We start from the raw sequence: 228,790 nt of genomic DNA on the forward strand, positions 1-228,790 counted from the left end.
CGGCGCCGGGCGCCACGCTGGTGAAGCTGTTCGGCAATCCGGAGACCGAATCGCGGGAGTTCGCGGTGCGCGCGGGACGCGTTCGCGACATCGGCGTGAAGACCGCGATGCTGCAGTCGGTCTTCATGAACTCGCTGACGCTGATGTCGGCGTTGGCGCTGGCCTTGGTCTACGGGCTCGGCGGTGTGCTGGCCATCGGTGGCCACCTGCAGGCGGGCGCGATCGTGTCGCTGGCCCTGCTGTTGACACGGTTGTACGCACCGCTGACCGCGCTGGCCAACGCGCACGTCGAGATCGCCACCGCTCTGGTGTCCTTCGAGCGGGTCTTCGAGGTCCTCGACCTCGAGCCGCTGATCCGGGAGAGGCCGAACGCCGTCGCGGTCCCCGAAGGACCCGTCGAGGTGGAGTTCGACGATGTGCGGTTCTCCTACCCGTCGGCGGACAAGGTGTCACTGGCCTCGCTGGAGGAGGTCGCGGTGCTCGACCACCGAGGCGGTGACGAAGTGCTGCACGGCATTTCGTTCACCGCGCGGCCGGGCGAGATGATCGCAATGGTCGGCTCGTCGGGCGCGGGCAAGTCGACGGTCGCGTCGCTGATCGCCCGCCTCTACGACGTCGACTCCGGATCGATCGCGCTCAACGGTGTCGACGTCCGAGACGTGTCGTTCGCGTCGCTGAAGGACACCATCGGGGTGGTCACCCAGGACGGGCACCTGTTCCACGAGTCGATCCGCGCCAACCTCAAGCTCGCTGCGCCCGAGGCGACGGACGAGCAGTTGTGGGCGGCCCTCGAACGGGCACGGTTGGCCGACGTGGTCGCCGACATGCCCGACGGCCTCGACACCGTCGTCGGCGAACGCGGCTACCGCTTGTCCGGCGGGCAGCGGCAGCGGCTGACCATCGCCCGTTTGCTGCTGGGCCGGTCACGGGTCGTCGTGCTCGACGAGGCCACCGCATCGCTGGACTCCGAATCCGAGGCCGCCGTGCAGCAGGCGCTGACCGAGGCGCTTGCCGGCCGCACCTCCATCGTCATCGCCCACCGGCTGTCGACGGTACGTGCGGCCGACCTCATCCTCGTCGTCGAGGACGGCCGCATCGTCGAACGGGGCACCCACTTCGAACTGCTCGCGAGCCGCGGCCGATACGCCGACCTGTACGAGACCCAGTTCGGTGATCAGGAAGAAGGCGTTGCGGCATGACAATCACGTCGAGATCGACGTTTTGGTCGATTCTCGGCGTCGATTCCCGCCAATTCGTCGGTTTCGGCGAAGCGGTTATCCGGTTGCCCCGCATGGGAAGATGGACTAAGTGGTTAACCCCGTAGACTCCGTCGTCCCTGCCCTGCGCTCGACGCCGGCCATCGCACCGCCACCGCAACGCCGACGCGCCAGCTCGGACCTGTGGCGGATGATGCCGTACCTGATGCCGTACCGGGCGCGGTGGATCGCGATGGTCACCGTCGCGATCGCCAGCCTGGCCGCCACCGTGGCGATCCCGCTGATGACCAAGGCCGTCATCGACGGTCCGGTCCGGCGTCAGGACCCGCAAGGTCTGTGGCTGCTGGGCGCCGCCGCGATGGGTGTCGGCATCTGTGAGGCGGTGCTCTGGTTCATCCGCCGTTGGCTGGCGGCGCGCGCCACCATGGGGGTCGAGGCCGACATCCGCAAAGACCTCTACGCGCGACTGCAGGTCCTGCCGATGAGCTTCCACGGCCGCTGGCAGTCCGGTCAGCTGCTGTCGCGGATCATGAACGACCTCAGCACGATTCGCCGCTTCATGTCCTTCGGCCTGCTCTTTCTGCTGCTCAACGGCCTGCAGATCACCGTGGTGACCGCGATCCTGCTGGTGATGTACTGGCCGCTGGGCGTGGTCGTGGTCGTGTCGATCGTGCCGATCACATTGACCGTCCTGCACTTTCAGCAGGAGTACACCCGGCTGTCGCGGTTGGCTCAGGACCAGGCCGGCCACGTCGCCACCCACGTCGAGGAGTCCGCGCTGGGCCTGCGGGTGGTGAAGTCCTTCGGCCGCGAGGAGTACGTCTACGACCGGTTCGACGAACAGCTCACGAATCTGTATGACACCCAGCTGGATCGGGTGTCGGTGTCGGCGAAGTTCTGGACCCTGCTCGAGGTCATCCCGAACCTGACGTTGATCGTCGTGCTCGGCTTCGGGGCCTACGCGGCCGGCCACGGCCACGTCACCATGGGCACGCTGGTCGCGTTCATCACGATGATGCTGTCGCTGGTGTGGCCGATCGCGTCGCTGGGCTTCCTGCTGTCGATGACGCAGGAGTCGTTCACCGCAGCCAACCGGATCGCCGAGATCTTCGATGCGCCACGCGAAATCGTCGACGGCACCGTCGACCAGCCGTCGCGCGGCGGGCGACTGGAGCTCATCGACGTGGGCTTCAAGTTTCCTGACGCTGGGCCTGACGGCTGGGCACTGCGCCACGTCACCGTCACGGTCGAACCGGGGGAGACGCTGGCGCTGGTCGGGTCGACGGGCGCGGGCAAGTCGGTGCTGGCGGCGCTGCTGTCGAGACTCTACGACGTCACCGAAGGCGCGATCTGCATCGACGGCCGCGACATCCGCGAGCTGAGCCTGACCGCGCTGCGGCAGACGGTGGCCACGGCGTTCGAGGACCCGACGCTGTTCTCGATGTCGGTGGCCGAGAACTTACGGCTGGGCCGGCCGGACGCGACCGACGCCGACTTGCGTCAGGCCGTCGAGGTCGCCGCCGCGGACTTCGTGTACGACCTGCCGTTCGGCCTCGACACCCGCATCGGCGAGCAGGGCATGAGCCTGTCCGGAGGTCAGCGCCAACGGCTGTCGCTCGCGCGCGCGATCCTGTCGGCGCCGAGAATCCTCGTGCTCGACGACACGCTGTCGGCGCTCGACGTTCACACCGAGGCGGTCGTCGAGGAGGCGCTGCGACGCGTGCTGCACTCCGTCACCGGAATCGTTGTCGCGCACCGCGCGTCGACGGTTCTGCTGGCCGACAAGGTGGCGTTGCTGGAGAACGGGACCATCACCCACGTCGGCACCCACGCCGAACTGTTGGCCGGGGTGCCGCAGTACCGCTATCTGCTGGCCGCCGACGACGAGCTCGACGACGGTTGTGAGCGCGTCCCCACATGGGAGGACGAGGAGGACCGGGCACGCCTCGAGCACCTCGTCGAGGAAAAGCCACCGCGCCGGTACGTCACCTCGGAGGCCGAGCGCCGATGACCGTGACCGATACCCCGGATACCGCGACCACCGAGTGGCGGGGCAAGTTCGACGAACAGCAGGACGACCTGCCGATCGACGAGAGCATCGACCGACGCCGCGAAGCGCGCGCACTGCTCGGCTCGCTGCTGCGCCCGTACCGCCTCACTGTGGCCCTACTCGCGCTCGTCGTGGTGGTGGAAAACGCCGCGCGCCTTTCGGTGCCGATCCTCGTCCAGCGCGGCATCGACCATGGCATCCCGCCGATCATCGAGGGCGGTACGGCGCACACGCTGCTGACGATCGTCGGTGCCCTCGCCGTCGTGGTGGTGGTACAAGCCACCAGCCGGATGTTCTTCCTGCGGCGCTCGGGCCGCATCGGGCAGAAGGTGCTCCGGGAGTTGCGCCGCCGGGTGTTTCGGCATTTCCAGCGGCTCGACATCGCGTTCCACGAGCGCTACACGTCGGGCCGGGTGGTGAGCCGGTCCACCAACGACGTCGAGGCCATCCAGGACATGCTGGAAACCGGCTTCGACAGCCTGGTCACCGCGGTGCTCACGCTCTTCGGCACCGCGATCCTGCTCGTCACGCTCGACTGGCGGCTCGGGTTGATGTGTCTTGGCGCGTTCCCGGTGCTGATCGGGCTGGTGTGGTGGTTCCGCAACGAGTCGGCCAAGACGTATCGCCGGGTGCGGGAGAGCGCCGCGTTGGTGATCGTGCAGTTCGTCGAGACGATGACCGGTATCAAGGCCGTGCAGGCCTACCGCCGTGAACCGCGCAACCAGCAGATCTTCGAAGACATCGCCGACCGCTACAAGGCGGACAACGAGCGCACCTTCCGCCTGCTCGCGATCTTCATGCCGGGCGTCAAGCTGGTCGGCAACCTCACCACCGGCGTGGTGCTGCTCTACGGCGGCTACCGGGTTCTGAACGGCGAGATGACGATCGGCACGCTGACGGCTTTCCTGCTGTACCTGCGCATGTTCTTCGAACCCATGCAGGAGATCTCGCAGTTCTTCAACACGTTCCAGTCGGCGTCCTCGGCGCTGGAGAAACTGGCCGGTGTGCTGGCCGAGCGGCCGGGCATCAAGGACCCCGCGCGTTCCGCGGCGCTGTCCGACGTGCGCGGCGAGATCGCTTTTCGCGACGTGCGATTCGCGTACGTTCCCGACCGACCGGTGCTGCCCGGGCTGACGCTCGAGGTGCCTGCGGGCCAGACCGTCGCGCTGGTCGGCACCACCGGCGCGGGCAAGACCACGATCGCCAAGCTGATCGCCCGGTTCTACGACCCGACGTCCGGCGCGGTCACGTTGGACGGCGTCGACCTGCGCGAGCTTTCCCAGGTCGAACTGCGCCGGCATGTCGTGATGGTCACGCAGGAGAACTTCATGTTCGACGGGACCATCGCCGACAACATCCGATTCGGCCGGCCCGAGGCCACGGACGCGCAGGTCGCCGCGGCGGCCGAAGCCGTCGGCGCCGACCGGTTCATCGCCGCGCTGCCCGACGGGTACGCCACCGACGTCGCCAAACGGGGTGGCCGACTCTCGGCGGGGCAGCGCCAACTCGTCGCGTTCGCCCGGGCGTTCCTCGCCGACCCCGCGGTGCTGATCCTCGACGAGGCGACGTCGTCGCTGGACATCCCGAGCGAACGCATGGTGCAGCGGGCGCTGGCGACGGTGCTCGCCGACCGCACGGCGCTGGTCATCGCGCACCGGCTGTCGACGGTGCAGATCGCCGACCGGGTGCTGGTGCTCGAACACGGCCGGATCGTCGAGGACGGCACACCTGCGGATCTCATCGCCCGCGGTGACGGCCGCTACGCCGCGCTGCACCGGGCGTGGGTGCAGTCGCTGGCATAGGGGCGCACCACCATCGAAACTGCGCAGAGATCGAGAGTTTGAGCGATTTCACGATCTGTGTGTAGTTTCGGCAAATTAGGCCTGCGCCAGCAGCTCTTCCAACTTCTCGTTGATCTCCGGTAGCTGCGAGGTGAGCATCGAGATGATCCGCTCCCGCGCCCGCACGCTGACGTTCGCGGTGACATGGTGCAGGGCGTTGAGGCGGGCCGCGTCGACCCACGCCATCATGTCCGGGTCGGAGAACCACTTCAGTTGATTCTCGTTGAAAATCAGCATCATCCGAAGCCAATCGGTCGGTACATGTGGGTACGGCACCGGCCGGCAGAGCGCGTTGCGGGTGACATCGTCCGGATACGCCGCCTCGACGTGCGCGATCACCGATGCGCTGAAGGCGGGTTGGCAGGTGCGCACCGTCTGCAGGGCGATGCGGTCGCCGCTGAACACCGTCGTCACCGGTTCCTTGCCCAAACCGTCTGCGCTGCAGTCGATGTACAGCACAGAGGACTCGACGTCGCGGACGCCGTCGTCGAGCGTGATGCGGCCCGGCTCGACCGCTTGAACATGGCCCATCCGCACGACGTCGCCGATACGCCGCAACTCGGAAAGCTCCGCCTGCGACAGGATCGCGCACCGGTACATCGTCGGCTCGACGGACCGGTCGATGCGCTGCAGGCAGCCCTTGTCCTCCAGCCGGTCGAACAGATCGGGAAGCGACTCCGCTTCCCGCACGGCGGCGAGTTGGTTGGCGAAGTCGCGCAGCACCACCTGTGCGAACTCCCTGCCCGGTTGGATCGCCGCGCGATCGAGCACCCATGATTCGCGGGGCTTGATCCACGTCACGCGCGACGGCGCGACTCCGTGCCGCAGCAGCCACAGACACGAGTCCATCGCCGTCTTGCCGGCGCCGACGACCACGTAGCGGTCGCGCGCCTCGCGAATCCGCGGCAGGTCGTTGGGCGGCACCACATCCACACCGGGCGCTACCGCATACGACGGGCGCCGCATCGACGGCACGACGATCTCCACGTGGGTGGTCACCACGCGCCGCGCAACCACCTCGACGTCCTCACCGCCGAGCGTGCGCACCCGCCCGTCGCCGAGATACTCGCTCATCGGCAGGTACGTCACCCGCCCGGTCGGCAGCAGATGCTGGCGCATCACCGCGTCGAAGTACGCGCACACCTCGGCGCCGCTGGCCAACTCGTAATAGCCTGCGTTGAGCCCGAATTGGTCGATGGTGTCGCTGCCCAGGCCGCGGGAGTTCACGCCGTAGTAGGCCGACGGCTGGTGCAGCCGCACGAATGGGTACGCCGTCGTCCAGTGCCCGCCCGGTTGGTCGTTACGATCCACCACCACGACCGTGGCATCGGACTCGCCGACCAGCGTGTCGGTGAACGCCAGCCCCATCGCCCCGGCGCCGATCACCAGATAGTCGGCTTCCAGCGTGCGCATCTACCGCACGCTAGCGAAGAAGGCGGCGACGTCGTCGACGAAGAGCTCCGGTTGCTCGAAGGCCGCGAAGTGTCCGCCGCGCGGCATCGTCGCCCAGTGCGTGATGTTGTAGTTCTGCTCGCACCAGCTGCGCGGCGGGCGGCCGATCTCCTTCGGGAAGGACGCGACGCCGGTGGGCAGCGCGACGTAGCTGCCCCCGCCGAAGTTGGCGAAGCTCTCCCAGTACAGCCGCGCCGAGGAGGCACCCGACGCGGTCAGCCAGTAGAACATCACGTTGTCGAGCAGCTCGTCGCGGCTCAGCACGTTCTCGGGGTGGCCGTCGCAGTCCGTCCAGGCCCAGAACTTCTCGACGATCCACGCCAGCTGTCCGACCGGGGAGTCCACCAGGCCGTAGCCCAGCGTCTGCGGCCGGGTCGACTGCTGGCGCATGTAGCCCGATTCCCACGTGCCGTAGTGGGCGCCCGCCGCCAGCGCGGCCTTCTCCTCGTCGGTCGGGTCGGTCAGGCCCTTCGGCGGCCGGGCGATCGGCATGTTCGTGTGGATGGCCACGCAGCCACCCTCGTTGCGGCCGATCTGCGTGGTGACCGCCGACCCCCAGTCACCGCCCTGGGCGCCCCAGCGCTCGTATCCCAGCCGGCCCATCAGCGTCTGCCACGCCTGCGCGATCCGCTCGACGCCCCACCCGGTGCGGGTCGGTTTCCCGGAGAACCCGTAACCGGGCAGCGACGGGCACACCACGTCGAACCCGCGCTCGGTCAGCGGCTCGATGATCTTTTGGAATTCGACAATCGATCCCGGCCAGCCGTGGGTGATCAGCAGCGGGAACGCGTCGGCGTGCGGTGAGCGCTGGTGAATGAAATGGATGTCGAGGCCGTCGATCTCGGTGGTGTACTGGTCGAAGCGGTTCAACGCCCGCTCGCGGGCCCGCCAGTCGTACTGCTCAGCCCAATACGTCGCGAGCTCGCGGGTGTAGTCCAGCGGGATGCCCTGGCTCCAGTCGTCGACGCATTCGGCTTCCGGCCATCGGGTGCGTCGCAGCCGCGTCTGCAGGTCCTCGAGGTCGTCGTCCGGCACTGCGATGTGGAACGGAGCGATCAGAGCCATGTGCCGATCGTGTCATTGCCGTCCTTTGCGCCGTCGAGAAGGTGCCCCCACGTTTCCCGCGCGACCTCGACGGCGCGCGGCTCAGCGGTAGACCAGACCGCTGAGCCTGCGGGCCAGGCCGGTGCGCACTGCGGGCACCCGACCGACCAGTCCGATTACCGCGTTGCGAATCGGGCGCGCGGCGCGGGGAAGTGTGGCCAGGCGGGTGAGGCGGTCAGTCATCTCGACCACCTGCTGCGCGATGGGCCTGCGCGCCGCGCTGTAGTCGTCCAGCACGCTGTCCGACTCCCCGCCGAGGACGCGGGCGAGCGCCTCGGCCGCCGCCGCGGCGTCCTGGATGCCGAGGTTCATGCCCTGTCCGCCTGCCGGGCTGTGCACATGGGCGGCGTCGCCGGCCAACAGCAGCCGGCCGGCGCGGAAGGTGTCGGCCACCCGGTGGTGGATCCGAAAGCGGGAGCCCCAGATCACCTCGGCGACAGACAGTTTCGCGGTGCCGATCCGGGTGTCGAGGATCTGCTGGACGAACGACGCCGACGGCTGCTCGGGCGCCTCGGCGACCGGCGCGACGATCCGATGAACACCGTCGGGCAACGGCGCTACCACCGTCAAACCCTCTGTCGCCCAGTAGAGAATGACCTCATCGCGCGGGGCGCCGCCAGTCAACCGGACGTCGGCCAGCACGAACGACTCGTCGTAGACGCCGCCGTCGAATCCGATGCCGGCCTGCTCGCGCACGAGGCTGTGGATGCCATCGGCGCCGACGACGTAGCGCGCACGGATCGAGTCGCCGTCGTCGAACGTCGCGGTCACCCCGTCGCGGTCCTCGGCGATCGCAGAAAGTGTCTTCGGCCGCAACACGCTGCCGCCGAGTTCCTCCAACCGCTCGAGCAGCAGGCGCTCTGTCGTGCTCTGCGGAACCATCAACGAGTACGGGTACTCGGTCGGCAAGCCGCTGAAGTCGACCGGGATCAGTGTGCGGCCGCGGTCGCGAATCGTGAACGTCGGCGCCTGCACGCCCTCCTTGACCAGTCGCCTGGCCACGTCGACGCCTTCGAGCACCTCCAGCGTGCGGGCGTTGACCACCGCTGCGCGCGAGGTGTTGGCGCCCGCGGCCTGCCGGTCGACGACGGTCGCCGCAACCCCGCGAGCGGCCAGCGCCACCGCGGCGGCCAGTCCCGTCGGGCCCGCTCCGACGATCAGGACATCGGTTTCCAGCATGTTCGGCATCTTCTTCCCTTCGTTTTCGTATGCCAACGCTTGTTGGCATTAACTATGCGCTCGGTTCCGACGTTTGTCAACGGTTGTTGGCCTACACTTGTTGGCATGCGGAGATCCTCGGAGCAGACCAAGGCGGTGATCCTGGCCGCGGCGCGCGAGCGGTTCGCGAAGTCCGGGTTCGAACGCGCCACGATCCGCGCCATCGCGGCTGACGCCGACATCGATCCCTCGATGGTGATGCGGTACTTCGGTAACAAGAACCAGCTGTTCGCCGCGGCCGCCGACTTCGACCTGCAAATCCCGGACCTGTCCGGCGTCGACCCCGGCGAGATCGCGAGCCGCCTGGTCGCACACTTCATCAACCGGTGGGAACGCGATGAGGCGCTGATCGTGCTGCTGCGCTCGAGCGCGACGAACAGCGATGCGGCACAACGGATGAGTGAAATCTTCACCGGACAGCTGCTGCCCGTGGTCGCCGAGGTCAACCCGGTGGCGCCGCAGCGCCGGGCGGCCTTGATCGCGACACAGATGCTGGGGCTGGCGGTCTGCCGATACCTGCTGCAGCTACCGCCGATCGTGGCGATGTCGCACGACGAGATCGTCGCGTGGCTGGGGCCGACCGTGCAGCGCTATCTCGACGCCGTTGCGAGTGAGTGATTTTTGGTGCTCACGTGGCTCGCACCCCATCTCGGGGTTGTTCGGCAGCCTTGAGGCTGCGTCCCTTTCGCGCTTCGCAGCCACCTGCCCGGCTTGGCCGGGTCTTACGGTCGGCTCCACGCTTGACGGCGGCCCCAACTGGGCCGACGACGCTAGGTGTTTCCTCGTAGCGCGCGAGGTTCACAGCAGCGCAATCGTCACGCTGATGAGCGACCGAACACGAATGGCATTGCCAGTGTTCAGCCCAGCCGATGTCCTGCACATGCCCACAGGCATGGCAGGTCTTCGACGACGGGAACCAGCGGTCAGCGACCACCAGCGCTGACCCGTACCAGCCTGTCTTATACGACAGATGCCGGCGCGGAGTGCCCAACGCGGCATCGGAAAGTCCGCGCCGTCGGGCACGGGCGCCCGGCAGACCCTTCTGCCGCAACATCGCCGCCGCATCCAAGCCTTCAACAACGATGCGGCCGTGAGTTTGAGCCAGTCTCGTTGTCAGGACGTGCAGATGGTGGGTACGGACATCGTTGACGCGGCGATGCAGCCGCGACATCTCGGTGGTTCGCTCACGGTATCGGCGTGAGCCTTTCCGGCAACGCGAGCGGGCTCGCGACACCTGCCGCAGCCGGGTGAGCGCCGCTTCGAGCGGGCGGGGATTGGGCACCCGTTCGAGCACTGTGCCGTCGGTGTTGGCGACCGTGGCCAGGCGCCGTACCCCGACGTCCACGCCGACCCGTGAATCCGGGTGCGCGACGCCTGGCTGCTGCGGGCGCTGCACCAGGACCCGCACACTGGCATCGAGGCGGGTACCGTTTCGGCGCACCGTGATCGCCAGCACCCGCGCCCGACCTTTGCTGATGAGCCGTTCAATCCGGCGGGTGTTCTCCTGGGTACGCACACAGCCGATCACCGGCAGCGTGAGGTGGCGGCGATCGGGCTCAACGCGCATCGCCCCGGTCGCGAATGACACCCGGTCGGCGTCGCGGCCTTTCTTCTTGAACCGGGGAAAACCGACCCGCTTACCGGCGCGCGTGCCGGCACGGGAAGCTTGCCAGTTCCAGTACCCCTCCACCGCGGCACCGATCCCGTCGGCGTAGGCCTCTTTCGAACATTCCGGCCACCACACCGCGCCGGTCTCGGCGTCGACACACACCCGCTCTTTGACCTGGTTCCACCGTTTGCGCAGGGACCGCAGCGACGGCTTGTCCGTCTGCACACCGGTGTCCCGGTACGCCGACAGATCGGCCTTCAGAGTGGCCACGGTCCAGTTGTAGGCCTTACGACGGGCGCCGAAGTGCCGCGCCAACGCCTGTGCCTGCGCGGCGGTCGGATCCAACGTGAACCGAAACGCCTGAACACCCCAACCGTCAGGAATCTCGAACTTCGCCACCTCAACCCGCCTCGCAATCGCCGACAGCAGCAGCGGTCATCGCCCGCGTAGTGCCGTTGCCCGCAGCGGGGTTGCCGCAGAACCCAGCGCACCTGGTGAGAACCGCGGTCATCTCGCGCACCAGGTCGTCGTCGACCTCGACTGAGTCGACCACGACAACCTCTCCGGCACCACCGTTGCGCTCAGCCCACGCCGCGAGACTCACACACCAGTTCGTACAACACACCACCGACAACTAGCGACACCCAGAACGCAACAGCGGGCAGCCCCGTAATAATCGGCGGTGATGTGGACCCCGACGCTCGTCCTGATCGCCGCCACCACGCTGGTGGCAGCCGTCCTGCTCGGAGGCGGACTCTACGAAACCGTCGTCATCGACCCGGCCTGGCCCAAGCGGCCGGGAATCATCCAGTCCCGCAACGGCGGGATCTCGCGGCGCCGGTTCTGGATCCCTGCGCACACGGTGTTCGAGGTGTTGCTCATCGTCGCGCTCGTCGCGGCGTGGAGTGAGGCCGACGTGCGAGCCGCGCTGCTGGTGGCGCTGGTCAGCCACGCGGTGATGCGGGCGTGGTCGCTGATCGACTTCGTGCCCAAGGCGATGGCGTTCGAGCGCACCGATCCGGCGGAAGTCGACGAGGCCGCGGCGGTGCGCTGGACGCGGCGCAGCCTGGTGCGGTTGCCGCTCGACCTCGTCACGTGCGGTGCGATGCTCGCCGCGCTGGCGGTCGCATAGACCGGTCGCTCAGCGGGCATAGCTAGGGCATGAGTGAGGACGCCGGCCGCGCGCCGCAGGAAAACCCGCAGAAGGACCGCGTCGATCGGCTGCAACAACGGACAGGACGGAATCAGCCATGATCTCGGCCGAGGATGTGCGCGCACTACTGCGGTCCGAAGAGAAGGATCCGGTGCTGGTCGTCGTCGAAGGCCGCGTGGAGGTGATCGGCGCGGGCCGGCTCGCTTCGACCGATTACCGCGGCGCACTCGAGGTGGTGTCCCGCGACGACCTGGTGAAGCGTATCGGCGCGACACCATCCGACCGCGAAATCGACGAGCAGGCAGCCCAACTCGACACCGCGGTCTCCGAGCTGGGCGGCTGAGGCCGGCTCACGCCTCGATCTCGCCGACGATCTTGCGTTCGATGCTCGCCCGGGTCGTCGCGGGCAGCACGATCAGACCGTCGAGTTCCTTCTGCGCGCGGGCATAGGCGGCCTTGCGCTCGTCGGAGGTCGCCCCGCCGTCCGAGGCCAACCGGAGCAGATTCTGGGCTCGTTCGATGCGCATCCGGTCCTCGGCCGAAAAGTCGCTGCGGCGCCGGCGGATCGCGTCGGCCTCGGCGACGTCGAACGCGGCGACGTACTCGTGCACGGCGTCGCGGTACTCGATCTGTGCGCCGCGGTCGCCGATGATGTCGTCGACGGATTCCGGCCGCAGCAGATCTGCATGGCTTCTGGCCTTGTGAAATGCGATGGTCAGCGGGGCGCGCATGTCGGTCATGAGCGGAAAATCCAACAGCTTGGCGACGTCGATCTCGTACTCGAGCCAGCGGCCGTCGGTCTGTGCGTGGCGCTGCAACACCTTGGTCATCTCGCGCCGGTTCGCCGCCTCATTGGTGCGGGCGCGTCCGGACGCCTCGGCGAGCGCCACTTTGGTCTGCTGCTTGATCCGGTAGCGCTCGAGCCGGCGCTGTGCGCGACGCTCGTTGGCCGCCGCCACCGCGCGCACGCCCCCGCCGATCACGCCGCCCAGCGGGAATATCAGCCACCAGAAGTTTCCGGCGAAATGAAGCAGGCCTTCCACGGATTCCAGCATGCCATTCGTAGGTGGCGCGGCGGCCGGACGAGTTCGTCGCTGCCACCCCGCTTCACAGGCCGATGCGCCGGTATCGGCGAAGCCTCGCCTGCAGCCTTTGGTCGCCGGCAACCGAACGCAGCGCATGCAGTTCGTTGGCGATCACCGCCGACAACCGCTGCGTGAACTGCATCGGTTCATCGGCGGCGTCGGGATATTCGGGCACGACGACATCGACGATGCCGTCGCGCAGCAGGTCGGCCGACCGAATGCCCTGCGCGGCAGCCAGTTCCGCGGCATGGTCGAGATCCCGGAACACGATCGCGCTGGCCCCCTCTGGCGGAAGCGGGGCCAACCAGCCGTGCAGCGCGGCCAGCACCCGGTCGGCCGGCACCATCGCCAGGGCCGGCCCGCCGCTGCCCTGACCCAGCAGCACCGACACGGTCGGGGTGTCCAGGGTGACCAGTTCGGCCAGGCAGCGCGCGATCTCGCCCGCCAGCCCACCCTGTTCGGCCTCGACGGTCAGCGCCGGTCCGGCGGTGTCGATCACGAGCACCAGCGGCAGTTGCAGACCCGCGGCCAACGCCATGCCCCGCCGCGCCTCGCGCAGCGCCGCCGGACCGACCATTCCGCCGACCACGCGCTGTTGCCCGAGCACCACGGCCGGCTGACCGCCGAACCGAGCCAGTGCCAGCAGCGTCGTCGCCGCCTCGCCCTGTCCCGTGCCCGACAGCAACACCCGGTCGGTCGTGCCGTGCCGCAGCAGGTATCCGACGCCGGGCCGGTCCGGCCGTCGCGACGCCTCCACCGAGTCCCACGCCGGCACGTCGGACGGTGGTCCGAGCTCAGGCGCGGGCGGCGGCGGATCCGGCGGGTCCGCGAGCACTTTCAACGCGCGGTTCAGCGTTCTGCGCACCGCGTCCAGCGGCACCACGCCGTCGATGACGCCGTGCCGGTGCAGGTTCTCGGCCGTCTGGATGCCCTCGGGAAACGGCTCGCCGTAGAGGTGTTCGTACACCCGCGGCCCGAGGAAACCGATCAGCGCGCCCGGTTCGGCGCCGGTCACGTGCCCCAGCGATCCCCAGGACGCGAACACCCCGCCGGTGGTGGGGTGCCGCAGATACACCAGATACGGCAGATGCGCCCGCTTGTGCAATTCGACGGCCGCGGCGATCTTCACCATCTGCAGGAACGCGACCGTGCCCTCCTGCATCCGGGTGCCGCCCGAACTCGGTGATGCCAGCAGCGGCAGGCGCTCCGCGGTCGCCCGTTGCACCGCCGTCGTGATCCGCTCGGCCGCCGCGACGCCGATCGAACCGGCCAGGAAGTCGAACTCGCACACCACCAGCGCCACCCGGCGACCGAACACGGCTCCTTCGCCGGTCACCACCGACTCGTCCAGCCCCGTCTTGGCAGCCGCGGCGGCCAGGGCCCGCCGGTAGCCGTCGCTCGCCCCGACGGCCGGCGGAGGGCTGTCCCAGCTCCGATAAGACCCCGGGTCCAGCACGGCGTCGCGCACCTCCAGGGCACCGATCCGGCTCACCGCACGAGCCTATATAGGCTGGCCGCATGATTGGTGTCACCCGCGACGGCCACGTGATGACCTTGGAGATGCAACGCGCCGAGCGACGCAACGCGCTGAACGTCGAGCTGGTCGATGCCCTACGGGAGGCGGTCGAGAAGGCCGCGGCCGAAGACGTGCGCGCGATCGTGCTCACCGGTGCGGGCCACGTCTTCAGCGCCGGTGCCGACCTCTCCGACCCGTCGAGCGTGGCCGAGCAGCTGCCGGACAAGGCCAAGGACCTGAACCTCGCGATCGACAAGGCGCCGGTGCCGGTGATCGGCGCGATCAACGGTCCCGCGATCGGGGCCGGGGTCATCCTCTCGATGATCTGCGACCTGCGCGTCGTCGCACCCGATGCGTACTTCCAGTTTCCCGTCGCCAAATATGGCCTGGCGCTTGACAACTGGAGCATCCGGCGGCTGACCTCACTGGTCGGGGCAGGTCGGGCGCGGGGCATGCTGCTGGCCGCCGAGCGGCTCACCGCCGACGCCGCGCTGCAGACCGGGATGGCCAACCGCATCGGTACGCTCGCCGACGCCGAGGAGTGGGCCGCGGAGATCGCCGGGTTCGCGCCGCTGGCGCTGCAGCACGCCAAGCGGGTGCTCAACGACGACGGCGCCTACGAGGACCCGCGGCCCGAACACAAGGAACTGTTCGACAAAGCGTGGGCCAGCCAGGACGTCATCGAGGCGCAGGTCGCGCGCATCGAGAAGCGTCCCCCGAGGTTCCAGGGCGCCTGATGATCCGCGGAGCACTGCGCATCGGCTTCGGCACGGCCTCGCTGCTGGCCGGCGGTTTTGTGCTGCGTGCACTGCGTGGCGCGCCGGCCGCGCTGGGCGCCTCGCCCGCCGAGATCGAACCCGTCGCGCGGCGCTCCCCGAATTACCGCGACGGCGAGTTCGTCAACATCGAGCCGGCGTCGATGATGAGCATCGACCAGGAGCAACAGCGACTGCTGGTGCGCGAGTTGGTCGGCTCCCGTGGTGCCACCAAGCCGGCCGGGCCGATTCCGGTCGTCGCCCCGTCGCCCACCGACCCGGCGTCGGCGCAATTGTCGACCTGCTGGTTCGGTCACTCCTCGGCGCTCGTCGAACTGGACGGCTACCGCGTGCTGGCCGACCCGGTGTGGAGCCGCCGCTGCTCACCGTCGCAGACCGTCGGACCCGAACGCATGCACGAGGTGCCCGTGCCGCTGGAGGCACTGGCCGCCGTCGACGCCATCGTCATCAGCCACGACCACTACGACCATCTGGACATGGAGACGATCATCGGGCTGGCGCGAACCCAGCGCGCGCCGTTCGTGGTGCCGCTCGGCATCGGCGCGCACCTGCGCAAGTGGGGGATACCGGAGAGCCGGATCGTCGAACTCGACTGGAACGAAAGCCACACCATCGGCGACCTCACCTTGGTCTGCACTCCTGCTCGGCACTTCTCCGGGCGCCTGTTCTCCCGCAACACCACGCTGTGGGCATCGTGGGTGATCATCGGGCCCCGGCATCGGGCGTTCTTCGGCGGCGACACCGGCTACACCAAGAGTTTCGGTCAGATCGGGACGGACCACGGACCGTTCGACCTGACGCTGCTGCCGGTGGGCGCCTACCACCCGGCGTGGCCGGACATCCACATGAACCCCGAGGACGCGGTGCGGGCGCACCTCGACGTCGCCGAGGCGGACAAGGGTCTGCTGGTGCCGATCCACTGGGCCACCTTCCGGCTCGCCCCGCACCCGTGGGCGGAACCGGTGGAGCGACTACTGCGAGCCGCCGATGCGGAGAACGTGCAGGTCGCGGTGCCGAAGCCGGGGCAGCGGGTGTATCGGGACGGGTCACCGCTCAACGACCCGTGGTGGCGGCTCTGACCGGTTACCGTTCACCTCATGAACGCACTGGCCAGGGTGGCTGTCGTGGGATTGCTGCTCGTCGCCGGTTGCGCGGCGGATCCGGCTGAACCTGGGCCCCCCGCTTCGCCGACCGCACCGTCCGACGTCCCGCCACCGCTGGCGGTCGCGCTGCCGCTGCCCGAGAACGCGGTGGCCGACGCCGTCGCACAACTCGACGGCATGGCCGAGGACCTGATGAAGAAATCGGGCATCCCCGGCATGGCCGTGGCCGTGGTGCACGGCGGAAAAACCGTGTACGCGAAAGGGTTCGGGGTCAAGGACGTCGCAGCGCACGCGGACCAGCAGAACCGAGTCGACGCCGACACCGTCTTCCAGCTCGCCTCGGTGTCCAAGTCGTTGTCGGCGACGGTGGCCGCGCGCCAGGTCGGCGTGAACGCGATCAGCTGGGACACCCCGATCGTCTCCGAGCTGCCGTGGTTCGCGCTGTCGGACCGAGCGGTCACGCCGATGGTCACCATCGGGGACATGATGTCGCACCGCTCCGGGCTGCCAGACCACGCCGGCGACACGCTCGAGGACCTCGGCTTCGACCGCAGGCAGGTGCTCGAGCGGCTCCGTCAGCTGCCCTTGGATCCGTTCCGAATTTCCTACGCCTACACCAACTTCGGGTTCACCGCGGGCGCCGAGGCGGTCGCGGTGAACGCCAACAAGCCGTGGGAACTGCTGGCCGACGAGGTGCTGTTCGATCCGCTCGGCATGGGGGCGACGAGCTACCGGTTCACCGACTACGAGGCCAGCGCGAACCGCGCCGTCGGCCACATCCACGTCGATGACCGCTATGAACCGTCCTACGTGCGTGACGCCGACGCGGAAGCGCCTGCGGGCGGGGCGAGTTCGTCGGTCAACGACATGACCCGCTGGTTGGCGATGGTGTTGGCCGACGGCAAGCACGAGGGCAAGCAGATCGTCGACGCGAAAGCGCTGCTGGCCGCGCTCACCCCGCAGATCGTGTCCAACCGGGCGACCGAACCCGCGATGCGTTCGGGGTTCTACGGTTTCGGCTTCAACGTCGGAACCACCTCTGCGGCCCGTATCCAGATCAGCCACTCCGGCGCGTTCGAGCTCGGCGCGGGAACGAATTTCCTCATCCTGCCGTCGGCCGACGTCGCGATCGTCGCGCTGACCAACGCTACGCCCTCGGGCGTGCCCGAGTCGCTGACGGCGCAGTTCGCCGACCTCGTGCAGTTCGGCGAGGTACGCGAGGACTGGTACGGCCTGTACGGCGGGATCTTCGCCGAGATGGAGAAGCCCGTCGGTTCGCTGGTCGGCAAGCAACCGCCCGCCAACCCCGCACCGGCCGCACCGCTGCCGTCGTACATCGGCACCTACGTCAACGGCTACTGGGGGCCGGCGAGGGTCGCCGAGAAGGACGGCACGCTGCGGTTGACGCTCGGCGACAAACTCGATGTGCCGCTGATCCACTGGAGTGGCAACACGTTCACGTTCGAGTTCGTCAGCGAGAACGCGCCGCCCGGAACGGTTTCCACCGCGGTGTTCGACGGGAACAAACTCGTGCTGGAGTATTTCGACACGTTCAACAAGGGGACGTTCGTCAAGTGACCACCACCCCCGAGATGCAGGCCAGCGGCCTGACCGATTCGGAAGTCGCGCAACGCATCGCCGAGGGCAAGACCAACGACGTGCCGACGCGGGCCGCGCGCAGCGTCTCCGACATCGTGCGGGCCAACGTGTTCACCAGGATCAACGCGATCCTCGGCGTCCTGTTGCTCATCGTGCTGTCGACCGGGTCGGTGATCAACGGCGCGTTCGGGTTGCTGATCATCGCCAACAGCGCGATCGGCATCATCCAGGAGGTCCGGGCCAAACGGACCCTGGACAAGCTTGCGATTGTCGGACAGGCGAAGCCGTTGGTGCGCAGGCAGTCCGGTACCAAAGCGGTGACACCCGCCGAGGTGGTGCTCGACGACATCATCGAGCTCGGCCCGGGCGACCAGATCGTGGTCGACGGCGAGATCGTCGAGGAGGCCAACCTCGAGGTCGACGAGTCACTGCTCACCGGGGAAGCCGACCCGATCGCGAAAGACCCCGGCGATACGGTGATGTCGGGCAGCTTCGTCGTCGCCGGAAGCGGAGCCTACCGCGCCACCAAGGTCGGCCGGGAAGCGTACGCGGCCAAGCTCGCCGAAGAAGCCAGCAAGTTCACCCTGGTGAACTCCGAACTGCGCAGCGGCATCAACAAGATCCTGCAGTTCATCACCTATCTGCTGATCCCGGCCGGGCTCCTGATCATCTACACCCAGTTGTTCACCACCGGAGCGGGTTGGCGCGAGTCGGTGCTGCGGATGGTGGGCGCGCTGGTGCCGATGGTCCCCGAGGGGCTGGTGCTGATGACGTCGATCGCGTTCGCCGTGGGCGTGGTCCGGTTGGGCCGCAGGCAGTGTCTGGTCAACGAACTACCCGCCATCGAAGGTCTGGCCCGCGTCGACGTGGTCTGCGCCGACAAGACCGGCACGCTGACCGAAAACGGTATGCGGGTCGCGGATCTGCAACGGCTCGACGAAGCCGACGTGGGGAACATCCTGGCCCAACTCGCCGCCGACGACCCACGGCCGAACGCGAGCATGGCGGCCATCGGGGAGGCCTACAAGATGCCGCCGGGCTGGACCGCGACCGCCGCAGCGCCGTTCAAGTCGGCCACCAAGTGGAGCGGCGCCTCGTACGGCGTACACGGCAACTGGGTGATCGGCGCCCCCGACGTGCTGCTCGCGCCCGGGTCGCCGGTCGCCGACCAGGCAGAGCAGATCGGCGCCGCAGGGCTGCGTGTGCTGTTGCTCGGCGCCAGCGACCTTCCCGTCGACCACCCGGACGCACCGGGCCGGGTCACGCCGGCGGCGCTGGTGGTACTCGAGCAGCGGATCCGTCCCGATGCGCACGACACGCTGAATTACTTTGCCAGCCAGAAGGTGTCGATAAAGGTCATCTCCGGCGACAACGCTGTCTCGGTCGGAGCGGTGGCAGGGTCGCTCGGCTTGCACGGTGAGACGATGGACGCCCGTCGGTTGCCCGATGCACCCGACGCCCTGGCCGACACCCTCGAGGAGTACACCACGTTCGGCCGGGTCCGTCCCGACCAGAAGCGGGCCATGGTGCATGCCCTGCAGTCGCGCGGGCACACGGTCGCGATGACCGGAGACGGGGTCAACGACGTGCTGGCGCTGAAGGACGCCGACATCGGCGTCGCAATGGGTTCGGGCAGCTCGGCGTCGCGCGCGGTGGCGCAAATCGTGTTGCTGGACAACAAGTTCGCCACGCTGCCGTACGTGGTCGGTGAGGGCCGGCGGGTGATCGGCAACATCGAACGCGTCTCGAACCTGTTCCTCACCAAGACGGTGTATTCGGTGCTGCTGGCCGTCCTGGTGGGCATGGCCGGTCTGTCTTCCAGGTTCTTCGGCACCGACCCGCTGCTGTTCCCGTTCCAGCCGATCCACGTCACGATCGCGGCGTGGTTCACGATCGGCATCCCGGCGTTCATCCTGTCGCTGGCGCCGAACAAGGAGCGCGCGCACCCGGGGTTCGTGCGCCGGGTGATGACGGCGGCGCTGCCGTCGGGACTGGTGGTGGGCGTCGCGACGTTCGCCTCGTACCTGGCCGCGTACCAGGGTCGCGAGGCCACGCCATTGGAGCAGACGCAGGCGTCGACCGCGGCGCTGATCACGTTGCTGGTCGCGGCGATCTGGGTGCTCGCCGTGGTGGCCAGGCCGTACCAGTGGTGGCGGGTGGCGCTGGTCGCCGTGTCGGGTCTGGCCTACGTGGTGATCTTCTCCATCCCGATGGCGCAGGAGCTGTTCATGCTGGACATCTCCAACGTCAAGACGACATCGATCGCGTTGGCGATCGGCCTGGTGGCTGCCGCGGCGATCGAGGCGATCTGGTGGGGGCAGGGAGCGGTGCTCGGAGAGCCTCGTCGGCTGTGGAGCTCTCCAGTAGGGTGAGGCCATGGCATTCCTCGACAAGGTGAAGAATCTGCTGGCCAAGAACGCCGACAAGGTGGACACCGCAATCGACAAGGCCGGCGACATGGTCGACAAGAAGACCCAGGGCAAATACGCGCAGCACGTTGACAAGGCACAGGACGCGGCCCGCAACTACGTCAACAAGGACAATCCCCCTGCCCAGGGCACCCCGCAGCCGCCGCAGAACGCACCGCAGCCGCCGCAGCAGCAACCCCCGGCGGCCCCGCCCACCCAGTAGGCGATGGCCAAGCTTTCCGTCTCCGTCGACGTCCCATTGCCGCCGGAGCAGGCATGGGCGTGCGCGTCGGACCTCGCGCGCTACAAGGAGTGGCTGAGCATCCACCGGGTTTGGCGCAGCAAGCTGCCCGAGACCCTGGAGAAGGGCACCACGCTGGAGTCCATCGTCGAGGTCAAGGGCATGCCCAACCGGATCAAGTGGACCATCGTCCACTACCGGCCGCCCGAAGCGATGACGCTCAACGGCGACGGTGTGGGTGGGGTGAAGGTCAAGCTGATGGGCAAGGTCAAACCGTCGGGCGAAGGTTCGACGGTCACGTTCGACGTGCACCTCGGCGGACCCGCGCTGTTCGGCCCGATCGGCATGGTGGTCGCAGGCGCGCTCAAGGGCGACATTCGCGAGTCGCTGAACAAGTTCAAGTCGGTGTTCGCCCCGGTTCAATAGCGCTCAATAGCGAGCGTAGCCACGGCTGACGTGCAAACTCATTTGTCTAGCCGCCTTGACTAGAAATTGTCTAGAGCGCCACCGGCCACCGCACCATCTCGCCCGGCATCGTCCGAAAGGTCGACAAGGCCATCGAGCAGAGCAAGGAAAAGTGATGCACGAGTACAAGATCGAGATCACCCGCGATGGCCGCTGGTGGATGATCCGCATCCCCGAAATTGACGGCCTCACCCAAGCCCGTCGACTCAACGAAGCCGACACGATGGCGCGCGAGTACATCGCGCTCGACCAGGGCATCCCCTTCGACGACATCAAAGTCGAAACCGCCAGCGTCCGAATGATCGAACCCGCATTCCGGGAATTACTCGACGGTGCCCGCGAGATCAACGAACTCAAGGAACGTGCCCGCCATCTCGAGGATCAAGCCAACGAGATGATCCGCGAATACTGCCACTGGCTCACCACCTACGGCGTACCCGTGCGCGACATCGCGGAGCTTCTCGGAATCTCACCCCAACGCGTCAGTCAACTCGCCAACTCATGACCGCCCCTTCGGCGATCACCTGGGAACAACACCGCTCGGCTATGGAAGTCCGGCTAGTGTCGTGAGTCATTAATTCGGGAGGAGAATTTGGGGTGCTTGTACGCACGGACATCGCGGGGGTGCTGGTCTGCGAAATGGTCCTAGCGCCGAGATTGCGTCCAGGGTTGTGCTGATCTGAGAAAAGGACCACAGCCGTGTGTGCAATCTCGAGCATAGGAAGCCGAAAACTGACCACACCGAACGCGCGAACCTCGAATTCTCACTGACGACGAAGCAACGACTCAGGACACTAGGGACGCAGCCGATCGCGCAGCGCGCGCTTGAGCACCTTGCCGTAGCTGTTCTTCGGCAGCTCGTCGATGAACTCATAGCGCTTCGGGCGTTTGAACCGGGCGATGCGTTCGAGGAGGTGCGCATCGAGTTCGTCGGCCGACACGTCGCCGACGATGAACGCCACCACGACCTCGCCCCACTCCTCGTCGGGCGCGCCGACCACGCCGGCCTCGACGACGCCCGGATGTTCGAGCAGCACCTCCTCCACCTCGCGGGGATAGATGTTGCTGCCACCGCTGATCACCACGTCCTTCGACCGGTCGCGCAGCGTGAGAAAGCCCCGGTCGTCGAACGATCCCATGTCGCCGGTGCGCAGCCAGCCGTCCTGCAGCGTCGCCGCCGTCGCCTCCGGATTGTTCCAATAGCCGGACATGACAACGTCACCGCGGCAGACGATTTCGCCGATCTCGCCGGCCGGCACCGGTGTTCCGTCGGCCCGTAGCACCGCAACGTCCACGCCGGAGCGGGCATAGCCGACGGATCCGAGCACCGCATCGTCGGCCCACCCGTCACCGGCGAGGTGATCGCGCCGGCGCAGGCCGGTGATCGTCATCGGCGCCTCCCCTTGGCCGTACAGCTGCACGAAAATGGGGCCGAACGCGGCCAGCGCCTTCTTCAGGCTCTCGACGTACATGGGGCCGCCGCCGTAGACGATCGTCCGCAGGTTCTGTGGACGGGCGCGCCCGGTCTGCACCAGGCGCTGCACCATGGTCGGCGCCAGGAAAGCGCTGCCGCCGGGATGGTGTTCGCACAGGTCGAGGAACTCGTCCGGTTCGAACAACCCCGACTCGGGTATCACCTGGCGCGCCGCGCGCAGCACGTACGGCGGGATGTAGAGCCCCGAACCGTGCGACATCGGCGCACCGTGCACGAGGCTGCAGTTCTCGTCGGGCGAATCGAAGTCAGCCAGATGTGACACCGTCATGGCCATCAGGTTGCGGTGCGACAGCATCGCCCCCTTTGACTTGCCGGTGGTTCCGCTGGTGTAGAACAACCACGCCAGCGATTCCGGGTCGGTCGACGGGGGCACCGCCAACGGGGTTGTGGTAAACCGGCTTTCATAGCTGTCGCTACCGATCACGTCGATCGGAACGCCGGTTTCCGGCGCGAGCACCGAGGCGATCTTCGGTGACGCGAACACCTGCGTCGTGCCGGAGTCCTCGAGGATCTGCACCATCTCGCGGGGATGCAGCTTGTAGTTGACGGGCACGTAGACGGATTCGGCCGCCCACACCCCGAACATCAGCTCGATGATCTCCGGCCGGTTCTCGCTCGCGACGGCGATGCGAGTGCCGGGCGCGCCGAGCGAGGCGGCCAACCGTAATGACCGGTCCCGCAGCTGAGTCCACGTCTGGAGTTGCCGCTGACCGTGATACACCGCACCGCGCTCGCCGAAACGGCTCGCCGCCTGGTCGAGCACCGCAAACAGGTTCAACTCTGTACCCAATCCGAGTTGAGGGCGAAATCCGACAGGTATTTGGTCGACGTCCAGCCGCCGTCCACGACGATCTCCTGGCCGTTGATGAAGCTCGCACCCTCCGAACACAGGAACGCCACCGTGCTCGCGATGTCGTTGACCTCGCCCAGCCGCGGATACGGTGTCATCTCGGTGTTGATCTTGCGGAACCGCGAATCCTCCAGACGCGTCGCGACCATCGGCGTCACGGTCACGCCCGGTGCGACGGCGTTGCACCGGATGCCTTGTGGCCCATACTGACACGCGATGTGTCTGGTCAGCGACGTCAGCCCGCCCTTGGCGGCCGAGTACGCGCCGCCCCGCAGACCGCCCACGACCGAGAAGGTCGAGGTGATGTTGATTATCGCCGACCCGGGCTTCATGTGGACGACCACCTCGCGCGCCAACCGGAACGGCGCCCGCAGCATCACGCCGAGGAAATAGTCGAGCGATTCGTCATCGGTCTCGTGCAACGGTTTAGGGCTGCCGACGCCGGCGTTGTTGATCAGGAAGTCGACGCGGCCCCACCGGTCCAGCGCGGTCTGCACGATACGTTGCGGCGCCTCGTCGGCGGTGAGATCGACCGCGACCGTCGCGACGCGATCGTGATCGCCGATCGCCTTTTCCAGTGCGGAGAGCCGATCCTCGTCGCGTCCGGTGCCCACGATCGCCATGCCGGCCTCGGCCAACTTGGTCGCGCAGCCGAATCCGATGCCGCTGCTGGCGCCCGTCACGATCGCTACCTGAACCATTTCGCTCCTCGCGTCCGCGGTCATGTCAGGGCCGCTCGAATCTGATGCTTCAACACTTTCCCGGCGTCGTTCTTCGGCAACGCGTCCCAGACCACAACCTGTTCAGGGGCTTTGAACCGTGCGACTCCGTGGTCCTCCAGCAGCGCGCGCATGCCCGCCACATCGGGGGGCGCCTGTTCGGTTGCAACGACGACGGCGCAGGCCCGCTCACCCGTGCGATCGTCAGGGAGCCCGACGATCGCGATCTCCGCGATCCCCGGATGGCCGATGAGGATGTCCTCGACCTCCTTGGGCGAGATGTTTTCCCCGTTTCGGATGATGATGTCCTTGGCCCGGCCGGTGACGACGAGATAGCCGTCGTCGACCCAGCGGCCGAGATCTCCTGTGCGGAAATAGCCTTCGTCGTCGAAGGTGGCCGTCTCGTCCTCCAGATGCAGATAGCCGACGAGCATCTGGGGGCCGCGGGCGCGGATCTCGCCGTCGACCAGCTTGACGTCGGCGATGCCCGGCTTGCCGTCGGTGTCGGCGGCATGCTCGGCGTCTTCCAGTGAGCCGACCGTGGTCACCGGAACCTCGGTCGAGCCGTAGACCCGCGACACCGCCGCATTCTCGAAATACCCGGTGGCCGCGCGGATCAACGACGGGGGCACCGAAGCGCCTCCGCAGATGAACACCTTCAGCTCGGGCAACCGGGTGCCGGCGCGCTGCGCGGCAGCCAGCAACCCGTCGAGGAACGGGGTGGCGCCGGCCATGTGGGTGACGCGCTCGGCGAGCATCAACGCGACCGCGGCATCCGGATCCCAACGTTCCATCAGCACGGCGGTGCTGCCCAGCAGTAGCGGGCACTCGAACGCATAGATCGATCCGCCGATGTGCGCGATGGGTGACGGCACCAGGAACGTGTCGCCGTCCACGACGTGCCAATGGTCGCCGATCTGACGGATCAGTGCATGAATCGAGTTATGGCTGTGTAGAACGCCTTTCGGGCGTCCGGTAGTGCCCGAGGTGTAGAGGATCATGCGTACGGTGTCGGCGTTCAACACCGGCAGCGCGGCAGCGCACCGGTCGCCGGACAGCGATCCGTACGGGGTGTGACGGCCCGCATCACCGCGCACGACGATCACCTCGGGCGGCGCGGCGATCGCGGCGGTGACCCGGTCGAGCATCGCGACATAGTCGTGCTTGTTGAACGTCGACGGCACGAAGATCGCCCGGCAGTCGGCGTCGCTGAGGATGAACGACAGTTCCCGGTCGCGCAGCGAGGGCAGGATCGGGTTGACCACCATGCCGGCCAGCGTGGCACCGAGATAGATCACGGCCGCCTCGTGCCAGTTCGGCAACATGAACGACACCACGCTGCCCGCGGGCATCCGTGACATCAGTGATTGCGCCAGTGCCGCGGCCTGGTCGTGGAGTTGGCTGCAGGTGAGCCGGATGTCGCCATCCACCAACACGATTCGGTCGGGCGTCGATGCAGCGGCGTCACGCAACGAGTCGGCCAGCGTGTCATGCACCCACAGTCCGCGCCGGTAGGCATCGGTGGTGCGCTGCTCGTCGACCCTCACGGTTGCGGCCTAACCCTTGACCCGGCGCATCGTCATCGAGTGGCGGTACCGCGACGACGGGTGAGTGTTGAGGGTGACCTGCGCGACCTCGCCGTCCGAGGTCTTGTACGTCCTGCGCATTTCCAGCGCGGCACTGCCCGCGTCGACCTTGAGCGCTTCGGCCAGTTGCGGTGTGACCGTCACCGCGGCCATCTCCTGGTGCACTTCGACGATGCTGACCCCGAACAAATCCTCGATCAGCGGAAAGATGGGGCCGGAATGTCGTTGCAGCAGGCGCCCGACGGCGGCGAACGCGCGGTTGATGTATAACTCGGTGGTGCAGACCGGTGCATCGCTGCCCTCGGCCTGCCGGCAGCCCCGCACCGCGAGCCATTGCGAACCGGCCTGCAGGCCGGTTCGGGCGGCCAGTTCGTCGTCGACGGTGACCATCGCATTGGATTCGATCGTGAGCTGCGCGCCCGCCGCGAACGCCAGCAGATCGTTGATCGAGACCACGTCTTGGGCATAGGAATTGGCCGCCGGACGGGGAACCACCAGCGTTCCCGCCCGCGGCCGCGAGGAGACTAGGTTGTCCTCGCGCAGGCGCCGCAGCGCTTCGCGGACGGTGTACCGGCTGACCGCGAACCGTTCGCACAACTGCTGTTCGGTGGGTAACTGCGAACCCACCGGGTAGATGCCGTCGACGATCTCCTTGCGCAATGTGCGTGCGACCTGCAGGTAGCGATGGTCGGTGGGAGCGGTCATGTCCGTCGCAGCGCAAGCACGCTGCCCTCACCGTCGGCCGACACGTACAGTGTGCCGTCACCTGCGACGGTGATACCCGCGAACGGGCCCTGCGGTCCGGAGAACGGCGGCATTCCCTTGAGCGGCTTGGGCTCCACACCCGGCGGCGGGCCCACCGGCAGACCCGAGGCGATGGTCGCGCGCGCGTTGGTGTTCAAGTCGACCGCGACGACCTCCTTGGCGCCTGCGTCGACGATGTAGAGCACGCCGTCGGCAACCGCGATGCCCTGCGGCCGCTGCAGACCGTCCACCACCGTCTCGACGGTGCCGGAAACCGATACGACGCGGCCCGCACCCGTCTCCGCGACCAGCGGACGGCCGGCCGGGTCGAACGCGACACCGACCGGATCCTTCAATCCCGAGGCCAACACTTCCGTGTTGCCCGAGCGCAGCGCGTGGACGCGGCCGGTGCCGAGTTCGGCGAACACGATGGTGTCGTCTGGTCCGAGCGCCACACCGTAGAGCTGGTCGAAACCATCGGCCAGGTAATCGGTTTCGCCGTCGGCTTGGCGGTACCGTGCAATCTGACCGCCCGAGGTGGCGACGACGAAGACGCCCGCACCTGCTGGAGCCAGTCCGCGCAGGAAGCCGGGATAGCCGGGGGAGAACAGCATCCCGACCGTCTGCAGGGACCCGTCGGCACCGACGCGGTAGAAGTAGGTGCCGTCGGCGACGTAGAGATCGCCGTCGCTCATCGCGAGGTCCAGCGGCCAGTTGAGGCCGAAGGCAAGCAGCGTGCGGGTTTCGCCGCCGCCGAGGACTTCGGTGATCTCACCGGTGAAGTTCGAGGCGAAGAGCCGGTCGCCGACGAAAGCCAGGTTGTCGAGTCCCGGATTCAGCTGTGCGAGCACGGTTCTCTCGCCGCTGCGCGGATCGATGCGCAGCACCTGACCGCTGGCCACCTGCGTGGAGACGATACGGCCCTGCGAGTCGAACTTCAGCGCGTCGGGCACGCCGAGGTCGGCGGCGACCCGCTGCGGCTCACCGCCCGCGGGATCAATCCGCCAGATTTCGTTGGCGGTCATCAACGGGTAGTACAGCAACCCGTCGGGGCCGACCTCCATCGCGTTCGGCGACGGCAGGTTCTCCAGCAGGATGCGTTCGGCGCCGCTGCTGCGGTCGAGTTCCATCAACCGGCCGCCCTCGCGGCACTCGTTGATGAACAACCGGTCCTGATGCACGGTGATGCCGTTGGCACACGGGAGATCGTCACGCAGCACGCGGGTGCGGCCGCCGGCATTGTTCTTGGCCAAGCGGACGCTGACCCGCCCGTCCATCACCTCGGTCGCATACAGGTTGCCGTCGGAGTCGAACGCGACGTCGTCCGGCGCGACGATGTCACCGCCCTTGGCGCTGACCGTGTCGAGGGCGCCGGTGCCGAGATCGAGTGCGCTGATCTGGCTGCCCGTCACCTGGGCGATGTAGACGCGCCCGTCGGGACCCGTGCGCAGCCCGTTCGCGCCGAACAACCGGCTGGGAGCGGTCACGCGTTCGATCCGCCAGCCGTCGGCGGCGGCCGGATCTGCGCCCGGCGAGTAACGGGTGTGCTCCTGTGAGCTGGTCGCAAATGGCGTCATGACCTCGCACGCTAGCAAGCTCACCTAGTCCAGACAATAGGCCAGACGAACTGCTCGGCGACCCTTGACGAGCCGATTCGCGCTGGGGAATAGTGTTCTGCAACATGGAGAGCACCATTTATTGTCCGGACAAATAGCGTGGGCGACCTTCTGAGGCTGGACGGACGCATCGTCGTCGTCTCGGGCGCGGGCGGCGGCGGCATCGGCACCACCGTGACCCGGATGGCGGCCGAGGCCGGTGCCACAGTCGTCGCCGTGAGCCGATCGAAGGAGAACCTCGACGAACACGTCGCACCGCTGGCCGCGCAGGGTCTGCCGGTCCTGCCCGTGGCCGCCGACGCGTCGACCGACGACGGCATCGCGACCGTCATCGACCACATCCGTCGCACCGACGGCGACCTCTACGGGTTGGTGAACATCGCGGGTGGGGCCGCGCCGGGGACCTGGATGCCCTCCACGCGCGTGACCCGTGACGACTGGCGCGCGCTGTTCGCCGCGAACCTCGAGACTGCGTTCTTCATGAGCCAAGCGATCAGTCGGGAACTGCGCAGCCTTGGCCTGAAGGGGTCGATAGTCTCCGTTTCTTCGATCAGCGGGATGAACACCGCGCCGTTTCACATCGCCTACGGAACGGCCAAAGCGGCGATCGTCGCCGTGACCCGCACCATGGCCGTCGAGCTCGCGTCCGACAACATCCGGGTCAATGCCGTCGCGCCGGGCGTCACCGAAACCGCCGCGTCGGCAACCTACGTCGACGAGGACCCCGAACGCGACCGCCGGGCGATCGCGATGGGCAGGCGCGGCCGGCCCGACGAACAGGCGGGCGCGATCCTGTTCCTCCTGTCCGATCTGTCCAGCTACATCACCGGTCAGACGCTGCTCGTCGACGGAGGCCTGAACCTGAAGTGGACGCATCTCGGCGCCGACAACACCTCGCTGTTCCTCAAGGACGAGAACTTCCGCGCAGAGATCAGCCGGTTCTAAGGAGTTCACCGTGACCGATACCGATGCCCGAACCGAGAATTCGACGGACGAGCTCGCTGAAGAACTCTCGAGGCCCATGACCATCAGCGTGGACGCCTACGTCTCCGAGGAGTACGCCCGCGCCGAGCGGGACAAGCTGTGGCGCATGGTGTGGCAGCAGGTGGGCCGTGTCGAGGAGATTCCCGAGGTCGGCAGCTACCTCACCTACGACATCCTCGACGACTCGATCATCATCGTACGAACCGGACCCAACGAGTTTCGGGCGCACCACAACGTCTGCATGCATCGGGGCCGCCGCCTCGTCGACACTCCCGACGGCGCGAAGAACGCCGTCGGTCGGGCGCGCAAGTCGTTCGTGTGTGGGTTCCACGGCTGGACATACGGTCTCGACGGTGCGTGCACCCACATCCGCGAAGAAGACGACTGGAAGGGCGCACTGACGCCGCAGAACACCCATCTGGCGCCCGTCCAGGTCGACACCTGGGGCGGTTGGCTGTTCGTCAACATGGACCCCGACTGCGAACCGCTGGCCGACTACCTGTTCCCGGCCGCGAAGATCCTCGACCCGTTCGGCCTGGAGAACATGCGCTACAAATGGCGCAAATGGCTGTACTTCGACTGCAATTGGAAGGTCGCGTTGGAGGCCTTCAACGAGACCTACCACGTGTTCACCACGCACCCGGAGTTCAACAAGTTCGGTGAATTCAAGGGCTGGGCCAAGGCGCAGGGCAAGCACAGCAACATCGGCTACGACGCGCCAAAGGGCATGGACGAGACGAAGTCCAAGATCCGCCTCGGGACCGGCGACGACCCTCGGGTCTCCACCGCCGAGATGCAGATGTACACCTGGGAGCAGACCAACGCGACCACCACCGAGACGCTGGTGAACGCGGCGAAGAGGCTGGTCGACGAATTGCCCGAGGACACGCCTCCCGACAAGGTGCTGCAGCACTGGATGGCGTCGGCGCGGCGCGACGACGAAGCCCGCGGGGTGATCTGGCCGACGATCCCGGCCGACATCCTCGGGCAGGCCGGTACGGCCTGGCAGATCTTTCCGAACTTCCAGATCGGCCAGGGCCTGACGACGGCACTGTGCTACAGCGCCCGGCCGCACCCCAGCTACGACCCGAACAAGTGCATCTTCGAGGTCGCCACCCTCGAGCTCTTCCCGAAAGGCCAAGAGCCGCAGACGGAGTGGCAGTACACGCCCCAGGACAGCCCGAACTGGCTGTCGGTACTGCCGCAGGACTTCTCGAACATGGCCGCGGTGCAGCAGGGCATGAAATCGCTCGGCTTTGCCGGCACCAAACCCAATCCGTACCGCGAACGCAGCACCGTGAACCTTCACTACCAACTGTCCAAGTACATGGGCACCGGCGAACCGAAAGAGCTCTAGACAATGACAGTGTTCGACACCTGCGGTCCCACGCAGACGCCCGACGACATCGACATCGACGCGCTGCGGGAGAAGTACGCCCAAGAGCGGGCCAAAAGGCTTCGGCCCGAGGGCTCCAAGCAGTACGTCGAGTTGTCCGACGACTTCGCCGGCTACTACGAGGTGGACCCGTACACCCCCGTCGCGCCGCGTGACCCGATCGCCGAGGACATCGACGTCGCGGTGCTCGGCGGCGGTTTCGGCGGGTTGCTGTCGGCGGCCTATCTGAAGAAGGCCGGTGTCGAGGACGTCCGCATCATCGAGTTGGGCGGCGACTTCGGTGGCGTCTGGTACTGGAACCGCTATCCCGGAATCCAGTGTGACAACGAGTCCTACTGCTACATCCCGCTTCTGGAGGAGCTCGACTACATCCCGAGCAAGAAGTTCGCCGACGGACCAGAGATCTACGAGCACTGCCGGCGCATCGGTAAGCACTTCGGCCTCTACGACTCGGCGATCTTTTCCACCCAGGTCCGCGACATGCGCTGGGACGAGGAAGTCAAGCGCTGGCGTATCGCCACCAACCGCGGCGACGACATCCGGGCCCGGTTCGTCGTGCTGGCCTCGGGACCGTTTCACCGGCCCAAGTTGCCGGGTATCCCGGGCTTGAAGGACTTCAAGGGGCACAGCTTCCACTCGTCGCGATGGGACTACGAGTACACCGGTGGCGACTACACCGGCGGCATGGACAAGCTCGCCGACAAACGCGTCGCGATCATCGGCACCGGCGCCACCAGCATCCAGGTGGTGCCGTTCCTGGCCCGGGATGCCCAGCACCTGTACGTGTTCCAGCGCACGCCGTCGACGGTCGATGCGCGCAACAACGCGCCGACCGACCCCGAGTGGGTGAAGACGCTGCAGCCGGGCTGGCAGAAGGAGCGGCAGCGCAACTTCCACTCGTGGACGTTCGAGGGCATGGCCCTCGGCCAGCCGGATCTGGTGTGCGACTTCTGGACCGAACTGGGCCGCAACACCGCCGCTCGCGTTCTGTCGCTCGAAGATCCGTCCACGTTGACGCCGGAACAGTTCGTGGCGATCCGCGAGGAAGAGGACTACAAGATCATGGAGCGGCTGCGCCGCCGGATCGCCGAGGTCGTCGATGATGACGACACCGCCGAGGCGCTCAAGCCGTACTACCGCTTCCTGTGCAAGCGGCCGCTGTCCAACGACGACTACCTGCCGACGTTCAACCGGCCCAACGTCACGCTGGTCGATGTCTCCGGTTCCAAAGGCGTCGAACGGATCACGGAGAAGGGGCTGATCGCCAACGGTCAGGAGTACGAGGTCGACTGCATCATCTATGCCAGCGGCTTCGAGATCACCACCGAGATCAGCAGGCGCTACTCGATCGATGCCATCGAAGGACGCGACGGGCTCTCGCTCTACGACTACTGGCGCGACGGCTACAAGACGCTGCACGGCATGACGAGCCGCGGCTTCCCCAACCAGTTCTTCACCGGTTTCACCCAGGTCGGCATCTCGGCCAACATCGCGGCGAACTACGAACTGCAGGGTGAGCACATCGCCTACATCATCGCCGAGGCGCTCAAGCGCGGCGCGACGGTCGTGGAGCCGACGCCCGAAGCGCAAGACGGGTGGTGCGCGACCATCTGCGAAACCGCAGTCGACAACTCGGCTTTCGACGCGTCCTGCACCCCTGGCTACTACAACAACGAAGGCGGTGGCCCAGGATCTGAGCAGGGCGAGGGCATCCGGTCCCATCTCGGCGAGCCCTACGGCCCGGGTTTCTACGCGTTCGGCGATCTGCTCAAGGAGTGGCGCGACAAGGGCGATCTCGACGGCCTGGAGTTGCGTTCGTGACCCCTTCTACGCGCCGAGCGCACGGTCGGTGCCCGCTTACTCGCGATTCTTGTACAGGAAGCGTGCATTCGGCGCATGGCTGACCTGAGATTCGACGGGCGAGTCGCGGTCGTGACCGGCGGCGGCAGGGGGCTGGGCCGCTCGTACGCGCTGCTGCTGGCCGAGCGCGGGGCGAAGGTCGTCGTCAACGATTTAGGGGGGAGCCTAGACGGTGACGGGTCCGACGCCACGCCCGCCGCGGACGTTGTCGGCGAGATCACCGCTGCCGGTGGAGAAGCCGTCGTCAGCACCGACTCGGTGGCCACTCCCGCGGGCGGGAAGGCGATCATCGACACCGCGATCGAGCATTACGGGCGCGTCGACGTGCTGGTCCACAATGCCGGCATCGTCCGTCGCGCCCCACTCGCGGAGATGACCTACGACGACTTCGAGGCGGTTCTCGACGTCCATCTGCGCGGCGCTTTCCACGTCGTGCGTCCCGCTTTCCCGGTGATGTGCGACGCCGGTTACGGCCGCATCGTGCTGACCTCCTCGATCGGCGGTCTGTACGGCAACCACGACGTCGCGAACTATGCGGTCGCCAAGGCGGGCGTGCTCGGGCTGTCCAACGTCGCGGCCATGGAGGGCGCCGCACACGGCGTCAAGAGCAACGTGATCGTGCCCGCCGCGGTCACCAGGATGGCTGAGGGCATCGACACCTCGGCGTATCCGCCGATGGGTGCCGACCTGGTGGCACCCGCGGTCGGCTGGCTGGCGCACGAGACCTGTTCGATCACAGGGGAAATGTTCATTGCGCTGGCCGGTCGGATCGCCCGGGCGGTGGTCGCGGAGACACCCGGCGTGTACCGGCCGGCGTGGTCGATCGAGGACGTTGGCCAACAGATCTCCGCCATCCGGAACCTGTCGGAAACCGTCGTGTTCCCCGTCGTGCCCGACGGCCACAACGAGCACATCAGGTACAGCTTCGCGATGGCCCAGCGGGGAGCGATCCATGCCTAGCGGACCGCTGACCGGCGTGCGCGTCGTCGACCTCACCGCGATGGTGATGGGTCCGTACTGCACGCAGATCATGGCCGACATGGGCGCCGACGTGATCAAGGTCGAACCGCCGCAAGGCGATAACACCCGCTTCATCTCGGTGGGACCCGCACCCGGAATGAGCGGCGTGTTCGTCAACGTCAACCGCGGCAAGCGCAGCGTGGTGCTGGATCTGCAGACCGAGGGCGGCAAGGCCGCGATGCGCGCGCTGATCGAACAGGCCGACGTGTTCATCCACTCGATGCGCGCCAAGGCGATCGCCAAGCTGGGCTTCGGGTACGACGAGGTCGCGTCGATCAACCCCGCGATCGTCTACACGAACTGCTACGGCTACGGCCGCCGCGGACCCGACCGCGACCGGCCCGCCTACGACGACACCATCCAGGCCGAAGCCGGATTGCCCGCGGTGCAGCAGCAATTGACGGGTGAGGCGGACTTCGTCGGCACGATCCTGGCCGACAAGGTGGCCGGGTTGACCGCCCTGTACGCGACGACGATGGCGCTGTTCCATCGCGAGCGCACCGGAGAGGGTCAGGAGGTCGAGGTCGCCATGTTCGAGACGATGGCGTCCTTCATGCTGGTCGAGCATGCCAACGGCGCCATGTTCGACCCCCCGCTCGGGCCCGCGGTGTACCCCCGCACGGTGGCGCCCAACCGCAGGCCGTACCGCACCAGCGACGGCTACATCGCCGCACTGATCTACAACGACAAACACTGGAAAGCGTTCATCGACGCGGTGCAGCCCGCGTGGAACAACGACACCTACGCCACGCTCGAACGGCGGGCCCACAACATCGACGTGGTCTACGGGCTGTTGGCCGAGACCATGAAGGAACGCACGACGGCCGAATGGCTCGCGCTGTTCCGTGAACTCGAGATTCCCGCGGCACCGCTGAACACGCCCGACGCGCTGTTCGACAACGCCCACCTCAATGCGGTGGGTTTGTTCGAGACCGTCGAAACCCCACAGGGCCCCGTGCGGTTCCCCGGCGTGCCGACCTGGTTCTCCCGCACCCCGGGCCGCGTCGCCGGGCCGGCCCCGGCGCTGGGCGCCGACACCGATGCCGTGCTCGACGAACTCGGGCTCGGCGCGGCCGGCCTCAACGCACCCGCATACGCCGAGACTACGGTTGATGACGAAAATCAGCCGAATTCCGTCAGAAACCGTAGTGTCGGCGCGGCCAACGCGGAGCCGGTGTAGCCATGGACTTCGAGATGGGTCCCAAGGCCGCCGAGTTGCGCGGGAAACTGCGCCGGCTGGTGAAACAGAATGTCCCAGAGCATTATCTGGGTGCGTTCACCGACGACCCCGCCGATCTGGAGATCGCGCAGCGGTTCTGCCGCATGCTCGCCGAACGCGAACTGCTGTGCCTGTCCTGGCCCCGGGAGTTCGGCGGCGGCGGCGCGTCGGTGTGGGAGCAGACCGTGGTGCGCGAGGAGATGTGGGCGCATCACGAACCGCGCGGCGCGCAGTACATGGGCGTCAACTGGGTCGGGCCGATCATCACGCGCCACGGCACCGAAGAGCAGCAGCGCAAGCATCTTCCGCCGATCGCGCGCGGCGAGGTGATCTGGTGTCAGGGGTTCTCCGAGCCCGAGGCCGGTTCCGACCTCGCGTCGCTGCGCACCACGGCGCGCCGCGATGGCGACGGTTGGCTGGTCAGCGGGCAGAAGATCTGGACGTCGTACGCCACGATGGCGCAGTGGTGCTTTCTGCTGGCGCGCACCTCTCGCGTGGGAGAAGGCGCAACCCAAAAAAAGCAGCAGGGCCTCACCATTTTCCTGGTGCGGATGGATGATCCGGCGATCCAGGTCCGGCCGATCCGCGCCATGTTGGGCCCACACCATCTCAACGAGGTGTTCTTCGACGACCTGCGTGTCACCGAAGCGGATGTGCTCGGGACCGTCGACGAGGGCTGGTCGATCGTGCAGGACGTGATGGCCTTCGAGCGGGTCGGTATCGCCCGGTACGCGCGCTGCGAACGCCTGCTCGCCGCGGCGCCCACGGTGCTCGGCGACCGCTGGGACGACCTGCCGGCGGAGCTGCGCACCCGGTGGATCCGAATGCTGACGCACTGCCGCCGGGCCCGGTTGATGGCCTATCGCGTGGTCTCGCTGCAGAGCAGCGGACGCATCCAGCCGGGCGACGCCGCCGCCTATCGAATCGCGGTCACCAAGCTGGACCAGGACAGCGCGGAAGTGCTGATGGACATCGCGGCCGAAGTGTCGCACGGCGATTCGCGCGCCAAGTGGTTCCTCGGCGAGGTCGAGGATCACTGGAAGTACTCGCAGGCCTCTACCGTTTCGTCGGGCAGCATCGAGATGCAGCGCATCCTGCTGTCCCGCGCGCTGTTGGCGGTGCGCACGTGAGGAGCAGTAAGGGCTGGGCGAAATGAGCGGGATGGTTCTCGACCTGTCCGACGACGCCAAAGAATTCGGGCGCGAGGCACTTCGGGCATTCGAAGCCGCCGGCGGCGACCAGCTGGTGCAGCAGGCCGAGGCCAAACCCGCGAAGCGTGAATCACTGGTCGGCCCGATCCTGAGCGGGCTCGGGGCATGGGAACTCGATGCGCGAAGCGACGCCGACAGCCTCGAAGCGGCCGCCGCGTTGTGCCGCAGCGCGGGCTACTGGGCGCTGCCCTATCCGGTCGCCGAACGCCTGGCCGCCCCAACCGATCTGGACACCGACGGACTGATCGTCGTCGCGGGAAGGCGCCCGTCCGGCGTGGTCGTTGGACTCGAAAACCGCTGGACCGCAGTCACCGTGGAGGGCGTACGCAGCGCCGTGACCGGGCTTGGCCCCGCCGGCGCGGGCTTCGTCGCCGAACTGCAGACGGTCCGTGTCGATGACGACGGTGCCGCCGACATCGCGCTCGCGCTGGTGTTGCCGTGCTGGACGCTGCTCGGCATGCTCGACCGGGCGATCGAACTGACCGTCGCACACGTCACCCTGCGCAAGCAGTTCGGGCAGCCGCTGTCGTCGTTCCAGGGCGTGCAGTTCCAGCTGACCGATGCCGAGGTCGAGCGCAGCGGCCTCGACATCCTCGCCAATCACGCGCTGTGGAGCCTCGGTACCGCGCGCCCCGAGGCCCTCAACGACGCTCTCGCGCTTCGGATGTCGGCCCTCGAAGCCGCCGAAGTCGTATTCCGGGTGTGCCATCAGTTGCACGGCGCGGTCGGCTTCTGCGACGAGACCACGCTGTCGTGGCTGTCGCGCTACAGCCAACCGTTACGCCGGCTGCCGCTCGGGCTGTCGGCCACCCGTGATGCGTTGACCCGCAGGGCTGGCGGCACCGGCCTGACGGGGTTGTACGCATGAAGGTTGCGGTGATCGGCACCGGCTTCGGCAAGCACGCCGCGGCGCCCGCATACGCCGGCCTCGGGTTCGATGTCGAGGTCGTCAGCCCGCGCGACGAGGCCGCAGTCAAGGCTGCGCTCGCCTCCGACGTCGACCTGGTCTCCGTGCATTCACCGCCGTTCCTGCACCTCGAACATGTGACCGGCGCGATCGAGCACGGCCACGCGGTGTTGTGCGACAAGCCGTTCGGCCGCAACGCCGAGGAAGCGGCACAGATGCACGCAAGGGCTGGCGACGCCGGTGTGCTGCACTTCCTCAACTTCGAGTTCCGGTTCAACGAGTCATGGGCGCGACTCAAGGAACTAGCGGACGGCGGAGCGATCGGAACACCCCGGCACCTCCACTGGTCGTTCTTCGGAAGCGGGTTGCGGGACCGCAAGCACGGCTGGATCAACGACGCGGATCTCGGCGGCGGCTGGATCGGCGCCTACGGCTCACATCTGATCGACTTCACCCGGCACCTGTTCGGCAGTGAGATCGCCGATTGCGGGGGCGTGACCCGAGCCGATATCGCCGGCGCCACCGCCGAAGACGCGTACTACGCGTGGTTCACAATGGCCAACGGCGCCACGGCGACTCACGACACCGGGTTCGCCGCCGCCGTGCCGTCGCCGCCGGCGGTCACGCTGATCGGCAGCGAGGGCACCATCGAACTGGCTGCCGACACGACGCTCGTTTTGCGGCGGCCCAATGCCGATCCGGAAACCGTCGACTTCGCGCCGCCACCCCGGCGGTCGCCGCCACCGGCGCTGTCGGCGTTCCTCGGTCGCGTCGCCGAGGCATTGCGCGCCGGCGCTCAGATCGGCCCATCCTTCGACGACGGCCTCGCCGTCGCGCGCGCCATGGACCTGCTGCGGGCCAAGGCGGTGCGCGTATGACCCCGGACCAGGCTCAGTTTCGGCAGGACGTGCGGCGGTGGTGCGTCGAACACATTCCGAAGGACTGGCGCGCAACGCAGACGGGCGCCACCGACGAGGAGTTCGTCGCGTTCCAGAAGGCGTGGTTCGCCGAACTGCACGCCGCGGGCTTCGCGGTCCCGCACTGGCCCGCCGAGTGGGGCGGCGGCATGTCGGTGGCCGAGCAGGTGGTGCTGTACCAGGAGTTGGCTGCACACGACGCGCCGCGTCTGGTGCTCGCTTTCGTCGGGATCCATCACGCCGCATCGACGCTGCTGGTCGCGGGCACCGAGGAGCAACGGCGCCGCCACCTTCCCGCGATCCTCGACGGCGAGATCTGGGTGCAGGGCTTCTCCGAACCCGAGGCCGGCTCCGATCTGGCGAGCTTGCGCACCACGGCCCGAAGAGAGGGCGACTCCTATGTCGTCAACGGGCAGAAACTGTGGGCCAGCGGGGGCAAGCATGCGGACTGGTGTCTGCTGCTGGCCCGCACCGATCCGAATGCGCCGAAGCGCAAAGGTATTTCGTACTTCCTGCTCGACATGACCACGCCCGGGGTGGAGGTCCGGCCCATCCGCAACGCGATCGGCGACTCGCACTTCTGCGAGATCTTCCTCAACGACGTGTCGATTCCGGCCGCCAACCTGGTCGGCGAGGAGAACGCCGGCTGGCAGGTCGCCCAGGCCACCCTCGGCGCCGAGCGCGGCATGACGATGCTCGAACTCGCCGAGCGGCTCGGCAACGCGGGGTTCCGATGGTTGACGCAGAGCGCCCCGGTCGACGACCCCGTGGTGGCCGACCGGCTCGCGCAGTTCGAGATCGACATCTCCGGTCTGCGCGGGTTGTGCCGAAAGCTGGTCGAGGACAACGAGGACGGCGAACCGGGACCCGCAGATGCCTCGATCGTCAAGCTGTTCTACAGCGAGCTGCTGCAGCACATGACCGACTTCGGCGCCGAGATCGGCGGGCTGGCCGCGCACACCGAACTGACCAAGCCGATGTCGAGTGGTTGGGAGTCAGGCGCATGGGTGCTTGACTTCGTCGGGTCGTGGGAGTGGACCATCCCCGGCGGCGCGAGCGAGATCCAGCGCACGATCATCGGGGAGCGAGGCCTCGGCCTGCCCCGGGAACCGAGCGCCGTCTGATGAACTCCGAATTCGCTGAGTTCCACGACGAACTGCGGTCCGTGGCGGGGGACCTGCTCGCCAAGGACCGCCGCGTGCAATGGTCGACGTTGGTGGACGCGGGCTGGGTCGGGCTGGAGGTGCCCGAGCAGTTCGGCGGTGCCGGCGCATCGTTCGCCGAAACCGCAGTCGTCTGTGAGGAGATCGGCCGCGCCGCGAGCGCAACCGGCTATCTCGGTAGCGCGGTGCTGGCGGTCGGTACACTGAACGCGCTGCAGCCCAGCGACACTCGTGATCGGCTGCTGGCCGAGGTCGCGTCCGGCAGCTCGAGGGTAGCCGTCGCGCTCGAGCCCTACGAGTTCGTACCCGACGCCGAAGGCGCCGACTGCGTCCTGGTGGTCGCCGGTGAGGGTGTCACCGCCACGACGCCGACGGTGACCGCTCAACTCGTTGTGGACGAGACGAGACGGCTGGCAACGGTGACGCCGCAGTCCGGCGAACTACTCAGGTTCGGAAGCGACGCCGCAGTGCAACGGTTACACGACCGCGCCGCCGTCGCGATCGCCTGCGACAGCCTCGGTCTGAGCGAGGCGATGCTCGACGCGACCGTCGGGTACGCGAAGGTGCGTCACCAGTTCGGCAGAGCCATCGGGTCGTTCCAGGCCGTCAAACACGCGTGTGCCGACATGCTGGTCAGCATCGCGGTGTCCCGCCAACTCGTCGGCGCCGCGGTGCAGGCCGTGGCCGAGGGTCAACGCGACGCGGGCAGAGCCGCCTCGATGGCCAAGGCCCACGCCTGTGCCGCGGCGGTCGACATCGCCGGCAAGGCCATGCAACTGCACGGCGGTATCGGCTACACGTGGGAGAGCGGAATCCACGTCTACCTGAAGCGCGCCACCCTCAACCGTTCGCTGTTCGGCTCGCCGGCAGCACACCGCAAACGACTAGCACAACGCTATCTGTAGAGAAATCAAGGAGTTTCACGTGGGTGTACCCGTATACAAGCGCATTCTGGACCTCTTCGAGGCCGAGGGCGTCAACACGTTGTTCGGCATCCCGGACCCCAACTTCGTGCACATGTTCTCCGAGGCCGACGCGCGGGGCTGGTCGGTGGTGGCACCGCACCACGAGCTGAGCGCCGGCTTCATGGCCGAGGCGGCGTCCCGGATGACGGGCAAGCCCGGTCTGTGCATCGGAACGCTGGGACCCGGTGTGGCCAACATCGCCGGGGCCATGATGTGCGCACTGGTGGAGAACTCGCCGGTGATCTTCCTGGGCGGCCAGCGGGCGCGCATCACCGAGCGGCGGGTGCGCCGCGGCCGGATCCAGTTCGTACAGCAGGAGGGCTTGTTCTCGCCGTCGGTCAAGTACAGCAGCTCCATCGAGTACGCCGATCAGACCGACGAGATCATCCACGAGGCGATCCGCCGTGCGATGTCGGGCACCCCGGGCCCGTCCTACGTCGAATTCCCGTCGCACGTGATCCTCGAAGAGCTCGACCTTCCGGAAGTGTTGCCGCCGAGCAGGTATCGCCTCGTCAATCAGGGCGCGGGGGAGCGCGAGGTCGCCGAGGCCGCCAACCTGATCCGTGAGGCCAAGAGCCCGATCCTTCTGGTCGGCCACGGCGTACACACCTCCCGCACTCAGCAGGAGGTCAAGGAGCTGGCCGAGCTGATGGCCTGCCCGGTGATCCAGACGTCCGGCGGCACGTCGTTCATCCCGGGACTGGCCGAGCGCACGTTCCCGTACTTGTTCTCCCCGGCCGCCAACGAGGCGGTCGAGGAATCCGACCTGTGCGTCGCGCTGGGTACCGAACTCGGCGAGCCCATGCACTACGGGCGGACCCAGCATTGGGCGGGCAACGATGCGAACCGCAAGTGGGTGTACGTCGAGCAGGACCCGACGGCCATTGGCGTGAACCGGCCCGTCGACGTGGCGCTGGTCGGTGACCTGCGTGGCGTGGTGCCGCAACTCATCGACGCGTTGCGCGATACCCCGCGCGCACCGTCGGCCAACCTCGAAACACTGGTCAAGTCGGACGCCGCCGAGCTGGCGCGAGTGGCAGAGGAGGCGCCGACCGGACGCACCCCGGTGCACCCGGCACGCTACGTGGTCGAGGCGACCAAGGCGTTCGCCGAACTCTCCGACGGCATCATGGTGCGCGATGGCGGCGCGACCGTGATCTTCCAGTGGACCTACTCGCAGTCCAAGCCGCGCGACGTGATCTGGAACCAGAACTTCGGTCACCTGGGAACCGGATTGCCGTACGCCGTTGGTGCCTCGGTCGCAGAGGGGGGTAAGCGTCCGGTCATGCTGCTCACCAGTGACTCGGCGTTCCTGTTCCACATCGCGGAGCTGGAGACGGCGGCGCGGCAGAACCTGCCGCTGGTGTGCGTGGTCGGTGTCGACCACCAGTGGGGCCTCGAGGTGGGCGTGTACAAGCGCACGTTCGACCAGCCGTCCCCGCAGCCCGGCGTGCACTGGAGCAAGGACGTCCGGATGGACAAGATCGCCGAGGGCTTCGGTTGCCACGGCGAGTACGTCGAGAAGGAAGAGGACATCGGCCCGGCGATCGCCCGCGCCTACGCCAGCGGCAAAGTCGGTGTGGTGCATGTGTGCATCGACCCGACGGCGAACTCCGAGGAGATGCCGAAATACGACCGATTCCGCACCTGGTATGCAGAAGGCACCCAGTAGCGCACCGATCTAGGGAAAGCTAAACACCATGCGTGAATATCTGAAGTTCTACATCGACGGTCAATGGGTCGACCCGGTCCGGCCCAACACCTTGGAGGTCGACAACCCGACCACCGAACAGGTGTCCGGCAAGATCGCGATCGGTTCGTCGGCCGACGTCGACGTGGCGGTGCAAGCGGCGCGCCGCGCGTTCGGCACGTGGTCGCAGAGCAGCCGTGAGGAACGCATCGACGTGCTGCAGGCCGTCATGGGCGAGTACCAGAAGCGGGCCGGTGACCTCGCCGACGCGGTCAGCGAGGAGATGGGTGCACCGGCGTCGCTGGCGGCCGGGCCTCAGGTCAACCTCGGCCTCGGCCACCTGGCCACCGCGATCGACGCGCTGAAGAACTTCGAGTTCGAGGAGCAGCACGGCGCGACGCTGGTGGTCAAGGAGCCGATCGGGGTCTGTGGATTGATCACCCCGTGGAACTGGCCGCTCAACCAGATCGCGTGCAAGGTCTTTCCGGCGTTGGCGACCGGCTGCACGATGGTGCTCAAGCCGTCGGAGGTGGCGCCCTACAGTGCGCAGATCTTCACCGAGATCATCGACGCCGCAGGCGTTCCCGCCGGTGTCTACAACCTGGTCTACGGCGACGGTCCGGGCGTGGGCGCGGCGCTGTCCAGCCACCCCGACATCGACATGGTCTCGTTCACCGGGTCGACACGGGCCGGCGTCGACGTCGCGAAGAACGCCGCGCTGACCGTCAAGCGTGTCACGCAGGAACTCGGCGGCAAGAGCCCGAACATCGTGCTCGACGACGACGACTTCGCCAAGAGCGTGACCGCGGGCGTCTCGGTGATGATGATGAACAGCGGCCAGAGTTGTAACGCGCCGTCGCGGATGCTGGTGCCGAACTCCCGGATGGAGGAGGCGATGGCGATCGCCCGCGAGGTCGCGAGCGCGGTGAAGGTCGGCGACCCCAACGACAAGACCGCGATCGGCCCGGTCGCGTCGAAGGCGCAATTCGACAAGATCCAGGGGCTGATCCAGAAGGGCATCGACGAGGGCGCCACCGTCGTCGTCGGCGGCTGCGGCCGACCCGACGGACTGGACAAGGGCTACTACGTCAAGCCGACCGTGTTCGCCAACGTCACCAACGACATGACGATCGCTCGCGAGGAGATCTTCGGCCCGGTGCTCTGCATCCTCGGCTACGACGATCTCGACCAGGCGCTCGAGATCGCCAACGACACGGAATACGGTCTGGCGGGGTATGTTTCGGGCGCGGATCTCGAGAAGGCCCGCGCGGTGGCGCGTCGGATCCGGGCCGGCTCGGTCGCAATCAACCACGGGTTCGACATGAACGCGCCGTTCGGCGGCTACAAGCGCAGCGGCAACGGGCGCGAGTGGGGCCACTTCGGGTTCGACGAGTTCCTGGAGGTCAAGGCCGCGTTGGGTTACACACCGGAGGCGGCGGCCGGATAAGGCTCGTCACGGCTTGAGCAGCGGCCGCAGATCGTCCAGGCGATCGAACAGGTGCCAGATGTACGCCGACGACCCGTCCTCCCGATGCGGATGCAGGTCTGCCAGGTCGGGATCGTCGCGGTAACTGTCGAAGGCTTCCTTGGAGTCCCATTCGACGAGGATCAGCACCTTGCGCGGTTCGATGTCGCCCACGACCGCCTCCCGGAACTGTCCGAGCGCGACGACGCGACCGCCGTGCTTGGCAACCTCCTGCGGTGAGCGTTTCGAGTAGACGAGGTACTCGTCGCGATCGGCGATGTCGAAGAGGTTCAGCGCATATATCGTCACGTAGATGACGGTACGCGGCCAGAAGTACGAATACGGCGTCGATTTCGACCGCATCGAAGCGATCGACATCCACACCCACGTCGAGATCGACGGCCACGGCCACAAGGCCTACGTCGACGACCTCGTCGAAGCGACCGAGAAGTACTTCAAGATGCCGCCGGGCGCGATGGCCGGTGTCGACGCGATCGCCGACCTGTACCGACGGCACAACACCGCCGCGGTGGTGTTCACCATCGACGCGCGAACCGCGATGCGCCACGCGCCGAACTCGATCGAGGACCTCGTCGCCGGTGCGGTGCGCAACAACGATGTGCTGATCCCGTTCGGCAGCGTCGACCCGTGGCACGAGCGCCGGGCGGTGCACCGCGTGCACGAGTTGGTGCGCGATTACGGGGTGAAGGGCTTCAAGTTCCATCCGAGCATGCAGGCGTTCGAACCCAATGACCGCCGCTTCTATCCGATCTACGAGGCGATCACCGAAGCCGGTGTGCCCGCGCTGTTCCACACCGGGCAGACCGGGATGGGTTCGGGGCTGCCCGGTGGACACCGCATCAAGCTGCGGTACTCCGACCCGATGCTGCTCGACGACGTCGCCGCCGACTTCGGTGAGCTGACGATCGTGATGGCCCACCCCGCGGTGCCGTGGGTCGACTCGCAGATCGCGATCGCCACGCACAAATCCAACGTGTACATCGATCTGTCCGGCTGGAGCCCGAAGTACTTCCCGCCGCAGCTGGTGCGGGCGATGAGCAGGCAACTGCGCACGAAGGTGTTGTTCGGCACCGACTTTCCCTACATCCAGATCGACCGGTGGCGTCGAGACTTCGACACCCTCGACGTCGACCCGGCGGTGGTGCCGCTGATCTATAAGGACAACGCGCTGCGTGTGCTCGGGGTGACTCGATGAGTTTCTGAGTCGGGGGTGGTCTATATCGGTGAACGACCCACCACCGACTGAAGGAGACCGTCGTGCCCGTCCGCAATTCCGCCCCTGTGGGCGCCCCGATCTGGATCGATCTCGCATCCTCGGATGTCGAACGCTCGCAGGCCTTCTACGGCGCGGTGTTCGGCTGGACCTTCGAGTCCGCGGGCCCCGAGTACGGCGGTTACATCACCGCGATCAAGGACGACAGGCCGATCGCCGGCATGATGGTCAACGACCCGCAGTGGAACAGCCCGGACGGGTGGACCACGTACTTCCACACCACCGACGTCAAGGCCACGCTCGACAAGGCGATGGCCGCCGGCGCCATCACCTGCGGGGCGCCGGCCGAGCCGATGCAGGTCGGCGACCGGGGCTGGATGGGCATGCTGTCGGACTCCAGCGGGGCCTTCTTCGGCCTGTGGCAGCCGACCGGGCACCGCGGCTTCGAAATCGTCAACGAGCACGGCGCGCCGGTGTACTTCCAGTGGACCGGCCGCGACTACGCCAAGTCGCAGGCGTTCTACCGCGACGTGTTCGGCTGGCACATCGAGACGGTTTCCGACACCGACGAATTCCGGTACAGCACAGCGATCTTCGACGGTGAGGCGTTGCTCGGCCTGATGGACGGCACCGGTTTCATGCCCGAGGACGAGCCGTCGAAATGGAACTTCTTCTTCGGTGCCCATGACGTCGACAAGGCCGTGCAGCTGGTCATCGACAACGGCGGCAGCGTGATCCGCGACGCCGAGGACACTCCCTACGGCCGGCTGGCCGCGGTCACGGATTCGACGGGCGCCGCGTTCAACCTGTCGTCGCTGCAGTGAGCGTCAGGCGGTCATGAGGTAGTCGGCCCTGCCCACGAACACGATGCTTGCCGGGTTCGGGGTCGTGGCCGCGTCGACGACGGCGTCGGCGAAGGTCATATGGCTCATGTCGCCGGACACCACGGTGAGCTGCACGCCGGCCCGGCGGAACTCTGAACGCCTTGTCAGCAAGGCGGTTTCGCCGGCCCGCATGCTCGCAGCGACGGCCGTATAACCCTTGGGAACCGCTTTGTCGGGGAAGAAGTGGGCCTGGTGACTGGTGACGAAGACGATCCGCCCGCCGACCGGCATCAGCGGTAGCGCCGCGAGGGCCAGCCGCCGTTGAGCATCGCGGTTGAGGCGCATCGCGCAAGCCGGGTCGGCGCCCGTGTCGAGCGCATCCGATGAGTTGAGGATCAAGGTGTCCAACCGGCCGAAGCGGTCCGCGATGGTCTCGATGACCTCCGCGGACTCGACCTCATCGGAGATATCGCGGGTCACGACGACGTGGGTGTCGGCGCTGCCGAGCTGGCGCGCGACCCGCGCGCCGAGGCCCCTCGAGCCGCCGGTGACCAGGACGATCCGTGCAGGTTCGTGATCCATGTCGGGCTCCTTCCGTCGCTGCCGCGCACGCGTGGACCCACCGTACACCCATTTCTAAGAAAAATAAGGCCTATATAAGGTCACAATAAGGTAGCGCTCGGCGGTGCTCAGCGCGTGGGAGCGGCCAGGGAGAAGTCGGCGAAGTCGAAGCCCGGCACCACTACACAGCTGACCAGGCTCGGCTCGTCGTCGCGGGGGCGGGCGCGCTGCCAGTGACCCGGCGGCACGACGAACTGCGGTTGCTCACCGGCCAGGATGTCGGCGCCGAGCAGATGTGTTGTCGCACGCTGTTGCTCGATGCCGACGTCCAACAACAACGGGCTTCCCGAGTGGTAGAGCCACAGTTCGGCGCTGCGCACCGTGTGCCAGGCCGACTGCTGGCCCGGCATGAGCAGGAACAGGATCGCGGTGCCCGCGTTGCGCGGACCGGTGTAGTCCGGCGGCAGCGCGGACTGCGGCACGGTCAGGTCGCTGCGCCAGGTCTCCTTGTACCAGCCGCCCTCGGGATGAGGGGACAGGTCCAGGCGGCGTGCCCAGTCCGGAAGATCGGTCATCCCCAGTACCTGCCTTTTCGCTGTCGGACACTCCAGAGTAGAGAGCATTGAGGCCCAATCCACCCGATAGGCTCGGGGCATGTCGCGCCTGCGCCCTGGATGGCTGGTCGCCTTGTGCGGGGCGATCGTCTTGGTGAGTGCATGGCTGCCGTGGCTGACAACCGCAAACGGCGGGCGAGTCAGTGCGATCGGCGGCGTCTTCGGTGACCTGCCCACGCCGGCACCAGGCTTCGGGGTGGGCCAGCTGATTGTGCTGTTGGCGTCTTTGCTGATCGTTTCGGGCGCCATGTCGGGGCGTGGGTTCTCGGCTCGGCTGGCATCGTCTGCCGCGCTGTCGATTTCGGTGCTGCTGGTCGTGCTGGCGGTGTGGTATTACCGGCTCTACGTGTATCCGCCGGTAGCCGCAGGCTACGGGCTCTACCTCGGCGTGGCCGTAGCGGTTGTCGCCGCGCTGCTTTCGGTCTGGGCGATGGTGACCGCGTGGGCGCCGGTCGCGCGAGCGTCGTGAGCGGATTCGTCGAACCGGTCGTCATGACCGGAGACCGCTGGGTGACCTTGGAACCGCTACGCCACGAACATATTTCGGATATTGCGGATGCGGCTGCCGACGGTGAACTCGGCCGATTGTGGTTCACCGCGGCACCCGCGCCCGACACCGTCGAGCAATGGGTGGACGCCAGATTGGCAGTGCAGGCGCCCGATACCGGGCTGACGTTCGTTGTGCGGCGCCATGACGGAACGCTGGTCGGCTCGTCGAGCTACCTGAACGTGGATGCGCCCAACCGGCGACTCGAGATCGGCAACACCTGGTACGTAGCGTCGGCGCGGCGCAGCGGCGTCAACTCAGAGACCAAGTTGTTGATGCTCGGCCACGCGTTCGACGAGTTGGGTTGTGTTGCTGTCGAGTTCCGCACACATTTTTTCAACTCAGCGAGCCGCGCGGGCATCGAGCGGCTGGGCGCCAAACGGGACGGCATCCTGCGTAGTCATCAGGTGCTGCCCGATGGGTCGCGCCGAGACACCGTGGTGTATTCGATCCTCGACATTGAATGGCCGGCCGTGCGTAACAACTTGCGCTACCGGTTGAGCCGTCACGCGTAGGCATGCCGAAACTGCGGACAGATCGCAGAATCGGGACGAATCGCGATCTGCCCGCAGTCTCGGCGATGTGGCCTACCCGGCTTCGACGGTCGTGGTCTCGATCGACTTCTGGCCGCCGCCATGGGCGACATCGATCTTGCGCGGCTTGGCGCGTTCCGCCATCGGGATGGTCACGCTCAGCACACCGTTCTCATAGGTGGCCGAGATCGCCGATGCGTCAATGCCTTCACCGAGGGACAGCTGCCTGCGGTAGGTGCCGAAGAACCTCTCATTGGCCAGCCACTGCACGCCGTCCTCGGACCGTGCCGTGCGATGGGCGGAGATGGTCAGCGTGCCGTTGTCGACGCTGACATCCACCGAACCGGGATCGACACCGGGCAGATCGGCGGTCAGCAGGTAGTGGTCGTCGATCTTGCAGAGATCCATCGGCATGAACCGGGGCGAACGATTTGATCCGGTCTCGTTGGTCAGCAGGCCGCGGGTCAGAGCATCCAATTCACTGAACGGATCGAAGCGAAGCACAGCAATTCACCTCCTACGTCACTCAGAGCCCGCCACCCTGGCGGGCAGCTAAATCACTGTGCACCAGCGAGTTTAGCACTCGCTATCCGCGAGTGCCAGATTTTTTCCCGGAGATTTTCGCCCGCCTTGAGCTGTGCGGCCGTGGCGTCGAGCGCCAGACGGGAGTGACAATCCCAGCGCTGACCCCGTAGGGCGGCCCCGCCGGCTCCTGGCTGAACCGACGAGACCTCAGCACGGGTGACGGTCGACCGTCACACGTGCTTGGGTAGGACATGCCCGATGCCCGAAACGGCAAACAATCGTGTAGGGCGAGGCGTGGAAGGGAAGACCTCAATATATGACGCAGCCCCGAACCCATGATCTGGCCGAGCGGATGGCCGAGCTGGCACGGGCTTCCGCTGCGCCGCGCACCGTGGATGAGGTGCTAGAGGACGTCACCGCGACGGCGAAAGAACTGATTCCGGGTGCGGACACGGTCGGCGTGCTGCTCGTGGCCCGCGGAGGCAAGTTCGAATCGCTTGCGGGCACCTCGGATTTACCTCACGAACTCGACGAACTTCAGATGCAGTTCGGCGAGGGACCGTGCGTGCAGGTGGCGCTCAACGAGTCGATCGTGCGCACTGACGACTTCCGCTCCGAAGAGCGCTGGCCGCGATACGCCGCCGCCGCGGTCGAGCGCGACATACTCAGTGGACTGTCGGTCAAGCTCTACACCGCGGAGCGCACCGCGGGGGCGCTCAACATGTTCAGCACGAAGCCACACGCCTTCGACGCCGAAGACGAGACGATCGGCGCGATCCTCGCCGCGCACGCCGCCGCCGCGATACTGGCCAGCCGGGAGGGGGAACAGCTGAAGTCGGCGATGTCCAGCCGGGACCGCATCGGCCAGGCCAAGGGCATCATCATGGAACGCTACGGCGTTGACGACGTGCGGGCGTTCGAGATGCTCAAGCAGCTCTCGCAGGACAGCAACGTCAAACTGGCCGACATCGCGCAGCGCGTCATCAGCACCCGGCACGGCGCCGGACAATAGGGAAAACGCCAGCTGAACTGCGGAAACGGGTGCCCCCGGCAGGATTCGAACCTGCGACACCGGCTTTAGGAGAGCCGTGCTCTATCCCCTGAGCTACGAGGGCGGGACCGCTCGGAGCTTACCGGCTCCGACTGAGCAGCGCGGACCAGTCAAACGTCAGCGGGACGCCCCTGCGTCCATTACGCTACTTGAAGTTCCGTAATTATAGGTCGGACCGTCGCGGTCAAGGAGGACACGTCGTGGGCAGTCGTTACGCGGGGACGCCTTTCACCACGCCGACCGCCGAGATCCGGCAGGCGCTCGAAGACGTCAGCGTGCCGACCCTGTTGCTGAGCCTGGTGCACATCACCGGCGACCTGCGCTTCATCCGCGACTACGCCCAGGCCGGGCTGTTCCTCAACGAGGTCCAGGGCTTCATGTCCGAGGAGGACAAGGCCCGGGCGCGGGCCGAGGCGCTCGAGGTCATCACCGCCTACCGCGACCGCGGCTGCCCCGAACCCGCGCCGCTGAGCGCGTCCGTCGTCAAGCAGATGATGGACTGGGCGGCCTGCGAACCGGTCGGCGAGGAGTATCTGCCGCTGCTCACCGAGGAACTCGACCTCGACGGCGTCGATCCGCGCAGGCCGCAGCCCGTGGACCCGAATTCGGCGGCCCGGCTCCCTGTGCTCGTCATCGGCTGCGGCGAGTCGGGGCTGCTCGCCGCCGTTCGACTCAAGCAGGCCGGTCTTCCGTTCACGGTCGTGGAGAAGAACGCCGGGCCCGGCGGAACCTGGTGCGAGAACACCTATCCGGGCGCACGCGTCGACGTGGCGAACCACTTCTACTGCTACAGCTTCGAACCCAGCAACAAGTGGAGCCACTACTTCGCCGAACAACCGGAGCTGCGCGAATACTTCGTCGACGTGATGGACAAGCACGGCATCGGCGAGCACGTCCGGTGGCAGACCGAAGTGGTCTCCGCCGAATGGGACGATGCGGCCGGAATCTGGACCGTCGCTCTGCGTTCCAAGGACGGCCGGGTATCGAGGGTCACCGCCCGCGCGATCATCAGCGCCGTCGGCCAACTCAACCGGCCGCAGGTACCCGACATCAAGGGCGCCGACACGTTCGCCGGTCCGTCGTTTCACTCCGCGGCGTGGGATCACCGCGTCGACGTCACCGGGCGGCGGGTCGCGCTGATAGGCGCCGGCGCCAGCGGTTTTCAGATCGCGCCCGCGATAGCCGAGCAGGTCGAGCACCTCGACGTCTTCCAGCGCACCGCGCAGTGGATGTTCCCGAACCCGATGTACCACAAGAAAGTTGGCGACGGCAGCCGCTGGGCGATGGAACACCTGCCGTTCTACAGCCGCTGGTACCGCTTCCTGCTGCTGTGGCCCGGTGCCGACAAGGGTCTCGACGCCGCCCGCGTCGACCCCGGCTACGAACAGGGCGACTACGCGGTCAGCGATATCAACGCCGCCGCGCGGATGATGTTCACCGACTGGATCCAAAGCCAGGTCGACGGCGATGAGGAACTGCTCGCCAAGGTGCTGCCCGACTATCCCGCCACCGGTAAACGCACGTTGCAGGATGACGGAACCTGGCTGCGAACCCTGCGCAGAGACAACGTGGAGTTGGTCCGCACGCCGATCGAGCGGATCACCCCGACGGGCGTGGTGACCGCCGACGGGCGGGAGCGGCATGCCGATGTCATCGTGTACGCCACCGGGTTTCGCGCGACCGAGGTGCTGTGGCCAATACGGATCACCGGCCGCGACGGCGCCGAGCTCCGTGAGGTCTGGGGCGACCGCCCCTACGCGCACCGCGGAATCATGGTGCCCGGATTCCCGAACTTCTTCCTCACCTACGGCCCCGGCACCCATCTCGCACACGGCGGCAGCTTGATCTTCAACTCGGAGTTGCAGATGCGCTACATCGGCCAGTGCCTGCACGCCCTCGCCGACGGGCTGCACTCGATCGAGCCGAGTTCCGAGGCCACCGAGGATTGGCGTCGACGATCGCAGGAGGCGATCAAGATGACCGTCTGGTCGCATCCTTCGATCAAGCATTCGTACTTCAAGAACGCCCGCGGCGAGATCCACACCGTCAGCCCATGGAAGCTCTACGAGTACCACGACGCGGTGCGCGAACCAGTGTGGTCGGACTTCGTGCTGCGGAGCGCCGACACCGCGGCGGCGCGAGCAGGACAAGGACCCTAAAGCTCAGCGATCACCTTGGCGAACGCCTCGGCGTGCAACTGCTGCACGGTGATGTAGCTGATGCCGTAGGTCTCGCGATAGCCGCGGAGCGTGTCGGCGATCTCCTTGGCCGACCCCGACAGCACCGCCGGCGTGCTCAGCAATTCGTCCTCGGACAGGTGCGGAAGGAACCGGCGCGTGATCGACAGGTCGGGCCGGCCGGTGTCGTCGGTCGGCATCGCCGTGACGGCGATGTTGAGCTCGAGATCGTCGAACCGGTCACCGGCGGCCGCACGGACGAACGCGATGCGGTCGGCGAGCGGATCCGACGTCGCCGTGATCGGCGCGCCGCCCGTGAGCCCGATGATGTCGGCCCGCTGTGCGGCCAGCGTCAACAACTTGTCGCCGTTGCCCGCGATGAGGATCGGCACATCGGGGGCGTGCTCACGGATGTGCTCGGTGACGTGGCGCAGCCAGTCCACCCGCTGGCCGGCCGACGGGAACGGCAGCTCGGCCTGTTCGAACTCCTCCTTGGCGTATCCCGCCCCGAGGCCGAGGTCCAGGCGCCCGCCGCTCAGGTCGCGCAGCGAGGTCACCTCGCGCGCCAGCAGCGCGGGGCGGTAGAAGCCGGCGTTGAGGACGAAGGTGCCCACGCGCAGCCGCTCGGTCGCCATGGCCATCGCCGTCATCATCGGGAACGGTGCCGTCGTATAGAGGTGATCGGCGACGTGCACGATGTCGTAGCCCATGTCCTCGGCGCGGCGGGCCCAGTCCTGCACTGACTTCTGTCGGCGCGCGGCCTGCAGGCCGACACCGAACCGAAACGGTTTGGTCACGGATCGATCGTATGGTGGGCGCGGGTCAGGAAAGAATGTTTGGCTCGCACACGAGCGGGGCAATACTCTGCCGCCGACTTCGAAACCGAAGTCCCCTAGCCGAAGGACTTGTTGCCCGGATCCGGCCCGTCGTGAACCATTCCGACGGGCCGGATCAATATTTCGCTCATGGCCACGCACCCCACGCTCGGCGTCGAAGAGGAGTTCCTGCTCGCCGACCCGGCGACCGGTGAACCAGTCGCGCTCAACGAGGCCGTCGCCGGCGAAGCCGCCAAGCACGGCGTGAAGCTGCAACTCGAACTGACGACCTGCCAGGTCGAGACCACCAGCGAGGTGGTCGGCTCCACCCGCGAACTGCGGGACCAATTGCTGCGACTGCGGCGCGTCGCGGCCGACGCCGCGCGGTCCGCGGGGGCGCAACTGCTCGCGGTCGGGTTGCCGCCGACCATTCCCCGGGACTTCCCGATCACCGACACGCCGCGATACCGCGAGATCGGCGACAAGTTCGGCATGGTCGCTCACGAGCAGGGCATCTGCGGTTGCCACGTGCACGTGGCGGTGCCCAGCCGGGAAGCCGCGATCCGGGTCAGCAACCGGCTGCGGCCATGGCTGCCCAGCCTGCTGGCGCTGAGCGCGAACTCCGCGATCTACCGCAACTCCGACACCGGCTACGCCAGTTGGCGCAGCGTCTTGTGGGCGCGCTGGCCCAGCGCCGGCCCGCCGCCGCACTTCGACTCCGTCGACGAGTACGACGCCATCGTGCGCATGCTGCAACAGGCGGGCGCGATGCTCGACGACGGCATGGTCTATTGGGACGTGCGCCCGTCGGCGAACTTCCCGACGATCGAGGTGCGCGTCGCCGACGTGCCCGCGACGGCGGCCGAGACCGTGCTCCTGGCCGCGCTCACCCGGGCAGCCGTGATGACCGCGCTCGAGGACGAGCGGCGCGGCGAGCCGACACCGCCGCTCGCGCCGCACGCACTGAAGGCCGCCTACTGGAAGTCCGCGCGCGACGGTCTGGACGGCGATGCGGTCGATCTGTTGGAAACCCACGAGCGGGTCCCCGCGCGGGCGCTGCTGGACCGGCTGATCGAACATGTGCGCCCGGCGCTCGAAGCGGTCGGCGACTACGACCTGGTGTTCGACGAGTTGCACCGCGTCACCGAGCAGGGCAACGGCGCGATCCGGCAGCGACGGGCGTGGGAGCGCCGCCGCGACGTCGGCGATGTCGTCGCCGAAGCGGCCGATGCCACGCTTTCGGGCACCTAAGCCAACGGCAGTTGGGCGAACGGGGCGCTGGTCGGCTGCGGTGAGCCACCGGGCGGTTCGACGGTGAACGCCAGCGTGCGCGAGTCGCCGAGATCGGGCAGCACGGCGGTGGTGGACGGTGCGACGGCCTGCGCGTCCATGGTGCCCGCCGGATGCGGCCCGGCCTCGTCGATCAGCCACATCTGATAGACGGTGCCCGGTTGCGGCGGTGCGACGTTGTTCATCACCAGCACCCCGGCGTCCTTCTCGCGGGAGAACACCACCGTTGCGGTGCCCCCGCCCGGGATGACGCCCGACACGGTCCGCACGTCGGGTGCGGCGAAGACCTGCTCGGCGGTCGACGGGCTGGGCGCCGGCCGCAGCGCGAGGCCGACCCCGAGCGCACCGAGGCCGACGACGAGCACCGCCGCAGCTGCCAACGCAATCCGCTGCCAGCGACGTGACCGGAGTGGTTGTACGGGTGCGAGTCTCGCGTCACGGACCTCGGCCAGCAGGCGCGCGCGCAACTCCGCCGGCGGCTCAACTGCGGTGCCGGCCGACACCACGGCCATCGCTTCCCGAGTCGCTCGCACTTCCTCATGAAAGGCCCGTGCGACGGCGGGTGGGGCAGCCGCGACCCGGCGGTCGACGTCGGCCCGTTCGGAATCGGACATCGCGTCGAGTGCGTACGGCGCAGCGAGCGCGCCCAGGTCGGAATCGAGGGGCTCTGTCATGCCACCACCCCCAAGCACTTGCGCAGGCCGCGCAGGCCGTCGCGCATCCGCGATTTGATGGTGGCCAGGTTCGCCGACAACCGCTCCGACACCTGGGCGTAGGTCAACCCGTCGTAGTACGCGAGTTGGATGCACTCACGTTGCACGTCGGTCAGCGATCGCAAGCAGTCGGCCACCCGGCGACGTTCGTCGCGCAGGATCACCGAGTCGGCGACGTGATCGGCGGGCGGGTCGACAGTGGCCGCGCCGTACCGGTCCTCGCGTCGGCTCGCTGCCTGTTCGGAACGCACCCGGTCGACGGCGCGGCGGTGCGCGAGCGTCATCAGCCACGCGAGCGGTGATCCCGCGGCGGGGTTGTAGCTGTCGGCGGTGCGCCACACCTGCAAGTAGATGTCCTGCGTCGTTTCCTCGCTATAGCCGGGGTCGCGCAGCACCCTGGTGACGAGGCCGAACACCCGCGCACGGGTGCGGTCGTAGAAGGTGGCGAACGCCTCGACATCCTGCTGGGCCACCTGGCGAAGCAGTTCGTCGAGGTCCGTGGTCACCAGCGGTAGCCTAGCGACCGGCGTCAGCAACGTCATCGTTATCGCGATCTGGCAGCATGGGTGACCAAAGCCGGTGCCGGAGCGCGTGTTTGGTCGACTCGTTCGGGCCGGGGCGCGACGGGAACGCGACGCAGCCACAGCGTGAGGCACTGGATCCGGTACTCCAGTGCGGTCATCAGAGGGGCCAGCGGCGCGACCAGCTGCATCCGCAACAACTCGACGATGTTCGCCGGCCTGCGCGTGCCGCGCAGCGTCGCGATGAACGCCGGTTCGTTGCCGCGGTGCAGCGATACCGTCACATCCAGCTGGGCGCCAGGTTGTGGGGCGCGCACCAGGTAGTGGCCGTCGACCCCGTTGAACGGCGAAACCCGCAGCTTCTTCGGGGTGATCGACATGCCGTCGGGACCGGGCGGGAGCAGATAGGCGTGCCGCCCGCCGCCGCGGTTGTGCATCTCCATCACGACATGGCGCAGCGCACCGTCGGCGTCGTGACACCAGAACAGCGTCACCGGGTTGAAAACGTAGCCGAGCACCCGCGCCTGCAGCAGGGCTGTGACCCGCCCGCCATCCAGGTCGACGCCGCGCTCCCGCAGGAACACGTCGATGCGCTGGCGCAGGGAGTCCTGCGGCGCGCCGTCGAGGTGGTCGCGCGCGTCGAACCGGGCGAAGGGGCGTAGCCACCACGGAAGCCGGGGCAGCCGGTCGACGTCGACATACCAGCTGTATCCGTGGTGCTCGAAATGGTGGTACACGGGCGCGCGCCGCAGATGTGCGGTCCGGGTCCGGTACAGATGTGAGCCGTCCACATCCAGTATTCGGAGCCACCTGCACGCCGGATGACTGAGCTGAATCGAGTCACCAGGAATGCGCGGTGGCGACGAGTCCCTGAATCAATGCGGAGGTGGCGGGCGTGAGACCGTCGTCGCTGGGTAGCTGGCTGCGGGGGCTGATGCCACGCACGCGCGGTGTCAGCTCGAGTTGCGCTCCGCCGCCGCGGACGCGGTTGACCGGATTGTCGGGGTGCAGCCCGCGCAGTTCGCGGGGAATCGTGTCGAGATCGGTGATCACCTGGTAACCGGGCACGCCGACATGGCGGGCGAGATGTTCGGCGAGAGTGCGGTTGCGACCGCCGGCAAGCAGTTGCGTGCTGCGACCGATGCGGCCGTACCCGTGCAGCGACACCGCGACGTCGACGTGGTCGAGAAACTCCGCGAGACGAGCGGACTCCTGCCCCCGGTAGAGCGCCGAGGGCAGATGGTGTGGGTAGTGATCGGGATGGCGCACCACATACACCGAGGCGCCCGCCGCGTCGGCCGCCCGTTCGGCGATGACGTCGGTCATCTGCTCCAGGCCGCCGCCATGGATCGCCAAAAATCCGAAGCGGGACCGCAGCGTGCAGTCCTCAGTGACGCCGGGCTGGGCCAACAGCTCCGAAAGCGATTGCGGCGCAGGCAGGTCGGAGTAAGCGGACCGTCCGTGCCATTTTGCAGGCCAATGCGCCGGATCCCATCGCCGCAGGAAGTCCAGCCAGCGCTGCGGCAGGCCATGATGCATGGCGCCGTCGATGATGCGTTCCAGGTATCCCGGACGCGGCGGCCCGGGCTCAACGCGATGGTCGATGTACACCCAGGCTTCGGCGGGGCCGTCGTCGGTGTGCACGGTGAGCCGGTCGCGGCGGTAGCGCACCGGAACGCCCTCGGCGCTGTCCAGCACAGCCAGGTCGTGATCGGTGAGTTGCCACACGACCCCGTGGACTTCGGAGCCGTCGAACGGTTCGACGGTGGCGACGCCGCGCTGGTTGATCAGCCAGTCGTGGTCGGCAAGCTTCGCCGGACGGGGATTGGCCGCGTCGGGGCACCGCAACGCCATCTGCGTGACGTTGAGGTTCGATCCGTACGCGAAGTAGGCGTGGTTGAGCATCAACCCGTCAGCGTCAGATAGATCAGCACCACATTCAAAAGACTAATGAGAGCGGCGATGCCCCAGCCGAGAGCCGTCGTCACGCGGTGGTTGGTGTCGTCGCCCATCAGACTCCGGTCGCCGGTCAACCGCACCAGCGGAATCAGCGCGAACGGGATCCCGAAAGACAGCACCACCTGCGACAACACCAGCGCCCGGCTGGGGTCGAGGCCGATCGCGAGGATCGCCAGGGCCGGCAGCAGGGTGATGAGTCGGCGCAGCACCAGAGGAATGGAGCGCTTCAGTAGCCCCTGCATGATCATCGCGCCCGCGTAGGCGCCGACCGAGGACGATGCCAGCCCCGACGCCAGCAGGCCGATGGCGAACAGCAGCGCGATCGTCGGGCCGAGAGTCTCGCGGACCGCGGCGTGTGCGCCCTCGATCGAGTCGGTGTTCTCCTGCCCCTGCAGGTTGGTGGCCGCGACCAACACCATCGACAGGTTGACCGCGCCCGCGATGACCATCGCGATGCCGACGTCCCAGCGGGTGGCCCGCAGCAGCATCCGCCGCATCGGTCCCGGCTCCGGATGGCCGTGCCGGTCTCGGGCCAAGCCGGAATGCAGGTAAACCGCATGCGGCATCACGGTCGCGCCCAGCATGGCGGCGGCGATCAGGACGCTCTCGGTGCCGGCGAACATCGGAACCAGCCCGGCCGCCGCCTCGCCGACGGGCGGGGGAGCGACGAACAGGCTGGCGAGGAAACCCACCGCGATGATCGACAGCAGTCCGGTGATGACGCGTTCGAACGAGGTTTGGCCGTAGCGGTCCTTCACCAACAGCAACAGCAGTGAGACGACCCCGGTGATGATGCCGCCGGTGAGCAGCGGCAGGTCGAACAGCAGGTACAACGCGATGGCGCCGCCGACCACCTCCGCGAGATCCGTTGCCATTGCCACCAATTCGGCCTGCAGCCAGTAGGACAGCCGGGTGCGGCGGCGCATCCGGCCACCGACCGCTTCCGGCAGCGACATCCCGGTCACCAGCCCCAGCTTGGCCGAGAGGTACTGCACGAGGCACGCCATGGCGTTGGCCGCGACGATGACCCAGACCAGCAGGAACCCGAACTGCGCGCCGGCACTGACGTTGGCGGCGACGTTGCCGGGGTCGACGTAGGCGATGGCGGCGACGAACGCCGGGCCGAGCAACAGCCAACTCGGCCGCAGCTTTATCTCGCTGCGCTGAACCACCGACCCACCTTCTATCCGGAGTAGCGAATAGAAAAGTTAGGTTAGCCGAAACCTCCGGCCGGGGTGGTGCGGGGGGTCACCTGCCCCGCCCGCCAATCACGATCGGGCCCCACGCCCAGCCGCGGTACGGCCCGGTCTGCACCGACGGCGACGTGACGATCTGGGAGCTTCCGTTCGTATCGCACTGCGTGGTGTTCGGCGCGATGTGGGTGCATTCGGGCGTGGCGGCGGCGGTGGGTGCGGTGAGTGCGGACGCGCCGATCCCGCCTGCGGCGAGAAGCGGTACGAGACAAGGCAATATCGCCCTCACGCTTGGCCTTCGCGGTAAGTCGCTGCGAAAACGGTTGGGGGACAAGCGCCCAACGGTCACGGGAAGAAGAACCCGTCGCCCTCCCACATGCTGCCCCACGGGCCCACGTACTCCTGTTGGGCGGGCGTGGCGTCGATCGAGACGTTGCCCGGCGACACGCATTCCGTGGTGGATCCGCCGATGGCCTGGGCACCGCCGGTGTCCGTGCACTGCGGCAGCGTCGGATTGGCCGGTTCGGCGCCGGCCAACGGTGCCCCGGCCAGCGCCGCCGCGATGGCACCGGCCGCGATCGCCGGAGCGAGATAACGAAATGTGGTCCGCATAGGCACGCCCTTAGTGTGATCAACCCCGGCTCTAGCGCACAGCGTACAGCCCTTTTCCGGTGATCAGCGGCAAGTCGAGCGTCGTGCGGATGCCCGGCGGCGCGGCCACGACCGCGGGAATCGCGTTGACGACACGGGCGGCGGTCGCGACCAGCCCGGCGTGGTTGTGGTCGCCGTTGGAGCTGCTCAGGCACAGGTCGACCGTGTACGACGGCTCTCCGGTGATCTCGAGGCGGTACGAGCCGCCCTCCTGCGCCGGTTGCGGCCAGTCCGGATGCAGGTCGTCGCGCAACCGGGTGACGTGTTCCAGGACGACGGCGACCCTGCCGTCCTTGATGCCCTGCACTTCGAAGCGCAAGGCCGCTGCGGTGCCCTTCGCGATGTGACCCGCGGCGATGTCGAAATCCTCTGGCGCCGGTTCCCGGACATAGGTTTCGGTCACCTTGTCGAGTTCGATGCCGAGGCCCGCGGCGAGCTGGCGCACCACCGATCCCCACGCGAGGCTGAGCACCCCGGGTTGCAGCAGCATCGGGATCTCGTCGAGCGGTTTGCCGAAGCCCATCACGTCGAACATGACCGTGGCGCTGTCGTAAGTGTCGTAGTTGATGATCTCCATGCAACGGATCTGCTCGACGCTCTGGCAGGTGCCCGCCAGTGCCAGCGGCAGCAGGTCGTTGGCGAAGCCCGGGTCGATGCCGTTGACGAATACGCTCGAATTGCCTTGCTGCGTGGCTTCCTCGATCGGCTTGACGAGATCGTCGGGCAGCACCTGCCACGGGTACTGCAGGAAGACCGCGCTGCTGCCCACGACGTTGACGCCGGCGGCCAAGATGCGCCGATAGTCCTCCAGCGCGTCGGGCAGGCGATTGTCGGCCATCGCGGTGTAGACCGCACAGTTGGGCTTGGTAGCCAGGACCGCGTCGAGGTCGGTGGTCGCGGTGATACCCGTCGAAACTCCCAGTCCCGCAAGCTCACCGGCGTCCTTACCGGCTTTGGCGTCCGACGACACCCACACCGCGGTGAGCTGGTACTGCGGGTCGTTGATCAGCTGGGTCAGCGCGTGCCGTCCGACGTTGCCGGTGCCTATCGCGGCGACTTTGATGGTCAAGACTGTCTCCTCACAGATCCGGGATGGGCAGGTCGAGGTTGGGAACGGTGAGGCCGCCGTCGACCTCGAGCGTCTTGCCGGTCAGGAAGCTGCCTGCCGGCGACGCGAGGTACACCGCGGCGGCGGCGATGTCGTCGGGATCTCCGAGGCGGCGCATCGGCGTGGCCTTCTCCATCGGGTCGCGCAGTTCGTCGTTGGAGGCGACGATGTCGAGCGCCGAGGTCAGGATCGAGCCCGGGGCGATCGCGTTGACCCGGATCCGCGGGCACAGGTCCAGCGCCGCCAGCCGGGTGTAGTGGGCGAGCGCGGCCTTGGCAGTGCCGTAGGCGGCGAAACCCCGGCCGGCCAACCGGCCCATGGTGGAGGTGATGTTGATGATGCTGCCGCCGCCGGAGTGCTCGAGCATCAGCGGTACGGCCGCCGTGGTGAGGGCGTGCGCGGTGGAGACGTTGAACGTGAACGCGTCGCGCAGGTCCTTGGTGGAGGTGTTGAGGAGCGCGTTCGGCATGGTGCCGCCAACGTTGTTGACGACGATGTCTAGTTTGCCGAACGCCTCGATCGCCGCGCCCGCGAGCTTGGCGGTGTCCTCGGGGTGGGCCAGGTCCGCGACGACGATGTGGGCGCGTCGCCCGGCGGCGCCGATCTGCTCGGCGACCTCCTCGAGTTGCGACTGCGTGCGCGACGCGATCACCACGTCCGCACCGGCTTCCGCGAATGCGACCGCCATCGCAGCGCCGAGGCCGCGGCCCGCACCCGTGACCACCGCCACCTGATCGTCCAGTCGGAATCTGTCGAGAATCACGATCGAAGTCCTTCCCTCGCCGGGCGAACCGTAACAGGCCACGGTGCGGCTGGCAGCAGTTTCTGAAACACGTTCTAATTCTCGCGAGCGGTACACCACGGTCGTGCACAGTCGGTTGGAACGACCCTGGCGTACGTTTCGCGAGACTCACGGGATGACGGGCGCGGGTGTTGACTGGACGGCATGATCACCCACCTGAACTCGGTCACCGTGTACGTGAGCGACCAGCAGCGATCGGTCGACTTCTACGTCGACAAGCTCGGTTTCGAGATACGGGCCGACCAGGACATGGGGCCGGCAGGTCGATGGATTGAGGTGTGCCCACCGGGTGCGGCGACGGGATTGGTGCTGGTCCGCGGCGATGCCTTCGACAGGCCGGACCGCGTGGGCAAGTCTGCCGATCTCATCCTCGCCACCGGCGACATCGCGGCGGCCCACAGGACACTGCGCGAGAGCGGCGTCCCGGTCACCGAGCCGCATCCGCAGGCGTGGGGGACGTCGTGCATCGCCACCGACCCCGACGGGCTCGATGTTCTGATCATGCAGCCGCGCTAGCGGCCGCTACTTTTTCGAGGCGGTCTTCTTGGCTGTCGACTTCTTGGCAGGCGACTTCTTCGCGGCCTTCCTGGCCGGGGCCTTCTTCGCGGCCGCCTTCTTCGCGGGCGCTTTCTTGGCCGGCTTGTCGCCATCGTCGGACCTGCCGCGGCCTTCGCGCCGCGCCTTCACGCTCGCCTCGAGCTTGGCCAGCAGATCGGAGACGTCCTCGGTCTCGTCGAGCTCCTGTGGCTGTTCCTCGGTGGTAAAGGCTTCGCCGCCTTCGAGTTTCGCCTGGATCAGCTCGTGCATCTGCTCCTGGTAATCGTCGTGGTAGCGGTCGGGGTTGAAGTCGTCGGTCATCGAGTCCACGACCTGGGTGGCCATCTTCAACTCGGCCGGTTTGATGTCGACTTCCTTGTCCAGCACCGGGAAGTCGGGATCGCGGATCTCGTCGGGCCACAACAATGTCTGGATCACCATGACGTCGCGCTTGCTGAAGTCCTGCACCCGCAGCGCCGCGAGCCGGGTCTTGTTGCGCAATGCGAAATGGACGATCGCGACCCGGTCGGTCTCCTTGAGCGTCTTGGTCAACAGCACGTACGACTTCGACGACTTGCCCTCGGGTTCGAGGAAATAGCTGCGGTCATACATCATCGGATCGATGTCGCTGGACGGGACGAACTCGAGCACCTCGATCTCCCGACTGCGTTCCTCGGGCAGGGTCGCGATGTCCTCGTCGGTGATGATCACCGTCTGCCCGTCGTCGGACTCGTACGCCCGCGCGATGTCGCGGTACTCGACTTCCTCGCCATCGATCTCACAGACGCGCTTGTACCGGATGCGTCCGTTGTCCTTCGCGTGCACCTGGTGGAACTTCACGTCGTGGTCCTGGGTCGCGCTGTAGACCTTGACCGGGACGTTCACCAGGCCGAACGCGATCGAGCCTTTCCATATGGAACGCATCAACCCAGTATGGCTGATTTCAGCGCCGCATCGCGGCTGCTGCGATCAGGAAGATCGGCGCCGGGGCGGGACACCGTCAACGCCGAGGACAGCGCGGCGGTGCGCACGACGCTCGTCAGCGCCTCGGTGCCGATTCGGGCCAGGTCACGGCGCCGCTCGGCGCCCAGCAGGCCCAGCGACCACAGTGCGTCGACCAAGCCGGTCATGAACGCATCGCCCGCGCCCACCGTGTCGACGACGTCGACCTGGAACACCGGCACGCGGACCATGCCTTGCGCGCACACCGCGAACGCCCCCTGCGCACCCATCGTCACCGCGACGACCGACGGGCCCAGCGTCAGCCACGTTCGCGCGATCTGCTCAGGCGGCCGGTCGGGGTCGATCCAGCGCAGGTCCTCGTCGCTGACCTTCACCACATCGCACCGCTCGATGATCCGGTCGATTCGACTGCGTGCGGCGTCGGCGTCCTCGATCAGCCCCGGCCGCACATTCGGGTCGAACGTCACGGTCGCCGAAGGATGATAGGTCTCGAGCAGCGCGGCGGTTGCGAGACATCCGGGCTCGAGCACCGTCGCAATGGATCCGGTGTGCAGGACGAGCGGCGGCCCGACCTCCGGCGTGCCCGTCAGTTGCCATTCGATGTCGAAGTCGTACTGCGCGGAGCCGTGTTCGTCGATGGTGGCCAGCGCCGTCGGGGTGCGCGCCGCGTCCGTGCTTCCCGTAACCAGTTGCACGCCAGCAGCTTCGACATAGTCGACGATGCGCCGGCCGCGCTCGTCGTCGCCGATGTGGGTGAGGAAGTCGACGTCGCGATCGAGGCGTGCCAGCCCGACCGCCACGTTGAGTGGGCTGCCGCCGACGTGCTCGTCGTTGACCTCGCCGGCACGTGAGACGATGTCGATCAGCGCCTCGCCGATCACCAGCGCCCGCTGCGGATCGTCGCTCGAACTCATGAGGTCACCACTGTTTCAAGCTACCCGGCGTGTCTCCCGTCGCGCCGAGTTCTGCGCCATGGCTGTGGCTAACGCGAAATCGCGACCCTCATGCACATTTCGGTGGGGTCCACCCGCGCCGGGCGAACGCTTCGTAAACCCGATGCAGGGTGAACCGTCGGCTGTGCTCCTTCACGACGAGTATGTCGATCCAACCTTGACGGTCGATGAAAGCCGCTCGACCGATGCCGTACACGTATTGCCCGCGGTTTTCGCTGTGGTGTAGCCCCTCGTAATCGAGGCCCACCATTGGTTCGTCGTATCCCATGTCGATGAACGCTTCGTCGTGCCCGTCGCTGACTCTGATCTGCGTTCTCGGAGCCGGTAATCCGGCGTCGATGAGGCCGAGGCGCAATCGGGTTTCCTCCGGCGATTGGGCGCCACCGTCCATCAGTGTGAGCGCGACGCGGGCGCGACGAAGCCCGCGTGCGCCGCGGTAACGGCCGGCGAGGTCGACAACGTCGTCGCGTTGGAAGCCCGTGGCGCGAGCCAAGGCGTCCAGATGAACGACGGCTTGATCGCGGGGAAGATGGCGAGCCAGATCAAGCGCTGTCCGAGCCACGCTGGTGACAGCCATGTCGCCGATGTAAGTGATCTCGTCCGGGGCGATCCGCTCCTCATGGACGATTACGCCTTTCCTCCGCCGAGTGTGTGCCGTAACGATCTCGATCGGGGTCGACGCGTCGATCCACCTCGCACCGTGCAGAGCGGCGGCCGCGCGTCCGGCGATCACGCCCTTGCGTCCGGTCCACAGCCATGCCGCCACAGCGTTCGTGTAGACGGTCGGTTCGGCGTCGTTCGGCCGGTAAACACCCGGGAGGACCGCGGTGTGATTCCAGCGCAGCTGCCCGCGCGTGAGCCTGCCTGCGTTGATCGCCTCGGTACCCACGAAAGGTTGCCACATGCCCGGATCGTGGCTTCGGCGACCGACAGAATGCCGGCGTCCTCAGCGATTTCTGCGATATGGCTGTGGATAACGCGAAATTACGACCCTGGTGCAGAACTCGGCGATGATCAGGTGACCGGTTGGTTCGAGGGGTCCAGGCCGCTCGACAGGTCTGGGTCGAGCCCCGATCCGTGGGTGAACTCCTGGTGCGCCATCGGCCGGCAGTTGTTGTCCATCGGCGTCTGGTCGCCCGAGCAGTAGGGCACGAGGTCTTGCGGATCGGCCGCCGCGTGCGGGGCCGCCAGCAGCGCCGCCGCCGTGACCAGGACCGCCGCGACAAGTCGAGTCACGAATCCACCGTAACAGCGGGTATACGTTCACACTGTGGATCGATTCGGCCGGGTGAAGCTGACCAACCCGGACAAGGTGCTGTACCCGGCGACGGGGACCACCAAAGCGGAGGTGTTCGACTACTACGTCGGCATCGCCGAGGCGATGATCCCGCATATGGCAGGCCGCGCCGTCACCCGCAAGCGGTGGCCCAACGGTGTCGAGGAGTCGTCGTTCTTCGAGAAGCAACTCGCCTCCTCTGCGCCGGATTGGCTGGACCGCGCATCCGTAACCCACCGGTCCGGGACGACGACGTATCCGCTCATCGACACCGCCGAGGGGTTGGCGTGGATCGCGCAGCAGGCCGCACTCGAAGTCCATGTGCCGCAATGGCGATTCGTCGCCAAGGGCGACGGGCCCCCGACCCCCGGCCCGGCGACCCGCATCGTGTTCGACCTCGACCCCGGCGAGGGCGTGTCGTTTCGGCAACTCTGCGAGGTCGCCCACGAGGTGCGGGATCTGATCGGCGACATCGGGCTGACCACTTACCCGTTGACCAGCGGCAGCAAGGGACTGCATCTGTACGTGCCACTGCAGGAGCCGATCAGTTCTCAGGGGGCATCGGTGCTCGCCCGGCGGGTCGCGCAGCAGTTGGAGAAGGCGATGCCCAAGCGGGTGACCGCGACGATGACGAAGAGCCTGCGCGCCGGAAAGGTGTTCGTCGACTGGAGCCAGAACAATGGCGCCAAGACCACCATCGCCCCGTATTCCCTTCGCGGACGCGAACATCCGACCGTCGCCGCGCCCAGAACGTGGGAGGAGATCGGCGACCGCAAGCTCCGGCACTTGCGGTTCGACGAGGTTCTCGAGCGGGTCGAGGAGATGGGCGATCTGCTGGCACCGCTCGACGAGGCCGTGCCGGTGCCCGATCGGCTGACCACGTACCGCAGCATGCGCGACGCGTCGAAAACCCCGGAGCCGGTGCCGAACAAGCCGCCGAAAACGGGCAACAACGACAAGTTCGTCATCCAGGAGCACCACGCCCGCCGGCTGCACTACGACCTGCGCCTGGAACGCGACGGCGTGCTGGTGAGCTGGGCGGTGCCGAAGAATCTGCCCGACACCCCGTCGGTGAACCACCTGGCCGTGCACACCGAGGACCATCCGCTGGAGTATCTGACCTTTCACGGCGAAATCCCGAAAGGGGAATACGGCGGCGGCAAGATGATCGTCTGGGACACCGGCACGTACGAGACCGAGAAGTTCAACGACGTGGCCCCCGACAGCTCGGCCGAGGGCGGCGAGGTCATCATCAACTTGCGCGGCAAGAAGATCGACGGCCGATACGCACTGATCCAGACCAACGGCAAGAACTGGCTCGCACACCGGATGAAGGACCAGAAGCGCCCGCAGTCAGGCGATCTCGCGCCGATGCTGTCGACGGAAGGCTCGGTCGCGAGGCTCAAGGCCGGCCAGTGGGCGTTCGAGGGCAAGTGGGACGGCTACCGCGTGATCGTCGACGCGGACCGGGGGAGGCTCACCGTCCGGTCGAGACGCGGCCGCGATGTCACCGCGGAGTTCACCCAATTCGAAGCGCTCGCAGCCGATCTCGCCGAGCACCATGTGATCCTCGACGGTGAGGCGGTGGCACTCGATGAGTCGGGAGTGCCGAGCTTCACCGAGATGCAGAACCGCGCCCGCTCCACCCGAGTGGAGTTCTGGGCATTCGACATCCTGCACCTCGACGGAAGGCCATTGCTCAAAGCCAAGTACGCCGACCGCCGGCGACTACTGGAGGCACTTGCCGAGGGCGGCGGGTTGATCGTCCCGGAGCTGTTGCCCGGCGACGGCCCCGAGGCGCTCGAATATGCCCGCAAGAAGGGTTGGGAAGGCGTCGTCGCCAAGAAACGCGACTCGACGTACCAACCGGGGCGGCGGTCGTCGTCGTGGGTCAAGGACAAGCTGTGGAACACCCAGGAAGTCGTGATCGGCGGCTGGCGACAGGGCGAAGGCGGCCGCTCGAGCGGCATCGGCGCTCTGGTCCTCGGGATCCCGGCAGACGGCGGACTGCAGTTCGTCGGCCGCGTCGGCACCGGCTTCACCGACAAGGCGCTGGCGGAACTCAAGAAGACGCTCAAGCCGTTGGAGACCGACGAGAGCCCGTTCAACGACCGGCTGCCCCGCCAGGACGCCAAGGGTGTCACGTTCGTCCGCCCCGAACTCGTCGGCGAGGTGCGCTACAGCGAACGGACTTCCGATGACCGGCTGCGTCAACCGAGTTGGCGGGGGCTGCGCCCGGACAAGGAACCGGGTGAGGTCAGGTGGGAATAGGTGTACAGCAGCGATCAGCCGCGACCGTCGAGCGTGATGACGACCTTGCCGGCTTTGGCTTTGCGGTTCTCGACGTAGGCGAGAGCCTCAACAGTTTGGTCGAACGGGAAGATGGAGTCGATGACCGGGCGCAGCCGACCCGCGTCATACAGCGCGGCAAGCTCGGAAAGCTGTGTGCCGCTGGCGTGCATGAAGAAGAATGAGTAGCGCACGCCAAGTTTCTTGGCGGCTTTGCGCACCTTGCGGCTCATGAACGACAGCACGAACTCGAACGGTTTGGGTGCGCCGAGTTGTTTGGCGAATGCGGCGTCTGGTGGGCCGGTGACGCCGATCGCCAGGCCTCCCGGTTTGAGCACCGCGAGCGACTTCATCAGATTCTCACCGCCGACCGAATCCACCACCAGGTCGTAGTCGGTGAGGATTTGAGCGAAATCCTCTGTGGTGTAGTCGATGACGACGTCGGCTCCGAGGCTTTGGACCAGTTCCGCTCTGGCGCCGTTGGCGGTGGTCGCCACGTGTGCACCGAGATGCTTGGCAAGTTGGATGACGGTGGAACCCAGCCCTCCGGCACCGGCGTGGACGAGAACTTTCTGCCCCGGCTTCACGTGCGCCTTTTCGACCAGGATCTGCCAAGCAGCCAGCGCGACCAATGGGACTGCGGCCGCTTCGGGCATGGACAGCGCGGCCGGCTTCAACGCGACGTCGTTGTGGTCGATCGCGATGTATTCGGCGAAGGTTCCGATGCGTAGGTCGCGGGGCCGTGCGAACACCTCGTCGCCGACGCTGAATCCGCGGACGTCTGCGCCGACCTGGGTGACCACACCGGCTACATCGTGGCCGAGCACGAAGGGCGGCTTGTACTTCAGGAGCTGCTTGAACTCACCATTGCGGACCATGATGTCCAGCGGGTTGATGCCGGCCGCATTCACCTTGACCAGAACATCGCCGTTGCCGATCCTTGGCTCGGGCACATCGGCAGAGCGAAACTCGTTCTTGCCGTACTGATTTACGACGAATGCCTTCATGTGGTCTTCCCGTAATCGAGGAGCAGCTGTGCGTTGAGAATGCCGGAGGCCAGGATGCCGTCGGACAGTTCCCGGTCGGTGACCGCCCGTGACAGCTGCAGGGTGGCGACGAGGACGGTGAACAGCCCCACGGCCGTTGGGCGGGCAGCGGAGGGATCACGTGGAGACAAGTGCGCGGCGATGACGTCGACGATCGACTGTATCCCCTCGGTGTAGGCATCCCGGACACCGTCATCGCAACGGCCGATCTCGTCGAGCAATGCAGCGTTGGGGCAGCCGGTGCCCGGATGGTCGCGATGATGTGGCGACAAGTAGTCGCGCACGAATCCTTCCAGCGCTGCCTTTCCAGGGGGTAGTGCACTCAAGTTGTCGTGTTGTGCCCGTAGCTGATCGGCCACGACGTTGGCCACGAGATCATCCTTGGACGAAAAGTGCGCGTAGAACGCGCCGTTGGTCAGGCCGGCATCGGACATGAGGGTGGCGATGCCGGAGCCGTCGATGCCGTCCTGCTTGAAGCGCTCGCTGGCCGTCTCGATGATCCGACGACGAGTGGCGGCTTTGCGGTCCGCGGCGGATCGCGCCATGGCTACCTCCCGTGCTCGCGAAATCTCGGTGTTGCGAATACTAGCACGAGAGCTTACGATCGTAATATTACGGTCGTAAGATGGCGGCCGCCGAGCCAGGAAGGCGCCGATGACCACCTGGAAAGACGCACCGAACCGCAGCATCGACGTCGACGGCGTGACGTTCGCCTACCGCGAGCTCGGCAATGGCTCAGACGTTCCAGTGGTGTTCCTGCACCACCTGACTGCAGTCCTCGACGACTGGGATCCGCGCATCGTCGACGGCATCGCCGCGCACCACCGCGTGATCGCGTTCGACAATCGCGGTGTCGGCGCTACCGGCGGTTCGGTGCCAACCACCGTCGAGCAGATGGGTGCCGACGCCATTGCCTTCATCCGCGCCCTGGGCCTTGAACAGGTTGACCTGTTCGGATTCTCACTAGGCGGTGGCGTCGCCCAGATGGTGGCGCTGCAGGCGCCAGAACTCGTCCGTCGAATGATCCTGGCAGGCACCGGGCCCCGCGGCGGCGGTGGCATCGACAAGATGGCCACCATCGTCGGCGGCGCCTACCTCAAAGCGGCACTCACTCGCAGCGACCCCAGGAACTTCCTCTTTTTCCCTCGCACCCCGGAAGGCAAGCACGCCGCATCGCAGTACCTCGGCCGACTCAAAGAACGGACACAGAACCGCGACGAGGGAATTTCGTTGCGGGCGGGCATCGCTCAGATCAAGGCCATCCGACACGCGGGTAAGAGTGCACCCGATGACCTCTCCCTCATCACCCACCCCGTCCTGGTCGCCAACGGTGATCACGACCTCATGGTCGACAGCAGTCACTCAGCCGACATGGCACGTCGACTCCCCGACGCGCAGCTGAAGATCTACCCCGACTCGGGGCACGGCGGGGTGTTCCAGCACCACCGAACCTTCGTGCCCGATGCATTGCAATTCCTCGCCCACTAACCGCTTCAAAGAGCGTCCGGAGATGGCCATGAACACGATTACGTCGTACCAGCACGCACCGTCACGCACCATTACCGCGGGTGGTGTTACCTACAGCTACCGCGAACTCGGACCCACGGGTGGAGTTCCCGTTGTCTTCCTCGTCCACCTCGCTGCCACGCTGGACAACTGGGATCCCCGGGTCATCGACCCGATCGCCGAACGTCACCATGTCATCGCGTTCGACAACCGCGGCGTTGGAGCCTCTACCGGAGCAGTCCCGGACACCGTGGAATCGATGGCCGACGACGCCTACACCTTCATTACCGCACTAGGTTTCAACACCGTCGACATCTTGTCCTTCTCCCTCGGCGGGATGATCGCGCAAGTTCTGGCGATCAAACATCCGGACCTCGTCCGCAAACTGATCCTCACTGGAACCGGACCTGCGGGCGGAGCAGGAATCGATAAAGTCGCGGGCACAACCTATTACGACATGGTGCGTGCCGCCCTCACCCGCAAAGACCCCAAGGAGTTCCTGTTCTTCAACCGCGACGCCGTCGGCAAACGCGCCGCACGCGCGTTCGTCGAGCGCCTCGGCGAACGGACCGAGGACAGGGACGCGAAGATCAGAGTGACGGCCTTCCGAACTCAACTCAAGGCGATCAAACGATGGGGACGCGCCACGCCGGCCGATCTGTCCCGGATCACCCAGCCGACACTGATCGCCAACGGCGACAACGACCGCATGGTCCCCACGGAACTCTCCGAAGACATGCACCGACGCATCACCGGTTCTCAACTCACCATCTATCCGAACTCCGGCCACGGGGCGATCTTCCAGTACCACCGAGAATTCGCCTCGACCGCAATCCGATTTCTGGACGGCTGACTAGACGCCGATTGCCGCCGCGGCGACCGCTTCCTGTAAGCCCCGCGTGGCCAACCGGTCGGCCAACTCGTTGTCGGCGACCCCCGAGTGGCCCTTGACCCAGAACCACTCGATCCGGTGCGGCGCGCAGGCCAGTCGCAGCCGCATCCAAAGGTCGACGTTTTTCACCGGCTGCTTCGCGACGGTCATCCAGCCGTTGCGCTCCCAACCGTGCACCCATTTGGTGATGCCGTTCCGGACATAGGTGCTGTCGGTGTGGAGGTGGACGACCACGGGTCTGGTGAGCGCCTCGAGAGCCATGATCGGCGCCGTCAACTCCATCCGGTTGTTGCTGGTCGCGGACTCGCCACCGCACATCTCGCGGACGTGACCACGCTGCCGCAGCACCGCGCCCCAACCACCGGGGCCGGGATTGGGTCTGCATCCGCCGTCGGTGTGGATAACCACCACGTCCTCGGTCATGCGGCAGAGGATAGGCACCGCGTCGAGCACTCGGCTCACCGACTCGCCGAGAGCCTCTCCGTCCGACTGCCTGGGGCTTGGAAACCCAGCTCAGCGGGTACGGTAGTAACAGCTAGAGGGTTGAGCCCATGCCCCGTCTCGCTTCGGTTCGAGTGGGTGATTCTCGAGTGGGTGATTCTCATAGCCAACACGGCCGTCAAAGTGCATAGCCCGCAGCGGTCTCACGTCGAGATCGCCGAACTCGCCCGCGCACAGGAGTTCCTCGAGGACGCCTACGGCGCCAAGATGCGACTGCGCCGGGAAGAAACCGCCCCTCGGCCGGCGGAGCTTCTCTCACATGCACGCACCACGGTCGGACCGTTCGCCATCGAGGACATTCGGTTGGCAGGCGACGTGCAGGCCACCACGGAACCGTTGCACAAGGTCATGATGGTATGGCCCACCAGCGGGCGGATGCGTCGGGAGTGCCGTCACGAGGTGACCGATTTGGCCGCGGGTGAGGGCGCTCTCGTCTCCCAACCGGACACCGCGCATTGGACGCATGTCCACGATCTGCACGCGGTCTCGGTGGTGCTGGACCCGGCGATCCTTGCCGGGGTCGCCACGGGGCTCCCGGCCAGCCATGCGCCGATTTACTTCACCAGCCTGCAGCCCGTCGACGCGGCAGCGGCTCGTCGGTTGAAGAACACGATCACCTACGTCAAGGACGTCATCCTCGCCGACGACGCGATGGCCACCCCGCTGGTTCTCGGCCATGCCGCGCGCCTGCTCGCCGCCGTGACGATGTCGACATTCCCGAACACGTTCGCCACAGCGCCCGTGCCGCAGGACCGCACGGACCACCAACCCGTGCTGCTTCGTCGTGCGATCGAGTTCATGGATTCGAACATCACCAGCGACATCGCGCTCGACGATGTCGCCCGGGCCGTGCACGTCACGCCGCGCGCGGTGCAGTACATGTTTCGGCGCCACCTGGAGACGACGCCGCTGCAGTACCTTCGCCGGCTCCGGCTGCACCACGCCCACCAGGAGCTTCAGGCCGCCGACCGCTCTCGGACCACGGTGACCGAGATCGCCGCCCGCTGGGGATTCGCGCACACCGGCCGGTTCGCAGTCTTGTACCGCGAGACATACGGGCGTTCACCACACACGACTCTGCGAGATTGATCGTCATGCCAGTGGCTGGCGAACACCCCCCGGACGAGCCCTCACCCGAGGATCGTGCGTCGCGGGCCCGTGAGCGGGCAGACGAGTTGCGCGAACGAACCGCATACCTCGAGGGAGGCGGACCGGCGACCGCGGAGACGGCGGAGCGGGCGCAACTGCGTGCCGAACAAGCGCTCGATCGTGCCCGCGACGCGCATCATTCGGCCGCGGCCCGACATCTCAACGCCGGCCGGGCACACCGCCTGGCGGCGGCGGCTCATGAGCAAGCCGCACTGTTCGCCGATGACACCTCCAGCGGTGCCCACCAAGACGCCGCCGCCCGCCACCGCGACGCCGCGTCACAGCACGATGCTGCGGCCGCGGATGATGCGGCCAAGGAGGCAGCGGACGACCGCCGCCGGAACTAGGACTCGGCTTCCATCAACAGCAGAGCACCGCTGATGGAAGCCGGGGTCGAGCGGAACGCGCTGCACGTGACCCGCACCCGAGTAGCCCGGCCGCGACGATTGACGGCTTCGACCACCGTTTCTTCGGTGCTCTCGGCATCCACGAACGCCCTACCGATCAGGGGTTTGACGGCGTCGGTGGGAAAGCCGATGTCCAACGAGTTCAGCGCCGATCCGACCACTTCTTCTGCCCGTAGGCCCCAGAGCTCCTCGCATCCTCGGTTCCACACCACCACCCGCATCTCCCGGTCCACCACCACCAGTCCGAGGTGGATGGAGTCGACTAGGGCGTCCATGGAGCTCTTCGCCTCGTCGAGCTCACGGCTGCGCTCGTGCAGCGTGTCGTTGATCGTGTGGAGTTCGTCGTTGGTGGACTGCAGCTCCTCGTTCATGGTCTCGAGCTCTTCGTTGGTGGACTGCAGTTCTTCGTTGGTGGTCTCCAGCTCCTCGATCGTCGACTGCAGTTCTTCGTTGGTGGTCTCCAACTCCTCGTTGGTCGACTGCAGTTCCTCGTAGGCCGCCTCCAGCTGGCCGTTGGTGTGCACGACGCGGTCCAGCAGCACCCGCGTCGCGGTGACGTCGAAGAACACGATGGAGACGCCCAGCAGGCGGTTCTCTGCGTCGATGAGCGGATTGATGTGGATCTCGAACCATTGCGTGTCGAAGCCGGATCGTTGCCACTCGACGTCCTGGATCCGCGCCGGGCGGCGCTCCACCCGGGACTGGTCGAGGTACGCCCGCAACTCCACCGGCCGGTAGGACAACTCGAGATCGCGCAACAGCCTGCCGACGTCGCGGTCGGAGAGCCCGAACGTCGCTTCGGCCTGCAAGTTCACCATCGCGATCGTGTCGTCGCCGGTCACGACGATCTGCGCCACCGGGCTGGCGCGAAAGGCAAGGTCGCGGACCAGCCCGAGGCCCGGTAGGTCGCCGTGCCGGACGTTGTTCGCTGTGTGGTTGCCGAAGCGGTCGACGTTGCCGTGCGAACCCGCGGTCTTGCGAAACACCCGGTGGTCAAGGTCCAACGGGCTGAAGCGATCGCCGTGGCTCAACAGCATTTCGGCGTGGCCGAGGAAGAGCGTGCCGTGCGGTGCAAGCGCAAAATGCAACCGTCCCAGGATATTTCGCTGAGTGGCGGCGTTGAAATACATCAGCGTGTTGCGGCAAGCCAGCAGATCCACCTTGGAGATCGGGGCGTCCTTGACAAGGTCGTTGCGACCGAATATCACCGCGCGGCGCAGATCCTTGCGAAACACAAAGCGGCCGTTGGTGTTCTCGAAGTACCGGTCGAGCATTTCGGGCGGGACCGACTCGACGGCCTTGGCGTCGTATGACCCGGCGCGTCCTGCGGTGAGCGCATCCTCGTCGACGTCGGTCGCGTAGATCTTGACCCGCTGCCGGAACGCCTCCACCCCCAACTCCTCGGCGAGGATCATCGCCAATGTGTAGGCCTCCTGACCCGAAGCGCATCCGGCGCTCCACACCCGGATGGGGCTGCCGGGTCCGCGGTCGGCGAGCATCGGCGAAACGACTTCGCGCTGGACAAATTCCCATGCGGGCGGGTCACGGAAGAACGAGGTGACATTGATCAGGATCGTGTTGAAAAGTGCGGAGAACTCGTCGGAATTGACCTGCAACAGATCCAGGTACCGCTCGTAAGTGTCCGCGCCCACCCGCTCCATCCGATGCCGCACTCGACGCATCAGGGAAGTGCGCTTGTAACCGGTGAAGTCGAAGCCGCGCGTATCGCGCATGTACTGCAAGAGAGCCTCGAACGACTCGTCTGTCTGCTCGTTCAACCCGTGTCCGATCGCCGTACCGCGGCCTTGACCATACTCGCCACTACAGCCGGTTCTCTGGACCGATCACCGCCCACACCGTTTTGCCCGACGGCGTCGGTGCGTTGCCCCACGCGCGGCACAGTGCGGTCACGATGCGCAGGCCCGTCGGCGGGCCACCGCCGCACTCCCGTACGCCCGCGGGTGCATGGCTGCCATCCTCGACCGCAACGGTCACCGCTGAACCGTCACTCTCCAGCCGCAGGTTCGGGTCGCTCTTCGCGTGCGCCACAGCGTTTTCCACGAAAGCGGTGGCGACGACCTTGGCCACCGGGATCAATTCCGGCTGCGCCCACGCCGTGAGCCACTCGTCCACGAGTTCACGCGTCCGCCGCAGGCTTGCCATGCCGCCCGGCAGATATGCCCGCGCACGACGTCGGATCCTCAGGGGCGAGGGCGCAACGAGCGCCTCCACCGCCGTGCGGATCGTGGGATAGACCGGGACGTATCGGGTGATCCCGTTGCGGATGATGGCCGATCGGCCGTCGAGATGTTCGCAGACGAGCATGATCGGGATCTCCGGCCACCGGTCGACATGCCAGCGCGCGCTCGTGAACACCGCCCACGCCGACTCGGCAGGCACGTCGAGGGTCGTCACGTCGACGATGACCGCAGTGGGCTCGTCCAGGGCTGCCTTGATGATCCGGTCCCGAAGCGGACGGTATGTCCTGCTGTCGAGCAGACCGTCAGGGGTCAGGACCGTCGCGCCGCCGAACGCATCGGCCGCGATGTCCAGTGCGCATACGTCATCAGTCAATGAGCTCGCCCCGATCGGAAGCCGCCTCCGACAGCCGCTTACCCAAGATCGTCAGCGCACGTTCGGCCTCGTCCGCCTGGGTGGTGTAGCGGTCGAACAACACACCGCTGCCGACGTTCTCGGCCATCCGGCGGGCGAGTTTGGCCTTCTCCTGCAGGCTGCGCAGGGCAACCCAGAGCGCACCTTCGACTTCGTCGTCGCGCGCCGTCAGCAATGCATCGGCCGTCCAGGCATGGCCGACCCGGCAGCGGTAGTTGTCCTTGCTGATCTCCATCAGCGATCCGTTGCAGTCGGGGCAGGTGTACCCGGAGGGCGGACCCAGTTCCTCGCTGTCGAACGGCGTGCCGAACCGCGGCCCCATCGCGATGCGGTTTTCGAGCTTCATCAGGTCGTCGGGTTCCATCTCCTGATCCTCGATCTCTCGGTTCGCCAGGCTCTCCAGGAGGGCACCGACATCTTTGGCCGCGACCCGGTGGTCGACGACACCGGCTCGGATGGCGTTCAGCGGCATCGATTTGTACAGCGCGTCATCGGGATGCTGCACGATCGTCGTCCCGCCCCTGGACCGGATCGCGCGCGCGCCGAGCACCCCGTCGTCCAGCACACCCGACATCAACACGCAGATGGCACGCGGCCCGAAGTCGAGGGCGACCGAGCGGAACAGGGCGTTGATCGCCGGGCGATAGGTATTCTCCGTCGGCCCCTCTGACAGCACCACGCGACTGTCGGCGACGAGCAGGTGACGGTCCGGCACCGCGACGTAGATCAATCCGGGTTCGAGGGCCTCGCCATGACGCGCGGACATGGCCGGCAACGGTCCACTGCGGTCGATGATCTGCGCCAGCACGCTCGGCGCCTCGGCCGGTATGTGCAACGCCACCAGGACCGCAAACGGCAAATTTGCCCGCAGTCCAGACGAGAACTGGATGAGTGCCTCCACACCGCCCGCGGAAGCGCCCACCGCCACGACGCCTTGCAGCGACTGCGTGTCCGCCATTGCGGTCAGGCTACCCCCACTTCGGGGCGGGTAACCCTTGTCAGACCTTGGCGATCACCGACTCTGCGAACCTCTCGAGATGGCCGATCTTGGTCTCCAGCGGTTCGGTGTCCGACCCCGTGATGTACGGGATTCGAAAACCGACGATGACGTCGGTCACGCCCTTGTCCTCGAGCCGTTTGATGCCGTCGGGCGTATAGGCGTCGGCGGAGATGACATGGACCTCGAACGGCCCGGTGCGGCCCTCCTCATCGCGGAACTGGTTGAGCCGCTTGAGCAGTCGATCCAACTCCTCGGCATCGCCGCCGCCGTGCATCCAGCCGTCGTTGCGGGCCGCCCGCCTGAGCGCGGCGTCGGCGTGGCCCCCGACGAGAATGGGGATGGGCTCGGTAGGTGCCGGTGTCATCTTCGTTTTCGGGATGTCGTAGAACTCGCCGTGGAACTCGAAGTACTCGCCGGTGGTCAGGCCTTTGATGATCTCGATGCACTCGTCCATACGTTTACCGCGCTTGGCGAACGGCACATCCATCAACTCGTAGTCCTCGGGCCACGGGCTGGTGCCCACGCCCAGCCCGAGGCGATTGCCGAAGAGCGCGGCCAGCGATCCGGCCTGTTTGGCCACCAGTGCGGGCGGCCGGATGGGCAGCTTGAGGACGAAGAAGTTGAACCGCAGCGTCGTGGTGACCGCGCTCAACGCGCCCGCGAGCACGAACGCCTCGATGAACGCCTTGCCGTCGAGGAATTCGCGGCTGCCGTCGGGTGTATAGGGATACTTGGAGTCCGACTCGAACGGGTAGGCGACGCTGTCGGCGATCGTCATCGCGTGGTAGCCCGCCGACTCCGCGGCCTGCGCCAACGGTAGGTAGAACGCCGGATCGGTCATCGCTTCGGCATAGGTGAACCGCACGCCGCAATACTAGAACGGGTTCTAGTCTCGGGTTTAGGCATTGGCGCACAGGGAACCTGAACGCCGTGAGTGCTGCCAAGACAATGTACAAGCCCATGTCGGTCGCCAGCAGTGTTGTCGGCGGGCTGATCGCCGGCAAGATCTTCACCGAGATCTGGCAGCGGATCAACCCGGACGACGAAGAGCCGGATCCCAAGGACCTCAGCCGTTCGACGCGGGAAGTGATGATCGCCGCCGCGGTGCAGGGCTTGATCGTCGGCGTGGTGCGTGCCGTGATGGCCCGCGGCCAGGCGAAGGGATTCCAGGCACTGACCAACGAAGACCCGAGCTAGCGCTTCTGCGCGGATCCGAGGTGGACGGTGCCCGATCTCGTCGCCGACGCAATGGTGGCGCGGCTGCGCGACTGGGGAGCGAGGCGAATCTTCGGTTACGCGGGCGACGGGGTCAACACGCTTCTGGGGGCGCTCGCGCGGGCGGATGAGCCGGAATTCGTCGCCACCCGGCACGAGGAACTCGCGGCGTTCATGGCCTGCGGGCACGCGAAATACACCGGTGAGGTGGGCGTCTGCCTGGCCACCCAGGGACCCGGCGCGATCCACCTGCTCGCCGGCCTCTACGACGCGAAGCTGGACCGCCAACCGGTGGTGGCCATCGTCGGCCAGGTGGTGTCGACCGCACTGGGCAGCGGTTATCTGCAGGAGGTCGACCTGCACACACTGTTCAAGGACGTGTGTGCGCAGTACGTCCAGACCGTATTCGCGCCCGAGCAGATGCCGATGGCGTTGGACAACGCGATGCGCACCGCATTGGCGACGTCGACGCCGACGTGCTTGATCGTGCCGCACGACGTCCAGAAGGCGCAGATGCCCGACGAACTCCAGCACGGCCACGGTGTGGTTCCGTCGGCCGCCAGATTCACCCGTCCGCATGTGATCGCGCGCGACGCCGACGTGCACCGCGCCGCCGAACTGCTCAACGGCGGTGAGAAGATTGCGCTGCTGGTCGGACGCGGCGGCATGGGCGCCGAGGACGAGATCGCCGAGATCATCGACCTGCTCGGGGCCGGCGTGACGACCTCGCTGCTCGGCAAGCCGGTCCTCGACGAAACCGCACCGTGGCACACCGGGGTCATGGGTCATCTGGGCACGACGGCCAGCGCCGAACTCATGGCCGGCTGCGACACTTTGCTGATCGTCGGCAGCAACGACCCGTGGACGGAGTTCTATCCGGTACCCGGTCAGGCGCGCGCGGTGCAGATCGACGTCGCACCCCGTGTCGTCGGCGCGAAGTATCCGGTCGACGTGGCGCTCACCGGCGATGCGGCGGACGCGTTGTCCCGGTTGGCCCCGCTGATTCACCGTAAGACCGACCGCCGGTGGCAGCAACAAGTCACGCGTTGGACGCAGCACTGGCTTGGCTTATCGGCCGAACGCAGTGACGCCCAACATGATTCGGCGAACCCCGAATTCGTCGTGCGGGCGTTGACCGATCACCTGCCGAGCAACGCCCGGGTCGCCGTGGACGTCGGATCGGCGACATACTGGTATGCCCGTCACCTCCGGTTGCCGAGCGGGGTACCGGCCCATGTGTCGGGGTATCTCGCGTCGATGGGCTGCGCGTTGCCGTATGGGATAGCGGCCAAGCTCGACGCGCCGGACCGCCCGGTCGTCGCGCTGGTCGGCGACGGAGCCATGCAGATGAGCGGGTTGCTCGAACTCGTCACGATCGCCGACCGCTGGCGTGGTTGGGTAGATCCGCGCTTCGTGATTCTGGTGCTGCACAACCAGGATCTGGCCGAAGTGTCGTGGGAGCAGCGCGAAATGGAGGGCGACGCGCGGTTCCCGGCGTCGCAGGATGTGCCGCCGTTCCCCTACGCCGACTACGCCGAACTCCTCGGGCTGCAGGGGCTGAAGGTGAGCGAGTCGGCGCAGGCGCATGCGGCGTGGCAGCGTGCGTTCGAGGCCGACCGGCCGACGGTGCTCGAAGCCGTCGTCGACCCGAAGACGCCGATGCTTCCGCCGCTGATGCCGGAAACCAAGGCGGACACCGTCTATGCCGCGCTCGCGCAGGAGCCAGACGGCGATGCGGTATGCGAACGCGTCGCCGTGCAACGTAGGTCGGAGCCGACGCCTTAGTCGTCGACGTCCGGTGGGTACGGCGGAGCGCCGACGCCCGCAATACAGTGCGTGCCCCACGGCGTGACCTCGGTCAACTGCCCCTCGGCCGTGCGGTCCCCGATCGATATGTGCACAATCTGCGGCATGCGGACATCCGACATCAGATCGAAAATCATTCCGCGCCAGTGGTACCGACCGTCGATCGGATCGAGGTGACCGGTCAGCCGCACCCGTACGCCGTGGTCCGCGTCGTGCAACCGCAGTGCGGCGGGCCCGTCGTAGACGACGGTCATCGGGGCAGGAAGCCGCTTCGGCGCCACATGCGGCGGGCGATCGGGCCCAGCAGCCCCACTTCGTCGAGGAATGCCGCGAGCGGGGCGAAGCCGGTCACCTGGGTATCGCGGCGATGCGGGCTGCTGCGTGCGATGCGCCGCGTCTGCTTGGGGTCCAGGCCGACGCGCGCGTACTGCACCTTGTTCGTGAACAGGAAGCGGAAGAAATACCCGCCGAGCCCGTTGATGTTGGACAGCACGAACTTCGGCAGCGGACGCATGTGGGGGACCCGCTTGCGCAACCCGTCGCGGGCGAACTGGATGTGTCGGGCCTCTTCGGTGACGTGAATCCGCATCAGGCGCTGCACGATGGGCTGTAGCTCGTCGTCGTCCATCATCTGGCGCTGCAGCGAATCGAAGATCTCCTCACCGATCAGGGCGGCGACCCACAGCGCCGACCCCTGGAACACGAACGGCAGCGCGTTGATGATCACCCGCTGATACCACTTGGGCCACACCGGGTTTGCCTCGACCCGCTCGATGGCCTTGCCGAACATCACCATGTGGCGGGTTTCGTCGCCGAGTTCGGTCAACTCGTAATGCGTGTTACTGGCGGTGGGATCCTGGTGCATCATCTTGCGCAGCAGCGACTGGTTGAGGATGTTCTCGAACCAGATGCCGGCGGACAGCGTGTTGACCAGTTCTTGGCGGGACAGTTCGATCTGCTGCTCGCGCGTCATCGTGTCCCACAGCGGTGTGCCGTAGAGCGAGACGATCTTCGGCGGCAGGAAGAACTTGTCCGGGTCCAACGGTGCGGTCCAGTCGATGTCGACCACGGGGGCGTAGGACTTCTTCACCGACCCCTTCAGCAGGCGTTCGGAGAACTCGTTGCGGCTGGGCGCGGCAGCGGGGGTTGTCATCGGCGACCTCCCTTCGGGTGACGTCTCCCCAAGGTAGGCAGCCCGCGCGCCGCAAGTCAATACCTGCGGTACCGCATACTTTCGGTACCGCGGCGTTTGGCCGCGGCCGGCCGGGGTACCGGGTGTTATGCGAATTGACGAGCACGACAATGCTACTCGGGCGCCGGACCCCGACGACCCGCGCAAACCCGAGTCGCCGACCGACCTGACGCCGCCGTCGCTGCTCTACGCGATGCGCAAGGCGGTCCGGGAGTTCCAGGACGACGAGTGCACCGACCTTGCCGCGGCGCTGACCTATTACGCGGTGCTGTCGATCTTTCCGGCGCTGGTGGTCATGGTGTCGCTGTTCGGTGTGTTCGGGCAGGGCCGGCGCACGGTCGACGGGCTGCTCGACATCGCCGATGACGTCGCACCGGCGTCCGCGCTCGACACGCTGCGGCCGTCGGTCGAGCAGCTCGTCAACTCGCCGACGGCCGGGCTCGCGTTGGTGATGGGGATCGTGGGCGCCCTGTGGTCGGCGTCGGGCTACGTGGGCGCGTTCGGCCGCGCGATGAACCGCATCTACGAGATCGACGAGGGCCGACCGGTGTGGAAGCTGCGCCCGGTGCAGTTGCTGCTGACGCTGGCCGGTCTGGTGATCGCGGCCGCGGTCGTGTTGATGCTGGCGATCAGTGGCCCGGTGGCCCGGTGGGTCGGCGACGCGATCGGCCTCGGCGACGCGGCGGTGACGGTCTGGAGTATCGCCAAGTGGCCGCTGATCCTGCTCTTCGTCGTGCTGGCGGTCGCGATCCTGTACTACGTCGCACCCAACGTCGAGCAGCCGAGGTTCCGCTGGATCAGCGGCGGCGCGGCGCTCGCGATCGTCGTGTGGGTCGTCGCGTCCCTGCTGTTCGGTGTCTACGTGGCGAATTTCAGCAGCTACAACAGGACCTACGGCGCATTGGCCGGGGTGATCGTGTTCCTGCTGTGGTTGTGGATCACCAACCTCGCGCTGCTGTTCGGCGCCGAAGTGGACGCCGAGCTGGAGCGCAGCCGTCAGCTGCAGGCCGGTCTGCCCGCCGAGCAGGAGTTGCAGCTGCCACCCAAGGACACGCACAAGCTGCGCAAGGAAGCGGCCGCCGAGAAGAATGACGTCAAGCGGGCCAGGCGACTGCGCTTTTCGCGGGGCCGCAAACACTGAAGGCATACTGCGGGCGTGACCCGTCGAATTCACGTCATCGGCATCGGCGCGGGCGATCCGGACCAGGTGACCGCCCAGGCGGTGACGGCGCTCAACGACACCCAGGTGTTCTTCGCGATGGACAAGGGCGACGCGAAGGACGACCTGGTCGCGTTGCGCAGGCACATCTGCGAGCGGTTCATCCGTGAGCCCGGCTACCGGTTCGTCGAGCTGCCCGACCCGCCGAGGGACAGGGCCGCGTCAGACGGTCCGGACTACCGCCGGGCCGTCGCCGACTGGCATGCCGCGCGGGCGCGGGTGTGGGCCGACGCGATCACCTCCGAGCTTTCTGATGGTGCCACTGGAGCCTTTCTCGCGTGGGGTGACCCGTCGCTGTACGACAGCACGCTGCGCATCCTCGACACCGTCGCGAACCACGTCGACATCGACTACGACGTGATCCCGGGCGTCACCGCCGTTCAGACGCTCACCGCGCGGCATCGCATCCCGCTCAACGACGTCGGCGAACCGGTGCTCATCACCACCGGCAGGCAACTGCGTGACCATGGGCTGGCCGGAAGCGCGGTGGTGATGCTCGACGCCGACTGCTCTTTTCTGTCGTGTCCGCCGGACACCCGGATCTGGTGGGGCGCCTACCTCGGCACGCCCGACGAGTTGCTGATGTCGGGCACCGTCGGCGAGGTCGGCTCGCGGATCGCGGCGGTGCGCGCCGACGCCAGGGCCCGGCACGGCTGGATCATGGACACCTACCTCCTGCGTTCGGCGCCCGGAGGTGGCTAACTGGTTGATTGCCTGCACGTGGTGCGTGCGATCAACCTCTTAGAGCCATTTCTTCACGGACCGCCGTGGCAAGATCAGCCGCATGACAGGGTTCCTCCTGCGCGCCGCGCTGACCGGGGTTGCACTGTGGGTGGTGACGCTGATCGTGCCCGGCATCCGCTTCGTCGGCGCCGACTCCACGCTGGCCGAGGTCGGCATCATCTTCGTCGTCGCGGTGATCTTCGGCATTGTCAACGCGGTGATCAAGCCGATCGTGCAGATCATCTCGATCCCGCTCTACATCCTCACGCTCGGCCTGTTCCACATCATCGTCAACGCGCTGATGTTGTGGATCACGTCGTGGATCACCGAGTACACCACGCACTGGGGCCTGTTCATCGACGACTTCTGGTGGACGGCGATTTGGGCGGCGATCGTGCTGTCGGTGGTGAGCTGGCTGCTGTCGCTGATCACCGGTGGCGCCAACCGCGCCCGCGATTGAGCGGCACACTGGAGCCATGCCCGAACTGCCCGAAGTCGAAGCGCTCGCCGATCACCTGCGTCGCCACGCCGTCGGACATCCGATCGGCCGCGTCGACGTGTCGGCGTTCTCGGTGCTCAAGACGTTCGACCCTCCGGTCACCGCGCTGCACGGCCGGACCGTCACCGACGCCAACCGCTGGGGCAAGTACCTCGGATTGCAGGCCGGTGAGCTGCATTTGATCGCTCACCTGTCGCGTGCGGGCTGGTTGAAGTGGTCGGACAAGCTGGCGGCGGCGCCGTTGAAGCCCGGCAAGGGGCCGATCGCGCTGCGTGTTCATCTCGGGACCCCCGGTGAGGCGCCCGGATTCGACCTCACCGAGGCCGGCACGCAGAAGCGGCTGGCGGTGTGGCTCGTCGACGATCCGGCCAAGGTGCCCGGCATCGCCGCATTGGGCCCCGACGCGCTGTCGCTGAGCCCCGAAGACCTGGCCGGGGTCCTGGCAGGCAACAGCGGCCGAATCAAGACCGTGATCACCGACCAGAAGGTGATCGCAGGCATCGGCAACGCCTACAGCGACGAGATCCTGCACGTCGCACGGATCTCTCCGTTCGCGACGGCGGGCAAGCTGACCGATGCGCAGCTGTCGGCGCTTCACGACGCGATGATCGGCGTGCTCACCGACGCGGTGACGCGTTCGGTTGGTCAGCAGGCGGCAACGCTCAAGGGAGAGAAGCGTTCCGGGTTGCGGGTGCATGCCCGCACCGGTCTGCCCTGCCCGGTCTGCGGGGACACCGTGCGGGAGGTGTCGTTCGCGGACAAGTCTTTCCAGTATTGCCCGACCTGCCAGACGGGCGGCAAGGTGCTCGCTGATCGTCGGATGTCGCGACTGCTCAAGTGATCCGGCAGTACGAGCGGGTGGCCGCCGAGAGCGCCTGCCGGTAGAGGGGTTCGAGCTGACGGGCATTGGCAACGGCGTCCGACGCGTCCTTCAGTGTGCGCATGCACCCCGGGTTGCCGAGCCAATTCCATTGCAGGGCAATCTCGTCGACCATGGTCTTGTTGAGCCCGTCGATCTGGCTTCGGGACTCGGCGAGGTCGGGCGCCGCGGTGGGCGCGGACGAGGGGTCGAACTTCCACTGGGCGAAGCGGGTGTACTGGATGCCCTCGGTGGCGTCGATCTGGTCGGTGAAGACCATTCGGACGTAGCTTGGGTCGACGGCGTGCGCGGCGGCATCGGCGGCGACGGCGTCGAGGACCGCGTCGGCGCGTGGCCGGTCGGTGATCGGCCCGCCGTTGAGCCATTTGGCCGCCGCGACCGGGTCGGCGGGGGCCAGCCGCTGCGCCGCGGTGTCCACCAGCCGGTACAGCGGGCTGGCGGGCTGGGCGTGCGCGGGCGCCTGTGAGATCGCGAGAAGCAGCGTCGCGGCGACCAGCAGGGCACATCGGTTCAGGGTCATCGCTCCATCATGCTTAGTCTGTCGGGGTGACTCGGCAGAAAATCTTGATCACCGGCGCGAGCTCGGGCCTGGGCGCCGGCATGGCGCGCGCGTTCGCCGCCAAGGGCCGCGACCTCGCGCTGTGTGCGCGCCGCATCGACCGGCTCGACGAGCTCAAGGCCGAACTGCTCGAGCGTCACCCCGGTATCGAGGTCGCCGTCGCCGCGCTCGACGTCAACGACCACGACCAGGTGCCGAAGGTGTTCGGCGAGCTGGCCGACGAACTCGGCGGCATCGACCGCATCATCGTCAACGCCGGCGTCGGCAAGGGCGCGCCGCTGGGCTCGGGCAAGCTGTGGGCGAACAAGGCCACCATCGAAACCAATCTCGTTGCCGCACTTGTGCAGATCGAGACGGCGCTCGAGATGTTCAAGGAATCGGGCGGCGGCCATCTGGTGCTCATTTCCTCGGTGCTCGCCAACTTAGGTGTTCCGGGGGTCAAGGCCGCCTACGCCGCGAGCAAAGCCGGCGTGTCGTCGCTCGGTGAGTCGTTGCGCGCGGAGTATGCACGGGGGCCCATCAAGGTGACCGTCCTCGAACCCGGGTACATCGAATCGGAGATGACCGCGAAGTCCGGGTCGACGATGTTGATGGTGGACAACGAAACCGGTGTGCGCGCGCTGGTGGCCGTCATCGAGCGCGAGAGCGGGCGCGCTGCGGTGCCGTGGTGGCCGTGGGCTCCCCTGGTCCAGCTGATGCGGGTGTTGCCGCCGCGGCTGACGAAACCGTTCGCCTGAAGCGGCGAAACCGTGTAGAGACCAGCGCTACCGGGTAGCCCGCAGCGCTAGTTCCCTATGGAGGTTTCGATGAGAGTGTTGCTGACCGGCGGCACCGGGTTCGTTGGAGCGTGGACGGCCAAGGCGGTCGCCGACGCTAACCATCAGGTGCGTTTCCTGGTCCGTGATCCGGCGCGGCTGGTGACGAGCGCAGCGCAGATCGGTGTCGACACCGACGACTTCGCCGTCGGCGACATCGCCGACGCTGAAGCGACGGCCGCGGCGATGGACGGCTGTGACGCCGTAATTCACTCCGCGGCAATGGTTTCCATGGATCCCCGGCAGGCCGACAAGATGCTGCAGACCAACCTTGCCGGCGCCCGCAACGTGCTCGGCGCGGCGGTTGAGCGCGGCCTCGATCCGATCGTCCACGTATCCAGCTTCACCGCACTGTTCCGACCCGGCCTCGACGTGCTCCACGCCGATCTGCCGGTGGTCGGGGGAACCGACGGCTACGGGAAGTCCAAGGCGGAGGTGGAGAAGTACGCACGTGGACTACAGGATGCGGGTGCGCCCGTGAACATCACGTACCCGGGCATGGTGCTGGGGCCGCCGGCGGGAAACCAGTTCGGCGAAGCGGCCGAAGGCGTCGAGGCGGCCGTGAAGATGCGTGGGGTGCCGGGGCGCGGTGCCGCCTGGATTGTGGTCGACGTCCGCGACCTGGCTGCGCTGCACGCCGCGCTACTCGAAACCGGCAAGGGGCCACGTCGATACATGGCAGGCGGCAAACGCGTCGCGATCGCCGACCTGGCATCGATGATCGGCCGCGCAACGAACCGGTCGCTTCGGGTGTACCCCGTGCCGGATACGTTGCTGCGCAACCTCGGAAGGGTGGTCGACGTGGCGGGGCCCTATCTGCCGTTCGACGCGCCGGTGACGCGGGCGGCCATGCAGTACTACACCCAGATGCCTTCGTCTGACGATTCCGCCGGCGAGATAGAACTCGCGATCAGCTACCGGGATCCGCAGGAGACGCTGTCGGACACCGTCGCTGGGCTGCGGCAGGTCGGCAGGTTGTAGGTCGTTCGCAGGTTTAAGCACCCGAATGTCGTGGTAGCCAAGCTCCATGATCGAAAAACTGACGAAGATGACGCCCCTGTTGTTCTCGGGCGCTGCGGCAGTCGCGATCGCTGTGGCGCCGATCGCCGGTGCGCAACCGGCGCCTCCGCCGTGTCTCAATGCTGACGGCACCCCGTGTGCGGGTATCGGCAACGTCGAGGCCGGCCCCGGTGGTGGTGCGCAAGTGAATGTTCCGAACGGCCCGCAGGGCACCGCTGACGGAGGCGGCGCCGCAGGCGTGATCCCCGGTGGCCCCGAAGGCGCGGCCGGCCCCGGCGGCGCGAGCGGTTCGCTGGCCCCGAACGGGCCCGGTGGCACGGCCGGACCCGGCGGTGCGAGCGGGTGCTTGCCGAACGTCGGCTGCGTGAACATTCCGGCTCCGTAACCGACAGCTGAGTTCCCAGCCTCGCGGCGCACGCTTCTTGGTGAGCGTGCGCCGCGTTGGCCTGTGCCAAGCACCACACTGCCGATAGATCTGCTTGACAATTCATTGGGTTTTCCTAACACTGTGTTGTGTGAGTCCGGTGAGACGGGGCGATTCGCTCCCCATCCACAACCGCATCGGCGTCCTACGCGCCGAGCGGAGGATGACGCGGGCTGAACTCGCAGCGCTGATCGACGTGAACCCGCAGACCGTCGGCGCGCTCGAACGCGGCGACCACTATCCGAGCCTCGACCTGGCGTTTCGGATCTGCGACGTCTTCGGGCTGCCCGTCGAGGCGGTGTTCTCCCGCACGGAGTTCACGCCGCTGTCCACCGAGCTCTACCGCAGGAACCCGCGCGCGCAAGGAGGCGACCCAGATGTCCCAGTCAACCCCGCAGGCTGACCGAACGCTCATCGACCGCTACCAGGACTACCGGACGAGGCGGTTCCTCAAGCATGAGCGGACCTATGCCCACTCGCTTCTGAGTTGGCGCACCCAGTCCCGACGCCGAATTCTGGTGATCGGTCTCGGCGTCACCTTCGCGTTCATGTTCGCGGTGAGTGTCCTGAGCGCGTTCGGATTATGGTGGGCGCCGTTGTTGTGGCTGGTCGCATGTCTGTTCTTCTTCCCGCTGTGGATCATGCTGCAGATCGTGTCCGGCAGGCAGGGCGACGCCCCGGAGGCGGCCCTCGATGAGTACGAGGTGCAGCAGCGCAACAGTGCGCGCTCGATCGGCCTGACCATCACCCAGAACCTGATGTTGATCCCGATCGGCTACCTGCTCATCGCGTCAATCTACTTGCGCGACACCGACACCGACGTGGCCTACGCGGGTGCATTGATGTCACTCGCCGTGCTGGTGTTCGGCGGTTGCGCGCCGGCGATGATCCTCGGCTGGAGCCGTCCGGACCCCGACGCCTAGGCCGAGCGACCACGCTCGGCGCGGTAATGCCGCACCAGCGTGTCGGTCGAGCTGTCCGATTGTTCGGCGGGGGAGTCGTCGTTGGTGATGACCGGTAGCAGCGCTTTGGCTTGTGTCTTACCGAGTTCGACGCCCCACTGGTCGAACGAGTCGATGCCCCAGATGACGCCTTCGGTGAACACCTGGTGCTCGTAGAGCGCGATCAACTGGCCGAGCACCGACGGCGTCAGCTTCGTGGCCAGGATCGACGTGGTCGGCCGGTTGCCCGGCATCACCTTGTGCGGCACCACATTCGGTGGCGTCCCCTCGGCGGCGATCTCCTCGGCGGTCTTGCCGAACGCGAGCACCTGCGTCTGGGCGAAGAAGTTGCTCATTAACAGGTCGTGCATGCTGCCGCGGCCGTCGGCCGTCGGTAGGTCGTTGGTGGGTTGGGAGAATCCGATGAAGTCGGCGGGCACCAGACGCGTGCCCTGGTGCAGCAGTTGGTAGAACGCGTGCTGGCCGTTGGTTCCCGGCTCGCCCCAGAAGATCTCGCCGGTGCTCGTGGTGACCGGTGTTCCGTCGGCGCGCACCGACTTGCCGTTGGACTCCATCGTCAGCTGCTGCAGGTAGGCGGCGAACCGCGCCAAGTCGTTCGAATAGGGCAGCACCGCACGCGTTTCGGCGCCGAAGAACTCGTTGTACCAGAGTCCGATCAGGCCGAGTAGCACCGGCACGTTCGCCTCCAGCGGCGTGGTGCGGAAGTGCTCGTCGACGATGTGGAAGCCGGACAGAAACTCGGCGAACCGTTCGCGGCCGATGACCGCCATCACGCTCAAACCGATTGCGCTGTCGACGGAATAGCGGCCGCCGACCCAGTCCCAGAACCCGAACATGTTCTCGGTGTTGATGCCGAAATCGTCGACCAACTTCTTGTTCGTCGACACCGCGACGAAGTGCTTGGCCACCGCCGCATCGCCGAGCGCGTCGGTGAGCCACCGTCGGGCCGCCGTCGCGTTGGTCAGCGTCTCCAGGGTGGAGAACGTCTTGGAGGCGACGATGAAAAGCGTTGTCGCCGGGTCGAGTCCGTCGAGCTTGGCCACCAGATCGGCCGGGTCGACGTTGGACACGAACCGCGCCGAGATGCCCGCGTCGGCGTAATGGCGCAGCGCCAGCGTCACCATCGCCGGGCCCAGGTCCGAACCGCCGATGCCGATGTTGACGACGGTCTTGATCAGCTGGCCCGTCGCCCCGGTCCACTCGCCGCTGCGCAACCGGTCGGTGAAGTCGCCCATCTTGTCGAGCACCGCGTGCACGTCGGCGACGACGTCGTGACCGTCGACGGACAGTTCGGCGCCGCGCGGCAACCGCAGCGCGGTGTGCAGGACGGCCCGGTCCTCGGAGGTGTTGATGTGCACGCCGGAGAACATCGCGTCGCGCCGCTGTTCGAGGCCGGCGGCGCGGGCCAGGTCGACCAGCAGCGCGAGCGTCTCACGCGTGACGCGGTGCTTGCTGTAGTCGACGTAGAGGTCGCCGACCGTCGTCGCCAACTCGGTGCCGCGAGCCGGATCCTCGGCGAAGAACTCCCGCAGGTGTTTGCCGCCGATCTCGTCGTGATGCCGTTGCAGGGCCTGCCATGCCGGTGTCGAGGCGATATCGGGGATCTCCGGTGTTGTCGGCTCCTCGCGCAAGCGCTCATCGCTGCTCATGGGCACGACCTTAGTGCGGCCAAATCGCCAAAGGTGTAATCAAGAAATATGGATACCGCGAAGCTGCTGTCGTCAGTTCCCACCGGACTGTGGATCGGCGGTGAAGAACGCCAAGCCGCCTCGACCTTCGATGTGCTCGACCCGTCCGACGACTCCGTGCTGACCTCGGTCGGCAACGCGGGAGCCCAGGACGCGGTCGACGCGCTCGATGCAGCCTGCGCGGTGCAGGCCGAATGGGCGGCCACCGCCCCGCGCCAGCGCGGCGAGATCCTGCGCGCGGTGTTCGACACGATCACCGAACGCGCCGAGGACATCGCCACGCTGATGACACTGGAGATGGGAAAGGTGCTGCGCGAGAGCATGGGCGAGGTCACTTACGGCGCCGAGTTCTTCCGCTGGTTCGCCGAGGAGGCCGTGCGCATCGCGGGCCGCTACACCCCGAGCCCGGCGGGCAGCGGCCGCGTCCTGGTCACCAAGCAGCCGGTCGGCCCGTGTTACGCGATCACGCCCTGGAACTTCCCGTTGGCGATGGGCACCCGCAAGATCGGCCCGGCGCTCGCCGCCGGCTGCACGATGATGGTCAAACCTGCCCAGGAGACGCCGTTGACCATGCTGCTGCTGGCCAAGCTGATGGACGACGCGGGCCTGCCCAAGGGCGTGCTGTCGGTGCTGCCGACCAACAACCCCAAAGACGTCACCGCCGCGCTGATCGACGACGGCCGGCTGCGCAAGCTGACCTTCACCGGCTCCACCGGCGTCGGCAGGGCGCTGGTCAGGCAATCGGCCGACAAGCTGCTGCGCACGTCGATGGAACTCGGCGGCAATGCGCCGTTCGTGGTGTTCGACGACGCCGACATCGACGCCGCCGTCGACGGCGCAATCCTGGCCAAGATGCGCAACGGCGGCGAGGCCTGCACGGCGGCCAACCGGTTCCACGTCGCGAACCCGGTGCGCGAGGAGTTCACCGAGAAGCTGGTCAAGCGGATGAGCGAATTCACGCTCGGAAAAGGAGTCGACGGCTCTGCCACCCTGGGGCCCCTGATCAATGCCAAGCAGGTCGCCACCGTCACCGAGCTCGTGGACGACGCGGTGTCGCGCGGTGCGACGGTCGCCGTCGGCGGCGAGGCCCCCGGCGGCCCCGGCAACTTCTACCCGGCGACCGTGCTCACCGATGTCCCCGCCGACGCCCGCATCCTCAAAGAGGAGGTGTTCGGCCCCGTCGCGCCGATCACCGGCTTCGACACCGAGGAGGAGGGCATCGCCGCGGCCAACGACACCGAATACGGGCTGTCCGCCTACATCTACACCAGGTCGCTGGACCGCGCGTTGCGCGTCGCCGAGCGCATCGAGTCCGGCATGGTCGGCGTCAACCGCGGCGTGATCTCCGATCCGGCGGCGCCGTTCGGCGGCGTCAAGGAGTCGGGCTTCGGTCGCGAGGGCGGCTTCGAGGGCATCGACGAGTACCTCGAGATCAAGTACATCGCGCTGACGAAGTAGGCCGACACGCCGCCGCGCCTGCACCGCCGCGTCCGTCGGCGCAGGCAAGATTTCGCAAGTGAATGCGCGTCGCTCCGTCGCGCCCGCTGATCGCCGCCCGCGGTCCGACCTTCGCTCCTCGCGTGCGCATCGGCGTGGCGAGATCCCCGCCCTCGACGGCATCCGCGCCGTCGCTGTCGCACTGGTACTCGCCGACCATGGCGGCATCCCGGGCGTCTCCGGCGGCTTCCTCGGCGTCGACGTCTTCTTCGTGCTGAGCGGCTTCCTGATCACTTCGCTGCTGCTCGACGAGCACGCCCGCACCGGCCGAATCCGGCTGCGTGACTTCTGGATTCGCCGGGCCCGCCGATTGCTGCCCGCGCTGCTGGTCACGGTGCTGGCGGTCGTGGCGTTTCGCGACCTGTTCGCGCCGGAATCGGTTGCGACGCTGCGCGACGACGCCGTCGCGTCGTTCTTCTGGGTGGCCAACTGGGCATTCGTCGCGCAGCGCACCGACTACTTCTCGCAGGGCGCACCCCCGTCGCCGCTGCAGCACACCTGGTCGCTGGGGGTCGAGGAGCAGTACTACCTGCTGTGGCCGCTGCTGCTGATCGTCGTCGCGGTGCTGTTCTGCCGGCGGGACCGGGTGCAACTGCGGTGGGTGGTCTTCGCACTGGCCACCGTGGGCGCGATCGCGTCGGCGACGGCGGCGATCGTGTTCACCAGCGAGGCGTCGCTCAACCGCATCTACTTCGGCACCGACACCCGCGCGCAGGCGCTGCTCGTCGGTGCCGCGGCGGCCGCGCTGCTGGTGCGGGACTGGACGACGGTGACCATGGCCGGGCCGGTGATCCGGACGCGGTGGCTGCGGTGGGTCGGCCGCATCCTGTCCGTCGTCGGCGTCGCGGTACTGGCCTTCGCCGTACACACCGCGACCGGCAGCGTCGGCGACTTCCGCGCCGGCCTGCTGATCGTCGTGGCGCTCGCGGCAGGTCTGGTGATCGGGGCGGTGGCAATGGACCAGGACGGGCCCGCCGCGCGCGTGCTGGCGTGGCGGCCGCTGGTCTGGCTGGGGGCGATCTCCTACGGCGTCTACCTGTGGCACTGGCCGATCTTCCTGGTGGTCAACGGTGAACGCACCGGATGGTCCGGTTGGTCGTTGTTCGCCCTGCGCTGCGCGGCGACGCTGGGTGTGGCTGCGCTGTCGTGGTGGCTGCTGGAACAGCCCATCCGGCGCTGGCGGCCGGTGATCGTGCCGATGCTGCCGCTGGCCGGCGCGACGGCTGCCACCGCCGCGGTGATCACGATGACCGTGCTGCCGGTCGGCGTGCCGTCGACCCCGGTGCAGGACTCGCGCATCGACTCCGCCGCGCTGGTCGCACCGGAGATTCCGGTCGAGGTGCAGCGCACAGTCGCCCGGGAACCGGGCACCCGGACCGTCGCGGTGTTCGGCGACTCGGTGGCGTGGACGCTGATGCGCTACCTGCCCGAAACGCCGGGCCTGGCGTTCACCGACTACACGACGATCGGATGTGGCATCGCGCGCGGCGGACCGTACCGGTACGTCGGGCAGACGCTCGACCAGAAACCCGAATGCGACTCATGGCCGATCAGGTGGTCCCAACGCGTCAAGCACGACCGCCCCGACGTGGTGCTGCTGATCGTCGGCCGCTGGGAGGTCGTCGACCGGATGAACGAAGGGCGTTGGACGCACATCGGCGAACCCGCCTACGACGCCTATCTGCGGGCCGAACTCAATCGCGCGCTCGACATCCTGTCCTCGACCGGCGCGCGCGTCGTCGTCACCACCGAGCCCTACAACCGGCGCGCCGAGAAGCCGGACGGCAGCCTCTACCCCGAGGACGACCCGGATCGCACCGACGACTGGAATGCCTTGTTGCGCAGCGCGGTCAAGTACCGGCAGAACGTCTCGGTGCTCGACCTGAACCGCAAGCTGGGCCCGAACGGCGGCTACACCAACCGGATCGACGGCATCCGCATTCGCAGCGACGGCGTACACCCCACCCCCGAGGCGGTCGAGTGGCTGACGCCGTGGTTGACCGACGCGCTGCGCTAGTGATTTCGGTGTCGGCAGTCGCGGTCAGCGCGACCAATTACACCGAAATCCCTGGAAGGTCAGTGGCCGAGGCGACCGCGACCCAGACGCAGCAGCAGCATCGCGAGGTCCTTGCCGTCGGGGCCGAGTTCGCTGTAGCGCTCGATCACCTTCATCTCGCGGCTGTGCACCAGGCGGGTTCCGCCGGACGCCATGCGGGCCTGGCCGATCAATTTGGACACCTCGGTACGGCGCTTCACGGCCGCGAGGATCTCGGCGTCGAGCCGGTCGATCTCCTGGCGCAGGTCATCGATATCGGGCACAGTCTCGGTTTCGTTCGTCATGGGATTTCTCACCGCTCTCGTTGTGTGGGGTCTGGCCTCGTCCGGTCCTGGGCCTCACACAAGAGGAAGCTCTCGGGAAGCAGCTAGACCACGGGCACCGCGGACCGGTACCCGTAGAAAAATCGCTGTTTGCTGAGCACGAGACAAAGTGTGCCACCAACAGCCCTGCCAGCGCAAAGCCCGATACGCGGTTCGACCGCGGGGATGTCCCTGCGCAACGGTAAGTTCGGTAGTGACATGACCCAGATGAACCTGGCCACCGAAACCGACCAACTGCTCGACGGGCTCAACCCGCAGCAGCGCGAGGCCGTCCTGCACCAGGGCTCGCCGCTGCTCATCGTCGCCGGTGCCGGCTCGGGCAAGACCGCGGTGCTCACCCGCCGGATCGCCTATCTGTTGGCCGCCCGCGACGTCGGCGTCGGACAGGTACTGGCCATCACGTTCACCAACAAGGCCGCCGCCGAGATGCGCGAGCGGGTGGTCGGGCTGGTCGGCCCGCGGGCCCGCAACATGTGGATTTCCACCTTCCATTCCTCGTGCGTGCGGATCCTGCGCAACCAGGCCTCGTTGATCAAAGGCCTGAACTCGAACTTCTCGATCTATGACGCCGACGACTCGCGGCGCCTGCTGCTGATGATCGGCAAGGACATGGGGTTGGACACCAAGCGGTACTCGCCGCGGCTGCTGTCCAACGGCATCTCCAACCACAAGAACGAGTTGATCGGCCCGGAGCAGGCTGCGGCCGAGGCTTCGGAGGCGGGAGAGGAGCTGCCCGGCATCATCGCCGAGGTCTACGCCGAATACCAGCGGCGCTTACGCGCGGCCAACGCGCTCGACTTCGACGACCTGATCGGGGAGACAGTCGCTGTGCTGCAAGCGTTTCCGCAGATCGCGCAGTACTACCGGCGGCGGTTCCGGCACATCCTGGTCGACGAGTACCAGGACACCAACCACGCCCAGTACGTGCTGGTGCGCGAATTGGTCGGCACGGAGACGGTCGATGGGGTGGCGCCTGCCGAACTGTGCGTGGTGGGCGATGCCGACCAGTCGATCTACGCGTTCCGCGGCGCGACGATCCGCAACATCGAGGACTTCGAACGCGATTTCCCCAATGCCACAACGATTCTGCTGGAACAGAATTACCGCTCGACCCAGAACATCCTGAACGCCGCGAACTCGGTGATATCACGCAACACCGGCCGTCGGGAGAAGCGGCTGTGGACCGACGAGGGCGACGGCGAGTTGATCGTCGGCTACGTCGCCGACAACGAGCACGACGAGGCGCGCTTCGTCGCGCAAGAGATCGACGCGCTCGCCGAGGATGGCTACTCCTATAACGACTTCGCGGTGTTCTACCGCACCAACAACTCGTCGCGTGCGCTCGAAGAGGTCTTCATCCGCGCCGGCATCCCGTACAAGGTCGTCGGCGGCGTTCGCTTCTATGAGCGCCGGGAGATCCGCGACATCGTCGCCTACCTGCGGGTGTTGGACAATCCCGGCGACTCGGTGAGCATGCGCCGCATCCTCAACACGCCCCGGCGCGGCATCGGCGACCGCGCCGAAGCATGCGTGGCGGTGTACGCCGAGAACACCGGCCTGTCCTTCAACGATGCGCTGCAGGCGGCCGCCGAGGGCAGGGTGCCGATGCTCAACACCCGTGCGGAGAAATGCATTTCGGCGTTCGTGGACATGCTCGACGACCTGCGTGGCCGTCTCGACGGGGAGCTCGGCGAGCTGGTCGAGGCGGTGCTCGACCGCACCGGCTACCGCGCCGAACTCGAGTCGTCCAGCGATCCGCAGGACCTCGCGCGGCTCGACAACCTCAACGAGTTGGTCAGCGTCGCACACGAATTCAGCACCGATCTGGCCAACGCCCAGGCGCTCGACGACGAGCCCGTCGATGAGGACATTCCCGACACCGGGGTGCTGGCGCAGTTCCTGGAGCGGGTGTCGCTGGTGGCAGACGCCGACGAACTGCCCGAGCACGGCGCCGGAGTCGTCACGATGATGACGTTGCACACCGCCAAGGGCCTCGAGTTCCCGGTCGTGTTCGTGACCGGCTGGGAGGACGGCATGTTCCCGCACATGCGGGCGCTCGGGGATCCCACCGAGCTCTCCGAGGAGCGCCGCTTGGCCTACGTCGGCATCACCCGGGCGCGCCAGCGGCTCTACCTCAGCCGGGCCAAGGTCCGCTCGTCGTGGGGTCAGCCGATGCTCAACCCGGAATCGCGGTTCCTCAAGGAGATTCCGCAACACCTCATCGACTGGCGGCGCACCGACCCGACACCGTCGTTCAGCGCACCCGTGAGCGGCGCGGGCCGATTCGGCGCCCCGCGACCGTCGCCGACCCGCTCGGGAGCGGGTAAGCGGCCGTTGCTGGTGCTCGAACCCGGCGACCGGGTCACCCACGACAAGTACGGGCTCGGCCGCGTCGAGGAGGTCACCGGCGTGGGCGAGTCGGCGATGTCGCTCATCGACTTCGGCAGCTCCGGTCGCGTCAAGCTGATGCACAACCACGCGCCGATCAGCAAGCTCTAACCGGAGCGCTCCCAGCGGCCCGTCGCGGGCAGCGCCGCCAGCACGATGCTGGCCAGCGGCAGCAGCGGGATTGCGTACACCGCGGCGGGCAGCTTGGCGCCGGCGACGAACAGGCTGGAGAAGATCAGCAGCGCCACCACCGCGCCGACGACGATCAGCCACCGGCTGACCGAGCGGCGCAACAGCAGCCCGATCAGCCCGGCGATGAGGGCGGCCGCAGAGATCGCGGTCAGGAAGCCGACCGCGACGCAGAACAGGCGGTCGGTGCGCCACCAGCCGGTGATCAGATCGGTGGCGATGACGGCGGTGGCCCAGCCGGTCAGGATGCTCACGGCCGCCGCGGCGATCGCGGGTTTCGGGCTGGCCGCTGGTGGCTGGGTCGGGGACACGGTGACCGGGCGGGCCCGGGGCACATATGTCGTCTGCGGCTCGCCCTCGCCCTCGCCCTCGCCGACGGGAATCTCGCCGGTGGGGTGGCGCCGGATGATGGTTGTCTTCGGGTCCTGACCGGTGGGGATCTCGCCCGTGGGGTGGCGGCGGATGATGCCCGTCTCAGCGCTCGACGGTGTTGGGCGTTTCAGATCAGGATCGTCGTCGCTGGCCACCCGGCCAGACTAGTTGGACGGGTTCAGCCCGCGCTTGGCCAGCCAACCCACCGGGTCGACACGGTCGGTGCCGTTCAGGTGCACCTCGAAGTGCAGGTGCGGTCCTGTCGAGTTGCCGGTGTTGCCCATCTTCGCGATCTGGTCGCCGGCCCAGACCCGCTGTCCGACCTCGACCTCCCACGCGCTGAGGTGGCCGTACAGCGTGACGGTGCCGTCGGCGTGGCGCAGCTTGACCATGTTGCCGTAACCGGCGTACGGCCCCGCGGAGACGACCACGCCGTCGGACGCCGCGAGGACCGGTGTGCCGATCGAGTTGGCGATGTCGATCCCGGCGTGCAGTGCCCCCCAGCGATAGCCGAAGCCCGACGTCCACATGCCCCTGGTCGGCATCACGAACATCGGCCGCTGCAGGCGCGCTTCACGTTCGGCGCGCTCCTGCGCGAACGCCGCGGCCTTCTGAATCTCCTCGGTGTGCAGCGCCGAACTGGCGGCGGGCGTGACGGTGACGATCTGCATGCCGCCCGTCGCGCCGCTGACCGCGTTGGCAAGGGCGTCGTGGTCGACCGCGAGCACGGTCTGTGACGACGACTCCTGCGCGGCGTTGGCCATCGAGTACGCACCCGCGGCGGTCGCACCGACCGCCATTGCGGCGACCATCAGCCGGCCCTTCACCGGGATCTCCTGCTTGCGGTGCTGGGCCGTGCGGCCGCCGATGTTGATCACGTCGGTGGCGGCCATGCCGTCGCTGGTGTCGGTGTTGCTGTCGCGGTAGGCGTGCGCGCGGCGCGCGTGGCGCGGCCCGGCCTGGAACTCCGATGGCACCGCAAGTCGCAGCGGCACGAGATCGTCGGTGTCGTTCAGATCGTCGAGTTCGGGGGCGTGGATGACCTGCGCTTCGCGGTCGAACGCGCTGTTCTCACGGAAGTCGGCGTCGGCCCCGAAATCGGGCAAGCCGCCGAACTCGTTGAACGGAATGATGTCGGTGACTTCGGCGGGGGATTCGCTTACGCGGCCGTCTATTTGCCGATTCGTCGATGACCTGCGGTGAGATCCAGACGAACGGTGCGCAGCCAACGTAAAGAATCCTTGCTTGTCATGATGCTTGCCGTGATCGAAACGTTATCGAAGCCAGAGGCACGTTAACCAAACCCCAATGAAGGCTGCAAGCTGTACGGCTATTCCGCGAGCGAATGTGACTTGTATCACGGCTACGGGGCGGTGAGATCTGCCACATGACAGGTGGGCGGTGCCAACGCGTTCCGCAGGTGTGGATAAAGTTCCCCCGAGCCTTCGGCCCAACAACTCCGCAATCGACGCGCTAGAGACAGGGACGTTCCAAAGCCAATGGATCTCTTCGAATATCAGGCGAAAGAGCTCTTCGCCAAGCACAACGTACCGACCACACCGGGTCGGGTGACCGACACCGCCGAGGACGCCAAGGCGATCGCCGAGGAGATCGGCAAACCCGTCATGGTCAAGGCGCAGGTCAAGACCGGCGGCCGCGGCAAGGCCGGCGGCGTGAAGTACGCGGCCACCGCCGACGACGCGTTCACCCACGCGCAGAACATCCTCGGCCTCGACATCAAGGGCCACATCGTCAAGAAGCTGCTGGTCTCCGAGGCCAGCGACATCGCCGAGGAGTACTACATCTCGTTCCTGCTCGACCGCGCCAACCGGACCTACCTTGCGATGTGCTCGGTCGAGGGCGGCATGGAGATCGAAGAGGTCGCCGCCACCAAGCCGGACCGGCTGGCCCGGGTGCCCGTCGACGCGACCAAGGGCGTCGACGAGGCGTTCGCGCGTGAGATCGCCGAGAAGGGTCATCTGCCCGCCGAGGTGCTCGACGCGGCCGCGGTGACGATCGCCAAGCTGTGGGAGGTGTTCGTCAAAGAGGACGCCACGCTGGTCGAGGTCAACCCGCTGGTGCGCACTCCTGACGATCAGATCCTCGCGCTGGACGGCAAGGTCACGCTCGACGGCAACGCCGACTTCCGTCATCCCGAGCATGCCGAGTTCGAGGACCGGGACGCCACGGACCCGCTGGAGCTCAAGGCCAAGGAGCACGACCTCAACTACGTCAAGCTGGACGGTCAGGTCGGAATCATCGGCAACGGTGCGGGCCTGGTGATGTCGACGCTGGACGTCGTCGCCTATGCCGGCGAGAAGCACGGAGGCGTCAAACCGGCCAACTTCCTCGACATCGGCGGCGGCGCCTCTGCCGAGGTGATGGCCGCGGGCCTGGACGTGATCCTGCACGACGAGCAGGTCAAGAGCGTGTTCGTCAACGTGTTCGGCGGCATCACCTCCTGCGACGCGGTCGCAAACGGCATCGTCAACGCGCTGAAGATCCTCGGCGACGAGGCCAACAAGCCGCTCGTGGTCCGACTCGACGGCAACAACGTCGAAGAGGGCCGTCGCATCCTGGCCGAGGCCGACCACCCGTTGGTGACCGAGTTGGGCACGATGGACGAAGCCGCCGACAAAGCCGCCGAGCTGGCGAACAAGTAAAGGACCCCTGGCTTATGTCTATTTTTCTGAACAAGGACTCCAAGGTCATCGTCCAGGGCATCACCGGTGGTGAGGGCACCAAGCACACCGCGCTGATGCTCAAGGCCGGCACCCAGTTGGTCGGCGGCGTCAACGCCCGCAAGGCGGGCACGACGGTGTCGCATGTGGATAAGGACGGCAAGGACGTCGAGTTGCCGGTGTTCGGCTCCGTCGCCGAGGCGATGAAGGAAACCGGCGCCGACGTGTCGGTGGTGTTCGTGCCGCCGAAGTTCGCCAAGGACGCGATCATCGAGGCGATCGACGCGGAGATTCCGCTGCTGGTCGTCATCACCGAGGGAATCCCGGTGCAGGACACCGCGTATGCGTGGGCCTACAACCTAGAAAAAGGTGGAGGAAAAGGTCCAAAAATCCGCATCATCGGCCCCAACTGCCCCGGCATCATCACGCCCGGCGAGGCGCTGGCCGGCATCACGCCCGCCAACATCACCGGGCCCGGGCCGGTCGGCCTGGTGTCCAAGTCGGGCACGCTGACCTATCAGATGATGTTCGAACTGGGCGATCTGGGCTTCTCGACCTCGATCGGCATCGGCGGCGACCCGGTCATCGGCACCACGCACATCGACGCGATCGAGGCGTTCGAGAAGGACCCCGACACCAAGGTCATCGTGATGATCGGTGAGATCGGCGGCGACGCCGAGGAGCGGGCCGCCGAGTACATCAAGGCCAACGTGAGCAAGCCGGTCGTCGGCTATGTCGCGGGCTTCACCGCGCCCGAAGGCAAGACCATGGGCCACGCAGGCGCGATCGTGTCCGGATCGTCCGGTACCGCGCAGGCCAAGAAGGAAGCGCTGGAGGCCGCGGGCGTGAAGGTCGGCAAGACGCCGTCGGAGACCGCGCGCCTGGCCCGCGAGATCCTGCAGGGTATGTAGGAGCTCACCGATCTCTCCGCGAGCGCGCGTGTTTGCAGCCGACACTCCGCTCCGGGGCACCCTTTTGCGCACCTTCACGGACCGGTGAGCGTGCGTGATCTACACCGCAGGATTAGGACCACGTTCCGGCCCTCGATTAGCCTGACGAATTAACACCCGTCAGGAGGTCTGTAATGGTCGATCCCCGGACCCCGGTCATCGTCGGCGTCGGGCAGTTCACCGAGCGCATCGACGATCCGGACTACCGCGGCATGTCGGCGGTGGACCTCGCGACCGAGGCGGTGCGAGCGGCGCTGGCCGATACCGGAGTCGACGTCACCGCGGCCGCGAAGGCCATCGAGACGGTGTACGCCCTGCGCCAGTTCGAGATCTCGGGGCCGATGCCCGCGACGCTGGGCAAGTCGAACAACTATCCGCGTTCGGTGATGCGGCGGGTCGGCGGCGATCCCGCGCGCGTGGTGCTCGAACCGGTCGGCGGCCAAGGCCCGCAGAAGCTCGTCACCGAGGCCGGAAACGCCATCGCGGCGGGTGAATTCGACGTCGCGATGGTCATCGGTTCGGAACCCGGGTCGACGACCCGCTACTTCGCCAATCGCGACGACAAGCCCGACTTCACCGAACACGTCGACGGCCCACTCGAGGATCGCGGACACCAGATCCACCAGTACTTCACCGAGTACACCGCCTCGCACGGATTGACCGGCGCCGCAGTGCAATACGGCCTGCTGGACAACGCCCGGCGCCGTCGGCTCGGGCTGGGCGTCGCCGAATACCGGAGGCAGATGGCCGAATTGTTCGCGCCGCTGTCGAAAGTGGCTGCGAAGAACCCGTTTTCGTCATCGCCGGTCGAGCGTTCGGTCGAGGAGATCGTCACGGTCACCGACGACAACCGGATGATCTGCGACCCGTACCCCCGGCTGCTGGTGGCACGCGATCAGGTCAACCAGGGCGCCGCGGCGATCATGATGTCGGTGGCCGCCGCACGTCGTCTGGGGGTGCCCGAGGAGAAGTGGGTGTATCTGCACGGCCACTCGGACATGACCGAGCAGGGCCTGCTGGACCGCGTCGACCTCGGCGCCAGCCCGGCGGCCGGACACGCCGCGCGAGAAGCTATGCGGGTGGCGGGAATCGGTGTCGACGACCTCGCGACGTTCGACCTGTACAGCTGCTTCCCGTTCCCGGTCTTCGTGATCTGCGAAGCGCTGGGCGTCGACGCCGACGACCCGCGTGGCCTGACGGTGACCGGTGGCCTGCCCTACTTCGGCGGCCCGGGCAACAGCTATTCGCTGCATGCCATCGCCGAAACGGTCACGCAATTACGCGACAACCCAGGACGATTCGGCTTCGTCGGCGCCAACGGCGGCACCATGAGCAAGTACTCGGTCGGCATCTATTCGACGCTTCCCGCCGACTGGCGGACCGACCGCAGCGCAGAGCTGAACGCGGAAGTCGCGGCATTGCCGACGGTTCCGGTCACCGAGCACCCCGAGGGTCGCGCCACCATCGAGACGTACTCGGTGCGTTACGACTGGCCGGTGCGCACCGGGATCATCGTCGGCAGGCTCGACTCGGACGACTCGCGGTTCCTGGCCATCTCCGAGGACGACGACCTCGTCGCGCTGATGTCCGACGGCGACCCACTCGGGGCGGCCATCACGGTGCGCCCAGCCGACAAGGTCAACCGCGCGAGCCTGGCCTGACCGCAGAAGGACAGCCGTGAAACCACTCGTGCTTCTGGCCGCGCTGTTCACACTGGTGACCGCGTGTGCGGACCAGTCGTCACAGGACACGCTCACGGTGTTCGCCGCGGCTTCGCTGAAGGGCACGTTCACCGAGATCGGCAAGCGGTTCGAGGCGGACAATCCCGGCACCACGGTGGAGTTTTCGTTCGCCGGATCCTCCGACCTGGTCACGCAGTTGACACAGGGCGCGCCTGCCGACGTGTTCGCTTCCGCCGACACCGGGAACATGGACAAGGCTGCGGCGGCGGGACTGCTGGCCGGCGACCCGGTGAATTTCGCGTCGAACACGCTGACCATCGCGGTACGCCCTGGAAACCCCAAGCACATCAACGCATTACGTGACCTCACCCGGCCCGATGTCAGCACCGTGGTATGCGCTCCGCAGGTGCCGTGCGGCTCTGCGACGCAGAAGGTCGAACAGGCCGCAGGCGTGGAACTGTCGCCGGTCAGCGAGGAGTCGTCAGTCACCGATGTCCTCAACAAGGTCACCAGCGGCCAGGCCGACGCCGGAATCATCTACGTCACCGATGTCCGGGACGCAGGCGGCGATGTCACCGCGGTTGCGCTGCCTGAAGCCGCCGAGGCCGTCAACGTCTATCCTATTGCGGCGCTGAAGGAGTCGTCGCGGCCCGACCTCGCTCGGAAATTCGTCGAGGCGGTGACCGGCGAGGCGGGCCAGAAGGTGCTCGGCGCAGCTGGCTTCGGCAAGCCCTGATCACACCAGGGCGGCCAGCTTGCCCGCCAGGCGCTCGACGTAGGCGGCGACGTCGTCGGCGGACTTGTCGGGAAGCCCGAAAAGCACCTCGGTGACACCGAGTTCGGCCCAGCGGGCCAACTTTTCGGGGTCCGGCTTGAAATCCAGCGCCACGATCTGCGGCGCCCCCTCGCGACCCGCCGCCGCCCAGGTGTCCTGCAGCAGCTTGACCGGCTCGTCGATGTCGAAGTCACGCGGCGTGGTGATCCAGCCGTCCGCGGACCGGGCGATCCACTTGAAGTTCTTCTCGGTGCCCGCGGCGCCGACGAGGACCGGGATGTGCGGTTGCACGGGTTTGGGCCACGCCCAGCTGGGCCCGAAGTTGACGAACTCGCCGTCGTAGGACGCCTCCTCCTGGGTCCACAGCGCCCGCATCGCTTCCAGGTACTCGCGCAACATGGTGCGCCGCCGACCGGGCGGCACGTTGTGGTCGGCGAGTTCATCGGTGTTCCAGCCGAATCCCACCCCCAGGCTGACGCGGCCGCCCGACAGGTGGTCGAGCGTGGCGATCGACTTCGCGAGCGTGATGGGGTCGTGTTCGACCGGCAGCGCGACCGCCGTCGACAGCCGAACGCGCGACGTCACCGCGGCCGCGGTGCCGAGGCTGACCCAGGGGTCCAGGGTGCGCATGTAGCGGTCGTCGGGCAGCGACTCGTCGCCCGTCGTGGGGTGTGCCGCCTGCCGCTTGATCGGGATGTGGGTGTGCTCAGGCACGTAGAACGTGGTGAAGCCGTGATTGTCGGCCAACTTGGCGGCCGACGCCGGAGTGATCCCGCGGTCACTGGTGAACAGCACGAGCCCGTAATCCATGCCCGAATTAGAACGTGTTCTAGTCAGAAGGGCAAGCGCAAAGTCGGAGACAGATGTTCACGGCGATTCGGGCGAACCGGTGCCGGTCTCGACCCGACCCGCTGTGCGCTAGCGTGGTTCCGAAGCCCGCCCGAGCACAGGAAGCACAGGAGAGGCCATGTCTTACCCGTCAGGTCCGCCCGGTAGCCCCGGATACCCGCCCGCACAGCAGCCGACCACCCAGTTCTCCGCGCCGACGCAACAGTTCGGCAAGGCGCCGGATGTGGGGTCGGCCCCCGGCGGCCCGAATAAGTTGCCGATGTACCTCGCCATCGCGGTGGCGGTGTTGGGCCTCGCGGTGTACCTGTCGAGCTTCGGGCCGCTGTTCACGATCTCGGCGTCCGAGTTCGGGGGCTTGGGCAGCATCAGCGGCAGCTCGTTCGGTCTGGTGCTCGCCGTCGCGGCGGCGCTTCTTGCGGGCCTGTTGGCCGGGACGAGCCTGCTGCCCAGGCAGTCCGTCTCCACGTCGTGGTACGCCGTGCTGGCGGTCGTCGCGTTCCTTCTGGTCATCGCCGAGGTGATCAACAGGCCGAGTGGCGCCGCGATCGACTGGGGCCTCTACCTGATCATCGCGTTCACGCTGTTCCAGGCGATCGTCGCGGTGGCGGCGCTGCTGTTCGAATCCGGCGTCATCACCCCGCCGGCCCCGCGGCAGAAGTACGACCAGCCCTACGGGCAGCAGTATGGCGGCCCAGGCCCGTACTACGGCCAGCAGCCGGGCCAGCATCACGGCGGACCGCAGCAGCGGCCGGGGTACCCGTCGACCTACCCGGGCGGCTACCCGGGCGGCCCGTCGACAGGCGGCTACCTGGCTGCGCCGCAGCAGAGCCACCAGCAAGGCCACCAGCAGCAGAGCCAGCAGCAGGGCCAGCAGCACGGCCAGCAGGGGCCGCCGACGCCGCCGACCGGATTCCCCACCTACGGCCAGCCGCCGTCCCAGTCGGCCCACACGTCGACTCAGACGACTCAGGCGCAACAGCCGTCGTCTTCCTCGCAGTCTGGCCCGGCGCCGTCGTAGTCTGAGCCGCGCGTGCGTCACCCTCGCGCGGCAGCCTGACTGAGGAGCGGCCCAACCAGTGGATCAACGGCCAGTCGGCGCACGCCAGGCGCGTGAGCTGCTTCGGGTCGCGTTCGGGCCGTCGTTGGTGGCGCTTGTCATCATCGCGGCGATCGTCCTGCTGCAGCTGCTGATCGCCAACAGCGACATGACCGGCGCGCTCGGCGCGACCGCCAGCATGTGGCTGGGCGTGCACCTGGTGCCGGTGTCGATCGGCGGCGCCGAGTTGGGGGTGATGCCGCTGCTGCCGATGCTCGCGATGGTGTGGGCGACGGCGCGCACGACGGCCGCGGCCACCTCTCCAAACGGCTCGTGGTTCGTGACGCGTTGGATCGTGGCATCGGCGCTGGGCGGGCCGCTGCTGATCGCCGCGATCGCGCTGGCCGTCATCCACGACGCCGCTTCGGTCCTCACCGACCTGCAGACCCCGCACGCGTTGCGTGCATTCGGCGGCGTGCTGGCCGTACACGCGATCGGCGCAGTGGTCGGCGTCGGATCGCGGGTCGGCCGGCGGCTGCTGGCCGCGTCTCCGTTGCCCGCTTGGCTACCCGACGCGTTTCGCGCCGCCGTCGCCGGTGTGCTCGCGCTGGCCGGGCTCTCGGGCGTGGTGATGGTCGGTTCGATGGTCGTGCACTGGTCGACCATGCACGACCTCTACTCGATCACGGACTCTACTTTCGGCCAGCTCAGCCTGACCGTGTTGTCGGTGCTCTACATACCGAATGTGATCGTCGGCACGGCCGCGGTGGCGGTCGGGTCCAGCGCCCACGTCGGGCTCGCCACCTTCAGCTCGTTCACCGTGTTCGGCGGCGACATCCCCGCGCTGCCGGTGCTGGCGGCGGTGCCGTCGCCGCCGCTGGGCCCGGTGTGGGTGGCGTTGCTGATCGTCGCGGCGGCGTCCGCGGTGGCGGTCGGTCAGCAATGTGCGCGTCGTCCGGTTCCGCTGGGGTCCGCGATGGGCAAGCTGGCCGTCGCCTCGGCCCTGGCGGCGCTGACCATGGCGCTACTCGGCCACGCCGGCGGCGGGCGGCTGGGCAACTTCGGCGACGTCGGCGTGGATCAGGCCACGTTCGGGCCCGCGGTCTTCCTGTGGTTCGTCGGGATCGGCGCGCTCACCGTGGCGATGACCGGCGGCATCACCCGCAGACCGCGGGCGCCCAAGACGGTGGCGGCCGAACCGGACGTCGAACCCGAACCCGAACCCGAGCCGGAGCCGGACGTCGTCGAGGGCGAGCCCGTCGAGCCCAGTGAGCCCGCCGAAACCGACGTGCCGGCCGAAGCCGAGCTGGACCCCGAACCGGAACCGGAGCCGCCGGCCGCGGGTCCGCCGGACCCCCTCGACGACCCCGAGGAGCACTTCGTCGCGGACGACGACGGAGGCCCGCCGGGCACCCGTTAGGCTGCCAGCGTGCAGCAACCCCTCCGTGTGCCCCCGAAGGTGCCTGCACGGGTGGTGGTGCTGGCTTCCGGTACCGGTTCATTGCTGCGATCGCTGCTCGATGCCGCCGGTGGCGAGTATCCCGCGTCGATTGTCGCGGTCGGGGTCGACCGGGACTGCCCGGCCGTCGAGATCGCCGCGGCCGCCTCGGTGCCGTCGTACAGCGTGCGACTGCGCGACCACCCGAACCGGGCGGCGTGGGACGCGGCCGTCACCGAAGCCACCGCCGCACACTCGCCGGACCTCATCGTGTCGGCGGGTTTCATGAAGATCCTTGGCCCGCACTTTCTTTCGCGGTTCATGGGCCGGATCATCAATACCCATCCGGCGCTGTTGCCCGCCTTCCCGGGCGCGCACGCGGTGCACGACGCGCTGGCCTACGGGGTGAAGCTGACGGGGTGCAGCGTGCATCTCGTCGACGCGGGAACCGACACCGGCCCACTGCTGGCCCAGGAGGCGGTGCCGGTGTTCGACGATGACGACGAAGCCACCCTGCACGAGCGGATCAAGGTCGTCGAACGACGGCTGCTGGTGGAAGTACTGGCCGCCGTGGCAGTCCACGGCGTGACCTGGACAGGACGAAAGGCAATCATCGGATGACCGAAGGTAAGAGGCCGATCCGGCGCGCACTGGTCAGCGTCTACGACAAGACCGGCCTGGCCGAACTGGCCCGCGGCCTGCACGAGGCGGGCGTCGCGATCGTGTCCACCGGCTCGACGGCCAAAACCATTGCCGCAGCAGGTGTTCCGGTGACGCCCGTCGAGGACGTCACGGGCTTCCCGGAGGTGCTCGACGGCCGCGTCAAGACGCTGCATCCGCGGGTTCACGCGGGCCTGCTGGCCGATCAGCGCAAACCCGAACATGTTTCGGCGCTCGCCGACCTCGGTGTCGAGGCGTTCGAACTCGTCGTGGTGAACCTGTACCCGTTCACCGAGACCGTCGAGTCCGGCGCAAGTGAGGACGAATGCGTCGAAAAGATCGACATCGGCGGACCGTCGATGGTGCGCGCCGCCGCCAAGAACCACCCCAGCGTCGCGGTGGTCGTCGACCCGCAGGGCTACGACGGCGTGCTGGCCGCGGTACGGGCGGGCGGCTTTACATTGGACGAGCGGAAGAGGTTGGCGTCGTTGGCCTTCCGGCACACCGCCGAGTACGACGTCGCGGTCGCGTCGTGGATGGGCTCGGTGCTGGCGCCTGAGCCGGACGCGGCCGCACCGCTGCCCGAGTGGCTCGGCGCCACCTGGCGGCGCGATTCGGTGCTGCGCTACGGCGAGAACCCGCACCAGCACGCCGCGCTGTACCGCAACGACGCCGCGTGGCCCGGGCTCGCGCAGGCAGAACAGCTGCACGGCAAGGAGATGTCGTACAACAACTACACCGACGCCGACGCGGCGTGGCGGGCGGCGTTCGACCACAGCGAGATCTGCGTGGCGATCATCAAACACGCCAATCCCTGCGGCATCGCAGTCTCGTCGACGTCGGTGGCCGACGCGCACCGCAAGGCCCACGAGTGCGACCCGCTGTCGGCGTTCGGCGGCGTGATCGCGGCCAACACCGAGGTCACCGTCGAGATGGCCGAAACCGTCGCCGACATCTTCACCGAGGTGATCATTGCGCCGGCCTACGAAGCGGGCGCCGTGGAAGTGCTTGCGCGCAAGAAGAACATCCGCGTGCTGGTGGCCTCCGAGCCGCAGCCGGGTGGCAGCGAATTCCGTCAGATCAGCGGCGGGCTGCTGCTGCAGCAGCGCGACGAGTTCACCGCTGCCGGTGATGATCCGGTCAACTGGACGCTGGCGACCGGTGATCCGGCCGACCCGGCGACGCTCGCGGATCTGAAGTTCGCGTGGAAGACCTGTCGGGCGGTGAAGTCCAACGCGATCGTCGTGGCCACCGACGGCGCCACCGTCGGGGTCGGCATGGGTCAGGTCAACCGCGTCGACGCGGCCCGCCTGGCCGTGCAGCGCGCGGGCGATCGGGTGCGCGGCGCGGTCGCCGCGTCGGACGCGTTCTTCCCTTTCCCCGACGGGCTCGAGGTGCTGACCGACGCGGGCGTCAAGGCGATCGTGCATCCCGGCGGTTCGGTGCGCGACGACGAGGTGACTGCAGCCGCCCAAGCAGCTTCCATCACGCTGTACCTGACCGGGGCGCGGCACTTCGCGCACTGACGTCCGGCCCGACCGCGCGTGAAGGGTCGGCGACTGGATTATGTTGCAGGCATGGTCGCCGCGTCGAGGGCTGCCTCCGTCCTACTGTTGACGGCGACAGTGATCCTGGTTTCATGCACCCGCTACGTCGACGACCCACGGGCGGTGCCCGGCGCCGACCTGTCCGCCGCCGCAACGGCTGAGGGAGCCGACGCGTCACAGTGCGAGATGACCGACGCTCCGCTGACGACGATCCCGGCGCGGGGCGACAACGAGCCGGTGATGAAGATCCCTCAGCCGCCGAATTGGGTTCGCTCGACGATGATGGATTCGGAGCTGATTCGATTCGCGATGCGCAACGACCGTCTCACCACCGACGGTTTCGCGGCGAATGTCGTGGTCACGTTCGAGAGCGCCACGGGCAGCCAAGACGCGGGCCTGGTGTTCGACAACATGCGCGACGCGCTGGAGTCCGGGCTGGGAGCAACCGACGTCCGCGTCACCGAAGGGATGCTGTGCGCTCTGCCCGCCCGGACGTTCCGCTACCAGATGCCGGTGATGGGCAACGTCGCGCCGCATCCGGCCGTCGCGCTCGGTGTCGTGATGCACACCAACGATGCGACATACGCCGTCAGCGTGACCGCCCAGACCATGAACCCCGACGACCCGACGTATCAGCGTGACACCGAGATGATGTTGACCGGTTTCCAACTGCTGCCACCGTCGCCGAACTGAGCAGGCGTGTCGGATGCAAACACGCACCATCGCGCAGCAAGTCGTAGCGTGGAGATCGTGACTCAACCCCAAGATCTACCCCGCACCGTCGGCGAACTGAGCGCGTCCGGCCATCGCGAGCGGGGCGTCAAAGCCGAAATCCGGGAGAACCTGCTGGCCGCGCTGGCGGAGGGCCGCAACCCGTGGCCGGGCATCTTCGGCTTCGAGGACACCGTCATTCCGCAACTGGAGCGAGCGCTCATCGCCGGCCACGACGTCGTGCTGCTCGGCGAACGCGGTCAGGGCAAGACTCGGCTGCTGCGCGCCCTGGCCGGCCTGCTCGACGAGTGGACCCCCGTGATCGCCGGCTCGGAGCTGGGTGAGCATCCGTACAGCCCGATCACTCCCGAGTCGATCCGCCGGGCCGCCGACAGCGGCGACGACCTGCCCATCGCCTGGCGGCACCGCAGCGAGCGCTACACCGAGAAGCTGGCCACCCCGGACACCAGCGTGGCCGACCTGGTCGGCGACATCGACCCGATCAAGGTGGCCGAGGGCCGCAGCCTCGGCGACCCGGAAACCATCGCCTACGGCCTGATTCCGCGGGCGCACCGGGGCATCGTCGCGATCAACGAGCTGCCCGACCTGGCCGAGCGCATCCAGGTGTCGATGCTCAACGTGATGGAGGAGCGCGACATCCAGGTCCGCGGCTACACGCTGCGGCTGCCGCTCGACGTGCTCGTCGTCGCCAGTGCCAACCCGGAGGACTACACCAACCGCGGCCGGATCATCACGCCGCTGAAGGACCGGTTCGGCGCGGAGATCCGAACCCACTACCCGCGCGAGCTCGACGCGGAAGTCGGCGTCATCAGGCAGGAGGCGCACCTGGCCGCCGAGGTGCCCGAGTACCTGGTGCACGTGCTCGCAAGGTTCGCCCGCTATCTGCGCGAGTCACGGTCGATCGACCAGCGCTCGGGGGTGTCGGCCCGCTTCGCGATCGCCGCCGCCGAAACCGCCGCCGCGTCCGCCCGCCATCGGTCGGCCGTCCTCGGCGAGCAGGAGCCGGTGGCGCGCGTGGTCGACCTGTCCTCGGTGGTCGACGTGCTGCGCGGCAAGCTCGAGTTCGAATCCGGCGAGGAGGGCCGCGAACAGGCGGTGCTCGAACACCTGCTGCGGCGCGCCACCGCCGACACCGCACAGCGACTGCTCGGCGGCATCGACGTCGGACCGCTGGTGGTGGCGATCGAGAACGGCTCCGCGGTCACCACCGGTGAACGAGTCTCGGCGCGCGAGGTGCTGGCCGCGGTGCCCGAAGTGCCGGCGATCGCCGAGATCCAGAAGCGGCTCGGCGCGGTGACGGACGGTCAGCGGGCCGCGGCCGTCGAACTGGCGCTCGAGGCGCTGTACCTGGCCAAGCGAATCGACAAGGTGTCCGGAGAAGGCGAAACCGTATATGGCTAAACGGACTTCGCGGTATTCGCGATACACCGGCGGCCCCGACCCGCTGGCGCCACCGATCGATCTGCGCGAGGCGCTCGAGCAGATCGGCCAGGACGTGATGGAGGGCAGCTCGCCGCGACGCGCGCTGTCGGAATTGATGCGCCGCGGCACCAAGAACATGCGCGGTGCCGACAAACTCGCCGCCGAGGCCAACCGTCGCCGTCGAGAACTCTTGTTGCGCAACAACCTCGACGGCACGCTGGCCGAGATCAAGAAGCTGCTCGACGAGGCGGTGCTGGCCGAGCGCAAGGAACTGGCCCGCGCGCTCGACGACGACGCCAGGTTCAACGAGATGCGCATCGAGTCGTTGCCGCCGTCACCGGCCAAGGCCGTGCAGGAGCTGTCGGACTACGACTGGCGCTCGCAGGAGGCCCGCGAGAAGTACGAGCAGATCAAGGATCTGCTCGGCCGCGAGATGCTCGACCAGCGGTTCGCGGGCATGAAGCAGGCGCTGGAGAACGCCACCGACGAGGACCGCCAGCGCGTCAACGAGATGCTCGACGACCTCAACGACCTGTTGGACAAGCACTCCAAAGGTGAAGACACCCAACAGGATTTTCAAGACTTCATGAACAAGCACGGCGAGTTCTTCCCGGAGAACCCGCGCAACGTCGACGAGTTGCTGGACTCGCTGGCCCAGCGCGCCGCGGCCGCGCAGCGCTTCCGCAACAGTTTGAGCGCCGACCAACGGGCCGAATTGGACGCGCTGGCGCAACAGGCGTTCGGCTCGCCGTCGTTGATGAACGCGCTGAACCGGTTGGACGCTCACCTGCAGGCGGCGCGGCCGGGGGAGGATTGGACCGGGTCGTCGGAGTTCTCCGGCGACAATCCGCTGGGCATGGGAGAGGGCGCCCAGGCGATGGCCGACATCGCCGAACTGGAGCAGCTCGCCGAGGCTCTCTCGCAGAGCTATGCCGGCGCGACGATGGAGGACGTCGACCTCGACATGCTGGCCCGCCAGCTGGGGGAGGACGCCGCCGTCGACGCGCGCACGCTGACGGAGCTCGAACGGGCGCTGATGGATCAGGGCTTCCTGAACCGCGGGTCCGACGGCCAGTGGCGGCTCTCCCCCAAGGCGATGCGCCAGCTCGGCCAGACGGCGCTGCGCGATGTGGCACAACAGCTTTCAGGCAGGCACGGTGAGCGGGACACCCGCCGGGCCGGCGCGGCGGGGGAGCTGACAGGGGCGACGCGGCCGTGGGCCTTCGGCGACACCGAACCGTGGAATGTCACACGGACCCTCACCAACGCGGTGCTGCGCCAAGCGGGGACCGGGGTGGCCGAACGCCCGATTCGCATCACGGTCGAAGACGTCGAGATCTCCGAGACCGAGACCCGCACGCAGGCGGCGGTCGCGTTGTTGGTTGACACCTCGTTCTCGATGGTGATGGAAAATCGGTGGCTGCCGATGAAGCGCACAGCGCTGGCGCTCAACCACCTCGTCAGCACCCGGTTCCGCTCGGATGCCCTGCAGATCATCGCCTTCGGCCGCTACGCGCGCACCGTCAGCGCCGCCGAACTCACCGGGCTGGAAGGGGTGTACGAGCAGGGCACCAACCTGCACCACGCGCTGGCGCTCGCCGGGCGGCATTTGCGCCGTCATCCCAACGCCCAGCCGGTGGTGCTCGTCGTCACCGACGGTGAGCCGACCGCGCACCTGGAGCACCACGCCGACGACGGCGGTTCAGCGGTGTTCTTTGACTATCCGCCGCATCCGCGGACCATCGCGCACACGGTCAAGGGTTTCGACGAGGTCGCCGCGCTCGGCGCGCAGGTGACGATCTTCCGGTTGGGCGACGATCCCGGTTTGGCGCGGTTCATCGACCAAGTCGCGCGTCGCGTCGAGGGCCGGGTCGTGGTGCCCGATCTCGACGGTCTCGGTGCGGCCGTGGTCGGCGACTACCTGCGGTCGCGCCGGAGACGCTAGCGACGGCGGTCAGCTAGGCGGCCTTGCGCTTCTTGCGCTTGATGGCAACGCGGCCCCACAGCGAGAAGCCGCGGATACACACGCACGGCGCCCCCGGTGAGCCGTCGCCCTCCACTGCCTGGTCGAAGGTGCCCATCACCCCGACACCGCGCAGGTCGACGTTGACCTCCGGCGGCACCAGGATCGTCTGGCCGCCGAAGATCGAGTACGAATGGATTTCCACCTCCGGCGAGGTGAAGTCGGCGTACCGCAAATCGATGACCCCGCCGCCGAAGAGAGCGAACGTGGTCATCCGCCTCGGCACATTCCAGCGGCCGCGGCGTTCGAATCCGCTCATGATCGCCAGCAGCATCGTCGACGGCGCGGGCCGACACGGGCCGCCGCTGCGTCCCCGGGTGACTGCGCCGGGCAGGTCGGCCGACAGCCGGTCGAGCTCGTCGTTCGTTTGCGCCGCGTATGCCCTGGCCAGGCGGTCCTCATATTCGTTGAGTTGAAGGCGGCCCTGCGCGGCGGCATCAGTGAGCAGCTGCGCCACCTGGATGCGGTCGGTGTCAGCAGCTCGCATCGAACCGTTCCGCGACGCTGGAGTGCTCATCGGATACGAGCCTACGACGAACCGTGGCACACGCAAGACCATTGTCCAAACTGTGCCCTGACGCGCCACGGCGAAGAAGGTAGATGACCAAACTTATCGCCCGGACGTCAGGAACTCAGCAAAGCCGACGGTGCCCATCGGGTTCTGCGGAACCAGGTTGGCACCCGACCGCAGCGCCACCCCGATGTGTCCCGGCAGCGGCGCGGCAACGGCTCGCCGACGGCTTCGGTGCGCCGTCAGGTACATGCGCGCCAACTCGGCATGGGTGTGCACCGCGGGACCGCCGATGTCCGGCGCCCGCCCGGCGGGTTCGGTGTCGACCAGCTCCACCAGCCGTCCCGCGACGTCGGTGGTGGCGATCGGTTGGAACCGCACGCCGCGCAGCGCCCACAGCACGGGGGAGTACCGCTGAAGCGCGAAAATGGTGCGGATCAGCTCGTGGAACTGCGTCGCGCGCAGCACCGTGTGGCCGACGCCCGATGCGTCGAGGACTTGTTCGGCGCGCAACTTCGCGCGGTAGTACGGCAGCGGGATCAGGTCGATGCCGACGATCGACACGTGCACGATGTGCGCGACGCCCGCTCGCTGCGCCGCCTCGACGAGGTTGTGCATGGCGGTGACGTCCTTGTCGCCGGTGGGCTGCGTCGCGCAGTTGACCACGACGTCCACCCCGTCAACCGCCGCGTCGAGCCCGGCGCCGCTCAACAGGTCGGCCTGAACCCAGTTCACACCGGTGTATCCGACGTGGCTCTTGCGGCTCAAGGCCCGGACCTGATGCCCTGCCCCGACCGCTTCTGGAACGACGCGATGCCCCAGCGTGCCCGTTGCGCCAGTGACGAGGACCGTGCGCGACATCAGCTCCTCCTCGACCGCTTGACGGTTGAAGGTCCTCAGAATAGACCGCTTGGTCGACGGCCACGATGCGACGCCATGGCGCCGACACTTACGTGAACTAGGGTGTTTGCGACGCTGAGCAAGGGTGGGTGACGTTGATTCAGCAGCGCTTCGAGGACTCGCCGGTGGGCAAGGCGGTGGTGAGCGGCTTCATCGTGCTCTTCCTCCTCGTGGGCATCGTGTGCAACCTGCCTGATTCGCCGATCAAGCGCAGCCTGCTGCCGGTCGTCGAACCGGTCGCGGTGCCCACGGGTCTCGACCAGAGTTGGGCGATGTACGCCAACCCGACCAGGCGGCAAGACACGGTCGAGGTTCAGGTCCGCTTCGCCGGCGGCGAGGTCCGGGTGTGGACGTTTGAGCCCGGCGCGAGCGGCGTCGGCTGGTGGGATCGCTGGTTACTGCTCAGGTATGCCGCCGTGCTCGACTCCAAGTTCCGGCCGCAGCTCGCGCACTGGGTGGTCCGCCAGGTCAGCAAGCCGAACGAACATCCCCTCGGCGTCACCATGGTCCTTCGGACCGAAACGTTGCGGGCACCCGACGATCCGCCTTCGGGGAATCGGCGCCCGACCGCCACGAAGCTGCTGTACCAAGAGAATCTGGCGGGCCCCCGATGACCGTGTCCGATCGGCTCCGGGCCGGGGTCGGCGCGTCCGTCGACCGCTGGTGCGCCTTCTTCTTCACGTCTGCGCCGGCCTACACGCTGGGCCTGGTCCGGATGGGTTTCGGGGTCGTCGTCATCGCCTGGACCATCGCGCTGCTGCCCGATCTGCTTCAGGTGTTCGGGAATCAGGGTGTTCTGCCCGAGCATCCGCGGGTCGACTTCCAGTGGAGTGTGTTCGAGGTCTGGCCCGGCGACACCGCGCTTGTGATCGGATGGGGGCTGCTGCTGGTGTCGGCCATCGCGATGACGGTGGGCTGGCACAGTCGCGTCGCGGCGATCCTGGTGTTCATCCTGCTTCAGTCGTTCCTGCGGCGCGGCGCCCCTTATTTCAATGCCGGTGACGCCATCCTCACCGTCGTCGCCCTGATTCTGGTGCTCTCATCGTGCGGCGCGGCGTTGTCGATGGACCAGCGGCGCCGTACCGGAAGGTTCTGGACTGCAGAAACCCGGCAAGTGTGGCCCGTTCGGCTGCTGCAGATCCAGTTGTCGATCATCTACCTGGCGACCGTCCAGGCGAAGCTGGCGGGCAAACCCTGGGTGGAGGGTTCGGCGGTCTACTACGCATGGCACACCGACGGCAGATGGGCGCTGCTGACCGCGCCAGAATGGTTGTCCGCCAACGCCATTCTGGTCAATGTCCTGACGTGGAGCACTTTGCTGATCGAGTTGGCGCTCGCAGTTCTGGTCTGGAGTCGACGCTGGCGGTTCTGGGTGCTTCTGGCCGGTGTGCTGATGCACCTGACGATCATGGTCAACCTGAATGTCGGATTCTTCAGCCTGGCGATGTTCGTGCTGTATCTCGCGTTTGTGCCGTGGGACGTCGTCGAGCGACTGCCGAGGCAGCTCAAGTCCAGATGGCGCAACCGCGGGCGGTCGAATCCGTCAGCCCCGCAGCAGCCTTCCGAGCAGCCCGCCGTTCCCTAAGGGCGAGCGGTCCGAACCCACTTCGGCTCGCGCTTCTCCAGGAACGCCATCATGCCTTCACGCGCCTCCTCAGAGACGAACAGTTCGGCCGACTGCGTGGTGAGCTCATCGGCCTGACGGTCGAAACTCGCCAGAATCGATGCAGTGGTCAAGGCTTTCGACGCGGCCAGACCCTGCGGCGAGGCCTTGCCGATCGCCGTGGTGAGCGCGGCGACGCTGGCGTCGACGTCATCGGCGGCGATCGTGATCAGGCCGATTTCGGCGGCCACGGCTGCGCCGAACTTCTCCCCGGTGACGAAGTAGCGCGCGGCCGCACGACTGGTCATCCTCGGCAGCAGGGTGAGCGAGATGATCGACGGGGCAACGCCGATTCGGGCCTCGGTCAACGCGAACGTGCTCTGCGGGCCTGCCACCACGATGTCGCAGGCACCGACCAGGCCGAGCCCACCGGCTCGGACGTGCCCGTCGATGGCGCCCACCACCGGGATCGGCAGCTCGAGGATGCGGCGAAGCAGCCGGGTCATCTCATGGGCGCGGTCGACGGCGAGCTCGCCGGGATCCCGACCCGCGGCTTCAGCGAGATCGGCACCGGCACAGAACGTTCCACCGCTGTGGCCGAGCACCACTGCCCGCACCCCCGGGTCGGCGACGGCGTCGGTGAGACCCTGGTGCAATTGCTCGACCAGCGCGGTGGACAACGCGTTGCGGTTGTCCGGCGAGTCGAGGGTGAGCCGGGCGACCGGCCCGTCGACCGCGAAACCGACGAGTGCGCTCATCAGTACGACCGGGGCAGCCCGAGCGAGGTCTGCGCGACGAAGTTGAGGATCATCTCCCGGCTGACCGGCGCGATGCGGGCGAGCTTCGACACGGTCACCGCGGCGGCGATGCCGTACTCCTTGGTCAGCCCGTTGCCGCCCATCGACTGCACGGCCTGGTCGACCGCGCGCACCGACGCCTCGCCGGCGGCGTACTTGGCCATGTTCGCCGCCTCGGCGGCGCCCACGTCGTCGCCGGTATCGTAGAGCGACGCCGCCTTCTGCATCATCAGCTTGGCCAGCTCGATCTCGATGTGGTTCTGCGCCAACGGATGCGATAGGCCCTGGTGCGCGCCGATCGGTGTCTTCCACACCTGCCGGGTCTTGACGTAGTCGACGGCCTTGTTGATCGCGAACCGGCCCATGCCGACCGCGCTGGCGGCACCCATGATCCGCTCGGGGTTCAGCCCGGCGAACAACTGCGCTATCGCCGCGTCCTCGGAGCCGACCAGTGCATCGGCGGGCAATCGCACTTCGTCGAGGAAGACCTGGAACTGGCTCTCCGGACTGACCAATTCCATGTCGATCTTCGTCGCGCTCAAGCCCTTCGTGTCGGTCGGCACGATGAACAACGCGGGCTTGAGGTTGCCGGTTTTATGGTCTTCGGTGCGGCCCACCACGAGCACTGCCTGCGCTTGGTCGACGCCGGAGATGAACACCTTCTGGCCGTTGATGATCCAGTCGCTGCCGTCGCGGCGCGCGGTGGTGGTGATGCGGTGGCTGTTGGACCCCGCGTCGGGTTCGGTGATCGCGAACGCCATCGTGATGGTGCCGTCGGCGATGCCCGGCAGCCAGCGCTTCTTCTGCTCCTCGGTGCCGAACTTGGAGATGATCGTGCCGTTGATCGCCGGTGAGACCACCATCATCAGCAGCGCCGAGCCCGCCGCGGCCATCTCCTCCATCACCAGCGACAGCTCGTACATGCCGGCGCCGCCGCCGCCGTACTCCTCGGGCAGGTTGACCCCGATGAAGCCGAGTTTGCCTGCCTCGGACCACAACTCGTCGGTGTGCTGGCCGGCGCGGGCCTTCTCCAGGTAGTAGTCCTGGCCGTAGTTGGCCGCCATCGCGGCCACCGCCTTGCGCAGCGCCTGCTGCTCTTCGGTCTCGATGAAACTGCTCATTGCTGGTCTCCTTCGATGTCTGCTCGGTCGAGTACTCGGGCTAATACGAATCCGACATCGACCTGCTGGCCGGGTTCGACGTTGAGTTCGGTGAGCACGCCGTCGGCTGGGGCGGTCACGGTGTGCTCCATCTTCATCGCCTCCAGCCATACCAGCGGTTGGCCGGCGGTGACCGCGTCGCCGACCGCCGCGCCGGTCCGCAGGACCGAGCCGGGCATCGGCGCCAGCAGCGAGCCGAGGGCGACCGCGGCGTCGGGATCGCCGAAGCGAGGCAGCGCGGTGAATTGCACGGGGCCCAGCGGCGAGTCGACGAACACGGCCTGGAGATCGGGGCCGTAGCGGGCAACGTCGAACGGCCGGTCCACGCCGTCGACCCGCAGCACCACCTGTGCCGGACCGGCCGACACCAGCGAGACGCCGTCGTGGCCGGGCAGGTCGAGGCCGCCGCGGGTGAACCGGTAACGCACCTCATGCTCGGCGCCCGTCGCGTCTGCGTACCGCTTCGTCTGGTGGCCCGCCGCCAGATTGCGCCAGCCGCTGGGTGCGGCCGTGAAAACCCTTGCGGTACCGCGGTTGTGCGCGGCGTCGGCCAGCGCGGCGGCGATCGCGGACAACGCCACTGCCGAGTCGCCGGTCAGCGGCGCCGCGAGTTCGGCGAGGCCGTGGGTGTCGAAGAACGCGGTGTCGGTGGCGCCGTCGAGAAACGCCGGATGCCGCAGCACGTTGACGAGCAGGTCGCGGTTGGTGCGCACGCCGTGAATACGGGCGCTGGTCAGCGCGTCCGCAAGCACCGCGGCGGCTTGGCGCCTGCCCGGCGCATACGAGATGACCTTGGCCAGCATCGGGTCGTAGAAGATCGACACCTCCGAGCCCGCGACGACGCCGGAGTCGACGCGCACGTTCGCAGGCACCTCGAACCGGTGCACGGTGCCGGCCTGCGGCTGCCACCCCTTGGCCGGGTCCTCGGCGTAGAGCCGGGCCTCGATCGAGTACCCGCGTGACGGCGGCGGTTCGGCGTCGAGCCGACCACCGTCGGCGACGAGAAGTTGCAGCTCGACGAGATCCAGTCCGGTCGTCTCCTCCGTGACCGGGTGCTCGACCTGAAGCCGGGTGTTCATCTCGAGGAAATAGAAGTCACCGTTGTGGTCCGCCATGAACTCGACGGTGCCCGCGCCGGTGTAGTCGATCGCGGTAGCTGCCAACCGCGCGGCGTCGAACAGCTTGGCGCGCATGCCCGCAGTGCGCTCGACGAGCGGCGACGGCGCCTCCTCGATGATCTTCTGATGGCGGCGCTGAATCGAGCATTCGCGCTCGCCGACCGCCCAGACGGTGCCGTGTTCGTCGGCGAGCACCTGCACCTCGACGTGATGACCGGTGGCCAGGTAGCGCTCGCAGAACACCGTCGGGTCACCGAAGGCCGACTGCGCCTCGCGGCGAGCCGCCTCAACCTGGCCGGGAAGTTCGGCCAGTTCCCGCACCACCCGCATGCCGCGGCCACCACCGCCCGCCGACGCCTTGATCAGCACCGGTAGCTGATCGGCGGTGACAGTCTCGGGGTCGAGCTCGTCGAGCACCGGAACGCCGGCAGCGGCCATCAGCTTCTTGGCCTCGATCTTCGACCCCATCGCGGCGACCGCGGCCACCGGCGGTCCGATCCACGTCAGCCCGGCGTCGGTGACCGCGGCGGCGAATTCCGCGTTCTCCGAGAGGAAGCCGTACCCGGGATGGATCGCGTCGGCATCCGCGGCCTTCGCCGCCGCGATCAACTGCCCGGTATCGAGATATCCGTTGCGGCCCTGTAGGCGGACCCGCGCGTCGGCCTCGTCGACGTGGGGCGACTGCGCGTCGGGATCGGTGTAGACCGCGACGGTGCCGATACCGACCCGCCGGCACGTCTCGAACACCCGCCGGGCGATCTCGCCGCGGTTGGCCACCAAAACTTTAGAGATCATGCTCATGCTCTCTGCTCTTCGCGCAAGCGCTCATCGCGACTCACATCCGGAAGACGCCGAAGTTCGACGTCCCCTCGATCGGGCCATTGGCGATGGCGGACAGACACATTCCGAGGACCGTGCGGGTGTCGCGCGGGTCGATCACACCGTCGTCGTAGAGACGCCCGGACAGGAACATCGGCAGTGACTCGGCCTCGATCTGCGCCTCCACCGCGGCCCGCAGTGCCGCGTCGCCCTCCTCGTCGAACGCCTGGCCGCGGGCTTCGGCGGCGGCGCGGCTGACGATCGACAGCACGCCCGCCAACTGCGCACCGCCCATCACTGCGGACTTGGCGCTGGGCCACGCGAACAGGAACCGCGGATCGTAGGCCCGCCCGCACATCCCGTAATGGCCGGCGCCGTAGGACGCGCCGATCAGCAGCGAGATGTGCGGCACCGTCGAGTTCGAGACGGCGTTGATCATCATCGAGCCGTGTTTGATCATGCCGCCTTCCTCGTACTTGCGGCCGACCATGTAACCGGTGGTGTTGTGCAGGAACACCAATGGAGTGTCGGAGCGGTTGGCCAGCTGGATGAACTGGGTGGCCTTCTGCGACTCCTCACTGAATAGCACCCCGCGTGCGTTGGCCAGGATGCCGATCGGATAGCCGTACAGCCGCGCCCAGCCGGTCACCAGCGACGAGCCGTACATCGGCTTGAACTCGTCGAATTCCGAGCCGTCGACCACACGGGCGATGACGTCGCGCGGATCGAACGGAATGCGCAGATCGGCAGGAACGATGCCCAGCAGTTCCTCGGCGTCGCAGAGCGGCTCGACGACCGGTGCCGGCGCCGGTCCCTGCTTGTGCCAGTTCAGCCGCGCCACGATGCGCCGTCCGATCCGGACCGCGTCGGGTTCGTCGATCGCGAAGTAGTCGGCCAGACCGGAAGTGCGGGCGTGCATTTCGGCACCGCCGAGAGACTCGTCGTCCGCGTCCTCGCCGGTGGCCATCTTCACCAGCGGCGGGCCGGCCAGGAACACCTTCGAGCGTTCCTTGATCATCACGACGTGGTCGGACATGCCGGGAATGTAGGCGCCGCCGGCCGTCGAGTTGCCGAACACCAGCGCGATGGTCGGGATGCCCGCCGCCGAGAGCCGGGTGAGGTCGCGGAACATCTGGCCGCCCGGGATGAAGATCTCCTTCTGCGTCGGCAGGTCGGCGCCGCCGGACTCCACCAACGAGATCACCGGCAGCCGGTTCTGCAGCGCGATCTGGTTGGCGCGCAGAATCTTCTTCAGCGTCCACGGGTTGCTGGTGCCGCCCTTGACCGTGGGATCGTTCGCGACGATCAGGCACTCGACTCCTTCGACCGCCCCGATGCCGACCACCACGCTGGCGCCGACGGTGAAGTCGCTGCCCCACGCGGCGAGCGGGCTCAACTCCAGGAACGGCGAGTCGGGGTCGAGCAGCAGCTCGATGCGTTCACGGGCGGTGAGCTTGCCGCGGTCGTGGTGCCGCTGGACATATTTCGACCCGCCGCCGGCCAGCGCCTTGGCGTGCTCGGCCTCGAGCTCGGTGAGCTTGGCGGCCATCGCGGACGCCGCCTCGCCGTAGCCGGGTGACGCTGCGTCGAGCGTGGAGTGCAGTGCGGTCACGATTGAAATCCCAACGTCTTGGCGGCCAATGAGGTGAGGATCTCGGTTGTGCCGCCGCCGATTCCGAGAATGCGCATGTCACGGTACTGACGTTCGACCTCGGACTCCGACATGTATCCCATTCCGCCGAACAACTGCACCGCCTGGTTGGCCACCCATTCGCCGGCCTCGACGGCGGTGTTCTTGGCAAAGCAGACTTCGGCAATCAGGTTCGTCTCGCCCGCAAGCTGTCGTTCCACGACATGGCGGGTGTAGACCCGCGCGACGTCGATGCGGCGCGCCATCTCGGCCAGCGTGTTCTGCACCTGCTGGCGCGAGATCAGCGGTCGGCCGAAGGTCTCGCGGTTGCGGCACCATTCGACGGTCAGGTCGAGGCAGCGCTGTGCGCTCGAATAGGCCTGCGCGGCAAGGCCGACGCGCTCGGAGACGAACGCCCCCGCGATCTGGATGAAGCCGGTGTTCTCCGCGCCGACCAGATTGGCGGCAGGTACGCGGACGTCGGTGTAAGACAGTTCGGCGGTGTCCGATGACCGCCAGCCCATCTTGTCGAGTTTGCGGGTGACCTCGAATCCGGGTGTGTCCTTGTCCACCACGATCAGCGAAACGCCCGCGGCACCGGGCCCGCCGGTACGTGCCGCGGTCACCACGTAGTCGGCGCGCACGCCGGAGGTGATGTAGGTCTTGGCGCCGTTGATGATGTAGTGATCACCGTCGCGCTCCGCCTTGGTGGTCAGGTGTCCGACGTCCGAACCGCCGCCCGGTTCGGTGATCGCGAGGCTGCCGATCTTCTCGCCGCGCAGAGTCGGGCGGACGTAGGTGTCGATCAGCCGCTCGTCACCGGATGCGATCATGTGCGGCACCGCGATTCCGCACGTGAACAGGGACGCGAACACCCCGCCGGGGGCGCCGGCGTGATGCATCTCCTCGCAGATGACCACCGCGTCGGCGCCGTCGCCGCCGCCACCGCCGACCGCTTCCGGGAAGCCGGCGCCGAGGAGGCCGGCCTCGCCGGCTTTGCGGTGCAGTTCCCGGGGCAGGTCGCCGGTACGCTCCCACTCGTCGACATGCGGGAGGATTTCGCGTTCGGCGAACGCCCGCACCGTCTTTCGCAGTTGCTCGCGTTCCGAGTTGTGCCAGATGCTCATAGAAGTTCCTCGGGTATGTCTGAACAGAATTCGACAGGTATGTCTGAACAAAATTCGACAGGTATGTCGACGGTCCGGCTGCGCAGCCATTCGCCGAGCCCCTTGGCCTGGGGATCGAAGCGGGCCTGATAAGCGACACCCTCGCCGAGGATGTCCTCGATGACGAAGTTCACTGCCCGCAGATTGGGCAGCAGGTGCCGGGTGACGGTGAGATCGGCGGTCTCCGGCAGCAATTCGCGCAGCTTTTCGACGGTCAACACGTGCGCCAGCCACCGCCACTGCTCGTCGGTGCGCACCCAGACGCCGACGTTGGCGCTGCCGCCCTTGTCGCCGCTGCGGGCGCCCGCGATGGTGCCCAGCGGTAGCCGCCGCGTCTCCCCGGCCGGAAACGGCTCAGGTGACACGGACGGCGGCACCGGCGCCAGCTCCATCGTCTCGGCGGCGGGCGGGATCTCGACACGGGCGCCGTCGGCATGCACGGCCACATGCGGCACCTCGGTGGCCGCGACGAACGCGGGTCTGAACACGCCGTACACCTGACCCTGCCCCGGCGGGCTGGTGGCGTGGAAACCGGGATAACTCGCCAACGCCAATTCGACTGCTGCCGACGAGAACTGGCGTCCGACGTTGGCCGGGTCGAGGTCGCGGACCACGCACCGCAACAGTGCGCTCGCCGCTTCTTCGGTGTCGGCGTCGGTGTGGTCGGTGCGCGCCAGCGTCCACTCCATCTCGGCGGGCTTTACCGTCAGGCTGCTCTCCAGCTGGCGTCGCACCAGCTCCGCCTTCGCCTCGATGTCGAGGCCGGTGAGGACCAGCGTCATCTCGTTGCGGAAACCGCCGATGCTGTTGAGCGAGACCTTCAACGTCGGCGGCGGCGGCTCGCCGCGCACCCCGGAGATCCGCACCCGGTCCTGGCCGTCGCCGGACAATTCGATGCTGTCCACCCGCAGTGTCGCGTCCGGGTTGGCATACCGCGCGCCGCCGATTTCGTACAGCAGTTGCGCGGTGACCGTGTCGACGGTGACCGCCCCGCCGGTGCCCGGGTGCTTGGTGATGACCGAGGTGCCGTCGAAGTGGATCTCGGCGAGCGGAAAGCCCGGATGGGTCAACGTCGTCAGGTCGGGAAAGTCCCGGGCGAAGAAGGCGTAGTTGCCGCCGGTGGCCTGTGCACTGCACTCGATGACGTGGCCGGCCGCGACGGCGCCGGCGAGTTGGTCGTAGTCGGTGGGGCGCCAGCCGTGGTGCGCCGCGGCCGGCCCGACGATCACCGACGCGTCGGTCACCCGGCCGGTCACCACCACGTCGGCCCCCGCGTCGAGGCACTCGACGATGCCCCACCCGCCGAGATAGGCGTTGGCCGCCAGCACCGAGCCGAACCCGAACTCGTCGGCGCGCCCGAGTAGGTCGTCACCCTCCACGTGCGCGACGTTGACCGAGAGTCCCAGCCGGTCGGCCAGTGCTCGCACCGCGTCGGCCAGCCCGGCGGGGTTGAGTCCGCCGGCGTTGGCCACGATCCGCACACCGCGGTCCAGCGCCAGCCCGAGGCACTCCTCCAGCTGGGTCAGGAACGTCTTGGCGTATCCTCGGGCCGGGTCCTTGGCGCGGTCGCGGGCCAGGATCAGCATGGTCAGCTCGGCCAGGTAGTCGCCGGTGAGGTAGTCCAGGTCGCCGCCGGTCAGCATCTCCCGCATCGCCGCCAGCCGGTCGCCGTAGAAGCCCGAGCAGTTGCCGACGCGCACCGGACCGGACGACTGCAGAGGCGGCTCAGAAACAGGGGAGGTCACGCAGGCTCCCTTCGTTACGGGCCCTCAACCAACCGGTAGGTTAGCGGGTACCGGCGGTATCGCGTCAAGGCATCAGCCACACGAGTTGGCCGCAGAATCGCTGTTTTGGAGGCTACGCAGGTCGTTGGCTATCCTGAAGGGCAATCGCCGACGCTGCACCCCCGCGTGGCGCACGCACTCAACCCCGCAAGAGGAGACCCGATCATGGCTGTGCCCAAGCGCAGGATGTCGCGCGCGAACACCCGTAGCCGGCGTGCGCAGTGGAAGGCCAAGCGCACCGAACTGGTCGGCGTGAACGTCGCCGGCCAGCAGCACAAGGTGCCGCGTCGGCTGCTCAAAGCCGCCCGCCTGGGCCTGATCGACCTCGACCGCCGCTAGCGCTCTGGCTCCATTGCCGGCCGCGCCGGCGGCGCACCTCTCAGGTCACTCTCAGAGAGGGGGGCGACACTGTGGCTGTGCGCATTCTTGTCGTTGATGATGACCGCGCGGTGCGCGAGTCGCTGCGCCGTTCGCTCTCCTTCAACGGTTACTCCGTCGAACTGGCTCAGGACGGCGTCGAGGCACTGGACCTGATCGCCAGTGATCGGCCCGACGCCCTGGTGCTCGATGTGATGATGCCGCGGTTGGACGGCCTCGAGGTGTGTCGCCAGTTGCGTAGCACCGGCGACGACCTGCCGATCCTGGTGTTGACGGCGCGGGACTCGGTCTCCGAGCGCGTCGCGGGCCTCGATGCCGGTGCCGACGACTACCTACCGAAGCCGTTCGCCCTCGAGGAACTCCTGGCTCGCATGCGGGCGCTGCTGCGCCGCACCGGGCCCGAAGACGACGGCGCCGAGTCGGCCGCCATGACGTTCTCCGATCTTTCGCTCGACCCCGTCACCCGCGAGGTCACCCGGGGTCAACGCCCGATCAGCCTGACCCGCACCGAGTTCGCGCTGCTCGAGATGCTCATCGCCAACCCCCGCCGGGTGCTTACCCGCAGTCGCATCCTCGAAGAGGTGTGGGGATTCGACTTCCCGACCTCCGGCAACGCCCTCGAGGTGTACGTCGGCTATTTGCGCCGCAAGACCGAAGCCGAAGGAGAGCCGCGACTGATCCACACCGTGCGCGGGGTGGGTTATGTGCTGCGCGAAACGCCTCCCTGATGTCCGCACCGAGTTACGGGTCTGCCCCCCAACCTGATTCGCGTTATCCGCAGTCGAGAACGAGTTCGGTGTCGCTGCGGTGGCGCGTGATGCTGCTGGCGATGTCGATGGTGGCGATGGTCGTGGTGCTGATGGCGGTGGCGGTTTGGGCGGTGGTGTCCCGCGCGCTCTACGACGACGTCGACAACCAACTGCGCACCCGGGCCCGTCTGCTGATCGAGAGCGGATCGCTGCAGGCCGACCCGAGCAAGGCGATCGAGGGCACCGCGTACTCGGACGTCAACGCGATGCTGGTGATCCCCGGCCGGGCCATCTTCACGGCCAACCAGCAGGGGCAGACGCTGCCGCTGGGCGAACCCGAGAAGGCGGTGCTGCGCGGAGACCTGATCATGTCGCTGCGCACGGCCGACCATCAGCGGGTGCTGGCGATGCATCTGTCCAACGACAGCTCACTGTTGATCTCCAAGAGCATGGTGCCGACCGCACAACTGCTCCGGCGCCTCAGCACGGTGCTGATGATCGTCGGCGGAGTCGGTGTTGCGGTGGCCGCCATCGCCGGTGGTGCTGTCGCGCGTGCGGGCCTGCGACCCGTGGCACGGTTGACCGAAGCCGCCGAACGGGTGGCGCGCACCGACGACCTGCGGCCGATTCCGGTGTTCGGCAGCGACGAACTCGCCCGCCTCACCGAGGCGTTCAACATGATGTTGCGTGCGCTGGCGGAGTCCCGGGAACGCCAAGCCCGCCTGGTCACCGATGCCGGGCACGAACTGCGCACACCGCTGACGTCGTTGCGCACCAATGTCGAACTGCTGATGGCGTCGATGGCCCCCGGTGCGCCGCGGTTGCCGGAGGAGGAGATGGCGGATCTGCGCGCCGACGTGATCGCCCAGATCGAGGAACTGTCGACATTGGTCGGCGATCTGGTTGACCTGACGCGCGACGACGCGAGCGTCACCGTGCATGAATCGGTCGACGTCGCCGAGATCGTGGACCGGTCGCTGGAACGAGTTCGCCGCCGCCGCAACGACATCGACTTCGAGACGGCGACTACTTCGTGGGTCGTCTACGGCGACGAGGCGGGGTTGGGTCGCGCCGTGCTCAACCTGCTCGACAACGCCGCGAAGTGGAGCCCGCCGGGCGGCCGGGTGGTGGTGCGCCTGCACCAGGTCGATCCCATGTACGCCGAGTTGGTCGTCTCCGACTACGGCCCCGGCATTCCGCCTCAGGAGCGGTCGCTGGTGTTCGAGCGCTTCTACCGGTCGACGACGGCGCGGTCGATGTCCGGCTCGGGCCTCGGGTTGGCGATCGTCAAACAGGTTGTGCTCAAGCACGGTGGTTCGCTGCGCATCGAGGACACCGTGCCCGGCGGCAATCCACCGGGCACGTCGGTGCACGTGGTGCTGCCGGGGCGGCCCACGCTGGAAGTTTCCCCCGAGCGCAGCGTGCCCCGACACGCGCCCGCCGAGTAGCCCCGTGGCGGGTCCCCATCGACGATGATTGACCTCGGCGGGAAAAGGGGACGAATTTGGGTGTGTCCCGAACGTTCTCTAAGTGGATTCTCAGCCCGACTGGGCACTGTTGACCATGCGTCCAGCGTTGTGCAGATATCGGACCCCAGAAGAAAAGGAACAGCCCGAGCGACATGACGAACCACCCGAGGTACTCGCCGCCCCCGCCGCCCGGCCGTCGACCGATCGGTCCTGAGCATGCCGCGCCCGGCTACCCGGGTGCCGCCCAGCGCCCCGGCGCGTACCCGCAGCAGCCGTATGACTGGCGTTACACAACCCAACAGCATGCGACCCAGCAGCACACACCCCAACAGTATTTCCGTGCGCCCTACGACCCCTACCGCGGCGCGCCACAGCCGCTAGCCGGCCAGTCGCCGCAAAAGCGTTCTCGCGCAGGCGCTTTGACCGCCGGCGCAGTGGCAATCGCGGTGGTCTCCGCCGGCATCGGCGGCGGGACGGCGCTGCTGGTGCAGCCGGACGGGCAGTCGGCGACCTCGTCGATCGGTGGGGCCGCGCCCAGCGTGCCCGCCGCCAGCCTGCCGTCGGGCACCGTCGAACAGGTCGCCGCGAAAGTGGTGCCCAGCGTGGTGAAGCTCGAGACCGACATGGGCCGGGCGTCCGAAGAGGGCTCCGGGGTCATCCTGTCCTCCGACGGCTTGATCCTGACCAACAACCACGTGGTCTCGGCCGCTCAGGCCGCCCCGGGCGGCGGTCCCGCCGGTGGGCCGACCAAGGTCACCTTCTCCAACGGTCGCACCACCTCGTTCACCGTCGTCGGCACCGACCCGAGCAGCGACATCGCGGTGGTGAAAGCGCAGGGCGTATCGAATCTGACCCCGATCGCCATCGGATCGTCTTCGGACCTGCGGGTCGGTCAGGACGTGATCGCTGTCGGCTCGCCACTGGGCCTGGAGGGCACCGTGACCACGGGCATCATCAGCGCGCTGAACCGGCCCGTCGCCGCGAGCGGAGATGCCCGCAATCAGAACACCGTGCTCGACGCGATCCAGACCGACGCGGCGATCAACCCCGGCAACTCCGGGGGCGCGCTGGTCAACATGAACGCAGAGCTGATCGGCATCAACTCGGCGATCGCCACGCTGGGGGCCGACGCTGGACCACAGGCGCAGAGCGGTTCGATCGGCCTGGGTTTCGCGATCCCGGTCGACCAGGCCAAACGAATCGCCGACGAGCTGATCAAGAACGGCACCGCCGCACACGCCTCGCTGGGTGTGCAGGTGGGCACCGACGCATCGATCGACGGCGCGCGCATCGTCGAGGTCGTCGATGGTGGGGCCGCCGCCGCGGCAGGCCTGCCGAGCGGAGTGGTGGTCACGAAGGTCGACGACCGGGTGATCAGCAGCGCCGACGCGCTCGTCGCGGCCATCCGGTCGCGGGCGCCGGGGGACAAGGTCACATTGTCGTACTTGGACCCGTCGGGTAAAACGCGGTCGGTCCAGGTCACGCTCGGTAAGGCTCAGCAGTGACGCCGACCGGCACGATCCCGCTGAGAGTGGCCGCGCCCCTGTCGCCGTCCACATATACGGTTGCACTCATGGAACAGCCAGGGGAGTTGGTGGGCCGCGCACTGGTCGTCGTGGTCGATGACCGCACCGCACACGGCGACGAGGAGGACCACAGCGGTCCGCTGGTCACAGAGTTGCTCAACGAGGCGGGATTCGTCGTCGACGGGGTCGTCGTGGTGTCCTCCGACGAGGTCGAGATCCGCAATGCGCTCAACACCGCGGTGATCGGCGGGGTGGACCTGGTGGTGTCCGTCGGCGGCACCGGTGTCACCCCCCGCGACGTCACTCCCGAAGCCACCCGCGACATCCTCGACCGGGAACTGCTCGGAATATCCGAGGCGCTGCGGGCCTCCGGATTGTCCGCAGGCATGATCGACGCCGGAGTGTCGCGGGGGCTCGCCGGCATCTCCGGCAGCACGCTTGTGGTCAACCTCGCCGGTTCCCGCGCCGCGGTGCGCGACGGCATGGCGACGCTCAATCCGCTGGCGATCCAGATCATCGGCGACCTGTCCAGCCTGGAAATCTGAACTGGCTGCGCTCCCGATGGCGCTAAATGTGATCTTCATCACAAAAGTGGCGAATTGTGACTGAACCGTCGAAACGAAATCGCGACGCCCTCGACGACGTCTTCGGCGAGGATCTACCGCAGACCTCCGCCGACGAGCGCGATACTCCGTCGGCCGACGATGAAGCCGAACGCGATCGCTGGTTACGGGAAAACCTTCCGCCGCACCACCTTTGACACACCGTGCCGGCGCAGGGCCGAGCACCGTCAAGCCGGCTACCGAGCCGCGGCCGTGACCCGCAAAGGCGCAGATCCGGGCGCCGATGTTACGCCCAGGTAACCGCATGTCACAGCGCCACTGCGTGACGCCTGAGTAAATATCGGCGGGCCGGTAACGTCCCGTACACCTGCTGCGATCTCACGTTGCCGGGCTGGTACGCGACCGTTAAGTTTCCTCGTGCCGAGAGTGAGCAGCATGTGTGGCAGCAGCAGGGCCACGCACGGACAACAGAGCACGGTGAGCCCATGGCTGACCGCCGACGTAGCTAGGGAGAACATGAAGGTTTTCAGTCGGGTGCTGATTGCGATGGTGGCGGCTGTCGCGTCGTTGTTCGTGGGCACGGGCACCTCGCATGCGGGGCTGGATAACGAGGTGAGTTTGGTCGACGGTCAGGACCGGACGTTGACGATTCAGCAGTGGGACACCTTCCTCAACGGGGTGTTTCCCCTTGATCGCAACCGGCTGACCCGCGAGTGGTTTCATAGTGGCCGCGCGAAGTACATCGTGGCGGGCCCCGGCGCCGATGAGTTCGAGGGCACGTTGGAGTTGGGTTATCAGATCGGCTTCCCGTGGTCGCTGGGCGTGGGCATCAACTTCAGCTACACCACCCCGAACGTCCTGTTCGACCAGGCGCCGCCGAACCTCGACCCCAGCGCGGGCTTCCTCACCACACCGAACTTCTTCCCGGGCGCGTCGATCAGCGCCGACCTCGGCAACGGTCCGGGCATTCAAGAGGTCGCAACGTTCTCGGTGGACGTCGCGGGTGCCAATGGCGGTGTGGCGGTGTCCAACGCGCACGGCACGGTGACCGGTGCGGCCGGTGGTGTGTTGTTGCGTCCGTTCGCCCGGCTCATCTCCTCGGCCGGCGACAGTGTCACCACCTACGGCGAGCCCTGGAACATGAACTGAGCGCTCTCCCGAGCAACAAGACAGCCCCCGGACCCGTCCGGGGGCTGACCTTTTGTCGTCTGTGAGTTGGCCGCGAAGTTGCCGGTTGGTAAACAATAAATCTAATTTGCTGGTGATCTTGATCACTTCCGGTCACCGAGCCGCAACCACGTACTCCCGCTGCCTGTTCGCCGGTAACGCCGCGGTACATGACCGCCCGTTGCCGGCCAACGTCAAAACACCAGCCTGACACGTTGTGACATGCGCAGCCTCGTATCGAATCTTCTTGTCGCAAGTGTTAATCGCGCGACGATTCAAGATCGGCAAATGATCCTCCGCAGCGTTGCACGCTGAAATTCGATCGTCCGCTCGCGTTGCCGGTTCAGATCGGCGCCGTTATGTTCCTCGTGTCAACGGATGAGCGAGACGTACGAGCATCATGTGAGGTCTCATTTGCTGCGCATGTGCGCATACGTCGCGCGGTGGCGGTTGCGCCGGCACGGACTGACAACAGTTGCGGGCCTACAGGGGGCGCGCATCGACAAGCTAGGGAGAACATGAAGGTATTCAGTCGGGTGCTGATTGCGATGGTGGCGGCTGTCGCGTCGTTGTTCGTGAGCACTGGCACCTCTCATGCGGGGCTGGATAACGAGTTGAGTTTGGTCGACGGTCAGGACCGGACGTTGACGATTCAGCAGTGGGACACGTTTCTCAACGGGGTGTTTCCCCTTGATCGCAACCGGCTGACCCGTGAGTGGTTCCACAGTGGCCGCGCGAAGTACGTCGTGGCCGGTGAGGGTGCCGATGAGTTCGAGGGCACGTTGGAGTTGGGTTATCAGATCGGCTTCCCGTGGTCGCTGGGCGTGGGCATCAACTTCAGCTACACCACCCCGAACGTGCTGTTCGACCAGGCGCCGCCGAACCTCGACCCCAGCGCGGGCTTCCTCACCACACCGAACTTCTTCCCGGGCGCGTCGATCAGCGCCGACCTCGGCAACGGGCCCGGTATTCAAGAGGTCGCGACGTTCTCGGTGGACGTCGCGGGTGCCAATGGCGGTGTGGCGGTGTCCAACGCGCACGGCACGGTGACCGGTGCGGCCGGTGGTGTGTTGTTGCGTCCCTTCGCCCGGCTCATCTCCTCGGCCGGCGACAGTGTCACCACCTACGGCGAGCCCTGGAACATGAACTGAGCGCTCTCCCGAGCAACAACACAGCCCCCGGACCCGTCCGGGGGCTGTGTTGTATCTGCCGTCAGGACTTGTCGGCGCTGGTCGTCTTTGCGGTGTCGGGATCGGGGCCGGTACCTGGGCCTGCGCTGTGCGCTCCCGACGACGAGCCGTTCGTCTCGGCGAGGATATTGCGGATCTCGGTCAGCAGAGACAGTTCCGTGTCCTGAGCCTGCTCGACCTCACCTTTCTTGCGCAACCGGTTGTACGGCACGACGACGAGGAAGTACACCACGGCGGCGACGAGGATGAAGTTGATGGCCGCCGACACCAACACGTTGAGGTCGATGGTCTGGCCGCCGCCGATGCCGATACGCAGGATGCCGTAGTCGGATTCACCTCCCGCGCCGATGCGGCTGATCAGCGGTTCGATGATGCTCTCGGTGAACTTGGTGACCAGCGCGGTGAACGCGGTGCCGATGACCACCGCGACCGACAGGTCGACGATGTTGCCTCGGGCGAGGAATTCTTTGAAGCCCTTCAACATTGTCTCGGATCCTCCTTGCAGTGGTATTCGGTCGACAATTAGGAACGTTAGTTGCGTGGCCACCGACCAGGGGCGAAACGCCCGTACAGCCCCCTCAGTGCAGGGTGAGCGCGACCGCCTGCACCAACGTCGCGGCGGCCACGTCATTGGCGGCGTGAGCGGGCAGCGCCACCAGCACCACCCGGTCCGTCGCGCCACCGCCCACCCCCGTGGGCTTCTCGGACACCAGCACGACGACCGCGTCGGTCGCGACAACCTTTGGCCGAGCGTCGGATTCGGGGCCGGCGGCCAGCACGTCGACGACGTCGCCGGGACGGATCAGATCGAGTACCGCGGTCTCCTCGAGCGACAGCGGCACGATGCGCGCCGTCGGGCCCACCGTCGCTTCGGCGAGCCGCGGGCTCAACATGCGGACGTCGGTGATCGCCTCGCCTCGGCGGGCGGGACCGGCCAGTGTCGCACCGACCACGGCTGTGATGTCTGTCTGAAGGCCATCGGGAATCGTTGCAGCACTGAGCGTTTCAAGCCGGACATCGTCGACGGTCAGTTCGCGGCCCGGGCTCAGGTCGCGTGCGGCGACGACGGCGTCGACGCGCTCGTCGTCAGGATCGGGGCGCAGGGCCGCTACGGCGGCGAGCACCACCAGCCCGCCCGCGGCAACCCGACGGGCCAGGACCGTGCGAGTCCAGTCGGGCCGCAGCAACTCGGTGAGCCGATGGATCGGCAACGGATTGAGTGTGTCCCCCATGCCGCCAAGTTAGGCAGCGCGGGAGGCCGGTGGGCGAGATGAACGCTCGCCTGTGGATAACCCTGCGTCAGCTCGACGCGGCGGCCGCTGCGGGGGAAGTCGATGAACTCGAACTCTTCCCGGAGTCGCTCGAACTCGACGAACCGGCGCTCGACTTGTCCGACGACGACTTGTCGGACGACGGGCTGGACCCCGAGGCGCCACTGGATCCGTTACCGGACCCGTTCGACGAACTCTTGGCGGATTCGCGGCTGTCGGTGCGGTAGAAGCCGCTGCCCTTGAACACAACTCCCACGTTGCCGAAGAGCTTGCGCAGGCGGCCGTTGCACTTGCCGCAGGTGGTCAGCGAGGCATCGCTGAACGCCTGGACCGCGTCGAACCTGTCGTCGCACTCGGTGCACGCATAGGAATAGGTAGGCACGAAACCCTCCGTGGTGGTCAAAACTGCTTAGCACTCTACCGGCTCAAGTGCTAGAACCGCTACGTGGCGAAACCCATTCCCGGCCCGTCGGGCGTGCCGAGGGCCACCAGCCCGAGCCGGGGCGTGAGCGCGTGGGTCATCGACACGTCGTGGGGTTCGGCGGGTAGCCGGTCGACGAGTTCGTCGTCGCGCACGACCGCAACAAGCCGCGCCGACGGCGACGCCGACGGCAGGGACCGGTCGTAGAAACCCGCGCCGCGGCCCAACCGAACCCCCCGCCGGTCGACCGAAAGCGCCGGCACCAGCAGCGTCACCGCGTCACCGACCGCTTCGGCCGTCAGCCACGGCTCGGCCGGCTCACGAAGGCCGAATGGCGCCTGCCGCAATTCGCCGGGAACGTATTCACCCCATTGCAGCGGCAGCGGACTGCCCGCGGTGTCGAGTCGCGCCACCGGCAGCAGCACCCGGACACCGCGCCGATACAGGGAATCAACCAGCTCGAGTGAACCCGGTTCGGCCTCGACCGGAACGTAAGCGCAGACGGTCTGCCCGGCCGCGGCGAGCGTCGTCGCATGCTCGGCCAGCGCACGCGCTTCGGCGTCGTGCTCATGCGTGGAAACTGCCCGGCGGGACGACAGGATCGCCGCGCGCAGATCCGCTTTCGTCGCGCTCACGGTGTCCTTTCCCAATCGCTTCCCAATCGCTGCGAACCACCCGGCCTCGACAGGTTCAACCTGCCCAAGGGAGGTTAATGTGTGAACGATGACAAGGCCTGAAGTACCGATCCCGTACACGGCGGTGGTTCCGGCGGCGGGGCTGGGCACGCGGTTCCTCCCCGCCACCAAGACGGTTCCCAAAGAACTGCTGCCCGTCGTCGACACCCCCGGCATCGAGCTCGTCGCCGCGGAAGCCGCCGAGGCGGGCGCGGAGCGTCTGGTCATCGTCACTTCCGAGGGCAAGGACGGGGTCGTCGCACACTTCGTCCAGGATCTGGTGCTCGAGGGCACGCTGGAAGCGCGCGGCAAGAAGTCGATGCTGGAGAAGGTGCGCCGCGCGCCCGCGCTGATCAAGGTCGAATCGGTGGTGCAGGCCGAACCGCTGGGCCTCGGCCACGCGGTCAGCTGCGTGGAACCCTCGCTGTCGTCGGACGAGGACGCGATCGCCGTGCTGCTGCCCGACGACCTCGTGTTGCCCACCGGCGTCCTCGAGACGATGTCGAAAGTACGTGCCAAACGCGGCGGTTCGGTGCTCTGTGCGATCGAGGTACCGGGCGACGAGATCAGCGCCTACGGCGTTTTCGACGTCGAGCCGGTCGCCGACACCAACAATCCGAACGTCTTACGCGTCAAGGGCATGTACGAGAAGCCGAAGCCCGAGGATGCGCCGTCGCCGTACGCTGCGGCCGGCCGTTATGTGCTGGACCGGGCCATCTTCGATGCGCTGCGGCGGGTCCCGCGTGGGGCGGGCGGCGAGATCCAGCTGACCGACGCCGTCGCGCTGCTCATCAACGAGGGGCATCCAGTCCATGTGGTTGTGCACCGCGGCTCTCGACACGACCTCGGAAATCCCGGCGGCTACCTCAAGGCTGCGGTTGACTTTGCATTGAAGCGCGACGACTACGGGCCGGAACTCCGGCGGTGGTTGGTGGAGCGATTGGGGCTGGTCGACTGCTGAGAGCCCTAACGCGTAGATAGGGGTGCAGTGCGTTCGGTCGAGGAACAGCAGGCACGGGTTGCGGCTGCGGCGGTGGCGCCGCGACCGGTCAGGGTGGCGATTGCCGAAGCGCAGGGCTTGATGTGCGCCGAGGAGGTCGTCACCGAGCGTCCGTTGCCCGGTTTCGACCAGGCCGCGATCGACGGGTACGCGGTCCGCAGCGTCGACGTGCTCGGGGTCGGTGATGCCGGGGAGAGCGAGGAGTCCGCCGACGGCGAGGTGAGCCTGCCGGTGATGGGCGTCATCGAGGCAGGCGCCCGGACGCCGAGTCGGCTGCAGCCGCGCCAGGCGGCGCGTGTGCAGACCGGCGCCCCGATGCCGACGCTCGCCGACGCGGTGCTGCCGTTGCGCTGGACCGACGGCGGTGATGCGCGGGTGCGGGTGCTGCGCGGGGTGCGGTCGGGCGCCTACGTCCGTCGCACCGGAGACGACGTGCAACCCGGCGACGTCGCGGTGCGGGCGGGCACGATCATCGGCCCGGCACAGGTCGGTCTGCTGGCCGCCGTCGGACGCGAACGCGTGTTGGTGCATCCGCGGCCGCGACTGTCGGTGATGTGCGTCGGTGGTGAACTCGTCGACATCTCGCGGACTCCCGGCAACGGTCAGGTCTACGACGTCAACTCCTATGCGCTGGCCGCGGCGGGCCGTGACGCCGGCGCGGAGGTGAACCGGGTCGGCATCGTGGACACCGATCCCAAGCGGCTGCGTGAGGTCGTCGAGGGCCAGATCAACCGCGCCGAGGTGGTGGTGATCGCCGGTGCGGTCGGCGGGGCGGCCGCCGAGGCGGTCCGCTCGGTGCTCGCCGAGTTGGGCGAGATGGAGGTGACGCGCATCGCGATGCACCCCGGTTCCGTGCAGGGCTTCGGTCAGCTCGGCCGCGACGGCGTGCCGGTTTTCCTGCTGCCCGCCAACCCGGTCAGCGCGCTGGTGGTGTTCGAGGTGATGGTGCGTCCGCTGATTCGGCTGTCGCTGGGCAAACGGCAGGCCCACCGGCGGATCGTGCAGGCCCGTGCGCTGTCGCCGATCGAGTCGGTGGCCGGGCGCAAGGGGTATCTGCGTGGCCAGCTGATGCGGGATCAGGACACCGGTGAGTATCTCGTGCAGGCGCTCGGCGGAGCCCCGGGCGCGTCGCATCTGCTGGCGACGCTGGCGGAGGCGAACTGTCTGGTCGTCGTGCCCACCGAGGCCGAGCAGGTCCGCACCGGCGAGATCGTCGACGTCGCATTCCTGGCTCAACGCGGCTGACTCGCCCGGCGTGTCGACGTGAACCTGTGGCGTTCGGATTCTCTGCATCCCGGATGGCCGCAGCCTGCCGGTCCGCTGCGGGTGGCCGCCGGGGTGGTGCGGTTGCGCCCGGTGCGGCTGCGTGACGGCGCACAGTGGAGCCGCATGCGGCTGGCCGAACGTGCCCACCTCGAGCGGTGGGAACCGGCCACCGGCGTGGACTGGGCGACGCGGCACGCGATCACGTCATGGCCAGCGGTGTGTTCGGGGCTGCGTTCGGAGGCCCGCAGAGGCCGGATGCTGCCCTACACAATCGAGTTGGACGGCCAGTTCGCCGGGCAGCTGACTATCGGAAACGTGACGCACGGCGCCCTTCGGTCCGCGTGGATCGGGTACTGGGTGGCCAAGGCGGTCAACGGCGGCGGGGTGGCGACCGCCGCGCTCGCGTTGGGCGTGGACCACTGCTTCGGGCCGGTGCGACTGCACCGCGTGGAAGCCACCGTGCGGCCGGAGAACGCGGCGAGCCGCGCGGTGCTCGCGAAGGTCGGCTTCCGGGAGGAAGGGCTGTTGCGCCGGTATCTGGAGGTCGACGGCGCCTGGCGCGATCACTTGCTGGTGGCCATCACGATCGAGGAGCTCAACGGGTCGGCGGCCGCGGCGCTGGTGCGGCAGGGCCGCGCGGGCTGGGCATAGCTTCAGTGGTTTTCGCCGGCCTGTCGCCTGGTTTCGCAAGACGTTTGTGTGCTTTTCGCGAGATCTACAGGAGGGCTGTGCCGCGAGCAATACAGCGACCCTGGTGTAGCTCTCGCGGCTCGAGACAAGGAACCCGCTGTTACCAATGTGACATTTGTTACTGGTGGTGCTTGTCATGCGCGAATTACAGGTGTGTAATTGTCTCGGCGCGCCGCCCACGGATGCGCAGGTCACAGACCTAGCCTTTACGGGGAAAGGAGCAGGCGACATGCCAAGCATCCCCCAATCACTTCTGTGGATATCTCTCGTCGTCCTCTGGCTCTTCGTGCTTGTGCCGATGCTGATCAGCAAGCGCGACACGGTGCGCCGCACCAGCGACGTCGCGTTGGCGACGCGCGTGCTCAACAGTGGTCGCAAAGCACGACTGCTGAGGCGCCACGGCCCGGCAGCCGGCCACGCCAGCGATCCGGACTGGCGACCGTCCGACGACGACGTCGATGACGAGATCGAAGAGGAACCCGTGGGCCGTTCGGTGGTACGCGCCGCGGTCGTCGAGAGTGAGCACAGCGAGGAACCCGACTACCTCGACGTCGATGTCGTCGGTGAGGACTCGGGCGCGCTGCCGATCGGTGAGTCGGACCGGCAGGTGGCCGAAAACGAAGAGCTGACACTGCAATTCGATGAGTCGGCCGAGGAAGTCGACCCCGTCGACGAGGAAACCGACGAAGAAGCCGTCGACGAGGCGGTCGCGCCCGAACCTGAAGCCGACGACTCGCACGATGATGAGTACGAGTACGTCGACGATTCGTCCGGCCTGGAGGCGCCGTCGGAGGCCGACCTGCAGATGGCCGACTCGCTGTCGGCAGCGCGGCAGCGCCGGTACGAGTCGAAGACGGCCGCCGTGGTGAGCGAGCGCAAGTACAAATTCCGCAAGCGGATGCTGACGGCGATGGGGGTGCTGTTGGTGGGCTCGGCGGTCGCGGCGTACACGGCGAGCCCCGGACTGTGGTGGCTGTGCGGCGCGGTCGGCGCGGTCACGGTGCTGTACCTGGGCTATCTGCGCCGCCAGACGCGCATCGAGGAGCGGTTGCGCCGCAGGCGGGCCCAGCGCATCGCTCGCTCGCGGCTGGGTGTGGAGAACACCGACGACCGTGAGTTCGACGTGGTGCCGTCGCGGCTGAGACGGCCCGGTTCGGTGGTGCTGGAGATCGACGACGAGGATCCGATCTTCGAACATCTCGACTACGCGCCGTTCGCGCGGCACTTCGACCTGCCGCGGGCCGCGGGCCAGTAGACCGGTCACAGCCGTCGATTTTCGGCGGCCCTCCGACGGCTGGTAGCCTGCTACCGGTACCAGGGGCTATGGCGCAGTTGGTAGCGCGACTCGTTCGCATCGAGTAGGTCAGGGGTTCGATTCCCCTTAGCTCCACCAAGTTCGAACACGTCAGAACGCCTCGCTACTGCCCGGCACGCAGCGCTGCCGTGACATCGGCGTACATGGTCGATTTGATTGCGCCCAGTGTGCCTGCATCTTTGCCGAGGATCGGTTGGAGTCGGGCTGCAGCGGCGTTGACGACTTCGGTTTCGGCCGCGGTGTCGTCCACGAGCGCGGCGCGCAGAGCTTCGTGCCCGCCGTAACGGTGGCCCGTGGTCATCGCGGTGACTGCGGTCTGCGGTAACAGCTTGGCTTGAATCAATGCCGCCATGCCGACGGTGAAGGGAATGTGGATGTCGACCTCTGGGAAACAGAAGTAGCCACGGTCGTCGCGCATGACGCGGTAGTCGTGGGCGATGGCGAGCATCGAGCCCGCGCCGAAGGCATGCCCGTTCACGGCGGCGACGGTGGGCAGCGGAAGCGTCAGCACACGGCTGAACAGCTCCTGGACTCGACCGACATACCACTGGGTCCGTTCACCGTTCGCCATGAGCCAGTCGAGATCCAGGCCGTTGGAGTAGAACTTTCCCAATCCGGTGGTGATGAGCGCGTGCGCGTCCTTCTCGACCTCGTCGAGTCGTGCGTTGACTGCATCGAGCCAGTCCGGCGAGAAACGGTTCTCGTCATCGCCGAGCGTCAGCACGGCGATCTTGTCGCGATATTCCAGTGTCGGTGCCATGTAAGTCCTTTCGCGGGTGTGCGGTGGTCAAGGTTTGGCCGGCGGAATCGTCAGTACGGCGCACACCGCTGCAGCGAGCCGGTCGCGTGCGGCAGCGCCGCCGTGGCGACCGCCACGCAGCAGCAGCGCGGTGGGCAACTCGACGATGCAGACACGGATCAGCTCGACGGCTCGCTTGTCCTTGCGGTCCCACAGGCTGCGCGACAGGCGGATGAAGATGGCCGTCAGTGCTTCATCGAGCCGGCTCAGCTTCTCGGCAACGTCATCGGGAATCTCTCCCGAGCGCAGCAATTCGTCGCGGGAGACAGTGAGAAGGAACTGGGCGGAGGTGGGGTCTTGGTCGAGGAATACCGCGGGACACAGAGCGGTTGCGACGACGGCCTCCACCGCCGTTGCCTCATCGACCGGGTGATTCTCGCCGTTCAGCGCGAGGTCCACCGTATCGCGTTGGAGCACCAGGAACTTCTCGGCGGCGCGCAACCATGCCCGCCCCAACAAGCCGGCACGCGAACCAAAAGCGTGGTACAGCGCGCCGTTTGAAACAGACGTTGCTTCTGAGAGCGCGCGGATCGTCACGGCAGCAACGCCCGAGGACACCGCGAGACTCGCGGCAATGTCGAGCACGCCATCGAGGTCGTGCACGCGTGGGCGCGGCATGAGACGACCATAACAGAGCAGATGCTCTAGAACAAAGCCGCAGGTTGTCGATGTCCCTGAGGTGCATTTCTTTCGCCGTTGGCCGCAGGTCCAGCTACGCGGTCGTCGCGATCCCACCGTCGACGGGAATGATCGCGCCTGTCAGGTAAGCGCCCGCACGGCTGGCCAGAAAGACGGCGATCCCGGCCATGTCGTCGTCGCGGCCGATCCGGCGCAGCGGCGCCGACGCCGCGATCTGGTCACCGTACGCGTCGAGCGTCGCAGCCATCATTTTTGACGGAAACGGGCCCGGTGCAACGGCATTCACGGTGATGTGCTGCGGTCCGAGCTCACGGGCGAGCACGCGGGTGAGCTGATGGACGGCCGCCTTGCTGCTGCTGTAGGAGTAGGTCGGCAACTGCGGAACCCGGATGCCGTCGATGCTGCCGACGTTGATGATTCGCGCCGGATCGTCCGCGGTGCCCGCGGCGCGAAGGGCTGGCAGCAGCGCCTGGACGAGCCAGAACGGCGACTTGACGTTGAGGTCGAGCACCTTGTCCCACGCCGAATCCGGAAAACTGTCCAATGGCTCACCCCATGTCGCGCCGGCGTTGTTGACGAGGATGTGCAACGGTTCGCCGTCGCCGGCGACCTCTTCGGCCAACCGGAGGCACTCGTCGTGCCGCGAGAGGTCGGCGGGCACGGCGCGCACCTCGCCGAATTTCGACAGCTGAGCTTCGGCGTGTTGGCAACCCTCGGCCTTGCGCGAGCTGATCACCACGCAGGCGCCGGCCTGCAACAGCCCGCGCGTCATCATCGCCCCGACGCCTCTGGTGCCGCCCGTGACCAGTGCCCGCTTGCCGGTGAGGTCGAAAAGCTCCGCGTGCGTGCTCAATTGATCGTCGCTCATCGGCGCGCCTCCGTCGGGTCCGGGGTCGGCCGCCCCTGGGCGGTCCGGTTAGAGACTAGAAGATCAGCCCCGTCGCCCTGCTGGTGGCCGCGGCGAAGCGGTTCTGCACGTCCACCCAGTTCACGACGTTCCAGAACGCCTTGACGTAATGTGGCCGCGATGCCGTCGCCGGTGTCCGCGGGGCGGATCGTCACCTGCTCACCTCGGTGTGATTAGTCCCCTTTGAAGATTCGGCGAAGCCGTGCATGGTTCTCAGGCAGGACCGAATGCGCCTTGCGATATATACCCCCGGGGGGTACGTTGTGAACTACCACTAGGGCGTGTAGGCCGATTCAATCTGGACTTCTGGAGTAGCCGATGACCGCACAACACGACCATGACCACACCGGCCACGCCGATCACCAGCATGCAGACAACGTCAACAAGATGGCCGTCAGCGCGACACTGCACTGTCTGACGGGGTGTGCGATCGGTGAGATCCTGGGCCTCATCATCGGAACCGCGCTCGGGTTGAGCAATCTCGCCACCATCGCCCTTGCCGTCGCGTTGGCGTTCTTCTTCGGCTACACGCTGTCCACGCTGCCGTTGCTGCGCGCGGGTGTCGCCCTGGGTACGGCGCTGAGCGTCGTGCTCGCCGCGGACACGTTGTCGATCTTGACAATGGAGATCGTCGACAACGCGGTCATGGCCCTCATCCCCGGCGCCATGAACGCCGGTCTGGTCAACGCGGTGTTCTGGGTGAGCATGATGATCGCGCTGACGGTCGCATTCTTCGCCGCCTATCCGGTGAATCGCTACCTGCTGCGAAAAGGCAAAGGGCACGCGCTGACACACGAGTATCACCATGGCGGCGCTGCGCCCACCGGTGCCCGCAGGTTCATTCCCGCCTTCAGCACCGAGGCGCTGGTCGCCGGGATCACCGCGTTCATGCTGGGCGGGCTTGTCGTATCGATCGCCGATCAAGTTGCCAATCCACAGGATTCGACAGAACACGGCCAGCCGGCGATGACGATGGAAGAGCACCGTGCAATCGCAACGTGATAACGAGATGGCGTCAGGTTTCTCTCCGGCCGGTGCCCTCCGGAATCGCTGCTACAGTCGGGACCACTGTGAGTCTTGACGACGTCCGATCGCGGAAGTCAGCCGGCACCATCGCCGTTCTGGCTCTGGCGTTCTGGGTCGTTGTCGTCGGCTTCGATTGGGCGCTGCCGACCCCAGACGTCGCTCCGCATCACGGACCGCATGCATTGTCGGCCGCCTACCCTGACTCCGCGGTCATCACCCCGCACGAGCACGTGCGAGATGGATCGGCGAGTGTGGACCGCGAAGCCTTCGCCGAGGCAGTGCTACCCCGCTCGAATACCGCCCTGGTCGCGCTCGCGATCCTCGCGGCCTTGGCTGTCCTGCTGCCGTTTTGGCTTGACGGGCGTCTGACCGCGGTACGTGGTCCACCCAAGGTCCCACTTCACCATGTTTCAGGCCGGGTGCTATTGACCCGGCTGTGCATCGCACGCCGCTGATCGATCAGCGTCAGACCATGTCGTAATTCTCGCCATGGTCGGCGACCGCTGTCCTCGATCAGCCGGCCGCGTGCCGATCCGCCGCGGCCTGACACAGAAGCGATGCACTTGTCATGAATCATTCACTATCTCTTCGCAACCTGGTATTACACACCCCTCGGCAGCGCTGCCTCGGCCGCTACGATCGGCTCGGGACAATGGTCGGCCACACGCCCGTGCTACGCATCGGGGCGCCGTTCACAGCGTCCGACCGCGGCTTTTGGGCCAAGCTCGAGGGCCTCAATCCGGGCGGCATGAAAGACCGCCCTGCCATGCACATGGTCCAGCAGGCCCGCCAGGCCGGTGCGCTCAAGCCGGGCGGGCGGATTGTCGAGTCAACCAGCGGCACTCTGGGTTTGGGACTTGCGCTGGCCGGCACCGTGTATGGCCACCCGGTCACCCTCGTGACGGATCCGGGCATGGAACCCATCATCCAGCGAATGCTCACCGCATACGGCTCGAACGTCGATCTGGTGACCGAACCACATCCCGAGGGCGGCTGGCAGCAGGCCCGGCGGGAACGGGTCAAGCAGATACTGGCCGCCGACGAAACGGCATGGTATCCGGATCAATACAACAATCCTGACAACGTCGACGCATATCGCGGCCTCGCTCTGGAGTTGCAGGCGCAGCTCGGCAACGTGGACGTATTGGTCTGTTCGGTGGGCACAGGTGGCCACTCGGCGGGCGTTGCTCGGGTATTACGCGAGTTCAACCCGGCGATGGAGTTGATCGGTGTCGACACTGTGGGCTCCACCATCTTCGGTCAACCGGCCAGCCCGCGTTTGATGCGTGGTCTCGGCTCGAGCATCTATCCGGGAAACGTCGACTACGGCGCCTTCAACGAGGTGCACTGGGTCGCTCCCGCCGAGGCCGTATGGGCATGTCGTACCCTCGCGGCGACGCACTATGCCAGCGGCGGATGGAGTGTGGGCGCGGTTGCACTGGTCGCCGGTTGGGCGGCGCACCGCTACCCGGCCGGCGTGACCATCGCCGCGATCTTCCCCGACGGACCGCAACGATACTTCGACACCATCTACAACGACGACTTCTGCCGCGAGAACGGACTTCTTGATGCCACGCCACCCGGCCGGCCAGCGGCCATCGATCATCCCGATCAGCGTGTGGTGTCGTCGTGGACACGATGCCCGACGGTGGTGGACCCGGTAGGGGCGCTCCGATGAGCGCCCTCGCCGAGTTCCGCAAGTTCGGGTGGCCGAGCCGACTACTGATGATCAACCAGTTCGGTATCAATCTCGGCTTCTACATGTTGATGCCGTATCTGGCGGGCTACTTGGCCGGTCCACTGGGCCTGGCCGCCTGGGCCGTCGGACTGGTACTGGGCGTGCGCAACTTCTCCCAGCAGGGCATGTTCATCGTCGGCGGGACGCTGGCCGACCGTATCGGATACAAGCCGTTGATCGTCGCCGGGTGTCTGCTGCGCACCGCGGGATTCGGGCTGCTCGTCGTCGCCGACTCGCTGCCTGCGGTGCTGATCGCCTCGGCAGCAACAGGATTCGCAGGAGCACTGTTCAACCCCGCGGTTCGGGCGTACCTCGCCGCGGACGCGGGCGAGCGACGCGTGGAAGCATTCGCGATGTTCAACATCTTCTATCAGGCGGGAATCCTGGCTGGTCCGCTCGTCGGCCTGGCGCTGATGGTGCTGGACTTCCGCATCGCCGCAGCCGTCGCTGCGACGGTGTTCGCACTGCTGACGTTGGCACAACTGCTCGCCCTGCCCCAGCGCACCGCCACACCGCCGCAAGAGCGAACGTCCATACTCGACGACTGGCGAACCGTGCTGTCGAATCGATCCTTCTTGCTGTTCGCGGCCGCGATGATCGGTTCCTACGTGCTGTCGTTCCAGGTGTACCTCGCGCTTCCGTTGCACGCCAAGGAGTTGTTGCCAGACGCAGAGCATGCGATCGTCGCGGCGATATTCGTGGTCTCCGGATTGGTGGCGGTGGCCGGTCAACTCCGAATCACCCGCTGGTTCGCCAAGCGATGGGGCCCGGGACAATCCCTGGTGATCGGAATGCTCATCCTCACTGTGTCGTTCGCGCCGATGGCGGTGTTTCCCGATAGCAGCCGAGCCGGTTCCCACGCGGCGGTGGCCGCTCTCCTGGTCGGTGCGGCGGTGCTGGCGATCGGTTCGGCGGCGGTCTTCCCGTTCGAGATGGATACCGTCGTATCGCTGGCCGGTGATCGCCTGATCGGTACGCATTACGGGTTCTACAACACCGTCGTCGGCGTCGGAATCCTCTTGGGGAACCTCGCGGCGGGAACTCTCATGCAGAGAGCCGTCGATGCGGGCGTACCGGAGTTGATCTGGTTGGCCCTTGGCCTGGTTGGTGTATTGGCCGCCGCCGCACTGTACCGGCTCGACCGGACCGGCCGCCTGGGGCCGAGGCTCGCGGAAGCTCGGATCTGATGAGACGATAGATACCCCCTAGGGGTACTTGTTCGGCGCGCCGAGCGGTGATAGCGTCAGCATATCCCGGTACCCCCCCGGGGTATAAAGGAGGCGACATGAGCACCAGTACACCTATGGCGGTCGAGTGGGAGTTGCGCGGCGACTGGTTCGACGTCTGCAGCTGTAAATTGCCGTGCCCCTGCAGCTTTGCCCAAGAGCCGACGCACGGCGACTGCCTGTTCACCCTTGTTTGGCATGTGCGCGAGGGCCACTACGGCGATGTCGATCTGGCCGGTCTGTCGGTAGCGGCACTCGGGGAGTTCACGGGCAACATGTGGGTCGGCGATCCGAACGCCAAGATGAGATTGATGTTCTATATCGACGCCAGCGGTGACGCCGATCAGCGACGGGCCCTCGAACGGATCTTCACCGGGCACGAAGGCGGCTGGCCCGCCGAATTCGCCAGTCTCATCGAGGATTTGCGCGGCATCGAATACGCGCCCATCAGCTTCGATGCCGCAGAAGATCTCGACTACTGGCGGGCGTCGATCCCCGGCAAGCTCGATCTCCAGGTCGACGCGCTCACCGGACCGACGTCCGACCCCGGCCGACGGGTCACCACCGTCAACGCACCGGGCGCCGAGGTCGGGCCGGGCCAGGTCGCGACGTGGGGCGTGGTCAAGCGTGACCACGCCACCGGCTTCGAGTGGTCCCACGACCACGTCGGCGCCTCGAGCAAGTACTTTCCGTTCGACTGGCGACCGGATCCGGAATCCGGCGAACGGGAATCGGTGACTGAGTCGTCATGTTGCTGCGCCTGACCGCCTCAGGGCGCGGTGTCGGCGGCTTTGCGCCACGCGCGCTCGCTCAGCAGTCGCAGACCGTTCATCGCGACGATGAACACGCTCGCGACAGCACTGCCTGAACCAGTCAGGCGCCAAAGCCGAACCGGCGGAACGCGCTTAGAAAATCAACCCCTGCGCCTTGCTTGTGGCCGCGGCGAAGCGGTTCTGCACGTCCTCCCAGTTCACGACGTTCCAGAACGCCTTGACGTAGTCGGCCTTCACGTTCTTGTACTGCAAGTAGTACGCGTGCTCCCACATGTCGACCTGCAGCAACGGGATGATGCCCAGCGGCACGTTGGCCTGCTGGTCGTAGAGCTGGAATGTGAGCAGCCGCTGACCCAAGGTGTCGTAGCCGAGCACCGCCCACCCCGAGCCCTGCAACCCGTTGGCCGCGGCCGCGAACTGGGCCTGGAACTTGTCGAACGACCCAAACTGGTCGTCGATCGCGGCACCCAGATCGCCGGTCGGCTTGTCGCCGCCGTTCGGCGAGAGGTTCTTCCACCAGATCGTGTGGTTGACGTGCCCGCCGAGGTGAAATGCGAGGTTCTTCTCGTTGAGGAAGATCGCCGCATGGTCGCCGTTGGCGCGCGCTTCCTCGAGTTTGGCGATCGCGTCGTTGAGCCCCTTCACGTAGGTTGCGTGGTGCTTGCTGTGGTGAATCTCGTTGATCTGCCCCGAGATATGCGGCTCCAGGGCGCCGTAGTCGTAGTCGAGGTCAGGCAGGGTGTACTCGGCCATTGGGCTTCCTTTCTGATCGCAGTCCTAGCCTATGGCGGCAATCTATACCTGTCTACCTGAACAGATGTTGTGGTAATCTGTGTCCCGCGGGCGGCCGTGGACGACATCGATGCAGCACATCATGTGGCGACTTGTCTTCCGGCGGGTGGCGAAGTACCACGGCCGGCCCGCACCACTTCCGCCGACCGGTGCCTTTCCTTGCCCGACGCGACGATCAGCCCGTAACCTCAGACCGTGGCCGGCCCGACCGGCGTCCGCGCCGATGAACTCACCGCGTTGGAAGTTTTCAGTGGCTATCGGGCCGAGGCTCTGGTTCCGCTGGCGGCCCAACTGAGTCCGCTCGACGCCGCTTCGGGGCAGGTGCTCATGCATCAAGGCGAACTCGCGGTGTCCTTCCTGTTGATCGGCTCCGGCGAGGCAGAGGTCACGCACATCGGAGTCGACGGGCACGACACCGTCGCCAAGCTCACGGCCGGGATGATCGTCGGCGAGATCGCGCTGCTGCGTGACACCGCGCGCACCGCGACCGTCATCGCCACCCAACCCGTACGCGGATGGGTGGGGGGACGCGAAGCGTTCGCGACGCTGCTCGAGATCCCGGGCATGCTCGACCGGCTGCTGAGCACCGCACGACAGCGCCTGGCCGCCTACGTCAACCCCATCCCGATCCGGCTACGGGACGACACCGAGTTGTGGCTGCGTCCGGTGTTGCCCGGCGACAACGAACGCACCTCCAGAGGTCCCGTCGAATTCTCCAGCGAGACGCTCTATCGCCGCTTCCAGACGGTCCGTATTCCGAGCAAGTCGCTGATGCGCTTTCTGTTCGAGGTCGACTATGACCACCACTTCGTCTGGGTGATGACCGACGGTCCCGACGGTCCGGTCGTGGCGGACGCGCGCTTCGTGCGTGACGAGAAGGATCTCGCCGTCGCGGAGGTCGCGTTCACCGTCGCCGATGCCTATCAGAACAAGGGCGTCGGAACCTTCCTCATGGGGGCGCTCGCGATCGTTGCGGATTACCATGGCGTGCAACGCTTCACCGCACGTGTGCTCTCCGACAACTTTCCCATGCGCAGAATCCTCGCCCGCTCCGGTGCGCGCTGGCAACGCGACGACCTCGGCGTGGTCACCACCACCATCGGGGTACCGCGCCCGCCCGATCCGCCGTTCACAGCTGAGCTGACCAAACAGATCCGCGATGCGGCGTCTCAGGTCGTGCGGGCGGTCGGCTGATGCGCGTGCCGTTGTCGAAGGACACTCGACTGTGCATCTCACTGTCGGGCCGACCGACCAACATCGGTACCCGGTTCCACAACTACCTGTACGACCTTCTCGGTCTCGACTTCATCTACAAAGCCTGCACCACAACGGATATCGCTGCGGCGATCGGGGGAGTGCGGGCGCTCGGTATCCGCGGTTGTTCGGTGTCGATGCCGTTCAAACAAGACGTGCTGGCACTCGTCGACGAGGTGGAACAATCGGCGCGGTCGATCCACGCCGTCAACACGATCGTCAACGACCTGTCCGTGCCCGGCGGCAGGCTCACCGCATCGAACACCGACTACCTTGCGGTGCAACGTCTTATCGCCGAGAACAGACTTGCTCCCTCACAGTCGGTGCTCATTCACGGCAGCGGCGGGATGGCCAGTGCGGTCGGCGCCGCGTTCCGCGACCTCGGATTCGACCACGGCACGATCGTGGCGAGAAATGCCGAGACCGGTCGTTCGCTGGCCGACCGCTTGGGCTTCGACTACGTAGCCGACGTCGGCTCGCGTGGCGCCGACGTACTCGTCAACGTCACGCCGGTCGGGATGGCCGGCGCGCCAGAGGCGAGCGAGAAGCCCTTCGACGACGCGACGATTGCCAAGGCGCACAACGTCTTCGATGTGGTCGCCATGCCCTCCGAGACACCACTCATCAAGGCGGCGCGAATAGCGGGGGTCGCGGTGATCACCGGCGCGGAGGTGATCGCGCTGCAGGCGGCCGAGCAGTTCGAGCGCTACACCGGCATACGGCCGACCGACGAACAGATCCTGGCCGCCTCCGCGGTGTCGCGCGCCTGAGTCAGGGCGTGATGGTGGTCTGCTCGTCGATGACCGCCGTGGCGTCCATCAGCGCACCCATCTGGTCCTCGCGGCCGTCGGCGTTGAGTTGTAGGACGAACAGCCCGTCCTGGCCGGGTATCACGACCGTCTTCTGAGCGATCGCCCGCAAGACGCCGTCCTTGGTGTAGGTGCCTCCGATCTGCACGGCGTCGAAGCCGGAGAGTTCGGACGGCGAGCCTTCCTCGGCCCCTTCGTAACCGGGCAGGTTCTGGATCTCGCCGGGCGCGAACTCGAGGACCTTCGCCGGATCGACGTTGCCGGTCAGCTTCGACACCAGCGCGATGACGGTTGGGGGGTCCTGAGCCATCGCGGGGTCGTCGGAAACGATTGCGCCGTAAGCCCATTCCGGTGCGCGCGGTCCAGCATCACTCCAGCCGGGCGGAAACGGCAGGTCGATGGTCGGCGCACCGGGATCGCCGCGTTTGACCGGTGTCTCAACGATCTCGTTGTCCCGGATGTAGTCGACGATCGTGTAGTTCGAACCGGTGGCCTTAGCCGCCGCGGGCGGCGGGGCGGGGTTGCTGGCAGCCGATGTGCTGGTTTTCTCCGAGGGCGCCGCGGGCTCGCTCGTGGTGTCCGATCCACACCCGGCCAGGCCAAGGCCGAGTGCGACGGCCGCAACCGCGATGATCCCGGCCCGCATCGAACTGCTCATCTGCTCCTCCAACGGTTTGATCTGCGCCGTAGCCTACGGGTGCCATCCGTCGCTTGCAGGAAAACCCCATCCGACGGCCGCTTCCCGCCGGCAAACGTCCGGAAAGACTTTGCTGAGGCGGTCGGAGATGGTTAGCTGTGTGCAGACTGTGTGGGGGCGACGGCCGTGGTGCCGGAAGGGGAACGCGCGATGTCGTCGGATGGTGCGCGAATGAAGACAGCGCTGCGTTCGCTGGGTGCAATGTGTCTGGCTGTGCTCGCGGCGGTCGTCCTGGCCGTCGCATGGACGGCCGCAACCGCGGTGCAGTTGGCGGCGAGCGCGCTGATCATGGGCGGAACAGAGCACCCGTTGAGCTCCCCGCCGGATGATCCGGCATTCATCAGCGAATACTTGGACGACGCCGTCACCCTCTTCATCAACCCGGCAGCGGGCACGCCCACCGGTCCCGGGCACCCGCCGATCGACGACGTCGACCGCAACGTCTATGCCGTCGTCTATCCCGCTCAGTTCTTCCCGGTGTTCGGCAGCAAGACCTTCGACGCCTCCGTCGGCGAGGGTGTGCTCAGCCTCGACGGGTGTGTTCGCGGGGCGGCGTCCTGTGTCTACAACGAGGACGCCAGTTACAGCGTCGACCCGAATCTGCCGACGCCGCCGCCGACGCTTCCGGAGCCTCCTGCGGATGAGGATTACGTCATCTTCGGCTATTCGCAGAGCGCCGTGGTCGCGTCTCTGGTGAAGCGCGGGTTGATCACCACGCCGAGGGCTGGGGAGAACCCGGGGGAGACGTCGTTCTTCCTGCTGGCCAATCCGATGCGCCCCAACGGCGGCATCCTGGCGCGAGGACCGGAAGGACTGACGATTCCGATCCTCGGTGTGACCTTCCACGGCGCGACCCCGACGAACACCTGCGCGCAGGCTGGCGGTCCCTGTATGCCGACGGTCGACGTCGCGGCGCAGTACGACGGCCTCGGCGGTGACGCGCCCGCCAGCCTCACCAATGTGCTGGCCATCCTCAACGGCGTCGCCGGCTACTACTACCTCCACGGCGATCTGCAGAACGCGGAGTTCGATGATGCGCTCTACCAGGGCAGCCAAGGCGACACCGACTACTACCTCTACCCGACGAAGCGGCTGCCGATCTTGATGCCGTTCGAGGGTCTGGCGCCGTCGCCGGTCCTGACGCTTCTGGACGCGCCGCTTCGCGTGCTGATCGAGGGAGCCTACGCGCGTGACGTCAGCCCCGGCGTCGCAACTAAAGTCGGCCTGCTGCCCTTCCGGAATCCGATCCAGACGGCGCTCAACCTCGTGGCGGCGATTCCGACTGGTATCGATGACGCGCTCGCCGAGATCGCGGGAGATCCGACGTTCCGCCCGCTCGGCACTCAGCCGACCAGCAGCCCATTCGGTGTCGGCGGCCCTGACCTGCCGTCGGCCCCCGAGGAGAGCGACATGCGGGTGTCGATGTCGTGGTCAGCTGCGGGCGACGACGAAGTCGATGAATCGGTCAGCGACAATCGCCAAACGCCCGTCGACGAGTTCGAACCCGCGCCAGACGCGCTCGGTCAGGATGTGACGGGCGACAAGCCGCTCGACATCGTCGAGAAGCCCGTCGACACGATCGAGGAGAAGCCCCTCGATAGGCTCGAAGAGAAGACGACACTCGACGAGGACGAGACCCCAGTCGATGAGGAAGAGGTCGTTGATCAAACCGGCGACGAGGAAGCGCAGGACGACCTCCTCAAGACGGAAAAGCCAGTGGTGGGCACCAAACCCGACGATCCGAAGGTGCGCGGGCCCATCGAGTTCGATTCACAGAACAAGGCGGGCGACGAGCCCGGTGAGCAGGCCGACGCCGACGGCACTCCAACCTCCGAAACGGACAAGGATCCCGGCGAGGACGCGGCCGACGGGTCCGAAGGGGAGGCCGCCGCCTAACCGGGCGATCAGCGGTTGCAGCATCGCCGTGGTCGCGGTCCTGACGATCTGCGCGGCCGCGTGCGGCGGGCCGCCTGAACCGTCCCAGGACTCGGCGCCGTCGGCGGAGGAACCGCAGAAGATCAACCCGGCCCGAATCGAGCGCGCCCGAAGTGCGCTTCCCGCCGGGTACGAGGTCGCCGATCTCGAGGGCCCGATCGGACCGATCACCGCGTGGGGGTACGGCGCGCAGTGGAGCACTGATCCGCCGACGTGCGCTGTGCTGGTCGACCCCGCCGCCGACGCCGCGAGCTCCAGCGGCTGGTCCGCATCGGGCCCGGGAGGCATCGTCTACTCCGTCGTCGCAGACGCCGCGGCACCTCTCGATCCGGGGACGATCGACGAATGCGGGCGCTTCACCGTCGCTGGCGGGCGCACCACGGGAAGCGTCACGCTCGGGCCCGCGCCGGTCATCGACGACGCGCCGACGGTCGCGTTGGGCACGGCGAGCACGACCGTCGTCGAAGGCGGCACCGAAACTCGTTCGCACGCCAACACTGTCACCGCATACCTCGGTGACCACGTCGCATTCGTCACGGTCGTCACCGACCCCGGTTCACCGCACCCGCAACTCGGCTCGGCATTCGCCGCCACCCTGATGAGGGAAACGGTGTCCGCGTTACGGGGTTGAGGCCCTATTCCCGGGTAGCCTGTGCGGCGATGTCGAAGAGCCCGATGCTGGTGTTTGCGTGCGCCGGCCTGCTCACCGCGTGTGCGACCGGCCAATCGGCCGACGATCTGTCGCACGCCGACATCGCTCGCGTCAAGGACGTGCGGGCCAGTTTCGGACCCGGCTTCACGGTCACCGACGTCGGGCCGACCGGTATCGACCCGCGGCTGCTCGGCCGGCAAGCGCTGCCGCCGGGTATGAAATTCGAACCGCCCGACTGCGCTTCATTCGCAAGTCAGCAGATGGTGCCCGAAGGCGCCAGGGGCAACATGGCGGCAACGACGGCCGAGGGCGACGGTAACCGGTTCATCGCGATCGCGGTCGAGACGTCGGAGGCTGCTTCGGTCAATGCGCCGACCGACAACTGCCGCAAGGTCGGCTTCGCCGGCGCTGCACTGCGCGGCCTGGTCGAGGTCGTCGAGGCGCCGCAGATCGAAGGTGTCCAGACGTTGGGAACCCACCGCGTACTGCAGACGACCGCCGACGGCAAGCCCCGCACCGGTGAGCTCTACAACTACCTGGCCAGCTTCGGTTCGTTCCTGGTGATCGTCACCGCGAACCCGTTGGTGCTGCCCGACAAGCCCGTTGCGAAGGTCGACACCCAACGCGCCCGCGACCTGCTGGTCGCCGCGGTGAAGGCGGTCAGGTCTTAGCGCACGTCGTGCGGACGGAATTGGATGCTGATCCGCGGGCCGACGGGTCGCGCCGTCTTCGGAATGGCGTGCTCCCAGGTGCGTTGACACGAGCCGCCCATCACCAGCAGGTCGCCATGGTGGTGCTGCAGGCGTAACGACTTGCCGCCGCCACGTGGCCGCAGCGCGAAAGTCCTTGTTGCACCGAGCCCGACGATCGCGACCATGGTGTCCTCGGTGCTGCTGCGCCCGATGGTGTCGCCGTGCCACGCGACGCTGTCGTCGCCGTCGCGGTACAGGCACAGCCCGGCGGTGGTGAACGGTTCGCCGAGTTCACCGGCATAGGCATCGTTGAGCCGACGGCGGAGATGCTTGAGGCGCGGATGCGGCGGTTCCTCGTCGACGAGGTTGTGGAAGCTGACCAGCCGGGGCACGTCGACCACGCGGTCGTACATCGGTCGTCGCTCGGCGCGCCAGGGGATGCCATCGTGCAGTTCGGCGAAGAGTGCGTCGGCATCGTCGAGCCAGCCGGACCGGTAGTCAATCCAGGCGCCGTTGCCCAGATGGCGGCGTTCGGCGTGCTCGAACAGCGAGCTCTGCAGAGCCAGCTCCATGACCGCGATTCTATCGCACAAGCGTTCGACCCGGGTCAGAGCCGCACCGCGCCCGGGCCCTGATTGGCCAGCATGTCTCCGGGGTTGGTGAGCGCGCAGGTCTTCAGGCTCAGGCAGCCGCAGCCGATGCAGCCGGCCAGGTTGTCCCGTAGGCGCTGCAGATGAAGGATGCGCTCATCGAGATCCTGCCGCCAGCCGGCCGACAGCTTCGCCCAGTCCTTGCTCGTCGGCACCCGGTCGGTGGGCAGGCTGGCCAGCGCTTCGCGGATGCGCGACAGCGGAATGCCGAGCCGTTGCGACATCCGGATGAACGCGACCCTGCGCAACGTCTCCCGGGCGTAGCGGCGCTGGTTGCCGGCCGTGCGCCGGCTGTGGATGAGACCTTCGCGCTCGTAGAAGTGCAGTGCCGAGACTGCAACACCGCTGCGAGCCGACATCTCGCCGGGAGTCAGCTCGTGAATAAACTCCATAACATCAACCATAGTTGAGGTGACTGCGCGGGTTACGGTGCTAGATGTGACGCTGGGCTGCGACTCCGAGGTCGGGCGACTGCGCGCGGTCATCCTGCACCGGCCCGGGGCCGAACTGCAGCGGTTGACGCCCCGCAACAACGACGCGCTGCTGTTCGATGGACTGCCCTGGGTGGCCCGGGCCCAGCAGGAGCACGACGCGTTCGCCGCGCTGTTGGCCGACCGCGGGGTGGAGGTGCTGCTGCTCGCGGACCTCCTGACCGAGGCACTGTCGCACAGTGGTGCGGCAAGAATGCACGGCATCGCAGCGGCGGTCGATCCGCGGCGGTTGGGTCTGCCTCTGGCGCAGGAACTTTCGGAGTATCTACGGGCGCTGGAGCCGGCGCCGCTGGGCCGCGTGCTGATGGCTGGCATGACGTTCAACGAGTTGCCCCTGTCGGGGGCCGAGTTGTCGCTGGTGCGCCGGATGCACCACGGTGCCGACTTCGTCATCGAGCCGTTGCCGAACCTGTTGTTCACCCGCGACTCGTCGTTCTGGATCGGTCCGCGGGTGGCGATCACCTCGCTGGCACTGCCGGCCCGGGTGCGGGAGACGTCGCTGACCGATGTGATCTACGCGCATCATCCGCGGTTCCTCGGCGTGCGGCGGGCCTACGAGTCGCGGTCGGCGCCCGTCGAGGGCGGTGACGTGCTGCTGCTCGCACCGGGTGTCGTCGCGGTCGGGGTGGGTGAGCGGACCACGCCCGCGGGCGCTGAGGCGTTGGCGCGCAGCCTGTTCGATGACGATCTCGCCCACACGGTGCTGGCGGTGCCCATCGCGCAGGGGCGCGCGCAGATGCATCTCGACACGGTCTGCACGATGGTCGACGTCGACGCGGTGGTGATGTACCCACCGGTGGTGGACTCTCTGTCGGCGTTCACGATTCACCGCGACGGCAGCGGTGGTGTGCGCATCGACGACGAGGTGCCGTTCGTGGATGCCGCCGCGGCGGTGATGGGTATCGAGAGGCTGCGAGTCATCGCGACGGGCCTCGATCCGGTGACGGCCGAACGCGAGCAGTGGGACGACGGCAACAACACGCTCGCGTTGGCCCCGGGAGTGGTGGTCGCCTACGAGCGCAACGTCGAAACCAATGCCCGCCTTGCCGATGCGGGGATCGAGGTGCTGCCAATCGAGGCGTTCGAGCTCGGTACCGGCCGCGGCGGCCCGCGATGCATGTCGTGTCCAGCGGGCCGCGACCCGCTCTAGGCTCGCGCCAGCTGCTGCAACCTCCACAGCGGATACCCACGCTCGATTACCGCCATGCGGGCGAGTACCGCGGTGGTCAACGCGGCAGCGTTGCTCCCATCGATGACTTTCCAACCCATTTGTGCCGCCACGCCTGGGTCGTCGACACCGAACACCACGCCGACCTTTGGTGGGTCGTACCCCATCGCGATGCGCAGACTGTCGTTCCCGTCGTTGATCGTGAAATCCGTCTTCGGCGGTGGAAGTCCCGCAGCGATCATGGCCAGCCGGGGCGACGTCTCTTGTGGTGACAGGGATCCGCCGTCCATCAGAGCCAACGCTTCCATCGAACGCTTCAACCCCCGAGTACCGCGATAGCGATCAAAGAGCGGCCCTACATCGGAAGCCGCGACCCGCGTTGTCCGGGCCAATGCGTCGAGGACGACCACAGCTCGGAGTGGGGGTAAATGACGCCCGAGGTCGAGAGCGGTCCGCTCGACGGCAGTCACGGGCATACCGGCGATCTGGGTCATCTCGTCGGCGTCGATACTTTCGTTACGGACCGTGATCCCCTGCGGCGATCGGCCACTGCGCCAGATCAATTCGACATCCATCAACTGGTCATCGACACGCGCGCCGTGCAGGGCGGCCGCCGCGATGCCTGCGATTACGGACTGCCGTTTTGACCACAGATAGGCCCCGACCGTACGTTGCGCCAACTGCGGCGAGGCGGCCTTGCTGATGTACACATCCGGGAACATGGCGCGGTAGTTCCACCGCAGTTGTCCACGGGTCAGCGTGCCGCTGGCCAATGCGGCGCTGCCGACGAACACGTCGTCCACGCCATCATGCTGTCCGGTAGGACTGACAAGTGGCGGTGCTAGCGTCGAGATTGCACACAGGGTCGCGGTCGGCGATGAACAACCGTCAGTGCAATCTCGTCGCTAGCCTCCGAACGCGAGGTGCTCGCCGGAGCGCAGCGGCGGCTAGCGCCAGCTAGGCAGCCAGATCTGCATGTTCCAAGTCGATTGCGAGATCGGGATGCCCGTCAGGATCGGATACATCCACGCGAAGTTCGTCAGCACCAATGCGACATAACAGCTCACCGCGATCAGCCCGAGCGTCCGGCGCTCGGCGTTCTGGTTCGGCTTGTGCAGGATGTCGCCGAGGATCAACGCGATCATCATCACCATGAACGGCGCCATCGTCGCCGCATAGAAGAAGTACATCTGGCGGTCGATGTCGGCGAACCACGGCAGGAAACCGGCGCCGTAGCCGACGAGCGCAACCGCGTACCGCCAGTCCCGCCTGACGAACGCCCGCCAAACCGCCCAGGCCAGCACCGGCACCGCGAGGAACCACATCGCGGGTGTGCCGACCAGCATCACCGCCTTCACGCACGACTGCGCGCCACACCCCGGGACGTCCTGGTTGTCGATCGCATACAGCACCGGGCGCAGAGACATCGGCCACGTCCACGGCTTGGACTCCCACGGGTGGTGGTTCCCGTCGGCGTTGGTGAGCCCGGCATGGAACTCGTATGCGGCGTACGTGTAATGCCACAGCGAGCGCAGTGCATCCGGAATCGGCAACACGCTGTCCTCGCCGATCGACTGCCCGACCTCGTGGCGGTTCACTGCCGTCTCCGACGCGAACCACGGTGTGTAGGACGCCAGGTAGACGACGAACGGGATGAACACCAGCGCGTACAGCGACGGCCCCAGATCGCGCCGGAACGCCCCCAGCCACGGTCGCGGCACGCGGTACTGCCGCCGCGCCACGATGTCGAACACCATCGTCATGACGCCGAAGAACGCGACGAAGTAGAGCCCGGACCACTTTGTGGCACAAGCCAACCCGAGCAGCACGCCGGCGCCGAACCGCCACCACCGCACGCCGAGCCGCGGTCCCCACAGCGTTTCGCCGATGCGACCCTCCAGCAGCGCGACGTGCATGCGCTCCCGCACCTGGTCCCGGTCGACGATCAGGCAGCCGAACGCGGCCACCACGAACATCACCAGAAAGCCGTCGAGCAGCGCGGTGCGCGAGGCGACGAAGCTGACCCCGTCGGCGACCACCAGCAGCCCCGCGATGCCGCCGACCAACGTCGACCGGCTGATGCGTCGCGCGGTGCGCGCCACCAGCACGACCATGATCACGCCGCAGACGGCGCCGGAGAACCGCCAGCCCAACCCGTTGTAACCGAACAGCGCCTCGCCGATCGCGATCAACTGCTTGCCGACCGGCGGATGTACGACCAGGCCGTAGCCGGGGTTGTCCTCGACGCCGTGGTTGTGCAGCATCTGCCACGCCTGCGGGGCGTAGTGCTTCTCGTCGAAGATCGGCGTACCGGCGTCGGTTGGCGACCCGAGGTTGAGGAACCGCGTCACCGCCGCCAGCGCGGCGATGACGCCCGTCATCACCCAGCCCTGCATGCGGTCGACCGGACCGAAGTCGGCGACGGGCACCTGCGGCGCGGGGCTGATGACGGGGACCGCGCGTGGCGCTTTGGTGGCGGGGGCGGTCACGAGTGCGATCGTAGGCTGTCCCGCATGACCCCCGGCCGACTGCTCATCGGCGCCACCCCGCTTGGCCAGCCCTCCGACGCCTCATCACGGCTGGTCGCCGCGCTGAGAGACGCCGACGTCATCGCCGCAGAGGACACCCGCCGCATCCGCACGCTGGCCAAGGCCCTCGAAGTCAGGCTCACCGCCAAAGTGGTGAGCCTCTATGACCAGAACGAAGCCTCGCGCGTGTCGGGCCTGCTCGATGAGGTCCGGGCCGGTTCGACGGTGCTGCTGGTCAGCGATGCCGGTATGCCGTTGATCAGCGATCCCGGCTACCGGCTGGTGACGGCGTCTATAGATGCTGGGGTAGCCGTCCATTGCCTGCCGGGCCCGTCGGCGGTGACGACGGCGCTGGCGGTCTCCGGGCTACCGGCCGAGAGGTTCTGCTTCGAGGGATTCGCGCCGCGCAAACAGGCCGCCCGCAGAACGTGGCTGAACACACTCGCGGCCGAGCAGCGGACCTGTGTGTTCTTCGAGTCGCCGCGCCGGCTTGCGGGGACACTCACGGACGCCGTCGAGGTGCTCGGCCCGGCGCGACGGGCAGTGGTGTGCCGCGAGCTGACCAAGACACACGAGGAAGTGCTCCGCGGCTCGCTGGCCGAACTCGCCGACTGGGCCGCCGACGGGGTCCTCGGCGAGATCACCGTCGTGCTGGCCGGCGCCGTCCCGAAAGCCGACCTCGACACGCTGGTTGCCGAGGTCAACGAACTCGTCGACGACGGCATCCGGGTCAAGGACGCCTGTGCCGAGGTGGTCGCGGCCAATCCGGGCTCACCGTCACGGCGTGAGCTCTACGACGCGGTCCTGCGCTCGCGCGCGTGACCCCGTGATCGGCGCGGCCTTGTGCAGGCACTCCTCCCACTCCCGATCGGGATCCGAGTCGGCCGTGATGCCCCCGCCGACGCCCAGAACCGCGTTGCCGGACGCGTCGAACTCGACGGTGCGGATCGCGACGTTCAACTCACAACCTGCGACGGGTGACGCCAGACCGACTGTCCCGCAATAAACCCCGCGGCGAACCGGTTCCCACCCGGTGAGCAGCCGACGGGCCCGCGTCTTCGGCGTACCCGTCACCGAGGCGGGCGGGAACGTGGCGTCCAGCACCGCCGACATCGGCACACCGACGTCCACCCGCGCCGACACAGTCGACACCAGATGCCACACCCCCGGCGCGGGTCGCACCGACAACAGCTCGGGCACCGTCACCGTGCCGACGTCGGCGACGCGGCCGAGGTCGTTGCGCACGAGGTCGACGATCATGATGTTCTCGGCGACGTCCTTGACCGAATTGCGCAGCTCCAATGGGTCTGCCGACAGTGGCAGGGTCCCCTTGATCGGACTCGACGCGACGTGGTCACCACGCCGGCACAGGAACAGTTCCGGCGACAACGACGCCACCGCGCCCCACGCTCCCGCCACATAGGCCGCACGCGCGGGGGAGCAGCGTTGCACGGCGTCGACGAAGAAGTCGATCGAAGCTGTACTCGATGTCGCCGCCGGAGCGGCTCCGGCGTCGAGTCGGCCGCGGAACTGTGTGCACACACACGCCTGGTAGACCTCGCCGGCGGCGATCGCGTCCAGGCAGGCCAACACCCCGCGGCGATGCGCTTCGCGGTCGGCCTCGCCCCACGCGAGGCGAAACGGCCGCGGCTGGACAGGCGCTCGCACCGCGTCGACCACCCAGTCAGGAATCGCTGCATCGGTGAGGCTTTCGAACCACCACCGTCCGTCACGGTCTTGGCGCAGCACACAATCGGACCAGCCGCCCGCAGCGTGCGGAACACGCGGGCCGCGTCCGTCGGCCGCAGCATCCGGATACGACAGATAACCGAACCATCCACCGCCGACCGCATCTTCCGATCCGCCCGGCATCACGTCGAACACCCGCGACGCCTCGGCGGGCGCCACGTCGACCGTCGGCGCGATGACCGCACCCGAGCCGAACCAGTCGCCGATCAACGCCGCAGGCGGCGGCAACCCACGCTCGGCCGCGGCGTATGCGACGGCACGCAGTACCGCCGGGGCGCCGCCCAGGTCGCCGAGCAGGTCGATCCGCACGGCCTCAGCTTGTCAGATGCTGCGCGTGATCTCCCGCGGGATGTCCACGCCGGTGAGCTTGTCCGGGTTGCGCATCGCGTAGAAGTGCGAGATGCGGCCATCGGTGATCTCGATGGTGATGACGCCCTCGAAGCTGTCGCCGAGGTAGAGCTTGAGCGCCGGGGCGTTGTTGTACCAGGCAGGCTCCACCCGGCCCCTCTCGCCGGCAGACCTCACCAGGCCGATCAGCACCCGGCCGACGCGATCGGCGCCGACGACGGGCCTGCGGGCCGCGCTGACCTTACCGTCGCTGTCGGCGGTCCACTGCACGTCGTCGGTCAGCATCTCCAGCAGGCCGTCGAGGTCGCCGGTGGACGCCGCTGTGAAGAAGCGCGCGGTGATCTCCATCGACAGCTTCGGGTCGACGGGCTCGAACCGTTTGCGGCGTGACTGCACGTGCTCGCGGGCACGGTGCGCCATCTGGCGGACCGCGGCCGTCGACTTGTCGATGGCGGCGGCGATCTCGTCGTGGCTGAAGCCGAACACCTCACGCAGCACGAACACCGCGCGCTCATCGGGGCTCAAGGTCTCCAGCACGACGAGCATCGCCATCGAAACCGATTCGGCCAGCACCACATCCGTCGACGGGTCGGCGTCCTCGAGCAGCAGCGGCTCGGGCAGCCACGGGCCGACATAGTCTTCGCGCCTTCTGGACTGCGCTCGTAGCGCGTTGAGCGACTGCCGGGTGACGAGCCGGGCGAGGTAGGCCTTGGTGTCGTGCACCGCCGCGAGGTCCACCTCAGCCCAGCGCAGGTAACTGTCCTGCAGCACGTCGTCGGATTCGGTTGCGCTGCCCAGGATCTCGTAGGCGATCGTGAACAGCAGCGGACGCAGCAGCGTGAACCGTTCGGCGTGCTCGTCCCCCGCGGTGCTCATCGTGGCACGGGCTCTGCGGTCGGCGCGGCCGCCAACGCCTGCTGACGTTGCGGGTTGGTCTTCCAAGAGTACGAGCCGGGCTTGTCGGCCTCCCCGCGCAGCCACTTCAGCGTCCAGCGGCACACCTGCTCCTTGAGCAGCGCACCGCTGCGGCCACCGATGTACCACCGCCGAGGCGTGTCGTCGACGTCCGCGAACTGGAATGTGCCGGCCCTGCGCCCCAGGCTGATGCATTGGGCGGCCATCGCGTGGTTCACCGCCCCCGGCTCCTCGCCCGCCAACCGGGCCAGCACGGCGTTGGCGGCCTGCGCACCGAGCGGCAGCGCGGCCTGGCAGCTCATCCGCCACGGCAGGTTCGACGGATTCACCGCATCCCCGGCGCCGATGATGCGGGCGTCGTCGACGCTGGTGAGCGTCTCGTCGGTGAGCAACCGACCGAGCCCGTCGGTGCTCAGCCCGCTGGCCGCGGCCAGCCCCGGCACACCGAAGCCCGCCGTCCACACCGTGACCGCGCTCGGCACCTCGCGGCCGTCGGCCAGCATTACCCGATCGGCGAAAACCCTTGCCACCGCGCTGCCTTCGGCCACGATCACGCGCAGCTTGGCCAGCCGCTTGGTCACCGACCGGCGCCCACTGGAGGCCAGCGACGGCCCGAGCACGTCGGTCACCAACGTGACCGGGCGGCCGGCCTCGGCGAACTCGGCCGCGGCCTCGATGCCGGTCAGCCCACCGCCGACCACGACCACCGGCGCCGTCAGAGGGACATCGGCCATCCGCGCGGCCAGCCGTTGCGCCTGCTCCAATTCGCTCAGCGGGTAGGTGAATTCGGCGGCTCCCGGCACCGACGCGGGCATAGCGCCCGTGCTGCCGACGGCATACACCAGGTAGTCGTAATCCAATGACCCACCGGAGGCCAACGTGACGGTGCGGGTCGCCGCGTCGATCCGCTCGGCCTCGTCGACCACCAGCGGCACGGCGGGCGACAGCACCGCCGAATAGTCGGCGACGGCGTCGTCGTTGCCCGCGACCAGTTGGTGCAGCCGAATCCGTTCGACGAACGAAGCTCGCGGGTTCACCAGCGTCACGCGGGCGTGCGGGGCCAGCCGGTTGGCGGCCATCACCCCGGCGTAGCCGCCGCCGATGACGACGACGCGGGTGTTGTTCTCGGTCATTGCGAATCTCCTCGGGTCATCCAGCTCGCCGATGAGCCGGTCTGACCTCCAGACACCTCGCGCTCGCAAAGTGTGACAGCCCCGGGCGCGTATGTGGCTGACGTCACTAGCGGCTGATCTTCCGGGGGATCGTGATGCCCGCCAGTTTGTCCGGATTGCGCACCGCGTACAGGTTGGTGATCTTGTCGTCGGTCACCTCGAACACGAACAGGCCCTCCAGGTGGTCGCCGGTGTAGATCACGACGGCGGGCGCGCTGTTGTACACCGCTGTGTGGAACCGCATTTCCGGCATGTCCCTGGCCACCTCGAACAGACGGGCCATCAGCGCGGCCACCCGCCGCGCGCCGACCACCGGTCTGCGGATCGCCGTGGCCTTGCCGCCGTGGTCCGCGGTCCAGGTCACGCCGGGTGCCAGCAGCGCCATCAGACCCTCCATGTCGCCGGTGGCCGCCGCGGTCAGGAACTGCTCGGTGATCTGGGCCGTCCGGCGTTCGTCCACGGGGCCGAACCGCTTGCGCCTCGACTGCACGTGGGCCCGGGCGCGGTGCGCCATCTGGCGCACCGTCACCGCGGATTTTCCGACCGCTTCGGCGATCTCGTCGTAGTCGAAGCCGAACACCTCGCGCAGCACGAACACCGCGCGCTCGTCGGGCGTCAGCGTTTCGAGCACCACCAGCATCGCCATCGAAACCGATTCGGCCAGCACCAGATCCGTCGACGGGTCGGCGTCCTCGAGCAGCAGCGGCTCGGGCAGCCATGGGCCGATGTACTCCTCGCGACGACGTGCCCGGCTGCGCAGCGCGTTGAGTGCCTCCCGGGTCACCAGCTGCGCCAGGTAGGACTTGGTGTCCCGCACGGTCGCGAGGTCGACGTCGGCCCACCGCAGGTAGCTGTCCTGCAGCACATCGTCGGATTCCGTTGCACTGCCGAGGATCTCGTAGGCGATCGTGAACAGCAGCGGACGTAGATGGGTGAACCGCTCGGCGTGTTCTCCTGCTGAGGTGGTCACGTTTCCGTGACCACCTTCGGCGCGACCGCCGGCTGCGAAGGCCGTGGCCCGCCCTTGAACCAGTACGCCGAACCCGGCTTGCGGGCTTCGCGGCGAATGCCCCACAGCGTGCCCTTGCAGATCGCCTCCTTCAGTGAGGCGGCGACGCGGCCACCGAGGAAGGCGTTGATCTGCGTGTTGTCATGACGGCCGAACTGCAGGAGCCCGGCCCGGCGGCCCAGGCTGGTGCACGAATTGCCCCCGAAGCCGTACTCCAACACCGCCGGTTCGGTACCCGCGATCCGGCTCAGCACGGTGTTGGCCGCCTGCGGCGCGAGTTGGGAGGCCGTTGCGCAGCACATCCGCAGCGGCTCACCCGACGGGGCTGCGCAGTCACCCGCGGCGACGATGCGCTCGTCGTCGACGCTGGTGAGCGTCTCGTCGGTGAGCAACCTGCCCATCTCGTCAGTGTGCAGCCCACTCGCGACGGCGAGGTCGGGAACGCCGAACCCCGTCGTCCACACCGTCACTGCGCTCGGCCGCACGGCGCCGTCGGCGAAGACCACCGCGCCGTCGCGCACCTCGGTCACCACGTCGGCCTCGAGGACGGTCACGCCCAGCTTGCGCATCGCCTTGGCCACCGAGCGGCGGCCCGGGTCGGACAGCGCCGGCCCCAGTTGCCCGCCGCAGACCAGCGTGACCCTGCGGCCCTGTTCGGCGAGTTCGGCGGCGGTTTCGATTCCGGTCAGCCCAGCGCCGACGACGGTGACCGGGGCGTCTGGATGCAGTGCCTCCAACCGCTGACGCAGCCGCTGTGCGTATTCGAATTCAGCTACCGAGTAAGCGAATTCGGCCGCGCCGGGAACCGTCGCGGGGAAGGCGGCGGTGCTGCCGACGGCGTAGATGACGTAGTCGTAGTCCAGCTCACGGCCCGACGCCAGGCTCACGGTGCGTGCATCGGCGTCGATGCGGGTCGCGGTGTCGACGACCAGATGGATTCCGTCGCCGAGCAGCGTGCCGTAGTCGACGGCCGCGTCGTAGTCACCGGTCACCGCCTGGTGCAGCCGGATGCGCTCGACGAACTTCGGGCGGGGATTGACCAGGGTGATGTCGAGATCCCCGCGCGTTCGCAGGTGGTTGGCCGCCAGTGTTCCGGAGTAGCCGCCGCCGATGACGACGACCTTCGTGTCGATGTTGTGTGTGTTGGGTGCGTTGTGATCAGTCATGCCCTTGAGACACCGGCCGGCGCGCCTGCGTGACAGAACGTGATGTGGGTCACTCCGCGGGCGATCAGACGAGGCCGAGCGCCAGCATCGCGTCGGCCACCCGGATGAACCCCGCGATGTTGGCCCCGGCCACGTAGTTGCCGGGCTGGCCGTATTCGTCGGCGGTGGCCAGGCAGCGGTTGTGGATGCGGCGCATGATCTGCTCGAGCCGCTGTTCGGTGTCGACGAACGTCCAAGAATCCCGCGACGCGTTCTGTTGCATTTCCAACGCGCTGGTGGCGACGCCGCCCGCGTTGGCGGCCTTACCCGGTGCGAATGTCACCCCTGCCCCCGCGAAGTGCTTGACCGCGGCGGGGGAGCACGGCATGTTCGCGCCTTCTGCGACGATCCGGCAGCCGTTGGCGATCAGCGCAAGCGCCTCGTCGCCGTTGATCTCGTTCTGCGTCGCGCACGGCAGCGCGATTTCGCACGGCACGTTCCACACGTTGCGGTCTTCGACGAACGTGACGGCGCCACCACGCATCTCGGCGTAGTCGGCCACCCGGCCGCGCCGCACTTCCTTGATCTCCTTGAGGATCTCGAGGTCGATCCCCTTCTCGTCGACGACATAGCCGCTCGAGTCCGAACATGCGACCACGATGCCGCCGAGTTCCTGGATCTTCTCGATCGCATAGATCGCGACGTTGCCCGAGCCGGACACCACCGCGTGCTTGCCCTCGAAGCTGTCGTTGTTGGCCTTGAGGATCTCGTTGACGAAGAACACGGTGCCGTATCCGGTGGCCTCGGTGCGGACCTGGGAACCGCCCCAGGTCAACCCCTTTCCGGTGAGCGTGCCGGACTCGTAGCGGTTGGTGATCCGCTTGTACTGCCCGAACAGGTAACCGATTTCACGCATACCCACGCCGGCGTCGCCGGCGGGTACGTCGGTGTACTCGCCCAGATGCCGGTACAGCTCGGTCATGAACGACTGGCAGAACCGCATCACCTCGTCGTCGGTGCGGCCCTTGGGGTCGAAATCCGCGCCGCCCTTGCCGCCGCCGATCGGCATGCCGGTCAGCGAGTTCTTGAAGATCTGTTCGAAGCCGAGGAATTTGACGATGCCGAGGTAAACCGACGGGTGAAAACGCAGACCGCCCTTGAACGGGCCCAGCGCGGAGTTGAACTCGACGCGGAAGCCGCGGTTGATCTGAACCGTGCCGCGATCGTCGACCCAGGGCACCCGGAAGATGATTTGGCGTTCTGGTTCGCACAACCGGCGGATCACCTCGGAGTCGACATATTCCGGATGCTTCTCCACCACCGGTCCGAGGCTGGTGAGCACCTCGAACACGGACTGGTGGAACTCCGTCTCGCCGGCGTTGCGTCGTGCGACCTCTTCGTAGAGGTCGTGCAGTTTCTCGTGTAGTCCGTTCACTTTTCGAATCACTCAGCCTGGTAGCGGGGAAACACGCCGGTCGGTGCCGGCAGGGCAGTGCCTGGCTTCAATCGGGTACCGACGGCGGCGAAGGACCGTTCGTCGGGATCCTGACCGAGCAGGTCGAGCAGTTTGGCCGCCGAGTCGGGCATCACCGGCTGTACCAGCAGCGCCGCGATCCGCACGACCTCCAGCGTCGTGTACAGCACAGTGCCGAACCGTCTCTGGTCGTCTGAGGACTCGGACTTGCGCAGCACCCACGGCTCTTGGGCCGAGAAGTACTTGTTCGCCGAGCCCAGCACGGACCAGACGGCCTCCAGCGCCAGGTGCATAGCGACGGCGTCGTAGTGGCCGCGCACCCGGTCCAGCAACGAGTCGGCCGACTCCAGCAGCGCGGTGTCCTCGGGCGTGAAATCGCCTGGCTGCGGGACGATCCCGTCGAGGTTCTTGGCCACCATCGACAACGAACGCTGCGCCAGGTTGCCCAACTCGTTGGCGAGGTCGGCGTTGATGCGTCCGATGATCGCCTCTTCGCTGTAGCTGCCGTCCTGGCCGAACGGCACCTCGCGCAGGAAGAAGTAGCGCACCTGATCGAGCCCGAACGTGTCGACGAGGTTGACCGGATCGATGATGTTGCCCACCGACTTGCTCATCTTCTCGCCACGGTTGAGCACGAAGCCATGCGCGAACACCCTGCGCGGCAACGCGATTCCGGCCGACATCAGGAACGCCGGCCAGTAGACGGCGTGGAACCGGATGATGTCCTTGCCGATCATGTGCAGATCGGCGGGCCAGTACCGGCCGAACGCCTCCGACGAGGTATCCGGAAAGCCAACGCCCGTCAGGTAATTCGTCAATGCGTCCACCCACACGTACATGACGTGATCGGGATGATCGGGCACCGGCACGCCCCAGTCGAACGTCGTCCGGGAGATCGACAGGTCGCGCAGCCCGCCGGAGACGAAGCTGACGATCTCGTTGCGCCGCACCTCGGGCTCGATGAACTCCGGATGCGCCCGGTAGTGCGCGAGCAGCTTGTCGGTGTAGGCCGACAGCCGGAAGAAGTACGTCTGCTCCTCGGTCCACGTCACCGGAGCGCCGGTTTCGGTCGCCACCCGCACACCGTCGGCGCCGACGCTGGTCTCGGCTTCGGTGAAGAACCGCTCGTCCCGCACGGAGTACCAACCGCGGTACGAGTCGAGGTAGATGTCGCCGGCGTCGTTCATCCGTCGCCAGATCTCGTTGGACGCCTCGTGATGATCGGCATCGGAGGTGCGGATGAACCGGTCGAACGAGATGTTGAGCTTGCGCTGCAGGCGCTCGAACACATCGGAGTTCTGCCGCGCCAGCTCGGCCGTCGGCACGCCCAGCGCCTGCGCGGCCTCGGCCATCTTCAACCCGTGCACGTCGGTGCCGGTCAGGTATCGCACGTCGAACCCGTCCAGCCGCTTGAACCGGGCGATCGCGTCGGTGGCGATGTACTCGTAGGCGTGTCCGACGTGCGGATCGCCGTTCGGGTAGGCGATCGCCGTGGTGATGTAGAAAGGCTCGCTCATTTGGCCTCAGCTTATGGTGTGGCGGTGAGTGAGAAGCGTCCAGGCGCAAGGGAGCAGCCGCCAGCCCCGGCGCCGCTGAGCCCGCTGATCGACGCGCACACCCATCTCGATGCGTGCGGCGCCACGGACGCGGCCAGCGTCACCGAGATCGTCGACCGCGCCGCCGCGGTCGGCGTGCAGGCCGTCGTCACGATCGCCGACGACCTCGAGTCCGCGCGGTGGGTCACCGAGGCCGCCGAGGCCGACGCACGCGTCTACGCCGCGGTCGCCCTGCACCCGACACGGGCCGGCGCGCTCACCGAGGACGCCATGGCCGTCATCGAGCGACTCGCCGGCCATCCCCGCGTCGTCGCGGTCGGAGAGACCGGCCTGGACCTGTACTGGCCGGGCAAGCTCGACGGGTGCGCCGACCCGGCGACCCAGCGCGATGCGTTCGCCTGGCACATCGACCTCGCCAAGCGCACCGGCAAACCGCTGATGATCCACAACCGCGACGCCGACGCACAGGTGCTCGACGTGCTGGCCGCCGAGGGCGCCCCCGACACGGTGATCTTCCACTGCTTCTCATCAGGCCCGGAGATGGCACGGACGTGTGTGGACCAGGGCTGGGTGCTGAGCCTTTCGGGCACCGTCAGCTTCAAGAACGCCAAGGCGCTGCAGCAAGCGGCGGCGCTGATCCCGCCCGGGCAACTACTCGTCGAGACCGACGCGCCGTACCTCACCCCGCACCCGTATCGAGGCGCGCCCAACGAGCCGTATTGCCTGCCCTACACTGTGCGGGCGCTCGCCGAGATCATCGACAAGCCGGCAGAGGTAGTTGCGCAGGAAACAACCACGACCGCCGCGCACACCTACGGCCTTGCGAGTTGCTGACGCCAGGGCTCTCCGTTACCGTGCTGTGATCGAAACCGGAGCGCTACCAAGCAGCCGCATTCGGCCCGATTAGTCGGAGATATACGACGTTTTGAACACTTTCACAAAGCTCCATGAAGCGCGCTCGCCATTGCTACGTCTTCTGGTCGGTGCGACGCTGCTCGCCCTGACCTTCGCCGGTGGTTATGCGATAGCGGCGCACAAGACCGTCACGCTGACCGTGGACGGCTCCTCGACCACCGTGGCGACGATGAAGTCGCGGGTCATCGACGTCGTTGAGGAGAACGGCTTCGACGTCGGCGAACGCGACGACCTCTACCCCTCGGCCGATCAGCCGGTGCACCAGGCCGACACCATCGTGCTGCGTCGCAGCCGTCCGCTGCAGGTGTCCCTCGACGGGCAGGACAGCCGGCAGGTGTGGACCACCGCATCGACGGTCGACGAGGCGCTCTCGCAACTGAAGATGACCGACACGGCGCCCGCCGCGGCCTCGCGCGGCAGCCGGGTCCCACTGGCGGGCATGTCGCTGCCGGTCGTCAGCGCCAAGACCGTGCACATCAAGGACGGTTCGGCCATGCGCACCGTCACGCTGGCCGCGCCGAATGTCGCAGGCCTGCTCGCGGCGGCCGGAGCGCCGCTCGAGCAGCGCGACACCGTCGTGCCGGCCGCGTCGGCGCCCGTGACCGACGGGATGCGGATCGACGTCACGCGCCACCGGATCGAAAAGGTCGCCCAGCGAGTGCCGCTGCCTCCGGTCCTCAAGCGCATCGAAGATCCGACGCTGAACGAGAGCCGCGAGATCGTGGAAGACCCCGGAGCGCCCGGCACCCAGGACGTGATCTTTGCAGTGGCAAAGGTCAACGGCGTCGAAACCGGCAGACTGCCAGTAGCCAATGTCGTCGTGACACCGGCCCGTGAAGGCGTGGTGCGGATCGGCACGAAACCCGGGACCGACGTGCCGCCGGTGTCCAACGGCGCGACGTGGGACGCCCTCGCGCGGTGCGAAGCGGGAGGTAATTGGGCCATCAACACCGGCAACGGTTACTACGGTGGCGTTCAATTCGACCAGAACACCTGGGAGCGCAACGGCGGTTTGAAGTATGCTGCGAGAGCTGATCTGGCGACACGAGAAGAACAAATCGCGATTGCTGAAGTCACTCGGGCGCGGCAAGGTTGGGGAGCGTGGCCGACGTGTAGCGGGAGGATTGGGGCGCGCTGACCATTCGACTACTCGGGCGGACTGAGATACGGCAGCTGGCCAAACAGATCGATTTCCGGCCGCGTAAAGCTTTCGGTCAGAACTTCGTCCACGACGCGAACACGGTACGGCGGATCGTCTCGGCGTCCGGGATCAACCGGAACGACCATGTCCTCGAGGTCGGTCCCGGCCTGGGCTCTCTGACGCTGGCCCTGCTCGACCGCGGTGCGCGGGTGACCGCCGTCGAGATCGACCCGGTGTTGGCCCGGCAGCTGCCGACCACGATCGCCGACCATTCGCACAGCGAGATCAACCGGCTCACCGTGCTCAACCGCGACGTCCTGACGCTGCGTCGCGCCGAGTTGGACGACGAGCCGACGGCCCTGGTCGCGAACCTGCCCTACAACGTCGCGGTGCCTGCGCTGCTGCATCTGCTGGCCGAGCTGCCGTCGATCCGCACCGTGATGGTGATGGTGCAGGCCGAGGTGGCCGAGCGACTCGCTGCCGAACCGGGCGGCAAGGAGTACGGCGTGCCCAGCGCCAAAGCCCGCTTCTTCGGCAACGTCCGCCGTCACGGCACGGTGTCGCCGACCGTGTTCTGGCCGATCCCGCGCGTTTACTCGGGCCTGGTGGGCATCGAACGCCACGAGACCCCGCCGTGGCCCACGGACGACGACTTCCGCCGCAAGGTGTTCGAGCTGATCGACATCGGGTTCGCGCAGCGCCGCAAGACGGCCCGCAACGCGTTCGCCGAATGGGCGGGTTCGGGCAACGAGTCGGCGCGCAGGCTGCTGGCCGCCAGCATCGACCCGTCGCGTCGCGGCGAAACGCTCTCGATCGCCGACTTCGTCCGGCTGCTGCAGCGGTCCGGAGAGACCGACGCGCCCGCGGCCGGCGAACCCCACGAGCAGGAGCAGCAGGGTTCGATCGGCGTGCCTTGAGGCGTGCTCTACTGCAACGCGCGGGCGATCAGCGCGATGAGCTCACGGCAGGACCGGTAACGGTCCGCGGGGGCCTTCGACAGTGCCTTGGCCATTATCGAGTCGAAAGCCCGTGGCAGCCAGTCGTTCTCACGGGAGAATCGCGGCGGCGGGTGATGCAGGTGTGCGTCGACCAGACCGACCCGGGAGTCCTCCCGGAACGGCGGCGACCCGGTGATCAGTTCGACCGCGGTACAGGCCAGCGCGTATTCGTCGGTCGCCTCCGTCGGTGCCCGGCCCGCGATGAGTTCGGGCGCCGAGTACGGCAGCGACGCCTCCACCTGCGTCGGGCGCCGGCAGATGTCGTCGGTGATCGTGACCGCGACCCCGAAGTCGATGAGAACTGCACGGGTGCCGTCGAGGAGGATGTTGGCGGGTTTGACGTCGCAGTGCACGATCGCGCGGTTGTGGATGTAGTCCAGCGCGTCGGCGATCTGGCTCAGCGCGGCGATGCGATCGAGGAGCCTCCGCAGGCGGTGCACTCCGCCGCCCGCAATCAGCTCCATCGTCAGCCAACCGGGGCCGCGCTCGTACACCGTGACGATGTGGGGATGGTCCAATCGGTGGGCGAAGTCGAATTCCCGTCGCAGCTGGGCCAGCTCCGCGAGATGGCGGTGGCCCTCGTCGAGGATCTTCAGCGCGACCACCCTCGCCTCGTCCTCGGCGCCGTGTACCCGATAGACAGTGGCGGATCCGCCGTGGCCGAGGAGCTCGTCGACCACATAGCCTTCGAACCGGTCGCCGGCGGACAGCACCTTCCCAGATTAGTGCCGGTGCCGGCTCTGACTCGGTGAGACGACCGCTGGTCACCAGATAGGGTCGTGCCGTGTCGGGCTGGAACGGAAACACCGCCTCGGAGTGGGTCCCCACCGGGTCGGTCACGGTCCGGGTGCCCGGCAAGGTGAACCTCTACCTGGAGGTGGGGGACCGGCGCGACGACGGCTATCACGAGCTCACCACCGTGTTCCACGCCGTTTCGCTGCTCGACGAGGTCACCGTCCGCAACGCCGACATGCTGACCGTGGAGATGACCGGTGAAGGGGCAGAGGCGCTGCCCACCGACGAACGCAACCTCGCGTGGCGGGCGGCGGTGTTGATGGCCGAGCACGTGGGCCGGGCGCCGGATGTGGCGATCGCCATCGAGAAGTCCATCCCGGTGGCCGGCGGGATGGCGGGCGGCAGCGCAGACGCAGCGGCGGTACTGGTCGCGATGAACGCGCTGTGGGAGCTGGGTGTGCCGCGGCGTGATCTGCACGCGCTGGCCGCTCAACTCGGCAGCGACGTGCCGTTCGCACTGCACGGCGGGACGGCGCTGGGCACCGGTCGCGGCGAGGAGCTGGCGACAGTGCTGGCCCGCACCACGTTCCACTGGGTGTTGGCGTTCGCCGACGGCGGGTTGTCGACGCCTGCGGTGTTCGCCGAGATCGACCGGCTGCGCGAGACCGCGGGATCCGACCGCAAGGCGCCGCCGCGTCTCGACGACCCCGAGCCGGTGCTGGCCGCGTTGGCGTCCGGTGATGCCGCCGAGCTGGCGCCGCTGCTCGGAAACGACCTGCAGGCCGCGGCGCTGCACCTCGACCCGGGGCTTCGCCGCACGCTGCGCGCCGGCACCGAGGCGGGGGCGTTGGCGGGCATCGTCTCGGGCTCGGGCCCGACGTGCGCGTTCCTGTGCGCTTCGGCGAGCGCGGCGGTGGACGTCGGTGCACAACTCGCGGGCGCGGGCGTGTGTCGCACGGTGCGGGTGGCCAGCGGCCCCGTGCAGGGTGCGCGCGTGGTACCCGCGCCGTCGACCGCGTGACTTCTGCCGCTTCTGCCGCTTCTGCCGCGAGTGCGCAGCCTGGTACGCAAAACCCGCGAAATTCTGTACCCAGCTGAGCGCTGGGCAGCATTTTGATAACGAGCGGGTGTGAGCCAGACCTCAATTCTCACGAGAGTTTGGCGGCTACTTAAGAGTTGCCTAAGATGAGCTGCGGTGAAAACTAGCGGTCATGCAGCGGACGCGACTTTCTTACCCGCCGGAAACCTCGGTGGGAGTCTCGTCGGATGCGGCGTAGGTTCCGGTGCATCACCGATTCGAGACTCAACCGCTCCCGATTTGTATGCGCGCCTTCGCCATCGCGCGCCTGAGCAGGCGGAGCATTACGCCAGGGAATTAGCTCTGGAGCCGAGGAGGTCGTCGTGAGCCGATTCACCGAGAAGATGTACCGCAATGCCCGCACCGTCACGACGGGCATGGTCACCGGTGAACCCCACGAGCCCGTCCGCCACACCTGGGGCGAGGTGCACGAGCGGGCCCGCTGCATCGCAGGCGGCCTGGCTGCCGCGGGCATCGGCCCCGGCGACGCCATCGGCGTGCTGGCCGGCTTCCCCGTCGAGATCGCGCCGACCGCGCAGGGCCTGTGGATGCGCGGCGCCAGCCTGACGATGCTGCACCAGCCGACGCCGCGCACCGACCTGGCCGTGTGGGCCGAGGACACCATGACCGTGATCAGCATGATCGAGGCCAAGGCAGTGATCGTGTCCGAGCCGTTCCTGGTGGCGATCCCGGTGCTCGAGGAGAAGGGCATCAAGGTCCTCACGGTCGGCGATCTGCTGGCATCCGAGCCGATCGACCCCGTCGAGGTCGGCGAGGACGATCTGGCGCTGATGCAGCTGACGTCGGGATCCACCGGATCCCCGAAGGCCGTGCAGATCACGCACCGCAACATCTACTCCAACGCCGAGGCGATGTTCATCGGCGCCGAGTACGACGTCGAGAAGGACGTCATGGTCAGCTGGCTGCCCTGTTTCCACGACATGGGCATGGTCGGCTTCCTGACCATCCCGATGTACTTCGGCGCGGAACTGGTCAAGGTCACGCCGATGGACTTCCTGCGCGACACGCTGCTGTGGGCCAAGCTCATCGACAAGTACAAGGGCACCATGACCGCCGCCCCGAACTTCGCGTACGCGCTGTTCGCCAAGCGGCTGCGGCGTCAGGCCAAGCCCGGCGAGTTCGACCTGTCGACGTTGCGCTTCGCGCTGTCGGGCGCCGAGCCCGTCGAGCCCGCGGACGTCGAGGACCTGCTGGATGCCGGCAAGCCGTTCGGTCTGAAGCCCGACGCGATCCTGCCCGCCTACGGCATGGCCGAAACCACGCTGGCGGTGTCGTTCTCGCCGTGCGGTGCCGGCCTGGTGGTCGACGAAGTCGATGCCGACCTGCTGGCCGCGCTGCGCCGCGCCGTGCCCGCCACCAAGGGCAACACCCGCCGGTTGGCCTCACTCGGACCACTGCTGACAGACCTGGAGGCACGCGTCATCGACGAGCACGGCAACGTGATGCCGCCGCGCGGGGTCGGCGTGATCGAGCTGCGCGGCGAGTCGCTGACGCCCGGCTACATCACGATGGGCGGCTTCATTCCCGCGCAGGACGAGCACGGCTGGTATGACACCGGCGACCTCGGCTACATCACCGAAGAGGGCAACATCGTCGTCTGCGGCCGAGTCAAGGACGTCATCATCATGGCCGGCCGCAACATCTATCCGACCGACATCGAGCGCGCCGCCTGCCGCGTCGACGGTGTGCGCCCGGGTTGCGCGGTCGCGGTGCGACTCGATGCCGGGCACTCGCGGGAGACGTTCGCCGTCGCGGTCGAGTCCAACTCCTGGCAGGACCCCGCCGAGGTGCGTCGCATCGAACACGATGTCGCCCATGAGGTGGTCGCCGAGGTCGACGTCCGCCCGCGCAACGTCGTCGTGCTCGGGCCGGGCACCATCCCGAAGACCCCGTCGGGCAAGCTGCGTCGCAGCAACTCGGTCTCCCTCGTCACCTAGCGCCCCTCCGGGTTGGCGCGAGAGTGCGTGTTTGCACACGGCACGCCGCGAAAATTCAGCACTTCACGCACGCTCGCCGGTAACGAGCTGTCGGTCACTGCCGATACGGTCGGTGTCATGCCCGCCCCACCCGCCATCGAAGCCATCGACCTGGTGAAGCGTTTCGGTGACAACACTGCGGTCGACGGCGTCAGCTTCACCGTCGCACCAGCCACGGTCTTGGGCCTGCTGGGTCCCAATGGTGCCGGTAAGACCACCACGGTGCGGATGATGACGACGCTGACGGAGCCGACCAGCGGCACCGCCCGCGTCGCCGGGCACGACGTCGTGCGCGAACCCGACCAGGTGCGCCGCAACATGGGACTGACCGGTCAGGTCGCCACGGTCGACGAACTGCTGACGGGCCGGGAGAACATCCGGATGATCGGCGGACTCTACGGCATCCGCAAGAAGGATCTCAGGCGGCTGGGCGATCAACTGCTGGAACAGTTTTCGCTCACCGACGCGGCCGACCGCGTGGTGAGGTCGTATTCGGGCGGCATGCGTCGCCGTCTCGACCTCGCGGTGAGCCTGCTCGCGTCGCCGCCGGTGCTGTTCCTCGACGAACCCACCACCGGCCTGGATCCGCGCAGCCGCAGCGAGTTGTGGGACGCACTGCGCAACCTGGTCAAGCAGGGCACGACGTTGTTGCTGACCACGCAGTACCTCGAGGAGGCCGATCAGCTTGCCGACAACATCGTGGTGATCGACAAGGGGCGCATCATCGCGCAGGGATCCCCGCTGCAACTCAAGCAGCAGGCGGGCACCGCCAGCCTGGTCGTGACCGTGACGAAGGCAGAGGATCTGGCGTCCGCGCAGGCGCTGCTCGCCAAGACCGGCGCCGAGGTGTTCGTCGACGTCGGCGCGCGCGAACTCACCGCCGCCGCCGACGGTCTCGACGACATGATCCGCGTCGCCGGCTGGCTGCGCGAGAGCAAGATCGACGTCGACGACATCGGGCTGTCCCGGCCGAGCCTCGACGACGTGTTCCTCACGCTGACCGGTCACCGCACCGAAGAGGAGGTCGAGGCGTGACCACCGTTGCCGCATCGGCGCCCGAGCGGGTCGAGCCGGCCCGGACCAGGCGCACCAACATCGCTCAACAGTCGTGGATCATGGTCAAGCGCAATATGATCCATACCAAGCGCATGCCCGAGATGTTGAGCGACGTGACCGCGCAGCCGATCATGTTCGTGTTGCTGTTCGCGTTCGTGTTCGGCGCTTCGATCGTCAACCCGGGCGGCACGAACTATCGCGAGTTCCTACTCCCCGGCATCCAGGCGCAGACGATCGTGTTCTCGGCGTTCGTCGTGGCAGCCGGCATCACCGCCGATGTCGAGAAAGGCATCATCGACCGGTTCCGGTCGCTGCCGATTGCGCGCTCGTCGGTTCTGATCGGACGCAGCCTCGCGAGCCTGATCCACTCCTCGCTCGGGGTGGTGGTGATGGCTCTCACGGGGTTGGCGATCGGGTGGCGCATCCGCGGCAGTGTCGCCGAAGCGGCGCTGGCGTTCGCGCTCGTGTTGGTGTTCGGTTTCGGGATAATCTGGTTCGGCATCCTGATCGGGTCGCTGCTGCGCAGCGTCGAGGCGGTCAACGGCGTGATGTTCACCGTGTTGTTTCCGATCACGTTCCTGGCCAACACGTTTGTGCCCACCGAGCCGATGCCGCACTGGCTGCGGGTCATCGCCGAGTGGAATCCGGTGTCGTCGCTGGCGCAGGCGATGCGCGAGCTGTGGGGCAACGGCGGGCCGGCGCCCGAAAGCGCACAGCTTCCGCTTCATCACCCGGTGCTGGCCACCATCGTCTGGTCGTTGGTGCTGACCGCGATCTTCGCGCCATTCGCCCTTCGCGCCTACGCCCGCCGCACGGGGGACTAGGGCAATCGCGAGCTAATCCCAGGCGTGGACGATATTCTGCGCCGGCTCCAAGCCTTGCGCCACAAGGAGTTCGGTGGCGTCGGCGGCCTGCTCGCAGATCGTCGGGACATCCTTCCACTCGGCCGAGCTGAAGGTGGAGAGCACGTACTTGGCACCGTCCATCCGCCCGGGCGGCCGGCCGATACCGATGCGGACCCGCTGAAAGTCGTTGCTGCCCAAAGCTGAACTCACCGACCGCAGACCGTTGTGCCCGGCCACGCCGCCACCGAGCTTGAGCCGGATCCGACCGAAGTCGATGTCGAGCTCGTCGTGGATCACCACGATGTCGGGCGGCGGCACCGAGTAGAACTTCGCCAGGAACCCCACCTGTCGACCCGACTCGTTCATGTAGGTGCGCGGCTTGGCCAGCACGACCGACCGTCCGCCGATTCGGCCCGTGGCCACCTCGGCGCCGGACTTCTTGTGCACCTTGAATCCCGAGCCGATGCGGTCGGCGAGGATGTCGGCGACGAGGAACCCGAGGTTGTGCCGGGTGGTGGCGTACTGCGCCCCCGGGTTGCCCAGGCCGACCACGATGAGTGGTTCGGCCATGCCGGACTACTCGGATTCTTCGGAGGGTGCGGCTTCTTCCGTGTCGCCTTCGCCCTCCGCGGCCTCGGCCTCGGCCTCTTCGCCCTCGGCCGCTTCTTCCTCCGCGGCCTCGCCGGCGCCCTCGCCTTCCATCTCCTCGGCGGTCGGGGCCGCGACGACGTTGACCACCAGCAACTCGGGGTCCGACACCAGCGTGACGCCCGACGGCAGCTCGATCGCGCCCGCGGTGAACTGCGTACCGACGTCGGCATCCTCGACGGACACGGTCAGGTTTTCCGGAATCGACTGGACGTCGGCTTCGACCTCGATGGTGTTGGCCTCCTGCGTCACCAACGTGCCGGGCACCGCGTCGCCCTCGACGAGGACGTTGACCTCGACGGTCACCTTCTCGCCACGACGCACGACGAGCAGGTCAGCGTGCGTGATGGTGCGGCGAATCGGGTGGATGTCGAGCGCCTTGGTCAGCGCGAGCTGCTCCTTGCCGTTGATGTCGAGCGTCAGAACCGCGTTGGTGCCCGCGTGGCGAAGCACGGCGGCGAAGTCGTGGCCGTCGAGCTCCAGGTGCTGCGGGTCGCTGCCGTGACCGTAGAGGACCGCGGGCACTTTGCCGTTGCGGCGAGCGCGGCGCGAGGCGCCTTTACCGGTCTCGGTACGGACCGCAGCGGTCAGGTTGTTGGGGGCGTTTCTCGCCATGCGGTGGGTGCTCCTGTCGTGTACTCGGCACGGCCAGGGCTCAACCACTCGTAAGAGGTTCGCGTCGATAACGGTGGCAGGCCACCCTCGCCGTGATCACCGGCAAGGGTAGCCGCAACTGCTGCCCTCGCCCAAATCAGAGCGGGAACTTGGTGCTCGTGAGCTGCTCGGAGAGCTCCCACAGCGCCGTCGCGGTCCGTGCGTCACGCGCCAGCGGACTGCGCAACGCGGTGGGGCCGGTGGGCCCCCGGCTGCCGAACCGCGGACCGACCAAAGTGTCGCCCGGCAAGTCCTCGGCCACCGCATACAGCGTCTGGCGGGCACCGAACTCGGCGCTGGTGGCGAACAGCCGGTTGCCCGCCAGCCAGAACCGGGTGCCGAACTTGTTACCGGTCTGGCCCTGCAGGTTGGTCGCGGAGTAGCCGGGGTGCGCGGCGATCGCCTTGACCGGTGAGCCCGCCGCGCTCAGGCGACGCTGCAGGTCTTTGGTGAACAACAGATTCGCCAGCTTGGACTGCCCGTAGGCCGGCCACGCCAGGTACGGCCGGGCCTTCCAGTTGAGATCCTTGAGGTTGATGCGGCCGATCAGATGCATTATCGACGACACCGTCACCACCCGATCGGTGATCTTGGGCAGCAGCAGGTTGGTCAGCGCGAAGTGGCCGAGGTGGTTGGTGCCGATCTGGCTCTCGAACCCGTCGACCGTCAGCGAGTACGGCACCGCCATGATGCCGGCGTTGTTCACCAGCACGTCGACGGAGTCGATCGTGTCGGCGAAGGCCTGCACCGACGCGAGGTCCTGCAGATCGAGTTTGCGGACCTCGACGTCACCGGTGATCGCCGCGGCAGCCTCGTCGCCCTTCGCGGTGTTGCGAACGGCGAGGATGACCTTTGCGCCGGCGCCGGCCAGTTCGCGCGCCGTGACCAGCCCGAGACCGCTGTTGGCGCCGGTGACGATGACGGTGCGTCCGGCGAACGAGGGCAGGTCGGCGGCGGTCCATTCGCTCATGGCGACGACTCTAGCTACCGGGGCGCGGTGGCGCCTTCGGCACCGCGACGTTGAAGCCGCCGATGATCTGCTCGATGTCCGCCGACTCCTCGAAGGCTTTCTCGGCGTAACCGGTCACCGTGAACTGGACCAGGTAACGCTGCTTGGCGGGCGGTGCGCCAGTGGCGATCACGATGCGGTTGTAACTGTGCATCCGTTGGCCGTTGAGGTCGTAGCTGCCCTCGATCATCGCCGACGGGAAACCCTTGAAGTCGTCCATCGAGGCGTTGAGACGCTTGAAGTTCTGCGACATCTCGGCGTCGACGTACCCGTGTTTGATGGCTTCTCGCGGATCGAAGTCGCCGGTCAGCTTCATCACCACCAGCATCGCGATCGGGTAGGTCTCACCCTTGGCGATCACTCGTGTGCCGGGCGCGAAGTTGCTGTTGAAGTAGGGCTGCCACCCTTTCGGCGTCGGGTATGTGACGGTCAGATCGGTGAGCTTTTCGGGAAAGACCGGGTCGCCGACCACGCCGGCCTGCTCGAGGTACGCCGCGATCGGCATCGGCTTGTCGCCCTCGGCCGGGGTCGTGGATGTCGGCGACGACGACGTCGACCACACCGACTGATAGTTGGGAGGTTCGGTGCCGCAGCCCGACGCGACGGCGATCGCGACCGCGGCCGCGAGAAGCGCGAGGCCCCGACGGCTCACAGAATCTCGCGCACCGCGTCGATCGGGCGGGCCAACCGGACGCCGTTCGACGTGACGACGAACGGCCGCTCGATCAGGATCGGGTTTGCGGCCATCGCGTCGAGGAGTTCGTCATCGCTGGCGTCGGCGAGACCCAACTCGGCGTAGAGGGGTTCCCGCTTGCGCACGGCGGTCCGCACGTCGATGCCCGCCTCGGAGATCATCTTCGCCAGCTCGGCGCGGGTCGGCGGCGTCTTCAGATATTGAACGATCGTGGGCTCGATTCCGTTCTCCCGCAACAGATCCAGCGTCTTGCGCGAGGTCGAGCACTTGGGGTTGTGGAAGATGGTTGCGTCCCGGGCCACGGCTACGCCGACCCGTCGAACAGGCTGGTGACCGAACCGTTGTCGAAGACGGCGCGGATCGTGTTGGCCAGCAACGGCGCGATCGACAGCACGGTCAACTGCGGGAAGCGCTTGTCCTCGCCAATCGGCAGCGTGTTGGTGACGATCACCTCGCAGGCGCCAGACTCCGCAAGCCGGTCACGGGCCGGGTCCGAGAGCACACCGTGTGTCGCCGCGATGATCACGTCGCCCGCGCCGTCCTTCCTGAGCAGCTTGACCGCACCGGCGATGGTGCCGCCGGTGTCGATCATGTCGTCGGTCAGCACACAGGTCTTGCCCCGCACGTCGCCGACGACGCGGTTGGACACCACCTCGTTGGGCTTCAGCGGGTCGCGCGTCTTGTGGATGAACGCAAGCGGAACGCCGCCCAGGGAGTCCGCCCACTTCTCGGCGACGCGAACCCGGCCGGAGTCCGGCGAGACGACCACCATGTCGTGATCGGCGTAGTTCTCGGCGATGTATCCGGTGAGCAGCTTCTGCGCTCGCATGTGATCCACCGGGCCGTCGAAGAACCCCTGGATCTGGTCGGTGTGCAGATCGACGGTGACGATCCGGTCGGCGCCCGCGGTCTTGAGCAGGTCGGCGACCAACCGTGCCGAGATGGGTTCACGGCCGCGGTGCTTCTTGTCCTGCCGCGCATACGGATAGAACGGCAGGATCGCGGTGATGCGCTTGGCGCTGCCGCGCTTGAGCGCGTCGATCATGATCAGCTGTTCCATCAGGTGCTGGTTCAGCGGTGCCGGATGGCTCTGCAGCACGAACGCGTCACAGCCGCGCACGGACTCGTCGAACCGGACGAAGATCTCACCGTTGGCGAAGTCCCGCGCGGTCTGCGCCGTCACGGGGACATCGAGTTCCTTGGCGACCTGCTCCGCGAGTTCGGGGTGTGCCCGACCCGAGAACAGCATCAAATTTTTGCGGTTGTCGGTCCACTCGGTGCCCACAGTGCGCCCTCAAGGTCGGGGATCGATACCGCCTAATCGTACGGGTTGCCAGATGACCAACATCCGGCAACCGGCTCACGGCTTTGCGGGGTCGTCCGCGCTGGGTTCCTCAGCCGAGGTCCGACGTGCGGCTTTGTCCGCCTCGGATCCCGGCCGCTTTCGCGCCACCCAGCCCTCGATGTTGCGCTGCGGACCCGCCGAGACCGCCAACGCACCCGGCGGCACGTCGTCGCGCACGACGGTGCCCGCGCCGGTGTAGGCACCGTCGCCGACGGTGACCGGGGCGATGAACATGGTGTCCGATCCCGTGCGGACGTGCGAGCCGACGGTGGTGCGGCTCTTGGTCTCTCCGTCGTAGTTGACGAACACACTCGACGCGCCGATGTTGCTGTGCTCGCCGATGTCGGCGTCGCCGACGTAGGTCAGGTGCGGCACCTTGGTTCCGGTGCCGATGGTGGAGTTCTTGGTCTCGACGAATGCGCCGAGCTTGCCCTGGACACCCAGCACGGTGCCCGGCCGCAGGTAGGTGAACGGTCCGACCGTCGCGCCGTCACCGATCACCGACGAGCTGCCGTGCGTGCGGCACACCGTCGCGCCGTCGCCGACCGTGACGTCGGTCAGGGTGGTGTCCGGCCCGATCTGGCACCGACCGCCGATCCGGGTGCCGCCCAGCAGTTGGGTGCCCGGCTGCACGACGGTGTCGCGGCCGATCGCTACGTCGACGTCGACCCACGTGGTCGCCGGATCGACGACCGTCACACCGGCCCGCTGGTGCGCGGCGACGATGCGCCGGTTCAGCTCGGCCCCCAGCTCGGCCAGCTGTACACGGTCGTTGACTCCGGCGACCAGCATCGAGTCGTCGACATGCTTGGCCCGCACGGCATGGCCGTCGGACCGGACGATCGCGATGACGTCGGTCAGGTACTGCTCCTGCTGGGCGTTGTCGGAGTGCAGCCGACTCAACGCGGACCGCAGCGCGGCGATGTCGAACGCGTACACCGCGGCGTTCACCTCGGTGATCGCCCGCTGGGACGGGCTGGCGTCGGCCTGCTCGACGATGCCCATGACCTCGCCGTCCTGGGTCCGCAGGATTCGGCCGTAGCCCGTCGGGTCGGGCAGCGTGGTGGTGAGCACGGTCGCCGCGGCGCCCGTCCCCGCGGTGTGCGTGCTGATCAGGTCGGCGAGCGTGTCGGCGTCCAGCAGGGGCACGTCGCCCGCAGTGACCACCACGGTGCCCGTGAACTCGGGCGGCAGCGCCGACAGCCCGCACTCCACGGCGTGCCCGGTGCCCAGTTGCTGCTCCTGCACCGCGGTGTCGATGGTCCGGCCGAGCTCGGTGGCCACCCGCTCGACCGCGTCCGTCACGCGCTCGCGGTCCATGCCCACCACCACGACGAGGTGAGCGGGTGCCCCCTCGGCGACCGCGTGCAGCGCGTGCGCAAGCATGCTGCGCCCGGCCAGGGTGTGCAGCACCTTCGGGGTGTCGGACCGCATCCGGGTACCGGCGCCGGCGGCAAGGACCACGACGGCGGAATCGCGATGGTGGTTGGTCATGAGGTTTCCTGCTCCGTCGCCAGGACTCGAACCTGAACTATCTGAACCAAAATCAGAGGTGCTGCCGATTACACCACGACGGATCGATCACCTCGTGATGCTAGTCCAACGCACTACCCTCGAAAGCGTGGCTGCACTCGACAAAGACGTGCGGGCGCCGCGCGCGCGGATGACCGGCGCCGAGCGGCGCCATCAGCTCATCGACGTCGCCCGGTCGCTGTTCGCCGAGCGGGGCTACGAGGGCACCTCGATCGAGGAGATCGCCCAGCGCGCGAACGTCTCCAAGCCCGTCGTCTACGAGCATTTCGGCGGTAAGGAAGGGCTGTACGCGGTGGTGGTCGACCGCGAGATGTCGGCCCTGCTCGACGGGATCACGTCGTCGTTGACCAGGATGACCAACAACCGCTCCCGGCTGCGCATCGAACGCGTCGCGCTGGCGCTGCTGACCTACGTCGACGAGCGCACCGACGGGTTCCGCATCCTGATCCGCGATTCCCCGGCGGCGATCACGTCGGGCAGCACCTACTCGACGCTGCTCAACGAGGCGGTCAATCAGGTGTCGTCGATCCTGGCCGGGGATTTCTCCCGCCGCGGGCTGGACCCGGAGATGGCACCGCTGTACGCCCAGGCGTTGGTCGGGTCGGTGTCGATGACCGCGCAGTGGTGGCTCGACGTGCGCGAGCCGAAGAAGGAAGTGGTGGCCGCGCATCTGGTCAACCTGTGCTGGAACGGCCTGATGCATCTGGAGAACGACCCGCCGCTGCTTGAGGACTGAACCCTGTCGGGTCAGCGCCCGCACTCAGATCAGGCCGGTTGCGTCCGCAGCAAAATAGGCGGGGATGAACACCAGCAGCGAGAGCGGTCCGGCGAGCCAACCGATCAGCATTCCGCGACCGATGGCGCCCCATTTGCCAGGACGACTGGCAAGGACTCCGGCCACGACGAGATCGACGAGCAGGATCGGAAGCGCAAACAGAGTCAGGAGAAAATAGGGGAGAAAGATCCAAGTCGCGAATTGCACTACGAGGATGTTTGCGACTGCGGCCACGAAACCAGCTGGGCCATAACGGTTTTTCGACGACCCGGCGGTCATGTCGCTTGCCACTGAATTATCCAGAATCCGTAGACAATGCCGCCGATGAGGACGATTGCGAATGAGCCCAGAATGCTGATGCCGATGCCCCGCGCGCGCGACGAGCTCGAACTGAAGAGCAAAACCGTGGCGACGAGGCAGAGAAGGAAAGTAGTAGCGGCACCAGCAAGAAACGATGCGAATCCATGTAGCGCAGCAGGAGCCTTCCCGAATAACCACGAGATGGCGATTAGTCCTGCCAGCACGAGTTGGGTTGTGAACGGCGACGCCCAGGTTGCTGTCGACCAGGTGCGGGAATCCAAGTCGGACAGTCGAACGGTCAATTGCATCGGGGCGACTCTCGATCCTTTGCTCAGAATTGCGTGACGCCTGGCTGTGATGGGCTTGTGGGGACGGTCGGCGGGCTGGCTGTGGGACCCAATTCAGTTGTCGGAAGCGGAACCCGCACATCGTACTGAGGGTTCCAGCCGCTGGTATCGAACGGCCCGAATGCCGACCCGCCCTGGCCTACCTCATGGTGCTCGGGAAGGTTCACCATGGGGCCTGTCGAGTTCCCGGCGATCGCAGGGTCGATGAGCACAGTGCGAGTGGAGCCGTTTGGCAGATCCTGGTACACCTCCAGCGACGGATAATTCGTGAGTTCCATCGACCTCAGATCTGTGACTTGGGTGACGGATGTGGCGGAACCGTCATCTTCGTCACGTCCCGTGCCCCGCAACCCCTTCGGCGGCCGACTCCTAAGATGGACTCATCATGACCGCATCGGGGACCCTTTCTGTCCCGACCCCGATCGCCGGGCTTGTCGAACTGGCGTTACGCGATCCCTCACTGGTCGAGCTCTCGCGTCGTGCCGCCGACAGACCCGCCGATCTCACCGTCGTCGGCCCGGCCAGCGCCCGGCTGTTCGTCGCGTCCGCGCTCGAGCAGACCGGGCCGCTCGTCGTGGTCACCGCGACCGGTCGCGAGGCCGACGACCTGACCGCCGAACTGCGCGGTGTGCTCGGCGGTGCCGTCGCGATGTTCCCGTCCTGGGAAACGCTGCCGCACGAACGGCTCTCGCCGGGAGTCGACACGATCGGCGCGCGGCTGATGGTATTGCGCAGGCTGGCCCGCCCCGACGACGAGCGGCTCGGCCCGCCGCTGCGCGTGGTCGTCACGACCGCCAGGTCGCTGCTGCAGCCGATGGCGCCCGACGTGGCCGACGTCGAGCCGGTGACGTTGACCGTCGGTGTCGAATCCGACTTTGACGAAGTGGTCGCGCGCCTCGTCGAACTGGCCTACACCCGCGTCGACATGGTCGGCAAGCGCGGCGAGTTCGCGGTGCGCGGCGGCATCCTCGACCTCTTCCCGCCGACCTACGAGCACCCGGTCCGCGTCGAGTTCTGGGGCGACGAGGTGTCCGAGATACGGATGTTCTCGGTCGCCGATCAGCGGTCGATTCCGGAGATCGCGGTCGACACCGTGATCGCCGTGCCGTGCCGCGAGGTGCTGCTGACCGAGGACGTCCGGGCCAGGGCCGTCGAACTCGCCCGTGAACACCCCGTGCTGGAGAACTCGCTGCCCGGCAGCGTGCCTGACATGCTGGCCAAGTTGTCCGAGGGCATCCCGGTCGACGGCATGGAGGCGCTGCTGCCGTTGCTGCGCACCGGCGAGTTGTCGACGTTGTCCGATCACCTGCCCGCGGGCACGCCGCTGTTGATCTGCGATCCGGAGAAGGTCCGCACCCGCGCCGCCGACCTGATCAAGACCGGCCGCGAGTTCCTCGAAGCGTCTTGGTCGACGGCGGCCGTCGGTGGCGATGTGCCGATCGACCTCGAGGCGCTGGGCGCGTCGGGATTCGTCGAACTCGACGACGCCCGCTCCGCCGCCCGCGCCACCGGCCACCCCTGGTGGACGTTGAGCCAGTTGTCCGACGAGGCCGCACTGGAGGTGAACATCCGGCCTGCACCGTCGGCGCGCGGCTCGCAAGCCAGCATCACCGAGATCTTCGCAATGCTGCGGGCCCACGTCGCGACCGGCGGCCACGCAGCGATCGTCACTCCCGGTGCGGGCACCGCGCAGCGTGTCGTCGAGCAGCTCGCCGAATCCGACGTTCCGGCAGGGCTTTTGGAGCCGGGCGGCACGCCCAAGGAAGGCGTCGTCGGCGTGCTCAAGGGGCCGCTGCACGACGGCGTGGTCATCTCGGGCGCGAACCTGGTGGTGATCACCGAGACCGACCTCACCGGCAACCGGGCCGCCGCCACCGAGGGCAAGCGGCTGGCGGCCAAGCGGCGCAACGTGGTCGACCCGTTGGCGCTCACCGCGGGCGATCTGGTGGTGCACGACCAGCACGGCATCGGCCGGTTCGTCGAGATGACCGAGCGCGTGGTGGGCGGCGCCCGCCGCGAGTATCTGGTGCTGGAGTACGCCTCGTCCAAGCGCGGCCAGAAGGCCGACCGGCTCTACGTGCCGATGGATTCGCTCGACCAGCTGTCCCGCTATGTCGGCGGGGAGTCGCCGACGCTGAGCAGGCTGGGCGGCAGCGACTGGACGAACACCAAGACCAAGGCGCGCCGCGCGGTCAGGGAGATCGCCGCCGAGTTGGTTTCGCTGTACGCCAAGCGCCAAGCCTCGGCCGGCCACGCGTTCGCCGCCGACAGCCCGTGGCAGGCCGAGATGGAGGATGCGTTCGGCTTCACCGAGACCGTCGACCAGCTGACCGCGATCACCGAGGTCAAGGCCGACATGGAGAAACCGGTTCCGATGGACCGGGTGATCTGCGGCGACGTCGGTTACGGCAAGACCGAGATCGCGGTGCGCGCGGCATTCAAGGCGGTGCAGGACGGCAAACAGGTCGCGGTACTGGTGCCGACGACGCTGCTCGCCGATCAGCACCTGCAGACGTTCACCGAGCGCATGGCCGGTTTCCCGGTCACCGTCAAGGGGCTGTCCAGGTTCACCACGCCCGCCGAGTCCAAGGCGGCGCTCGACGGCATGAAGGACGGCAGCGTCGACATCGTGATCGGCACGCACCGACTGCTGCAGACCGGCGTGACGTGGAAGGACCTCGGCCTGGTCGTGGTCGACGAGGAGCAGCGCTTCGGCGTCGAGCACAAGGAGCACATCAAGTCGATGCGCACCCACGTCGACGTGCTGACCATGAGCGCCACCCCGATTCCCCGCACGCTGGAGATGAGCCTGGCCGGCATTCGCGAGATGTCGACGATCCTCACCCCGCCCGAGGAGCGCTACCCGGTGCTCACCTACGTGGGGCCGCACGACGACAAGCAGGTCGCCGCCGCACTGCGGCGTGAACTTCTGCGGGACGGGCAGGTGTTCTACATCCACAACCGGGTCAGGTCGATCGACCAGGCCGCCGCCAAGGTGCGCGAACTCGTTCCCGAGGCGCGCGTGGTGGTGGCGCACGGTCAGATGCCGGAGGAACAACTCGAGCGCACTGTCGAGGGATTCTGGAACCGCGAATACGACATCCTGGTCTGCACGACGATCGTCGAGACCGGCCTGGACATCTCCAACGCCAACACGTTGATCGTCGAACGCGCCGACACCTTCGGCCTCTCCCAGCTGCATCAGCTCAGGGGCCGCGTCGGACGTAGCCGCGAACGTGGATATGCGTACTTCATGTATCCGCCGGAGGTTCCGCTGACCGAGACCGCGTACGACCGGTTGGCCACCATCGCGCAGAACAACGAGTTGGGCGCGGGCATGGCCGTCGCGATGAAGGACCTGGAGATCCGCGGCGCCGGCAATGTGCTCGGCGCGGAGCAGTCCGGCCACGTCGCCGGCGTCGGCTTCGACCTCTACGTGCGTCTGGTCGGCGAGGCGGTCGAGGCCTACCGTGCGGCGGCGGACGGCAAAACCATTGCCGCACCGGAAGAGCCGAAAGATGTGCGCATCGACCTTCCGGTCGACGCGCACCTGCCGCCGGACTACATCGGCAGCGACCGGTTGCGTCTGGAGGGGTATCGCAGGCTGGCGGCGGCCGCCGACGAGAGCGCGATCGATTCCGTGATCGAGGAGCTCATCGACCGGTACGGCCCGCTGCCCGAACCCGCGCAGCGGCTGGTGGCCGTCGCGCGCCTGCGGTTGCTGCTCAAGCGGTACGGCATCACCGAGGTCAGTTCGGTTTCGGAGTCGACGCTGCGGCTGGCGCCGTTGCAGCTGATGGACTCCGGCCAACTTCGGCTCAAGCGGATGTACCCGAGTGCGCATTACCGGGCGACCACGTCGACGGTGCAGGTCCCGATCCCGCGCGCCGGGGACGGCCTCGGTGCGCCACGCATCCGCGACCTCGAACTGGTGCAGATGGTCGCCGACCTGGTGCTGGCCCTGGACGGAAAGCCCCAAGGCAGTGTCGATGTGATTTCCGGCCCGAAATCTGGCGCCTGATTGCCCTGCTCAGGGCGTTTCTGTGCATTTTTCTCGCCTGGATCGGGCAGCGCTGATAACGGGGCGGGGGCGTGGATGCGACATACACAGTGGGGGTCAAGGTGTTGCAAGTCGTCCAAACCGCGGGCGGCGGGATCGTCTGACATACGGCGGTCGAGCAATTCCCAAACCGAACATCACGCGATTGCCATCGAGCTGGTTGGTGCGCGTCGCGATGACGCAAGGCGAAGGAGTTAACGATGAACTTCAAGAAGTTGGCTGTAACCACGACGATGACCGGTGCACTCGGACTCGGCTCGCTCGGCCTTGGTGCGGGTCTCGCACAGGCTGACCCGCCGCCGCCTCCGATTCCCGTTCCGGCCATTCCCAACGTGGACGTGCCGAACGTGAACGTCCCTGATGTCAACGTGCCGAATGTGAACGTCCCCGACGTCAACGTGCCGAATGTGAACGTCCCTGACGTCGACGTTCCCGATGTGAACGTTCCTGATGTCGACGTGCCGGACGTGAACGTTCCTGATGTCGACGTGCCGGACGTGAACGTTCCTGATGTCGACGTGCCGGATGTGAACGTTCCCGACGTGGAGTTTCCTGAGGTGGACCACTACTTCAAGCTTCCGAACGGACACATCCCGCCGGGGCAGCTGAAGAACGCGGCGTTCATCAACGGGGTCCCGAACCCGTTCTTCGGAATCCCTCCGGGCCAGCTCAAGAAGCTGCCCGAGGTGAACGGCATCGTCAACCCGTTCTTCGATGAGGCGCCGGGGCACTGGGAGATTCCGGACGACCCGTTCCCGCCGGAGTCCTGAGTCACAGAATGTGACACGATGGCCGCCTTGCCTTCCCGGCAGGGCGGCCATCCCCTGTCGGGGCCACCCGGTGACGGCCAAGCGCGCGTTACCGGCTCTCGCCAGGCGTCGAGGCCCGACAATGTGTTGATATAACCGAGTGAACAGCGGTCTCGTCGACAAGCGTGAGGGGGTGCAGCCCGATGACCGTCGTACTGGTCGACCCCCGCCGCCCGTCACTGATCCCCATCGACGCGATCGATCTGCTTGCCGGTGACGTTCAGTACACCGAGGAGATGCCGATCAAGGTGCCGTGGTCGTTGCCCGCGGCGCGGCCCGCCTACGACGGCGACCAGGCGCCGGTGCTGCTGTCCTCGGACTCCGAGCACCCCGCGGTCAAGGCCCGACTGGCCGCCGGCGAGAAGGTGATCTCCGCGCCCGACGCCGCTCCCGGGGAGCGCCTGGTCGACGCCGTCGCGATGATGGACAAGCTGCGTACCGCCGGCCCGTGGGAGAGCGAGCAGACGCACGACTCGCTGCGGCGCTACCTGCTCGAGGAAACCTACGAAGTGTTCGACGCGGTGCACAGCGGTAACGCCGATGCGTTACGAGAGGAACTCGGAGATGTGTTGTTGCAGGTGCTCTTTCACGCCCGCATCGCCGAAGATGCACCGCAGAATCCGTTCAGCATCGACGACGTCGCCGATTCGCTGGTGCGCAAGCTGGGCAACCGGGTGCCTGCGGTGCTCGCCGGTGAGCCGGTCTCGCTGGACGAACAGCTCGCCCAGTGGGAGGAGCGCAAGGCTCTAGAAAAATCGCGTGGCTCGCTGATGGATGATGTGCCGACAGGTCAGCCCGCTCTGGCCTTGGCGCAGAAGGTCATTGAGCGGGTCAGCGCCGCCGGGTTGCCCGCAGACCTGATCCCGGCGGCGATGACGTCGGTGTCCGTGTCAGCCGGCAGCGACGCCGAGAACACCTTGCGGTCTGCGGTGCTGGAGTTCATGGAAGCCGTCCGGCGGGCCGAGCACGCGGTCGCGGTCAGCCGCCGCGGCGACGACGTGCCGGAGGAACTCGACGCCACGTCGCTGGGCCAGGTGAGCGAGGCGGAGTGGCGCCAGCACTGGCCGTCCGGCGAACAGGACGGAAACGACCGGAACGCCGAGACCGATGAAGTTACCGAGACCGATGAACCAGATGAGACGGATGCGGCGGAGGAGGCGGATGAGGCTGGCGCAGCGGAAGGGGCCGACGAGGCCCAGACCGAGGTCGAACAAGCAGCGGATTCGGCGCGCTGAAAACCGCTGAACGATCATTTGCGCGCCCGAATCGCTCGCTCCGCTGAGTCGCCGTGTCCCGAACGCATGGGAACATTGGCAGCAACCGAAGTTGGTTGAGGGGATTTAGTGTCGCCGGTGCGTTGGTTGCGTGCTGTCGCCGTATTGGGTGCGACGGCGCTGCTCTTGGCTTCCAGCTGCTCATGGCAGCTGGGTACACCCATCCCCGAGGGTGTGCCACCGCCACCGGGCGATCCGGTGCCCAAGATCGACACTTACGCCAAGGGCCGCCCGGCTGACCAACTCCGCGACTGGGCCGCCGAACGTTCCCCCAAACTAGGCATTCCCGTCGCCGCCCTCGAGGCGTACGCCTACGCGGCCCGGGTAGCGGAGGTGGAGAACCCCGACTGCAAGCTGACCTGGACGACGCTGGCGGGCATCGGACAGGTGGAAAGCCACCACGGCACCTACCGCGGCGCGGCGATCGAAGCCAACGGCGACGTCAACCCGCCCATCCGGGGCGTCTGGCTCGACGGCACCAACGGGAACCTGGAGATCCTCGACGACGCCGCGATAAGCCACGACGGCGACTCGCAATTCGCCCGCGCGATGGGGCCGATGCAGTTCATCCCCGAGACCTGGCAGCACTACGGCGTCGACGCCAACAACGACGGCCACATCAGCGCCGACAACATCGACGACGCCGCGCTGTCCGCGGCGGGCTATCTGTGCTGGACCGGCAAGGACCTCGCGACGCCGCGCGGGTGGATGAACGCGTTACGCGCCTACAACCACTCCGACCAGTACGCGCGCACGGTGCGCGACTGGGCCACCGCCTACGCCAACGGACACCCCCTCTAAACACGCCGGGCGAACAGCGAGGCTTTAGGCTCGTCGGTTGACGCGCACTTCACGCCCGATACCACCAAGACATCCCGAGGAGACGCCAGTGCCCACAATCGATCAGGTCGGAGCCCGAGAAATCCTCGACTCCCGGGGAAACCCGACGGTCGAGGTCGAGGTTCTGCTGGGAGACGGCTCGTTCGCGCGCGCCGCTGTGCCGTCGGGCGCCTCGACGGGTGAGCACGAGGCCGTCGAACTCCGCGACGGCGGCTCCCGTTACGGCGGCAAGGGCGTCGAAAAGGCCGTCGAAGCCGTGCTCGACGAGATCGGCCCGGCGATCATCGGACTGCAGGCCGATGATCAGCGGGTCGTGGACCAGGCGCTGCTCGATCTCGACGGCACGCCCGACAAGTCGCGCCTGGGCGCCAACGCGATCCTGGGGGCCTCGCTGGCCGTGGCCAAGGCCGCGGCGCACGCAGCCGATCTCGACCTGTTCCGCTACCTCGGCGGCCCCAACGCCCACATCCTGCCGGTGCCGATGATGAACATCCTCAACGGCGGTGCACACGCCGACACTGGCGTCGACGTGCAGGAGTTCATGGTCGCGCCGATCGGGGCGGCGTCGTTCAAGGAGGCGCTGCGCTGGGGTGCCGAGGTGTACCACTCGCTGAAGTCGGTGCTCAAGAAGCAGGGGCTGGCGACCGGTCTCGGCGACGAGGGCGGGTTCGCCCCCGACGTGGCGGGCACCAAGGCCGCCCTAGACCTCATCCTGACCGCGATCGAGGCAAGCGGCTTCAAACCCGGCACCGATGTGGCGCTGGCGCTCGACGTCGCCGCCACCGAGTTCTACTCCGACGGGCAGGGCTACACGTTCGAGAACGAGGTACGGACCGCTGAGGCGATGGGTCAGTTCTACGCGGGCCTGCTCGACACCTATCCGTTGGTCTCGATCGAGGATCCGCTGTCGGAGGACGACTGGGACGGGTGGATCGCGCTGACGTCGGCGATCGGGGATCGCGTGCAGCTGGTCGGCGACGATCTGTTCGTCACCAACCCGGAGCGTCTCGAGGAGGGGATCCAAAAGGGCGCCGCGAACGCGCTTCTGGTGAAGGTCAACCAGATCGGCACGCTGACCGAGACGCTCGACGCGGTGGCGCTGGCGCACAACAGCGGCTACCGCACGATGATGAGCCACCGCAGCGGCGAAACCGAGGACACCACGATCGCCGACCTCTCGGTCGCGGTGGGAAGCGGCCAGATCAAGACCGGCGCGCCCGCCCGCAGCGAACGCGTCGCCAAGTACAACCAGCTGCTGCGCATCGAGGAGAACCTCGGCGACGCCGCCCGCTACGCCGGTGACCTGGCGTTCCCACGGTTTGCGCTGGACTCGAAATAGGCCGTGAAATAGCCCGTGCCCGAAGCGAAACGGCCCGACCCGAAGCGTCGGTCACCGACCTCCCGACCAGGTAAGTCGGGCAAGGCCGGCGCAGTCGGGAAGGGCCGTCCACGCACGGCGGCGCGCCGTGAGCCGCGTGGTACCGAATCGCGTCCCGCCGCCGAGGCGTCGACGGAGTCGCAGCCGAAGGACACCGGCGTCGTCATCCGGCGCGCGATCGCGGACTCTGCGGAACAGCAGTCCGAGCAGCGGTTCGGCTCCGCGGCGCGGCGCGCGGCCATCCTTGCGGCGGTGGTGTGCGTGCTGACGTTGACCATCGCCGGGCCGGTGCGTACTTATTTCGCGCAGCGCACCGAGATGAAGCAACTCAAGGCCACCGAAGAGCAGTTGCGCGCCCAGATCGCCGACCTCGAGCAGCAGAAGGAGAAACTGGCCGACCCGGTGTTCATCGCGGCGCAGGCCCGCGAGCGCCTGGGCTTCGTCATGCCCGGGGAGATCCCGTACCAGGTACAGCTGCCCGCGAACGTCGCGGTGCCGGGCCAACCCGACGAAGAGCCGACGACCGCGCACCGCGACCAGCCGTGGTACACGGCGCTGTGGCACACGATCGCCGATGCGCCGCACGGGGTTTCGCCCGCCCCACTGCCCGGGGTGCCACCTGTGCCCGGTGCACCGCGACCACCGTCTCCCGCCCCGCCCGCTCCCGGTGGTTGAGCGCTCGGACCTCGACGCCGTCGCGCGGCAACTGGGCCGTGAACCCCGCGGCGTGCTCGAGGTCGCCTACCGGTGTCCCAACGGCGAGCCCGGTGTCGTCAAGACAGCGCCGAAACTTCCGGACGGAACACCGTTTCCGACGTTGTACTACCTGACGCATCCGACGCTCACCGCGGCCGCCAGCAGGCTGGAGTCCTCCGGTTTGATGCGGGAGATGACCGAGCGCCTCGAGACCGACCCGCAACTGGCGCAGGCATATCGGAAGGCGCACGAAAAATACCTCGCCGAACGAGACGCGATCGAACCGTTGGGGACGACGTTCTCCGGCGGCGGCATGCCGGACCGGGTCAAGTGCCTGCACGTGCTGATCGCCCACTCACTGGCGAAGGGGCCCGGCACCAACCCGCTCGGCGACGAAGCGCTAGCCGCATTGGCCGACGACCCGGCGATGGAGGGCATCCTCGAGCCTGGAAGGTGGTCTGATGAGTAGGGTCGGCGCCATTGACTGCGGTACCAACTCGATTCGGCTGCTGATCGCCGATCGGGTGCAAGGCAAGCTGGTCGACGTGCACCGCGAGATGCGGATCGTCCGGCTGGGCCAGGGCGTCGACGCCACAGGGCAATTCGCCGCGGAGGCACTCGACCGGACCAGGGCGGCGCTGGTCGATTATGCCGAGCTGATGCGCCGCCACGGCGTGTCGAAGGTCCGGATGGTCGCGACTTCAGCGACGAGGGATGCCGCCAATCGGGACGTGTTCTTCGCGATGACGGCCGAGGTGCTGGGCGCGGTCGCGTCGGGGGCCGTCGCCGAGGTGATCACCGGCACCGAGGAGGCCGCGTTGTCGTTCCGCGGCGCGGTCGACGAACTGGACGCGGCCGCAGGGCCTTTCGTGGTCGCCGACCTCGGCGGTGGTTCGACCGAGGTGGTGCTGGGCGTCGGGGGCGGCTCCGACGTGACCGCCAGCTATTCGGCCGACATCGGCTGCGTCCGGCTGACCGAACGGTGCCTGCACTCCGATCCGCCGACGTCCACCGAGGTCGCCTCCGCGCGAGAGGTGGTCCGCGCCGGGCTGAGCGAGGCGTTCGGTGCGGTGCCGGTCGAACAGGCCCGCACCTGGGTCGGGGTGGCGGGCACCATGACCACGCTGTCGGCGCTGGCGCACCGGATGCCGGTGTACGACTCGGATGCCATTCACCTGTCCCGGGTTCCGTTCGGTGAACTGCTGACGGTGTGCGACGAGCTGATCGCGATGCCGCGTAGCCGGCGCGCCGCGCTCGGACCGATGCACGAGGGCCGCGTCGACGTCATCGGCGGCGGCGCGATCATCGTCGAGGAGTTGGCGCAGGCATTGCGGCTGCGGGCCGGCATCGACGAGCTCACGGTCAGCGAACACGACATCCTCGACGGTATCGCGCTCTCGATCGCCGACTGACCACCGACGCATTCCTCTCACATCGAGGACCTTCGTCCCTAGCCCGGCCCGGTCGCCGCGAGCCACTGTGGAGTACGAGAACGAACTCTCACACAGGAAGCGCACGAACCGCCATGAACGCTCACTTTCCGGATCACGACACCATCCGCACGGCGTTGTCGCTCGCCACCAGGGCGCCCTCCATCCACAACACGCAACCGTGGCGGTGGCGGGTCGGAGACGAAAGTCTGCACCTGTACGCCGATCCGGACCGGCAGCTGCCCAACGCCGATCCCGACAGCCGCGACCTGCTGCTGAGTTGCGGAATCGCGTTACACCACGCGGTGGTCGCGTTGGCGGCGCTCGGCTGGCACGCCAAGGTTCACCGGTTCCCGAATCCCGCGCAACCGCAGCACCTGGCCGCCATCGAGGTGCGTCCCCGGACCGCCGGTGAGGTGGACGTGGTACTGGCGGCGGCCATCCCGAGGCGACGCACCGACCGCAGGCTCTACAACTCCTGGTGCGTCCCGGAGGCCGACATCGCGTTGATGGGCGCACGGGCCGCCCGGTGCGGCGTGATGTTGCGCGAGGTCGCGATGCTTCCGAAGCTGCAACACATTGTCGCCCAAGCTGTTCAACAGCATGTCTCGAACGAGGACTACCTGCGTGAGCTGACCACGTGGAGCGGACGCCACGCATCGCTGGCGGGGTGCCCGCCCGCAACATTCCGCAGTCGGATCCGCGCGCCGCCCTCCCTGGCCGCCTCTTCGCCGGTCCCGCGCTGGCCCAACCGCCCGAGGTGTCGCCTGAGGACGACTCGGCGACGGTGCTGGCGCTGGGGACCAAGGACGACGGCCCGCTGGCGCGGCTGCGCGCCGGTGAGGCGACCAGCCTGACGCTGCTCACGGCGACCGCGCTGGGGTTGGCGAGCTGCCCGGTCACCGAGCCCCTCGAGGTCGCCGAAACTCGGGAGGCGTTGCGGGAGGACGTGTTCGGCGACAGCGGCTACCCGCAGATGCTGTTGCGCATCGGCTGGGCGCCGGTGAATGCCGATCCGCTGCCGTCCACACCGCGGCGTGCGTTGGCCGACGTCGTGGACTGGCCCGACTAGTTCCTGGCCAGTGGCGCCCGCCACCGCAGCAGGGTGCCGCCTTGCGGACGGTGCTCGAGGGTGAACTCCCCACCCACCTCATCGGCGCGTTTGCGCAGGTTCGTCAGCCCGCTGCCGGTGATGTCGTCGGGGACGCCACGGCCGTCGTCGGTGACCTCGATGGTGAGGTGGTCGTCGACCCGGACATCGACGGTCATCGTGGTCGCCTTCGCGTGTCGAACTGTGTTGCTGATGGCCTCGCGCACAACGGCTTCGGCGTGATCAGCCAGCGTCGCGTCGACGATAGACAGCGGTCCGGCGAACTGCACCGTGGTTCGCATGCCCGGATTGGCGAACTCGTCGACCGCCGCGTCCAGCCGTTGACGCAGTCGCGTCGCGACCGACGGTGCGCTCTGCAGGTTGAAGATCGTGGTCCTGATCTCCTGGATGACCTCCTGCAGATTGTCCACGCAGTCGGTCAGCCGCTGCTGGACTTCCACCGACCGCGCGCGCGGAATCGTGCCCTGCAAGGACAATCCGACCGCGAACAGCCGCTGAATGACATGGTCGTGCAAATCGCGGGCGATGCGGTCCCGATCGGTCAGCACGTCGAGTTCGCGCATCCGGCGCTGCGATGTGGCGAGCTGCCAGGCGAGCGCGGCCTGATCGGTGAAGGCGGCCATCATCTCGAGCTGTTCTGAGGTGAACGGGTAAGCGTCGGGGCCTCGGAGGGCGGCGACCACGCCGGCGATGGTCTCCGTGTTGCGAAGTGGCAGCACGAGTGCGGGTCCGGCGCCGGTACCGACGCCGATGTCGACCGATCCGAACTTGCGCGGAATCCCGTCGAGGAACACCTGACCGATCGGTGAGTCGGGGACGGGAACGATTGTGCCGCACAGTTCGCCGCCCAGCGCGCCGGCGGTGGCCGCCACCGTCAGTTCGCCGGCATCCGTCGGCGGCAGGTCGGCGTCGATGGGCATGGCGACGACCGTGGCGTCCGCGCCGGTCAAGTTCAGCGCCTGCGCCGCGATGAGCCGGAACACCGCCGCAGGCTCGGCGCCGGAGAGCATCTCGTTGGCGATGTCGCGGGTCGCCTCGATCCACGACTGGCGGGCCCGGGACTGCTCGTACAGGCGCGCATTCTCGATCGCGATACCGGCTGCGGCGGCGAACGCTTCGACCAGGATCTCGTCGTCTTCGCTGAACGGTCGTCCATCGGCTTTCTCGGCGAGATAGAGATTGCCGAACACCTCATCGCGGATGCGCAGTGGAACCCCGAGGAAGGTGCGCATCGGCGGGTGATTCGGTGGGAAGCCGACAGACGCCGGATGTTGCCGAATATCCTTCAGCCGAATGGGTTTCGGATCGTCCATCAGCACGCCGAGTACGCCGCGCCCTTCGGGCAGGTGCCCGATCAGCTCCCGCGTCGGTTCGTCGATTCCCTGGTAGACGAACTCGACCAACTCGTGGCCGTCGCCGCGAACGCCCAGCGCGCCGTACCGAGCGTCGACGAGATCGCTTGCGGTGCGTACGATCGTGCGCAGCGTCGCGTCCAACTCGAGGCCCGCGGTGACCACCAGCATGGCATCCACCAGTCCGTCGAGGCGATCACGGCCCTCGACGAGCTGACCGACCCGGTCCTGCACCTCCGCCAGCAGCTCGCGAAGCCGCAACTGCGACAACGCGTCACGCAGAGACCGGCCGCCGCGCGACCCATCCGCCGCAGTCGGGTCGGTCACGGCTTGCGGTCCAGCTTCGATGCGAAGACCGCGGCCTGCGTCCGGCGCTCCATGCCGAGTTTCGCGAGCAACCGCGACACGTAGTTCTTCACGGTCTTCTCCGCCAGGAACATCCGTGCCGCGATCTGCCTGTTGGTCAGCCCTTCGCCGAGCAACCCGAGCAGTGTCCGCTCCTGCTCGGTCAATCCGGAAAGCGGGTCCTTGCGGTCGGTCGAGCCACGCAGCTTCGCCATCAACGCCGCCGCAGCGCGGTTGTCGAGAAGCGATCTGCCCGCGCCGACGTCCTTGATGGCCTGCGCGAGCTCCATTCCCTTAATGTCCTTGATGACGAACCCGCTGGCGCCGGCGAGGATCGCATCGAGCATCGCCTCGTCGGAGGTGTACGACGTCAATATCAGGCAGCGCAGTTCGGGCAGGTCGGACAACAGGTCGCGGCACAATTCGATTCCGTTGCCGTCGGGCAGGCGCACATCGAGGACGGCGACATCCGGGCGCAGGGCGGGGATTCTGGCCATGGCCTCGGCGACGGACCCGGCTTCGCCGACGACCTTGAGTTCCGGATCGGATGCCAGCAGGTCCACCAGGCCGCGCCTGACGACCTCATGGTCGTCGACCAAGAACACCGTGACCACGCGAAGCCCTCCCAACTGCGCACCGTTAGCGGCGAGTCTCCATGACTTCCCGTACCGACCGCCGCGGTGTCGGTGCCGGCGTGTCTTCGATGGTCGGCGCTTTCCCGACGCGAATCAACACCTGTGGCACCGCGTTGCGGCCCGTCAGCCCGCGGATGGCATCGCGACCGACCTCCACCTCGGTGAGGTGGGTCATCGGGCAGGTCGCCATCCCGGCGGCCGTGAGGTCCAGCAACAACCTCGACAACGCCTGTCCGCAGGTGAGGGCGTCCTCGCGGGTGTCCGCCGGCGTCGACAGAACCAGGATCTCGGCTTGGTCGTGCGCCGTCACGGACCGGCGGTCGAGGTGACCACTGGGCCGGAAGTTGCGGTTGACCCCCACCCGCCGCCGCTCCGATTCCGACACCAGCGCGCTCGGCGGAACACCTTCGGAGAGCCGGAACGGCGCGGTCCACCATTGAAGTTCGCGATGGTAGAGATCGTCGGCAGAGCGTAGCGACTCGGTGAGCCGGGCCGCCTCGGCCAGTTCGGCATGCGTCTGTCCGGCGAGGACGTCGACGAAGTAGCTTTCGTCGGAAGCGTTCGGTAGCACCAGGTTCAGCGATTCGCCGGGCGGTCGAAACGGCAGCCGGTCCGTGCGCCGGCGCAGGATCGCATCGGCACGCGCCCGCGACGCCGGTGTGACGGCTCCCGGAGAACTGATGCGCACCGACGCGAGGTGGTCGATCCTGTCCGGGTCGGGGAACGCCTCGACGGTGGTGTTCCAGCCCGCGGCGGCCATCGCGACACGGAAGTGATCGAGGGCCGCGCCGCAGCCGATGAGGGCCTCGCGCCCCGAGTTGTCCGCCGAGCGGATCACCCTACTGCGGTCGGCGTGCAGGTCCACCGTCGTCTTGCCGACCACCCACCGCCACGGTTGGCTGTTGTGCAATGACGGTGCGCGGCATGCCAAGTCGACGGCATTGGCGATCACGTCGATGTGAACCGTCGTGGTGTCAGGACGAGACGACATCTTCGTCCCTTCCGCGATACTGCGGCAGGCCGCGTTCCCGGAAGCGGCGTCCGGTCATCTTCTCGGTGCGGATCCGCACGAAGTGATCCCGGCGCCCGTCGACCCACGGCTGGAGAAAAGTTCCGGACAATTCGACGAGTTCCTCGACGTCGGTGATCGGCTCGGCGTGCCCGACGACGGTGACACTCCAGCCGGTGCGCAGGTCGGCATCGAGTTCGTCAGCCTGGAACGCCACGACCTGATTGTCGGTTGCCGCAGCCAGTTTCGGCCCGCCGGCGACCCGGATCACCACGTCGTCACGCCAGAGCCGGAAGTTCACCGGCTGCACCGCAGGCAACGCGTCCTCGGTGAAAACCAGCCGGCCCACCCGGACTCCTTGCAGCAGGTCCAGACACTGCCTGCGGTTGAGGGCCTCCAGCTGATGTCCCGTGGTCACCGCAATCATCCTCCTTGCACCAGAGCCAGGGTGCCGACGGGGGTGGCGCGCCAATGCCCGCTCAGGCAGGCCAGTCGGCTCACCGCCCGCTCGATGCCGTCGGCGAGCTCGTTGACGTCGGGTGCGGCGTCGTAGTCGCCGATGATGCCGAACGCGAGGTGGTCAGCGTAGCTCAGCATCGCGATGCCGGTCCGCAATTGCAGCGCCAGCGGCGGGATGGGCAGCAACCGGATCACCTCTCGGCCCATGAGCCGCAACCGTTTGCGGGGACCCGGGACATTCGTCGCCAACGTGACGACACCGCGCTGAGGGAGCCGGGTCAACGTTCGAACCGCCCACGCCGTGAGCGCATAGGGGATGGCGTTCGCGGCGGCGACGAAGATGCTCCCCGCCTCGCGTTGTCCGCTCGACTTGGTCCTGGTCAGCCGAGCGTGCACGGTCTGCAGCTGCTGAATCGGGTCGGCCTTGTCGACCGGGAGGTACGGCAGCATCACCGAGACGCGGTTGTCGGGCTTGTCGGCCGCATCGGTGGACCGCACCGACACCGGCACCAGGGTGCGCAGCGAGTTGCTGCGGGGCTGCTCGCCGCGACGCATCAGCATGGTGCGGAAGCTGTCGGTGATCGCTGCCAGCGCAACGTCGTTGACCGTGACATCGAAGCGTTCGCAGATCTGCGTCACGTCGCCCAGCGACACCTCGACCGAGGCGTAACGACGCATGTTCGTCACCGGCCCGGTCAGCGACGACGATGCGGCGGGCCGCAGCAGTCCGCCCGCGATTTCGACGGCCCCCTGCAGCGCCTGGCCGGCGGCGGACGTCACCCCTCGAGATGTCCGCCACGCCGAGGTCACCCAATCGATCGGGTTCAACGTCAGCGCGGGCAGCCGCAGTCCCCCCGCCGCCGGAGCATGCGCAGCGCGGATCGCCGTCGCGAACGTCTCGCCGCCGTGGTCATCGCAGAGGCCGGTGAGCAGATGGGTCGCTGCCACTCCGTCGGCGATGCAGTGGTGGATCTTCATCAGCATCGCCCACCGGTTGTAGGCCAGGCCGTCGACGATCCAGCATTCCCACAGGGGGCGGTCGCGGTCCAGTCGTCGCTCCATCACCTCGGCAGCCCAGCGGAACAACGCCGCATCGTCGCCCGGCCGCGGCAACGCCGCACGACGGATGTGATGGGAGATGTCGACGTCCGCGCCGTCCATCCACTCGGGGGCACCGAGATCGAGCGGATGCGTGCGCAGGGTCTGCCTGAAGCGCGGCACCGCCATCAACCGCTCGGCCAGACCCGATGCGAGCGAGTCGAAGTCGGGCATCGGGCCGGCGAGGACGGCGATGGCTCCGATCGCGAGGCTCACGTGTGGGTCGGAGTCCTCGGCTTGCAGGAATCCCGCATCTAAGGTGGTGAGCTGCTCCATACGTCCACTGTCTGCCGTCGGCGGACGCGGCAGTAGGGCCTTAGGTCCCTACCTGGTCACCGTGTGGCGCGACGGTGCAGGGGCGTGTCGTACACCGATGCCAGCCACCCGAGGGCCAACGCACCCACCAGCAGGCCGAAGTCCCGCAATGCGACGTCGTAGAACCCGGGGTAACTCACCAGGTTGACGATGATTCCCGCGAGCCAGAGCGCGACGACGTAGGCGGCGTACCGGGGTTTGACCGCCACCGCAACGCCGGCCGCGATCTCGACCACCCCGACGATCAGCATCGTCTGATGCGCGGTGAAAGGACTGAGGTCGACGATCCACGGCGCGAGGTACCCGTCCCAGTCGGTCAGCAGGTTGGTGAATTTGTCCAGGCCGAACAGGATCGGCAGCGCGGTGAATCCGATTCGCAGCAGCAGGTAGGCCGCGTAGGCGGGATCGGTGCGGGCGCGTTGCAGCGGGCCCGTCGGGGCGTGATCCGGCGCCGGCTGGACGTTCGAGGTGGCCATGGCGATTCCTTTCTAAAACGCAGACTTCTGTCTTTTAGACCACACCCGCCGCACGCATTTGTCAAGAGTTATTGGTGTTAGAATTCGCAGATGGCTCGCCGGTTCGCGGACCCCGCCTCCCTGACGGCGCTGAACAGCCTGGATGATCCTCTGCGTCGCCGCCTGCACGACTACGTCGTGGAGCACGGCGCGCCGGTTTCGCGTGACGCGGCGGCCGCCGCGGTGGGAATCGGCCGCACATTGGCCGCCTACCACTTGGACAAGCTCGCCGACGCCGGCCTGCTGGACGTCAGCTACGAGCGGCCGCCCGGCCGCGGCGGCCCCGGCGCCGGGCGTCCCGCCAAGCTCTACACCGGTACGGCCGACGAGATCGTCGTCAGCGTGCCGCCGCGCGACTACCTGTTGCTCGCGCGGTTGCTTGTCTCGTCGATCGAGCAGGACGCCGGCGGGGCGGTCCGGTCGGCGTTGACCAGGGCCGCCCGCGACACCGGGCGACGGGCCGCCGTCGACGCCGAGGGCGACGTGATGGAAGCGCTGCGCGACTGCGGCTACCTACCCCAGGCGGACGCCGACGGATGTGTCACGTTGCGCAACTGTCCGTTCCACTCAGTCGCGAAGGACCACCTGGAAGTCGTGTGCGGACTGAACCTTCAGTTGGTCGAGGGCGTCATCGAGGGCAGCTCGAGTCCCGGCGCGCGCGCAGAGCTGAGTCCGCGCGAGGGCCGGTGCTGTGTGCTGGTGCGCGGCGCGTCCCGTCAGGGCGCCGCCGACGACTGAGTCACCAGCCTCGCCGGTGCGGGCGCGAACCGACGAGCTCACCGTCGTCGAAGACATCGCGGCTGCGGTAGACGATGTAGGGCCGGAACAGGTAGCCGATCGGCGCGCTGAACACGTGCACCAGCCGGGTGAACGGCCACAGGCAGAACAGCACCAGCGCGATCATCACGTGGATGTGGAACCACAGCGGCGCCTGCGCCATCAGATCGCCGCGTGGCTGCAGGATCCAGATGGACCGGAACCACGGCGACACGGTCTGGCGGTAATCGTGTTCGGCGCCCACGGGCGTCGCGCCGATCAGGGTGCAGGCCAGGCCGGCGATTATCGCCATAACCAGCACCAGATACATGACCTTGTCGTTGGCGGTGGTGGCCAGAAAGACCGGGCCCGTGGTGCGGCGGCGGAATACCAGCAACGCGATTCCCGTCAGCGTGGTGACACCGGCGATGGCGCCGAGGACCATTGCCTGAAGGTGATAGGCATGATCGCTGAGTCCGATTGCGTCGGTCCATGATTCGGGGATCACCAAACCGATGATGTGTCCGACGATGACCACCAGGATGCCGAAGTGGAACATCGGGCTGCCGATGCGCAGCAACCGTGATTCGTACAGCTGCGACGAACGGGTGGTCCAGCCGAACTTGTCGTAGCGGTATCGCCACCAGATCCCGACCGCGACGATCGCCAACGTCACGTACGGCACGATGTCCCAGAAGATCTCCCAACCCGACATGTCAAACTCCCTGGGTGCGTCGTGGCGGCACGGTCAACGTGAATGGTTGCAGCCCAACGGATTCGGTCGGCGGACCGGCGGCGGCCAGCCGCTGCGCCCGCAGGGTTTCCGAGTCGGTGCGCAGTGGAAGCGTCTCGCAGACGGCGGTCACCGTGTGCAGGTAGGGCGACCGCGACTGTTCCAACGCGTCGCGAAGCAGGTCGATCGGCACCCGGTGCTCGATGAGAAGACGTCGTCCCGCCGCCGGATCGACGGTTGCCGCGAACTCCAGCACCACCGGGAGGTAGTCGGGGGCCTCGCGCTGCGGCGGGTCGACCCCGGCTTCCCGATAGGCGCGGGTGAACGCCAGCATGTCGTTGCCGCGGTTACGGGTGTCGCCGGCGGTCCAGTAGGTCAGGTACATCGTGGCGCGGCGCCGCATGTCGAACGTGTCGACATAGTCGATCTGCGCCTGGATCGGCTCGATCGCCTGCACCGCGGCGACGGTGTCGCCGAGGAGATCTGCGGGTCTGCCCGACAGGTGGGCCAGCAGTTCCTCGACGGTGGTCAGCCGCTCGGCTTGCTGATCGTCCGGGTAGGCCAACAGCAGCGCGGCGGCCTGCCACACCAGTCGATGCTCGAGCGTCGATTCCCGTTGGCCTCTGCGGAGTTTCACTGCTCCAGCTTCCGGTCGGGGAAGATCCCGCTGGGCTCGCCACGGCCGTCCCAGTTGAGCAGGTTGACCCGTGACGGGCGCGACTCGGTGACGGCTATTCCCTCACTGGTCTGCCGGTGGTGCAGCGCGTGGAAGCTCTCCACCGCCACCGGTACCGGGCCCCCGCTCGCCTCGCCGAACGGCCCCGAATCGTACATACCCGGCCCGCCCTCGAACGACAGCGAGCAGCCGGGCTCCTCGAGCGCCTGTGACTCCAATGCGTGTGCATCGGCGACATACGCGGTCGGAATGACGTAGCGCTCTTCGTATTTCGCGAGCGCGAGCAGACGGTACATCTCGTAGATCTGCTCTTCGGTCATTCCCACCGACTGCGGGATGTGCGGCTGGGTCTCCCGGCCCAGGCTGATGTCGCGCATGTAGGACCGCATCGCGGCCAGTCGCCGCAGCACGCCTTCCACCACAGCGGTGTCGCCGGCGGTGAACAGCCCGGCGAGGTACTCGATCGGAATGCGCAGCGCCTCCAGCGCGCCGAACAGGTTGCCCAGTTCCTCGGCGTCGTGGCCGTCGCGGGCGACGGCGTCGACCACCGGTGACAGCGGCGGGATGTACCAGACCATCGGCATGGTCCGGTACTCCGGATGCAGGGGCAGCGCCACCTGATAGCGGTGGATCAGGGCGTACACCGGTGAGCGCTGCGCGGCCTCGATCCACTCCTCCGAGATGCCCTCGGCCCGGGCGCCGGCGATCACAGCGGGGTCGTGCGGGTCCAGGATGATCGACTTCTGTGCCTCGTACAGGTCGGTGTCGTTCTCCACCGAGGCGGCCTCGAGCACCCGGTCGACGTCGTAGAACACCAGGCCCAAATACCGCAGCCGGCCCACACAGGTCTCCGAGCACACCGTCGGCAGGCCGACCTCGATGCGCGGATAGCAGAACGTGCACTTCTCGGCCTTGCCGGTCTTGTGGTTGAAATACACCTTCTTGTAAGGACATCCCGACACACACATCCGCCAGCCGCGGCAGCGGTCCTGATCGACCAGCACGATGCCGTCTTCGGAGCGCTTGTACATCGCACCCGACGGGCACGACGCCACGCAGGAGGGGTTGAGGCAGTGCTCGCAGATGCGGGGCAGATAGAACATGTACGTCTGCTCGAGTTCGAGTCGGACCTGTTCGCTCACCTTCTGCAGCACCGGATCTCCGGACAGGATCTCCGGCGAGCCGCCGAGGTCGTCGTCCCAGTTCGCCGACCACTCGACCTTCATCGGTTTGCCGCTGATCAGGCTGCGCGGCGGCGCCACCGGCATGTGCTCGCCCAGCGGCGCCTTGGTCAGGTTCTCGTAGTCGTAGGTCCACGGCTCGTAGTAGTCGCTGATGCTGGGCATCTTCGGGTTGGCGAAGATCCGCAGCAGCTTGCTGAGCCGGCCGCCGTCGCGCAGCCGCAGCCGGCCCTTGCGGTCGCGTATCCAGCCGCCACGCCAGCGCTCCTGATCTTCGTAGGTGCGTGGATACCCTTGGCCGGGACGGGTTTCGACGTTGTTGAACCAGACGTACTCGGTGCCGGGCCGGTTGGTCCAGGCCTGTTTGCACGTCACCGAGCAGGTGTGGCAGCCGATGCATTTGTCGAGGTTCATCACCATCGCCATCTGCGCCATGACTTTCACTGGTAGGTCACCTCCTGGCTCCGGCGCCGCACCACCGTCACCTCGTCGCGCTGATTGCCGGTCGGGCCGAGATAGTTGAACGCGAACGCCATCTGGGCGTATCCGCCGGCGAGGTGGCTGGGCTTGATCAGCAGGCGGGTCAGCGAGTTGTGGATGCCCCCGCGCTTACCGGTGGTCTCGCTCAGCGGCACGTCGATAGTGCGCTCCTGCACGTGGTAGACGAACACCACACCCTCGGGCATCCGGTGCGACACGATCGCCCGGCACACCAGCACGCCGTTGCGGTTGACCGCCTCGACCCAGTCGTTGTCGTGCACCGAGATTTTCGCGGCGTCGGCAGGGCTCATCCACATCGTCGGGCCGCCGCGCGACAACGACAGCATGAACAGGTTGTCCTGGTACTCGGAGTGGATCGACCACTTCGAGTGCGGTGTCAGATACCGGACGGTCAGTGCCACCCCGTCGTGCTCACCCACCGCCGAGTCACCGAACAGCCGCGACATGTCCAGCGGCGGACGGTACGTCGGCAACTGCTCGCCGAGTTCCTCCAACCAGTCGTGGTCGAGGTAGAAGTGCATTCGCCCGGTCAGCGTGTGAAACGGTTTGAGTTCTTCGATGTTGACCGTGAACGGCGCATACCGGCGCCCACCGGTCTCGCTGCCCGACCACTCGGGGCTGGTGATCACCGGGACGGGCCGGGCCTGGGTGTCGGCGAACGTGATTCGGCGTTCCTCGCTGCCCTCGGCCAGATGCACCAGACGCCGCCCGGTCCGGCGCTCCAACTCGCGGAACCCCTGCACGGCTAGGCGCCCGTTGCTTGTTCCCGACAGCGCCAGGATCGCCTCGGCCATCCGCTCGGCGGTGTTGATCGCCGGCCGGCCCTCGGCCCGACCGGAGTTCATCACCCCGAACTTGGCCGCGAGTTGCTCGACTTCCTCGTCGGGGTGGACGGTGACGCCCTTGGTCGTCAGGCCGAGGCGCTCGACGAGCGGACCCAGCGTCGCCCACTTCTCCGCGACCGCTGGATAGTCGCGTTCCACCACCGCCAGCGGGCCCATGGTCTTACCGGGCACCGGCGCGTCTCCGGTGGTGCGCCAATCGCTTTCGGTCCCGCCGCGATAGGCCATCGCGCCGGCGGTGTCGTGCTGAAAGGCGCCGAGCACCACGTCGCTGCGCACACCGAGGTGTTTGGCCGCCAGCCCGCTGAATACCCGGGCGATGGCACCGAACGCCTCGAAGTCGGAGTGCGTTTCCCACGGCGGGTCGACGGCCGGGGTGAACGCGTGCACGTAGGGGTGCATGTCGGTGCTCGACAGGTCGTGCTTCTCATACCAAGTGGCCGCGGGCAGCACCACGTCCGAGAGCAACGTGGTGGAGGTCATCCGGAAGTCGATCGACATCAGCATGTCGAGCTTGCCCTCGGGGATGTCCGGAGTCCACGCGATGTCGTTGGGCCGCACCGCCTCCGGCGTCGGCTCTGCCTGCAGGTTGGAGTCGGTGCCGAGCAGATGACGCAGGAAGTACTCGTTGCCCTTGCTCGACGAGCCGAGCAGGTTCGCCCGCCAGACGGACAACACCCGCGGCCAGTTCGCCGGGTTGTCGGGGTCGGTGACGGCCAGCTTGAGCCGGCCATCGGCGAGTTGCTCGGTGACGTAGGTGGCGACGTCCTGCCCGGCGGCGCGGGCGTCGTCGGCCACGTCGAGGCTCGAGCGGTCGAACTGCGGATAAAACGGGCTCCAGCCCATCGCCGCCGACGAGGCGAGCACGTCCATGGTGTGCCGGTCCCGGAACCGGCCGCGGCCCAGCGGACTGGACAGCGCGTCGGCGCGATAACCGTCGTAGCGCCACTGATCGGTGTGGACGTACCAGTAAGAGGTGCCGGGCACCTGCCGCGGGGGCCGCGACCAGTCGGTGCCCATCGCCAACGCCGACCAGCCCGTCACCGGACGGCACTTCTCCTGCCCGACGTAGTGGGCCCAGCCGCCGCCGTTGCGCCCCATCGCACCGGTGAGCAACACCAGTGCGAGTACGGCGCGGTAGGTGGCGTCGCCGTGGAACCACTGGCAGATGCCCGCGCCCATGATGATCATCGACCGGCCGTTGGATTCCTCGGCGTTGCGCGCGAACTCCTTGGCGATTCGGATCACTTGTGTCGCAGCCACTCCGGTGACCTGCTCCTGCCAGGCCGGGGTGTAGGGCCGGCTGGGGTCGTCGTAACCGGTGGGCCAGTCGCCGGGCAGCCCTGGCCGGGCCACGCCGTACTGCGCCAGCATCAGGTCGAACACCGTGCACACCAGGTGTTCACCGACCCGTCGCACCGGCACGCCGCGGATCAGCGTCTCGCCGTGCCCGTCGAAGGTGTCGAAGCGTGGCAACGAGACCTCTGCCGCCTCACCGCCTTCGGCCCGCAGCACCGTCAACGCCGGCACGAGGTCACCGAGTTCCAGGTTCCACTTGGTGATCCCGTCGTCCCCGAACCGGAAGCCCAATGAGCCCTGCGGCACCGCGACGCTGTCGGTGGCCCCGTCGAGCAGCACCGGTTTGAACGCCGCGTTCTCCTGCGCCGCCGGCTCGCCGCCGAGATCGGCCGCGGTGAGGTTCTTACCCGGGACAAGCCTGCCGTCGCGGTCCTCGAGCTTGACCAGGAACGGCAGGTCGGTGAACTTGCGCACATAGTCGACGAAAAACGGAACCCGTTGCTTGACAAAGAATTCCGACAGCACCACGTGGCCCATCGCCATCGCCAACGCGCCGTCGGTGCCCGCCGCGCACGGCATCCACTCGTCGGCGAACTTGGTGTTGTCGGCGTAGTCGGGGCTGACACTGACGACCTTCGTCCCGCGGTAGCGCACCTCGGTCATCCAGTGCGCGTCCGGCGTTCGGGTCACCGGCACGTTGGAGCCCCACATCATCAGATACGACGCGTCCCACCAGTCACCGGATTCCGGTACGTCGGTCTGGTCGCCGAAAACCTGCGGGGAGGCCACCGGAAGGTCGGCATACCAGTCGTAGAAGGACGTCATCACGCCGCCGACCAACTCGATGAACCGCGAGCCCGCGGCGAACGACACCATCGACATCGCCGGAATCGGCGAGAATCCCGCCACGCGGTCGGGTCCGTACTGCTTGATGGTGTGGATGTGGGCGGCCGCGATCATCTCGGTGGCCTCGGCCCAACTCACCCGCACCAGGCCGCCCTTGCCCCGGGCCCGTTGGTAGCGCCGGCGACGATCAGGGTCGGCCTGAATGTCGGCCCACGCGAACACCGGATCGGCGAGCCGCGACTTGGCCTCGCGGTACATCCGCACCAGTTCCCCGCGCGCATACGGGTAGCGCACCCGCGTCGGCGAATACGTGTACCAGGAGAACGCGGCACCGCGCGGACAGCCCCGCGGTTCGTACTCCGGACGGTCCGGCCCGACCGACGGATAGTCGGTCTCCTGCGTCTCCCAGGTGATGATGCCGTCCTTGACGTAGATCTTCCACGAGCACGACCCGGTGCAGTTCACGCCGTGGGTGGACCGGACGACCTTGTCGTGGCTCCACCGGTCGCGGTAGAAGATGTCGCCTTCACGGCCGCCACGGCGGTGCACGGTACGCCCGTCGGGGGAGGCCTCACCGGGGGTGAAGAACCGGCCGCTGCGTTCGAGCAGTTCCTCGATCCGGCCGCCGATGTGCGGCGTGATGGTCACTTTGGCGCCTCCTCGGGTTGCGGCTCGTGGGCATGCAGCCGCAGTGCGGTGTAGCCGAACGCGATCAGCGCGGTCGCCACCAGCAGAACAAGCCCGACCGAGTAGTCGTTCTCGGCGGCGTCGTAGGTCGAGCCCATCACCAGCGGCGGGAAGTAACCGCCCAAACCGCCTGCGGCCGAGACGATTCCGGTGACCGAACCGACAGAATTGCGCGGCGAGCGATGCGCGACCCACGCGAACACGCCGCCGGTGCCGATGCCGAGGAACACCGCCAGCGTGATGAAGGTAGCCGCCGACAACACGTCCGGCGGTGGCTGCAGCATGGCGATGAGCGCCATCAGCGCGGTGCCGCCGAACGACGCCAGCACCACGTACTTCGGCGCGAAGCGGTCGGCCAGCGCCCCGCCCACGGGCCGGGCGAGCACGGCGGCCAGCGCGAACCCCGCGGTGCGCGCGCCCGCGTCGACCGCCGAGAAGCCGTAGATGGTCTTGATGTAGGTCGGCAGGTAGTTGCTGAACGCCACGAACCCGCCGAACACGATCGCGTAGAGAAACGACATCTCCCAGGTGACCGACAGTTTGGCGGCGGCCCTCAGCTTGGGCAGAACGCGGTCGGTGTTCGGCGCGAATGTCGGCGAGTTGCGCATGAGCACCAGGCACAGGGCGGCAGTGAGTGCCAACGCGACCGCGATGATGACGTGGGTGGCAAACAACCCGAACCAGCTGACGAACCGGGGGGTGAAGAACGCCGACAGCGCGGTGCCCACCATGCCCATCCCGAACACGCCGGTGGCGAACCCGCGCCGCGACGCGTCATACCAGTTGTTCGCGAACGGGATGCCGACGGCGAAGACGGTGCCGGCGATGCCCAGGAAGAACCCGCACACCAGCAGCATCGGGTAGGACCCGGCCGAGCCGGCGGCGCCGACCGCGAGCACCGGCACGATCGAGATCACCGAGATCGCGATGAACATCGCCCGGCCGCCGAACCGGTCGGTGAGTGACCCCACGACGATCCGGCCGAGCGCGCCGACCAGGATCGGCGTCGCGACCAGCATCGAGGCCTCGGTGCTGCTCAGCGTCAGGTCGGCGGCATAGGTGGTTGACAGCGGGCCAATCATGTTCCAGGCCCAGAAGTTGATGGCGGAGACCCACGTGGCCAGGGCCAAGTTCAGAGTGCGTCGAACGCCGGTGTCCGGCGTGGTCGCCGTGGTCACCCACCCAGACAACCATGTGTATGCAACGCGCACGTTACTTTTCAGGAAATGCGCTGCGGCACAGTCGACACCGCCGGGCCCGGTCGGTCAGCGGGCCACGACATCCCCCGGCGCGAGGTCAAACCCGGCCGTTCTCTTGTGTTTTCGTTTGTGGCCCGTTCAGGCGCGAATCCTGCTGTGGCGCCGAGTCGGGTCGCGCTGGCCCGCCAGTGTCAAGCCGAGGATGACCATGACGACGCCCAGGCTGAACCGCATCCAGTCGAACGCGTGCAACACGCTCAACGCGTGAGCCCACAGCGCGAAGTACACGAGGCCGCCACCGAGGAAGTACGCCCGGGCCGCGGCGTAGCTACGCGCCATCACCAACCCGAGCGCGCCGATCACCAGGTTGACCGCGTTGTGCAGCCCGGACACCGCGATCACGCCGAACAGGCGGGCACCGGACTCGGGGCCGAACCAGTCCAGCCGGTCGTAGTCCTGCGTGATGCCCGGAATGAACCCGAGGACACCGAAAATGATCAACGCGGCGCCCATGAAGAACGCTGCCGCCTGCACAGCCATGTACTTGGGAGCCCTCGCCATCCCTCGCCTCCGTCCGGACCTGTTATTGACGGACCTGCAGGTGATACCCCGCCCGGCCGGACGTTAACCGGGTCGGGAACGGCGTCGTCGTCGCTAGCGGGTGTTGCGTCTGATCGGCGAGTTCCCGTCGATGACTTGTCGTGACAGCAGCGCGCCGAGTGCGATCATGCCGACCGCGAGTGCCAGGTGCAGCCAGTTGTCGGCGGTGTTCAACGGCACGAAGTTCGCTGCGCTGTCATGGTCGATGACCAGGCCGTACACGAAGAGCAGCAGGTAGATCACGCCGCCGCCGATCAGGAAAGCGCGAGCGCCGGCGAACGTGCGTGCCATCAGCACTCCGGCCACACCGAACAGCAGGTGCACGATGTTGTGCAGGATCGAGACGTTGAAGATGCCGAGCAGGTGGGCGTCGGAATGATGGCCCGCGAACGTCATGGTGTCGTAGTTCGTGGTGATTCCGGGGATGAAGCCCAAGATGCCGACGAGCAGGAATACCGCACCGACGGCGAGGGCGGCCTTTTGAACAGGTGAGCCGTATCGGGATGCCGCCGTCGGCCCCGGCGGGTGACTGCTGACCATCGTTGTTCCTTTCATCGGGTGAGCCGAGAACTACCCGGGGAAAGGCGCGGCAAACGTGGTTCGGGCTACTTCCTCACGTAGCAGTTGGGGGCGTTTCCGCAGTGATGACCCTGATCGCACTTGTGGCAGTTGCAGGAACAGCCGGTCTTGGCCTTGGCCGGAGGTGTACGCATCGCAGATCAACTCCTCTTGTCGTGACGCCCCGATCGCGACGGCGAAAACACGGACGCAACAACGAATATATGCCGATATGACGATGTTTGCGCGGGCTAACCGGCGCCGCCGCGCAGGATAGGCTTCAGCGCATCGAGCACCGCTGGGTCCTCGATCGTCGAGGGGACCGGTTCGTCTCGACCTTCGGCGATGCCCCGCATGGTTTTGCGCAGGATCTTGCCGGACCGGGTCTTGGGCAACGCCGCCACGACGTCGACGACCTTCAGAGACGCGACCGCGCCGATGTACTCTCGTACCGCCTCGACCAGTTCCTCGGCCAACCGGTCGGCCTTGGCGCCCGCTTTGAGTACGACGAAGCCGCGCGGCACCTGGCCCTTGATCTCGTCGCTGACGCCGATCACCGCACACTCGGCGACCGCGGGATGGGCGGCCAGCACGGCCTCGACCGATCCCGTCGACATCCGGTGCCCGGCGACGTTGATCACGTCGTCGGTCCGTCCCATCACGAAAAGGAAGCCGTCCTCGTCGATGTATCCGCCGTCGCCGGTCAGGTAGTAGCCGGGGAACGCCGACAGATACGAGGCGATGTAGCGGTCGTCGTCGCCCCACAGCGTGGGCAGGGTGCCCGGCGGCAGCGGCAGCTTGACACAGATCGCCCCCTCCTCGTTCGGCTCGCACTCCGAACCGTCCGGACGCAGGATTCGGACGTCGTAGCCGGGCATCGCGAGCGCAGCCGAGCCCGGCTTGATGCGTTGCGGCTCAACGCCCATCGGGTTGGCCGCGATCGACCATCCGGTCTCGGTCTGCCACCAGTGGTCGACCACCGGCACCCCGAGTTTCTCCGAAGCCCAGTGGTAGGTACCGGGGTCGAGGCGTTCACCGGCCTGGAACAAATACCGCAGCGTCGAGAGGTCGTGCTTGCCGACATGCAGGCCGTCGGGGTCCTCCTTCTTGATGGCCCGGATCGCGGTCGGCGCGGTGAACATGGTCTTCACGCCGTGCTCGGCGGCGACGCGCCAGAACGCACCGGCGTCCGGCGTACCAACGGGTTTGCCTTCGTAGAGCACGGTCGTCGCGCCCAGCAGCAGCGGTCCGTAGACGATGTAGGAGTGGCCGACGACCCAGCCGACGTCGGAGGCGGCCCAGAACACGTCGCCGGGATGGGTGTCGTAGATGTTGCGCATGCTCCACAGCAGCGCGACGGCGTGTCCGCCGTTGTCGCGGACGATGCCCTTCGGCTTGCCGGTGGTGCCGGATGTGTAGAGCACATACAGCGGATCAGTGGCGGCGACGGGCACGGGGTCGGCTTTGTCCTCGGAGGCCATCAGCTCATGCCAGTCGTGATCGCGGTTCTGCACGAAGTCGCAACGACATTGGTCGCGTTGCAGGATCACGCAACTCGGGGTGCTGTGCTCAGCGATCTGCAGGGCCGTGTCGAGCATCGGCTTGTATTCGACGGTGCGCGTCGGCTCGACACCGCACGATGCCGAGACGACGACGGACGGGCGGACGTCGTCGATGCGGGCCGCGAGTTCGTGTGCGGCGAATCCGCCGAACACCACCGAGTGGACCGCGCCGAGCCGGGCGCACGCCAGCATCGCGATCACCGCCTCGGGCACCATCGGCATGTAGATGACCACGCGGTCGCCCTTGCCGACACCGAGGCGGCGCAGAGCTCCGGCGAATCGTGCTGTCGCATCGAGTAATTCGCGGTAGGTGTAGGTCCGCTGCGAACCGGTGACCGGCGAGTCGTAGATCAGCGCGGGCTGGTCGGCGCGGCCATGTTCGACGTGTCGGTCGAGAGCGTTGGCGCAGGTGTTGAGCTCACCGTCGGCGAACCAGCGGTAGAACGGCGGATTGGAGTCGTCGAGGATCTGCTTCGGCTCCCGGGTCCACGTGACCGCGCGTGCGGCGTCGGCCCAAAATGCTGCTGGATCGCCGACGCTGGCGTCGAACAGTTCTCGATATCCGGCCATACCGGCACGGTAGCGCGACGCCTATAGTCCCGTTATGACTTCTGCGCCGCCGCCCATCGACGGAGTGCGACGGTCGTTTATCGACGCCCGCGGTGTGCGCTTCCACGTCACCGAAGCCGGCCCCGCCGACGGGCGTCCCGTCGTCGCGTTGCACGGCTGGCCGCAACATCATTGGGTGTATCGGGATCTGCTGGCGGACCCGCCCGCAGGGCTTCGGATCATCGCGCCGGATCTGCCGGGCTACGGCTGGTCGGGGCCCGCGCCGCACCGGTGGGCGAAGGACGACGTCGCCGCCGACGCGCTGGCTCTGCTCGACGCGCTCGGCCTCGACCGCGTGCTGTTGGTCGGCCATGACTGGGGCGCGTTCGTCGGGTACCGCATGGTGCTCGGCGCTCCGGAGCGCTTCGACGGCTATCTGCCGATGAACATGGCCCACCCGTGGGTGAGCCCGAAAGTGCTGGCGCCGCATCTGTGGCGGCTCTGGTACCAGGTGCCGCTGGCCACGGTCGGCGCACCGCTACAACGCCGCACGGATTTCGTCGCGCGGGTGTTCAGGACCGCCTCCGAGCTCGATCCCGAAACCGTTCGCGTCTACGTCGAGCGCTTCCGCGACCCCGTCGTCGCTCGCACCGGCCGGGACACCTACCGCACGTTCCTGCTTCGCGAACTACCAGCCGCGGCCAGGGCGCCCGCCCCGCCGCGGGCCACGGTGCCGATCCGCTGCGTGTTCGGGTCGGGCGATACCGCAGTGCATCCATCGCTCGTCGCGGAGGAGACGGCCGACGCCGACGACTACACCGTCTCGATGGTCGACGCCAGCCACTTCGTCGTCGACGAGCGGCCGGACGTGGTGCGGGCCGCGCTGGTCGCGCTGGCGGAGGAGACAGCCCGGGCCTAACGCCCGTAATCCCTTGCGACACAGTGGTTTCATGAGTCACAAACCGAGGCGGATGTGTCGGTGGTTCGAACTAGTGTTCGGGTATGTCGTTCGAGCGGATCGGTGAGCGGATCGCGGTGATGAGCCGCGAGTTGACCGGGTTGCTTGCCGAGTCGTTCGATTCGTTGAGTACCGGCGAGCAGTTTGCGGTGGCGGCGCAGTGGGAGACGTTGGTGCGTCAGCAGGCTGCGGTGGGGCATCGGTTGATTGCCGAGCTCGAGCGCGCGCCGATCGCCGAGTTGGGTGAGCCGAGTGTGGCTGCGGCGTTGACGGTGTTGTTGCGGATCTCCAAGGCCGATGCGCAGCGTCGGGTGCGGGAGGCGCGCGAGTTGGCGCCGCGGCGCGCGATGACCGGTGAAGTGCTCGACCCGGTGCTGACCCGGACCGCTGCTGCGCAGGCGCGCGGGCAGATCGGTGTCGAGCATGTACGCATCATCGCGAAGTTCTTCGACAAGCAGCTGCCGGTGTCGGTGCCCTACGACGTGCGCGAGGCAGCAGAAGCGCAGTTGGCTCAGATCGCCAGTGAGCACACTCCCGAGGAGTTGCGCGAGGCCACCGAGCGGTTGTCGGCGCTGCTGAACCCCGACGGGGATTTCAGTGATGAGGAGCGCGCGCGTAAACGGAGCCTGTCACGAATTTTGTGTAAGTCAGAGGTGATTTGACTACGAGTTGTACTCTAGCACAACGGGATTCGACCGGGGAACAGCCTAGCCAGTGTGTTCAATGCCACAGTCCAGTTGTAAGTGCCGGTGCCTGAGAAGCCTCCTCTCTCGCTGGAGATGTTGCGCAATCCCAGATACAGCAACTTCATCGCGGCGTCCTTGTCGGGAAAGTGACCGCGATTTTGGTGATCTTGCGCAGCTGGAAGTTGATCGACTCGATCGCGTTGGTGGTGTAGACGATCTTGCGCAGCTCCACCGGGAAGTCCAGGAACGGCACGAACTCAGGCCAGGCGTTGCGCCACACATCAATCGCGCCGGGATACTGGGCGCCGAATGCGGTGTCGAAGTCCTTGAGCGCGAGTTCGGCGGCCTCCACGGTCGCCGCGCCGTAGATCGCCCGCATCGACGTCGCGACCTTCTTGCGGTCCTTGTAGGACACGAACCGCATCGCGTTGCGGATCACGTGCACCACGCAGGTCTGCACCACGGTGTCGGGGTAGCACGAGCGGATCGCATCGGGCAGCCCGGTCAGCCCGTCGCAGCAGGCGATCAGGATGTCACGGACCCCGCGGTTGCGCAGATCGATGACGACTTTCTGCCAGAATTTGGCGCCCTCGGAGTCTTGGATCCACACCCCCAGGGCATGTTTGCGGCCCTCCAGATCCACCCCAATGGCCAGATAGGCCACCTTGGTGGTGACCACACCGTTGTCCTTGATCCGCAGCCGCAGCCCGTCGATATACAGGATCGGATAGACCTCGTCGAGCGGGCGGGACTGCCAGGCCTTGATCTCATCGACGACGACGTCTGTGACATTGGAGATCAACTCCCGCGACACCGCAGCCCCGTACACCTCCGCCAGGTGGGCCTCGATGTCGCGGGTGGTCATACCGCGCGAATACAGCGACAGCACAACGGAATTGATGTTGTTGAGCCGACGGGCCTTCTTCGGCACGATCGCCGGCTCAAAGGAGCCGTTGCGGTCGCGCGGCGCGTCGATTTGCACCGGGCCGTTGACCGTGGTCACCGTCTTGGACGTGGTGCCGTTGCGGGAATTGCCCGAGCCGCGCCCAGCCGGATCACCGGACTCATAGCCCAGATGATGGGTCAACTCCGAATTCAGCGCCCGCTCCAGCACCGCCTTGGTCAACTCGTTGAGCAAACCATCCGCGCCATCGATCGGGGTACCCGACTTCACCGCATCCTTGATCAACGAATCCAACGTCTCCGCCGAGAACGTCTCGGCCAGCTGCCGCGCCGCCGACTTGTCCTCAGCCGGCACCTGCGTGGTCTTGATCACAAAACACTCCTTCTGTCCGCCCAAACGGCGGTCCGATGATGGACCACCCCGGACTTACACAGATGGAATGACACGCCCCGTAAACGCTGGCTGCGGCTGGGGCGCCAGCACAGCGACGGTATGCGCGAGGTGCGTGGACTGCTCGATCCGGCGACCGGCGCGGCGCTGGAAGCCGTTCTGGCCACCGCCGGCGCCCCAGGCAAATGCAACCCTGACGACGAGACCCCGTGCGTGGACGGCGACCCCTCACCCGAAGCGGTGTCGTCCGATACCCGCACCACCGGGCAGCGCAACCACGATGCGTTGAATGCGATGTGCCGGGCGCTGCTCTCTTCGGGCACCCTGGGTAGCCATAACGGGTTGCCGGCCACCATGGTGATCACCACCACGCTGCGGGAGCTGCAGGCCGGGACCGGTCACGGGGTGACCGGCGGCGGGACACTGGTGCCGATGAGTGAGGTGATCCGCCAGGCCTCGGCGGCCTTTCACTATCTGGCGGTGTTCGACGAGCACACCGAAGAGCCGCTGTATCTGGGGCGGGCCAAACGCCTGGCCACCACTGGACAACGACTGGTGCTCTACGCCAAGGACCGCGGATGCACCCGGCCCGGATGCACCGCGCCGGCCTATCACTGCCAGGTGCATCACGCGGTCGCTGACTGGGCCGATGATGGCAAGACCGACATCAGCGATCTGACGCTGGCGTGTGGGCCCGATAACCGGCGGGTCAAACCCGGCGGCTGGCGCACCCGAAAACGCAAAGACGGCCGCACCGAATGGCTTCCCCCACCACAACTGGACACCGGCCAAGCCCGCATCAACAACTACCACCACCCCCAGCGCTACCTCATCCCCGACGACGAAGACCCTGACACCAGCTGACGCCGCGGTATCGTCGCGCGCGTTTGACAAAGGCCCGGTCGGGTAGCCCGCCACCATGGCAGATGGACGACCACTTGCGCTCGTGACCGGGGCCTCGAGCGGTATCGGCTTCGAGTTGGCGAAGCTGTTCGCCGACGACGGATACGACCTCGTCGTGGCCGCCGATGACGATGCGATCCACGCCAGCGCCGACAAACTCGCCGCGGGTGGAACTGCTGTGCGCGCGGTGCAGGTCGATCTTCGCAAAGAGGACGAAGTCGATCGGCTCTACAGCAGCGCCACCGAAGGCGGTCGCCGCTTGGACGCCGTCGCGCTCAACGCCGGCACCGGCGGTGCCGGTCGGTTCGTCGACCGGGGACTCGAAGAGGATCTCAACATCATCGACCTCAATGTCCGCGGAACCACACAGCTGGCGAAGTTCGTGCTCGCAGACATGGTCGGCGCCGACTCCGGCAAGCTGCTGTTCACCTCCTCGATCGTGGCGGCGATGCCCGGCTCGTACCAGACCGTCTACAACGCGTCCAAGTCGTTCGTCCAGTCGTTCGCCGAAGCGTTGCAGGACGAGCTTCGCGACACCGGCGTCACCATCACCTCGCTGATGCCGGGCCCCACCGACACGAACTTCTTCCGCCGCGCGGGCATGCTGGACACCCTCGTCGGCCGGATGCCGAAAGATGACCCCGGCAAAACCGCCAAGGAGGGGTACGACGCGCTGATGCGCGGAGACAAGAAAGTGGTTGCATCGTCGCCACTTTCGAAGGCGATGGGACTGGTGAACCGGGTCCTTCCCGATTCGGTGAAGGCGGCGTCCAACAGGTTGATCTCGAAGTGAGTGTGTCCGCCACCGCCGACGCCGTGGTGATCGGAGCGGGTCACAACGGTCTGGTCGCTGCGGCGATGCTTGCCGATGCGGGGTGGGATGTGCTCGTTCTGGAAGCACAGCAGCAACCCGGCGGCGCGGTGAAAAGCGCCGAACTGTTCCCGGGATTCGTCAGTGATCTCTACAGCGCCTTCTACCCGTTGTCCGTGGTGTCTCCCGCTCTGCGTGCGCTGCATCTCGAGGATCACGGGCTGCGCTGGGCGCATGCACCCGCAGTGGTCGGCCACGCGCGTTCGGCCGATGACGACGACGCGCCGGTGATCTGGCGCGACATCGACCGTACCGCCGAAGATCTGGACCGACGCTCGCCCGGTGATGGAGCGCGTTGGCGTGGACTCTTCGACCAGTGGCGCCAGATCAAGGAACCGCTCCTGGACACATTGTTCGCGCCGTTTCCGCCCGTGCGTGGGGCGGTGGGTCTGCTGCGCAAACTCGGCACCGCCGAGGCGTTGCGGCTGGCGCACCTGCTGCTGCTACCCGCCGGTGTGATGGGTGAGCACCTGTTCGACGGTGAGGCGGCCCGACTGTTGTTGCTGGGCAACGCGATGCATGCCGACGTGCCCATCGACGCGCCCGGCAGCGGCGTCATGGGCTACATGCTGATCATGATGGCGCAGGACGGCGGATTTCCGGTTCCGGTCGGAGGCGCAGGACAGTTGGCCGCGGCGCTGGTCAACCGAGCACGATCGGCGGGCGCTCACATCGAGTGTGGACACGAGGTCGACTCGATCGAAGTCCGCGACGGCCGCGCCGTGTCCGTGCGCGCCACAGGCGGTGACACCGTTCGGGTGCGGCGTGCAGTCATCGCCGACACCTCGGCGCCGGTGCTGTACCGCCGGCTTCTGCCCGCCGACGCCCTTCCCGACTCGGTGGTGCAGAGCATCGACCGCTTCGTCTGGGACACACCGGTATTGAAGATCAACTACGCGCTCGACGCACCGATCCCGTGGCGGTCGAAGAGCCTGAGCGACGCCGGAACCGTCCATATCGGCGCCGACCACGACGGCCTGATCCGGTGGATGGCCGATCTGAACACGGGCACGGTGCCGCTGCACCCGTTCATGCTGTTCGGGCAGATGACGACTGCCGACCCCAGCCGATCGCCGGAGGGTACCGAAAGTGCCTGGGCCTATACGCATCTGCCGCGAGGTGTCGCCGACGATGCATCGGCCGACCAGCTGTCGGCGGCGGTGGACATGGTGCTGGAGAAGTATGCTCCGGGGTTCGGTGACCACATCGTCGGCAAGTCGATCCAGCGCCCGTCCGACCTCGAGGCCAGCGACGCCAACCTACATGCGGGCGCCGTCAACGGCGGCACATCGCAGTTGTTCCAGCAGTTGATCTTCCGGCCTTTGCCGGGCTTCGGCGGTGCCGAAACGCCGGTCGAGAACGTTTATCTCGGCAGCGCGGGTGCCTCGCCGGGCGGGGGAGTGCACGGCGTGTGCGGCCGAAACGCCGCCCGCGCTGCGCTGGCCGGGGACGGTCGGCGGGGTTGGCCGCGCCGGCAGCTCAACCGCGCGATCCTGTCGCTGCTGACGCGGTGAGGCTACTGCTGGAAGCGGTATCCCATCCCCGCTTCGGTCAGCAGATGCACCGGATGCGACGGGTCGTCCTCGAGTTTGCGCCGCAACTGCGCGAGATACACCCGGAGATAATGGGTTTCCTTCGCGTACGCCGGTCCCCACACCTCTTTGAGCAGCTCCTCGCGGCCGACGAGCTTGCCGCGGTTACGAACCAGCATCTCGAGCATGCCCCACTCGGTCGGCGTGAGGTGCACCTCCGCGCCGTTCTTGGTGACCTTCTTGGCGGCCAGGTCGACGGTGAACGACGCCGTGTCGACGACGGGCTCGTCGGTGTCCGATGCTGCCGACGCGCGGCGCACCGCCGCCCGCAACCTGGCCAGGAACTCGTCCATGCCAAACGGTTTCGTCACGTAGTCGTCGGCTCCGGCGTCGAGCGCCTCGACTTTGTCGGAGGAGTCGGTGCGCGCCGACAGCACGATCACCGGCGCGGACAGCCAACCGCGCAGTCCGGCGAGCACCTCGATGCCGGACATGTCCGGCAGGCCAAGGTCGAGCACGATGACGTCGGGACGGTGGTCGGCCGCGGTCTTGAGTGCCTCGGCACCGCTGGCGGCCGTGAACACCTCGTAGCCGCGCACCGACAGGTTGATGCGCAGCGCCCGCAGGATCTGCGGTTCGTCGTCGATGACAAGCACCCTCGTCTTCACCGTCATGTCGGTGCCGCCAGTTCGATCTCGATGGTCAGCCCGCCGCCGGGGGTGTCGGTGGCGGCGATCGTGCCGCCCATCGCCTCGACGAAACCGCGCGCCACCGAAAGCCCCAGCCCGACACCGATGCTGGTGTCGTGGTCACCCGACCGCTGGAACGGTGCGAACATGCGTTCCTCGGCGCCGCGGCGAACGCCGGGACCCTCGTCGACGACCGCGATCAGCACCCGCTCGCCGACCTGGCCGGCCGTCACCCGTACCACGCTGTCCTGGGCATACCGCAATGCGTTGTCGAGGAGGTTGGCCAGCACCCGTTCGAGCAGGCCGCCGTCGGCGAGCGCTACGGCATCACCCACGTCGACCTTCACCCGTTCGACGCCGCGCCTACGGAAGCCCGTGGCACCCTTGCTGATTCCCAGCAGCGCTCGCTGCACCGTCTCCTCGAGATACACCGCCCGCAGTTCCGGTTTCACAACACCCGCGGCGAGCCGTGACGAATCGAGCAGGTTGCCGACGAGCGCGGTCAGTTGGTCGATCGACTCTTCGATGGTCGCGTGCAATTCGGCGGTGTCCTCGGCGGAGAACTCGACGTCATCGCTGCGCAGGCTCGACACGGCGGCCTTGGCTGCAGCCAGTGGGGTGCGCAGGTCGTGGCTGACCGCCGACAACAGGGAGCGCCGCAGTTCGTCTGCTTGGGAGATCGCTTCGGCCTTACCGGCTTCCTCGGCGAGTTCGCGTTGTTTGACCAGACCCGCCGCTTGTTTCGCGACCGCTGTCAGCACTCTGCGGTCGCGGGCGCGCAGCTTGCGGCCGGCCATCAACATCCAGAACTCGTCGTCGCCGACTTCGATTGCAGTGTCGGCGGATTCGACCGTCACGCACGGATCGGTTCCGACACAGGCGACGAGGTCACCGTCGGGGTGCTGGTCGGTGACCCGCAACAAGCTGACCGCGCGTTGGGAATACGTCTCCCGAACGCGCTCCAACAGCGCGACGAGATCAGCGCCGCGCAGCACGGATCCGGCGAACAATGCGAGCAGTTCGGCCTCCTGGGACGCCCGCCTGGCCTCCCGCGTGCGCTTGGCGGCATTGTCGACCAGCACAGCGACGGCAACAGCGACAGCCAGCAAGACCACGCTGGTGATCGCGTTGTCGGGCCGGGCGATATCCAGCGTGTAGCGCGGTTCGATCAGAAAGTAGTTCAGCAGCAGGCCTGACAACACCGCCGACAGCGCAGCGGGCGCCACACCGCCGAGCAGAGCCACCACCAGCACCCCGACGAAGAACAGCGCACTTTCGCCACCGACGTCGAGCATGGGGTCCAAGACCAGAGCCAGCACCGCACACAGCGCCGACGGGACCAACACCGCAGCCAGCCAGGAGGTCAGATATCTGTGGCGAGGAGCGGTCCGCGCCCACACCGACTCCCGGTGCGCCTCCGGGTGAGTGACCATGTGCACGTCGATCGACCCGGACTGCTGAACCACCGACGCGCCGATGCCTTCGTCGAAGATCCGCGCCCACCGTGACCGGCGCGACGTGCCGATGACCAACTGCGTCGCGTTCTCGTCTCGCGCGAAATCCAGCAAGGCGGTCGGTACGTCGTCGCCGACAACGGTGTGCACCGTGGCGCCCAAGCTGGCGCTGAGTTCGCGAACCTTACCCATCTGCGGCGCGGAGACACCCGAGAGGCCGTCGCCGCGAACAACATGCACCACCAACAGTTCCGCGCTGGACTTCGAGGCGATCCGAGATGCCCTGCGCACCAGGGTCTCCGACTCCGGACCGCCGGTCACCGCGACGACCACCCGCTCGCGGGCCTCCCACGTGGCGGTGATCTGGTTCTCTTCGCGATACTTCTCCAGCGCGGCGTCGACCTGATCGGCGAGCCACAGCAGCGCCAGTTCGCGCAGCGCCGTGAGGTTGCCTTTGCGGAAGTAGTTCGACAGGGCCGCGTCGACGCGCTCGGGCCCGTACACGTTGCCGTGAGCCAGCCTGCGCCGCAATGCTTCCGGGGTGATGTCGACGAGCTCGATCTGGTCCGCGGCGCGGACCACCTCGTCGGGCACCTTCTCCTGCTGCTCGATGCCGGTGATCTGGGTGACGACGTCGTTGAGGCTCTCGAGGTGCTGGACGTTGACCGTCGTGATGACGGTGATGCCGGCGTCGAGCAGTTCGTCGACGTCTTGCCATCGCTTTGGATTCTTGGAGCCGGTGGTGTTGGTATGGGCCAACTCGTCGACCAGAACCACCTGCGGTCGACGGCGCAGCACCGCTGCCACGTCGAGTTCTCCGAAGCCCTTGCCGCGGTATTCGATCGTCTTCGGCGGGATCGTCTCGATGCCGTCGAGCAGATCGGCCGTCTTCTTGCGGCCGTGCGTCTCCACCACCGCGGCGACCACGTCGGTGCCCCGTTCCAGCCGCCGGTGTGCCTCGCCGAGCATCGCGAAGGTCTTGCCGACCCCGGGTGCCGCGCCCAGGTAGATGCGCAGTTCACCGCGCTTCTTGCGGTGGTCGGACGGATCGGTCACATGCCCATCATCCACCTGACGTCAGCTTCTCGAGGGCGGTGTTGAGGGCGAGCACGTCGACGGTCGGCTCGCCGAGGAACCCGAGCACCCGGCCGTCGGTGTTTTCGGCGACGAGCCGGCGGATCTCGTCGGTCTGCACACCGCGTGCCGCCGCGACCCGGTTGACCTGGATGTCGGCGTAGGCGACCGAGATGTGGGGGTCGAGTCCGCTACCGCTTGCCGTGACAGCGTCGGCGGGCACCGCGGGATCGGCGGGTGCACTGCCGCGGATCGGCACGATCTGGCCGATGCTGTAATCCTCGCCGGGCTGCCTACATTCGACGCGCACGCCCTCGTAGGTGTCGAGGAACGGTGTCTGCGTGGTGTCACACGGCTCGTTGACGCTGACGACCCGCGTCGGATTCACGACGTTGCCGCGCGCGTCGCGGGGCCCGATGACCGAAAGCACCGCGCCGACACCGCCGCCCGTGCAGAACGGCCGCGACCCGTCGACACCGTCCAGTTCGCCTATCGTGTTGCTGCGTTCGCAGATGAGGGTGAGCAAGCTCGGTTTGTCGGGCGCGTCGACGATGCTCTCGGGCCCGAGATTGCTCGCGCCGGTGGCCAGGGGGTCGTAATTGCCTGCGGACGGCCGGCTCAGGAAGTACTGCGGCAGTGGGTTGCCGTCGGCGTCGGTGAACGACTGTCCGATCAGGCTGCTGCCCACCACCTTTCCGTCCGCCTGGACGAGAGAACCGTCGGCGTTGGCGCGTAGGCCGGGGATCTGGGCGATCAACCAGATGAGCACCGGGTAGGCAAGGCCGATGATGACGGTGAGCACCAGCAGCGCCCGCAGGGCGGCGGTGTGTTGCCGAACGAGTTGAGAAAAGTTCACGTCACATTCCCGGGAAGAGTTGGATGACGAGGTCGATGAGTTTGATCCCGACGAACGGGGCAACGATGCCGCCCAGCCCGTAGATGGAGAGGTTGCGGCTCAACAACTTCGACGCGTTGCTCGGTGTGTAGCGCACGCCGCGAAGCGACAGCGGAATCAGCGCGATGATGACCAACGCGTTGAAGATCACCGCCGACAGGATCGCCGACTGCGGGCTGTGCAACCGCATGATGTTGAGCAGGTCCAGGCCGGGAAACAGCGCGACGAACAGGGCGGGGATGATCGCGAAGTACTTCGCGATGTCGTTGGCGATCGAGAACGTGGTCAGGGCACCGCGGGTGATGAGCAGTTGCTTGCCGATTTCGACGATCTCGATGAGCTTGGTCGGATCGGAGTCGAGGTCGACCATGTTGCCGGCCTCTTTGGCCGCCGACGTCCCGGTGTTCATCGCGACGCCGACGTCGGCCTGCGCGAGTGCGGGCGCGTCATTGGTGCCGTCGCCGGTCATCGCAACGAGCCTGCCACCGGCCTGCTCCTTCTTGATCAGTGCGATCTTGTCCTCGGGGGTGGCCTCGGCAAGGAAGTCGTCGACGCCGGCCTCGTCGGCAATCGCTCTGGCGGTCAACGGGTTGTCGCCGGTGATCATGACGGTGCGGATGCCCATGCGGCGCATCTCGTCGAACCGCTGACGCATACCTTGTTTCACGACGTCCTTGAGGTGGATCACGCCGAGCACCGAGGCGGTGCCGTCGCGGACCTGACCGACGACCAGGGGAGTGCCCCCCGCGGCGGAGATGCCGTCGACGATGTCATCCAATTGCGGTGAGACGCGGCCGCCCTCGGCGCGGATCCAATCGGCCAACGAACCGGCGGCGCCCTTGCGCAGCTTGTGCCCGCCGCCGAGGTCGACGCCCGACATCCGGGTCGTGGCGCTGAACTGCACCCAGTCGGCGTGTTCGAGTTCGCCGGGGGTGCGGGCGCGCAGCCCGTACTGCTGCTTGGCGAACACGACGATCGAACGGCCTTCCGGCGTCTCGTCGGCGAGGCTGGACAATTGCGCCGCGTCCGCCAACGTTTCCTCTGCGACACCGGTCATCGGGACGAACGCGGCGGCCTGACGGTTGCCGAGCGTGATGGTGCCGGTCTTGTCGAGCAGCAGGGTGTTCACGTCGCCGGCAGCCTCCACGACACGGCCCGACATCGCGAGCACGTTGCGCTGCACGAGCCGGTCCATCCCGGCGATGCCGATGGCCGACAACAGCGCGCCGATGGTGGTCGGGATGAGGCACACGACCAACGCGACCATCACGATGCCGCTGATGCCGTCACCGGTCAGCGCCAGGCTGTCCGGGACGCCGGGGTTGTTGGCCTTGGAGTAGATGGCCAGGGGTTGCAGTGTCGCGACGCCGAACACGAAGATGATCGTCAGCGACGCCAGCAGGATGTTCAGCGCGATCTCGTTGGGCGTCTTCTGCCGGTTGGCGCCCTCGACGAGCGCGATCATCCGGTCGATGAAGCTCTCACCCGGCTTCTGGGTGATCCGCACGATGATGCGATCCGACAGCACGGTGGTGCCGCCGGTGACCGCGGACCGGTCGCCGCCGGATTCGCGTATTACGGGCGCAGACTCGCCGGTGATCGCCGACTCATCCACCGACGCAATGCCTTCCACTACATCGCCGTCACCGGGGATGGTCTGGCCGGCTTCGACGACGACGACGTCACCCTGTTGCAGGAGCGGCGCGGCAATGAGTTCCTCGCGGCCGGGTGCGCCGGAGGACCAGCCGGTCAGGCGCCGGGCCATGGTGGCCGACTTGGTCTTTCGGAGTGTCTCTGCCTGCGCCTTGCCGCGGCCCTCAGCCACCGCCTCGGCGAGGTTGGCGAAGATTACCGTCAGCCACAACCACCACACGATCAGCCACGCGAACCACGAGGGCTCGGTAAGGGCCAGCAGACTGCTCCACACCGCGCCGAGTTCGACGATGGCCATGACCGGATTGCGCCACAGTGTGCGCGGGTCCAGTTTGCGCAGTGCGTCGGGTATCGACGTCCACAACAACTTCGGATCGAGCAGTCCACCCTGGATTCGCGTGGGTGCCTTGGGTCTCTGCTCCATTGGAGCGGGGGCAATGGTGGCTGCGGACATCAATGGATTCCTTCGGCGAGTGGGCCCAGCGCGAGCATGGGAAGGAAGGTGAGGGCGACCAGGATCAGCGTGACACCGGCGACCATGCCGACGAACTGGGGCCGGTGGGTGGGCAGCGTGCCGACCGACTCTGGTGTTTTGCCTTGGCGAGCCAGCGATCCGGCCAGCGCGAGGACGAAGATGATCGGCAGGAACCGGCCGAAGAGCATCGCTAGCCCCAGTGCGGTGTTGTACCACTCGGTGTTGACCGACAGACCCGCGAACGCCGAACCGTTGTTGTTGCCGGCGGAGGTGAACGCGTAGAGCACCTCCGACAGGCCGTGTGGTCCGGTGTTGAGCATGCCGGCGCGCTGACCGAGCATCGCCATCGCCAGGGCAGTGCCGGTCAGTACGATAAGGGGTGTGACGAGGAAATAGGTTGCGGCGAGCTTGATTTCGTGTGGAGTGATCTTCTTACCGAGGTACTCCGGCGTGCGGCCGACCATCAGTCCGGCGATGAACACGGTGATGATCGCGAGGATCAGCATGCCGTAGAGGCCCGAACCGACGCCGCCGGGGGCGATCTCGCCGAGTTGCATGTTGAACAGCGTCATCATGCCGCCGAGGCTGGTGTAGGAGTCGTGGAACGAGTTGACCGCGCCGGTCGACGTCAGCGTCGTCAGGTCGGCGAACACGGCGGAGTTCGCGACGCCGAAGCGCTGCTCGACGCCTTCGGTGGATGCGCCGAGCGCGGTGGGAACCGTTCCGTGGTGCTGCAATTGGAAGGTCAGGATCAGCGTGACGCTGAGCAGCGCGATGGTCGACATGACCGCGACGATCGCGTAACCCTGCTTACGGCTGTCGACCATGCGGCCGAAGGTGCGGGGTAGCGAGAACGCGATGCAGGACAGCAGGAAGATCTCCACCCAGTTGGTCCATGCAGTGGGGTTTTCGAACGGGTGCGCGGAGTTGGCGTTGAAGAAGCCGCCGCCGTTGGTGCCGAGCAGCTTGATGACTTCCTGGCTGGCGACCGGACCGCCGGGGATGGTCTGTTGGGCACCGGTCAACGTGGTGACGACCTGATCGTGCAGGCCGAAGTTCTGGATCACCCCGCCGGCGACGAGGATCGTCGCGCCGATGATGGAGATTGGCAACAAGATTCGGATGGAGCCGCGGGTGAGGTCGACCCAGAAGTTGCCGAGTTCGGTCGTATTGCGTCGGGCCAGGCCACGGACGAACGCCATCGCGACGGCCATGCCGACCGCGGCGGAGACGAAGTTCTGCACCGCCAGGCCGGCCATCTGCACGAGGTGGCCCTGGGTCGACTCGCCGGAGTAGGCCTGCCAGTTGGTGTTCGTGACGAAGCTGACCGCGGTGTTCCAGGCCAGCGCGGGGGTCATCGGGGTGCCTGGGTCGCCGAGGTGCAGCGGCAGCGTGCCCTGGACCAGTTGAAGGACGAACAGGAACAGCAGGCTGACCGCGGAGAAGGCGAGCACGCTGCGGGCGTAGGCGCCCCAGGTCTGTTCGGCGTTCGGGTCGGCGCCGATGAGCCGGTAGAGGACGCGCTCACCGTGCAGGTGCTTCTCGGAGGAGTAGACCCGGTAGATGTAGTCGCCGAGGGGCACGTGGACGAGGGCCAACCCGATGATTAGCGAGATGAGAAAGAGAACGCCCGCGGTGGTCGTGCTCATCAGAACCGCTCCGGGAACAGCAGGGCGGCGAAAAGGAACACCGCGACGAGGATGGCCAGCACGAGGCCGACGGCGTTGCCGTAGCTCACAGGCGCTCGACCAACTTCTGGACCAAGCCGAGGACGGCGAAGACCGCCACCGTCAGCGCGATGTAGACCACGACGGACATGGCACTCCGAGACGTTTACAGGGCGCCGGATTTCGGCGCCATTTCCAAGCAAACGTGGAGTTCAGCGGCGCGGGCGGGGCCTTGACGGTTTCTTGACGTTCCGGTCGCCGGCCTTTACGACTTCGATGCGCCGAGTGTTTGGTTGACGCACGTTGTCGTCGCTGGGACGGTCCTCAATCCGATACTCGACGCGTTGGGTAGCGTTCTCATCGGCTGACGCCCCCATAGCCCAATTGGTAGAGGCCGCGGACTTAAAATCCGTCCAGTGTCGGTTCGAGTCCGACTGGGGGCACCGTCACCGTGTCGACAGGTACTTCTCGAGCTTGTCCAGCTGCGCCTTGTAACCCCACTTCATGCCGAACGCGGCCATCTTGGCCTTCGGGCCGATGTCGGTGATCGTGACGTGCAGATGTACGACGGTCATCCCGTCGTTTTCGGTGAGCGTGACGTCGTTGGTGTGTTGGATCGTCGAGCCCTCTTCATCGCCTTCGGTCCACGATCGGGCGTCGTAGGTCAGCCGAGAAGGTTCCTCGATCCGGGTGAACGTGCCCGCCATCGGCCAGCGGGTGCCCTGGTACTTGCCCATGGCTTCACCCGCCTCCATGACGATGTAGACCTTGCCGCCGACCTCCAGGTCGATCTCGCATTCCGGCACGAAAGTCTTTTCGGGGCCCCACCATTGCCGCAGCATGTCCGGCTCCGTCCACGCCTGCCATACCGTTTCGAGCGGGGCGCGGTATGAGCGTTCGAGGTGCAGGTTCTTGGTCTTCTTGAACATTTGCATCAGCATGGTGAGTCCTTCAGGTTCTCGGTAGAGGCGGTCTCGTCGGTAAAGCGATCAGTGGTCGGTCAAGTCGTCCGTCCTCTCGGTGATGGACTCGAGATAGCTGCCCAGCGAGTCGAGTCGCGTCTCCCACAGTTGCGCGAAAGACTCCGCCCAGCGACCGATCTCTTCGAACGGCGCGGCCTCGAGATGGTAGATCCGCTGGCGAGCCAGAGCTTGGCCGGCGACGATCCCCGAATCACCCAACACTCGAAGGTGTTTGCTCACCTGTGGTTGACGAATCTCGAGTGTCTCGGCGATCTCGCCCACCGAAAGCGGTCCTGCGCGCAACAATTCGACGATTCTCAGGCGGCTCGGCTCGGCAAGCGCTCCGAAGGTCGTCGACTGCACGCTGACGAACATACGTCCCTGACATATTCCTGTCAAGGAATATGTCGACGCGGCTACCGTGGAGCCATGGCGCGCATTCTCATCATCGGTGGCCACGGCAAGGTGGCCCTGCGGTTGTCCGAAATCCTCACCGACCGCGGCGACGAAGTGACGTCGGTGTTCCGCAACCCGGATCACTCCGAGGAAGTTCTGGTAACCAGAGCCCATCCGGTGGTGGCCGACATCGAGCAGCTGGACACCGACGCCCTTGCCGGAATTGTTGCGGGGCATGACGCGGTCGTGTTCTCCGCGGGCGCCGGCGGCGGCAATCCGCCGCGCACCTATGCGGTGGACCGCGACGCCGCCATCCGCGTCATCGATGCCGCCGCGCACGCGGGAGTGCCCAGATTCATCATGGTGTCCTACTTCGGCGCCGGACCGGGTCACGGTGTGCCGAAAGATAATTCATTCTTCCCCTATGCCGAGGCAAAGGCCGCTGCCGATGAGCACCTGCGGGCCAGTGGCCTACGCTGGACGATCCTCGGGCCGGGCCGCCTGACGCTGGAACCGGCCACCGGGCGCATCGCCGTCGGCGCCGACGCCGCCGACGGTGACGTCTCCCGCGACGACGTCGCGCTGGTCGCCGCCGCCTGCCTCGCCGACGACACCACCATCGGGCGCACCATCGAGTTCAACAACGGCGACGTCCCGATCACCGAGGCGTTGCAGCGACCAGGGCAGACGAGCAGCTAGGCTCGCCCCATAGCCGATGACGTCTACGAGACACCCGACCGCATCGCGCCGTCTTCTGTCGATCGCGGCGTGCACGGCCCGCGGATGCGCGTTTGGACAGGTCTCGCATTGGGTGCCGCCCTCTGGGGAGCGTCGGCCTTTCTGCTCCTTCGTACGCAGGTACCGGCACTCGACCTCGAAAGGCTTAGCCCCGCAAGCTATTTCTCGCCGGTTGAGCTCGACAGAATCCACGAATTCCGTCGGGTCACCTTCTGGTTCTGGATCGCGTCGACGCTGATCCAACTTGGCGTGCTCACTCTGCTCGCATGGCGCGGCCGCCGGCTCGCGTTCGCTGTCCGCCGTATTCTGCGGCTTCCGCCGTCGGCGCATGTGTGGTGCGGCGCCGCGGTGGCGGCGTCGTGTTGGTTCATCCTGTGGCTTACGGTCCTTCCCGTCGGGGCGGTCCGGCACTGGTGGTACCGGCGCTACGGCCTGAGGGAGCAGGATTACCGGGCCTGGCTGGGGGACCAGGCGCTCGAGCTCTTGGTGACGACGGTCGTCATCGTGCTCGTGGTCTCCGGGATGGTCTACCTCGCCGTCCGGTTCGGACGGCGCTGGTGGTTGGCGGGGAGTGCCGCAATCGCGGTGTTCGGCTTGCTCGGCGTGCTCGCGCAGCCACTCGTTATCGAACCCTTGTTCAACCGCTTCACGCCGGTCGGCGACCAGAACCTCGCCGCTCGTATCGAGACGCTCGGGAACCGGCTCGGCGTGAGCGTCGAGTCCGTCGACGTCTCCGATGCGAGCCGTCGCACGACGACCGCGAATGCGAAGGTGACCGGGATCGGTCCGACACGCCGCGTCGTCCTGTACGACACAGTGCTCGACGGCCGCTTCACGGAGGGCGAGATCCTGTGGGTGTCCGCTCACGAGTTGGCCCACGTCGCGCGCGGTCACGTCTGGAAGAACGTTGCGTGGTTCGCACTCTTTGCGACCCCGGGCCTGGCCGCGATCGCCTGGATCACAGAGCGACGAGGGGGCTTACGCGACCCGGCGGGCGTCCCGCTGGCGCTGGTGTGCGCATTCGTTCTCTCGCTGCTGGTGCTGCCGGCGCAGAACTCGATCTCACGCCGCTATGAGGCGGAGTCCGATTGGCTTGCGCTGCGCGTCACGAACGATCCGGCAAGTGACATCGCGACGCAGCGGCGGTTCGCGCTCACGGGCCTCAACGATCCCGACCCGCCGGCATGGGCACTGTTCATCCTCGGCACGCACCCGACCACCATGCAGCGAATCGCGATGGCGAAGGCGGCCGAAGGGCGCTGAGTATGCCGCGGCCTCAACTGGCGTCTTGCGATCGGGGCCTGCCCAGTCGCCACTTGGTCTTCTTCGGCGTCTGGTACGAATCGTGGGTCCAGGCGTCCCACATCTCCTCTGGTTCGCCCTGGACAGGGCTGTTGCTGACCTGCCAGCCGAGGTTGACGACTTCCGTTGTGCACCACCGGATCAGAGATCCGTCAGCGCCGATCTCCTGGGCGAGACGCACTCTCTCGTCGGCGCTCAGCTTGTCACTGAACGCCTGCATCGTGGTCTTCAAACGCCAGTGGGGGACAGCTTCTTCTCGGCATTGCCGGCAGAGTCTCAAGAGTTCCACTCGCGCATGGTCGAGCAGGGACACCGGCTCCGCTTCATCGTGCCCAACGGTTGGGTCTCCCTGCGGCTCTGGCTCGATCCGCGGAGCGGTCTCGCTGTCCGAGTCCCCGCTGCGCTCCATCAACTCCTGGTACTTGACGCGCAGGTCCTCGAGTTCCGCTGCGACTGCCCGCGCTTTGTCACGCCACCACGCCAGGTGATACTCGGCCAGCTTTGCCTGACAGTCGGGGCAGATCGCGACTGCTCCCGCCGCTTGGCCCAGCGTCGTCGGACTTTCCAGCACCATGCCGCAGAGCGCGTGGTCATCGCGGCGGTTCAGGTAGTCACTGTGGTGCACCACCGAGGCGGATGACTCCCGTATGTAGCTGTGGGGTGGTTCCACAACAGCCAAAGTAGTTGAGCGCGACCGCCGTTTGGCGTCAGTTCGGCAAAACGACCGACAGCCCCGGAGCGAGCGTGCCCCGGGGCTGTCGAGTCAGCGCAGCTACTTCTCGCCGCCTTCGGAATTACCCTTCTCCGAACCTTCGGCGTTGTCAGCCGGCGCGTTGTCGGTCGGCGCGTCGTCACCGGCGGCGCCGGTCGCCGGGGCGGTCACCACCGGCTCGGTGGTGGTCACAACCTCATCGGCTGCGGCACCGGTCGGGTTCTTGTCACCCGTCTGACCAGCATTCGGTGAGTAGTTCGGCGATTCCCTCACCACGTTGTGCGCGGGTGGCTGCTCTTCCTCCTCTTTGGACACCGGGGAGTTGGTCGCGCCCGTCGCGTCGAGCTTCTGATCATCGCGCTGGAGATCTTCGACCTGATCAGCGTCCTTCTTCTGCTCCAGTTGGTCGTCCTGCTTTAGCTCCTGTCCCTGCTCAGACAGGCCGACGAAGCGCGCTTGTCGATCCGGCACGGAGTTGATCGGCGCGCCGTCGAACTCCTTGGTTTCGACGACCGCGTCCTCTTCCGCTTCGGCGGTCTGCGGTTCGAAGGCGCCACGGAGTGCGGCGTTGATCTGTTCAGTGACGCCCCACAGTCCGTTGCGGAAGTTCTCCACGAACGCGTTCGGCCCGCCGAGCGGTGCGGGCAGGGCATCGCGCAATCCGTAGAGCGCCGGGTCGGCCACCCACAGCGGCCCGTCGACGATGTTCTCCACCAGATCGAGCGCTTCGGCGGTGTCGCCCTGAGCGAGCGCGGCCGCCGCCTGAACGACCCCGACAGGGGTGAGGACCGTGGCGGCCGCGAGCCGCAATGCGGTCGCAACCACGCCCTCGGCGATCCGGGAAAGCCCGTCGATCGGCCCGGTGACCGGTGTGTATTCGACCGGTCCCGGCCGCTCGAACGCATTCATCGTCCGCTCGAGGAAGCCCTGCAGCGCCGCGCCCGGGTCCTGCAACCCCGCGTTGATCTCCTCGGTGACTTTCCACAATTCGTCGCGGAAGTTCTCGATGATGCCGTCCGGACCGCCGAGCGGCGCGGGCAGTGCGTCCCGCAGTGCATACAGGGCTGGGTCGACGACCCACAACGGCGCGTCGACGATGTTCTCCACCAGGTTGCCGAAGCCTTCGGCGCCGTTGCCCTCGACGATGGCGGCGGCGAGCTCGACCAGGCGCAGTGGGCTCAGGATCGTCGCGCCACCGAGCCGCAGCCCGGACGCGGCGATGCCTTGACCGATGCGGCCGACGCCGTCGAGGGGTCCGGAAACCGGGGCGTAGGGCACCGGCGCCTTCGCATTGAACGCCTCCAGCGTGCCCCCGAT

Annotated in this window: 217 protein-coding genes, 4 tRNA genes and 5 pseudogenes (2 of these 226 cut by a window edge); 116 read left to right on the forward strand and 110 right to left on the reverse strand. The window is 67.2% G+C overall.

What is annotated here, in order from left to right:
* The 3 genes from G6N18_RS20505 to G6N18_RS20515 form a co-directional block, all read left to right on the forward strand.
* Window positions 1-1,199 carry the 3' portion of an ABC transporter ATP-binding protein gene (locus G6N18_RS20505; RefSeq protein WP_083002248.1) on the forward strand. Its footprint begins 685 nt before the window's first position, so the window shows 1,199 of its 1,884 coding nt (coding positions 686-1,884); its start codon lies off the left edge, out of view; the stop codon is at window positions 1,197-1,199.
* 109 nt (window positions 1,200-1,308) lie between these two features.
* Entirely contained in the window at window positions 1,309-3,228 is a 1,920-nt protein-coding gene (locus G6N18_RS20510; protein WP_083002251.1) for an ABC transporter ATP-binding protein, read from the forward strand.
* Complete coding sequence (locus tag G6N18_RS20515; protein ID WP_083002254.1) at window positions 3,225-5,069, forward strand: ABC transporter ATP-binding protein; 1,845 nt, start codon at window positions 3,225-3,227, stop codon at window positions 5,067-5,069. Before G6N18_RS20510 ends, G6N18_RS20515 begins: the two co-directional genes overlap by 4 nt.
* A 75-nt stretch (window positions 5,070-5,144) precedes the next feature.
* Here G6N18_RS20515 and G6N18_RS20520 read toward each other — a convergent pair whose 3' ends face one another.
* The 3 genes from G6N18_RS20520 to G6N18_RS20530 form a co-directional block, all read right to left on the reverse strand.
* A complete protein-coding gene (locus G6N18_RS20520; protein WP_083002256.1) occupies window positions 5,145-6,521 on the reverse strand; it encodes an NAD(P)-binding protein in 1,377 nt (458 codons plus the stop codon).
* Window positions 6,522-7,625 carry an epoxide hydrolase family protein gene (locus G6N18_RS20525; protein ID WP_083002259.1) on the reverse strand — a complete coding sequence of 368 codons (1,104 nt, stop codon included), beginning with the start codon at window positions 7,623-7,625 and terminating at the stop codon, window positions 6,522-6,524. It lies immediately after the preceding gene.
* Between the two features lie 81 nt (window positions 7,626-7,706).
* The gene (locus G6N18_RS20530; RefSeq protein ID WP_083002544.1) at window positions 7,707-8,843 is read right to left on the reverse strand and encodes an FAD-dependent oxidoreductase; all 1,137 of its coding nucleotides are present in this window, start codon (window positions 8,841-8,843) and stop codon (window positions 7,707-7,709) included.
* A gap of 105 nt (window positions 8,844-8,948) precedes the next feature.
* Between G6N18_RS20530 and G6N18_RS20535 the strand changes: the two genes are divergently transcribed.
* Window positions 8,949-9,500 (forward strand): TetR/AcrR family transcriptional regulator, encoded by a 552-nt coding sequence (locus tag G6N18_RS20535; protein ID WP_083002263.1) that lies wholly within the window; start codon window positions 8,949-8,951, stop codon window positions 9,498-9,500.
* A gap of 10 nt (window positions 9,501-9,510) precedes the next feature.
* Here G6N18_RS20535 and tnpB read toward each other — a convergent pair whose 3' ends face one another.
* A complete protein-coding gene (gene tnpB, locus G6N18_RS20540; protein WP_083002266.1) occupies window positions 9,511-10,890 on the reverse strand; it encodes an IS607 family element RNA-guided endonuclease TnpB in 1,380 nt (459 codons plus the stop codon).
* Window position 10,891: 1 nt separating this feature from the next.
* Window positions 10,892-11,053: pseudogene (locus G6N18_RS20545) on the reverse strand (IS607 family transposase); the annotation flags it as partial.
* Between the two features lie 123 nt (window positions 11,054-11,176).
* Here G6N18_RS20545 and G6N18_RS20550 point away from each other — a divergent pair.
* Both G6N18_RS20550 and G6N18_RS20555 read left to right on the forward strand, forming a co-directional pair.
* Window positions 11,177-11,623, forward strand: a complete 447-nt coding sequence (locus tag G6N18_RS20550) for a hypothetical protein (RefSeq protein WP_083002273.1) — start codon at window positions 11,177-11,179, stop codon at window positions 11,621-11,623.
* Window positions 11,624-11,741: 118 nt separating this feature from the next.
* Window positions 11,742-11,987 carry a hypothetical protein gene (locus G6N18_RS20555; protein WP_083002275.1) on the forward strand — a complete coding sequence of 82 codons (246 nt, stop codon included), beginning with the start codon at window positions 11,742-11,744 and terminating at the stop codon, window positions 11,985-11,987.
* A gap of 7 nt (window positions 11,988-11,994) precedes the next feature.
* On the opposite strand, the gene G6N18_RS20560 is transcribed toward G6N18_RS20555, so the two are convergent.
* Both G6N18_RS20560 and G6N18_RS20565 read right to left on the reverse strand, forming a co-directional pair.
* Window positions 11,995-12,699 carry a hypothetical protein gene (locus tag G6N18_RS20560; protein ID WP_083002278.1) on the reverse strand — a complete coding sequence of 235 codons (705 nt, stop codon included), beginning with the start codon at window positions 12,697-12,699 and terminating at the stop codon, window positions 11,995-11,997.
* Between the two features lie 52 nt (window positions 12,700-12,751).
* Window positions 12,752-14,221, reverse strand: a complete 1,470-nt coding sequence (locus G6N18_RS20565; RefSeq protein WP_083002281.1) for an acetyl-coenzyme A carboxylase carboxyl transferase subunits beta/alpha — start codon at window positions 14,219-14,221, stop codon at window positions 12,752-12,754.
* A 26-nt stretch (window positions 14,222-14,247) separates the two neighbouring features.
* Between G6N18_RS20565 and G6N18_RS20570 the strand changes: the two genes are divergently transcribed.
* The 7 genes from G6N18_RS20570 to G6N18_RS20600 all read left to right on the forward strand — a co-directional run bounded on the left by G6N18_RS20570 (window position 14,248) and on the right by G6N18_RS20600 (window position 21,342).
* Entirely contained in the window at window positions 14,248-14,982 is a 735-nt protein-coding gene (locus tag G6N18_RS20570; RefSeq protein WP_083002284.1) for an enoyl-CoA hydratase, read from the forward strand.
* Window positions 14,982-16,100, forward strand: a complete 1,119-nt coding sequence (locus G6N18_RS20575) for an MBL fold metallo-hydrolase (protein WP_083002288.1) — start codon at window positions 14,982-14,984, stop codon at window positions 16,098-16,100. Before G6N18_RS20570 ends, G6N18_RS20575 begins: the two co-directional genes overlap by 1 nt.
* Before the next feature lie 18 nt (window positions 16,101-16,118).
* Window positions 16,119-17,702, forward strand: a complete 1,584-nt coding sequence (locus tag G6N18_RS20580; RefSeq protein WP_083002291.1) for a serine hydrolase domain-containing protein — start codon at window positions 16,119-16,121, stop codon at window positions 17,700-17,702.
* A 14-nt stretch (window positions 17,703-17,716) separates the two neighbouring features.
* Entirely contained in the window at window positions 17,717-20,095 is a 2,379-nt protein-coding gene (locus G6N18_RS20585; RefSeq protein ID WP_276060337.1) for a cation-translocating P-type ATPase, read from the forward strand.
* Window positions 20,096-20,099: 4 nt separating this feature from the next.
* Entirely contained in the window at window positions 20,100-20,354 is a 255-nt protein-coding gene (locus G6N18_RS20590; protein ID WP_067214282.1) for an antitoxin, read from the forward strand.
* 3 nt (window positions 20,355-20,357) lie between these two features.
* Complete coding sequence (locus G6N18_RS20595) at window positions 20,358-20,798, forward strand: type II toxin-antitoxin system Rv0910 family toxin (RefSeq protein WP_083002296.1); 441 nt, start codon at window positions 20,358-20,360, stop codon at window positions 20,796-20,798.
* 154 nt (window positions 20,799-20,952) lie between these two features.
* On the forward strand, window positions 20,953-21,342 hold the full coding sequence (locus G6N18_RS20600) for a hypothetical protein (protein ID WP_067214305.1): 390 nt from the start codon (window positions 20,953-20,955) through the stop codon (window positions 21,340-21,342).
* Between the two features lie 289 nt (window positions 21,343-21,631).
* On the opposite strand, the gene G6N18_RS20605 is transcribed toward G6N18_RS20600, so the two are convergent.
* Genes G6N18_RS20605 through G6N18_RS20625 form a run of 5 tightly spaced genes read right to left on the reverse strand, consistent with a single transcriptional unit; the run spans window position 21,632 to window position 27,808 of the window.
* Window positions 21,632-23,110, reverse strand: a complete 1,479-nt coding sequence (locus tag G6N18_RS20605; RefSeq protein ID WP_083002300.1) for an acyl-CoA synthetase — start codon at window positions 23,108-23,110, stop codon at window positions 21,632-21,634.
* A complete protein-coding gene (locus G6N18_RS20610) occupies window positions 23,107-23,883 on the reverse strand; it encodes an SDR family NAD(P)-dependent oxidoreductase (RefSeq protein ID WP_083002547.1) in 777 nt (258 codons plus the stop codon). Before G6N18_RS20610 ends, G6N18_RS20605 begins: the two co-directional genes overlap by 4 nt.
* A gap of 20 nt (window positions 23,884-23,903) precedes the next feature.
* Window positions 23,904-25,448, reverse strand: a complete 1,545-nt coding sequence (locus G6N18_RS20615) for an AMP-binding protein (RefSeq protein WP_083002303.1) — start codon at window positions 25,446-25,448, stop codon at window positions 23,904-23,906.
* 9 nt (window positions 25,449-25,457) lie between these two features.
* Window positions 25,458-26,192: a GntR family transcriptional regulator gene (locus G6N18_RS20620; RefSeq protein ID WP_067214278.1), complete on the reverse strand. Its 735-nt coding sequence runs from the start codon at window positions 26,190-26,192 to the stop codon at window positions 25,458-25,460.
* Complete coding sequence (locus G6N18_RS20625) at window positions 26,189-27,808, reverse strand: SMP-30/gluconolactonase/LRE family protein (RefSeq protein WP_083002305.1); 1,620 nt, start codon at window positions 27,806-27,808, stop codon at window positions 26,189-26,191. The genes G6N18_RS20620 and G6N18_RS20625 overlap by 4 nt, the downstream gene beginning before the upstream one ends.
* 138 nt (window positions 27,809-27,946) lie before the next feature.
* Here G6N18_RS20625 and G6N18_RS20630 point away from each other — a divergent pair, with 138 nt between their 5' ends.
* The 12 genes from G6N18_RS20630 (at window position 27,947) to G6N18_RS20685 (ending at window position 42,626) form a co-directional block, all read left to right on the forward strand.
* Complete coding sequence (locus G6N18_RS20630; protein WP_083002308.1) at window positions 27,947-28,792, forward strand: SDR family NAD(P)-dependent oxidoreductase; 846 nt, start codon at window positions 27,947-27,949, stop codon at window positions 28,790-28,792.
* A gap of 76 nt (window positions 28,793-28,868) precedes the next feature.
* Window positions 28,869-30,188 carry an aromatic ring-hydroxylating oxygenase subunit alpha gene (locus G6N18_RS20635; RefSeq protein ID WP_109749461.1) on the forward strand — a complete coding sequence of 440 codons (1,320 nt, stop codon included), beginning with the start codon at window positions 28,869-28,871 and terminating at the stop codon, window positions 30,186-30,188.
* 3 nt (window positions 30,189-30,191) lie between these two features.
* A complete protein-coding gene (locus G6N18_RS20640; RefSeq protein WP_083002314.1) occupies window positions 30,192-32,048 on the forward strand; it encodes a flavin-containing monooxygenase in 1,857 nt (618 codons plus the stop codon).
* Window positions 32,049-32,123: 75 nt separating this feature from the next.
* Window positions 32,124-33,047 (forward strand): SDR family NAD(P)-dependent oxidoreductase, encoded by a 924-nt coding sequence (locus G6N18_RS20645; RefSeq protein WP_083002317.1) that lies wholly within the window; start codon window positions 32,124-32,126, stop codon window positions 33,045-33,047.
* Window positions 33,040-34,287: a CaiB/BaiF CoA transferase family protein gene (locus G6N18_RS20650; protein WP_083002320.1), complete on the forward strand. Its 1,248-nt coding sequence runs from the start codon at window positions 33,040-33,042 to the stop codon at window positions 34,285-34,287. Before G6N18_RS20645 ends, G6N18_RS20650 begins: the two co-directional genes overlap by 8 nt.
* A 2-nt stretch (window positions 34,288-34,289) precedes the next feature.
* Window positions 34,290-35,456 carry an acyl-CoA dehydrogenase family protein gene (locus G6N18_RS20655; protein ID WP_083002322.1) on the forward strand — a complete coding sequence of 389 codons (1,167 nt, stop codon included), beginning with the start codon at window positions 34,290-34,292 and terminating at the stop codon, window positions 35,454-35,456.
* A gap of 31 nt (window positions 35,457-35,487) precedes the next feature.
* Window positions 35,488-36,405 (forward strand): acyl-CoA dehydrogenase family protein, encoded by a 918-nt coding sequence (locus G6N18_RS20660; RefSeq protein ID WP_083002325.1) that lies wholly within the window; start codon window positions 35,488-35,490, stop codon window positions 36,403-36,405.
* A complete protein-coding gene (locus tag G6N18_RS20665; RefSeq protein ID WP_083002328.1) occupies window positions 36,402-37,322 on the forward strand; it encodes a Gfo/Idh/MocA family protein in 921 nt (306 codons plus the stop codon). Before G6N18_RS20660 ends, G6N18_RS20665 begins: the two co-directional genes overlap by 4 nt.
* On the forward strand, window positions 37,319-38,485 hold the full coding sequence (locus tag G6N18_RS20670) for an acyl-CoA dehydrogenase family protein (protein ID WP_083002330.1): 1,167 nt from the start codon (window positions 37,319-37,321) through the stop codon (window positions 38,483-38,485). The genes G6N18_RS20665 and G6N18_RS20670 overlap by 4 nt, the downstream gene beginning before the upstream one ends.
* Window positions 38,485-39,429: an acyl-CoA dehydrogenase family protein gene (locus tag G6N18_RS20675; RefSeq protein WP_083002333.1), complete on the forward strand. Its 945-nt coding sequence runs from the start codon at window positions 38,485-38,487 to the stop codon at window positions 39,427-39,429. Before G6N18_RS20670 ends, G6N18_RS20675 begins: the two co-directional genes overlap by 1 nt.
* A gap of 19 nt (window positions 39,430-39,448) precedes the next feature.
* A complete protein-coding gene (locus tag G6N18_RS20680) occupies window positions 39,449-41,161 on the forward strand; it encodes a thiamine pyrophosphate-binding protein (protein ID WP_083002335.1) in 1,713 nt (570 codons plus the stop codon).
* A gap of 28 nt (window positions 41,162-41,189) precedes the next feature.
* On the forward strand, window positions 41,190-42,626 hold the full coding sequence (locus tag G6N18_RS20685; RefSeq protein ID WP_083002338.1) for an aldehyde dehydrogenase family protein: 1,437 nt from the start codon (window positions 41,190-41,192) through the stop codon (window positions 42,624-42,626).
* 6 nt (window positions 42,627-42,632) lie between these two features.
* On the opposite strand, the gene G6N18_RS20690 is transcribed toward G6N18_RS20685, so the two are convergent.
* Window positions 42,633-42,953, reverse strand: coding sequence for a DUF1330 domain-containing protein (locus G6N18_RS20690; RefSeq protein ID WP_179962331.1), 321 nt, complete (start codon window positions 42,951-42,953; stop codon window positions 42,633-42,635).
* A gap of 4 nt (window positions 42,954-42,957) precedes the next feature.
* Between G6N18_RS20690 and G6N18_RS20695 the strand changes: the two genes are divergently transcribed.
* Together G6N18_RS20695 and G6N18_RS20700 are read left to right on the forward strand one after the other, a co-directional pair.
* Window positions 42,958-43,860: an amidohydrolase family protein gene (locus G6N18_RS20695; RefSeq protein ID WP_083002344.1), complete on the forward strand. Its 903-nt coding sequence runs from the start codon at window positions 42,958-42,960 to the stop codon at window positions 43,858-43,860.
* Between the two features lie 62 nt (window positions 43,861-43,922).
* On the forward strand, window positions 43,923-44,702 hold the full coding sequence (locus tag G6N18_RS20700; RefSeq protein WP_083002347.1) for a VOC family protein: 780 nt from the start codon (window positions 43,923-43,925) through the stop codon (window positions 44,700-44,702).
* 3 nt (window positions 44,703-44,705) lie between these two features.
* On the opposite strand, the gene G6N18_RS20705 is transcribed toward G6N18_RS20700, so the two are convergent.
* Both G6N18_RS20705 and G6N18_RS20710 read right to left on the reverse strand, forming a co-directional pair.
* Entirely contained in the window at window positions 44,706-45,284 is a 579-nt protein-coding gene (locus G6N18_RS20705) for an SDR family oxidoreductase (protein ID WP_083002351.1), read from the reverse strand.
* A gap of 107 nt (window positions 45,285-45,391) precedes the next feature.
* Window positions 45,392-45,838, reverse strand: a complete 447-nt coding sequence (locus tag G6N18_RS20710) for a cupin domain-containing protein (RefSeq protein WP_083002354.1) — start codon at window positions 45,836-45,838, stop codon at window positions 45,392-45,394.
* Between the two features lie 79 nt (window positions 45,839-45,917).
* Here G6N18_RS20710 and G6N18_RS20715 point away from each other — a divergent pair, with 79 nt between their 5' ends.
* Together G6N18_RS20715 and G6N18_RS20720 are read left to right on the forward strand one after the other, a co-directional pair.
* Window positions 45,918-46,346 (forward strand): hypothetical protein, encoded by a 429-nt coding sequence (locus G6N18_RS20715; protein WP_083002358.1) that lies wholly within the window; start codon window positions 45,918-45,920, stop codon window positions 46,344-46,346.
* The gene (locus tag G6N18_RS20720; protein ID WP_083002551.1) at window positions 46,343-46,939 is read left to right on the forward strand and encodes a GNAT family N-acetyltransferase; all 597 of its coding nucleotides are present in this window, start codon (window positions 46,343-46,345) and stop codon (window positions 46,937-46,939) included. Before G6N18_RS20715 ends, G6N18_RS20720 begins: the two co-directional genes overlap by 4 nt.
* 72 nt (window positions 46,940-47,011) lie before the next feature.
* Here G6N18_RS20720 and G6N18_RS20725 read toward each other — a convergent pair whose 3' ends face one another.
* Entirely contained in the window at window positions 47,012-47,461 is a 450-nt protein-coding gene (locus G6N18_RS20725; RefSeq protein ID WP_083002361.1) for an Hsp20/alpha crystallin family protein, read from the reverse strand.
* 337 nt (window positions 47,462-47,798) lie between these two features.
* Here G6N18_RS20725 and G6N18_RS20730 point away from each other — a divergent pair, with 337 nt between their 5' ends.
* Window positions 47,799-48,494 carry a GAF and ANTAR domain-containing protein gene (locus G6N18_RS20730; protein ID WP_083002364.1) on the forward strand — a complete coding sequence of 232 codons (696 nt, stop codon included), beginning with the start codon at window positions 47,799-47,801 and terminating at the stop codon, window positions 48,492-48,494.
* 30 nt (window positions 48,495-48,524) lie between these two features.
* On the opposite strand, the gene G6N18_RS20735 is transcribed toward G6N18_RS20730, so the two are convergent.
* Window positions 48,525-48,597, reverse strand: a tRNA-Arg gene (locus tag G6N18_RS20735).
* A 136-nt stretch (window positions 48,598-48,733) separates the two neighbouring features.
* Here G6N18_RS20735 and G6N18_RS20740 point away from each other — a divergent pair.
* A complete protein-coding gene (locus G6N18_RS20740; protein ID WP_083002367.1) occupies window positions 48,734-50,692 on the forward strand; it encodes a flavin-containing monooxygenase in 1,959 nt (652 codons plus the stop codon).
* Here G6N18_RS20740 and G6N18_RS20745 read toward each other — a convergent pair.
* On the reverse strand, window positions 50,689-51,507 hold the full coding sequence (locus G6N18_RS20745) for an LLM class F420-dependent oxidoreductase (protein ID WP_083002370.1): 819 nt from the start codon (window positions 51,505-51,507) through the stop codon (window positions 50,689-50,691). The genes G6N18_RS20740 and G6N18_RS20745 overlap by 4 nt on opposite strands.
* 168 nt (window positions 51,508-51,675) lie before the next feature.
* On the opposite strand from G6N18_RS20745, the gene G6N18_RS20750 reads away from it, so the two are divergent.
* Window positions 51,676-52,776 (forward strand): glutamate--cysteine ligase 2, encoded by a 1,101-nt coding sequence (locus G6N18_RS20750; protein WP_083002373.1) that lies wholly within the window; start codon window positions 51,676-51,678, stop codon window positions 52,774-52,776.
* On the opposite strand, the gene G6N18_RS20755 is transcribed toward G6N18_RS20750, so the two are convergent.
* The 9 genes from G6N18_RS20755 to G6N18_RS20795 form a co-directional block, all read right to left on the reverse strand.
* Window positions 52,773-53,489: an anti-sigma factor gene (locus G6N18_RS20755; protein ID WP_083002377.1), complete on the reverse strand. Its 717-nt coding sequence runs from the start codon at window positions 53,487-53,489 to the stop codon at window positions 52,773-52,775. The genes G6N18_RS20750 and G6N18_RS20755 overlap by 4 nt on opposite strands.
* Window positions 53,486-54,070: a sigma-70 family RNA polymerase sigma factor gene (locus tag G6N18_RS20760; protein ID WP_083002380.1), complete on the reverse strand. Its 585-nt coding sequence runs from the start codon at window positions 54,068-54,070 to the stop codon at window positions 53,486-53,488. The genes G6N18_RS20755 and G6N18_RS20760 overlap by 4 nt, the downstream gene beginning before the upstream one ends.
* A gap of 2 nt (window positions 54,071-54,072) precedes the next feature.
* Window positions 54,073-54,840 (reverse strand): DUF1365 domain-containing protein, encoded by a 768-nt coding sequence (locus tag G6N18_RS20765; protein WP_234806164.1) that lies wholly within the window; start codon window positions 54,838-54,840, stop codon window positions 54,073-54,075.
* 49 nt (window positions 54,841-54,889) lie between these two features.
* Entirely contained in the window at window positions 54,890-55,954 is a 1,065-nt protein-coding gene (locus tag G6N18_RS20770) for a poly-gamma-glutamate hydrolase family protein (RefSeq protein WP_083002387.1), read from the reverse strand.
* Entirely contained in the window at window positions 55,954-57,180 is a 1,227-nt protein-coding gene (locus G6N18_RS20775; RefSeq protein ID WP_083002390.1) for an Nramp family divalent metal transporter, read from the reverse strand. Before G6N18_RS20775 ends, G6N18_RS20770 begins: the two co-directional genes overlap by 1 nt.
* Before the next feature lie 76 nt (window positions 57,181-57,256).
* Window positions 57,257-57,490 (reverse strand): hypothetical protein, encoded by a 234-nt coding sequence (locus G6N18_RS20780; RefSeq protein WP_083002393.1) that lies wholly within the window; start codon window positions 57,488-57,490, stop codon window positions 57,257-57,259.
* 56 nt (window positions 57,491-57,546) lie between these two features.
* A complete protein-coding gene (locus G6N18_RS20785; RefSeq protein ID WP_083002395.1) occupies window positions 57,547-57,813 on the reverse strand; it encodes a hypothetical protein in 267 nt (88 codons plus the stop codon).
* 31 nt (window positions 57,814-57,844) lie between these two features.
* On the reverse strand, window positions 57,845-58,921 hold the full coding sequence (locus G6N18_RS20790; protein ID WP_083002398.1) for an NAD(P)H-dependent amine dehydrogenase family protein: 1,077 nt from the start codon (window positions 58,919-58,921) through the stop codon (window positions 57,845-57,847).
* Window positions 58,922-58,931: 10 nt separating this feature from the next.
* Entirely contained in the window at window positions 58,932-59,723 is a 792-nt protein-coding gene (locus tag G6N18_RS20795) for an SDR family oxidoreductase (protein ID WP_083002400.1), read from the reverse strand.
* Between the two features lie 183 nt (window positions 59,724-59,906).
* Here G6N18_RS20795 and G6N18_RS20800 point away from each other — a divergent pair, with 183 nt between their 5' ends.
* Complete coding sequence (locus G6N18_RS20800; protein WP_083002404.1) at window positions 59,907-60,278, forward strand: VOC family protein; 372 nt, start codon at window positions 59,907-59,909, stop codon at window positions 60,276-60,278.
* A 6-nt stretch (window positions 60,279-60,284) separates the two neighbouring features.
* Here G6N18_RS20800 and ku read toward each other — a convergent pair whose 3' ends face one another.
* From ku to G6N18_RS20820, 4 genes are all read right to left on the reverse strand, one after another.
* The gene (gene ku, locus G6N18_RS20805; RefSeq protein WP_083002407.1) at window positions 60,285-61,223 is read right to left on the reverse strand and encodes a non-homologous end joining protein Ku; all 939 of its coding nucleotides are present in this window, start codon (window positions 61,221-61,223) and stop codon (window positions 60,285-60,287) included.
* Window positions 61,223-62,176: a carbohydrate kinase family protein gene (locus G6N18_RS20810; protein ID WP_083002410.1), complete on the reverse strand. Its 954-nt coding sequence runs from the start codon at window positions 62,174-62,176 to the stop codon at window positions 61,223-61,225. The genes ku and G6N18_RS20810 overlap by 1 nt, the downstream gene beginning before the upstream one ends.
* A gap of 88 nt (window positions 62,177-62,264) precedes the next feature.
* Complete coding sequence (locus tag G6N18_RS20815; protein ID WP_083002414.1) at window positions 62,265-63,119, reverse strand: hypothetical protein; 855 nt, start codon at window positions 63,117-63,119, stop codon at window positions 62,265-62,267.
* A gap of 110 nt (window positions 63,120-63,229) precedes the next feature.
* Window positions 63,230-63,451 carry a hypothetical protein gene (locus G6N18_RS20820; RefSeq protein WP_067219793.1) on the reverse strand — a complete coding sequence of 74 codons (222 nt, stop codon included), beginning with the start codon at window positions 63,449-63,451 and terminating at the stop codon, window positions 63,230-63,232.
* Between the two features lie 34 nt (window positions 63,452-63,485).
* On the opposite strand from G6N18_RS20820, the gene G6N18_RS20825 reads away from it, so the two are divergent.
* Window positions 63,486-65,762: an ATP-dependent DNA ligase gene (locus G6N18_RS20825; protein ID WP_083002418.1), complete on the forward strand. Its 2,277-nt coding sequence runs from the start codon at window positions 63,486-63,488 to the stop codon at window positions 65,760-65,762.
* Between the two features lie 14 nt (window positions 65,763-65,776).
* Here the strand turns inward: G6N18_RS20825 and G6N18_RS20830 are convergent, their stop codons facing one another.
* Together G6N18_RS20830 and G6N18_RS20835 are read right to left on the reverse strand one after the other, a co-directional pair.
* Window positions 65,777-66,787, reverse strand: coding sequence for an NADP-dependent oxidoreductase (locus G6N18_RS20830; RefSeq protein ID WP_083002421.1), 1,011 nt, complete (start codon window positions 66,785-66,787; stop codon window positions 65,777-65,779).
* Window positions 66,784-67,488: a TetR/AcrR family transcriptional regulator gene (locus tag G6N18_RS20835; protein WP_322790889.1), complete on the reverse strand. Its 705-nt coding sequence runs from the start codon at window positions 67,486-67,488 to the stop codon at window positions 66,784-66,786. Before G6N18_RS20835 ends, G6N18_RS20830 begins: the two co-directional genes overlap by 4 nt.
* Here G6N18_RS20835 and G6N18_RS20840 point away from each other — a divergent pair.
* Both G6N18_RS20840 and G6N18_RS20845 read left to right on the forward strand, forming a co-directional pair.
* On the forward strand, window positions 67,481-68,314 hold the full coding sequence (locus tag G6N18_RS20840) for an alpha/beta fold hydrolase (protein ID WP_067219807.1): 834 nt from the start codon (window positions 67,481-67,483) through the stop codon (window positions 68,312-68,314). The genes G6N18_RS20835 and G6N18_RS20840 overlap by 8 nt on opposite strands.
* Window positions 68,315-68,342: 28 nt before the next feature.
* Window positions 68,343-69,185 (forward strand): alpha/beta fold hydrolase, encoded by an 843-nt coding sequence (locus tag G6N18_RS20845; RefSeq protein ID WP_083002555.1) that lies wholly within the window; start codon window positions 68,343-68,345, stop codon window positions 69,183-69,185.
* Here G6N18_RS20845 and rnhA read toward each other — a convergent pair whose 3' ends face one another.
* Entirely contained in the window at window positions 69,186-69,647 is a 462-nt protein-coding gene (rnhA, locus tag G6N18_RS20850) for a ribonuclease HI (protein ID WP_083002428.1), read from the reverse strand.
* 171 nt (window positions 69,648-69,818) lie between these two features.
* Between rnhA and G6N18_RS20855 the strand changes: the two genes are divergently transcribed.
* Together G6N18_RS20855 and G6N18_RS20860 are read left to right on the forward strand one after the other, a co-directional pair.
* Window positions 69,819-70,814, forward strand: a complete 996-nt coding sequence (locus tag G6N18_RS20855; RefSeq protein WP_234806165.1) for a helix-turn-helix transcriptional regulator — start codon at window positions 69,819-69,821, stop codon at window positions 70,812-70,814.
* An 11-nt stretch (window positions 70,815-70,825) separates the two neighbouring features.
* Entirely contained in the window at window positions 70,826-71,221 is a 396-nt protein-coding gene (locus tag G6N18_RS20860) for a hypothetical protein (RefSeq protein WP_234806166.1), read from the forward strand.
* Here G6N18_RS20860 and G6N18_RS20865 read toward each other — a convergent pair.
* From G6N18_RS20865 to G6N18_RS20880, 4 genes are all read right to left on the reverse strand, one after another.
* Window positions 71,218-73,014: a CheR family methyltransferase gene (locus G6N18_RS20865; protein WP_234806171.1), complete on the reverse strand. Its 1,797-nt coding sequence runs from the start codon at window positions 73,012-73,014 to the stop codon at window positions 71,218-71,220. The two genes, G6N18_RS20860 and G6N18_RS20865, sit on opposite strands and share 4 nt — an antisense overlap.
* 88 nt (window positions 73,015-73,102) lie before the next feature.
* The gene (locus G6N18_RS20870) at window positions 73,103-73,855 is read right to left on the reverse strand and encodes an STAS domain-containing protein (RefSeq protein ID WP_234806167.1); all 753 of its coding nucleotides are present in this window, start codon (window positions 73,853-73,855) and stop codon (window positions 73,103-73,105) included.
* Entirely contained in the window at window positions 73,848-74,852 is a 1,005-nt protein-coding gene (locus G6N18_RS20875; RefSeq protein ID WP_083002441.1) for a chemotaxis protein CheB, read from the reverse strand. Before G6N18_RS20875 ends, G6N18_RS20870 begins: the two co-directional genes overlap by 8 nt.
* Before the next feature lie 40 nt (window positions 74,853-74,892).
* Window positions 74,893-75,759: a TIGR03619 family F420-dependent LLM class oxidoreductase gene (locus G6N18_RS20880; protein ID WP_083002444.1), complete on the reverse strand. Its 867-nt coding sequence runs from the start codon at window positions 75,757-75,759 to the stop codon at window positions 74,893-74,895.
* Between the two features lie 65 nt (window positions 75,760-75,824).
* Between G6N18_RS20880 and G6N18_RS20885 the strand changes: the two genes are divergently transcribed.
* Window positions 75,825-76,091, forward strand: coding sequence for a DUF4235 domain-containing protein (locus tag G6N18_RS20885; RefSeq protein ID WP_067219820.1), 267 nt, complete (start codon window positions 75,825-75,827; stop codon window positions 76,089-76,091).
* A 27-nt stretch (window positions 76,092-76,118) separates the two neighbouring features.
* On the forward strand, window positions 76,119-77,894 hold the full coding sequence (locus G6N18_RS20890; RefSeq protein WP_083002447.1) for a thiamine pyrophosphate-requiring protein: 1,776 nt from the start codon (window positions 76,119-76,121) through the stop codon (window positions 77,892-77,894).
* Here the strand turns inward: G6N18_RS20890 and G6N18_RS20895 are convergent.
* Window positions 77,891-78,169 carry a DUF4873 domain-containing protein gene (locus tag G6N18_RS20895; RefSeq protein WP_234806168.1) on the reverse strand — a complete coding sequence of 93 codons (279 nt, stop codon included), beginning with the start codon at window positions 78,167-78,169 and terminating at the stop codon, window positions 77,891-77,893. The two genes, G6N18_RS20890 and G6N18_RS20895, sit on opposite strands and share 4 nt — an antisense overlap.
* Window positions 78,166-79,068, reverse strand: a complete 903-nt coding sequence (locus tag G6N18_RS20900) for an AurF N-oxygenase family protein (protein ID WP_083002452.1) — start codon at window positions 79,066-79,068, stop codon at window positions 78,166-78,168. The genes G6N18_RS20895 and G6N18_RS20900 overlap by 4 nt, the downstream gene beginning before the upstream one ends.
* A gap of 127 nt (window positions 79,069-79,195) precedes the next feature.
* Here G6N18_RS20900 and G6N18_RS20905 point away from each other — a divergent pair, with 127 nt between their 5' ends.
* The 4 genes from G6N18_RS20905 (at window position 79,196) to G6N18_RS20920 (ending at window position 82,389) form a co-directional block, all read left to right on the forward strand.
* Window positions 79,196-80,248: a YihY/virulence factor BrkB family protein gene (locus tag G6N18_RS20905; protein WP_083002454.1), complete on the forward strand. Its 1,053-nt coding sequence runs from the start codon at window positions 79,196-79,198 to the stop codon at window positions 80,246-80,248.
* A 15-nt stretch (window positions 80,249-80,263) separates the two neighbouring features.
* Window positions 80,264-81,028: a precorrin-6A synthase (deacetylating) gene (cobF, locus tag G6N18_RS20910; RefSeq protein ID WP_067219837.1), complete on the forward strand. Its 765-nt coding sequence runs from the start codon at window positions 80,264-80,266 to the stop codon at window positions 81,026-81,028.
* An 82-nt stretch (window positions 81,029-81,110) separates the two neighbouring features.
* Window positions 81,111-81,509 (forward strand): phage holin family protein, encoded by a 399-nt coding sequence (locus G6N18_RS20915; RefSeq protein WP_083002457.1) that lies wholly within the window; start codon window positions 81,111-81,113, stop codon window positions 81,507-81,509.
* A 16-nt stretch (window positions 81,510-81,525) separates the two neighbouring features.
* The gene (locus G6N18_RS20920) at window positions 81,526-82,389 is read left to right on the forward strand and encodes an Fpg/Nei family DNA glycosylase (RefSeq protein WP_083002460.1); all 864 of its coding nucleotides are present in this window, start codon (window positions 81,526-81,528) and stop codon (window positions 82,387-82,389) included.
* Here the strand turns inward: G6N18_RS20920 and G6N18_RS20925 are convergent.
* Window positions 82,382-82,948, reverse strand: a complete 567-nt coding sequence (locus G6N18_RS20925) for a chorismate mutase (protein ID WP_083002463.1) — start codon at window positions 82,946-82,948, stop codon at window positions 82,382-82,384. The two genes, G6N18_RS20920 and G6N18_RS20925, sit on opposite strands and share 8 nt — an antisense overlap.
* A gap of 26 nt (window positions 82,949-82,974) precedes the next feature.
* Between G6N18_RS20925 and G6N18_RS20930 the strand changes: the two genes are divergently transcribed.
* The 5 genes from G6N18_RS20930 (at window position 82,975) to G6N18_RS20950 (ending at window position 86,169) form a co-directional block, all read left to right on the forward strand.
* Window positions 82,975-83,724 (forward strand): SDR family oxidoreductase, encoded by a 750-nt coding sequence (locus tag G6N18_RS20930; protein ID WP_083002466.1) that lies wholly within the window; start codon window positions 82,975-82,977, stop codon window positions 83,722-83,724.
* A 69-nt stretch (window positions 83,725-83,793) separates the two neighbouring features.
* Window positions 83,794-84,783, forward strand: coding sequence for an NAD-dependent epimerase/dehydratase family protein (locus G6N18_RS20935; RefSeq protein ID WP_083002560.1), 990 nt, complete (start codon window positions 83,794-83,796; stop codon window positions 84,781-84,783).
* Window positions 84,784-84,829: 46 nt separating this feature from the next.
* Complete coding sequence (locus G6N18_RS20940) at window positions 84,830-85,207, forward strand: hypothetical protein (protein ID WP_067219850.1); 378 nt, start codon at window positions 84,830-84,832, stop codon at window positions 85,205-85,207.
* 130 nt (window positions 85,208-85,337) lie between these two features.
* Window positions 85,338-85,649 carry a helix-turn-helix transcriptional regulator gene (locus G6N18_RS20945; RefSeq protein ID WP_083002468.1) on the forward strand — a complete coding sequence of 104 codons (312 nt, stop codon included), beginning with the start codon at window positions 85,338-85,340 and terminating at the stop codon, window positions 85,647-85,649.
* Window positions 85,624-86,169, forward strand: coding sequence for a hypothetical protein (locus G6N18_RS20950; RefSeq protein ID WP_083002471.1), 546 nt, complete (start codon window positions 85,624-85,626; stop codon window positions 86,167-86,169). The genes G6N18_RS20945 and G6N18_RS20950 overlap by 26 nt, the downstream gene beginning before the upstream one ends.
* On the opposite strand, the gene pgi is transcribed toward G6N18_RS20950, so the two are convergent.
* Window positions 86,166-87,857 (reverse strand): glucose-6-phosphate isomerase, encoded by a 1,692-nt coding sequence (pgi, locus tag G6N18_RS20955; protein ID WP_083002473.1) that lies wholly within the window; start codon window positions 87,855-87,857, stop codon window positions 86,166-86,168. The genes G6N18_RS20950 and pgi overlap by 4 nt on opposite strands.
* A gap of 48 nt (window positions 87,858-87,905) precedes the next feature.
* Here pgi and G6N18_RS20960 point away from each other — a divergent pair, with 48 nt between their 5' ends.
* Together G6N18_RS20960 and G6N18_RS20965 are read left to right on the forward strand one after the other, a co-directional pair.
* Window positions 87,906-89,354 (forward strand): NAD-dependent succinate-semialdehyde dehydrogenase, encoded by a 1,449-nt coding sequence (locus G6N18_RS20960; protein ID WP_083002476.1) that lies wholly within the window; start codon window positions 87,906-87,908, stop codon window positions 89,352-89,354.
* Between the two features lie 58 nt (window positions 89,355-89,412).
* Complete coding sequence (locus tag G6N18_RS20965; RefSeq protein ID WP_083002479.1) at window positions 89,413-91,410, forward strand: SGNH/GDSL hydrolase family protein; 1,998 nt, start codon at window positions 89,413-89,415, stop codon at window positions 91,408-91,410.
* Window positions 91,411-91,469: 59 nt separating this feature from the next.
* On the opposite strand, the pseudogene G6N18_RS20970 reads toward G6N18_RS20965, so the two are convergent.
* Window positions 91,470-91,787: pseudogene (locus tag G6N18_RS20970) on the reverse strand (chorismate mutase); the annotation flags it as partial.
* 192 nt (window positions 91,788-91,979) lie between these two features.
* On the opposite strand from G6N18_RS20970, the gene pcrA reads away from it, so the two are divergent.
* A complete protein-coding gene (gene pcrA, locus G6N18_RS20975) occupies window positions 91,980-94,271 on the forward strand; it encodes a DNA helicase PcrA (protein ID WP_083002562.1) in 2,292 nt (763 codons plus the stop codon).
* On the opposite strand, the gene G6N18_RS20980 is transcribed toward pcrA, so the two are convergent.
* Window positions 94,268-94,876 (reverse strand): hypothetical protein, encoded by a 609-nt coding sequence (locus tag G6N18_RS20980; RefSeq protein WP_234806169.1) that lies wholly within the window; start codon window positions 94,874-94,876, stop codon window positions 94,268-94,270. The two genes, pcrA and G6N18_RS20980, sit on opposite strands and share 4 nt — an antisense overlap.
* 9 nt (window positions 94,877-94,885) lie before the next feature.
* On the reverse strand, window positions 94,886-95,950 hold the full coding sequence (locus G6N18_RS20985; RefSeq protein WP_083002486.1) for a M23 family metallopeptidase: 1,065 nt from the start codon (window positions 95,948-95,950) through the stop codon (window positions 94,886-94,888).
* Window positions 95,951-96,220: 270 nt separating this feature from the next.
* On the opposite strand from G6N18_RS20985, the gene sucC reads away from it, so the two are divergent.
* From sucC to modA, 4 genes are all read left to right on the forward strand, one after another.
* On the forward strand, window positions 96,221-97,384 hold the full coding sequence (gene sucC / locus G6N18_RS20990; RefSeq protein WP_067219876.1) for an ADP-forming succinate--CoA ligase subunit beta: 1,164 nt from the start codon (window positions 96,221-96,223) through the stop codon (window positions 97,382-97,384).
* A gap of 14 nt (window positions 97,385-97,398) precedes the next feature.
* Window positions 97,399-98,313: a succinate--CoA ligase subunit alpha gene (gene sucD, locus G6N18_RS20995; protein WP_067219880.1), complete on the forward strand. Its 915-nt coding sequence runs from the start codon at window positions 97,399-97,401 to the stop codon at window positions 98,311-98,313.
* A gap of 173 nt (window positions 98,314-98,486) precedes the next feature.
* The gene (locus tag G6N18_RS21000) at window positions 98,487-100,013 is read left to right on the forward strand and encodes an acetyl-CoA acetyltransferase (protein WP_083002492.1); all 1,527 of its coding nucleotides are present in this window, start codon (window positions 98,487-98,489) and stop codon (window positions 100,011-100,013) included.
* A 34-nt stretch (window positions 100,014-100,047) separates the two neighbouring features.
* The gene (gene modA / locus G6N18_RS21005) at window positions 100,048-100,770 is read left to right on the forward strand and encodes a molybdate ABC transporter substrate-binding protein (protein WP_407663586.1); all 723 of its coding nucleotides are present in this window, start codon (window positions 100,048-100,050) and stop codon (window positions 100,768-100,770) included.
* Here the strand turns inward: modA and G6N18_RS21010 are convergent, their stop codons facing one another.
* Window positions 100,771-101,619 carry an LLM class F420-dependent oxidoreductase gene (locus G6N18_RS21010; protein WP_083002497.1) on the reverse strand — a complete coding sequence of 283 codons (849 nt, stop codon included), beginning with the start codon at window positions 101,617-101,619 and terminating at the stop codon, window positions 100,771-100,773.
* Between the two features lie 157 nt (window positions 101,620-101,776).
* Here G6N18_RS21010 and G6N18_RS21015 point away from each other — a divergent pair, with 157 nt between their 5' ends.
* From G6N18_RS21015 to G6N18_RS21045, 7 genes are read left to right on the forward strand one after another with little or no spacing between them, the layout of a single operon-like run.
* Window positions 101,777-102,676 carry a DUF5336 domain-containing protein gene (locus G6N18_RS21015; protein ID WP_083002500.1) on the forward strand — a complete coding sequence of 300 codons (900 nt, stop codon included), beginning with the start codon at window positions 101,777-101,779 and terminating at the stop codon, window positions 102,674-102,676.
* Window positions 102,677-102,734: 58 nt separating this feature from the next.
* Window positions 102,735-104,114, forward strand: a complete 1,380-nt coding sequence (locus tag G6N18_RS21020; protein ID WP_083002504.1) for a cell division protein PerM — start codon at window positions 102,735-102,737, stop codon at window positions 104,112-104,114.
* A 9-nt stretch (window positions 104,115-104,123) separates the two neighbouring features.
* Window positions 104,124-104,753: a phosphoribosylglycinamide formyltransferase gene (gene purN, locus G6N18_RS21025; protein ID WP_083002507.1), complete on the forward strand. Its 630-nt coding sequence runs from the start codon at window positions 104,124-104,126 to the stop codon at window positions 104,751-104,753.
* On the forward strand, window positions 104,750-106,318 hold the full coding sequence (gene purH / locus G6N18_RS21030) for a bifunctional phosphoribosylaminoimidazolecarboxamide formyltransferase/IMP cyclohydrolase (protein WP_083002511.1): 1,569 nt from the start codon (window positions 104,750-104,752) through the stop codon (window positions 106,316-106,318). The genes purN and purH overlap by 4 nt, the downstream gene beginning before the upstream one ends.
* A 51-nt stretch (window positions 106,319-106,369) precedes the next feature.
* A complete protein-coding gene (locus G6N18_RS21035; protein ID WP_083002514.1) occupies window positions 106,370-107,032 on the forward strand; it encodes a hypothetical protein in 663 nt (220 codons plus the stop codon).
* Window positions 107,033-107,089: 57 nt separating this feature from the next.
* Complete coding sequence (locus G6N18_RS21040; RefSeq protein WP_083002567.1) at window positions 107,090-108,472, forward strand: sigma 54-interacting transcriptional regulator; 1,383 nt, start codon at window positions 107,090-107,092, stop codon at window positions 108,470-108,472.
* Window positions 108,465-110,438 (forward strand): vWA domain-containing protein, encoded by a 1,974-nt coding sequence (locus G6N18_RS21045; protein ID WP_083002518.1) that lies wholly within the window; start codon window positions 108,465-108,467, stop codon window positions 110,436-110,438. The genes G6N18_RS21040 and G6N18_RS21045 overlap by 8 nt, the downstream gene beginning before the upstream one ends.
* A gap of 13 nt (window positions 110,439-110,451) precedes the next feature.
* Here the strand turns inward: G6N18_RS21045 and G6N18_RS21050 are convergent, their stop codons facing one another.
* Window positions 110,452-111,033: a DUF1707 SHOCT-like domain-containing protein gene (locus G6N18_RS21050; protein ID WP_067219989.1), complete on the reverse strand. Its 582-nt coding sequence runs from the start codon at window positions 111,031-111,033 to the stop codon at window positions 110,452-110,454.
* A 93-nt stretch (window positions 111,034-111,126) separates the two neighbouring features.
* Entirely contained in the window at window positions 111,127-111,888 is a 762-nt protein-coding gene (locus G6N18_RS21055; RefSeq protein ID WP_163689964.1) for an SDR family oxidoreductase, read from the reverse strand.
* Window positions 111,889-112,016: 128 nt separating this feature from the next.
* On the opposite strand from G6N18_RS21055, the gene G6N18_RS21060 reads away from it, so the two are divergent.
* A complete protein-coding gene (locus tag G6N18_RS21060; RefSeq protein ID WP_083002525.1) occupies window positions 112,017-112,541 on the forward strand; it encodes a hypothetical protein in 525 nt (174 codons plus the stop codon).
* On the forward strand, window positions 112,538-113,512 hold the full coding sequence (locus G6N18_RS21065) for an HTTM domain-containing protein (RefSeq protein WP_083002528.1): 975 nt from the start codon (window positions 112,538-112,540) through the stop codon (window positions 113,510-113,512). The genes G6N18_RS21060 and G6N18_RS21065 overlap by 4 nt, the downstream gene beginning before the upstream one ends.
* Here the strand turns inward: G6N18_RS21065 and G6N18_RS21070 are convergent.
* Genes G6N18_RS21070 through G6N18_RS21095 form a run of 6 tightly spaced genes read right to left on the reverse strand, consistent with a single transcriptional unit; the run spans window position 113,509 to window position 121,872 of the window.
* A complete protein-coding gene (locus tag G6N18_RS21070; RefSeq protein ID WP_083002532.1) occupies window positions 113,509-114,288 on the reverse strand; it encodes an enoyl-CoA hydratase family protein in 780 nt (259 codons plus the stop codon). The two genes, G6N18_RS21065 and G6N18_RS21070, sit on opposite strands and share 4 nt — an antisense overlap.
* Window positions 114,288-115,448 (reverse strand): acyl-CoA dehydrogenase family protein, encoded by a 1,161-nt coding sequence (locus tag G6N18_RS21075; protein WP_083002535.1) that lies wholly within the window; start codon window positions 115,446-115,448, stop codon window positions 114,288-114,290. The genes G6N18_RS21070 and G6N18_RS21075 overlap by 1 nt, the downstream gene beginning before the upstream one ends.
* Window positions 115,445-117,400, reverse strand: a complete 1,956-nt coding sequence (locus G6N18_RS21080) for an ATP-binding protein (protein ID WP_163690021.1) — start codon at window positions 117,398-117,400, stop codon at window positions 115,445-115,447. Before G6N18_RS21080 ends, G6N18_RS21075 begins: the two co-directional genes overlap by 4 nt.
* Window positions 117,401-117,440: 40 nt before the next feature.
* On the reverse strand, window positions 117,441-119,036 hold the full coding sequence (locus G6N18_RS21085; RefSeq protein WP_083004568.1) for an acyl-CoA carboxylase subunit beta: 1,596 nt from the start codon (window positions 119,034-119,036) through the stop codon (window positions 117,441-117,443).
* The gene (locus G6N18_RS21090; RefSeq protein WP_083004565.1) at window positions 119,033-120,181 is read right to left on the reverse strand and encodes an acyl-CoA dehydrogenase family protein; all 1,149 of its coding nucleotides are present in this window, start codon (window positions 120,179-120,181) and stop codon (window positions 119,033-119,035) included. Before G6N18_RS21090 ends, G6N18_RS21085 begins: the two co-directional genes overlap by 4 nt.
* Window positions 120,178-121,872: an acyclic terpene utilization AtuA family protein gene (locus G6N18_RS21095; RefSeq protein ID WP_234806205.1), complete on the reverse strand. Its 1,695-nt coding sequence runs from the start codon at window positions 121,870-121,872 to the stop codon at window positions 120,178-120,180. Before G6N18_RS21095 ends, G6N18_RS21090 begins: the two co-directional genes overlap by 4 nt.
* A gap of 297 nt (window positions 121,873-122,169) precedes the next feature.
* Between G6N18_RS21095 and rpmF the strand changes: the two genes are divergently transcribed.
* From rpmF to G6N18_RS21130, 8 genes are all read left to right on the forward strand, one after another.
* A complete protein-coding gene (gene rpmF / locus G6N18_RS21100) occupies window positions 122,170-122,343 on the forward strand; it encodes a 50S ribosomal protein L32 (protein WP_064350598.1) in 174 nt (57 codons plus the stop codon).
* A gap of 77 nt (window positions 122,344-122,420) precedes the next feature.
* Window positions 122,421-123,110 carry a two-component system response regulator MprA gene (gene mprA / locus G6N18_RS21105; RefSeq protein WP_059165988.1) on the forward strand — a complete coding sequence of 230 codons (690 nt, stop codon included), beginning with the start codon at window positions 122,421-122,423 and terminating at the stop codon, window positions 123,108-123,110.
* A complete protein-coding gene (locus G6N18_RS21110) occupies window positions 123,110-124,579 on the forward strand; it encodes a HAMP domain-containing sensor histidine kinase (RefSeq protein WP_083004559.1) in 1,470 nt (489 codons plus the stop codon). The genes mprA and G6N18_RS21110 overlap by 1 nt, the downstream gene beginning before the upstream one ends.
* Before the next feature lie 173 nt (window positions 124,580-124,752).
* A complete protein-coding gene (locus G6N18_RS21115) occupies window positions 124,753-126,105 on the forward strand; it encodes a S1C family serine protease (protein WP_083004555.1) in 1,353 nt (450 codons plus the stop codon).
* A 20-nt stretch (window positions 126,106-126,125) separates the two neighbouring features.
* Window positions 126,126-126,671 (forward strand): MogA/MoaB family molybdenum cofactor biosynthesis protein, encoded by a 546-nt coding sequence (locus G6N18_RS21120; RefSeq protein WP_179962461.1) that lies wholly within the window; start codon window positions 126,126-126,128, stop codon window positions 126,669-126,671.
* A gap of 56 nt (window positions 126,672-126,727) precedes the next feature.
* Entirely contained in the window at window positions 126,728-126,886 is a 159-nt protein-coding gene (locus G6N18_RS24290; protein WP_165757349.1) for a hypothetical protein, read from the forward strand.
* A gap of 319 nt (window positions 126,887-127,205) precedes the next feature.
* The gene (locus G6N18_RS21125; RefSeq protein WP_083004552.1) at window positions 127,206-127,838 is read left to right on the forward strand and encodes a porin MspA; all 633 of its coding nucleotides are present in this window, start codon (window positions 127,206-127,208) and stop codon (window positions 127,836-127,838) included.
* 536 nt (window positions 127,839-128,374) lie between these two features.
* On the forward strand, window positions 128,375-129,007 hold the full coding sequence (locus G6N18_RS21130; protein WP_083004549.1) for a porin MspA: 633 nt from the start codon (window positions 128,375-128,377) through the stop codon (window positions 129,005-129,007).
* A 61-nt stretch (window positions 129,008-129,068) separates the two neighbouring features.
* Here G6N18_RS21130 and mscL read toward each other — a convergent pair whose 3' ends face one another.
* The 4 genes from mscL to G6N18_RS21150 form a co-directional block, all read right to left on the reverse strand.
* Window positions 129,069-129,530, reverse strand: coding sequence for a large-conductance mechanosensitive channel protein MscL (gene mscL, locus G6N18_RS21135; RefSeq protein WP_067220893.1), 462 nt, complete (start codon window positions 129,528-129,530; stop codon window positions 129,069-129,071).
* 94 nt (window positions 129,531-129,624) lie between these two features.
* Window positions 129,625-130,278: an SAF domain-containing protein gene (locus G6N18_RS21140; protein ID WP_083004545.1), complete on the reverse strand. Its 654-nt coding sequence runs from the start codon at window positions 130,276-130,278 to the stop codon at window positions 129,625-129,627.
* A 67-nt stretch (window positions 130,279-130,345) separates the two neighbouring features.
* A complete protein-coding gene (locus tag G6N18_RS21145; RefSeq protein ID WP_083004542.1) occupies window positions 130,346-130,699 on the reverse strand; it encodes an FmdB family zinc ribbon protein in 354 nt (117 codons plus the stop codon).
* Between the two features lie 59 nt (window positions 130,700-130,758).
* Complete coding sequence (locus G6N18_RS21150) at window positions 130,759-131,373, reverse strand: 5-formyltetrahydrofolate cyclo-ligase (protein ID WP_109749511.1); 615 nt, start codon at window positions 131,371-131,373, stop codon at window positions 130,759-130,761.
* A gap of 88 nt (window positions 131,374-131,461) precedes the next feature.
* Between G6N18_RS21150 and G6N18_RS21155 the strand changes: the two genes are divergently transcribed.
* The 5 genes from G6N18_RS21155 (at window position 131,462) to G6N18_RS21175 (ending at window position 135,761) form a co-directional block, all read left to right on the forward strand.
* The gene (locus G6N18_RS21155; RefSeq protein ID WP_109749507.1) at window positions 131,462-132,373 is read left to right on the forward strand and encodes a UTP--glucose-1-phosphate uridylyltransferase; all 912 of its coding nucleotides are present in this window, start codon (window positions 131,462-131,464) and stop codon (window positions 132,371-132,373) included.
* A gap of 27 nt (window positions 132,374-132,400) precedes the next feature.
* Window positions 132,401-133,657 carry a molybdotransferase-like divisome protein Glp gene (gene glp / locus G6N18_RS21160; RefSeq protein WP_083004537.1) on the forward strand — a complete coding sequence of 419 codons (1,257 nt, stop codon included), beginning with the start codon at window positions 132,401-132,403 and terminating at the stop codon, window positions 133,655-133,657.
* A gap of 18 nt (window positions 133,658-133,675) precedes the next feature.
* Window positions 133,676-134,329 carry a GNAT family N-acetyltransferase gene (locus G6N18_RS21165; protein WP_083004533.1) on the forward strand — a complete coding sequence of 218 codons (654 nt, stop codon included), beginning with the start codon at window positions 133,676-133,678 and terminating at the stop codon, window positions 134,327-134,329.
* Window positions 134,330-134,597: 268 nt separating this feature from the next.
* A complete protein-coding gene (gene sepX, locus G6N18_RS21170; RefSeq protein ID WP_083004529.1) occupies window positions 134,598-135,623 on the forward strand; it encodes a divisome protein SepX/GlpR in 1,026 nt (341 codons plus the stop codon).
* Window positions 135,624-135,685: 62 nt separating this feature from the next.
* Window positions 135,686-135,761 (forward strand) — tRNA-Ala (locus G6N18_RS21175).
* A 25-nt stretch (window positions 135,762-135,786) separates the two neighbouring features.
* Here G6N18_RS21175 and G6N18_RS21180 read toward each other — a convergent pair.
* From G6N18_RS21180 to G6N18_RS21195, 4 genes and pseudogenes are all read right to left on the reverse strand, one after another.
* A complete protein-coding gene (locus G6N18_RS21180) occupies window positions 135,787-136,443 on the reverse strand; it encodes an enoyl-CoA hydratase-related protein (RefSeq protein ID WP_083004525.1) in 657 nt (218 codons plus the stop codon).
* 27 nt (window positions 136,444-136,470) lie between these two features.
* Entirely contained in the window at window positions 136,471-137,100 is a 630-nt protein-coding gene (locus G6N18_RS21185; protein ID WP_083004522.1) for a TetR/AcrR family transcriptional regulator, read from the reverse strand.
* A gap of 94 nt (window positions 137,101-137,194) precedes the next feature.
* Window positions 137,195-137,989: an SDR family oxidoreductase gene (locus tag G6N18_RS21190; protein ID WP_083004518.1), complete on the reverse strand. Its 795-nt coding sequence runs from the start codon at window positions 137,987-137,989 to the stop codon at window positions 137,195-137,197.
* A gap of 55 nt (window positions 137,990-138,044) precedes the next feature.
* A pseudogene (locus G6N18_RS21195) lies at window positions 138,045-138,146 on the reverse strand (superoxide dismutase); the annotation flags it as partial.
* A gap of 200 nt (window positions 138,147-138,346) precedes the next feature.
* Here G6N18_RS21195 and G6N18_RS21200 point away from each other — a divergent pair.
* From G6N18_RS21200 to G6N18_RS21220, 5 genes are all read left to right on the forward strand, one after another.
* Window positions 138,347-139,030, forward strand: coding sequence for a DUF4396 domain-containing protein (locus G6N18_RS21200; RefSeq protein ID WP_234806204.1), 684 nt, complete (start codon window positions 138,347-138,349; stop codon window positions 139,028-139,030).
* Window positions 139,031-139,098: 68 nt separating this feature from the next.
* Window positions 139,099-139,509, forward strand: coding sequence for a putative copper homeostasis (lipo)protein LpqS (gene lpqS / locus G6N18_RS21205; RefSeq protein WP_083004515.1), 411 nt, complete (start codon window positions 139,099-139,101; stop codon window positions 139,507-139,509).
* A gap of 113 nt (window positions 139,510-139,622) precedes the next feature.
* Window positions 139,623-140,732 (forward strand): PLP-dependent cysteine synthase family protein, encoded by a 1,110-nt coding sequence (locus G6N18_RS21210; RefSeq protein ID WP_083004512.1) that lies wholly within the window; start codon window positions 139,623-139,625, stop codon window positions 140,730-140,732.
* A complete protein-coding gene (locus tag G6N18_RS21215) occupies window positions 140,729-141,979 on the forward strand; it encodes an MDR family MFS transporter (protein WP_083004582.1) in 1,251 nt (416 codons plus the stop codon). The genes G6N18_RS21210 and G6N18_RS21215 overlap by 4 nt, the downstream gene beginning before the upstream one ends.
* A 98-nt stretch (window positions 141,980-142,077) precedes the next feature.
* Window positions 142,078-142,782, forward strand: coding sequence for a DUF1326 domain-containing protein (locus tag G6N18_RS21220; protein WP_083004508.1), 705 nt, complete (start codon window positions 142,078-142,080; stop codon window positions 142,780-142,782).
* 141 nt (window positions 142,783-142,923) lie between these two features.
* Here G6N18_RS21220 and G6N18_RS21225 read toward each other — a convergent pair whose 3' ends face one another.
* Window positions 142,924-143,544: a superoxide dismutase gene (locus G6N18_RS21225; RefSeq protein WP_083004505.1), complete on the reverse strand. Its 621-nt coding sequence runs from the start codon at window positions 143,542-143,544 to the stop codon at window positions 142,924-142,926.
* Between the two features lie 234 nt (window positions 143,545-143,778).
* On the opposite strand from G6N18_RS21225, the gene G6N18_RS21230 reads away from it, so the two are divergent.
* Complete coding sequence (locus tag G6N18_RS21230; RefSeq protein ID WP_083004501.1) at window positions 143,779-144,777, forward strand: acetyltransferase Pat; 999 nt, start codon at window positions 143,779-143,781, stop codon at window positions 144,775-144,777.
* Window positions 144,777-145,607 carry a shikimate 5-dehydrogenase gene (locus tag G6N18_RS21235; protein WP_179962332.1) on the forward strand — a complete coding sequence of 277 codons (831 nt, stop codon included), beginning with the start codon at window positions 144,777-144,779 and terminating at the stop codon, window positions 145,605-145,607. The genes G6N18_RS21230 and G6N18_RS21235 overlap by 1 nt, the downstream gene beginning before the upstream one ends.
* A gap of 1 nt (window position 145,608) precedes the next feature.
* Here G6N18_RS21235 and G6N18_RS21240 read toward each other — a convergent pair whose 3' ends face one another.
* The gene (locus G6N18_RS21240; RefSeq protein ID WP_083004494.1) at window positions 145,609-146,304 is read right to left on the reverse strand and encodes an envelope biogenesis lipoprotein LpqN; all 696 of its coding nucleotides are present in this window, start codon (window positions 146,302-146,304) and stop codon (window positions 145,609-145,611) included.
* Window positions 146,305-146,514: 210 nt separating this feature from the next.
* Here G6N18_RS21240 and G6N18_RS21245 point away from each other — a divergent pair, with 210 nt between their 5' ends.
* Genes G6N18_RS21245 through G6N18_RS21255 form a run of 3 tightly spaced genes read left to right on the forward strand, consistent with a single transcriptional unit; the run spans window position 146,515 to window position 149,601 of the window.
* Window positions 146,515-148,239, forward strand: coding sequence for a PE-PPE domain-containing protein (locus G6N18_RS21245; RefSeq protein ID WP_083004579.1), 1,725 nt, complete (start codon window positions 146,515-146,517; stop codon window positions 148,237-148,239).
* A gap of 28 nt (window positions 148,240-148,267) precedes the next feature.
* Window positions 148,268-148,909: a DUF5642 family protein gene (locus tag G6N18_RS21250; protein ID WP_165606466.1), complete on the forward strand. Its 642-nt coding sequence runs from the start codon at window positions 148,268-148,270 to the stop codon at window positions 148,907-148,909.
* Between the two features lie 29 nt (window positions 148,910-148,938).
* Window positions 148,939-149,601, forward strand: coding sequence for a DUF5642 family protein (locus G6N18_RS21255; protein ID WP_083004491.1), 663 nt, complete (start codon window positions 148,939-148,941; stop codon window positions 149,599-149,601).
* On the opposite strand, the gene G6N18_RS21260 is transcribed toward G6N18_RS21255, so the two are convergent.
* Window positions 149,598-150,194, reverse strand: coding sequence for an alpha-ketoglutarate-dependent dioxygenase AlkB (locus G6N18_RS21260; RefSeq protein WP_067220947.1), 597 nt, complete (start codon window positions 150,192-150,194; stop codon window positions 149,598-149,600). The two genes, G6N18_RS21255 and G6N18_RS21260, sit on opposite strands and share 4 nt — an antisense overlap.
* Before the next feature lie 35 nt (window positions 150,195-150,229).
* Window positions 150,230-150,664, reverse strand: coding sequence for a redox-sensitive transcriptional activator SoxR (gene soxR, locus G6N18_RS21265; protein WP_067220949.1), 435 nt, complete (start codon window positions 150,662-150,664; stop codon window positions 150,230-150,232).
* Window positions 150,665-150,701: 37 nt separating this feature from the next.
* On the opposite strand from soxR, the gene arcA reads away from it, so the two are divergent.
* Window positions 150,702-151,913: an arginine deiminase gene (gene arcA, locus G6N18_RS21270; RefSeq protein ID WP_067220952.1), complete on the forward strand. Its 1,212-nt coding sequence runs from the start codon at window positions 150,702-150,704 to the stop codon at window positions 151,911-151,913.
* On the opposite strand, the gene G6N18_RS21275 is transcribed toward arcA, so the two are convergent.
* Window positions 151,910-152,734, reverse strand: coding sequence for a hypothetical protein (locus G6N18_RS21275; protein WP_067220953.1), 825 nt, complete (start codon window positions 152,732-152,734; stop codon window positions 151,910-151,912). The two genes, arcA and G6N18_RS21275, sit on opposite strands and share 4 nt — an antisense overlap.
* A 144-nt stretch (window positions 152,735-152,878) precedes the next feature.
* A complete protein-coding gene (locus G6N18_RS21280) occupies window positions 152,879-154,420 on the reverse strand; it encodes a dolichyl-phosphate-mannose--protein mannosyltransferase (RefSeq protein WP_067220956.1) in 1,542 nt (513 codons plus the stop codon).
* A gap of 24 nt (window positions 154,421-154,444) precedes the next feature.
* On the opposite strand from G6N18_RS21280, the gene rsmI reads away from it, so the two are divergent.
* Entirely contained in the window at window positions 154,445-155,281 is an 837-nt protein-coding gene (gene rsmI, locus G6N18_RS21285; RefSeq protein WP_067220959.1) for a 16S rRNA (cytidine(1402)-2'-O)-methyltransferase, read from the forward strand.
* Here rsmI and G6N18_RS21290 read toward each other — a convergent pair.
* The 7 genes from G6N18_RS21290 to metG all read right to left on the reverse strand — a co-directional run bounded on the left by G6N18_RS21290 (window position 155,237) and on the right by metG (window position 163,788).
* Entirely contained in the window at window positions 155,237-156,517 is a 1,281-nt protein-coding gene (locus tag G6N18_RS21290) for an aminodeoxychorismate synthase component I (protein WP_067220961.1), read from the reverse strand. The two genes, rsmI and G6N18_RS21290, sit on opposite strands and share 45 nt — an antisense overlap.
* Before the next feature lie 12 nt (window positions 156,518-156,529).
* Window positions 156,530-157,432, reverse strand: a complete 903-nt coding sequence (locus G6N18_RS21295; RefSeq protein WP_083004488.1) for an RNA polymerase sigma-70 factor — start codon at window positions 157,430-157,432, stop codon at window positions 156,530-156,532.
* Window positions 157,429-158,604, reverse strand: a complete 1,176-nt coding sequence (locus tag G6N18_RS21300) for an NAD(P)/FAD-dependent oxidoreductase (protein ID WP_083004484.1) — start codon at window positions 158,602-158,604, stop codon at window positions 157,429-157,431. The genes G6N18_RS21295 and G6N18_RS21300 overlap by 4 nt, the downstream gene beginning before the upstream one ends.
* 106 nt (window positions 158,605-158,710) lie before the next feature.
* Window positions 158,711-159,613, reverse strand: coding sequence for an RNA polymerase sigma-70 factor (locus G6N18_RS21305; RefSeq protein WP_067220970.1), 903 nt, complete (start codon window positions 159,611-159,613; stop codon window positions 158,711-158,713).
* Window positions 159,610-160,818, reverse strand: a complete 1,209-nt coding sequence (locus G6N18_RS21310) for an NAD(P)/FAD-dependent oxidoreductase (RefSeq protein ID WP_083004480.1) — start codon at window positions 160,816-160,818, stop codon at window positions 159,610-159,612. Before G6N18_RS21310 ends, G6N18_RS21305 begins: the two co-directional genes overlap by 4 nt.
* A 64-nt stretch (window positions 160,819-160,882) precedes the next feature.
* Window positions 160,883-162,232, reverse strand: coding sequence for an NADP-specific glutamate dehydrogenase (gene gdhA / locus G6N18_RS21315; RefSeq protein WP_083004575.1), 1,350 nt, complete (start codon window positions 162,230-162,232; stop codon window positions 160,883-160,885).
* Window positions 162,233-162,240: 8 nt separating this feature from the next.
* Window positions 162,241-163,788 carry a methionine--tRNA ligase gene (metG, locus tag G6N18_RS21320; protein ID WP_083004477.1) on the reverse strand — a complete coding sequence of 516 codons (1,548 nt, stop codon included), beginning with the start codon at window positions 163,786-163,788 and terminating at the stop codon, window positions 162,241-162,243.
* Between the two features lie 24 nt (window positions 163,789-163,812).
* On the opposite strand from metG, the gene G6N18_RS21325 reads away from it, so the two are divergent.
* The 3 genes from G6N18_RS21325 to rsmA all read left to right on the forward strand — a co-directional run bounded on the left by G6N18_RS21325 (window position 163,813) and on the right by rsmA (window position 166,800).
* Window positions 163,813-164,661: a TatD family hydrolase gene (locus G6N18_RS21325; RefSeq protein WP_083004572.1), complete on the forward strand. Its 849-nt coding sequence runs from the start codon at window positions 163,813-163,815 to the stop codon at window positions 164,659-164,661.
* Between the two features lie 91 nt (window positions 164,662-164,752).
* Window positions 164,753-165,880 (forward strand): resuscitation-promoting factor, encoded by a 1,128-nt coding sequence (locus tag G6N18_RS21330; protein ID WP_083004474.1) that lies wholly within the window; start codon window positions 164,753-164,755, stop codon window positions 165,878-165,880.
* On the forward strand, window positions 165,877-166,800 hold the full coding sequence (rsmA, locus tag G6N18_RS21335) for a 16S rRNA (adenine(1518)-N(6)/adenine(1519)-N(6))-dimethyltransferase RsmA (RefSeq protein ID WP_083004471.1): 924 nt from the start codon (window positions 165,877-165,879) through the stop codon (window positions 166,798-166,800). Before G6N18_RS21330 ends, rsmA begins: the two co-directional genes overlap by 4 nt.
* 8 nt (window positions 166,801-166,808) lie before the next feature.
* Here rsmA and G6N18_RS21340 read toward each other — a convergent pair whose 3' ends face one another.
* Window positions 166,809-167,594 (reverse strand): serine/threonine-protein kinase, encoded by a 786-nt coding sequence (locus tag G6N18_RS21340; RefSeq protein ID WP_083004467.1) that lies wholly within the window; start codon window positions 167,592-167,594, stop codon window positions 166,809-166,811.
* A 71-nt stretch (window positions 167,595-167,665) separates the two neighbouring features.
* Between G6N18_RS21340 and G6N18_RS21345 the strand changes: the two genes are divergently transcribed.
* The 4 genes from G6N18_RS21345 to G6N18_RS21360 all read left to right on the forward strand — a co-directional run bounded on the left by G6N18_RS21345 (window position 167,666) and on the right by G6N18_RS21360 (window position 172,571).
* Window positions 167,666-168,637 carry a 4-(cytidine 5'-diphospho)-2-C-methyl-D-erythritol kinase gene (locus tag G6N18_RS21345; RefSeq protein WP_067220989.1) on the forward strand — a complete coding sequence of 324 codons (972 nt, stop codon included), beginning with the start codon at window positions 167,666-167,668 and terminating at the stop codon, window positions 168,635-168,637.
* A 380-nt stretch (window positions 168,638-169,017) separates the two neighbouring features.
* The gene (locus G6N18_RS21350; protein ID WP_067220992.1) at window positions 169,018-170,652 is read left to right on the forward strand and encodes a fatty acyl-AMP ligase; all 1,635 of its coding nucleotides are present in this window, start codon (window positions 169,018-169,020) and stop codon (window positions 170,650-170,652) included.
* Window positions 170,653-170,769: 117 nt separating this feature from the next.
* A complete protein-coding gene (locus G6N18_RS21355) occupies window positions 170,770-171,726 on the forward strand; it encodes an efflux ABC transporter ATPase subunit, DrrA-related (protein WP_067220995.1) in 957 nt (318 codons plus the stop codon).
* Window positions 171,723-172,571, forward strand: coding sequence for an ABC transporter permease (locus G6N18_RS21360; RefSeq protein ID WP_083004464.1), 849 nt, complete (start codon window positions 171,723-171,725; stop codon window positions 172,569-172,571). Before G6N18_RS21355 ends, G6N18_RS21360 begins: the two co-directional genes overlap by 4 nt.
* Window positions 172,572-172,583: 12 nt before the next feature.
* Here the strand turns inward: G6N18_RS21360 and pth are convergent, their stop codons facing one another.
* The 8 genes from pth to G6N18_RS21400 form a co-directional block, all read right to left on the reverse strand.
* Window positions 172,584-173,162, reverse strand: coding sequence for an aminoacyl-tRNA hydrolase (pth, locus tag G6N18_RS21365; protein WP_083004460.1), 579 nt, complete (start codon window positions 173,160-173,162; stop codon window positions 172,584-172,586).
* Between the two features lie 6 nt (window positions 173,163-173,168).
* Entirely contained in the window at window positions 173,169-173,855 is a 687-nt protein-coding gene (locus G6N18_RS21370) for a 50S ribosomal protein L25/general stress protein Ctc (protein ID WP_083004457.1), read from the reverse strand.
* 136 nt (window positions 173,856-173,991) lie between these two features.
* Window positions 173,992-174,864: an oxidoreductase gene (locus tag G6N18_RS21375; protein WP_083004454.1), complete on the reverse strand. Its 873-nt coding sequence runs from the start codon at window positions 174,862-174,864 to the stop codon at window positions 173,992-173,994.
* 10 nt (window positions 174,865-174,874) lie between these two features.
* Complete coding sequence (locus G6N18_RS21380) at window positions 174,875-175,555, reverse strand: LpqN/LpqT family lipoprotein (protein WP_083004450.1); 681 nt, start codon at window positions 175,553-175,555, stop codon at window positions 174,875-174,877.
* A complete protein-coding gene (gene arsC, locus G6N18_RS21385; protein WP_083004446.1) occupies window positions 175,552-175,899 on the reverse strand; it encodes an arsenate reductase (glutaredoxin) in 348 nt (115 codons plus the stop codon). The genes G6N18_RS21380 and arsC overlap by 4 nt, the downstream gene beginning before the upstream one ends.
* A 2-nt stretch (window positions 175,900-175,901) precedes the next feature.
* Window positions 175,902-176,882, reverse strand: coding sequence for a ribose-phosphate diphosphokinase (locus tag G6N18_RS21390; protein ID WP_083004443.1), 981 nt, complete (start codon window positions 176,880-176,882; stop codon window positions 175,902-175,904).
* 75 nt (window positions 176,883-176,957) lie between these two features.
* Window positions 176,958-178,436 carry a bifunctional UDP-N-acetylglucosamine diphosphorylase/glucosamine-1-phosphate N-acetyltransferase GlmU gene (gene glmU, locus G6N18_RS21395; protein ID WP_083004439.1) on the reverse strand — a complete coding sequence of 493 codons (1,479 nt, stop codon included), beginning with the start codon at window positions 178,434-178,436 and terminating at the stop codon, window positions 176,958-176,960.
* A gap of 11 nt (window positions 178,437-178,447) precedes the next feature.
* Window positions 178,448-178,519 (reverse strand) — tRNA-Gln (locus G6N18_RS21400).
* Window positions 178,520-178,605: 86 nt separating this feature from the next.
* Here G6N18_RS21400 and G6N18_RS21405 point away from each other — a divergent pair.
* A complete protein-coding gene (locus G6N18_RS21405) occupies window positions 178,606-179,211 on the forward strand; it encodes a TetR/AcrR family transcriptional regulator (RefSeq protein ID WP_059166112.1) in 606 nt (201 codons plus the stop codon).
* Window positions 179,212-179,235: 24 nt separating this feature from the next.
* On the opposite strand, the gene G6N18_RS21410 is transcribed toward G6N18_RS21405, so the two are convergent.
* Window positions 179,236-179,541 (reverse strand): hypothetical protein, encoded by a 306-nt coding sequence (locus G6N18_RS21410; protein WP_234783652.1) that lies wholly within the window; start codon window positions 179,539-179,541, stop codon window positions 179,236-179,238.
* Between the two features lie 741 nt (window positions 179,542-180,282).
* On the opposite strand from G6N18_RS21410, the gene mfd reads away from it, so the two are divergent.
* The 9 genes and pseudogenes from mfd to G6N18_RS21455 all read left to right on the forward strand — a co-directional run bounded on the left by mfd (window position 180,283) and on the right by G6N18_RS21455 (window position 191,456).
* Entirely contained in the window at window positions 180,283-183,918 is a 3,636-nt protein-coding gene (gene mfd, locus G6N18_RS21415; protein ID WP_083004436.1) for a transcription-repair coupling factor, read from the forward strand.
* Window positions 183,919-184,157: 239 nt separating this feature from the next.
* Window positions 184,158-184,727 carry a hypothetical protein gene (locus G6N18_RS21420; protein ID WP_067221022.1) on the forward strand — a complete coding sequence of 190 codons (570 nt, stop codon included), beginning with the start codon at window positions 184,158-184,160 and terminating at the stop codon, window positions 184,725-184,727.
* A gap of 182 nt (window positions 184,728-184,909) precedes the next feature.
* Window positions 184,910-186,001 (forward strand): nucleoside triphosphate pyrophosphohydrolase, encoded by a 1,092-nt coding sequence (locus G6N18_RS21425; protein WP_083004433.1) that lies wholly within the window; start codon window positions 184,910-184,912, stop codon window positions 185,999-186,001.
* Window positions 186,002-186,109: 108 nt separating this feature from the next.
* Entirely contained in the window at window positions 186,110-186,841 is a 732-nt protein-coding gene (locus tag G6N18_RS21430) for a lytic transglycosylase domain-containing protein (protein WP_067221025.1), read from the forward strand.
* A gap of 88 nt (window positions 186,842-186,929) precedes the next feature.
* Window positions 186,930-188,219, forward strand: a complete 1,290-nt coding sequence (gene eno / locus G6N18_RS21435) for a phosphopyruvate hydratase (RefSeq protein WP_067221029.1) — start codon at window positions 186,930-186,932, stop codon at window positions 188,217-188,219.
* Between the two features lie 15 nt (window positions 188,220-188,234).
* A complete protein-coding gene (locus tag G6N18_RS21440) occupies window positions 188,235-188,933 on the forward strand; it encodes an FtsB family cell division protein (protein ID WP_083004431.1) in 699 nt (232 codons plus the stop codon).
* Entirely contained in the window at window positions 188,926-189,423 is a 498-nt protein-coding gene (locus G6N18_RS21445) for a DUF501 domain-containing protein (protein ID WP_083004427.1), read from the forward strand. Before G6N18_RS21440 ends, G6N18_RS21445 begins: the two co-directional genes overlap by 8 nt.
* Window positions 189,416-190,366 carry a Ppx/GppA phosphatase family protein gene (locus G6N18_RS21450; RefSeq protein ID WP_083004424.1) on the forward strand — a complete coding sequence of 317 codons (951 nt, stop codon included), beginning with the start codon at window positions 189,416-189,418 and terminating at the stop codon, window positions 190,364-190,366. The genes G6N18_RS21445 and G6N18_RS21450 overlap by 8 nt, the downstream gene beginning before the upstream one ends.
* A gap of 113 nt (window positions 190,367-190,479) precedes the next feature.
* Window positions 190,480-191,456: pseudogene (locus G6N18_RS21455) on the forward strand (Acg family FMN-binding oxidoreductase).
* Here the strand turns inward: G6N18_RS21455 and G6N18_RS21460 are convergent.
* The 6 genes from G6N18_RS21460 to G6N18_RS21485 are packed head-to-tail and all read right to left on the reverse strand — an operon-like array spanning window position 191,453 to window position 197,184.
* A complete protein-coding gene (locus G6N18_RS21460) occupies window positions 191,453-193,174 on the reverse strand; it encodes a sensor histidine kinase (RefSeq protein WP_083004422.1) in 1,722 nt (573 codons plus the stop codon). The pseudogene G6N18_RS21455 and the gene G6N18_RS21460 sit on opposite strands and share 4 nt — an antisense overlap.
* Window positions 193,171-193,806, reverse strand: coding sequence for a hypoxia response regulator transcription factor DosR/DevR (gene dosR, locus G6N18_RS21465; protein ID WP_083004419.1), 636 nt, complete (start codon window positions 193,804-193,806; stop codon window positions 193,171-193,173). The genes G6N18_RS21460 and dosR overlap by 4 nt, the downstream gene beginning before the upstream one ends.
* Before the next feature lie 25 nt (window positions 193,807-193,831).
* The gene (locus G6N18_RS21470; protein WP_083004416.1) at window positions 193,832-194,818 is read right to left on the reverse strand and encodes an Acg family FMN-binding oxidoreductase; all 987 of its coding nucleotides are present in this window, start codon (window positions 194,816-194,818) and stop codon (window positions 193,832-193,834) included.
* Window positions 194,802-195,254 (reverse strand): pyridoxamine 5'-phosphate oxidase family protein, encoded by a 453-nt coding sequence (locus G6N18_RS21475; protein WP_109749508.1) that lies wholly within the window; start codon window positions 195,252-195,254, stop codon window positions 194,802-194,804. The genes G6N18_RS21470 and G6N18_RS21475 overlap by 17 nt, the downstream gene beginning before the upstream one ends.
* A gap of 5 nt (window positions 195,255-195,259) precedes the next feature.
* Window positions 195,260-196,669 carry a WS/DGAT/MGAT family O-acyltransferase gene (locus tag G6N18_RS21480; protein ID WP_083004410.1) on the reverse strand — a complete coding sequence of 470 codons (1,410 nt, stop codon included), beginning with the start codon at window positions 196,667-196,669 and terminating at the stop codon, window positions 195,260-195,262.
* Window positions 196,670-196,725: 56 nt separating this feature from the next.
* Window positions 196,726-197,184: a hypothetical protein gene (locus G6N18_RS21485; protein ID WP_083004407.1), complete on the reverse strand. Its 459-nt coding sequence runs from the start codon at window positions 197,182-197,184 to the stop codon at window positions 196,726-196,728.
* Window positions 197,185-197,274: 90 nt separating this feature from the next.
* Between G6N18_RS21485 and G6N18_RS21490 the strand changes: the two genes are divergently transcribed.
* Window positions 197,275-197,961 (forward strand): helix-turn-helix transcriptional regulator, encoded by a 687-nt coding sequence (locus G6N18_RS21490; protein WP_083004404.1) that lies wholly within the window; start codon window positions 197,275-197,277, stop codon window positions 197,959-197,961.
* Between the two features lies 1 nt (window position 197,962).
* On the opposite strand, the gene narI is transcribed toward G6N18_RS21490, so the two are convergent.
* The 8 genes from narI to G6N18_RS21530 all read right to left on the reverse strand — a co-directional run bounded on the left by narI (window position 197,963) and on the right by G6N18_RS21530 (window position 209,233).
* Window positions 197,963-198,694 (reverse strand): respiratory nitrate reductase subunit gamma, encoded by a 732-nt coding sequence (gene narI, locus G6N18_RS21495; RefSeq protein WP_083004400.1) that lies wholly within the window; start codon window positions 198,692-198,694, stop codon window positions 197,963-197,965.
* A 1-nt stretch (window position 198,695) separates the two neighbouring features.
* Entirely contained in the window at window positions 198,696-199,349 is a 654-nt protein-coding gene (gene narJ / locus G6N18_RS21500) for a nitrate reductase molybdenum cofactor assembly chaperone (protein ID WP_083004397.1), read from the reverse strand.
* A complete protein-coding gene (gene narH / locus G6N18_RS21505; protein ID WP_083004392.1) occupies window positions 199,346-201,013 on the reverse strand; it encodes a nitrate reductase subunit beta in 1,668 nt (555 codons plus the stop codon). The genes narJ and narH overlap by 4 nt, the downstream gene beginning before the upstream one ends.
* Window positions 201,010-204,705, reverse strand: a complete 3,696-nt coding sequence (locus tag G6N18_RS21510) for a nitrate reductase subunit alpha (RefSeq protein WP_083004388.1) — start codon at window positions 204,703-204,705, stop codon at window positions 201,010-201,012. The genes narH and G6N18_RS21510 overlap by 4 nt, the downstream gene beginning before the upstream one ends.
* Window positions 204,702-205,922, reverse strand: coding sequence for a nitrate/nitrite transporter (locus G6N18_RS21515; RefSeq protein ID WP_083004385.1), 1,221 nt, complete (start codon window positions 205,920-205,922; stop codon window positions 204,702-204,704). Before G6N18_RS21515 ends, G6N18_RS21510 begins: the two co-directional genes overlap by 4 nt.
* 159 nt (window positions 205,923-206,081) lie before the next feature.
* A complete protein-coding gene (locus tag G6N18_RS21520) occupies window positions 206,082-206,504 on the reverse strand; it encodes a DUF4383 domain-containing protein (protein ID WP_083004382.1) in 423 nt (140 codons plus the stop codon).
* Window positions 206,505-206,597: 93 nt separating this feature from the next.
* Entirely contained in the window at window positions 206,598-207,083 is a 486-nt protein-coding gene (locus tag G6N18_RS21525; protein WP_067217930.1) for a DUF4383 domain-containing protein, read from the reverse strand.
* A gap of 269 nt (window positions 207,084-207,352) precedes the next feature.
* Complete coding sequence (locus G6N18_RS21530) at window positions 207,353-209,233, reverse strand: propionyl-CoA synthetase (protein ID WP_083004378.1); 1,881 nt, start codon at window positions 209,231-209,233, stop codon at window positions 207,353-207,355.
* A gap of 34 nt (window positions 209,234-209,267) precedes the next feature.
* Here G6N18_RS21530 and G6N18_RS21535 point away from each other — a divergent pair, with 34 nt between their 5' ends.
* Window positions 209,268-210,131 (forward strand): alpha/beta fold hydrolase, encoded by an 864-nt coding sequence (locus tag G6N18_RS21535; RefSeq protein ID WP_083004375.1) that lies wholly within the window; start codon window positions 209,268-209,270, stop codon window positions 210,129-210,131.
* A gap of 83 nt (window positions 210,132-210,214) precedes the next feature.
* Window positions 210,215-210,832: a DUF222 domain-containing protein gene (locus G6N18_RS21540; RefSeq protein WP_083004371.1), complete on the forward strand. Its 618-nt coding sequence runs from the start codon at window positions 210,215-210,217 to the stop codon at window positions 210,830-210,832.
* Between the two features lie 14 nt (window positions 210,833-210,846).
* Here G6N18_RS21540 and G6N18_RS21545 read toward each other — a convergent pair.
* A pseudogene (locus tag G6N18_RS21545) lies at window positions 210,847-212,081 on the reverse strand (IS256 family transposase).
* A gap of 171 nt (window positions 212,082-212,252) precedes the next feature.
* On the opposite strand from G6N18_RS21545, the gene G6N18_RS21550 reads away from it, so the two are divergent.
* From G6N18_RS21550 to G6N18_RS21560, 3 genes are read left to right on the forward strand one after another with little or no spacing between them, the layout of a single operon-like run.
* Window positions 212,253-213,014 (forward strand): HNH endonuclease signature motif containing protein, encoded by a 762-nt coding sequence (locus tag G6N18_RS21550; protein ID WP_308215040.1) that lies wholly within the window; start codon window positions 212,253-212,255, stop codon window positions 213,012-213,014.
* Window positions 213,015-213,069: 55 nt separating this feature from the next.
* Complete coding sequence (locus G6N18_RS21555) at window positions 213,070-213,846, forward strand: SDR family NAD(P)-dependent oxidoreductase (RefSeq protein WP_083006472.1); 777 nt, start codon at window positions 213,070-213,072, stop codon at window positions 213,844-213,846.
* Window positions 213,843-215,438 (forward strand): phytoene desaturase family protein, encoded by a 1,596-nt coding sequence (locus G6N18_RS21560; RefSeq protein ID WP_109749571.1) that lies wholly within the window; start codon window positions 213,843-213,845, stop codon window positions 215,436-215,438. Before G6N18_RS21555 ends, G6N18_RS21560 begins: the two co-directional genes overlap by 4 nt.
* 2 nt (window positions 215,439-215,440) lie before the next feature.
* On the opposite strand, the gene G6N18_RS21565 is transcribed toward G6N18_RS21560, so the two are convergent.
* From G6N18_RS21565 to G6N18_RS21590, 6 genes are read right to left on the reverse strand one after another with little or no spacing between them, the layout of a single operon-like run.
* Complete coding sequence (locus tag G6N18_RS21565; protein WP_083006474.1) at window positions 215,441-216,130, reverse strand: response regulator; 690 nt, start codon at window positions 216,128-216,130, stop codon at window positions 215,441-215,443.
* Entirely contained in the window at window positions 216,127-218,670 is a 2,544-nt protein-coding gene (locus G6N18_RS21570; RefSeq protein ID WP_407663534.1) for a DUF4118 domain-containing protein, read from the reverse strand. Before G6N18_RS21570 ends, G6N18_RS21565 begins: the two co-directional genes overlap by 4 nt.
* A complete protein-coding gene (locus G6N18_RS21575) occupies window positions 218,663-219,529 on the reverse strand; it encodes a potassium-transporting ATPase subunit C (protein WP_083006479.1) in 867 nt (288 codons plus the stop codon). Before G6N18_RS21575 ends, G6N18_RS21570 begins: the two co-directional genes overlap by 8 nt.
* Window position 219,530: 1 nt before the next feature.
* A complete protein-coding gene (kdpB, locus tag G6N18_RS21580; protein ID WP_083006481.1) occupies window positions 219,531-221,675 on the reverse strand; it encodes a potassium-transporting ATPase subunit KdpB in 2,145 nt (714 codons plus the stop codon).
* A complete protein-coding gene (kdpA, locus tag G6N18_RS21585; RefSeq protein WP_083006483.1) occupies window positions 221,675-223,345 on the reverse strand; it encodes a potassium-transporting ATPase subunit KdpA in 1,671 nt (556 codons plus the stop codon). The genes kdpB and kdpA overlap by 1 nt, the downstream gene beginning before the upstream one ends.
* On the reverse strand, window positions 223,345-223,434 hold the full coding sequence (locus G6N18_RS21590) for a potassium-transporting ATPase subunit F (protein ID WP_109749572.1): 90 nt from the start codon (window positions 223,432-223,434) through the stop codon (window positions 223,345-223,347). Before G6N18_RS21590 ends, kdpA begins: the two co-directional genes overlap by 1 nt.
* Before the next feature lie 298 nt (window positions 223,435-223,732).
* Between G6N18_RS21590 and G6N18_RS21600 the strand changes: the two genes are divergently transcribed.
* Window positions 223,733-223,806: transfer RNA gene (locus G6N18_RS21600), tRNA-Leu, on the forward strand.
* Window positions 223,807-223,809: 3 nt separating this feature from the next.
* Here the strand turns inward: G6N18_RS21600 and G6N18_RS21605 are convergent.
* Together G6N18_RS21605 and G6N18_RS21610 are read right to left on the reverse strand one after the other, a co-directional pair.
* Window positions 223,810-224,304 (reverse strand): SRPBCC family protein, encoded by a 495-nt coding sequence (locus G6N18_RS21605; protein WP_083006485.1) that lies wholly within the window; start codon window positions 224,302-224,304, stop codon window positions 223,810-223,812.
* A gap of 48 nt (window positions 224,305-224,352) precedes the next feature.
* The gene (locus G6N18_RS21610; protein WP_083006541.1) at window positions 224,353-224,688 is read right to left on the reverse strand and encodes an ArsR/SmtB family transcription factor; all 336 of its coding nucleotides are present in this window, start codon (window positions 224,686-224,688) and stop codon (window positions 224,353-224,355) included.
* A 66-nt stretch (window positions 224,689-224,754) separates the two neighbouring features.
* Here G6N18_RS21610 and G6N18_RS21615 point away from each other — a divergent pair, with 66 nt between their 5' ends.
* Together G6N18_RS21615 and G6N18_RS21620 are read left to right on the forward strand one after the other, a co-directional pair.
* Window positions 224,755-225,420: an SDR family oxidoreductase gene (locus tag G6N18_RS21615; RefSeq protein ID WP_083006487.1), complete on the forward strand. Its 666-nt coding sequence runs from the start codon at window positions 224,755-224,757 to the stop codon at window positions 225,418-225,420.
* Between the two features lie 108 nt (window positions 225,421-225,528).
* Window positions 225,529-226,722, forward strand: coding sequence for a M48 family metalloprotease (locus G6N18_RS21620; RefSeq protein WP_163689968.1), 1,194 nt, complete (start codon window positions 225,529-225,531; stop codon window positions 226,720-226,722).
* 13 nt (window positions 226,723-226,735) lie between these two features.
* On the opposite strand, the gene G6N18_RS21625 is transcribed toward G6N18_RS21620, so the two are convergent.
* Entirely contained in the window at window positions 226,736-227,431 is a 696-nt protein-coding gene (locus tag G6N18_RS21625; RefSeq protein WP_234806253.1) for a hypothetical protein, read from the reverse strand.
* A 102-nt stretch (window positions 227,432-227,533) separates the two neighbouring features.
* A protein-coding gene (locus G6N18_RS21630) for a hypothetical protein (protein ID WP_083006492.1) crosses the window boundary here: on the reverse strand, window positions 227,534-228,790 show its 3' portion. 228 nt of this gene lie beyond the right edge of the window; the window shows 1,257 of its 1,485 coding nt (coding positions 229-1,485); its start codon lies off the right edge, out of view; the stop codon is at window positions 227,534-227,536.

The organism is Mycolicibacterium celeriflavum (assembly GCF_010731795.1).
Taxonomy (GTDB): domain Bacteria; phylum Actinomycetota; class Actinomycetes; order Mycobacteriales; family Mycobacteriaceae; genus Mycobacterium; species Mycobacterium celeriflavum.

Coding starts and splice junctions, on each gene's coding strand:
- G6N18_RS20515 (WP_083002254.1), top strand. CDS start 3,225: ATGACCGTGACCGATACCCCGGATACCGCGACCACCGAGTGGCGGGGC.
- G6N18_RS20520 (WP_083002256.1), bottom strand. CDS start 6,521: ATGCGCACGCTGGAAGCCGACTATCTGGTGATCGGCGCCGGGGCGATG.
- G6N18_RS20525 (WP_083002259.1), bottom strand. CDS start 7,625: ATGGCTCTGATCGCTCCGTTCCACATCGCAGTGCCGGACGACGACCTC.
- G6N18_RS20530 (WP_083002544.1), bottom strand. CDS start 8,843: ATGCTGGAAACCGATGTCCTGATCGTCGGAGCGGGCCCGACGGGACTG.
- G6N18_RS20535 (WP_083002263.1), top strand. CDS start 8,949: ATGCGGAGATCCTCGGAGCAGACCAAGGCGGTGATCCTGGCCGCGGCG.
- G6N18_RS20550 (WP_083002273.1), top strand. CDS start 11,177: ATGTGGACCCCGACGCTCGTCCTGATCGCCGCCACCACGCTGGTGGCA.
- G6N18_RS20555 (WP_083002275.1), top strand. CDS start 11,742: ATGATCTCGGCCGAGGATGTGCGCGCACTACTGCGGTCCGAAGAGAAG.
- G6N18_RS20560 (WP_083002278.1), bottom strand. CDS start 12,699: ATGCTGGAATCCGTGGAAGGCCTGCTTCATTTCGCCGGAAACTTCTGG.
- G6N18_RS20570 (WP_083002284.1), top strand. CDS start 14,248: ATGATTGGTGTCACCCGCGACGGCCACGTGATGACCTTGGAGATGCAA.
- G6N18_RS20575 (WP_083002288.1), top strand. CDS start 14,982: ATGATCCGCGGAGCACTGCGCATCGGCTTCGGCACGGCCTCGCTGCTG.
- G6N18_RS20580 (WP_083002291.1), top strand. CDS start 16,119: ATGAACGCACTGGCCAGGGTGGCTGTCGTGGGATTGCTGCTCGTCGCC.
- G6N18_RS20585 (WP_276060337.1), top strand. CDS start 17,717: ATGCAGGCCAGCGGCCTGACCGATTCGGAAGTCGCGCAACGCATCGCC.
- G6N18_RS20590 (WP_067214282.1), top strand. CDS start 20,100: ATGGCATTCCTCGACAAGGTGAAGAATCTGCTGGCCAAGAACGCCGAC.
- G6N18_RS20595 (WP_083002296.1), top strand. CDS start 20,358: ATGGCCAAGCTTTCCGTCTCCGTCGACGTCCCATTGCCGCCGGAGCAG.
- G6N18_RS20600 (WP_067214305.1), top strand. CDS start 20,953: ATGCACGAGTACAAGATCGAGATCACCCGCGATGGCCGCTGGTGGATG.
- G6N18_RS20610 (WP_083002547.1), bottom strand. CDS start 23,883: ATGGTTCAGGTAGCGATCGTGACGGGCGCCAGCAGCGGCATCGGATTC.
- G6N18_RS20620 (WP_067214278.1), bottom strand. CDS start 26,192: ATGACCGCTCCCACCGACCATCGCTACCTGCAGGTCGCACGCACATTG.
- G6N18_RS20625 (WP_083002305.1), bottom strand. CDS start 27,808: ATGACGCCATTTGCGACCAGCTCACAGGAGCACACCCGTTACTCGCCG.
- G6N18_RS20635 (WP_109749461.1), top strand. CDS start 28,869: ATGACCATCAGCGTGGACGCCTACGTCTCCGAGGAGTACGCCCGCGCC.
- G6N18_RS20640 (WP_083002314.1), top strand. CDS start 30,192: ATGACAGTGTTCGACACCTGCGGTCCCACGCAGACGCCCGACGACATC.
- G6N18_RS20645 (WP_083002317.1), top strand. CDS start 32,124: ATGGCTGACCTGAGATTCGACGGGCGAGTCGCGGTCGTGACCGGCGGC.
- G6N18_RS20650 (WP_083002320.1), top strand. CDS start 33,040: ATGCCTAGCGGACCGCTGACCGGCGTGCGCGTCGTCGACCTCACCGCG.
- G6N18_RS20655 (WP_083002322.1), top strand. CDS start 34,290: ATGGACTTCGAGATGGGTCCCAAGGCCGCCGAGTTGCGCGGGAAACTG.
- G6N18_RS20660 (WP_083002325.1), top strand. CDS start 35,488: ATGGTTCTCGACCTGTCCGACGACGCCAAAGAATTCGGGCGCGAGGCA.
- G6N18_RS20665 (WP_083002328.1), top strand. CDS start 36,402: ATGAAGGTTGCGGTGATCGGCACCGGCTTCGGCAAGCACGCCGCGGCG.
- G6N18_RS20670 (WP_083002330.1), top strand. CDS start 37,319: ATGACCCCGGACCAGGCTCAGTTTCGGCAGGACGTGCGGCGGTGGTGC.
- G6N18_RS20675 (WP_083002333.1), top strand. CDS start 38,485: ATGAACTCCGAATTCGCTGAGTTCCACGACGAACTGCGGTCCGTGGCG.
- G6N18_RS20685 (WP_083002338.1), top strand. CDS start 41,190: ATGCGTGAATATCTGAAGTTCTACATCGACGGTCAATGGGTCGACCCG.
- G6N18_RS20695 (WP_083002344.1), top strand. CDS start 42,958: ATGACGGTACGCGGCCAGAAGTACGAATACGGCGTCGATTTCGACCGC.
- G6N18_RS20705 (WP_083002351.1), bottom strand. CDS start 45,284: ATGGATCACGAACCTGCACGGATCGTCCTGGTCACCGGCGGCTCGAGG.
- G6N18_RS20710 (WP_083002354.1), bottom strand. CDS start 45,838: ATGACCGATCTTCCGGACTGGGCACGCCGCCTGGACCTGTCCCCTCAT.
- G6N18_RS20715 (WP_083002358.1), top strand. CDS start 45,918: ATGTCGCGCCTGCGCCCTGGATGGCTGGTCGCCTTGTGCGGGGCGATC.
- G6N18_RS20730 (WP_083002364.1), top strand. CDS start 47,799: ATGACGCAGCCCCGAACCCATGATCTGGCCGAGCGGATGGCCGAGCTG.
- G6N18_RS20750 (WP_083002373.1), top strand. CDS start 51,676: ATGGCCACGCACCCCACGCTCGGCGTCGAAGAGGAGTTCCTGCTCGCC.
- G6N18_RS20755 (WP_083002377.1), bottom strand. CDS start 53,489: ATGACAGAGCCCCTCGATTCCGACCTGGGCGCGCTCGCTGCGCCGTAC.
- G6N18_RS20760 (WP_083002380.1), bottom strand. CDS start 54,070: ATGACGTTGCTGACGCCGGTCGCTAGGCTACCGCTGGTGACCACGGAC.
- G6N18_RS20770 (WP_083002387.1), bottom strand. CDS start 55,954: ATGCTCAACCACGCCTACTTCGCGTACGGATCGAACCTCAACGTCACG.
- G6N18_RS20785 (WP_083002395.1), bottom strand. CDS start 57,813: ATGCGGACCACATTTCGTTATCTCGCTCCGGCGATCGCGGCCGGTGCC.
- G6N18_RS20800 (WP_083002404.1), top strand. CDS start 59,907: ATGATCACCCACCTGAACTCGGTCACCGTGTACGTGAGCGACCAGCAG.
- ku (WP_083002407.1), bottom strand. CDS start 61,223: ATGCGTTCCATATGGAAAGGCTCGATCGCGTTCGGCCTGGTGAACGTC.
- G6N18_RS20810 (WP_083002410.1), bottom strand. CDS start 62,176: ATGAGTTCGAGCGACGATCCGCAGCGGGCGCTGGTGATCGGCGAGGCG.
- G6N18_RS20815 (WP_083002414.1), bottom strand. CDS start 63,119: ATGTGGCAACCTTTCGTGGGTACCGAGGCGATCAACGCAGGCAGGCTC.
- G6N18_RS20830 (WP_083002421.1), bottom strand. CDS start 66,787: ATGAAGGCATTCGTCGTAAATCAGTACGGCAAGAACGAGTTTCGCTCT.
- G6N18_RS20840 (WP_067219807.1), top strand. CDS start 67,481: ATGACCACCTGGAAAGACGCACCGAACCGCAGCATCGACGTCGACGGC.
- G6N18_RS20845 (WP_083002555.1), top strand. CDS start 68,343: ATGAACACGATTACGTCGTACCAGCACGCACCGTCACGCACCATTACC.
- rnhA (WP_083002428.1), bottom strand. CDS start 69,647: ATGACCGAGGACGTGGTGGTTATCCACACCGACGGCGGATGCAGACCC.
- G6N18_RS20865 (WP_234806171.1), bottom strand. CDS start 73,014: ATGCGCGATACGCGCGGCTTCGACTTCACCGGTTACAAGCGCACTTCC.
- G6N18_RS20875 (WP_083002441.1), bottom strand. CDS start 74,852: ATGGCGGACACGCAGTCGCTGCAAGGCGTCGTGGCGGTGGGCGCTTCC.
- G6N18_RS20895 (WP_234806168.1), bottom strand. CDS start 78,169: ATGACCGTCGTCTACGACGGGCCCGCCGCACTGCGGTTGCACGACGCG.
- G6N18_RS20900 (WP_083002452.1), bottom strand. CDS start 79,068: ATGACAACCCCCGCTGCCGCGCCCAGCCGCAACGAGTTCTCCGAACGC.
- G6N18_RS20905 (WP_083002454.1), top strand. CDS start 79,196: ATGCGAATTGACGAGCACGACAATGCTACTCGGGCGCCGGACCCCGAC.
- G6N18_RS20915 (WP_083002457.1), top strand. CDS start 81,111: ATGACAGGGTTCCTCCTGCGCGCCGCGCTGACCGGGGTTGCACTGTGG.
- G6N18_RS20920 (WP_083002460.1), top strand. CDS start 81,526: ATGCCCGAACTGCCCGAAGTCGAAGCGCTCGCCGATCACCTGCGTCGC.
- G6N18_RS20925 (WP_083002463.1), bottom strand. CDS start 82,948: ATGACCCTGAACCGATGTGCCCTGCTGGTCGCCGCGACGCTGCTTCTC.
- G6N18_RS20935 (WP_083002560.1), top strand. CDS start 83,794: ATGAGAGTGTTGCTGACCGGCGGCACCGGGTTCGTTGGAGCGTGGACG.
- G6N18_RS20940 (WP_067219850.1), top strand. CDS start 84,830: ATGATCGAAAAACTGACGAAGATGACGCCCCTGTTGTTCTCGGGCGCT.
- G6N18_RS20950 (WP_083002471.1), top strand. CDS start 85,624: ATGTCCCAGTCAACCCCGCAGGCTGACCGAACGCTCATCGACCGCTAC.
- pgi (WP_083002473.1), bottom strand. CDS start 87,857: ATGAGCAGCGATGAGCGCTTGCGCGAGGAGCCGACAACACCGGAGATC.
- G6N18_RS20960 (WP_083002476.1), top strand. CDS start 87,906: ATGGATACCGCGAAGCTGCTGTCGTCAGTTCCCACCGGACTGTGGATC.
- pcrA (WP_083002562.1), top strand. CDS start 91,980: ATGAACCTGGCCACCGAAACCGACCAACTGCTCGACGGGCTCAACCCG.
- sucC (WP_067219876.1), top strand. CDS start 96,221: ATGGATCTCTTCGAATATCAGGCGAAAGAGCTCTTCGCCAAGCACAAC.
- sucD (WP_067219880.1), top strand. CDS start 97,399: ATGTCTATTTTTCTGAACAAGGACTCCAAGGTCATCGTCCAGGGCATC.
- G6N18_RS21000 (WP_083002492.1), top strand. CDS start 98,487: ATGGTCGATCCCCGGACCCCGGTCATCGTCGGCGTCGGGCAGTTCACC.
- G6N18_RS21010 (WP_083002497.1), bottom strand. CDS start 101,619: ATGGATTACGGGCTCGTGCTGTTCACCAGTGACCGCGGGATCACTCCG.
- G6N18_RS21015 (WP_083002500.1), top strand. CDS start 101,777: ATGTCTTACCCGTCAGGTCCGCCCGGTAGCCCCGGATACCCGCCCGCA.
- purH (WP_083002511.1), top strand. CDS start 104,750: ATGACCGAAGGTAAGAGGCCGATCCGGCGCGCACTGGTCAGCGTCTAC.
- G6N18_RS21035 (WP_083002514.1), top strand. CDS start 106,370: ATGGTCGCCGCGTCGAGGGCTGCCTCCGTCCTACTGTTGACGGCGACA.
- G6N18_RS21045 (WP_083002518.1), top strand. CDS start 108,465: ATGGCTAAACGGACTTCGCGGTATTCGCGATACACCGGCGGCCCCGAC.
- G6N18_RS21050 (WP_067219989.1), bottom strand. CDS start 111,033: ATGAGCACTCCAGCGTCGCGGAACGGTTCGATGCGAGCTGCTGACACC.
- G6N18_RS21055 (WP_163689964.1), bottom strand. CDS start 111,888: ATGTCGCGCACGGTCCTCGTCACTGGCGCAACGGGCACGCTGGGGCAT.
- G6N18_RS21065 (WP_083002528.1), top strand. CDS start 112,538: ATGACCGTGTCCGATCGGCTCCGGGCCGGGGTCGGCGCGTCCGTCGAC.
- G6N18_RS21070 (WP_083002532.1), bottom strand. CDS start 114,288: ATGAGCGCACTCGTCGGTTTCGCGGTCGACGGGCCGGTCGCCCGGCTC.
- G6N18_RS21075 (WP_083002535.1), bottom strand. CDS start 115,448: ATGAGCAGTTTCATCGAGACCGAAGAGCAGCAGGCGCTGCGCAAGGCG.
- G6N18_RS21080 (WP_163690021.1), bottom strand. CDS start 117,400: ATGATCTCTAAAGTTTTGGTGGCCAACCGCGGCGAGATCGCCCGGCGG.
- G6N18_RS21090 (WP_083004565.1), bottom strand. CDS start 120,181: ATGAGCATCTGGCACAACTCGGAACGCGAGCAACTGCGAAAGACGGTG.
- G6N18_RS21095 (WP_234806205.1), bottom strand. CDS start 121,872: ATGCGGGAGATGCTGACCGGCGGCGACCTGGACTACCTCACCGGCGAC.
- rpmF (WP_064350598.1), top strand. CDS start 122,170: ATGGCTGTGCCCAAGCGCAGGATGTCGCGCGCGAACACCCGTAGCCGG.
- G6N18_RS21110 (WP_083004559.1), top strand. CDS start 123,110: ATGTCCGCACCGAGTTACGGGTCTGCCCCCCAACCTGATTCGCGTTAT.
- G6N18_RS21115 (WP_083004555.1), top strand. CDS start 124,753: ATGACGAACCACCCGAGGTACTCGCCGCCCCCGCCGCCCGGCCGTCGA.
- G6N18_RS21125 (WP_083004552.1), top strand. CDS start 127,206: ATGAAGGTTTTCAGTCGGGTGCTGATTGCGATGGTGGCGGCTGTCGCG.
- G6N18_RS21130 (WP_083004549.1), top strand. CDS start 128,375: ATGAAGGTATTCAGTCGGGTGCTGATTGCGATGGTGGCGGCTGTCGCG.
- mscL (WP_067220893.1), bottom strand. CDS start 129,530: ATGTTGAAGGGCTTCAAAGAATTCCTCGCCCGAGGCAACATCGTCGAC.
- G6N18_RS21140 (WP_083004545.1), bottom strand. CDS start 130,278: ATGGGGGACACACTCAATCCGTTGCCGATCCATCGGCTCACCGAGTTG.
- G6N18_RS21155 (WP_109749507.1), top strand. CDS start 131,462: ATGACAAGGCCTGAAGTACCGATCCCGTACACGGCGGTGGTTCCGGCG.
- sepX (WP_083004529.1), top strand. CDS start 134,598: ATGCCAAGCATCCCCCAATCACTTCTGTGGATATCTCTCGTCGTCCTC.
- G6N18_RS21180 (WP_083004525.1), bottom strand. CDS start 136,443: ATGGCACCGACACTGGAATATCGCGACAAGATCGCCGTGCTGACGCTC.
- G6N18_RS21185 (WP_083004522.1), bottom strand. CDS start 137,100: ATGCCGCGCCCACGCGTGCACGACCTCGATGGCGTGCTCGACATTGCC.
- G6N18_RS21190 (WP_083004518.1), bottom strand. CDS start 137,989: ATGAGCGACGATCAATTGAGCACGCACGCGGAGCTTTTCGACCTCACC.
- G6N18_RS21200 (WP_234806204.1), top strand. CDS start 138,347: ATGACCGCACAACACGACCATGACCACACCGGCCACGCCGATCACCAG.
- G6N18_RS21210 (WP_083004512.1), top strand. CDS start 139,623: ATGAATCATTCACTATCTCTTCGCAACCTGGTATTACACACCCCTCGG.
- G6N18_RS21215 (WP_083004582.1), top strand. CDS start 140,729: ATGAGCGCCCTCGCCGAGTTCCGCAAGTTCGGGTGGCCGAGCCGACTA.
- G6N18_RS21220 (WP_083004508.1), top strand. CDS start 142,078: ATGAGCACCAGTACACCTATGGCGGTCGAGTGGGAGTTGCGCGGCGAC.
- G6N18_RS21225 (WP_083004505.1), bottom strand. CDS start 143,544: ATGGCCGAGTACACCCTGCCTGACCTCGACTACGACTACGGCGCCCTG.
- G6N18_RS21235 (WP_179962332.1), top strand. CDS start 144,777: ATGCGCGTGCCGTTGTCGAAGGACACTCGACTGTGCATCTCACTGTCG.
- G6N18_RS21240 (WP_083004494.1), bottom strand. CDS start 146,304: ATGAGCAGTTCGATGCGGGCCGGGATCATCGCGGTTGCGGCCGTCGCA.
- G6N18_RS21245 (WP_083004579.1), top strand. CDS start 146,515: ATGAAGACAGCGCTGCGTTCGCTGGGTGCAATGTGTCTGGCTGTGCTC.
- G6N18_RS21255 (WP_083004491.1), top strand. CDS start 148,939: ATGTCGAAGAGCCCGATGCTGGTGTTTGCGTGCGCCGGCCTGCTCACC.
- G6N18_RS21260 (WP_067220947.1), bottom strand. CDS start 150,194: ATGGAGCTGGCTCTGCAGAGCTCGCTGTTCGAGCACGCCGAACGCCGC.
- soxR (WP_067220949.1), bottom strand. CDS start 150,664: ATGGAGTTTATTCACGAGCTGACTCCCGGCGAGATGTCGGCTCGCAGC.
- rsmI (WP_067220959.1), top strand. CDS start 154,445: ATGACCCCCGGCCGACTGCTCATCGGCGCCACCCCGCTTGGCCAGCCC.
- G6N18_RS21295 (WP_083004488.1), bottom strand. CDS start 157,432: ATGAGCACCGCGGGGGACGAGCACGCCGAACGGTTCACGCTGCTGCGT.
- G6N18_RS21300 (WP_083004484.1), bottom strand. CDS start 158,604: ATGACCGAGAACAACACCCGCGTCGTCGTCATCGGCGGCGGCTACGCC.
- G6N18_RS21310 (WP_083004480.1), bottom strand. CDS start 160,818: ATGACTGATCACAACGCACCCAACACACACAACATCGACACGAAGGTC.
- metG (WP_083004477.1), bottom strand. CDS start 163,788: ATGAGCGAGCCTTTCTACATCACCACGGCGATCGCCTACCCGAACGGC.
- G6N18_RS21355 (WP_067220995.1), top strand. CDS start 170,770: ATGCCCGCCCCACCCGCCATCGAAGCCATCGACCTGGTGAAGCGTTTC.
- pth (WP_083004460.1), bottom strand. CDS start 173,162: ATGGCCGAACCACTCATCGTGGTCGGCCTGGGCAACCCGGGGGCGCAG.
- G6N18_RS21370 (WP_083004457.1), bottom strand. CDS start 173,855: ATGGCGAGAAACGCCCCCAACAACCTGACCGCTGCGGTCCGTACCGAG.
- G6N18_RS21375 (WP_083004454.1), bottom strand. CDS start 174,864: ATGAGCGAATGGACCGCCGCCGACCTGCCCTCGTTCGCCGGACGCACC.
- glmU (WP_083004439.1), bottom strand. CDS start 178,436: ATGACCAACCACCATCGCGATTCCGCCGTCGTGGTCCTTGCCGCCGGC.
- G6N18_RS21405 (WP_059166112.1), top strand. CDS start 178,606: ATGACCGGCGCCGAGCGGCGCCATCAGCTCATCGACGTCGCCCGGTCG.
- mfd (WP_083004436.1), top strand. CDS start 180,283: ATGACCGCATCGGGGACCCTTTCTGTCCCGACCCCGATCGCCGGGCTT.
- G6N18_RS21420 (WP_067221022.1), top strand. CDS start 184,158: ATGAACTTCAAGAAGTTGGCTGTAACCACGACGATGACCGGTGCACTC.
- G6N18_RS21425 (WP_083004433.1), top strand. CDS start 184,910: ATGACCGTCGTACTGGTCGACCCCCGCCGCCCGTCACTGATCCCCATC.
- G6N18_RS21450 (WP_083004424.1), top strand. CDS start 189,416: ATGAGTAGGGTCGGCGCCATTGACTGCGGTACCAACTCGATTCGGCTG.
- G6N18_RS21470 (WP_083004416.1), bottom strand. CDS start 194,818: ATGTCGTCTCGTCCTGACACCACGACGGTTCACATCGACGTGATCGCC.
- G6N18_RS21480 (WP_083004410.1), bottom strand. CDS start 196,669: ATGGAGCAGCTCACCACCTTAGATGCGGGATTCCTGCAAGCCGAGGAC.
- G6N18_RS21485 (WP_083004407.1), bottom strand. CDS start 197,184: ATGGCCACCTCGAACGTCCAGCCGGCGCCGGATCACGCCCCGACGGGC.
- G6N18_RS21490 (WP_083004404.1), top strand. CDS start 197,275: ATGGCTCGCCGGTTCGCGGACCCCGCCTCCCTGACGGCGCTGAACAGC.
- narI (WP_083004400.1), bottom strand. CDS start 198,694: ATGTCGGGTTGGGAGATCTTCTGGGACATCGTGCCGTACGTGACGTTG.
- G6N18_RS21520 (WP_083004382.1), bottom strand. CDS start 206,504: ATGGCGAGGGCTCCCAAGTACATGGCTGTGCAGGCGGCAGCGTTCTTC.
- G6N18_RS21525 (WP_067217930.1), bottom strand. CDS start 207,083: ATGGTCAGCAGTCACCCGCCGGGGCCGACGGCGGCATCCCGATACGGC.
- G6N18_RS21530 (WP_083004378.1), bottom strand. CDS start 209,233: ATGGCCGGATATCGAGAACTGTTCGACGCCAGCGTCGGCGATCCAGCA.
- G6N18_RS21535 (WP_083004375.1), top strand. CDS start 209,268: ATGACTTCTGCGCCGCCGCCCATCGACGGAGTGCGACGGTCGTTTATC.
- G6N18_RS21540 (WP_083004371.1), top strand. CDS start 210,215: ATGTCGTTCGAGCGGATCGGTGAGCGGATCGCGGTGATGAGCCGCGAG.
- G6N18_RS21550 (WP_308215040.1), top strand. CDS start 212,253: ATGCGCGAGGTGCGTGGACTGCTCGATCCGGCGACCGGCGCGGCGCTG.
- G6N18_RS21555 (WP_083006472.1), top strand. CDS start 213,070: ATGGCAGATGGACGACCACTTGCGCTCGTGACCGGGGCCTCGAGCGGT.
- G6N18_RS21565 (WP_083006474.1), bottom strand. CDS start 216,130: ATGACGGTGAAGACGAGGGTGCTTGTCATCGACGACGAACCGCAGATC.
- kdpB (WP_083006481.1), bottom strand. CDS start 221,675: ATGTCCGCAGCCACCATTGCCCCCGCTCCAATGGAGCAGAGACCCAAG.
- kdpA (WP_083006483.1), bottom strand. CDS start 223,345: ATGAGCACGACCACCGCGGGCGTTCTCTTTCTCATCTCGCTAATCATC.
- G6N18_RS21605 (WP_083006485.1), bottom strand. CDS start 224,304: ATGCTGATGCAAATGTTCAAGAAGACCAAGAACCTGCACCTCGAACGC.
- G6N18_RS21615 (WP_083006487.1), top strand. CDS start 224,755: ATGGCGCGCATTCTCATCATCGGTGGCCACGGCAAGGTGGCCCTGCGG.